This is a genomic window from Fibrisoma limi BUZ 3 (assembly GCF_000296815.2).
In the GTDB taxonomy this organism is placed as follows: Bacteria; Bacteroidota; Bacteroidia; order Cytophagales; family Spirosomataceae; genus Fibrisoma; species Fibrisoma limi.
On sequence record NZ_CAIT01000009.1, the window covers coordinates 1,211,102 to 1,441,787 of the forward strand.

Genomic DNA, 230,686 nt, shown 5'->3' on the forward strand with positions numbered 1-230,686 from the left:
TCAATGAACTAAAAACGGCCTTACAGCGCTATGCCCCGCGCGGCAAGGAGAACAAGTACTTCGCGCAGGTATTTCAGGCGCTTCGCATTGAGGTGAACGATGAGTTAAAAGCCCTCGAAGAGTTTCTGGAACAGGTACCGGACGTACTGAAACCGGGAGGCCGGCTGGTTGTCTTGTCGTATCACTCACTGGAGGATCGGCTGGTCAAAAATTTTATCAACAAAGGAAAGTTTCAGGGCGACGTCGAAAAAGACCTGTTCGGGAATGAGATCAAACCGTTGCAGTCGGTGACGCGCAAACCCATCGAAGCCTCCCCCGACGAGATCAGCCGCAACCCGCGGGCACGGAGCGCTAAACTCCGGATTGCCGAAAAGATTTAAATTCGTTTAAAAGCCGACCTGCGCCAGTACGTCGGCTTTTTTATTGATCACCCTTTCTGTAGTTTTGACCGTTACCACCGTATCCATTTATCTCGGATTAGTATGCTAGCCAAAACATTCGGCGCGGCCGTTTATGGCGTCAACGCGACGATTATTACCATCGAAGTAGCCGTTGGGCAGGGCCTTCGGTTCTTCATGGTGGGCCTCCCCGACAGTGCCGTTAAGGAAAGTGAGCAGCGGGTTGAAGCCTCCCTCAAGTTTTTTGGCTACCGAATGCCCCGGCAGAAAGTCGTGGTTAACCTGGCCCCGGCCGATATTCGCAAAGAAGGCACCGCCTACGACCTGCCCATTGCGCTCTGCGTACTGCAATCGTCGGAGCAGATGAATACCGAACGTAACCTCGAAGAGTACGTCATCATGGGCGAACTCTCGCTCGATGGGCGACTACGTCCCATCAAAGGCGTACTGCCTATCGCGATTGAAGCACGGAAACAGGGGTTTAAAGGGTTCGTGCTGCCGGTCGAGAACGCCCAGGAAGCGGCCATTGTCAATCAGTTGGATATCATCGGTGTCGAAACCATGCAGGATGCCGTCGAATTCTTCGAAGGCAAGAAACACATCGAGCCCCTGGTCAGCGATACGCGGGATATTTTCATGAGCCAGCTCAACAGCTACGAAGCCGATTTCTCGCACGTGCAGGGCCAGGAAAACATCAAGCGGGCGATGGAGATTGCGGCTGCGGGTGGGCACAACGTCATCATGATCGGCCCGCCGGGGGCCGGCAAAACCATGCTGGCCAAGCGCTTGCCGAGCATCCTGCCTCCGCTTACCCTGCACGAAGCCCTCGAAACGACCAAGATTCATTCCGTAGCAGGGAAACTCGGCAGCCGCGCTACGTTAATCTCAACACGGCCGTACCGGGCTCCGCACCATACGATCAGCGATACGGCCCTGGTGGGGGGCGGCAGTTTTCCGCAGCCGGGCGAAATCTCGCTGGCGCACAATGGCGTGCTCTTTCTGGACGAATTACCGGAGTTTAAACGAAGCGCTCTGGAGGTTATGCGACAGCCGCTGGAGGACCGCCGGGTCAGCATTTCCCGGGCCAAATGGGCGGTTGAGTTTCCGGCCAATTTTATGCTCATAGCTAGTATGAACCCCTGCCCTTGTGGCTACTACAACCATCCCGAAAAAGAATGCGTTTGCGGGCCGGGGGTTGTGCAGCGCTACCTGAACAAGATTAGTGGACCGCTGCTCGACCGCATTGATCTGCACGTTGAGGTAACGCCGGTGTCGTTCGACCAGATGACCGCCAACCGCCCCGCCGAAAGCAGCCAGGCCATCCGCGAACGCGTAATGCGGGCCCGCGACGTACAGACTACCCGGTTCGAGGGCCATACTGGCATTTACTCTAATGCCATGATGCCGTCGCAACTGGTGAAAGACGTTTGCATCATCACCGATGCCGGTCGGATGCTGCTTAAAACAGCCATGGAACGGCTTGGCTTATCGGCCCGGGCGTATGACCGTATCCTTAAAGTGTCGCGTACCATCGCCGATCTGGCCGGTACGGACGAAATTCGCATTGAGCACCTCGCCGAAGCGATTCAGTACCGGAGCCTGGACCGGGAAAACTGGGCAGGATAATCGCTACAGTTTCACTACCAGAGAGTAACCCGCTAAGCCGTTTAGGGCCAAAAACAGTTATGTCTGAATAGTATTTGTTTTAGCTATTCATGCAACTGACGATAACACCCGAAAACCCAATCGAGTGGTTTGCTCTAAAAGCCAATCTTATTCCTGTTCCGCTGCTTCACGCTCAGATTATGCCGGTTGTGGCCAAGGCCGTACTGGAAGCCGCCGACAAAGGTGTTTTCGAAGCAACAAAAGATAAACCTCAGTCGGTCGATGAACTGGCCGCTCACTTGCAATTACACCCCAAAGCCCTTGGTGAGTTGATGGGCCTGCTGACGGCTCTGGACTATTTTCACTACGAAAACGGTCGGTTTGCCCTGACGCGCATGGCCCGCCGGTTTGTGCTTAAAGACGACGCTATGTCGGTCTATGGCATGATGGTTTTCAACAACCGGGTTGTCTGGGAGTGGATGAATCATCTGGGCGATTACCTGAAAACCGGCCAGGGCATTCAATATCACGAAACGCTTTCCAAAGATCAATGGGCATATTACCAGCAGGCTATGGTAGCCGCTACCGGTACCGAAGCCCGTGAGTTTGGTCGGCGGGCACCCGTGCCTAAAACCGCTACCCAAATGCTCGACATTGGCGGCTCACACGGCCAGCATTCGGTTGTGCTATGTCGCAAGCTACCGGCCCTGCGCTCAACTATCATTGACTTACCACCGGCCATTGAACAATCGGCTCCGTTTCTGGCCCGGCAAGGCATGGGCGACCGCGTTGTTTACCAACCCGGCAACGCCCTGACCGACGATTTTGGAACCGGTCAATACGACATTGTCTTACTGTCCAGCCTGGCTCATCATTTCACGCCCGAACAAAATCAGCTCGTTACGGACAAAGTAGCGAAAGCCCTGCGACCCGGGGGGGTGTTCATTGTCAATGAGTTCATCCGGCCCGACGTTAGCACCAAACCGGATTTGGTCGGCAGCAGCACTGACCTCTTTTACGGACTGAGCAGTACGGCGGGGAATTACCAGATTGATGAGATCAAGCAATGGCAAACGTCTGCCGGTCTTAAGCCTCATAAGGTGGTTCATTACCGTAGTATTCCCAGCCGGGCTATGGTTGTTGCCAAGAAACCTTGACGACTATTGACCGATTACCTGCTTTTCGATCAACAGAATCAGCAGGTGAATGACCTTGATGTGAATCTCCTGAATACGGTCCGCGTACCCAAAATGTGGCACCCGAATTTCTACGTCGGCCTGTCCAGCCAGTTTTCCGCCGTTCTTTCCGGTCAGCAGGACTACGTTCATACCTTTCTGGCGAGCGGCTTCTACAGCCCGAACCACATTGGCGGAGTTGCCGCTGGTGCTGATGCCCAGCAGTACGTCGCCGGCGACTCCAAGCCCTTCAACGAATCGGGAGAAAACGTAGTCATAGCCGTAGTCGTTGCCGACGCACGACAGATGGCTTACGTCAGAGATGGCAATGGCCGCCAGCGACCGGCGGTTTTCGCGGTACCGACCCGATAGCTCTTCGGCAAAGTGCATGGCGTCGCAATGAGAACCGCCGTTTCCGCAGGAAATGATTTTATGGCCATTCTGTAACGCGTCGGCCATGAGCCGCGCAGCCGCTTCAATGGCGGTAAGGTTAGCAGAATCGTTGATGAATGTATCCAGAACCGACTGGGCTTCGGTCAGTTCCTGGCGAATAATGTCGAGCATTAGAATGCGTTTTCAGTTCACGGCTTTATGCTTGTAAAAACCGTAGTGCCCACAAAGTTGCCTACTTGGCTGCAATAACCGGTAGCCGAAAACCGAAAACTTTCTAAAAGACCAGGCTCCGGTAGCCGAAGTTCCAGCGCAGAGCCAGACTGGCGACCCGGTTGACGTAGTCGTTCTGGTTAAACTGGCTATCCTGGAAGCGGTAGAGATAGCGGCCCTCTACGAACACATTGTGCCGGAACATATACGACACCCGCGCATCGGCATAGGTTACCATGGTCGTTCGCCCCTGACCTATGAAGTTGCCTTCCTGCCGAAACGCCTGCCGATAGTCTTTCATGATGTTCCCGCCATAGTTGCGGTTGGGCGGATCAGTACCGAACTTCATGATCCCAAACGTACCGTTGAGCAACAGCTTTTTGTTCTGGTATCGGACAATACCAATGCCTTCAATAAAATTGGCTCCTAATGGGTGAGCCAGTGGCTGATTGTAGTGGGTATAGCTGGTCTGCCCGGTTTTGTGGGAATACGTATACGGGCGAGCTAAATTGAGTTCGGCCTGTAGGTCCAGATTGGGAATGGTTAAGGCATCGATGTACTTCAGACCAGCCTGCAACGCAAACTTGTTGGTTACAGAACCTTGCCCTTTGCGCAGACTATCGATCAGAAACTCATCGAGGATGAACTGGCTATAAAATTGAAAATGCGACAAAAAATTGGCCTTGAAATCAATACCAATCAGGGCATTATCGGCACTACCCCGGTACGACTCAACGTACCGATACAGGATGATCGGGTTCAGGTAGCTTAGATCAAGCCGGTCGCGGCTGAACACCTCGGCTTCAAACACCCCTACGTTAATGTTTGGGGTTATGTTGATGCTCAGGTGGTGCATGGCCGCAAACTTCTGCGGAATCAGCGAGTCGGCCGCTACAGGCCGCTCGGTGTTTTGTAGCTGCGTGAATAGATTCGTGTACTGAATATTACGCCCGATGCGGGTCGAAAACTTCAGGAACAGATACGGAGCACTGTTGTCGGACAACAGCATGGAGCGAAATCCATTTCCGATGAAGTTCCGGTCGTGCCCAAACTGCAGGTTGATGACTTTCAAGGCATTGAACGTAATGTAGCCCCTGGCCGTCAGGAAGTCGGCTCCGGTTGTGCGGTACAGTTTAGCCAGCCCTTCGCCCGGTGCAAAGCCAACGCCCTGGTCGGGGCGTCGATAGAGTCGGGCGTAGTCCTCGACGTAGCGCGGAAAGATTGCCTGATTATCCGCGAAAAACGTGTAGAAGCCCAGCCGTCGGCTGATCGAGCCCCGCACTTCGATACCCCGGGTGTTTACAAACGGCTGCCCGTCTCGCTTGGGTTCGGTATCACTCAGCCCCGTGACCTGTTCGTTCCCCACCCCGAAATAAAACACCGGGTTAACGTGCAGATCGACATCGGCATTCTGAAAATTATAGAAATCGGCTTTTTTGCGGTAAAAGTATTTCAGAAAAGGTCGACGGCTATCGCCGGGCGAAGCCGGAGGCAGTAAGTGCTTGGTAAACGGATCGAGCGCCAACGTATCGGCTGGCGAAGGTACCCACTCCCAACTGTCGTCGCGCAGGTAGTTGTAGTTAAAATAGTCCGTATCCGATAGCGGCCGGGTAGTACTCTGCGCCAGGCTGTCGGTTAGCTGGATAATGCTCTGCCGATTGTACGGTTTGATGGTGCTATGGAACCCCTCTGCCCACCGGTTCCGGCGAATCTCGATTCGGTCGATCAGATGATAATAATCAGCATTAAGGGGTACAAAGGGGCTTTGAGCCCAGGCCGGAAGTGCAAATACTATGAAACTAAAAACGTAAACTATTCTTCGCATATACGTTACCGGCTGATTCCTTTCACAACGTTCTTTTTCGCTATCGGCCCCATATGACCCACAAATTAGGTATTTGGTTTGGATATACGCCAGCCATGCGGCTAATTTACGTCGAAAGACCGGGCCACCATGTTTGTTTTTACGCAGCACCCTTCAATAGCCAACCAATTTATTGCCGAATTACGTGATGTTTCAGTTCAGCAGGACCGGCTCCGTTTCCGCCGAAACCTGGAACGGTTAGGGGAATTAATGGCGTACGAAATTTCCAAAACCCTACCCTACCACAACGTCAATGTAGCGACTCCGCTCGGGGTAGCTAAAACGCAATTACCGCGCCAACAGCCGGTTCTGGCAACAATTTTACGCGCAGGTTTGCCCTTCCATCAGGGCTTTACCAACTTTTTCGATCAGGCCGAAAACGCCTTTGCGGGTGCGTACCGGGGCTACGCGCTTGGGTCGAACGACGAATTTGAGATTGCAATGGATTACATCAGCAGCCCGGATTTAAGCGGCAAAACGCTAATTCTGAGCGATCCGATGCTGGCTACGGGCCGTTCGCTCGAAAAAGTGTACCATGCCCTGCTCCGGTATGGGATTCCGGCGCAGACCCATATCGCGGCCGTACTGGCTAGTCCCGAAGGAATTGCTTATGTACAGGAGCGGCTTCCGCAGTGCCATTTATGGCTGGGTGCCATCGATGATCACCTCAATGACCATTTTTACATCGTTCCCGGTCTGGGCGACGCCGGTGATCTGGCTTTTGGACAGAAAGTATAAGGCAAAGGGCCTAAAAAGTGAGGGGGACGTAGTTTGATACTACGTCCCCCTCACTTTTTAGGCCTTATTTCTATTACCGCAGGTCTACTACTTCGACACCGGGGTACTTCGCTTTATCGAAGGCGAAATAACTGTCTGTGATGTTTACGTTCGGCGTAAACTTCGTGATATTGTAGGTTGTGCGTTTCCCATCTTTATTGATGATCACCCAGTTGCGTACGGATTTGTCCGCCTTATCGACCGAAATCTGAATGCTGGCAATCTGACTCTTGTCGCGATTAGGCTTTAACTCGATCACCTCCAGCGTCCGGCCACCCTGCTTCTGCTCTTTCAGAAAACGATAGTCGAAACCACGCTTATAGATGGTATAAATCTGCGTCGGGTTCAACTCGTTGGTAGCGCTGCCGTCGTAATCCTGAACGTTCACTTCGTTGGACTCTTTGATGTATGTGTACATCGTCTTGCCGTCGTTGAATACCTCCTGTCCACCCAGATTCAGCCGGAATTTGGCGTCCTTAACCGTCAGATCACCTTTCAGGGTTTCATTGGCTCCGCCCCCGGTACTCGTGTACGTAAAAGCAGCCTGGTAGCTTTTCAGGGATTTATATTTTTTACTCATTGCATCCAGGATATCCTGCGCGCGTTTGTCTTTCTGGGCCGATGCGGGCAAAGCCATCATGACCACTAAACCAAGCAGCATAGCCGCTTTTTTCATTGTATTACCTATCATTTTAGAATTCGGATTAAGCCAAATTGCCGCCAAAATTGGCAATTCGTTTTTGTAGTTAGACCAGACCGGCGGGAAAAAGTTTAAAGATTCCGGTATGGGGCCACCCCCCGAAGCCATAACAAAACTCAGGGCGGAATTATTCGCCCTTGAGCCGACGTAATATTTCTTCCAACGTCTGTAGGTCCTGCACCAATACGTCGCGGGCTTTACTTCCTTCAAACGGCCCAACGATCTTGGCCGCTTCGAGCTGATCGACAAGTCGGCCGGCTCGGTTGTAGCCGAGCTTTAGCTTCCGCTGGATCAACGACGTACTCCCCTGCTGGTGAATAACGATCAACCGGGCGGCTTCGTCGAACATCGGGTCGCGCTGACCCAGGTCTACGTCTTTCTCGTCGCCAGCACCTCCGTCGTCGCCCACAAATTCGGGGAGGGCGTAGGCGTCGTCATAACCACGCTGGTTACCCACAAACTCGCAGATTTCTTCAATCTCGTTGGTATCGACAAACGGGCACTGCAACCGGATCAGATCGGAGTTGGACGACAGCAGCATATCCCCCATTCCGACCAGTTGCTCGGCTCCGCCCGTATCCAGAATGGTGCGTGAATCGATCTTGGACGTTACCTTAAACGACAACCGGGCGGGGAAGTTGGCCTTGATCAGACCCGTAATCACGTTTACCGACGGTCGCTGCGTAGCCACAACCAGGTGAATGCCAATGGCCCGCGCCAACTGCGCCAGTCGGGCAATCGGCTGCTCAACCTCCTTACCGGCGGTCATCATCAAGTCGGCCAACTCATCGATGATCAGTACGATATAAGGCAAATACCGGTGACCTTTTTCCGGATTTAACCGACGCTTGGTAAACTTCGCGTTGTATTCCTTAATGTTACGGCAACCCGCATCTTTCAGCAGGTTGTAGCGGTTGTCCATCTCGATACACAGCGAATTGAGCGTATTAACAACCTTCTTGGTATCCGTAATGATTGGCTCTTCGGAGTCCGGCAATTTGGCCAGAAAATGCCGCTCGATCTTGTTGAACAGCGTCAGCTCAACCTTTTTGGGGTCAACCAGCACCAGCTTCAACTGCGACGGGTGCTTCTTATAAATCAGCGATGTCAGCAGTACGTTCAGGCCTACGGACTTACCCTGACCCGTTGCCCCGGCCATGAGCAGGTGCGGCATCTTGGCCAGATCGGCTATGTAAATCTCATTCGAGATGGTTTTACCAAGCACCACCGGCAAATCGAACTTGCTGCTGGTGAATACATCGCTCATGATCATTGAACGCATCGACACCATCTCCCGGTTTTTGTTCGGCACCTCGATACCGATGGTTCCCATGCCCGGCATCGGCGCAATGATCCGGATACCCAAGGCCGACAGACTTAGGGCAATGTCGTCCTCCAGGCTTTTGATTTTGGAAATACGAACCCCTTTCGCCGGTACAATTTCGTAGAGCGTAACGGTCGGGCCAATTGATGCCTGAATGCTGTCGATCTCGATGCCAAAGTTTCGCAGGGTGGTTTCGATCCGGTCTTTATTAGCCGTCAGTTCATCGTCCGACACCTGGGCTTTTCGGTTGTTCTGGTATTCAGTCAGCAGATCGAGCGTGGGGTATTGATATTGAGCCAGTTCGAGAGTTGGGTCATACAGCCCATGCGTCGCTACCAGATCGTCGTCTTCGAACGGATCAGGCTCAAAAGCGGGAGTTGGGGTTACATTTAATTCGCCGGTTGGCGCATCCACTACGGCCGCCGGATTCTTAATGGTCAACGTAACGCCGGTGCTCTTCGCAATTACGTCGGGAACAGTGGGTTCGGGCTGTTCCGTTTCGACGGGCGGGGTACCATTGGTATGATCATTGGCCGTAAGGGGTGGTACATAGCCCGACTGAACGACCGGTTCTTCTTCCGTTTCATCCGGCAAGGGCTGGTCATCAGGCTCCGAATCGTCGTACGTCTGCAACGTATCGTCCGGCTGAGCGGCTCTTTGGGAACGGGACGTTTCCGGCCGCGAGGGCATGGACAGCGTAGGTAGCTTCAGGCTGCGGATGTCGAAGAAGTAGACAACAAAGCCGAACAGCAGGAACGCAATAATCGCCAGGTTTCCCCAGCCGAACAGGCTGTAAAGTGTTACGTTCAGTTCATAGCCAACCCCTCCGCACCAGACACTGCTCGTCTGCACGGAGTCGGTCGCCAGCACGAAATAGCCGGTTAACAGACTGATCCATACCGATGCAAACAATAGTCCGGCGGTCGTGCGGCCCAGCGGCAAAGGTTCGCGCCCGAATGTCAATTTAAACCCAGCCAGAAAAACGATAATGGGTAATCCCAGTGCTCCAACGCCGAACCAGCGGAACACGAACGCGTGCGCCACATACGCGCCGAGCAGCCCCACCCAGTTTTTGGTTTCAGTGCCTGTTTCTGCCAGCGATTCCCCCCCGGCAGAGCTCACTAAGCTCTGATCGGCGGGGCCATTAATCAGGTACGACACGAAGGCTACCGTCAGCCCAATGCCCAGCAGCATGAGCAGCACACCGAAGGTTAAGGTAGACCGCTGATCTGTCAGCCAACGGTCGAAAGCAGCCGCCCAGTCGAACGATGGTTCTTTTGGACGAGCTCGTTCGGGCCGACGGATGGTATTTTGGCGGGGCGAGGTGGTTGGTTGTGCCATGCGTTGGGTTAGGGTGGTAGCCGCAGAGGTAAATTTCCCTATTTTCAACGAAAATACGGTAGTTTCCTGTCAGCAAGGCATCGTCGGTTAATAAAAAACTTAGGCTAACGGCTGCACGGTCAGCCCAGGGGCTTTCAATAACTCCTGATTGATTCGTTTAGCCAGCGCAGGGCCTTCGTAGATGAAACTGGTGTACACCTGCACCAAACTAGCTCCGGCCTGCAACTTTTCCAGCGCATCCTCAGCCGAGAAGATACCCCCGACGCCGATAATTGGAAATGCTCCACCCGACCGGTCGTGCAGGTACCGGATCACCTCCGTCGAGCGTTTTCGAAGCGGATAGCCACTAACCCCACCGGCACCCATTTGCTCTACAACGGCCGCGTCGGTAGTCAGGTCTGCGCGGCTGATAGTCGTATTCGTAGCAATGACACCTGCGATGCGGGTTTCGGCTACAATGGCAATGATGTCGTCAAGTTGGCCGTCCGTCAGATCAGGTGCAATTTTCAGCAGAATTGGCTTTGGGGCTGCGTGCTGTTGGTTTTCCTGTTGTAAGGCACTCAGCAGGCGAGTCAGCGGCTCCTTTTCCTGTAAATCGCGCAGACCGGGCGTATTAGGCGAACTGACGTTGACGACGAAGTAATCCACTACGTCGAACAACTCCCGGAAGCAAATGAGGTAATCGCTCAGGGCGTTTTCGTTGGCCGTATCCTTATTCTTACCGATGTTTCCGCCAATCAGAACCGGCGTCTGAGCGTTCTGCCGGTTTCGTTTTTGCATGAACTGATGCAGCCGCCCCGACGCCGGGCCAACACCTTTATTGTTAAATCCCATGCGGTTGATCAGCCCCCGGTCGGCTTTCAGCCGAAACAATCGGGGCCGAGGATTGCCGGGCTGCGGCCGTGGCGTAACGGTACCGATCTCAACGAATCCAAAGCCAAGATCGCCCAGTTCGCTGACCAGTTCGGCGTTTTTATCGAAGCCGGCCGCCATCCCTACCGGATTCGGGAACGTCAGCCCAAACACAGTACGAGCCAGCCGGGGGGCATCCACTACGTAGAGTTTCCGGCTAAGCCACGATACGCCGGGAATACTGAATGCAAACTTCAGCAGCGACGTAACAACGTGGTGGATGGTTTCGGCATCGAAACGAAACAGCAACGGCAACAGAATGCGCTTGTACATGGCACAAAGATACGTAATCCGGCCCCGCACCCGAAAGAAGAATTCCGATTGACGATGGTTGTGGCCGATCGATTAGCCGAACAGCGAGGAGGACAAATACCGGTCGCCCCGATCGCAGATGATACAGACAATAATGCCGGACTCCAACTCTTCGGCCAGTTTTATAGATGCATAAACGGCTCCCCCGCTGCTCATGCCGGCAAAAACCCCTTCGACACTGGCCAGTTGGCGTGTCGTCATCACGGCATCGGTCTCCGATACTTCAATGACGCGATCGACCCGCTCAGGTTCGAATATTTTAGGCAGATACTCGACCGGCCACTTTCGGATACCGGGGATCGACGACCCATCGGTGGGCTGACAACCCACAATCTGAACGTCCGGATTCTGTTCTTTCAGATAGCGTGACGTTCCCATGATGGTGCCGGTTGTACCCATCGACGAGACAAAATGTGTGATCTGGCCCTGGGTATCGTTCCAGATTTCCGGGCCGGTTGTGCGGTAATGCGCGAGGTAATTATCCGGGTTAGCAAATTGATTGAGCATCAGATAGCCGCCTTTGGCCACCTGCGCATCGGCATAATCGCGGGCACTTTCGATGGATTCGGTCAGAATAACCTTAGCGCCGAATGCTTCCATGGTCAACACCCGCTCACGCGTCGAGTTTTCGGGCATGACCAGCTCGATGTCGATGTCGTACAGCCGGGCGATCATAGCCAGCGCAATGCCGGTGTTGCCGCTGGTGGCTTCAATCAGTTTCATACCCGGTTTCAGTTCACCACGCGATAAAGCCCCCTGAATCATGCTGGCGGCTGCGCGGTCTTTCACGCTGCCACCTGGATTGTGGCCTTCCAGCTTACCATAAATTTTAACCCGGGGATTGCGGTGAATGCGGTTCAGTTCAATCAGAGGAGTGTTGCCAACCAGATCGAGCAAGGTTGCCATAGTCGAAAACGTCAAATAGATTATTACCTCCCATAAGGTTAAATAACACGTATTAGTTCGTCCCTCAGCAAACGACTTTTTCATTGACTTTCTGACTGTCGCCGGCATTAAGTAAATATTACTATTGAAAAAATACTCGTCTTAATTGATGTGTTGATTCTGAATTTTGTGTAAAATTGCTAAAGCGCGTATGCGATACCACCGATTCATTCGGCCCTCGCTGCGTGATCCATATTCACACCCGTTCAATTATATGAAACAGCAAGTGTCGCCCAAACCGCTGACAACTGCGCATGTCGAGCAACTTGCTCAGCAATTTGACATGCCCGATCTGACGCTTCCCTTCTGGGGGTACCGCAAAAAAATGCCGATGCACCGGATCGTCCGGCTAGAAGGCGAAGGCAACTACACCTTATTTCACTTCGTTGATGGAAGCCAGCTAATGGTTTCACTGACGCTCAAGAAAATGGAGAGCCGCCTGTCGTCGAAGGTGTTTGTCCGGCCTCACAAGAAGAATATCATCAACCTGCTGTATTTGCAGGATATTCACCCTGATCGTCAGCAATTGACGGTCAGTCTGGTAAATGGGGACCGCGTGGAAGTATCGCGCCGGAAAGCCAGCCGGTTCATCAAACAGGTACGGGGTTTCCAACAGGAACTGCTGGCTCTGCACGAAGACGCTGAGCCTGTGCCGATGCTGGCATAATTGTCATTTACTGATAAAGGGCCAACAATTGAGATTACAGGAGTTGTGTAACCTCAATTGTTGGCCCTTAAACGTTGAATCAAAACCTATTTACTAAGCTTCGCCATTTCCTCATCCCGCAGTGGCCGACGCAGAATCTTACCTACGTTTGATTTCGGCAGTTCCGTCCGAAACTCGATCAACTTCGGTACCTTGTAGGCAGTCAGGTTTTCGCGGCAGTACGCTTTAATGGCATCTTCGGTTAGGGCCGGATCTTTCTTTACCACAAAGATCTTGACCACTTCGGTCGATTTCGCGTCCGGAACACCGATGCAGGCCACTTCCAATACGCCGGGACACTGAGCGACTACGTCTTCAATCTCGTTAGGATAGACGTTGAAGCCCGACACCAGAATCATGTCCTTCTTACGGTCCACGATCTTAAAATACCCATCGGCGTCCATTACACCGATGTCACCGGTTTTGAACCACTCACCCATCATGGCCTTTGCCGTTTCATCGGGGCGGTTGTAGTAGCCGACAAACACCTGAGGGCCACGGGCACAGATCTCGCCGGGTTCGCCAAGGGCCGCATCGGTACCGTCTTCGCGAACTATTTTGAGTTCTGTACTCGGCCAGGGCACACCAATGGTCCCAACGCGGTTGTCGCCCACAACGGGGTTTGAGCACAGTACCGGTGAGGTCTCGGTCAAACCATACCCTTCGGCGGGTTTATTGCCCGTCAGTTTTTGCCAGCGCTCCGCTACGGCCGTTTGCAGCGCCATCCCCCCCGCCGACGTAACTTTCAGGTGGCTGAAGTCCACCTCGTTGATCCGCGGGTGGTTCAACAATCCGTTATATAGTGTGTTCACGCCAGTGAAGCAGGTGATTTTGTGCCGCTTCAGGTCGTCGATGAATGCATTCATATCCCGGGGATTTGTAATGAGCAGGTTCATCGACCCAATTTTCAACGACGCCAGCGCGTTGGTCGTCAGGGCGTATACGTGATAGAGTGGTAGAGCCGCCACCACTACCGTCTCGCCGTCGGGTAAATTGGCGGGTTTCATCCAGACGTCCTGCCCTTCTACGTTGGCAATGATGTTCCGGTGCGACAGCATCGCTCCTTTTGACACGCCGGTCGTACCACCCGTGTATTGAATAAACGCCAGGTCGCTGCCCTTGATATCCACCGGTCGGAAGGATTGCCGACTGCCCCGGCTCAGCGCTTCGCCGAACGAGATAGCATTGGGCAGGTTGTAGGGAGGCACCAGCTTCTTGACGTACTTAACTACGGCATTGACGATGTGCTTCTTGGGAAAACCCAGCAAATCGCCCAACTGCGTCACGATGACGTGTTTAATGTCTGTTTTATCAATGATTTTTTCGAGGTTGGCGGCAAAGTTGGCAAGGATGACAATGGCCTTCGCCTGCGAGTCCTTGAACTGATGCTGCATCTCGCGGGGTGTGTACAAGGGGTTCGTATTCACCACCACGAGCCCGGCCCGCAGAGCGCCAAACATTGCTATTGGATACTGAAGCGTGTTTGGCATCTGGATGGCAATATGATCGCCTTTTTTCAGCTTCAGGTCGTTTTGCAGAAATGACGCAAACTGTTGTGAAAGCTGATCTATCTGACCAAAGGTAAGTTGCTTACCCATGTTTTCGTACGCGGGCAGATTTGTAAAGCGCCGAAAGCCGTCTTCCATGAGAGCAGCCAATGATGGGTACGCATCTGGATTTATTTCATGAGGAACGCCTTCCGGGTAATGGCGTCGCCAGGGATATGTTTGTGTGGTGATGGGCGTTTCCATATCTTGTTTGTATGTTTTCAAGCAAAAATAAAACGAATTCAGGATTGATTATCTTATTAGAAATCAAATAATCACGTGGAGGTAAATTAATAAAAAACCTTCTGACCCGATGTCGATTGGTTTTATGCATCCCGTTCGTTTGGTGGCTATACAAATCCTGCCCTCCCGTATCCACAATCTACGCTCCACGTTGGTATACCGTAGTGAATGGGGGTACAATATTGCTTCCACAAATCACCCTTTTCGCGCTCAGATTATAGTCTATACGTTGCTGTCTGCCCCAGTTTACAGCATTGCATGTTGAAGCCAGGTTGGTCAAATGAAGCCACATGCAGGATTGGCAACCTATAGCGTAGGAGCCAGAGTCTACCCGGCATCAAACAAAAAACCCGCCGACGTTACGTCGGCGGGTTGCTGTGCTCCCGAAGGGATTCGAACCCCTATCGATGGTACCGGAAACCATAATTCTATCCATTGAACTACGGGAGCATTAACCATTCAATTTGGGACTGCAAAGATAGTTGCTCAAAGCTTTTTTTGCAATCTTTTTTATGAAATACAATCAATAAAGCGGGGTTGCACCAACTACAACAACTTCATCGTTTCATAATCGCCGACGTGTTTCAGGTACAGGAAGTGGATAAGCAGGCCATTAACGTTATTGACCAGTTTATGCGCTTCCGGCAAAGTTGCTACAACGGTCGTGATACGTTCAAACTCCGACTGGTTACCCATGTCTTTGTGATGAAACGCCATGATCTCCTCGCGCGACAGCTCCCGTTCTACATAGAAAAAGTGCATGGCTTCATCGCTGGTACCCGTGCTGGGAAACCACAGCCGAGGATTCAGTTTGGTCAGTTCATCGGCTCTGACTTCCAGCCCAATTTCTTCGCCCAGTTCGCGGGCGGCCACCTCGTCAGGAGCATCGTCGGCGTCGACCATGCCGGCCGGGTGCTCATACGTCTGCGAACCGTCCGAAATGCGTCGCTGGCGGACCAGTACCACAAACTTCTCCTTCGTTTCCTTGTCGATAAGCGATACGAGCATCGAGGCTGCGTGGCCTTTCAGGAAGCAGACCGGCGGAATTTTGTCGCCCTCGGGGGTGTCGGCATCCACTTCCAACATGGCAAACAGTACTTCGCCGTTGTGCCGACGACGGATAAAATGATCTTTAATACCGTTAATTTTCAGGCCGTTACTTTCAAGCTGACCTTTCCAGAAACGAAACTTAGGAGCGTCTTCGAGTTTTTCCATAATGCTGTTTAAGCGCAGAGAACACGGAGTGATTCCCAGGGGACACTCAGTCAGTCAAGTAACCTGTCCCCTACTCAAACTCCAGCGCACTCAATGATAGTTATTTCTGCGTTAAGCCCTGCGCATCCGGGCCGATGTATCGTTCGAAAAATTCGTAGATGCGCAGCATCCGGTCGATCCGCTGCCGTACGTTACCAGACCGGCTCAGTTCGTGCGTAGCTCCCGGCATCCGGACGTATTCGACCGGTCGGCCAAGTATCTTCAGGCTTTTGTACATCATTTCGCTCTGGATCACACCCGTTCGCAAGTCATTTTCGCCGTGCTTGATCAGCAGTGGAGTTTTGATGTTTTCGACAAACGTATACGGAGAATTGGCATCGAGTACTTTCTGCACATCAGCCTGCCAGGGATAGCCACCGAAATAATTTGGCACCAGCCGCCAGGCATTACCCTCACCCATGAACGTAGTGAGGTCATATACGCCCCGTTGGGCAAAAGCAGCTTTGAACCGGTTATCGTGTGCCACAATCCAGGCCGTCAGGTAACCCGCATACGAACCGCCCGTGATAACCTGCCGACTCGTATCGACCCACGCTTCTTTAGCCGCATCGGTAGCGGCTGCCAGTACGTCTTCAGTCGGGCCGGTTCCCCAGTCTTTTACGTTTGCCCGCTGGAAGTTCAGACCATAACCGCCCGAACCGCGCGGATTGGCATAAACAACCCCATACCCCTGGGAGCAGAAGTACTGGAATTCGTGCCACATCGACGGCTCACCCGGTCCCCACATGGCGGTTGGGCCACCGTGCATATTCAACAGCAGCGGGTACTTCTTACCGGCTTCAACCACGGCTGGCTTCATGATCCAGTAGTCGACCATTTGACCGATGGAATTTTTATACGTCCGCTTTTCGGGCAAGCTGAGCGTGCGCTGAGCTACCCAGTCGTTATGGCTGGACAGTTTCACCTGGTTTTTACCAGCAGCATCGGCTACGTACAGTTCCGATGGGTTGACCACTTCGGTTTTGGCAAACACGACGGTTGAGCCGGCTACGTCGAAGTTGCTGACGCCCATGTTATAATCTGTGAGCTGCGTGACCTGCTTCGTGGTTGGGTCGAGCCGGTACAGCGGAAAACCTCCGTTTGAGGGGGCGGTAAAGTAAACGGCGTACGTAGCAGCGGTCTTTTTACCTTTGGGCGCTGGCGTTTCGGTCCAGGTCAGGTTGCCGGCGGCCCGGTCGAACGTAATGAGTTGCATACCCGACACCGCTGTGCCGGTGAACGTAGCCAGGCCAATCTGCCCAAAATTAACACCCTGCGACGGGCTCGTCAGGAAAGCCAGTTGACGACCATCCGGTGACACTTCGGGCGCGTAATAGCTTTTTCCGGCTTCGCCCAGGACCATTGTATAGCGCCCCGACCCATCAGCCGGGATGTAAACAATCGCATTATCCTGCTCGCGGTCAGGGTGTTTAAGCGAGTCCCGATCCGCTACAGCAACTAATCCCTGCCCATCAGGCAGCCAGTCGCTGGCCTGAAATGACCTGAAGCCACGGGTAAGGGGTTTAGGCTGGGTTCCTTCCCGCACATCCACGACGTACAGATGCTGAAAGCTCATGTCCGGCTCCGTGGTCGATTCGCCCTGAAGATTCAGTCGGTTGATGACCTTTGCTTTTTTGTCCTCAACATCTTTGTTCAGATACGCCCGGATCTCGGCCAGCGTACCGTCGGGGTTTGGTTTTGCTTTGCTTTCCCGGACAAAATCGTTGTTAACAAAGCCTGGTTTTTCGAGCGACCAGACCGGCCCGCGTTTGCCGGGATTCAACAGCGAATCTTTCAGCATTTCGGCCATTGATACGGTGGCCGTGAACGCCATCCGCTTACCATCGGGCGACCAGACCGGACCAGATACACCATATTTGCTGGTAGTGAGCTGGTAGGCTTCTCCCCCATCGAGCGGCATGACAAAAATCTGGCCTTTGCCTTTTACCGTTCGCACAAACGCAATCTGTTTGCCATCGGGCGACCAGATTGCCTGCCGGGCACTCTCCGTGCCCCGGGTCAGCGCTTTGGTATCGCCGGGTTTCAACCCCGTCAGGTAGATGTGGGTTTTGTAATCGTATTCCTCTTTCTGGTCGGGATTCGGCTCAATAGTCGTTAGTGTGTAGAGCGCCCGCTGACCATCGGGCGCGATCCTGATGCCACCTACCTGTTTGATGCGGGTCAGGTCGGTAACAGTAACTTTCTGCTTTGCAGACTGCGCAAACGTAGCGGCCATTGGCAGAGACACCACCAGCCAACAGAAGAGATGTTTTTTCATGAAGCGGATTATTGAACGCGACAAAGCCCGAAGATACTAAAAAACCCGCCAGGAAAAGCTGCTTTAGCAATCTCCTGGCGGGTTCTACAGAGGCTTTTATCCAAATACCTGGGTGGGTTATTTCTTCGCCGGTGTGGCTGGGGTGGTACCAACCAGCTCTTTTATCAGACGGTCGGCTTTATAGATGTAGCGCATAGCGGCTATCATCCCACCCGCATGTACGGAAATACTCCGGTTCAGATCCGGCACGAAAATGAACTCGCCGGGCAAGCTCTCCATGTTGCCATCAAACACCAGTCCGACCGCTTCCAGGTTTTTATTGATCATCGGACTACCTGAGTTACCCCCAATGATATCGTTGGTTGAGATAAAGCACATAGGCTGTCGAAGTAACTCAGCGGGTGGATTTTTCCAGCGGGCCGGCAGATTCCACGGCGCTTTATCGGCAAACGAGTAATTGCGGTCGTATAACCCAGCAAACGTAGTGAAAATCGGGGCTTTAGTACCGTTGTAGGCATATCCTCTGACAACCCCGTCGTTGATCCGGAGCGAGAACGTAGCATCAGGCGGAATGCTGGTGCCGTACACATCGTACAACAACCGGCCGAGTTGGCCACGCAACACCTCCTGCGTCTGGAACAACTGACGCGCCTGCCGGGCGGCCGTTACGTACCGGCTAAACCCGATTCGGGCCAGCGCCAGCAGCGGATCGTCGGACGACCGGATGGCCTGTGGCCGGACAGCCAGGTCTTTTATGAAAGCCGGATCGGCCAGCTTTGTGTTGCTGATCAGATACGCAGCGGCTTCTTTGGGCGACCTGCCGTTCAGTGCCGCCCGAACGTAGGGATCGTCGCTGCCGAGTCCTGTCTGTGCTTCGGCCAGGTGGGCGGCCAGATACGCTTCCTCCAGTGCCCGATTCCGTAGCTTGGGGGCTACCACCAGCGAACGGGCACTTTCGGCAGCCTCTGGTCGCGAGATTGATAACTCCCCATACTGCATCAGTACGTTGGCAAATGTCAGTAATTCGCCCATGATCCGTTCGCTGGGTGCAAGGTAGTTGCTGGCCGCAAATACGGACCGAAGCTGAGTCGTACTGGTCGTCAGATCATCCCAGAGGGTAAGCCGGTCGGCCGAAACGTTTTTTGCCCGCGCATCGGTCTGGAACTGCTTCTCGAACGCTGCCTTACGGGCCATCAGGTAGGGATCACGCAGGCCCGCCAACTGACCAGTATAGGCTTTGTAGCTGTTCTCCAGCGAAAAAATCTCGTTCAGAATACTGTCGTTCTTTGCGGTTGCGTTGTAGGCCTGGAGCGCAGTGGACCGGTTACGAAGCAGTTGCAGCGTAAACGGCACCTGTAGGTCCCGGTCATATTCCAGCTCCGCTACCGTTTTGAGCCGCTCCGTACGGCCGGGGTTACCAATCACGAAAATCGGTTCGCCGTCGCGGACGCCGTTGGTATTGAACTTAAAGTAATGCGTTGTCTGAAGCGGTTTTCCGTTGTCGTATACCCGGAAAAACGAACAATCGAGGGCGTAGCGCGGGTACGTAAAGTTGTCGGGGTCACCACCGAAAAAACCAAGCTGTAACTCGGGCATAAACACCAGCCGGACGTCGTTGTACCGTTTGAATCCGTACAGGGCGTACCGACCACCGTTGTAAAACGTAATGGTTTGCAATTCCAGGCCCTGCCAGCCTTCCTTCGTGGCGTATTCCTGCTTGATGGTGTTAAATGCCTGCTCACGGGCCTGAAGCTGGGCCTGCTCTGAACCGGCTCCGGTCCCACCCATGGCTTGCTGGACCCGGTTGGTAATGTCCTCGATCTTAACCAGTTGATCAACAAACAACCCCTCCACTTTGCGCTCCTCGGCGGGTGTTTTCGCAAAAAACCCCGTAGCGTTGAGGTCTTCGCCTTTGCGCTGTACGCCCGTTCCTGATTCGCGGGCGCAGTGGTGGTTGGTCATCACCAGGCCATTGGACGATACAAACGACGCCGAACAATAGTCGGCGAACCGCAGCGATGCCAGCCGGGCTTCGTCGAACCACTTTTCGTCGGCATTGAAGTTATAGGTTTTGCGGAAGTAGTCCTTCGGTGGATTATCGAAAGTCCACATCTTACCCATATCGAATGGCCCTGCCTTGACGGTATCGGGGTTGATGTAAGCGCTCGGAATAGCCGGCGTAGCCGCTGTGGCTACCTTTGTCTCGGCCGTCGTCACGCCGGCGGCTGGCGTAGTCGAAGCTGGCCGACTTGTGGTAGCTGGTACCTGGGCAAGCGAATATGAACATAACCCGATCAGGGTATTGAGCATCAAAAAACCAGACCAGACGGGCAGACGGCGATGTATTCGTACCATGTTGGAAAGCGCTTTTAGTATTCAGGTTGTTAAAAACAACGGTAAATCCTTATAATTGACTGTATTAAAGGCAGGTTTTATTATTACTGACCAGCTTTGAGGTCGGTTCATGGCCGGGGCCGAACGAAATTTCTGGCCGTACTGTAACCATAACAAGTCACTTCAACGTATAGTTATCGTTTATCACGCTGCATTAGCCTTGATTCATGCGTATTTTAATTGTTGAGGACGAACAGGACGTCGCTTCGTTTATCAAAAGCGGGCTTGAAGACTACGGTTTCGCTGCTGATATTGCCCCAGATGCCATCATTGGCCAGAAAATGATGGCCGAAACGCCGTATTCTACGGTTATCCTGGACATCAACCTGCCCGTTATCAACGGTTATGAATTCTGCCAGATCATCCGGGATCGTTACGAGGATGTGGTCGTTATTATGCTGACCGCCCTGGGTAGTACGGAACATAAGCTTACCGGCTTTGACGTCGGGGCCGACGATTACCTGGTCAAACCTTTTGAATTCCGCGAACTGATGGCCCGCCTACGTGCCCTGAACCGTCGGCGGAACGCAGCTAAAGTTGAGCCTTCCATGCTGAAAATGGCGGATCTGGAATTGAACGTAATGAGCAAGGAGGTACGTCGGGGCAACCAGAAAATCATGCTCACTGCCCGCGAACTGGCTCTGCTGGAGTATTTCCTGAAGAACCCGAATAAAGCCTTAAGCCGGGCCGAAATTGCAGAAAACGTTTGGGACGTAACGTTCGATACGGGTACGAATGTCGTGGATGTTTACGTGAATTACCTGCGCAAGAAGGTGGACAAAAATTTTTCGCCAAAGTTAATTCATACGATCAGCGGCATTGGCTACATCATGAAAGAGGACGAAAACTGACGCATGAATATACGGACCCGGCTTTCGGTTAACTTCCTGGCGGTCGTTGCAGCGAATGTTGTTCTGCTTTCCCTGACCATCTATGCTACATCGGCCTATTACCGCCGGGTCGATTTTTATAACCGACTGGCTGACAAGGCCAAGACAACCGCCCGGCTGCTGATTGAGGTTAGCGATATTAACGAACGGCTGCTCCGGCTCATTGATCGATATAACCTGACCGCCCTGCCCGAAGAACAGATCACTGTGTTCGATCAGGAGAACCGCATGGTTTACCAGAGCGACCTACGTCCCGATGAGATACTGGAAACACCCACGTTGCTCGACCGTATCCGCGCTGAGGAGCTTATCTGGATGCAGCACAACGAGCGACAAATTGTGGGGCTAACTTATCCCTACCAATCGAAAGAGTGGGTCATCGTTGCTTCCGCTTACGATGAATACGGCCTGACGGAACTGTACCGTCTGCAAACGATACTTGTTGTTGGTACGCTATTCAGCCTCACCCTGATGGGCATCATGGGTTGGATCAATGCCGGCCGAACCCTCCGGCCGATCAAGGACGTAGTGCAGCAGGTTGACGCCATTACCATTTCCAAACTGGATAAGCGCGTCCGGGCGGGCAACGACGGCGATGAAATTGCCCAGTTGGCCACCACTTTCAACCGGCTGCTCGACCGCGTTCAGTCGGCATTCGACATGCAGCGGAGTTTTGTCACCAACGCATCGCACGAACTCCGGACACCGTTAACGGTCATTACGGGCCAGATCGAAACGACTCTGATCAAACGCCGGACAGTCGAAGAACACGAAGCCAAGTGGCGGGCGGTACTCGAAACGATTCACCAGATCAACAAACTGGCTAACGGCCTGCTTCAACTCGCCCAGGTTAGCATTGATGAAGCCAGCAAGACATTTCGGGACGTATCGGTGGATGAGGTGGTGTATCAGGCCGCCCGATTGCTGACCACCCGCCAGCCCGACTTCCAGGTTGCGTTCCTGATCCAGAACGACGCCGAGTCTGAACCGCCCGACCTGACCATTCTGGGCGATGAGTCTCTTTTGACCACCGCGTTTCTGAACCTGATGGAAAACGCCTGTAAATTTTCTCCGAACAAAAAAGTAGAAGTGACCCTCAAGGCCGACAGCCGGTGGGTTAGTGTTCGATTCAAAGACCAGGGAATAGGTATCAGCGAGACTGACCTACCCCACATCTTTGAGCCGTTCTTTCGGGCCGAGAGCGTTCGACACATTAAGGGACACGGCATTGGCCTGCCTCTGACTCAGCGCATCGTGCAGCTTCATGCCGGACGAATTACGGTATTGTCGGAAGTGAATCACCAGACTATCTTTACAATCAGGCTCCCTAAATTATAACAGCTCTAATCGGTCTCTAATCGACATCTAATCGTCTTCTCATTGCCTTCTAACCGGCTTCTAATTAGGCTCGTTCTGCCCGGTAGTACCTTTGTCCTGGCCAATTTCATCAATAAAAACCGGAAGATCATGATCAATGAAGAAGCCTCGAAGCGCTCTGCGTTGAGTCGTATCGTCAACTGGGGAACTGTATGGGGGCTCATCTTCCTGACGATCGGTTATAATGTAGTGTCGGCCTACCAGAAAAAAGACGTTAACAAGCAAGTGCTTCAGGCACAGCTTCAGCAGCGGGCTCGTGAACTGGATTCACTGAAAACAGTGAAATACCAGCTTGATAATCAATTAAATCAAATACGTTCGGCGTTGGATCAGTGCGAAACGGCCCAGACGTCGGCTATTACTGACCGCCGGCAGACAGTGGCTACCCGCGGTTTATAACGGACGTACCAAACCGGATTCAGACAGTCGATCGGTGTTCAGCCGGCCAGTGCGAATCCGGTTTTTATGTTTTCGCATCAACGGATTAACCAACAGCTAATGGGCAATATACAACGAAGTAAGGTGTTCGATCTGAGCCACCTTCAGGGAGATATAAGGGGGGGCGTTATCTCATTTCTGGTGGCAGTCCCGCTGTGTTTGGGTATTGCTCTGGCTTCGGGCGCCCCACTGTTTTCCGGCATCATCGCGGGCATCGTCGGTGCCATTGTCATTGGTATATTCAGCCGGTCGGCTCTCAGCATCTCAGGTCCCGAAGCCGGTCTGATCGTTGTGGTTCTCGGAGCGATCGAAAGCCTGGGGTCATTCCCGGCCGTACTGCTGGCGATTTGCTTAGCCGGCGTGTTCCAGATTGGCTTCGGCTACGCGAAAGCCGGAATTATCAGTAACTTTTTCCCCTCGTCGGTCATCAAGGGCATGCTCGCGGGTATCGGTATTATCCTGATCATTAAGCAGATACCTCACCTGGTTGGCTACGATGCCGACGCAGCCGAAGAAATTGTGCTTTTACCGAACAAAGGAATCGACATTGTTGATCAGTTCCGCCTGGCGTTCGGTCAGTTTAACGTAGCGGCCATTTTTATTGCAATCGTTTCTTTAAGTATTCTGCTTTTGTGGGAACAGTCCTGGGTGAAAACCCACCGGCTCCTGAAAAATATACCGGCCGCCCTGGTAGTTGTTGTCCTGGGCGTCTTCATCAACGAACTCTTAAAAACGGCTTACCCGCAGTGGGCACTGGGTGGTAATCATCTGGTGCAACTGCCGGTTGCCGATAGTCCGGCTGCGTTTATGCAACTGCTGACCATGCCGGATTTTTCTCAGATCATGAATCCGAAGGTCTATGCGGCTGCCCTGTCAATCGCATTAGTAGCCAGCCTGGAAGCGTTATTATCAATTGAAGCCATTGATGATTTAGACCCGCTCAAACGCCGGACACCCACCAACCAGGAGTTGAAAGCCCAGGGTATTGGTAATATCCTGAGTGGACTCCTGGGCGGGCTACCGGTTACGTCGATCATCGTACGGAGTTCGGTAAGCATCAATGCTGGTGCCCACACCAAACTGGCGGCTCTGCTGCATGGTTCATTGCTGCTCATCTGTGTAGTCGCCATTCCGGGCGTATTGAATATGATTCCCTGGGCGTCGCTGGCTTCTATTCTGCTCATTACGGGTTATAAACTCGCCCCCATTAGCACATTCCGACAACTATACCGTCTTGGTAAGGTCAGATTTCTGCCGTTCGTCACGACAGTTGCAGCTATTTTATTAACTGATCTGCTGACCGGGATTGCCATTGGTATGGCTGTCGGACTCTTTTTCATCCTGCGCGAAAATTACCGCAAAGGACACCAGACCGATACGATCAAAACCGAGTCGGGTCAGCTCATCCGGATTCGCCTGGGCGAGCACGTATCGTTTCTGAACAAAGCGGGCATCGTTAGCCTGCTGCGCGATGCGCCGGACAATTCAACGATCGAGATTGATGGAACGCAGTCGACCTACATCGACCGGGATGTGCTGGATGCCATTCGCAATTTCCGATCAACGGCGCAGTCGAGGAATATTCGACTGATTTTTCGTCGGCCCATCGCATCCGAACTGGTTTCACCCGCTCAGCGAATGAATTCCGTTCGCTACCGAGACCAGATGCAGGAAGTTTAAAAATCCGTCCCACCGTTTTTTCAAACCCCTGTGTAGGCATGCCTATATAGGGGTTTATTTACTCTTCGTTATATGTTTTTGAAGTGGTTAGGTACCTTATTTCTGCTAAGTACGTATTCAATCCATGTCTGGGGTCAACAGCTTGCCAACGATTCGACCGTAACGAACCGTACTCTCGACAGCCTCGCCATCTGGGAAGTAGAAGACGCCCGGCACCCGGACAAGGTGCTACACGCCGAGCCACTCTATATTGATCTGATTCGTGACCTGGGTGCCCGAAAAGGAGAGCGCGAATGGAACATTGGTCTGGGCCTGACCGACAATCTGCGTTATGATACGTACCAGGCACTGATTGAGTACGAGTTTGCGCCTGTAGACCGGTTGGGGCTGGAGATAGAATTGCCGATGACATTTTACATGACCAACGGCATCGATACGCAGAACCAGAACAGCCAGCGGCCCGACAACCGACTCGAAAGCCTGAAGCTGGCCGCTCAGTGGTCATTTTTTGTGTCTGAGCGTCTACAGACATCCATGGCCGTAGGCTACATTAATGAGCTTGAACTGGCCGACCTGAAGCGATTGGGACAAGAGGGTATGGTTCAGGGAAACGTTTTCAACCCGTTCTTCATTGTCGCCCGTCGCTGGGGGCAGAATTTTCATACCCTGATTTATACCGGGCCAAAATTTGAACGTAGTTTCAGGCACCACCACTGGCACCGGTCGTTCGAAATCAACTCGAACCTGCACTACATGATCCCGGGTACCCGAAATTTTCTGGGTCTGGAGGTCAACAAGGCAATTGCGGATCGTACCATGCACACGGTCATGCGGCCTCAGCTACGCGTCGGGGTAAGCGATAATCTGTTGGTAGGTATTGTAGCAGGGATTCCGACGCAACGCAATACAGAACGGCTAAGCTCGTTCATTCGGTTGATATACGAACCGCGTCACAGCCCAGCCGTTCTGCACTGATTTAGATATATCTTAAACAGCCTCGTTTCGGAGAATAATCTCCTCGGCTACCTTATCGTCTTTCCTGATAAACGGCCGGATGATTAATCGCGTACCGCGCTGATACGTAAACAGGCGATACATCCAGTTACTGAACACAATCAGCTTGCTCCGGAATCCGACCAGGTACCAGATGTGCACAAACAGCCATGCCATCCAGGCAATAAATCCGCTCAGGTGCACATTCTTGGGCAAATCGGCTACCGCTCTGGAACGACCTACAATAGCCAGCGAACCTTTATCAAAGTACTCGAACGGAACGGTTTGTTCATTCCGTACGATTCGACGTATGTTTTTGGCCAGTTGATTAGCCTGCTGAATGGCTGGCTGAGCTACACCGGGGTGTCCCTTCGGCCATTTCTCGGTTTTCATGAACGCAATATCACCAATGGCAAATACATCGTTCAGCCCCAGAATACGGTTAATTGGATCAACCAGAATACGCCCGCGTTCGGTCGATTCGGCAGGAACCCCATCGATCATCACGCCCGTTACGCCAGCGGCCCATACTAACGTCTGTGTCTTGATTTGCTCACCGCCCTTGAACGTAACCGTTTCTCCGTCGTAGTTTTCAACCAGCGTATTCAGCTTGACAATGACGCCCAGATCTTCGAGATACTGCTGCGCTTTATGCCCAGCCTCATCCGACATCGGTGGCAGAACTTTGCCCAAACCTTCCACTACGTAGATTCTCATCTGGCTGAAATCCAACCCGGGGTAATCGGCCGGCAACACGTGCTTGCGCATCTCAGCGAGCGACCCTGCCATTTCGACCCCCGTTGGGCCAGCCCCGGCGATGACAAACGTCAGGAGCCCCTCACGCTCGGCCGGATCGCGGGTGATACTGGCCTGTTCAAAGCACTGAAGAAACTGGCTTCGGATGTTCAGCGCTTCGGGAACGGTCTTGAGCGGAAACGAGTATTTCTGAATCTGCTGATTGCCAAAAAAGTTTGATTTGGAGCCACTGGCAATCACCAGAAAATCATAGTGCAGATCGCCAATCAGGGTCGAAACCGTCTTTGCAGCCGGATCAATTTTATTGACCCGGACCATCCGGAAGTGAAAGTCGTCGAACCCGTCGAACATCTTACGGAACGGCTCAGCGATGGCGTCGGGCTCCAGACCCGCGGTCGCCACCTGATAAAGCAGGGGCCAGAAACCATTGTAGTTCTGCTTATCAAACAGTACTACCTGCATACCTGAGCCACGCAGGCTCTTGGCTAGATTCATCCCGCCGAAGCCTCCGCCGATGATGACGACACGAGGCTTGGTTGTATCGGGTATATTCAGGGAAAGTTTATCGTACTGTAACATGGTGAATAAGCGATTAAAACGCATTCTCCTTCTACTTACAGTACATTATTACACGGCTTTTTGTTTTTATGACCCCTGAAAAGTGAGGCTATCCTACTCAACTACTAGGATTAGTCATAGTCCCTCTCCGTTAAAGGATGTTAATTGTTCGTCAATTCTTACTGTTACGTTCCAACCCTTTTTGTATCCTTGTACTCCCAGTTTGTATATAGACTCTACGTTATGCGGCTATTTCTATACGGTATACTCTTTTCTTTAGTAGCTCAGGCAACCCAGGCGCAAACCCAGTCCACGCGCGTTACCATCAGCGGTTACGTGCGTGAAGCGGCCAGCCAGGAGGCCCTCATCGGCGTCAACGTTTATTTACCCGGAACCTCAACCGGAACGACGACCAACACATACGGCTTTTACTCACTGACCTTACCAGCATCTGACTCGCTCACGCTCGCCTTTTCCTTCGTCGGCTACGGCACCGTGACCCGAACGATTGCCTTCCGCCGAAATACGCAACTGAACGCTACGTTGACGCCCGGCCGTGAACTGAGCGAAGTACAGATCAGAGGGGCCCGAACCGACGAAAAGGTCAGCGAAAGCCCGCAAATGAGCCAGATTGATTTACCTGTGGCGCAGATCAAGAAAATTCCGACGCTGCTGGGCGAGAAGGACGTACTAAAGGTCTTGCAGCTTATGCCGGGCGTACAGAAAGGCTCCGAAGGGCAGACCGGTATTTACGTGCGCGGTGGCGGCCCCGATCAGAATCTCATCATCCTCGACGACGCCATTGTCTACAACGCTAACCATCTGTTCGGCTTCTTCTCCGTCTTCAACGGCGATGCGCTCAAGAGCGTAGAGCTAACAAAGGGCGGCTTTCCGGCACGGTATGGCGGCCGCTTGTCGTCGGTCATCGAGCTAAATATGAAAGACGGTAACCGCGAGAAGCTGCACGGCGAAGGCGGCATTGGTCTGATTGCCTCGCGCCTGACGCTGGAAGGGCCGCTGACGAAGAACAAGAAAGGCGGGTCGCGTTCGGCATCGTTTCTGGTATCGGGTCGGCGGACGTATCTGGATGTGGTAGCCGCACCGTTAATTCGGGCGCAATCTGACGGCCAAACCCAGGCCGGCTATTATTTCTACGACCTGAATGCCAAAGCCAATTATGACCTGGGCAACAAGGATAAACTTTATCTGAGTGGGTATTTCGGGCGCGACCGTTTCTACGTCCGCGATAAAGAAGGCGGTACCAACGTCGGCGTAAGTTGGGGAAACGCTACCGGTACCTTCCGCTGGAATCACCTGTTTACTCAGAAGCTCTTCTCAAACCTTTCCTTGATTTACAGCGATTATAAATTTCAGATCGCATCCGACGAAACCAGCGACGGAGGTCAGGATAACTTTTTGCTCCGCTACAACTCCGGCATCCGTGATGTCTCGCTGAAGTACGATGTCGACTTTTATCCCTCACCCGAGCACTCAGTACGTATCGGGTTGCAGAGCATCTACCACCGCTTCACACCCAGCGCGGTAGTCCTGAAAAACACTGATATCAACCAGTTTAAGCTGGAAGCTGAAAAAATTGACGTAATCGAGTCAGGGATTTACGTAGAAGATACCTGGCGTCCCTCCAATCGCTGGCGAATCAACGGTGGTATGCGGCTGAGTTATTTTCAGCAGAAGCAGGTAGGCTACCTACGACCAGAGCCCCGACTCTCAGCCGCTTATATCATCAAGCCTGATCTGTCGGTCAAAGGTTCGTATGCTATAATGAACCAGTACGTCCATCTGCTTTCCAATACAGGGATTGGTCTACCAACTGATCTGTGGGTACCGACAACCGACCGTATCAAGCCTCAGCAATCACAGCAGGTCGCCCTTGGCATTGCCAAAGACTTTACGAATAAGGGACTTACACTGACGGTTGAAGGTTATTACAAAACCATGCGTAACATCATCAACTATAAAGAAGGAGCCAGTTTCCTCCTTATCGATGACCCGAACTCGGCTGACAACGTCCGTTGGGAAGACAACGTAACAGCCGGCAAAGGCTGGTCCTACGGGGCGGAGTTTCTGCTCCAGAAAAAAGTGGGACGGTTTTCGGGTTGGGCGGGCTACACACTCTCCTGGACGCAGTGGCAGTTTGCTGAACTGAATGGTGGTCGGCCTTTCTACCCCCGGTATGACCGACGCCATGATATTTCGCTGGTTGGCATTTATGAGCTTAGCCCCCGCATTACGCTCTCCGCCACCTGGGTTTACGGTACGGGCAACGCCCTGACTGTGCCGGTAGGCCGATACAACGCTTATCAGCCGGCTATGTTGTTACCTTCCTATGCCAATATTCCAAATTATATTCAGCCACTCCTACAGACCCGGGCAACAGTTGAGGATTACGGCACCGAAAAAAACAGCTTCCGGGCAGAAGCGTATCATCGCATGGATTTTGGCATTCAATTCCACAAGAAGAAGAAGCGCCACGAACGTACCTGGGAGTTCAGCTTTTACAACCTCTACAACCGTCGGAACCCGTTCTTTTATCAGCTCGAATCCGTTAGTCAGGGCCAAAACAAACCACCTCGAACCGCTTTGTTCCGATACTCGGTATTTCCCATCGTTCCAGCCTTCTCCTATAACTTCAAATTCTAACTCGCGCAACGGCTATGAATCGCTTTATTCACTTATTCCTTATGTCGCTGTTGAGTTTACTGGTAGCCGGTTGTAACAGCTTACGCAATGAAGTTGACCCTGAGCGCCTGAATAAAGAAGCCGGCAAACTGGTTGTGACCGGTTTTCTATCCCCACAGGATACGTTGCTGGCTGTTAGTGTATCGCGCTCCAGAACCGTGCTGAATGATGGTTCTCCTACGTCAACCAACACGTTAAACGTTACCGATGCCCAAGTCTCATTAACGAGAGGTCATGTTGTGGCATTTCTACGTTATGACAGCAACCGAAATGTATATGTAACCGATGCTACCACATTTAGAATCGAGGCTGGCCAAACGTACAAATTACATGTTTTTACAAAAGAGGGTGAGAAAGCAACAGGCACCTGTACAATTCCCAGTCCCGTAAATCTGAACAGTATCACGTTCGACTCAGCCTATGGCAATCGCTACGGCCGAAGACAAATGCGGTATTTCATTAGGGCACGCTGGCAAGATCAGGCGGGCCAACCAAACTATTATCAGGTGAACGGTGCCTTTTCGTTTATGCTTACCGATGCTAATACTAACCCGTATAATAATGAAAACTCTACGTTAATTCAGTTTGACAGGAGCAACGGTGGCCTTATTACAGACCATGACGCAGATGGGCAGCCATTCGTTTCTGACCGTGCTTATCTAGAAAGTTACATTTATTATTCTTTCCCTTCCAAAAGCTTTTATTCACAATACAAGTCAGCACGTGTCAGGGTCGATCTGCTGAACGTCGAGCAAACGTATTATCAATATCAGGATGCCGTTAGTCGCCAACTCGAAGTGTCTGGCAACCCCTTTGCCGAACCCGTTCCCATTCCCTCCAACATAGAGGGCGGCCTGGGCTGCTTTGCTGGTTATAACCGCTCTACAGTGACGCTGAAATTGAAGTGAAAGAGAAAAGGGAAGAAAGGGAGCCGTAACTCCTTTTCTCCCCTTCCTCCTTTTCGCCTTATGTCTAAACCGCCGGCTGGTTGTTCATCACCTCCGTCTGCTTCCGGATCGATTCCATGTGGATGATTTTGTAAATCTCCTCCACCAGTTCAGGATACAGATTCAGGCGCTGTCCCAGTTCAATACGGGTTTTCAGAATTTCTTTCCAACGGTCGGGCTGAAACAGCGTTACGTTATTGTCACGCTTATATTCGGCCAGCCGTTCAACCAGCGCCATCCGGGCTGCCAGCATCTCAACGATCTGCCGGTCAACGTTGTCGATGTTACGCCGGGTTTGATCCATAACACCCTGAAACTCGAGGTTTTCCGATTCTACCTGACGAATCTGAAGGTGATCGAGCATGTCGCCGAAGGCGGCCGGCGTCAGTTGCTGAGCCGCATCACTCCAGGCTTTGTCCGGATCAATGTGCGATTCAACGATCAGACCGTCGTAGTTGAGGTCCATTGCCATTTGCGCCAGTTCGTTCAGGTAAGCCCGCTTACCGGCCATGTGGCTCGGGTCACCGATGATAGGCAACTGTGGGAAGATCGACTTAAGCTCGATAGCCATCTGCCACATCGGTACGTTGCGGTACTTGGTTGCTTCGCCCGTAGCAAATCCGCGGTGGATAGCCCCTAGTTTTTTAATGCCCGCACCGGCCAGACGTTCAAACGCACCGACCCACAACGCCAGGTCCGGGTTCACCGGGTTCTTGACCAGCACCGGTACGTCGACGCCCCGCAGGGCATCAGCGATCTCCTGTACATTGAAAGGGTTCACTGTCGTACGAGCGCCCACCCACAGAATATCGACACCGTATTTTAGCGCCAGTTCAATGTGCTCAGGCGTAGCGACTTCCACGGCAAACGGCAGCCCGGTTTCGGCTTTAGCCCGCTGAATCCAGGGCAGGGCCGCTTCGCCCATTCCCTCGAAACTTCCGGGACGCGTGCGGGGTTTCCATACCCCGGCGCGGATGGCATGTACGGCACCCAGCGCTTTCAATTGGCGGGCCGTTTCACAGAGTTGTTCTTCGGTCTCGGCACTGCACGGACCAGCGATAATCAAAGGTTTGCCGTCGGTCTGTATCCACGATCCAAGCGGCTCAACGGCTAAGTCAACTTTCATATGTATGCGTAATCTGGAAATAACACCTCAATTCTATAGGGAACTTTTAATTCAATTTTGTAGTATATTTGCAAGAGGAATCGACTGTTTTTCAGCCCGGTTCCTTAATTTGTCTTAACGGGTTTTAAACTTGTTTTCAGTAGCTGCGTCTGCCTGCTTAACCGAATGTGCCGAAAATTCGTTTTATATTTCGGCCAGAAAAGGCAGTTCGTGTTAACCAAGCAACGCACTAATGCTATGGAAGTAGCACCGTCAGAACGGAGCACTGATATGTCGAACCGAAGTAATCCTATGCCAAGTACTGTCCAGCGGGTGACCGCACTCCGAGAGATTGAGGTGAAACCAGTCTCCTTCGAGGACACTTCGATTGCTTTCTCTTCCCAGTCGAATTCAAAACTTCGAAAAACGTACTGGTTATTTGCGTTGATGAATCAGGGATGGCTGGTAAATTTAGGCACTTTTTTTATAAAAATTGCGCTAAAGCTCAAACTACCCATCAAACTGCTTGTAAAGAATACCATTTTTGAGCAATTCTGCGGAGGAGAAACCATCCGCGACTGTGAGAAGACAATTCAGCATCTGCATAACGCACACGTCGGAACCATCCTCGACTACTCCGTTGAGGGTGAGGAAAGTGAAGAATCGTTCGACGAAACTACGCTCGAAATCCTGCGCACCATCGAACGCGCCAGCGAATCCAGTGAGATCCCCTTCTCTGTTTTTAAAGTAACCGGTATTGCGTCTACGGAACTGCTTGAAGCCGTTCAGATTGGCGACTCGCTTAACAAGGAGCAGAAAGTTCAGTTTGAGCGGGTTCTCCAACGCGTGGATACCCTATGCCGCCGTGCCTACGAACGGAACGTCCGGATTTTTATCGATGCCGAGGAAAGCTGGATTCAGGATACGATCGATACGTTGGCTTATGAGATGATGGACCGGTATAACCATGAGCGGCCCGTTGTTTACAACACCTATCAGATGTACCGCTGGGAAAGTCTCGACCACCTGCGCCGTGACGTGCAGGAAGCAAGGGCAAAAGGCTATTTTCTGGGTGCTAAACTGGTGCGTGGGGCTTATCTGGAGAAGGAACGACTTCGGGCTCACGAAGAAGAGTATCAGGACCCTATTCAGGCTACAAAGCAAGACACTGACCGGGATTTTAACCTGGCGATTGATTTCTGCCTGGAGAACCGCGACGTAGTGTCCATCTGTCTCGGTACGCACAACGAATATAGTTGCCAGTACTGCATTCAGTGCATGAAACAACTAGGTATTGCCCCAAGCGATCCGCACATTTATTTTGCGCAGTTGCTGGGCATGAGTGATAATATCTCATTCAACCTGGCCAACTCGGGCTATAACGTAGCTAAATACGTGCCTTATGGCCCTGTAGAAGCCGTTATGCCGTATTTATTCCGTCGGGCCGATGAAAACAAGTCCATCGCCGGTCAGAGCAGTCGGGAGTTTACGCTCATCAGTAACGAACTGGCTCGCCGAAAAGGCTGTCGTCGATAGCAGTGAGGGCGGGTTAACTTTTAATAAGTTTATACATTGGGACGGATAAACGGATTATTCCGTACAAATCCGTCCCAATTTGTTTCAATCCACGTTAATGTGATAAGCCCAATGCGTAGGGCAGCTATCTTTGTGATATGATTCAGAAAAGTCCCCTTAAGTTTTTTTATTGACCTTAGCCTTAATTGTCCTGGATCAGGGGGTAAAGCTGGCGGTGCATTTTTATATGGCTCCTGGTTTTGCGGGTCAGATTAAGTTAATCGGCGACTGGCTCAAGCTGCACTACGTATTGAATCCGGGAATGGCTTTTGGTATGCAACTGGGCTATGAATACGGAAAACTGGTTTTAAGCGTATTCCGGTTGCTGGCTATGATCGGCATTGGTTACTATCTGGTTAACCTGGCGCATCGGGGTGCTCCAGATGGGCTGCTCTGGGCAATGGCTATGATCTTAGCCGGAGCAGTTGGTAACGTAATTGACAGTACGTTTTACGGTGTTTTTCTGGGTAATGCTCCCTACGGATCGCCTACGCCCTGGTTTCATGGCCAGGTTATCGATATGATTTTTGTTGATGTGTGGGAAGGCTTCATTCCGGAGTGGGTACCGGTTTGGGGTGGTCAATATTATTCAACGCCGATTTTTAACATTGCCGACTCGTGCATTTTTGTTGGCGTTTGCCTGATTCTGCTGTTTCAGCGTCGTTTTTTTGGCGAGCCTCCTGTCGAAGATAACATCCTGCCTCTTGACGGCCCCGATGCAACAGAAGCAGCCGTTTTACCTGCTGCTGAGTTTAACGACGAACCAGCTACTGCTACGTCTGGGCGCGATACGTCTTCCGACGACACGCAGTCAACAGATACAGACGCCCAGCCATCACCTGTTCTTCCCGACGACCCTAAAGAATCAAATCAGTAATATATTCTGAAGCACAAAAAAGGCCAATTTCCATGAAATTGGCCTTTTTTGTGCTTCAAAAATAAGTTTGGCTTATTGGGCTTCTTCTAAAGGGGCAAAATCCTTAAATGTCTGCTTTATCGCTTTATCGCTGGCTTCTTTCTTATTTTGCCAGTTCGCATCTAACTCCAGCGCAACCAGACCGCTCAGACTCATAGAGCCACGAAATTCGTCCAGTTTTTTGATAAACTCGCCGTTACGACGAGATGACTTGAGGGCAAACTCACGGGCAAATACGTTCCCTCGATTTTGTATCTCGCTTTTTTTATTCAATACATAATTGTACCGATCCAGCAGATCTTTCATCGACTTACCAACTACTTCCGTCGCTTCAAGTGTCCCCATCGTCATTACGGCCGTTCCACCAATAGCCGAAATGATTCGGCCATTTTTTTGAGATGTCTGGCTAGCACTCGCCCCCGTCACAGCCGGTGTTACTCCCGTTACCGCCCCTAGAGAAGCATTAGCCACGGATCGACTTCGTTTTCCCTTTTTAGCCCGCTTGTAATCCTTCTTGAGTTCCTCCTCTTTGTCGGCTAGCTGCTCAACCAGGTTCCAGGCACTTACCAGCACCTGACGGTATTGCGAGTAGTAATACCGGTCTTTTTCGCCTTCGTTAACGGTATTATATACGGTGAATGAGATTTTACGTTCCTCCCGATTCTGGGCTTTATCAAGCACGTAAAACGTAAGTTCAGTTCGTAGTGAATCGTAAGGATCTTTAACGAAGTTATATCCCGGTTGCCAGATAAATTCATACTGGTTATCGGTGTTTTTGACTAAAACCTGTTTAGGAATCTGCTGATTATCGGCCAAAAAGTTAAAAGTCGTTATGTCGTCATCGCCATTCGGATCTGACAAATAAAATTTCAGGTTAACGGTCTGATTCTCGCGCAGTCGGTAGTGCGTTTCCTTAGGAATTATGGCAATATCAGGCGGCAGGTCCATTTCGGTCACTTCCAGCTTCAGCCGCCCTTTGGTTCTTGACTTTGCCGGTTGATCTTCCACCCAGAACTCGATGTATTGGGGTGTTTTTTTGAGCTTAGTAAACTGGCTCAGCGATAGTGTCCACGTTAATTCACCCTGGCTTGTCAGCTTACTACCCTCGGGCATCTGATCCAGGATGGGAATAAACACAATGGGATCGCCATCTTCATCGCGAATCATTGCCGAATCCATCTTATACGTATTCTGGGCGCGATAGCGAACGTAGAAAGGCCGTAGATCGCCAATGGTAGGTGGTCTGTTAACGTGCAGTACCTTAAAATCGACTGATTGTGTAACGCTTTGCCCGCGCTGGTTGCGGGCCTCAAAAATGACTGAAATTACTTTTGTTGTTTGGATTCGATCAGCCAGGTCAAAGCTGGGTGTCCAGCTAAATGCCCCCAGCGAATCAAACTCCATACCGGGTTGTCGCCCTTGGGCAATTGAAAAAGTTATGGTATCGTCAGCCGCTCCAACGGCTTTAATCGTAAAGCGTACATTGTTTCCTTCAGGTATAACATTCCAATCGGTTTGTGTAGGCAGGACAATTTGTAATGACTTCGTATCTTGAGCATAACCACTACTGACTGCCCATAGGCATATCAGTAGCCACGTCATACTACCAACGTTTCGAATCATGAGCGAGAGGTTAGATAGTAGTTTACGTTAAGAAACGTAAAAGTAAAGCTAAGATTTTGTCTATAGGCTTGAAATCGGCCTTATTTGATACTTTTCTTAGCTAATCAAGAAATATGCTGCGATTATATTAAATTTTTCCAAGAAAAACCTTAATAAAAAAGCCGCCTTAAGAAAGGCGGCTTTTCCATAGAAGCAAGGACTGCTTAGTTCTTTTTCGGAGTGGTTGTAGTACCAGCCGCCGGCGTAGAACCACCTGCATTAGCCGGCTTGTTGGCCGTAGCAGCTTTTGACGGATCGACGCCCAGTTTCTTCAGTACCAGATCCGTGATGTTATCCTGCGGAGGTGCTACCAGCAAAATAGGAATAGTATTGGCACCGGCGTCCAGATTAAACACGTACGTATAGTTGTTTTCTGCCGCAACCGCGTCGATAGCCTTCTGAATCTTCTGAACCACTGGGTTCACCAGTTGCTGGTATTTGGTCTGCAACGACTGTTCAGCCGTCCGGCCGAACTCCTGAATCCGCGCCTGGAGGCTTTGCAGCTCCGTTTCGCGATCTTTCCGGATCACGTCGGTCATCGAAGCAGCTCCTTTCTCGTAGGCGTTGTATTTATCTTCCAGTTCTTTCTGCATCCGCTTTAATTCGTTTTCTGACTGCGTCCGCTGAATGGTCAACTGGTTGGTAATATCTTTTGACTCGGGCGTTTGACCCAGGATGTAATCAATGTTCGTATAACCCAGCTTCACCGGAGCTGCCGCGGTTGTGGCGCCCGCTGCCGGCGTAGAAGCCTGGGCCTGTGCCCGTGCGTTCAAACCACCTGCAAGCAGAGCCGTTGCGAACGCCATGACGAGAGTTTTTTTCATTTCGAATTAGTTGTTAGTATTTACTTTGGTCTTGTGGTTGATTTGTTTGCAGGGTCGCCGGGGGCTGGTGTGCCAGCGCCTGGCGTTGTCGTCGTGGGACTATTGTTAACGGCGGTTGACTTTTTGGCTTTGCTATCAGCATCCAGTCCCAATTCTTCCATCACGTAGTCTGTGTAATCATGACGAGGGTTCGTGTACAACATCACAAAGTCACTGGCCTTATCAAACATGAAATCCAGTTTTCGCTGCAATGACACTTTTTCGATCGCCCGATTTACCAACTCCATTGGTGCTTTCATGAGTTCCTTTTTTTTCTCAAAAAGAAGCCCCTGGTAACCGAACACCTTGTTGTTGTATTCACGAGCCTCGCGTTCCCGATCACTAATAACACGCTGCCGTTCGCGCTTCATTTCCTCAGTCAGCAGGATTTCTTCGGCCTGATACGCTTTCTGTAACTTATCGATCTCCAGATACTTATCCTGAATATCTTTCGACCACTTGTCGGTGAACTTGTCTATTTCGCCCAGTGCCTTCTGGTATTCCGGCATTTTGCTGAATATAAACTCCGTATCAACGTATCCGAACTTCTGCGCCCGCGCCGGAGCTGCCAGCCAAACGGAGCACAAAAGTACGAAAAATATAGCTTTTTTCATAACCAAAGGGTTGGACATCAGACGTTAGAGCTTGTGGATTAATAGTCGACTTTTTTTATCTACTATACAAACCCTAACGTCTGACAATCCAAAATCTTATCTGAATTGCTGACCAATTGTGAAGTGGAATTGACCTGATGGCCGGTCTTTTATACCCGGAATCCGGTCGAAGCCGTATCCGTAGTCAATACCAATCAGACCGAAGGCCGGCATGAAGATCCGCGCACCAAAACCAGCCGACCGCTTCAGGTCAAACGGATTAAACTGCTTGTAGCTTCCCCAGTTGTTACCAGCTTCCAGGAAGCCCAGCACGAAGATGGTGGCCGATGGATTAAGCGATACAGGATAACGAAGTTCGGCAACGAACTTGTTGTACGCGACTCCGCCCTGTGCCCGCGACGTAGCGTCGGTAGCCCGGTCATAGTCAGCGGTGTATACCGACCGGTCGTCGTAGCCGCGCAGCCCGATGATGTCCTGCGCCAACGCAAACTGCCCCTGACCAGCCAGACCCGAGCCACCCAACACGAACCGTTCGAACGGACCGATCTGTGTGCGCTTGTTGTAGCTACCCAGGAAGCCCATGTGAGCCCGGGCGTTCAGAACCAGCTTGCCGAACACCGTCTGGAACCAGCTTGCATCAAACATCCACTTGTGGTACTCCACCAGCTTATACTTGTCTTCGGGCGTTGAGGTTTCAACCGAACGGAACGCCGACCACGGTGGCGTGAATGAACCACTCAACGAGAACGATGAGCCCGACCGTGGGAATTGTGGATTATCGATGCTGTTCCGCGACAGGGTAGTGTTGAACGTAATGTTGTTCGAGATACCGTTCCGGTAGCCGATGTAAAAAATATCCAGGTTGTTCAGATCGTAGCGCTGATACGACAGTGAATGGCTCAACGAGAAGTAATCGTCGGGCACTTTCAACTGGCGAGCCAGACCGATACTGAACGACGTATTGCTGTATGAACCAATTGGTACGGCCCCCCGTGTTGACCGGCTATAAAGATCTGTAAAGCTATACGACCGGTACACCGTGTGGTTCACACCCACTGACAGGGCGTTGGGCTTACGACCACCCAGCCATGGCTCCGTGAACGACAGCGAGTACACCTGATACTGCTTACCACTGGCCTGAAAACGTAGCGATACGCGCTGACCATCACCGGCCGGCAGCGGGCGCCATGCACTGAAGTTCGGGATATTACGGGCCGAAAAGTTATTGAACGTCAGGCCGAGCGTACCGACAAAGCCAACGTAGCCGCCCCAACCACCCGACAGTTCAATCTGATCGCTTGGCTTTTCTTCAACACTGTACTCAATATCAACCGTACCATCGTTTTGCGGCACTGGGTTAATACCAATCTTCTCCGGGTCAAAGTAACCGAGCGTAGCCAGTTCGCGCTGCGTCCGGATCAGGTTCGTTTTCGAGAACTTCTGACCGGGCAGTGTCCGGATGGAACGCATTACTACGTGGTCGCTGGTTTTGGTGTTGCCGTTCAGCACAATCCGGTTGATGGTTGCCTGCTTGCCTTCAAAAATCCGGATTTCAAGGTCGATCGAATCACCTTCAATGGCTTTCTCAACCGGCTGGGCATTGTAATACAGATAACCATCGTCCATGTACAGCGAACTCAGATCCTGACCTGGGTTGCCGTTCATCTTCTTCTCCAGATCTTCCGGGTCGTAGACATCGCCTTTATTAACCCCGAGCACCTCGCGCAAGCGGGCATCGGTATACAGGTAGTTACCTGAGAAGTCGATGTTACGGTAGTAGTACTTACGGCCCTCATTGATGCGCAGCACGATGTCGATCGTTTTGCCACCGTTGTTGATGACGGTATCCTCCTCAATGGTCGCATCGCGGTAGCCGAGCTTATTGTAGAACTCAATCAGCTTCTGCTTATCTTCCTCGTACTTTTTAGGTACAAACTTCGACGGCGTAAACAGACGGCCAAAGCGCATCTCTTTCGTACCCTTCATTTTCATCCGCACCTTGGCTTCCTCTACTTCTGAGCGGCCGTCGAAGGTGATCTTCCGGATTTTGACTTTCTGGCCTTTATCAACCAGCACACGCATGGTAGCGTTGTTACGAGTGCTGTCGGGAACGGTCGTAATCTTTACTTTCGTATTCAGGAAACCCTTGTCCACGAAGAATTTACGAACGGCCATCTGCGTGTTTTTGGTGACCGTATTAGTTATAATCTTACCCAGGTTCAGCTTAACCTTGTCTTTCAATTGGTCCTGTTCGCCTTTCTTAACCCCGAGGAAATTAACGCGGTAAAGCCGGGGCCGCTCCTGCACCCGGAAACTCAGCGCAATTTTATCGCCGTTTACATTAGTCGCGAAAAGTTCAACGTTATCAAGCAGACCGGAATCCATCAGCTTGCGGATAGACGAGCCGACGGCCTCGCCGGGAATCCGGATTTTATCGCCTACTTTCAGACCTGACAGCGACACCAGCGAGTTGGGGTCGAGGTAGCGGGTACCCGTTACGGTAAGGCCGGTAATTTCATATTCTTTTGGGTTTGCATAATCGCTCAGTTCCGTTGAACTGGTCGATGTCGTCGCATCGTCCCGACCGACGCCTACGCCCACGCGTACCTGTGCCAGGCTCACGCTCGCCCCCAGACAAAGGAGCAGCAACGCCCCAAACATGCATTTTACAGATCGTTCCAAGTGTGGTACGTGTCTAAATAGTTTTCAGTTTACGGGACTGGTTTACTGTTTTCCATTTACAGGTTTGGCGGGGTAGCTGCAGCAACCGTCCCTGCCGAAAACTGTAAACTGAATACCAATAAATCGTTCCCTTATTTCACTAACTGCTCGCTTGTTTTGCCGAATCGGCGTTCGCGCTGCTGATAGCTTAAAATGGCTTCGTACAAGTGCTTTCTACGGAAATCGGGCCAGAGCACGTCCGGCATGTACAGCTCCGAGTAGGCCAGTTGCCAGAGTAAAAAGTTACTGATACGCATTTCACCGCTGGTACGGATCATCAATTCGGGATCAGGAATACCTTTTGTGCTTAGAAAATGCCCAAACACCTGCTCATCAATTTCGCCGGGGGTAAGCCGTCCATCACGTACTTCGACTGAGATCTGCCGCACAGCCTCCAGAATCTCCCAGCGCCCACTGTAGCTCAAGGCCAGCACCAGGGTCAGTCCGGTGTTCTGTTCGGTTTCCCGCATGGCCTCAGCCAGTTCGTGCTGGCAGTCGACGGGCAGGCTTTCCGTGTTGCCGATGGTCGCCAACCGAACGTTGTTGTCCATCAACGTTTTGATCTCGCCCCGGATGGTGTGCACCAGCAGTTGCATGAGCGCATCCACTTCAAATTTGGGACGATTCCAGTTCTCGGTCGAAAAGGCGTAAAGGGTTAAAAATTTTACGCCCAGCTCCGCACAACCTTCTGTTACTTCCCGTACGGCCTTGATGGCGTTTCGGTGACCGAATACCCGGGCAGCTCCCTGCCGTTTCGCCCAACGTCCGTTTCCGTCCATGATAACGGCAATATGCTGGGGCAGATTGCTCGGGTCAATGTGTTCCTTCATCCCAGGGGGATAGTTTTAACAATAATTAAGATAATCTCTGTTACAGAGCAACAAGGCTGCGAAGTTACAAAATTCAGGACTGGGATTCAAGGTAGATTGCCGTTGGTTGTTATATCATCCCAACCAGATCACCAACCGCCAATCGCCCGCGCGGCTGCTTACCCGGTGTTGCGTACTATATTTGCCCAGAAGAAACATAAGTCAGGTCTTTACGTTTTAAAACCAACTCACATACACTGTTCTTCTCCAGTCATGCATAAGGCTTTTTCTCACTTTTTTTGCCGGATAAGTGCCCTGTTTTTCGTGCTGGTAACGGCAGTTAGCTGCCAGACCGACGAAGACGCCAGCCCGAAGACCATACCCGACGTTGTGCAGGAAGACCCTCAGTTCAGCATATTGCGTGCGGCCATAACGTACGCGGGCGTTAGCGATAACCTTAAAGGAGGGAATCTGACACTCTTTGCGCCCGACAATACCGCTTTTCAGGCGTCCGGTTTCCTTGACGAAGCGGCCGTTACGAGCGTTCCGAAGGAGCAATTACGGAGCATCTTGCTGTATCATGTGCTGTCGGCCGGGGTTAATTCGACGGAGATTCCGGCGGGGCAGAGCCAGGTAGAAACGGCCAGTCGTGGCGTGCTGTACGTTAACAACAGCAGTAACGGAACCATCTTCGTCAACGGCGCCCGGGTAACCCGAGCTGATGTTCAGACGGCTAACGGTATCATTCACGTCATCGACAAAGTACTTACCCCCTCGGCTGGCACTACGTTGCAGGCTATTGAGACCAACCCGAATCTGACCTTTCTGACAGCCGCCATCCGGCGAATTGAGAGCGTCAATCCGACGATAACGGCTACGCTGAGCAGCACAAGTGCCAGTAGTCAGCCGGTGACGGTGCTGGCTCCCGACGACAATGCGTTTCGGGCATCGCGAACGTACAACACATTAGCGAGCATACAGGCTGCCAACCCGCAGGCACTCGCCAGTGTGCTGCTCTATCACGTACTGCCGGGCGCTACGATGTCGTATCAGTTTCAACCCGGCAGTGTGAACACATTGCTGACCAACAGCCGGGTAGTTGTCAACGTATCGGGCAGCTTAATTACCGTCAAAGGCAACGGGAACACCATTCCGGCAACCATCCGGCGGGCCGACCAAGTGACTAACAATGGAATTCTTCACGTCATCGACCAGGTATTGATACCCTAAGCCATGACATCTAAAATTCTGTTGATTGTTGGCGTAATTGTGGTGCTGCTGGTTGCAACAGCCCTGTTGATCGGCTACATCGTTTCGGCCCCGCGCTACGTTGGTCCCGTCAGCGATCACTTTGACGGACAGGTGTTTCGAAATCTCGGCAACAGGCAGCCTAAAGGGTTTCGGGAAATGGCGGGATGGATTCTCAACCGTAATCAGGGGCCATGGCCACCCTATCACAATGAGCCACCGGGCCCGCCCCCGCCCGCCCGGATTCATGACCAGTCGATTCGCGTTACGTTTATCAACCATTCGACCGTACTGATTCAGACCGAAGACCTGAACATCCTGACCGATCCTGTTTACTACGAACGGGTCAGTCCATTCCAGTTTGCGGGCCCTAAACGTAACCAGCCACCCGGCATCCGCTTCGACGATCTCCCCCGCATCGACATTCTGCTGCTGAGTCACAACCATTGGGATCACCTCGACATCGGCACCGTACAGAAAATCTGCGCCCGCGATCAGCCACGGGTCTTTTGCCCACTTGGTGTAAAGGCGTTTCTGGATCAGCAGGACTGCCGGAACGTAACGCAGCTCGACTGGCGCGAATCAGCCGTGTACAACGACAGCCTTACGATTTACTGCGTACCGGCGCAGCACTTTTCCGGACGGGGAATATTCGACCGAAATGCTACGTTATGGGCTGGGTATGTGCTGGATACCAAAGCAGCCGGGCGCATTTATTTTGCCGGCGACTCAGGTTATGGGGCTTTTTTTAAAGATATAGGTCGGCAATTTGGCCCACTCCGCCTGGCACTGATTCCGATCGGTGCCTACAAACCACCCTCGTTTATGTCGCCGGTACATTGTTCGCCGGCCGAAGCGGTACAGATTCACCAGGACGTAAGATCGCAACAAACCGTAGCAATTCACTTTGGTACGTTCCCTTTGGCCGACGACGGCGAAAATGAGCCCATTGTCGATTTATCAAAGGCATTGGTCGCAAAGGGAATACCTGCCGAGCGTTTCCGGGCGTTGAAAAACGGCGAAAGCCTGGAGATTAATTAAATTTATTTAAAAAGCATACCAACGCTTTTGCACCTTGTAGGGTCAATATTTGTTGAGAAACCTATTTGTTTGATAACTTCACTTCATGAGTACATCAAAAATATCAGTAATCAGCGCGCTGTTGCTGGCAAGTCTGGCCGGCTGTATGAATTCGCTCGACTCGACACCGAATATCGAGGATAACGACGCGAAAATTCAGACCTACGCAGCTCAAAAGAACTTAACACTACAGCGTACTGATAAGGGGCTATACTACGTCATTACTACGCCGAATCCGAACGGCAAGAAAGCCCAGATCGGCGATGAGGTTGAGTTTACGTACAAGCTCTATAACCTGAACGACGAGTTTCTGGACAGCACCCGCAAAGACACGGCCGTTTATTACCAGTTTACGAACCAGTATCTGTTCCTGCCGGGTCTTCAGGATGGCATCGGGCTAATGCGCGAAGGCGAAAAAGCTACGTTGCTCATGCCTTATAACCTCGCGTACGGCAATCAGGCCATTGGCGACAAACTGCCAGCGTATTCCCCCGTTCGGTTTGATGTTTCCTTCCTGCGGTCGCGCTCTGAAGACCAACAGATTGACGAGTACATCCAGCGGGCCAAGCTGACCAATGTTGAAAAAACGGCCAGTGGACTGCGCTTTGTTAAAACCAAAACGGTGGCATCGGCTGCCGCTCCAAGCACCGGACAGAATCTACAGATTAGCTATTCGGGCAAACTACTTCGAAATAATACCCCATTTGACAGTGGTTTGACGGATAAAGTAGTTGGGCAAACCAAGTTTGTACCTGGGTTCGAGGAAGGCCTGGCCCGGCTGAATATTGGCGAAAAGGCTATCATTATTCTGCCTTCGTCGCTAGCCTACGGAACTGCTGGTGTTCAGAATCCAGCAAACTCGGGACGATACGTTATCCCCCCATATTCACCTCTTGTTTTCGAGATCGAATTGGTATCGGCGCGATAAATCGTCCGGTTGTGATAACAACAGAAAAAGCCACCGCTCAGGCGGTGGCTTTTTCTGTTATGGTTCTGGCTGGTGATTAATTTGTTGGTTGATAACCAACGCCCTTGGGGGCTGCGCCAGTTCCGTCGTAGTTGCCGGATTCAACGAGAGGAACCGTTTTAGGCGACCGGTCAAAGAGAAACCGTTTATAATTCCGCGTAACGCTTTTACTCACCTCATTTTTTTGCGTTTCGTTATAGAAGCGGAACGCATCTTCGCCGGCACCGTCGACGGTCACGTTCGTGAACTTGATGTCGACGCCGGGTACTGAATTCGTACGTTCGTCGACAAAGACACCGCAGCCGCCCGAATTGGTAATGAGGTTATTATGAACTTTCAGTGGCCCCCGGTGCCCGACAATGATCAGCCCAATATTGTGCGCTTTGTCAATTTCGTTGTTATAAAACTCCCCCGAAACGCCCCCACCAATCTGGACCCCGTTGTCCTGATAAGCTGCAAACGGCGATAATCCCGACGTTTGCACCTTATTGTCGTGCACCGAACTATTGGCCGCGCAGGCATACTGAATGCCTTCGCAACCCGCCCGCTCGATCAGGTTATGGTGGATTTGAAGCCCTTGAATTTCGTGTGGGAAACGCGTTTTATTTACGCCTTCATTCCAGAAGGAGTTGCCGATATACAGGCCTTCGCCCCGTGTATCGTGGACGTAGTTATGGTGAATGTTGACGTTGTACATCGTGAAGTTATCGCGCCAGGTGGAGGGATCGTTGGCCGCGGGGTCGGTTTTGGCCATGATTCCGGCAAAACCAGCCGTGTCTATCTCTACCCGGCTGATCTCTACGTCGGAGCTTTTACCGGCAATGACCAGGGCGCTCACATCCTTGTAGGGCGCCCCAATTTTAAAGCCGTATGGTACGTTATTAGCTCCCTGGCCTGTCAGCACAAAGTAGCGCGACGAGGAGAACGATACGTTACTCTGATTAACCTCGGTTGAATATACCCGCACAAGCCCTTCGTAGTTGATAAACACAATGGGCTTATCCTGGCTACCCGTAAAGTTGCGAAACCGGAAGTAGGTGTATTCACCGGCCTTAATACCAATGGTATCGCCGGGTTTTACTCCCATCGCTACGCCATCGTGCAGACCCGATTTATCAATAATGAATTTAGGCTTAAACACACTCGAACCAGGTTGGGGAACCGGAGCAGGTGCTGAAGGTTTGTCTTCAGTCGGCTTGCATTTCGACAACAGCAAGGTCAGCAGGAGGGCTGCAAATGCGTTCATTGGTAGAGTTTTTCTAAATCGGTTCATCATCAGCGTCTCGAAAGTTAAACGGGACCAGATCGCACCAATCGGCAATCGAGCAGGCATCTGTTACAATAGATTGATTAACAGCTTTCTGATTACGTAACGACAAATTAGACGATACCCCCAATTATTCGCCCGGCATTTATTAGACGGTTGCTTTCACTGGCGAAAATGATAGTTTTTCTACGCCGTGTGATAGCTCTCCAGTTCTTTTCGGTCGAACGAAAACAAAAACCAGCCGCCCAGTCGCATCGCTACGTGGAAAAACAGGATAGGCAGGCCAACCCCCAGTATGAACCCAGTCAACACGATAACCGGAATGCTGTGGATTCCCAGCGCCGTGAAGGCAATTCGGGTGCCCGAGATGATAAATACGTGAATGAGGTAGATATACAGCGAGTGATAACCGATGAATCGTAGTACGGGCAGTGAATCGCGTTTGCTGAGGGCATAGCACAGAAAAACGATCATCACCATTCCCACGAACGCAATGCCCATGTGCAGAAACGTATTAATGTCGTCTTTGTGCGTAAACCAGTACCACTGCCCGGCAACAAATATCGGCATCAACGCCAGCGCCCATCGACCCAGGGAGGCTTTTGCCAGCCAGTTCTTCTCCAGAATCAACCGCGACATGTTGTAGCCAATTGCACTGAATATGTAGAAGTACATGAAATTGTGCAGCAAGCTAAAGCCTTCGAGGTAATCGCTCATAAATCGGAATGCCAGCCCAAGGGCGATCTGCCAGAGACCGCGTATTTTAAACACCTGATACGTCAACGCAAACACAACTGCTACGTTGAACAACGCAGCCAGATACCAGAACTGATCGGTTTTCTGCGGGTCGTAGAACAGATACAGCAGGTGCGATATATCCTTTTTCGAATTGGTCCGGCTCGACAGCAAAATCTGCGTGCCTATCTGGAGCGCTCCCCAGAGCAGATACGGCCAGAGAATGGTTGAAAACCGATTGCGCAGAAACCCGCTTACCTGCCTTTTTTGCAGACTTCGTTCCAGAAACAACCCGGACACGAAGAAGAACAAAGGCATCCGGAAGTTATAAAGAGTGGCCGGGATGAGCAGCAGGGTGGCGTCCATATCGGCCCCAGTCCGACTGACACCACCTACCAGATGACCGTAAACGACCATCAGAATAGCAATACCCCGCGCATAATCAATCCACCGAAGGCGCTTGGTGTTGGAAAAATAGCCGGTGTAAATACTAATGAGCCAACCGAAAAGCGTTGGTTTAGAACTAGGAATTGATAGCGATTGCGCCATTGACTTACCGATGATTACTCAGCAAATTAGGGTACAATCGCTACTTAACCCACTTCTGTATCAGCTCAATTCAATACGATCTACTATTCGGTCTACTTCAGGGGCCTAAATTTATTTTGGGGCCATCCGGATGGCCCCATCCAATCGAATGACTTCACCATTCAGCATCGGATTCTCGATGATGGCTTTGGCCAGCAGCGCGTATTCGGGCGGTCGGCCGAGCCGTGATGGGAACGGCACCTGTTGACCCAGCGACAACCGCGCTTCTTCGGGCAAACCGGCCAGCAACGGTGTTTCGAACAAACCGGGGGCAATGGTCATTACCCGAATACCCGACCGGGACAAATCGCGGGCAATGGGTAACGTCATCCCGACGATTCCGCCTTTGGACGCTGAGTAAGCCGCCTGCCCGATCTGCCCGTCGTAGGCCGCTACCGACGCCGTATTGATGATGACGCCCCGTTCGCCCTCGTTGTTGGGTTCATTTTTCTCCATGGCGAAGGCCGCCAGCCGGATAACGTTGAACGTCCCAATCAGGTTGATTTTTACGCTTTTCTCAAAAGCTGCCAGCGAATGGGGCCCATAAACCCCTTCAACCTTCCCAATGGTTTTACGGGCTTCGGCAATACCCGCGCAGTTGACGTTGATATGCAGCCCGCCGAACGTCTGAACGGCCAGATCGACAGCAGCCTGTACGTCGGCCTCGCTGGTTACGTCTGTCCTGATAAATCGTGTAGTTGACCCAAGCTCCTCAGCCAGCGCCTGGCCGCGTTGTTCGTTCAGGTCCAGAATAACGACGTTTGCTCCTTGCTGGGCTAGAAGTCGCACAGTGGCCTCGCCTAAGCCGGAGGCTCCTCCAGTGACGATGGCCGTAGTTTGTTGAAGTTGCATGAAAACAATTAATTGACAGGAATAAATAAGATCGCATCGGCCACTACGACGCCGTTGGCCCCGTCGTTACTAAGCTCCAGAAACGGCGTTGAGCCCTTTTGTAACTGGTGTTCACCAAGACTAATCCAGTCGTTGGCCTGTGGCTGCTGATTCAACTTAAGTTGCTTCACCGACTTTCCATCGTGCAGACGGACCATCACCCGGCTGGCCTTTTCCGTTTGTAGCCCATATTCACCGGGGTTTCCTCCTCCGCCTGACAAAATTGGATTATACACGTAAACAGCGTACCGGCCGGGTCGGTTGTCGGGTAGTATGAACCGGACGGAGCTACTGTTATCCTTACCGCTTTGCACCAGCATCGACGTACCGTATTTGCCGCCCTGGGTCTCGCGTTTCCACTGGCCCGTTAACATGACACGTTCAGTTTCGTCGTTGTCGATTAAGATTTCAGGAAGCCTGCCGGTTAAAAGCGGATCGTTGGCCAGCCGAGCCTGTAGTTTCTTAACGTCAATATCCTGCACAGCTTTCTGTTCGTCAATGGCCTGGCAGGCAGCCAGAGCCGCTGACTGACCCAGCACCATAAAAACCGGCTCCATTCGGATCGACCCGTAGGCAATATGGCTGGCTGATAAACAGACCGGAACCAGCAGGTTCTGGACAGTGCCTCGCTTTGGAACGAGCGCCCGATAGCTGACCGGATACGGTGGAAAACCGCCCACCTGCACGTCGCCTTCATTCTTGACCATTTTTACGCCGTCCTTTTCGACGATCAGGCGCTGGCAATTGTGCGAATCCATGGTGTAGGCCGCCATCCCGACGCCGTCTTCCACCTTCACCTTCCCTTCGCAGTTAGCCTGGGTCATTACGTATTCGCCCACCATCCGCCGGGCCTCGCGAATGTATAGCTGGTGTGAGAAATGGGCGTTATCCACGTATTCATCTTTGGGGTATCCCCACTGACGCATCTCGTCGCGGAGGTGTTTCGGCATCCTGGGATCGTGACCAATGAAGTAAAGCAACCCCTTGGTATAGTCTTCGTGTTCTTTGATGATCTGCGCCCGACGCTCGTAACTGGCGTTCGGGTAGTCGTGGTTAGCTCCGATCATATCGGTTGAAAAACCACCACAGTTATTGATATCCGTCTTGCGATTCGGCATGGATACGAAGTGCATCAGGTTCCAGGTCAGCTCCTTCGGTATCTTTTTCTCAATCTGCCGAAGCAGCAGTTCATAGCGGGTCGAATCGTAGTTGGCTGGGCGGGAAATCTCAATTTTATTTTTGGGATCGTCGGTCAGGCACAAGCGGTAGTTATACGCCTGTACGGCAGCATCTCCCGAGCCGTCGGGAGCCAGACGGGTTGTACTGATGCCCCATAGAAGGCCACTTTCAGGATTGCCTGGCACCCGATACGGGTCCACGCCATCGGGAAACTGATGCTTGTCGAGATACTGTACCCCGTTGTGCGATTCACCGTATTGACTGGCCGCTTCGCGCCCTATGGTAAAGCTGACACCGGCAAAAGCCATCAGGTCGCCTTCGTAGGTGCAGTCGATGAACTGCCGGGCCTGCACAGTCCGGTTTGTTTGCTTACGGGGCGCATCCGACTGCTCAAGCTCAATGGCCAGCAACTTGCTCCTGTCTTTACGGCCACCCGCCAGCCGGTAGTTCATCAGCACCGGTACGTCGGCTTCTTTCAGGTATTGTTTGAATAGATTCTCAGCTACGTGCGGCTCAAACGTCCATTGTTCCAGCCGACCGTAGTGTTTACCGATTCGGCGATAAAAATCGCGGGCCAGTCCCGTTATGGCGAATTTATTGCCGATGTCTGTGGCGCCCAGCCCCCCCGACGACAGGCCACCCAGGTGACGGCTCGGCTCAATCAGAATGACGGACTTCCCGGCTTTTTTGGCTGCGTAGGCGGCAATAACACCCGCCGACGTGCCTCCATATACACAGACATCGACCGTTTGCCCCCGGGAGACAAACGACAACAGAATAAGGCAATACAATAAGATTGGGTTACGTAGCTTCATGCCATCAAAAGTCGTATGGGTACCGCTCTTACTGACTTATAGAATGGCCATTAATTCCTTCCAGTGTTGGATAGTGTACGTTGGTGGCTCGGGCACGATTTGACCACGGGTGTTATAAAATACGGTATCCATGCCCACCGCCTTGGCCCCAAGAATGTCCGCTTCGTAGTTATCACCGATCATCAGGCTCTCTTCCAGGGCCGCTCCGCTGACCGACAGGGCGTACTGGAAAATAAGCGGGTCGGGTTTCTTGGCGTTCGCTTCCTGATTGGTCACTACGTAGGTAAAGTAGTGCGCAATTTCGGCGCTATCCAGCTTAATAGCCTGGATTTCAGCAAACCCGTTGGTAATTATGTGCAGGGTGTAGCGACCAGTCAGGTAGTCGAGTACTTCCCGCGCCGATTCGAGCAGGTGTGGTTTACGGGGCAGCCGCCGAAGGTATTCATCGTTCAGATCAGCGCAGCAGGCCGTATCGCTGATACCCAGTGCCTGAAACACGAGCGGAAAGCGGTTTTCGCGGATGTACGAATGGGTAATGATGTTCTTATCATAATCGGCCCAAAGCCTGCGGTTGATCTCGATAAAATGGCGGCTAAATTCCTCAGCCGAACTCACCCCCAGATCAACTAAGCGAAACGAATCATAAATCTCAGCAATTGATTCGGCCGAGTTACGGTCGAAATCCCACAGGGTATGATCGAGGTCGAAAAAAAGATGCTTGTACATAACGTTACGGCTCAGGTCGTCCAACGTTTCAAGTTCCAGGTTTAAAGTCCGGAGCGGCTGGGCTTCGGCAAAACCTTGAACCTGGAACTTTTAAACTTAAAACGGCAACTTCAACCGCTCCACCGGCTGATCATTCACCAGATGACTTTCAACAATCTCCTCAACGTCTGATAACTGCACATTCCCGTAATAGGTCCCCTCAGGATATACCACCATCGACGGCCCAAACGCACAGGCATCAAGACACCCAGCCCGTTGTGCACGGATCTCGATTTGCAATCCCCGGTCTTTCAGGGCTTGTTTGAAGGCTTCAACCAATTGCAGACCATGCTCCTCCCCGCAGGACTTTTTAGGAGCCGGCTTCTGGTTTGTACAGATAAAAACGTGCTTTTTAAACTTCATGACAACGGATTGAATTCGAGGCCAAAGGTAATACCGCCCCGTTAAACCGTCGCCATGTCCGAAGAAGTGGGCAGGATAAAAATAAAGGTCGTTCCTTCGCCAACGCCCGAATGCACCTCGTACCGGCCATTCATGGCTTCAGTTCGGGCCTGAATATTACGCAGCCCCATGCCGGAAGCGTCAGTGCGCTCCAGTCCCCGGCCATTATCCTTAACGATCATATTCAGTTCGCCATTGAAGCGTCGGAACAGGATGTCGGCTTCTGTAGCTTCGGAATGGCGCAGAATGTTGCTACATAGCTCGATACAGATCGAGTAGAGATTAAATTCCGTCAATTTATCCAGGCGCGTTAGCTCGGTCGTATCCAGCCGGAAGGTAATCTGCTGCATTAAATTCAGCTTGTCGGTCAGCCGAACGAGCGCTTCCGACAAGCCCTGTTTCTCCAGCTCGTCGGGTTGCAGGTTATGCGACAGGTAGCGGATCTCGGCAAACGCTTCTTTGGTCATCAGTTGCAGATTCTGATAAATCCGCTGCTCCGACTCCGACAGCCGGGCCGGGTTCAGTGCCGACAGACTCCCCCGAATGGCACTCAACAAACCACCCAGGCTATCGTGCAGGTCGGCCGCCATGCGCTTCCGCTCCAGTGTCTGGCCACGTAGCAGCGCTTCCTGAATCTCCCGGTTTTTAGCCCGGAGCTGGTCGTTGGCCAGTTGCAGTTCGGCCGTCCGGATGGCTACTTTATCCTCCAGGCCACGGTTGAGTTCTTCAATCTGCTGTTTCTGACGGGTAATCAGCCGGCTCTTGCGGAAATAAACAATGGCAAAAATCAGGAACATAATCAGCCCCACGGTCAGAAAGGTCCGCATCAGCGATTCACGTTCAATGTCCCGGCTCAGCGCATCGATGCGCGCCCGGTGCTCAATCCGGCTTTTATCCGCTTCCGACCGTAGCCGTTCGGTTTCGATACGCTGTTGTAACTGACTCATCCGGGCCTCGCCAGCCAACTGTTCCCGTTCGGCTTCCGCCCGCAGCCGGGCAATTTCGGCCTGTCGCCGGATATTGATCAATTGTTTCTGCTGAACGAGCTCCCGTTTTTCGGCTTCATCCCGAACCTTACTGATGGCGTACTGATTCTGCATCGCCACTATTTCCTCAATCCGTTTTTGCCGGGTCAGGCTGTCCTTGACCATGTTAAACTCTTCAAATTGCGCCAGTGCTTTTTCGGTTTGCCCATCGGCGCGATACGCCCTGTACAAAGCCAGGCTTGCCATCTGACGAATACGAAGGTTCTCATGCGTCCGGGCAACAGCCATTGCTTTCTCACCGTAGCTGATGGCCAGTGTAGGCTGTCCTAACTGGGCGTAACATTCAGCCAACCGTGCCCAGACCGAAGCCTGGCCCACCGAATTCGTCAGTCGTTGCCAGACGATCAGGGCATTCTCATAGTAAGGAATGGCTTTGTTAAATTGCTCACGGGCCAAGTAAAAATCCCCCAATCGCTCCTCTGCATACGCGATGTTGGTTTGCGAGGTGGTTTCGCGGGTAATACGTCGGCTTTCTTCAAATTGAGCCTGAGCGGATTCAAACCGCTGTTGCCGCTCAAACACCTCCCCGATCTGACTGGTAGCCTGTGCCAGCAGTAGTTTTCGATTTTGCCGCGATACGAGCGTATTCTGGGGCAACAGCGTCAGCACATCCTGATAGCTGTGCAGCGCATTCGGGTAGTCTTTCAGAAGGGCGTAAATATCGCCCATGTTCATTTTTACCTGCCATAGGGGCGACGTAGCACGGGGAAGCATGGCAGCCAGAGCAGACGCCTGCTGATTGATTTGCAACGCTTTGGGATAATCATTTTTACGGACGCGGAAATAAAACTCCTCCAGCATCAACCCACGTACCTGATACAACACATGCCCCGCCTGACGAGCCTGCTGGACCAGTCGGTGGGCATAATAATAGCTACTGTCGTTTTGATTAGTTCCCCATTGTTTGAAAACAACGGCCAGATATCGTAGCCCCTCCAGTTGCAGGGTATCCCGGCGTGGCCGGGGAGTTGCCGATTCCGTAGAGCGTAGGTACTGATGGCCCAGCACCCGCAGACTATCCATGTACTGATGATCACCTCGGCGATCGAAGTTCACTTCGGGCAATACCGACCGCTGTGCAAAGCTAGTTGTGCACCAGGTAAGTAAACCAATCCAGAGCGCCAGAGATCTCATCAGGTTACATACTGAACGGGTAATCGCCAATACGAGACTTAAAAGTAAATACGAGAATCAGATTATCAATTACTTAACGGTTAAAATCTTTGGATATCCGCATGAATTGTTAGTTTTGCCGCATGAACTGCGCATCCAAACGGATGAATGGTTCATAAAAAAATTTTAGACGGATTTAAACGAATTGCAATTAAATAGAATCTATACTTACGAATAAGGGTAAATAGAACAATTCAACGAAAAAAATAGGCTATTCCAAAATTGCTTATTTTCACTCTGATTTGGGCTATTAATAATTTATTTTTCGGTTATATGACGTTTTTTGGCAAATATTTTGCCTATACGTTTGCAAATGAGCCGATAAACCTCTTATTTTTATACCCTGGATTACCACGTACAGGAAAAAACTTAACCCCATTACACACTATCGAAGCAAAGCTCTACGTTACCTAATTGTCTTACTGAAAATGGAAAAAGCCCAGGTAAATGACAGTGAGCTGATTTCCCTGTACATCCGTGGTAACGAAAAGGCCTTTGCTAAGTTGCTGCAACGGCATAAGTCGAAGATTTACACAACTATCTACTTGATTGTTAAAGATCAGTACGTAGCTGAAGATTTGATGCAGGACACGTTTATTAAAGCGGTCGAAACAATCAAATCTGGTAAATACAACGAAGAAGGCAAGTTTCTACCTTGGATTATTCGGATCGCCCACAACTTGGCCATTGACTATTTCCGAAAAGATAAACGCTACCCCAATGTGGTGTTTGAAGACGGAAGCAGTGTGTTCAACACGCTTGAATTTGCAGAAGATTCAGTAGAATCACTTCAGATCAGGCAGGAAACACACGAGCATTTGCGCGAGTTGATCCAGCGGCTGCCGGAACAACAGCGGCAGGTGCTTATCATGCGGCACTATGAGGAAATGAGTTTCCAGGAAATTGCCGATGCGACCGGTGTAAGTATCAACACGGCTTTGGGACGTATGCGTTATGCGCTGATTAATCTGCGCAAGCAACTTAGCAAACGTTCGCCGAGTTATGATAAAAACTTTTACCCAAGATGATGTGATCCGGTATGTCTATGAGGAAACCTCTGCCGAGGAAAACGTACTCATTGAAGACGCTCTGATGTCAGAACCGGAGTTAATGACCTTCTTCCTGGACGCCCTTGAACTTCGGGCGTTGATGAACAAGATTGAACGCCAGCCGCGCACCAGTACGGTTGAGTCCATTCTTGCGTACTCCCGGAATTATCCGCCAAACCCAGCAGCTAAGCTACAGCCGTAGCACACTGTTGGGTTTTGTATTCACAGACGTCAGATGCTGTTCAGCATCTGACGTCCACTTTGTTATGCAGAAAAAAGAACGATTCCGCCGTTTTCTTGATTACTTCACCCAACACTATCCCGAACCGAAAACGGAACTACACTTCAGCAGCCCCTACGAGTTGCTGGTCGCGGTTATTTTGTCGGCACAGTGTACCGACAAACGTATCAATCAGGTAACCCCCGCCCTGTTTGCGCGCTTTCCCGAGCCCGAATCACTGGCAGCGGCTTCGGTCGAAGAGGTACTCAGCTACATTAAAAGTGTCTCGTATCCCAACAACAAAGCCAAACATCTGGTCGGCATGGCCCGCCTGTTGATGGAGCGATTTGAGGGGGAGATTCCGTCGACAGTTGACGAATTACAGACACTGCCGGGCGTTGGCCGAAAAACGGCTCATGTAATTCTCTCGATCGTGTATAACCAGCCGACAATGGCGGTCGATACGCACGTATTCAGGGTGTCGCACCGGTTGGGGCTTGCCCCCTTGACAGCAACGACTCCACTGGCGGTCGAGAAAGCCCTCGTTGCCCACATTCCCAAAGAGTACGTCTACAAGTCGCATCACTGGCTGATTCTGCATGGCCGATACGTCTGCCTGGCCCGGTCGCCGAAATGTGAGGTATGCGACCTGCGGGATTTCTGTAAATACTATGAAAAGAGTGTAAAGGTGGGGGTTCAAAGTCTGGAATAGCCGCCGTGATCCGGAAAACGTCGAACCTTGAACCCCAACTTTATTAGTACTGCTCTACGCCCGAAAAAAAGAAATTGCCTTCAATTTCGGCGTTCTCATCCGAGTCGGAGCCGTGGATCGCGTTGGCTTCGATCGATTTTGCATACAGCTTGCGAATCGTGCCCTCTTCCGCGTTGGCGGGGTTCGTTGCACCGATCAATTTACGGAAGTCAGCCACCGCATTCTCTTTTTCAAGAATCATTGGTACGATGGCTCCGGATGACATATATGTACGCAGATCGTTGTAGAAAGGACGCTCGCGGTGAACCGCATAAAACTGGCCGGCCCGCTCGCTTGTCAATTGAGTTTTCTTCATCGCTACAATCCGAAACCCCGCTTCTTCAATCATTTTTATAATCGCACCGGTATGCCCTGCCTCTACGGCATCGGGCTTGATCATGGTAAACGTACGGTTAGTCGCCATTATGGGTATAATCCAAATTTTATTTGGGCGCAAAGCTACTAACTTTCAGTCACAAAGCCACGTCCGCTGCTGAGAGTGCCCCCCTTACCAGTCTACACCTGCCCGACTGCTCAGCTTTACCCGCTTGATATCCAAATTATTCGTATTTTTGAATTTTGATTACAGCCGGGTGGCTGTTTATGTATGCAGGATATTGAAGCGATTGGCGCGTTGATTGATCAGCCGCAAACGGTGCTGATCACAACGCATCAAAACCCCGACGCCGATGCAATGGGATCGTCGCTGGGCCTGGCCGGTTACCTCCGGAAGCGGGGCCACCGGGTAACCGTTGTTACACCGACCGATTATTCTCTGAGTTTGCAATGGATGTCCGGTAACGATGAAGTTATTGCCTTTGATGAGAAGGTGCGCGTTACCGTTACCCGCCTGATCGAAGAAGCCGACATTATTTTTTGTCTGGACTTTTCGAGCCTCGACCGCATTCGTGACCTTGGCCCCATGGTTCGGCAAAGCCGCGCCCGTAAGGTATTGATTGATCATCATCTCGAACCTGAATCCTTTGCTGATCTGGCACTGTGGGACCCAACGGCAGCCGCAACGACCGAGCTGGTTTTCCGGCTGATTGTTCAATTGGGCGATAAAGACGAGATTGACGTACCAATTGCCGAATGTCTGTACGCGGGTCTGATGACGGACACCGGCTCGTTTCGCCACCCGACAACAACAGGTGACGTACACCGGATGGCTGCCGAACTGGTCGATCTACGTATTGACGTCAGTAGTATTCACCGGCGCATTTTTGATAACGTCTCACTTGACAAACTACGGTTGCTAGGCTACGTACTGAACGAGAAGCTGAAAGTATTGCCTCAGTACAAATTTGCGTACATCACGCTGACAGATAGCGAACTGAAGCGGTACAGATCTAAAACCGGTGATACGGAGGGCATGGTCAATTATGCTCTTTCGGTCGAGGGCGTAGTGATGGCGGCTATTCTAATTGATCGGGGCGATGAGGTTCGGTTGTCGTTCCGATCAGTGGGCGATTTTTCGGTTCGCGAGCTGGCCAGTGCTCATTTCGAGGGCGGTGGCCACAAAAACGCGGCTGGCGGGCGTTCCAGACAGTCGCTGGCTGAAACCGAGCGTCGACTGCTGGCCGTATTGCCGCAGTATCAGCAACAGCTACTGGAAACGGTGTAGGCGGTTGTTTTAAAGTTAAATCCTTGTCGGTCTGTACCTTTGCCGTATGTTCTGACGTTTTTTAGATTAGTGTTATAACCCAGTAACTCTCTCATGTTTTTCAAAAATTTCGGGAAAGCCGCCCTTTTAGTCGCTGTAGTAGCCGCTTGCGGGAAAAACCGCGTCGAGGTGACGCAGAATGGCTTAAAATACCAGATTCACGAGCAAAACGAAGGTGGCCGCAAAGGTAAAGTCGGCGACATTATGACCATGCACCTGACCCTGCTGAACAGCAAGGATTCGGTGTTGCGGGATACGCACAAAGAAGGCGCTCCTTTCCAGATGCTGCTCCAGGTTCCGCCGTTTAAGGGCAGCTACGAAGAAGGCCTGACCATGCTCAGCAAAGGTGACAGTGCTACGTTCTACGTCAGCGCCGATTCGCTCTTTACGCGGGCCATGCAGCCATTGCCGCCGGGCGTTCAGAAAGGTACGGACATAGGTATTGCCGTAAAAGTGGTTGATATTCAATCGCAGGAGGAATACCAGAAAGCGCAGGCCTCTGCTTTTGAAAAGCAAAAAGGCATTGATGCAAAAACCATTGCCGACTACATTGCCAAGCAGAATCTGGGCGATAAAGCCAAGAAAACAGATTCCGGTGTGTATTACGTCGTAACGCAACCGGGTTCAGGCCCAACGCCGTCGCGGGGTGATATCGTGCAGGTTCACTACACGGGTAAGCTTCTGAACGGTAAGGTTTTCGATAGCTCACGTACGAATCCGCAGGCGCAGGGCAAACCGGCCCAGTTTCCAATTGGCGTAGGCCAGGTGATTCCGGGTTGGGAAGAAGGTGTTATGAAAATGCACAAAGGCGAGAAGGCAACCCTGATCATTCCGTCGACACTGGCGTATGGACCGCAGGGTAACCAGAGCATTCCGCCTAACTCGGTGCTGCTGTTCGACATTGAACTGATCGATATTCAGAAAAACCCAACGGCTAACTAGTCCGTTAGCCCCTTTCGGGCACCTGAATTCCCATTTTTTCGTTATCTCAAAGCGGGCGATACGTATCGCCCGCTTTGGTAAACAAGCATTTAGCAGCGTAAGACAATGCGATTAAATTCACTGCAGGCGATATCGGCTTTATTTCTGGGCTCGTCTATTCTGGTAAGTTCCTGCCAGCAGCCCGGCGAAGCCCTGATTGACCGCAAACAGCGCGAAAACGAAGCGGAGATTCAACAGTATCTCACGCAGAATAACCTGAACGCAGAAAAGACTGTAGAGGGCATTTACATCATCAAAACCAAGACCGCTCCAAACGGTCAGGAGCCCAAAGTAGGCGATCAGGTGAAGTATCACTACATTGCCCGGCGGTTGGATAATGTAATTGTTGATAGCACCGACATTGCTGCGAATAATCCCAGAACGGTAACGTTAGCCGGTAATAATACCGTTGGTATTACACTTGGCCTGTACGCCGGTGTTCTAAAACTACGTGCTGGTGAAGAAGCAACGTTGCTGGTACCATCAGCGCAGGACGGCAACCGTGAAGGAACGCTTTTATTGCCTCAATACGCACCAGTACGGTACGATTTGCGTATTGTCAGCGTACGGACTGAAGAACAACGAATTGAAGAATACATCAGTGCCAACAAGATTAATGTTACTCAGAAGACGGACGACGGCCTTCGGGTAGCCGTCACGCAATCTCGGCCCGACTCGGCACAGGTGACGACCGGCAAGACTGTTTTTGTGAATTACACAGGAAAACGCCCTGATGGAACCGTATTTGATTCCAGATCCGATGGTTCGTTTTCGTTTCAGGTAGGTGCTAAGACGGTCGTTCCAGGCTTTGAAAATGGCGTAACTAGACTTCGTGTAGGAGAAAAAGGAACCTTAATTTTCCCATCGGCACTTGGCTATGGTGCCACTGGTAGTTATAATCAATCTACTCGTACTTACACCGTTTTACCTTACACGCCGTTAATATTTGAAATAGAAATCGTCAAAATTCAATAAGAATTAGATGCCCTTTCGAGCCGTTCGTAGTTTTACCACGAACGGCTTTTTTATTTGCTCTATGGAACTCTGCTTTGCCACCAACAACACGAACAAGCTAAAGGAAGTAACGGCTCGCCTGGGCGATGCGTTTAGGTTGAAAACGCTGGCTGACATTGGCTGTACAGATGAACTCCCGGAAACCAGTGGAACCATCGCCGGTAACTCACGCCAGAAGGCCGAATACGTATGGGTTAATTTCGGGATTTCCTGCTTCGCCGATGATTCGGGCCTGGAGGTTGATGTACTCGACGGCGAACCAGGCGTTGACTCGGCTTTTTATTCGGGTACGCGCGATGCCGCCAAGAACATCGAAAAGCTGCTCGTCAACCTGGATGGCCAGCTTTTTCAGAACCGCAGAGCACGCTTCAAAACGATTTTCACCCTAATCTTACACGGTGTTGAACACCAATTTGAAGGTACTATTGAAGGGCACATTTTAACGGAGCCACGCGGTACGGGTGGTTTTGGTTACGACCCCGTGTTTCAGCCGGAAGGTTACGACCGAAGCTTTGCCGAGATGAGCCTGGACGAAAAGAATGAGATCAGCCACCGGTCGCGGGCGCTGGCGAAGATGGTAGCTTACCTGAAGGAACAGGTAAAATAGCAGAATCCCCACTGGTATTGCTAAATGGCAAATCCAGCGGGGATTCTTACGTTACGTTGTACGATTAATAGAACTTGGCCCGACGATCTTCGATCTTAGCGGCTTCTTTAATCGCTTCGTTGATATAGAAGCTCGTCCGTGCCGACGTGTTCTGCTGAATCTGGTTTTTGTAGAGTGCGTAGTCAGCAACTGCAGGAGCCGGTGTTAGCTTGGTCGTTTCCACGATCAACACGCCACCGTCGCCAGCAAATGGCTTCGAACGCTTACCCGGTTTCAGACCGAAGGCCTTACCCAACGCCACCGGATCAACACCAGCGCTGCGCAGGAAACCTGTAGCCAGGTTAACATCCGTTACGGTTTCGACCAGAGCGCCCGCACCATACTTCTGAGCAATATTTTCCAGTGAACCACTGGCATTACCCAGTTTGTTCAGAATCTGCTCAGCCTTTAGTTCGTTTCGAACTTTGGTCGTCAGCTCGCTGCGGTAATCGTCTACTTTCACGTCTTCTTCATCCGTCTTGTTAGTCAGGACCGCAATTACGTACTGGTCACCCAGTTCAAACGGCTCTGATACGCTGTTCAGATCGGTTTTGTCGTCGAACGCCCAACGTACTACCTGGCGCACCTCTGAGCCGGTCAGGGCGTTAATCTGGTTAGCGCCTTCCGGGATACGTTCAGCGGTAGCAACGACCAGCGATTTATCCTCCTTCACTTTGGCATCAAACTCTTCCTTAGTTTGTACGCTGGCCGCGAACTCATCCGCTTTCCGCAGGGCTTCGTCACGCGTTGTCTGACTCGGAGCGATAGTTTTACCAATGGCCGCAATACGATACAGTACGTTCGTTTTTGGCTCAGTTACTTTGATGATGTGGTAACCGAAATCCGTTTCAACAATCCGCGGAATAAGACCGGCGCTGGTAGCACCGAACACGGCCGACTCAAATGGTTTCACCATCTGACCGTTGTCTTTGAAATAACCGAGGTCGCCACCGTTCTGGGCTGAACCATCAGCGCTGTTGGTTTGTGCCAGGGCTTCGAAACTGGCACCACCCTGAATCTGTTGCAACAAGGCTTCGGCCCGCCGACGAGCATCGGCTTTGGCTGAATCGGTCTGAGCCGTCGGACGGATCAGGATATGGCTGGCCCGGGCGGTGAAGTTTGTGTCACGCTTGGTACCGCCGTACTTGTAGATGAAATACGTGTTGCCTTCGCGGAACGGACCGTAGATACCTCCCGGCGAGAACGTCGGGATTGATGCGCGGAGCTGTTCCGGCATTTCGCCAGCCGTCAGATAGAGCGGTACGCGAACATCACTGTTCTGTAAGGCAAAAGTCGAGTCGTTCTTGGCGGCTCCCAGGCCACGAGCGAGAGTTTTGATTTCGCTGTACAGAGTTGCACTGTCTTCTTTTGACGGCGCAACCGAGAACGTTACGTACTGGATAGTGCGGGTGTTGGCACCCTCATATTCATCCTTGTGCTTATTCAGATAGTCCTGAAGCTGCGAATCCGTCACCTTCACGGTCGTATCGTTGATGGTGTAATACGGCACGAACAGGAACTTAATATCAGCTTTTGAATTCTGAGCCTGGTATTCTTTCTGCGCTTCGGCGGTCGTTGCGAACACCGACAGGCGCATCAGGTTCTCGTATTTTTCCCGCAGGCGATCCTGCTTAAGATTAGCCTCGAAGTTAGCCCAGGCTGCCTGTTGCTGAGGAGGCAGGTTCCGTAGCCCCTTGAGGTAATTGATGATGGCGCTCTTGTCGAAAACACCTGTCTGCGGATTCGTGAAGGCTTGCCGAACGGCCGGGCTGATGTTGTTACCCTGCACCATGTCCACCAGCTCCTGCTCCGATACCTCCAGGCCCAGCTTATCAAACTGCTCCTGATAGGCTATTTCGAATACGAACTGATTCCAGGCCTGTTCACGAAGCTGAGCCAGGTCCTGTTCTGACGGAGCACGGCCGGTTTGCTGCTCAAACTGCGCCCGAAGTTCATCTACTTTGGCGTTGAAATCCTGGTAGTTGATCGACTGGCCGGCAATTTCGCCAACCTCCTGACTATTACCACCAAATAGGCTACGGCTACCCAGCAGATCGCCCCCCACAATGAACAGAATCAAGCTGATGGCAATGATACCTACGGCCCAGCCTGAACGTTCTCTGATTTTGTTAATGACAGACATTTCGCTTTTTGCGCAATATTTAGCCCGCAAAATAACAATTTTTCCTGCTGGATTACAAGAGCAAATCCCCAGAACACGACTGATACAGAGCTCGTACGCTGAAATACCTTTGCTACACAGACGTAGTCTGATAGATACGTATCGTTTCTGTTACCTGTAAGCAATTGATAGCCAAAAGCTTGACACAGACGAATAACTTCAACCAACTCCTCGAAAAACTGTCCACTTAATCTTGTATTTAAGATGATTTAATACAGACAGAATGCGGCCGGAAGCCTGAGTTATGCGGGCAATTGGCCGTCGATACGGAGAACGCTGAAGCGGGCAAACAGCTCTTCACTGTACCAGTGTCGTTGTCGGGTAAGTCGTACTACTTCTTTGTGGCCACTCTGTCGATACGCATACTGATCCACAGCGGCCGCATTGCGCCAGACGCTGATGGTACATTGCTGCACAATGGGTACTTCACCAACGCCGATTCCGAACACCAGATCGTTGCGGTGGTCGTTCAGGCGCTGCCGGGCCTGGGGTACGTGTTGCCAGAAATCAGGCAGAGCCCGTGGCCGGATGGTGGCCCGGGTTAGCACCGCAACGGGAGCAGACGGATCTGACATGGCCTCTGCCTTCGCAGTTAGAAATGGATTCTGTCCATCCCACAGGCCGTGTGAACGCTGAGGTTGTAGATATAGCGTACTGACCTGTGTGGTACCGCGCTGTAAGTCGGAATACGGTTTCGACTGTAAAAAACTGTCAACGGCTGCACTATCTTCCCAAACCCCCAGAAAAACGTAGGTTGAAAAATCCGGAATGAGCCCGAAATTATGTCCACTGCCCAATAGCTTCTGAAACCGCAGTCCATCGGCCTGGACTGGCTTCATCAGGAAGCGACCCATGTTGGCAAACGCCCGGAATCGGGCAAGCGGAGCGTATCGCAGAATAGTGACAGTTACAAGGGGCATGATGCATATAAACAGGTCGGTGAGCGCCTTGTTCTGGCAGAAAACGAATTAATTCGTTTAGCAGTGGATCAGGAGCTTTTACCAGGACTGTAAACTCTTTTATAAAATTTATCTCGCAATCTCTTTTGCAGATATTACCTGAACGTAGTGTGCATTTCTTAGTATGTCGTCGTAGAAAATTTGCCACAGCTTTCCACAAAAAAACGCCGACCACAAATTGGGTCGGCGTTTTAACACCACTAAAGGGTAATCGGTATTAATTGTTATCGTTATCCAGTTTCTCGCCGGCCCGATCAAAGGCATTGCCTAGTTCTTTACCAGCCCGCTTAAAACCAGCTTTCACATCTTTCCAGGCAGCCGCTGTAGCATTCTGAGCTTCGCGCAGATCTTCACCCAGTTCTTTCCGTTCGGCTTCCAGCTCAGCCAGCTCTTCCTTCGTTTCGGCCTTAGCCTGAGCACCTTCGCGCTTAATGTCAGCGCGTAGCTCATCGATACGGGAATCCAGTTTACGCTGTTGTTCTTTGATGTTCGCTACTGCCTTGTCGCGTTCTTCACGAAAATCAGCCGCAGCTTCATCCGTTTTTGCCTCGACTTTATCGCCAGCTTCGTCGAGATCTTCGCGTGCTTCCGCAGAAGCATCCTTCGCATCAGCCTCGATAGCATCACCGGTGTTTTCCAGTGCATCTTCGGTCCGGGATTCATTCTTATTGTCGGAACCACAAGCCTGTAGCAAAGCCAGTGAGGCTACGAGCATCGTTGTACCAGCGACTTTTTGAAGTAATAACGTGATCTTTTTCATAACGTCTGTGTGTAGTTTGTTTTCCCCAAAGCGCTTGGCAAAGGTCGTGCCAACCTACACGTACTTCTACAGTGGTTGCTGGTTTCCTACATGCCCTTCCACTTTATTACGCATCCGATGGGCCTCGTAATTGGTGTCTGAACAGGGCGACCGGCCAGCAGGTTACCTACGGCCTCTTCTACGTACCGGCGCTGCACACTACCCGCATCCTGCGGATTGTCGTCAATTGTCCCCATGTATTGTAGCGTAAACTGCCCGTTCGTTTGTTTCAGCACGAAAATCTGCGGAGTTCGGGTTGCCCCAAAAGCCTGGGCAACAGCCTGGGTTTCATCGATGGCGTAAGAAAATGTATAACCCTTATCGCGAGCGCGCGCTTTCATACGGTCGAAGGAGTCGTCTTCGTAAGCAGCCGGATCATTTGGCATAATAGCCAGAACTGGATAGCCCTGCGAAGCAAACCGCCGGTCCAGCGCCAGAATCCGATCCTCATATGCCTTGGAGAAAGGACAATGGTTGCTCGTGAACACGACGATAAGCCCCTTCTGCCCCCGATAATCGTTCAGCCCAATGCTACGGTCATCCGTAGTTTTAAGCCGAAAATCAACTACTGGATCGCCAATAGCGTAACCCTTTGGTGCCTGGGCATAGAGCAGCGGGGCAACGAGCCAGACCATAAAGGCCAGCAGCGTCGTACCGGTTGCAAGTGGTTTTATACGTAGTAGCTTTTGCATGTATTACTTAGATAACGAATATATCGTAAAGATTAATCGATAGCCTTGCGAGTTGATTTATATAGATAGAGCAAGGATAAAGCCAGCCAACTCGTTTGTTTCCAATTATTATCGGTTGTTTGCTCTGTATATATCGTATCTCTAGCTACTATTTCATCTCAGTGGTCATTATGACCGTTTAATCAATTTTAAACCCAAATTATAAACATCGCTTGTTTACTAAACAGTGTTCAGTAAGTTTGTGGTGTTAATTGACAGTCATGGGAATTGTAGAACGGAAAGAACGGGAACGCGAGGAAATGCGGAGGCTGATCTTAGGAGCTGCCCAGAAGCTATTCATTGCCAATGGGTATGAGAAAGTTAGCATTCGTAACATTGCTGATGAGATAGAGTATAGCCCAGCTACGATCTACCTGTATTACAAGGATAAGAATGAATTGTTATACGCTCTTCACCAGCGGGGCTTTCAGAAAATGGTTGAGGAGTTTCAGCCAATTCTGACCCTTACTAATCCGTTTGAGAAGCTGGTCGCAATGGGCCGGTCCTACATCCAGTTCGCGGTTGCGAATCCGGAATTGTTCGACCTCATGTTTATTATGACAGCCCCGATGGAAACGCTGGAAAAAGAAGACTGGGAAGAAGGCGATCGGGCCTTCAACCTGCTAATGCAGGTGGTTCAGGAATGTATTGATGCCAACGTTTTTCGTAAGCAAGACCCGCAGGTGGCAGCTATGATGATCTGGAGCGGCATTCATGGTTATACAGCTTTATTCCTGCGTAAGCGGATGCACATGTTTCCCGAGTGTGACCGTCAGCAGATCATGGATGATGCCTTTCAGCTTTTTTGCGATACGATACGTCGTGGTCTCTAGGGAGGGGCCACATTTTTTTTGCCACATCACTAAACACTGTTCATAAACTAATAAACGATCATGAAAACAGTCCTAACCGTTGTTCACTGGCTGGGTTTCATTCTGCTACTGGTTCTAATCGCTCAGGCCAGTTTTGCCCAGCCCAAATCTGCCATCATTGAGCGATACATTAGCGAGGGACTCGCTAACAACCTGGCCCTCCGGCAGGAAAAGCTGGAAATCGGCCGCGTAACCGAGTCGTTGAATCAGGCGCGATCGCTGTTCTATCCCCGCGTGGCTTTTAATCCCACGTACTCAGTAGCGGCCGGGGGACGTCGGCTCGAATTTCCGGTCGGTGATCTGCTCAACCCGGCCTATCGTACCCTGAATCAGCTAACCGGCGTAGATCGGTTCCCGACCAATATCCCGAACGTAAATGAGCTGCTGGCTCCCCACAATTTCCACGACACTAAAGTTTCGGTTTCCTACTCTATTTTTAACACCGATATTCAGTACAACTACCTGATCAACAAACAACTGCTTTCAGCCCAGGAAGCCCGTAAGCGTGTGGTCGAAAACGAACTGCGTTATAACATTGCTACGGCTTACTACCAGTATCTGCAAACACTGGACGCCATTCGGATCTACGAAAACTCACGGAAAGTGCTCGGCGAACTGACCCGGCTCAATGAGAAACTGGTCAACAACAACGTAGCTACGAAAGAGGTCGTTACATCGGCCCGGTATGAGGTCAGCAAGCTGGATCAGCAACTGGCCGTAGCGGAGAAAAATCGCGAAACGGCTCGCGCTTACTTCAATTTCCTGCTCAACCGCGAGCTGACCACCAGCATCGATGTGGACTCATCGCTGACGCGCATTCTACCCGAATCGCAGGAAAATCTCTCGGATTTGCAGCAAACAGCCCTCCGTGGTCGGCAGGAACTGGCCCAACTGGGCGGTTCGTTGCGGGCGGCTCAAACGGCGGTCAAACTGAATGAAGCAAACGCTAAAATCCCCAATCTGTACATCGGCGGCTCCACGGGCTTTCAGGGTTTCGGGTATTCATTCGCGAATCAGGCATACGTAGTGGCGCAGATTGGTTTGCAGTGGGACCTGTTTCGGGGTTACGAAAAGCGCTCGAAGATTCAGCAGGCTAAAATCCAGACGGATGCCCTGCAAACCCGGCTGGCGGAGGTTCAGCGCCAGATTCAGCTCCAGGTGCTACAGGCCTACTACGATCTTGACGCGGCTACCGAAAGCCTGACTGCCACCCAAAGTGGCCTGGCCAATGCCGATCAGACATTCCGGACGATTGACAGCAAATACCGCAACGGTCAGGCGCTGCTGATTGAATTTCTGCGCTATCAGAACGACCGGCTGACCGCCGAACTGCAACTGTCGCTGGCCCGCATGGACGTATTGGTTAAACGGGCTGCCCTCGACCGGGCCGTTGCCGTGCAATAAGCCGCGTCGCTCATCACATAACATTCCTCATTAATCAATTATCAACCATGAAACCAGTTCACATTCTTACCTCCCTCCTGCTGGCCGTTGTTGTGTGGGCTTGCAGCAGTAAAGCCGAGTCCGAACAGGGCTCAGTGAATCAATCCGCTACGGTCGATGAAACAGTCATCCCCGTGAAACTCACGAAAGTAACTACTGTTGTGCGGGCAGAGCCCGTAACGGCCTCGGGCCTTGTTTCGTCGGCCGAAGAAGCCCGGCTGTCGTTCAAGATTGGCGGAATTATCAACAAACTGTACGTCGATGAAGGGCAGTTTGTCCGGAAAGGGCAACTGCTGGCCACGCTCGATCTCACCGAAATCAACGCGCAGGTAAGCCAGGCCCAACTGGCTAGTGAAAAAGCAGAGCGCGACCTGGGCCGGGTAAAAGCACTCTACGCCGATACAGCCGCTACGCTCGAACAACTTCAGAATGCCACCACCGGCCAGAACGTAGCGACGCAGAACCTGACTATTGCGCAGTTCAACCGTTCCTACGCCCAGATTCGCTCGACAGTCGACGGTACCGTAACCCGTAAGCTTATGAACGAAGGCGAGTTTGCTTCGGCGGGCGCTGGTGTTTTCCAGATTTCATCGAACCGCCCCGGCGACTGGGTCGTTCGCGTTGGCGTATCGGACAAAGATTGGGCGCGGCTACGGCTGGGCAACCGGGCTAGTATTACCCTTGACGCTTACCCGGACCGAACGTTTACGGGGGCCATCAGCGAACTGGCGCAGGCCGCCGACCCAATGAACAAGCTCTATGAAGTGGAGGTACGAATCAATCCGGCCGGCGTAAAGCTTGCCCCAGGTTTATTTGCCAAAGTAACGCTGCAACCCGCTCAGAGCCGGTCGTATGCTGTAATTCCGGTCGAAGCGATTGTGGAAGGCAACGGTAAAGATGGCTTCGTGTACACGCTGGCCGATGACCGGAAGCACGTTCGGAAGGTACCGGTTCAGATCGGCTTCCTCGATGGCGACAAAGTACTGCTGGCCAATGGCCTGAGTAACGTAACGGATATCATCACAGCCGGATCGGCCTTCCTGACTGAGCAATCGACCGTCATTCTGAAATAACTGCCGCCAGGCATCTCACACAGCCATGAACCTCTCCGAATTTTCCGTCAAAAACTGGCAGTTTATGCTGGTGCTGTTTATCGGCGTCGCTGCGCTGGGCATCAACTCACTGCTAAATATGCCGCGGGGCGAAGACCCTGAATTTACAGCGCCCCAGTTTGCGGTTGTCTTTGTTTACCCCGGTACCGATGCGCTGGACATGGAGGAGCTGATTGTCGATCCGGCCGAGAAACGCTTCAACGAACTCGACAACGTGAAGCACCTGATCACAGACATCAACGATGGCGTAGCGGTGCTCCAGGTTGAATACGAATACAGCCAGGACCCGGACGAAAAGTATCAGGAAGTGGTGCGGGAAGTCAACGCGCTTCGTAATGAATTGCCGCAGGACATCTTCAACATCGAAATCCGGAAGTTTTCGCCCTCCGACGTTAACATCGTCCAGGTTGCGCTGCAATCGGAAGTGGCGTCGGACAAGGAGCTGGGTAACTACGCCGAATCGCTGAAAGAACGGCTGGAAAAAGTAACCAGCCTGAAAAACGTTAAGGACTGGGGTTATCCGGCGGGCGTAGTACGGGTATCGTTGAATATCGAAAAAATGGCGCAGGAAGGCATACCGACCAACCGCATCATTGGCGCACTGCAAGCCGAAAACCTGAACATTCCGGGTGGCAGCATTCAGGCGGGTAGCCGCAAGTTCAATGTCAAAACCTCGGGCGACTACCAATCGCTCGACGAAATCCGCAACACCATTGTTTCGACCAACGGCCAGAAGATCGTATATCTCCGCGACATTGCCGATGTGGATTTTAACCTGGAAGACGAAACGCATATTACGCGACTCGATGGCCACCGGGCAGTGCTGGTTACAGCCGGGCAGAAAATGGGCGAGAACATCGACAAGGTTGGCCAGCAGATCAACCCAATTGTTGACGATTTCGCCAAAAAGCTGCCGCCCCATATCAAGCTGGTCAAAAACTTCGATCAGGCCGCCAGTGTCGGCAAGCGCCTGTCGCGGTTTGCCAAGGACTTCGGCATCGCCATCCTGCTCGTATCGCTGACTCTGCTGCCGTTGGGCTTCCGGGCGGCCGTAGTAGTGATGATCTCGATTCCGCTGTCGCTGGCGATTGGACTTACACTCCTTAACTTCGCCGGGTATAGTATCAACCAGTTGAGCATCGTCGGGTTGATTGTAGCCCTGGGAATTCTGGTCGACGACTCGATTGTGGTCGTGGAAAACATTGAACGCTACCTGCGCGAAGGATACTCAAAACGCGAAGCGGCTATCAAAGCCACCCGGCAGATTACGCTGGCCGTTATTGGTTGTACTACTACACTCATTCTGGCGTTCCTGCCGTTGTTGTTCCTGCCCGAAGGCTCCGGCGACTTCATTCGTTCGCTGCCCATGGGTGTCGTACTCACTGTACTGGCTTCGCTTGCCGTATCGCTGACGATTGTGCCATTCCTGTCGTCGCGGCTGTTGAAAGAAGAGCACAATCCGGAAGGCAACATTTTCATGCGCGCCCTGAAGCGGCTCATTAGTGGGTCGTACAGCCGTCTGCTCAATGCCGCCCTGCAACGGCCGGTCGTTGCGCTCTTGGTAGCTGGCGCGATCTTCGCCGGCGCGTTGTCGCTGGTGCCGAAGGTGGGCTTTGGCCTTTTTCCGGCTTCCGAAAAACCGCAGTTTCTGATCAACATCGAAACGCCCGAGGGTAGCAGCCTCCAGGAAACCAACCGCGTTGCCCGCTACGTCGAAGGCGAACTGAAACGCGAACCGGCCATCAGGCACTTCACGACCAACGTAGGCAAGGGAAACCCACGTATTTATTACAACATCATCCAACGTAGCGAATCGGCCAATTTTTCGCAGTTCTTTGTGCAATTGGCAGACATGTCCCCGGCTGAAAAACGCGTCCTGATCGACAAATATCGGGAGCGGTTCAAGCACTATCCCAACGCCAAGATCGAAGTGAAAGATTTTGAACAGGGACCGGCTCAGGAAGCTCCGATTGCTATTCGGGTCTTCGGCGAGAACCTCGATACGCTCCGAACAGTGGCCGCCCAGGTTGAAACGATCCTGAAACAGACTCCGGGCCTGATCTACGTCAACAACCCGCTGGCGAACCGGAAAACCGACCTGCGCATTAAGATTAATAAAGAAAAAGCCGGGTTGCTGGGTCTATCAATTGCCGATATTAACCGTACCATCCGACTGGCCGTAGCCGGGCTGAACGTGGGTACGTTTAAGAGCGACGCCGAAGATGACGATTATGCCATCAACGTAACGCTGCCCAAGGGTCGCGTGGCCGACCAGTCGGTATTGAACAATCTGTACGTCAATACGGTAACGGGCGGAGCCGTACCACTACGGCAGGTTGCCGACATCCAGTTTGAAACCGGCACGAGCCTGATTCGGCACTACGACAAAGACCGCTACGTCAGCGTGACGGGCTTCGTCAAAACCGGCTACCTGGTCGATAATGTGTACAATGACGTACTGCAAAAACTCGACGCCATGAAGTTTCCGGCTGGGTTCCGCTACAAAGCGGCCGGTGAACTGGAAAGCCGGGAGCAGTCGTTCGGAGGGCTGGGCACCATCATTATGATTACGGTATTCGGCTTCCTGGCAGTGTTGATTCTGGAGTTCGGCACCATCAAAAGTACGCTGATTGTACTGTCGGTTATCCCGCTGGGTATCATCGGAGCCATCGCTGCCCTGCTCCTGACGGGCAACCCGTTCTCATTCGTAGCCGTGATCGGCCTGATTGCACTCATCGGGATTGAGGTGAAGAACTCCATTCTACTGGTCGATTTCACCAACCAGCTTCGCGAGCAGGGTATGCCGCTGATTGACGCCATTCGGGAAGCCGGCGAAATCCGGTTTGTGCCCATTGTACTGACTTCGCTGACGGCAATCGGTGGTCTCATTCCACTGGCCATAGAAGCCAACCCCTTGTATTCGCCCCTGGCGTGGGTGTTGATTGGGGGCTTAATTTCGAGTACACTGCTCTCCCGAATTGTGACGCCGGTACTCTACAAACTGCTGCCCCCCCGGGTAGAGGTGAAAGCACCAGCCGAGGAAGAAATTGAGCCTGCACTGGCTTAGTACTAAACGCGGACAGCCCCGATTGGTAATACAACTTGCCAATCGGGGCTGTCAATTTTGTGATCGCGTTATTGCACAACAATCTTTCGGACCAGCCGGGTAGCGCCCTGCTGGGCACGCAGCAGATAAACACCCGGTGCTAAGCCTTGTGCCGGTATCAACAGCAACGATTGATCGGCCTGCGTTTCGGCCCGAACAGCCAGTTCCTGCCCCGTAAGCGTCGTCAGATGATAGGTGGCATTGATTAGGTTGCGTGATACCAGTTGAATCGTATTCCGTTCGGCCGGATTACCCCTCAACTCAAAAGAAGGCGTTTCATCATCCATCACGGCCGCTACAATCTTGCTGTAGTGAATCGAGCCATCGGTATCGACCTGTTTAAGCCGATAATAATTGTTGCCAATCATGGGCGACTCATCGGTTAGGCCGTAGTACTGCCGCTGGTCGGTGGTTCCTTTGGCGACTACCTCCCCGACCCTTGTGTATTCCTTCAGATCACCGCTACGCTCCACAACAAAGCGATCGGCTTCGCGTTCCGAGGTGGTTGACCAGGCCAGTTGTACGTGTTTTCCGGCCGGTTTAGCCGTGAACGAGACCAGTTCGACGGGAAGCGTTCCGGAGATATTCCGAAACAGAAAATCGTCAAACTGTACTTTGGAGATACCGTCTTCGAACGTAATTCTGAAGTCAGTCATGGGCTGGGTTGACATCAACACAGGTTGATTATCAAAGACCTTTGTCGTTCCCACCCATAAGTCATAGGTATCGATCGGCTGCTGTTCCAACGCTCCAGCCGGTGTGAGGTATTTAAGCGCGTTACCCTCTTTGTTGAGGATAAAGGTAATCGTTTGCCAGTCCGAAAAGTTGGCGCTGTTGGCCCCTCCACCGCCATTTGGCAGTGGATTCATTGCAAACGATCCGTTATCCTGGACATCGATAGCAAACCGGGCATAAATGCTGCCATTAGAGGGGTTGGGGGTTGAATTATTAAACCCGGAACCGACATAAAACTTTACCGCATTTGCACCGCCCGTAGTCGCAGAAACCACGCGAAAGCGAAATTGTATGTTTAGTGACGTTGGTGCAGGTGAAAAATCCGTTGTGCGGACCGCATATCCTCTGGAGCTATTGTCAACCTGGCGATCAAACTCAAGGGCCTGGCCAGTTATACTGGCCGTCAGAGATGTCCCCCCGCTTATTCCATTAAACTTTGTATTATCCGGCGTTGCGCTGACGTAATCGCTGGTGTTTCCCCCAGCGGAAAAGTTTTGCTGAAAATACGTTGTTTGAGCGAACAGTGATGTGGAAATCGTAATGAACGAGAAGAATAAGTATAGTTTTTTCATCGGCGGGTATAAATAGATATTCGCCCGCAAACTACACGTTTATGACTAGGCATTCATTAAATCAAAATGAAAATGTGCCCATTTCACCTTCTATAGTTACTCGCTTTCCTTCATAGGCTTCGACATGGCCAATCACCTGAGCGTCAATAGCAAATGAATTCGAAATGTCAATCACGCGCTGAGCATAGACTTCGGGCAGGTAAATCTCCAGTCGGTGGCCCATGTTGAACACCTTATACATCTCCTCCCAGTCCGTACCGCTTTCCTGCTGAATGAGCCGGAACAGGGGCGGTACCGGGAACAGGTTATTTTTTATCACGTGCAAATTATCAATGAAATGCAAAACTTTCGTTTGTGCCCCACCCGAGCAATGAACCATCCCGTGAATGTGGGGACGTAACTCATCCAGCAGCATCTTTGCCACAGGCGCATACGTCCGCGTAGGCGACAGCACCAGTTGACCCACATTCAGTTCCGTACCCGCTACGGGGTCGGTCAGTTGTTTAGAGCCGCTGTAAATCAGGCTTCGATCAACGGCCGGATCGAAACTTTCAGGATATTTTTCGGCCAGGTAGTGCGCCAGTACATCGTGGCGGGCCGATGTCAGACCGTTGCTGCCCATACCACCGTTATACCTGGTTTCATAGGTCGCCTGACCAAACGACGCCAGCCCTACTACCACATCGCCAGCCTGAATCCGGTCGTTGCTGATGACCTCATCGCGACGCATGCGGGCAATAACGGTGCTGTCAACAATGACCGTCCGGACCAGATCCCCGACGTCGGCGGTTTCGCCACCCGTACTGTAAATCTCAATCCCATGCTCACGCAGCATGGCCAGTACGTCTTCCGTTCCAGCAATAATTTCGCCGATCACTTCCCCCGGAACAAGCCCCTTGTTGCGCCCGATTGTCGATGAGAGCAGCATCGGTCCGGTAGCTCCTACACAGATGAGGTCGTCGGTATTCATCACAACCGCATCCTGCGCAATGCCCCGCCAGACCGACAGATCACCCGTTTCGCGCCAATAGAGGTACGCCAGTGACGATTTGGTACCGGCACCATCAGCGTGCATGATGGTGCAGAAGTCAGGGTCGCCCGCCAGCGTATCGGGAACGATTTTGCAGAAGGCTTTGGGGAAAAGACCCTTATCGAGTTGGGCAATGGCACGGTGAACGTCTTCTTTCTGCGACGAAACTCCGCGCTGTGCATAGCGGTCAGTCATCATCCGGGGCGGGCAGAGCCCGTACGTTTAAAGCCACAAAAGTAGGGATTGTCCCCGCCAAACGATAACCTTGTCCGCTATTTCTCTAGTTACTCGTAGGTGATCCCGGCCTCAGCGCGGGCCGCATCGAGTAATTCCATCAGGTTCAGGCTATCGTCGAGCGACCAGATCGGGCTTTCTGTTAAACCGTCGCGCAGGCAGTCAACGACGTGCTGTGCTTCGTAGGCATACCCGAACGTATCGCGGTCGAAGGTCAGCGTTCGGGGTTCTTCGTCTCCGCTTTTGATAGTAATGCCCCGGGTATCCTGAAAACGGCTGTGTAGCTTGATGTAGCCGTTATCGCCATAGATCACGGCCGCCGTTTCGGTTTGGGCGATCAGCGTGCTGTCCAGCAGGGCAATTTGTCCATCCGGATACGTCAACACCATGCCGCACTGCTCATCAACACCCGTTGTCCCGAACGTCGCTGACGCTTTCAACGTAGCAGGTTTGCCCAGAACAAGATAAGCCAGAAACAGCGGATAGATGCCAATATCAAGTAGCGCTCCACCGCCCAGCGCCTTGTTAAACAGCCGCCGTTCGGGCAGGAACGGTGCCTTAAACCCAAAATCAGCTTTCACCATCGTAACCTTGCCGATAGCACCTGATTCAATCAGTTCGAGGGCCGCTACGATGCCCGGGATGAAGCGGCTCCATAGAGCTTCCATCAGGAACACTTTCCGCGAACGCGCGATGTCAACCATTTCACGTACCTGCGCCACGTTCATGGCAAACGGCTTTTCGCCCAGCACGGCGATGCCATTATTAAGGCACATCAAGGCGTTTTCGTGATGCTGAACGTGCGGTGTCGCTACGTATACGACATCCAGATCGGGCAGGGTCAACAGGCCATCGTAGGTACCAAACTGATGTGGAATTCCATACTGTGCGGCAAATTCGGCAGCGCGTTCTGCCGAGGACGACGCAACGGCATACAGCTCCACTTCGCCCGTAGCGATTCCCGGCAATGTCAATAAATCCTGTATAAACTTGTGGGCGATCCGACCGGCCCCTAAAATACCCCAGCGAATAGGCATGATCCTGAGTAGTTACTATGTCCGCTTACTATCCGGGTGGTAACTTACGGCATTTTTCCCCTATTTGCCAGCCAGTATCCGTTCCTAGTACGTTATGAAGTGTTTCTCGTCTTTGCTTTTTCTCGGTTGTATTGCCCACGTAGCGTCGGCTCAGATTGTTGAACAGCCCGACCCACTACGTCCCTCCACCCCTACTCCGGACAGCACGGCCACTGATTCTGTCAAAAGCCAGCCGGCCGCGCCGGTGACCCCCATTTTCCGCTATCGCCTGACCGCCGACGGCACCGTTACGGCCGGAAACGTAACGCGTACCCTGCTGCAACTGAGCAGCGCCATCGATTACGAATTAAGCCGCCAGATCAAGCTGTCGACTACGCCCTCGTTTGTGTTCGGCAAGCAGAATGGTATCCTGGCCGAACGCGAATGGCTCGGCGACCTGCGGTCTACGTTCCGGTACGAAGACCGACTCTATTACCTGGCGTTCGGATCCTTCGAACGAAGTAACCTCCGCCGGATTTCAAAGCGCTGGACAGCTGCGGCCGGGATAGGCTACAAGCTGATTAACCGCAAACGGGCCTATCTGTCTCTTACCAACGTCATTCTGCAGGAACGCACCGACTTTGCGGAGTTAAACGATATCAACATTTTTCGGAATTCAGCCCGGTTGTTTGGCGAGTACACCTTTGGTGGAGACCGCTGGACCGTTACGCATACGGCTTTCTATCAACCAGCCCTCGGCCAGCGTAATATCCGCTGGAACGCAACGCTGAGCGTTCAGGTGAAGTTGTCTGCTTTGCTGAGCCTGCGTTCTACCGTGGCCAATGCCTACGAGAGCGTGGTAGTACCCGGCCGAAAAAACAATGATTTCCGGCTTACCGGTGGGTTTGTATTCGAGAAGAAATAATCCGGGCGACTATTGCTTGTCGGGGTACGGAATGATCAGTTTTTCGCCCCGGGCTGCGTAGTCTTTGGTTTTGCCGTTGGCTCGCATCAGGGCTTCCTTGCTGACGCCGTACTTCTGCGCCACCACCCGCAGTACGTCGCCGGGCCCAACGGTGTGAACAGCCATGGCTTTGACTTTGAGCTTGGTCACCCCCGCTTTTACGTCCGTTTCTGATACGTTGGGATTCAGTTCTTTCAACGTGCTGACCTTCATGTTGTACCGACTGGCTACGCCATAGAAGGTTTCGCCGGCCCCAACCGTATGCGACGTAGCGACGCCACCGGGTTTGATCTTCGGCTTCTCAACAACCGGTTCCTCTTTCTTTTCGGCGGGTTTTTCGGCCTTGGGCTTTTCTTCCTTCGGGCGCTCCTCGGTTTTTTCAGCTTTGGGCTTTTCGACGGGCTTCTCCGATGCGGCCGCTTTCCCGGCCGTAGTTTCGCGGTTAGCTTCAGCAATTTCCTCGGCTGTGGCTACCGGTGCCTCGGCGGGTGGCTCCGCCTGCGACAGATCGACCGGGGCTGGCTGCGACGATGTATCAACTTCTTCGGGGGCCATCAGCATTTCCTGTTCGTTTTGCATGGCCAGGGGCTGCTGGGTCGTGTCGAGGGCTACGTTGGTTAGCTCTTCGGAGCCGTTGGTGTCGTCGGCAATGTACTCATAGCCAATGTACAGCAAAGCCGCAATCAGGCCAACCAGCACAACCAGCGTAATAGCGGGCAGCGTTGAATTTCCGGCTGAACGTGAGTCTGAAGTTCGTTTTTCGGCTTCCATGTAGTTTATGGGTTAGGGGTAGCGGATAGCTGACGACTCATATCCGCTACTTTATCTTTAAGCTCTTCCTTGTATTGCAAAAGTTTCCGGGCCACGGCTTCGTCGGACGTTCCAACGATCTGAGCGGCCAGAATACCGGCGTTACGCGCCCCGTTCAATGCAACAGTAGCAACGGGCACACCGGATGGCATCTGTAGAATGGACAGCACCGAATCCCAGCCATCAATGGAATTGCTTGACTTGACAGGTACGCCGATCACGGGCAGGATTGTCAGGGAAGCCACCATGCCCGGCAGGTGAGCCGCCCCACCCGCTCCAGCGATGATGACTTTAAGCCCCCGATCGCGGGCTGACTTAGCGTAATCGACCATTTTTTCGGGCGTGCGATGCGCAGAAACTATATCCATTTCCCAGGCTACGCCCAGCTCGGTCAGGATGTCGGCGGCCTCCTGCATGACGCTGCGGTCGGAGAGGCTACCCATGATAATGCCTACCATTCGATCTGGTAACAATGACTATATGCGAAATAACGCAGTTTACCGCATAGTTTGGTGGAGATACCGTAAAAATTATTCAAAAAAACCGGTTTCAATCGCTGTTCGGACGCCAGAAGTAAATTTGACAAAGCAACCGTCGTATGCCTGACGGATACCGTCTATAAAACCCTGACTTTTATCGCTAAGTCAGCTATTTATCTGGTCCATTTCGTACATTCGTTGTCGGGTCAGAATCCAACCTGTCCTCTGTATTATGCAACGGTGTCTACCCTTATTCATTGGTCTGCTTCTCTGGCTTCCGGCTATCCTGCATGCCCAGCCCCTGCCGCAGTATAGCGCTCGTGAACAAGCCCAGATAAACTCGCTTCAACAAACAATTCAACGGTACCGGGGCACAAATTACGAACGGGCTGTCAAACTAGCCCGGCAGCGAAATCGCCCACTCGAGGAACGTCGCCCCGACGGTACTACGCTGAAACTGCGGGGCGTCAGCCCACACGGTGAACTTCTCTACGACGCTACGCACAGCGCGACACGGGCCGGCCAAAGTACCCGAACATCGGCCTTGTATGAAGGAGGCAGTTTAGGTGTGGCGCTGTCCGGCAAAACGCTCACCGGCAAACTGGGCATCTGGGATGGTGGTAAGGTGCTGGACACACACATCGAGTTTAACGACGATACGTCGGGTAGCCGCGTGACCCAGGCAGACAATGCCACCACCAGCGACGTTCACGCCACCCACGTAGCTGGTATTCTGGTAGCCGCCGGTAAAAATACGCAGGTGAAAGGGATGGCCTTCGGCACCAACCTCCGGGCGTATGACTTTAACAACGACGATGCTGAAATGGCAGCAGCCGCTTCTAACCTGCTGGTTTCAAATCATTCGTACGGCGCTCAGGCGGGTTGGATTCTCAACTCAAGCCGTCTTGGAGCCGCGCAGTGGGAATGGTGGGGCGATACAGCGATCAGTGCTACGGACGATTATAAATTCGGTTTTTACAATGAGGATGCCCGGAGTTGGGATCAGATCGCCCAGAATGCCCCCTACTACCTGATTGTTAAGTCGGCCGGTAATAGCCACGGCAGCAACGGCCCCGCTTCGGGTCAACCGCATTACCTCGTCAGTCGCCGGACGATCAGCTATAACCCGCGAAAAGACCAGGACGGCTACGACCAGATCAGTACGTATGGCTGCGCCAAAAACATTCTGACCGTTGGGGCTATCAGCACGCTCTCGTTCGGATATAATCAGCCATCCGATGTCGCTATCTCCTCCTTCAGTAGCTGGGGCCCAACCGACGACGGCCGGATCAAGCCGGATATTGTCGGCGTTGGGGTTAGCGTACTGTCAACGAGCGCCAACGGTAATTCGGCCTATACGACCCTGAGCGGTACGTCCATGTCGTCGCCGAACGTAGCGGGGTCGTTGCTGCTACTCCAGGAGCTGTTTTCGCAGCGGAACAGCGGCCGGTTCATGCGTTCATCTACGCTGAAAGCACTGGCCATCCACACGGCCGACGAAGCCGGTGATGCCCCCGGCCCGGATTACCGAAACGGCTGGGGCCTACTCAACGACGAAAAAGCGGGCCGGGTCATTCTGAACACGGATGCCAGCCACCTGCTCGACGAACGGACGCTGAATCAGGGCGAAACGTACACGTTGCCGGTGGTGGCTTCGGGCCGGGGACCGCTGGTCGTGACGATCTGCTGGACTGACCCGGCCGCGACGGTCGCTACCGCCACCCTGAACGACCGGACAATTAAGCTGGTCAATGACCTCGACATCCGCATCAGCGATGGTAGACAGCCCATTCTACCCTGGATACTGAACCCTGAACAGCCAACTCAGGCCGCTACGCGTGGCGACAATATCCGCGACAACGTAGAACAGATTGTAATTGACAATCCAATTCCAGGGAAAAGTTATACGCTCACCATTGGCCACAAAGGTACGCTGCAGGGCGGCAAGCAGGACCTTGCGCTACTCGTTAGCGGTATTGGCGGCAAAGCCTATTGCGCAGCGACTCCCCCTACTGCAGGTAGCCGAATCGACCGGTTTCAATTCAGCAACGTAGATCAGCGCGGACCGGAAAACTGCGCTACGTATGGCGATTTTCTACAAACCATAGCCACCGTACAGGCCAGCCAGCAGGTTCCCCTCTCCCTGACGCTTGGGAACTGCGGCCAGGCCCGCAACGCCGTCGTTAAAGCCTTTGCCGACTGGAATCAGGATGGTGATTTTGACGACGCCGACGAAACGCTTGCTACGTCGGGTGTCCTGAATGGTTCGGCTACGTTCACGAGTGCAGTGGCCGTTCCGTCGTCGGTACAGAATGGGCAATTTATCCGGCTTCGTTTGGTGTCTGCCGATACCGACAATCCAGGTGCCGTAAGTGCCTGCGGTCCGGTGGCCAGCGGTCAGATTCAGGATTATCTGTTACGGGTAGTGCAAACCGCCAACGACGTAGGCGCTGTGGCGCTGGTTTCGCCCGAAGCTAATTTTTGCGGCCAGACAAACTCTGACGTGTCGATTGCCGTGCGAATCCGGAATTTTGGTACAGCCGAACAACGTAATATTCCCGTTACGGTTCGCATTACCAACGCCCAGAATGCCGAGGTTACAAGCCTGACCGGTACGGTTGCGTCGGTGGCTGCGTTTCGCGAGAGCGTGCTGACCCTGAAAGCGCCGGCTAGTTCTCCGCTGGTTGCCGGGCAGACGTATCGGTTTACGGTAACGACGAGTCTTGGCCCTGATCAGAACAACGCGAACAACACGTTTACCGATGTCCGGACAACCGCTGCGGCTCCCAGCAATGGGCAGTTTACGGTAACGCGCTGCGGCAACGACACGGCCTTCGTGCTCAGCAACACCGGCGGAGGTACAGCTTTCTGGTACGATGCGGCTTCGGGCAATAATCTGCTGGGAGCGGGCAACCGGGTCGGAATTCGGCAACTACCGACCAGCGGGCAGTTCTACGCCGTCCTGAACGATTTTGGCGGAACACTTGGCCCGGTCGACAAAAAAGCGTTCGGGGGTGGTTCATACGCCGGCAACTTTGGTCCGGCTCCGCTCATCTCAACGCAGGTGCCGCTATTGCTTGAGAGTGCCCGGCTGTACATCGGGTCGGCCGGCCGCCTTACGTTCACGGTCCGCCGATACGATGAAACCGCCGTGTCGAGCGTCACGCTGGACGTGGTACCAACGCGCAACCAAAGCCTGACCGCCACCACTAACGGGCAACTGGTCGACGACCCCAACGACGCTGGTGCAGAATATCCGCTCAACCTACGGATTCCGTCGGCTGGTGATTATAAGATCACGATCGATTACGAAGATGGAGCCTCCATTTTCCGCAGCAACGTTGGCGTTAACGGCTTCCCCTATCAGCTTACCACCAGCAACGGTACCCCAATTGTGACGATAAAAGGCTCTTTATTCAATACCGGCACTGGCATCGATACGCTTAAAAGCGCCTGGTATTACTTCTACAACCTGAAGGTTCGTTCGCTTGACTGCCCCGCTCCCCAGCGGGTAGCCGTAGCCGTCAGCCCGGGAACCCCGGCAACCGCATCCATCACTGTGAATGGTTCGACAACCATCTGCCAGGGTGCCAATGTGACCTTGCTGGCCAATGCAGGCGAAGGCTTATCGTATCAGTGGCTACGCGACGGACGCGCTATCTCGGGAGCTACCAGCAATACACTACGGGCCACCACGTCGGGCAGCTATGCCGTGCAGGTAACCAGCACGTGCCTGCCCGTTACGTCCACGGCCGTGGCGGTATCGGTGCGTACACCGCAGACGCCAACCATTACGGTAGACGGCTTTACGCTGGTATCCAATGCACCGGCGGGTAATCAATGGTTTCTCGATGGGGTTCCCATTCCCGGAGCTACGTCTCAAACGTACGTAGTGGTGCAGACGGGGCGCTATTCCGTACGGGGTAATGTGAACGGTTGTGGCGAAAGCCTTTCCAATGAAGTGTATCTGGCAATTCTGGCTACGGAGCCTGATCCTGACAGTGGTTCGCTGACGGTGTATCCAAACCCGGCCATCAACCAGGTGACCGTTACGTTCTTAACCCAGGCGGCTCTGAAGCAACCCCCAACGGTCCAACTGATCGACAGCCGGGGTAGCCTGATCCGAACCGCGCCATTACAACGGGATGGCAAAGCTTACTCGGCTCAGTTACCAGTAGCTGACTTACCGGGGGGCACGTTCTTCGTGACAGTACGGACGGCGCCGGACCAACCCCTTCAGGTAAAACGTCTTCGCAAACAGTAATCACGCCCATCAACTCTGGCACAGATTGTCATGTAGTGGTACATAAGACAGGCCCGGCACTCGCATCTGGTAGCAGCGCCGGGCCTGATCGTTTGCCCAAAAACAAAACAACCCACCATCACTGATGGGGGCTGTCTGATTTACTCAACGTTATGAAAAATCTAATATCGTGTATCGGTTGTCAGGAGACGGTGGTATCGGAAAGCCTACAAATCAATTACTTGTTATTTGCTAAACCTTATTACAAAGATAAACTCACTTTACTAACTACAGATTGAAATTGCGTTAAAAAGTGACGATAAAAATTAAAAGTAGTTAAAAAATCGTTTTATCAAAACGCACAGGCTGGCACCACCAGTCAGTTCCTTATTGTCTGGCTTGCTGGACCTTTATAAATTCAGCTACGTCAACCATCGGTGCTATCCAAATATCCTTCTCGTGCTGCTTCAGATACCTCAGCAGTTGACGATGCGCCGGCAATGAAACGTTGAGGCCGTGCCCGCCCCCTACGCCGTGAAACAGAAACACCAGCAATCCCTGCTTTCCTTCGGCTTGTTTAACCTGGGCAATCAGTTCCTCGCCCGACTGGCCGTTTACCATGTAGCTATTGATGTTGTATAAATCAACTTTGTCAGCACTGGTTATGGCCGGGGATACTCCCCTTGCGCCAACAAATGCATTTTTCATGCCGTCGATGTAGGGCACCCCACCAATTTTTGTATCTCCGCAGGGATAGGCAAATGTTCGTTTGGTTTTGCCATCAATAGCGGTCAACAGCGTACTCATCGTCCGGATATCATCCGTAATTCGGCGTAGGGTGTACTTTGTCAGGTCATAGTCCGGTTTTACGAACTCCCGGCCGGGCCGACCACCTTCGCAGGGGTGCGTCAACGTATGGTTGCCCAGTTCGTGACCGTGTGCAGCCGCAGACCGCCAGGCCGGAATCTGCGCCTGTAGCCCACCAAAATCGGCGATGTAGAACGTTGCTTTCAGACCAAGCGAATCCAGAGCTGGAATTGCTTTCGTGATGTGTTCAGTCAATGCGTCGTCGTAGGTTAATACGACCGCACATTTTTTACCCTTCCAGGAAGCCTTGTTTTGCGCACTCGCGGCCAAGATCAGGGTGTTCGACAACACCAGCCATACGATCCATTTTTTCATGGTGCTCAGGATATTTCCAGATAAAGCATCATTATGCCATAATCTCATGCTTTTGCCTTTTACAGATTGATCTTCTGCTAACTTATCGCAGTACGTACTAAGCAACGCTTTATGCATTTTGGGTATCTTTATCATCATACGGATAAAGCCTTTCCATATCATGAAAACGTTAGGTATGTTACTCATACTGATGACCGTTGGCTGCTGGTTGGTACAAGCGCAGTCGGTGCAGCCCACGCCTAAGCAACCAGCCCTGTCCGACTCGACGAAACTCTCCCGGCCTCCGGTATTTTCCATGGGTACGGCGTTCTATCGAAAGGCTGGCGATCCTGCCAACGTAGTACGTGCCGAATTGGACAACATGCCCATCAAAATTCCGGATTCGTCACAGCAGTACAGGATGCAGAACTCATACAACCGATACGGTAATCCGCCCCAGAATCGAGTAGAAGAGCTACTGCCTAAGAACTTACAAATACCCTCTCCCAAACGAAAATAAACTTACTTATCAACGCTATTCAAGCGCAACGCCCGGCTTTTGTAGTAAAGCCGGGCGTTGTTTATCACGTACAAATACGTTGATTAAGCCGTCGCGCCTTCTTTCAGGCGTTCGGCATTTTCGGCGATGCGAAGCTGCTCGATAAATTCGTCGATGTCGCCGTCCATAACAGCCGGCAGGTTGTAAACCGTCAGGCCAATCCGGTGATCGGTTACGCGGCTCTGGGGATAGTTGTATGTCCGAATTTTATCGGAACGGTCGCCACTGCCCACCATCGTTTTCCGTTGTGAAGCAATGGCGTCGTTGTGTTTCTGTAATTCGATTTCATACAGCCGGGAACGTAGTACCGTCAGGGCCTTTTCGAGGTTTTTCAACTGCGAGCGTTCATCCTGGCACTGCACAACGAGCCCCGTTGGAAGGTGCGTAAGCCGCACGGCCGAGTACGTCGTGTTAACCGACTGACCACCGGCTCCGGACGAACAGAACGTATCTTTCCGGATGTCGTTCATATTCAGGTCAACGTCCACCTCTTCGGCTTCGGGCAGTACAGCCACGCTGGCCGCCGACGTATGAATCCGCCCCTGGGTTTCGGTAGCGGGGACCCGCTGCACCCGGTGAACGCCCGACTCAAACTTCAGTTTGCCGTACACGTCCTCGCCTTCTACCTCGGCAATGATTTCCTTGTAGCCGCCCGACGTACCTTCGGTATAATCGACGAGCGACATCCGCCAGCCCATCCGGTCGCAGAAACGCTGATACATCCGGAACAGATCGCCCGCGAAAATGGCCGCTTCGTCGCCACCCGTACCACCCCGAATTTCGAGGATCACGTTCTTGCTGTCGTTCGGGTCTTTCGGGATCAGCATCTCCTTCAGGGTTTCTTCCAGCGTTTCCCGGCGGGGAACCAACTCGTCCAGCTCCGCCTTGGCTAGTTCGCGAAAATCTTCGTCTTTCTCCGTCGCGATGATTTTCTTGGCATTGTCGATCTCTTCCAGCAGTTGGGTATAGGCCCGGTACTGGACAACGATCTTTTCTAAATCTTTATATTCTTTGCTCAACTTCATGAACCGCTTCTGGTCAGATACGACCTCAGGCTGCACAATCTGCTGCGCAACCTCATCGAAGCGTTCACGAATGGCTTCTAACTGATCAAGCATAATTGTAGGGACGTTAGATACTGGACGTTAGAACCGCTCAACGCAAAACAAGTCTACCGCCACTTGAAGGACAAAAGTACGAAATTTCGACCAGTTGGCAGTTTCCTTGCCGTATGTGCAACCAAGCGGCAAACCGAACTGTTTTTTACAAAATAACCCATCTTCGGCCGTCAGGCTTTTGCGTATGAATCGTTTTGGTTTGCTTTCATTGTGTCTTGTGTTTGTCGGTTTGTCGTGCAACCCTGAGCGGGTGCAATACACGAAGGAGTTAAAGCAGGAAATGGCCGACATGAAAATAAAGCGGGTCACGAACGCTGATCTGGTGTCGACGGTCGATAACCTGGGGGCCAAGATCAGCGCCGTAGCCCAACGCGAACTGGCCGCACAACTGGAAAAAACAACCGATCCGGCTGAGCAGGCAACGTTGTGCAAGCTGCAAAATCTTCCGAAAACACAGGCATTGGCCCGGAGCTACGGCCTATCGATTCAACTATTGGGCGAGGCTGATGTGCAGAATAAAGCCCTGAGCCAGAAGGAACGCGAGGTGCTGGACGCGTATCTATATAATGCCGAGAAAAACCTCCCGCAAATCTCCAATATTCAGAAGATCAGTGATACGTTGTTCATCTACAACAACCCTGTGCCGGAGAACAGCCTGATCTGTAAGACCTGCTTCGGTGATCAGAAAGAACAACTGGCGGTCTGGCGGCTGGCATTCAGCAAACGGGAGGTAATTCGCCGGATGAATACTAAAAACAAGAAATAGCTACTGCGCGGGTACGTTGTGCAACTCGTTAGCCCACACGATGAGCCGCTGGGCCGTATCGGCCGGGCAGTCGGTCGTGACTACCTGCGGATGAACCAGCGTCTGGTCGCGTTGCGAAAGCCCATGCAGGTACGCCTTATCATAGTACGCCAGTGTCAGGTCGGCTACGTGCGCATAGTCGTGCCGGGCCAGCGCGTCGAGTGCCTGCTGCGTGATCTGATTACCCAGCCGCTTGCGGATACGTTCAGTGGCTTCGACCAGCAGGTTATGGTCAATACCAGCATATTCCTGCACAAGCCGCTGGATACGTACCTCTTTCGGTACATCGACAAAAGCAACCGGCGCACTCCGCATCTGGAGCCATAGCGGCAGCGGAATAAAGCACGTACCCACGTTCCGGCTTTCATCTTCAAGCCAGATCCGTCGGGCGGGATCGAGGGTACGCCACTCTCGATAAATCAGGTTTTCGAACTGCTCGCTGCTCGGCTGAGGAGGCTGGCCAATGGCTCCGTACGACGATCCTTTGTGATGAGCCAGCCCTTCAAGGTCAATTACCTGTTCGCCCTGGCGGGCCAGTTCTTTCAGGATGTCGGTTTTGCCACTGCCGGTTTTGCCACCAAGAATAATCAGTTGCCGGGGTTCGGCCAGGGCCGCCAGCACCGTGTTGCGATACGTTTTGTAGCCCCCCACCAGCGTTGAAGCCGTCAGACCGGCGGTGTCCAGCAACCAGGCGAAGCTTCCGCTCCGCATACCTCCCCGCCAGCAATGGACGAGTACTTCGCCCGTTTTCGGATTTAGTTTTTTCGACTCCTTAACGAAACGTGCCAGTTTAGATCCTACCAGGTCGAGACCCAGCAGCACAGCCGCATCTTTACCGGCCTGCTTGTATCGGGTGCCGACCTGTGCGCGCTCGTCATTGTCGAACAGGGGGATGTTGACCGCCCCCGGAATGTGAGCATGAGCAAACTCTCCCGGCGACCGTACGTCAATAACCGGCAGTGATTGAGCCATCCCTAAAAATTCATCTATTATTAACTGGCGTACCATGCCTCAGATGTCGCGAAATAGGTACTCAATTTACGCAATAAATCAGCGAATCCGTCAGGCAATCATTAATTCCCGCAGATACATCTGGATGGTGTTCTCCAGACCAAAATAAAGGGCATCGCTGATCAGGGCATGACCGATCGAGACCTCCAGCAGACCAGGAATGCGCTCGGCAAAGTACCGTAGGTTTTCCAGGCTCAGGTCATGGCCGGCGTTCAATCCCAACCCCACAGCCTGTGCCCGTTCGGCAGCCCGAACAAACGGCGCAATAGCATCTTCCTGGTTCTCAGCAAAATGGGTCGCATAAGGTTCGGTGTATAACTCAATTCGGTCGGTCCCTACGGCTTTGGCTCCCTCAACCATCCGTTCGTCGGCATCAACGAATATTGATACGCGAATACCATCAGCTTTGAACGTATCGACCAGCCGGCGGAGGTGATCAGCGTGCCGGATCGTATCCCAGCCCGCGTTGGACGTAATGGCATCGGGGGCATCAGGAACGAGCGTTACCTGTTCCGGCCGGACGCGTTTGACCAGTTCAATAAAGCGTTCGTCGGGGTTCCCCTCAATGTTAAATTCCGTCGTAACGATCTCCTTTAGCTCCAACACATCCTGATACCGAATATGGCGCTCGTCGGGCCGGGGGTGGACCGTGATGCCCTGCGCCCCGAAGCGTTCGCAGTCCTGCGCGACTTTGATCAGGTTTGGATTATTACCACCCCGGGCGTTGCGGATGGTGGCCACTTTATTGATATTAACACTGAGTCGGGTCATTTTGGTAAAGAAAGAAACAGCGAAAGAGTGAATGAGCAAAAGGCTCCGTTGGTTTCGTAACTTTGCCAAAACAATGAAGGTTCAGGGATGAGAGCCGAATATTTTCGCTCTTTCGCTCATTTACTCTTTCTCTTTCAACTTATATGGCATTAAAGCAACAAATCGACGCCGATATTAAACAGGCCATGCTGGCCAAAGATCAGGATCGCCTACGGGCACTGCGGGCACTGAAATCGATGATTCTGCTGGAAGAAACCAAAGAAGGCGGCTCCGGCGAACTGAAGCCCGAAGACGAAATCAAGATCCTGACCAAAGCCGTCAAACAGCGCAAAGACTCGGCCGACATCTACCGGCAGCAGGGGCGCGCAGATCTCCTGAACACCGAAGAAGCCGAGATTGCCGTTATTGAAAAGTACCTGCCCCAACAACTGTCGGAAGCCGAACTAAAGGCAAAAGTCCAGGACATCATCACCCGCGTTGGGGCTTCGTCGCCGTCGGATATGGGTAAGGTCATGGGTGTGGCCACTAAAGAACTCGCCGGCCAGACTGATGGAAAGGCCATTTCGGCAATGGTTAAATCGTTACTAGCATAGGGATTTGGGGCGTAGGGCATGGGGTTAAGCTTTTTCCCCTAAACCCGTTGCCCCACGCCCTTTGCCCTAATTCCATGAAAACCCTCGATCTGCTTATTCTCGTACCACTCGCCTGGGGCGCATTCAACGGCTACCGCAAAGGTCTCCTCATCGAGGTCATTGCGGTAATCGCATTCGTGGTAGCAATGATCGTCGGTCTGAAATTTCTCGGATTTGGCATTGATCTGCTCAGTCCGTATATCAGCCGCGAACTGGCCCGGAAGATTCTGCCCTGGCTTGGCTTCTCGGTCATCTTCTTTCCGGTAGTGTTTATGATCAACCAGATCGGCTACTCGCTACGTCGATCGTTAAAATACACGCTGCTGGGCACCTTCGACAGCCTGGCTGGGGCTGCTGTGGGTTTATTTACGTGGGTCTTTGGAATTAGTGTGCTGTTCTGGTTGTTCAGCTATATGGGTGTAAAAGTCCCGTCTCGCCAAACGGACGGTACGGTTTTGTATCCCTTTATCCTGCCGGTAGCGCCGAAGGTGATGGACAAAGCAGCCGTTTGGGTACCAAAAGGATTGGAAACCGGTAAAAAGTGGCGGGCAGAAATAATAAAGAGTGAAAGAGCGAATGAATGAGTGGTTTGTCCTATTCTTTCTTTCATTCTTTCGCTCTTTCACTCTTTAGATTTTATGAAACAGGATATTCGTAAGCTGACCCCAGCGCAGTTGAAGGACTGGCTCGTCCAGCACGGTGAGCAGGGCTTTCGGGCGAAGCAGATACACGAGTGGCTTTGGAAGAAATCGGCGTTATCGTTCGATCAGATGACGAATCTGTCGCTGCCGATGCGCGAGCTACTCAATAATCATTTTGAGATCCGGCCTCTGAACGTAGCGACGCAGCAACGCAGCAGCGACGGTACGATCAAATCGTCGTTCCGGCTGTTCGACGGCAATCTGGTCGAGGGCGTGTTGATTCCGGCGTTACGCAATGATGATCCGGACCGGATGACGGCCTGCGTATCCTCGCAGGTAGGCTGCTCCCTGACCTGTAAATTCTGCGCTACGGGGTATATGGACCGCAAGCGCAATCTGGATGCGGCCGAGATTTACGATCAGGTTGTGGCGATTGACCGGCAGGCGAAGGAAAACTACGGTACCTCGCTCTCCAATATCGTTTACATGGGCATGGGCGAGCCGCTCCTGAACTACAAAAACGTAATGGAGTCGGTAAAACTCATCACGTCGCCCGAGGGGCTGGGTATGTCGCCGAAACGTATCACGGTATCAACGGCCGGCATCGCCAAGATGATCAAACAACTGGGCGACGATCAGGTCAAGTTTAATCTGGCGCTTTCACTCCACGCAGCCAACGACCAGAAGCGCGATCAGATCATGCCGATCAACGAGAGCAATACGCTGGAAGCGCTCGGGGATGCACTCAACTACTTCTATAAGAAGACGGGGACCCGCGTTACGTTCGAATACATCCTGTTCTATAACTTTAATGATACGTTGCAGGACGCCAAAGAACTCTGGGCGTTCACGAAGCGCGTTCCGGCGAAGGTAAACATCATCGAATACAACCCCATTGCTGAGGCTAACTTCAAAAATACCGATCCACAAACGCTCGACAAATTTGCCGGCTTCCTCGAGAGCAAGGGCGTAACGGTAAACGTACGTCGAAGCCGGGGTAAGGACATTGACGCAGCCTGCGGCCAGTTGGCTGGTAAGCAGTGATATATCTTATTGAAACGTCCTCGTTGTCAGTAAATGTCCGTTTCCTCTTAACAATTCCGTAACAATCCGCTACGAAAGTTTGCCGTACTTTTGTGGCCAAAGGTGACGTACGACCTTACGTACGAGCTATATCACAGAAGATCACCCACCTATGTTTGGTTTAGAAACGGATGTTTTTCTCCTGCTTTTTCTGAGTTTATTTGCCGCCTGTGCTTTTGAATTTGTCAATGGTTTCCACGATACTGCCAACGCCGTAGCAACCGTTATTTATACCAACTCCCTGAAACCCACCGTTGCCGTTGTCTGGTCGGGTATCTGCAACTTTGCGGGTGTCCTGCTCGGTGGTATTGGTGTCGCAATGGGTATCGTCAACCTGCTGCCGGTTGAACTGCTGGTTGATCAGAACGTATACCACAGCATAGCGATGGTCCTGGCACTACTTATTAGTGCCATCATCTGGAACCTGGGAACCTGGTATTTTGGACTACCCAGTTCCAGCTCACATACCCTGATTGGCTCCATCCTGGGTGTCGGGCTGGCGTTCTCGACCCTGCCAGAAAACACGGAGGGAGCAGCCGTAAACTGGGAAAAAGCCATTGAAACGGGGCAGGCTCTGCTGCTGTCACCCCTGCTGGGTTTCAGCCTGGCCATTGTCCTGATGTTTTTGCTGCGTCGGAGCGTACCGGAATCAGCCAAAGATCAGTTGTTTAAAGAACCTAAAAAGCACATGCTACCGCCGTCGTGGATTCGCGGTATCCTGATTACAACCTGTTCGCTGGTCAGCTTCTTTCATGGCAGCAACGACGGTCAGAAAGGGGTAGGTCTGGTAATGTTGATCCTGATCGGGATTGTGCCGTTCCAGTTCGCGGTTAAATCAGACATTGATCCCCGGTCCATGCAGGCAAACATTGCCGGGATTGAGCAAACGATTGCTGCCCTGAACCCAAGTCAACTGTCGCCCGCCAACCAGACGCGTCTGGCGCATACCCGTACGGAACTGGCCGAATTAAAGGCCATGGTGAGCGGTAATTTGCCCGATAATCAGATTCCGCAGGAACAGCGGATGCAGGTTCGTCGCGATCTGCTACTGATCAACAGCAATATGAACAAGATTGCCGAAGACGAGGGCGCAAACCTGAGTGCGAATCAGCTATCAGTGATGAAGGCTAGCCTGAGCGAGGAGAAAGGGTTACGCCGGTTTACCGACTACGCTCCGTTCTGGGTCATTCTGATGATTGCCCTGTCGCTGGGGCTTGGTACAATGATTGGCTGGCGTCGGATCGTAGTAACGGTTGGGGAGAAAATTGGAAAGCAGCACCTCACCTACGCGCAGGGTGCTTCGGCCGAGCTGGTTGCCGCCAGCATGATCGGTCTGGCCTCATGGGCAAAGCTGCCGGTTAGTACGACCCACGTCCTGTCGTCTGGTATTGCCGGAAGCATGGTGGCTAACCGGGGCATCAAAAACCTGCAGGCCGGTACGGTACGGAACATTGCACTGGCCTGGGTACTGACCTTGCCCGTGTCCATCCTGTTGTCGTTTACGCTCTATATTTTCTTCCGCTGGATTTTATAGCCCGGACCGGACAAGCGCTGTCTGGTTCAGCCAAGTTTACAGTAGCCCGGCTTTCCTGTCGGGCTTTTTTATTTTACCCAGGCTGGTACGTCCTGCTCGATGGCGTGCCGGACTTTGGCAACCAGATCATCGACCGTATCGTCGGGGCTTACCTGAAGCGGTTCCTTAAACCGGATGGTTAGCAGGGTATTTCGCTTTTTGAAACGGAGTCCCTTTTTGTCAAAAGCCCGACGAAAACCATTAATCACGACAGGAATCACAATTGGGTCGTTGTTTTTGATGAGGTGCCCCGTTCCTTTGCGAATGGGCGCGTAGGGGCTGGTGGTTCCCTGCGGAAAGCTTACGACCCAGCCATGAGCCAGGGCTTTGGCAATTTTATCATTGGCCGACGTATCGACATCCCGCTTTACCTCCCGGCCATCGGCCCGCCACGACCGCTCGATAGTTAGGGCTCCGGCCTGCGCCAGCACCCGCGGCACAAAGCCTTTCTTCATGGTTTCAGACGCGGCTACGTAGTACTGGCGAGCCCGGGGCCCAAACAGGTACATAGGAGGCAGCAACGTATTCTTAAAACCCCACTTTACGGCGCAGAAGACGTGAAAAAACGCAATAACGTCGGCAAAATAGGTCTGGTGATTCGATAAGAACAGGACGTTATTGATCGGTAGATTTTCCAGGTGTTCGGTGCCCTCAATCTGGATGCGGTTGACGACTGTATAGCGGGCGTAGGTCAGCCAGCCGACAATACCGATCAGAATACGTCGGATCAGGAGCGAATTGCCAAAGGGATCGCATTCAAACAGGCCGAGTATATCCAGGGGCGCCAGGAATTTTGGCAGATAACTGTATTTAGTTGGTTGAATGTATTTCATCACGGTTAAGGTCGCGCAACAGTAAAGCTACAAAACCGCTTCAATGTTTTCGGGAAAAAATCCAACGGACAAAAGCGCAAATAAAATACCCGAGCCTGCGGTTTGCAAACTCGGGTATTAAAAGACGTTTTCCGGCTCATCAGGCCATTTCCGACGTCGGTTCAGTGATTTGCTGATAGACGCTATCCCACAGCGCAAGGCGGGTTCGCAGGGCGGCTTCTACCGCCTGAGTCGCTTCTTCCCAGCGTTGGGCATCCTGACCACATAGTTCGGCCGTCATAGCTTTGGCTAAGTGCGAATGATGATCTCCGTCTACCTCGATGTGCCGTTCGAGGTAATACGTAAACAGCGCCAGTTGCTCGGGCGACTGATCGCGAAGCTGCCTGACCAGCGCGATGAACATATCCGGAATCAGATCTTCCCGGCCGAACGTAAACACGGCCGCAATCTCGTGCAGCTTTCCCTGACCAAGCAGATCGAACGTAAAGCCAACAAAAGCCCGGCTACCATCAGGCAGGTCGGCGTTGTCCAGCGCATTCTGAACCGACCGTCCGTTGGTAAGCTCATTGATAAAGCCCTGAATGACGTCTGTACCGGCTCCGGCCTGCTGCATAGCCTTTAGATACAATTCAAAATGGCTTAACCGATTCCCCTCGGGGTCTACATCGCTTTCCTCGCCGACAACAATCTCATTAATCAGATAACGGGTCTCCGGATTACCGACCGGCAGCCAGGGCACATCCACGCAGGTTAAGTCGCGCTGGAGCCTTTTTAACAACGACATGAAGTCCCAGACAGCCCAGACGTGCGACTCCATAAACGTACGCAGGTCGCCCAGATCCCGGACAGATTCATAGAGTGGGTGGGTCGTTAACCGCTGCCGAAGTGGTTCAATCCGTTCAGAGAGACTGATTAACTGATCGTTATGAGTGGGTTGCATATTTTTTTGATGTTGATTAATCTTTTCGTGTAACGCCATGTCTAACCAACAAGTTTGCACAAAAAGACCTGTTGACTGCCTATTGCCGACGTTCTACGCTCCCATTATCGGGTTACTAACAACTAAATGAATGCAACCAACACCATGAAACGAATTTTGCTTGCTGGAGCCGTCGCGTTCGGTTTATTGACTGCTCAAACGTCTTTTGCCCAGGTGCAGGTCGGCATCCGGGGCGGTGCAAACTGGGGCTTTGCCTCGAAACCTGAATTCCTCGGGAACCTGACGCCCACGCTGCATCCATCCCCCGGCCCAATGGGAGCCCTGTTCCTGGATGTGCCGGTAAGTGAGCGGGTATCGTTCCGGCCGGAGATCGGTTACGTGCAAAAAGGCTTTGTTGTAAAAGAAGGCCTTGACCTCAACCTGGGCGGATTTGAGCTACCCATTGGTGCCCGAATTGCCTACCAGTCGCAGAACCTCGAAGTACCGCTGCTATTAAAAGTAAACTTGAGCGACGGTGCGGTTCAGCCTTACCTGATTGCCGGGCCATCGGTTGGTTACGCGTTGAACGGACGTATACGGACGCGGGCAACGGCCCTGTTTACCACTAAGCCGTTCGACGTGGATATGAACTACGGTGGAGGCATGAGCCGCTGGGACATTAGTGGCGTCGGTGGCCTTGGTCTGGCTTTTGACGCCGGGGCGGGTAAGTTCTTCGTCGAAGGACGCTACACCCACGGTTTCACCCGGCAGGTACAGACGCCGGTCGTGAACGTAAACGTCCGGAACCGGGGAATCGGCGTATCACTAGGCTACTCATTTCCGATCGGATATTAAACGAATCGTCAACGAAAATGGGGTGTTAAATTGAAAGTTGACTGATAATACCCACCGTTTCTTTACTACCCCATCATTCACTATTGCTATTGTTGAATCAACCTGAATAAAGCAAAAGCGGAGCCGACTGGTTCCGCTTTTCTTTTTGTTGTCCAACCACTAAAATTGTGCTGGTACGTTTTGCGCGAGTCTTACAAACCAAAATTATTGGTTACTTTTACTGTTCTTAGCCTACGTAAATTTTAGCGCGTACGACATCTTTATGACCAGGTTGACCGACTTTGTACATTCCCCGGCATCCGAACCCCACCGCATCCGGACCCGCCAAATTCTGAAAGCTCACCCCGACATTAAAAAACTGATTGGCCAGAAAAACCCTACTACGTTCTGGGTCATTCTGGGTTGTGTTTCATTAATGGTGGCCATTGCCTACCTCGTGCGCGATCAATCGTGGTGGGTGGTGGTGGCAGCGGCCTGGTTCATTGGTGCTTTTCCGGCACACACACTGTTTGTCTGCATCCACGAAGCGGCCCACAACCTGATTTTCCGGAAACCGTCGCATAATACCTGGGCCGCCATTTTTGCAAACCTGCCAACCGTATTTCCTACAGCTATCTCGTTCAGGAACTTTCACCTCAAGCACCATTCATTTCAGGGTATTCATGAGCTGGACGCCGATCTGCCCGACTGGTACGAGGCCCGGCTGATCAACAATTACGCCATCGGCAAAGCCATCTGGCTGCTGCTGTTCCCTATTTTTCAGGGCATTCGTACGATCCGGTGTCGCGAACTGGCCGTTATCGACAAATGGGTCATTGCTAATCTGGTAGTTCAACTGGTCTTCGATGTGCTGGTGGTGGCCTTGCTGGGCTGGAAAGCGCTGGCCTTCCTGACCCTCTGCCTGTTTTTTTCGGTGGGTTTGCACCCGCTGGGTGCCCGCTGGATTCAGGAGCATTACCTGACGCTCGATCCGAAGCAGGAAACGTACAGTTACTACGGTCAGTTGAATGGAGTTAACCTAAACGTTGGCTATCACAACGAACACCACGATTTTCCGTCTATTCCCTGGAATAAGCTGCCAGAAATCAAAGCTAAAGCCCCTGAGTTTTATGATACGTTGAAGTACCATACGTCGTACGTCCGCCTGTTCTTCCGGTTTTTGTTCGATCAGGAAATTTCGCTGTTTTCGCGGATTGTTCGGAAAGATCGGGGCCGTGTTTCACTGATCGACGAGTCGAAGCCGGATCTGGAACTCGTTCAGTCGCAACCGATTCACTCGGATACCGCAGCGGTGTAACAGCATTCATCAAAAGAAAAAGACCCCGGCGTTGCGGGGTCTTTTTCTTTTGATTGATAATGGTTTAGCCGTTAAATTTCGTTTTGCCTGCATCAAGAAACTGTACAAAGCTGTCGATGCTGCGGTCGTAGTTTTTGGGTGCTACCAGCAGCTTACCGTCGTGGTCGACGAGGCAATAGTGCGGCTGAGCGTTGTTGTTATACTTAACAATCTGTAAATCGGCGTTCTGCGCACCAATGGTCTTCTTTACTTTATTGTCGTAAGTCGAGGTGTACCAGTCGCTTTGCGGCAGTTCGGTCTTATCGTCGACATAGAGCGCTACCACAACGTAGTCATCCTGAAGCCTCTTCAATACGGCCGGGTCGGACCAGACGCGGGCTTCCATCTCACGGCAATTCACGCAGCCGTGGCCGGTGAAGTCGATAAACACCGGCTTATTAACCTGTTTGGCATAGTTGAGCGCCTGCTGATACTCGAAGAAGCCCTGCAAGCCGTGTGGCAAGCGGAACAGATCACCGTATTTAGGCGTCACTGACAAGGGATCAGATGCCGCAGCCGCGGCTGTCCGGCGGCTCGTAAGGTTGAAGTCCTGCGAGGTTTCGGGCGGCAGGTACCCCGACAGCGCTTTCAACGGTGCGCCCCACAATCCCGGAATCATGTACACCACAAAAGCGAACGTCAGAATGGCCATCAGCAGGCGCGGTACGCTCACCGTTTTGGTTTCGCTGTCGTGCGGCAGCCGCACCTTACCCAGGAAGTAGAAACCGATCAGGGCGAAGATTACAATCCAGAACGACAGGAAGATTTCGCGGTCGAGCAGGCCCCAGTGATAGACCTGATCGGCAATGCTCAGGAATTTAAGCGCCAGCGCCAACTCAAGGAAACCGAGCACAACTTTCACTGAGTTCAGCCAGCCACCTGATTTGGGCAGACTCTTCAGCCACTGCGGGAACGCAGCAAACAACGTAAACGGTACGGCGAAGGCCGACGAAAAGGCCATCATACCCACAATCGGCTTCACCACTTCGCCCCCCGCCGAGGCTACGAGCAAACTACCTACAATTGGACCCGTGCAGGAGAACGACACCAGCACGAGCGTGAAGGCCATGAAGAAGATGCCGAGCAGACCACCGCGCTCTGACCGCGCATCAGCCTGATTGACCAGCGAAGTGGGCAATACGATTTCGAACAGCCCCAGGAATGACAGCCCAAAAACAAAGAAAATGGCGAAGAACAGGACATTCGGTAGCCAGTGGGTACTGACGAAATTAGCAAAGGCTGGACCGTTAATCCGCGACACCAGCGTACCGATCAGGACGTAGATGGCGATAATCGACACACCGTACAGGATGGCTTTCCACCGCCCGCCCGGCTGGTTCGTGAAGAAACTGACCGTCATCGGAATAATCGGGAAGACGCAGGGGGTCAGCAAGGCCAGCAACCCCGACAGAAAAGCCGCGACGATGAATCCGGCCATAGAGCCATCACTTGTATTGGCTGGTGTATTGGTTGAATTAGCCAGGATTTCTTCCGGTGCTTTGACCGCTTCCTTAACTGTCGGCGCTTCCTGCGCAACGGCCTCGGTAGCTGTCAGGGCAGGTGGCGGAGTCGTAGCAACAGCCGTTTCAGGAGTTGGTTTTGTTGCAGTGGATGTAGCAGGAGGTGCTGAAGCTGTAGCTGCTGTTTTGTCCGGTGTAGCAGTCGCTATAATGTTAAAAGTAAAATCTTCACTACCAGGTATACACTGACCGTCTTTGTCAGTACAGATCTGATAATCAACTGTACCGGAAATAACGGGGTTCTCTTTTAGAAGTTTCACCTTCTGCACGAACTGGGCTCGTCCGCGCATTTCGTAAACGTCACCTTCAAAAATTTCCTCATACTTGGTTTCAACCTTACTAACAGGCTTTACTTTTCCGGCCAATTCGTAAGTGGCATTCGGTGTAATTTTAATTTCTGTTGGTAGTGGCCCAGCATCGATTTTGGGATTAACATCAGACGAATAGATGTGATACCCATCCTGAATATTGGCTGTAAATCGCAACTCAACGACGTCTCCTACCTTAACCGACGACTGGGCAGGTTTAAATGACCAGGAAACTGGTTTCAAGATCTGGGCGAACGTTGCGAACGGCAGCAACAACAACGCAACGAGCGCGAAAAATGATTTCATACCGCGTGGGGTAGTTTGGTAGTCACTGATACAACAGTTTTCCTACAAAAATATTTCCAATCAGCGCGGTAAACAAAAAGAAGCGCACAAGAACCGAAGGTCTGACGGTACGTCTGACCTGCTCGAAAACTGGAAAACTCCAGAAGGTCTGACGGCACGTATGACCGAACGCAACTCTGTACCCTCCTGTATAATAGGCGTACTCGGTTTGTGTTGAACCGGCCAGACGTACCGTCAGACCTGATGCGTTTCAGTCTGGTAGTACGTCTGACCGGCGCGGCAACCTTAATAACTGAATAATACCGGATTCAACTCGCTTTCCGGCTTGCCACCGATGGGAAAGCTATCAAGCCACTTGGCGTGATCGGCTCGCTGGTAGCTGTTGCGCGGAGTCATGATGGTCTGGTCCTTGTCCATGTAAATCATGGTCATGACCTTTCGGGGCTTGTCGGATACGTTCGGACCGGCGCGGTGGAACGTCCAGCCAGCGTGGTAGCTGACCTCACCCAGTTCAAAGGGCGTATCGTTGACGGCGAAGTTTTTCGACTGCAACTCATCCGACAAAATCTGCTCGCTTTCGTCGCTGATTTCGATGTCGCGGCCAATCTCAACGGTCTGGCTTTTTTCGGCGAAGGCCAGCGGCCCCATGTTCATTGGCGTTTCCTGCAACGGAATCCAGACCGTTACGGTATTCGGCGATGCCAGCGGCCAGTAGAACTGATCGGCATGCCAGGGCGTGATACCGCCCGATGGTTCTTTGTACAGCGCCTGATCGTGATACAGCCGAACGCCCTCAACGCCCATCAGGTCAGTGGCGATCCTGGCCAGCCGCTTCGAGAACACAAACTCACGGGCCTGCTCATCTTCCCGCCAGAGGTTCATGATTTGCAGAAACGCCCGCTCGTAGGTCGTGCGCTCTTCCATCGGCTTGATCAGCGTGTTCAGTTTAAAAACCAGATCGGTGATGATGTCGCCGTAGTAGGACAGCACAGCCGGACTCAACACCTGCTTTAGTTTTACGTACCCATTTTCCCGGTAGAACGCAATCGCTTCCGGGCTGACGGTATAAGGCGTTTCTAACTCATCGAGTAACTGATCTTTGTCAATAAGCGCTTCCATTGGCTGAGGTCGATACTGGTTTAACGGAGTTTAGTACGAATCGTTAAGACAAAAGTAGTGTGCTACACGTAGCAGAAATTCAGATTATTTTACCGATTCATATGCAATCTTGACCAATGCACTAATTTTGTCGGCGCTGACTAGTCAAGAAATCACACACATGAAAGCCCTATTTGAAAAAGTAGCCATTACCGAACAAAGCTCATTACTAGTCCGGCGTTTCAAACTACCGTATTTCGATGCTGCCTGGCATTTTCATCCGGAATACGAACTCACCTACATCGCAGCGGGCTACGGTCGACGGTTCGTAGGCGACAGCGTTGAATCCTTTCAGGAGGGCGATCTGGTTTTAATTGGGCCCAATATGCCCCACTTCTGGCGTAGCGACGATGATTTTTATGGAGACGCCCGTCCGCATCCGGTAGAGTCCATTGTTATTCAGTTTCCGACTGGGTTTGAGCAGCGCGGTCTGGTGGCCCTGCCCGAAGCCGAGCCGATTCGTCAACTGCTGGACCGCGCCCGCTACGGTTTGCGCTTCAGTCCGGCCGCCAGTCGGCAGGTAGCTGGTGACATGAACCGGCTGGTTAGCCGTTCGGGGTTTGACCAATTGCTGGCTTTCCTGACCATCCTGAATCAGTTGACCCGCGATACAGCCGCCGAACTGCTCGCCAGCGAAGGCTACCAACTCGCACCCAGCGAAGCCGAAACCGAGCGTATGAAACGTGTGCTGGAATACGTACTGGCCAATTTTAAAGAAGACATTCGGATTGAGCAGATTGCGTCCGTAGCGGGAATGGCACCGGCCGCTTTCTGTCGGTATTTCCGGAAACGTACCAGCAAATCCTTCGTGGAATATTTGAATGAACTACGGGTTAGCCACGCCCGGAAACTCCTGACCAAAGGCGACGCCAGTGTCGGGCAGGTGGGGCTGGAGTGCGGTTTCAACAACATTTCTCATTTCCACCGGCTCTTCAAGCTGCACACCGGCCTAACTCCCTTAAACTATCAGACGGTTCAGCGCCGGAAGTGATTAAAACCGGCGGTTTGCGCGAATAAGTGAATTGATGAACATACTGGCTATTTACTCGGCACCCTTCCAGGCACGGTCCTTTAACCGGTTTAGTCCACTTTTGTATCTGCTGCTCGTAGTAATACTGGTTACCTGCCGCCCGAAGAAACAGGAGATTGCGCCCTCTGACGAACCGCGTATCCTGGAAGTTACTGTTCCGGGTTTTCCGCCCGGGAACGTAGCCATCGACAATGCAAAAGAGGAAATTATTCTGACTGTACCGGAAACCTTAACAAAAGTTGATTACGAAGCTACGTCGTTTAAACTGGCTCCGGGTTGTTCGATCTGGCGGCAGCAAGAGTCGTATCGCATAAACGTATGCAACAACAACTCATCCATAGGGGGTGTGTACGTACTTGGCAGTACGGGTAAATTAAGAATTTTCAAGTTTGTGGTAAAGCAGCCAGGAGTGCTGAAGATCGGATTTATCGACAACCAGACAAGAGCCACCATTGGTCGTCCGCTCTACGTTCGTATCGACAACTTCGTCGACGGCGTCCCGGAAGGAAATGTTATTCTGACCCGAACCGATACTGGGGAGCGCGATACACTTAAAGCCCATTGTCCGTACAGTAACGAATTACCACTGAATCAATTCGACTTAGCGGTACCGCAACGCGTTCGGCCGGGGGAGTACACAGTCGAAATCCAAAAAAGCAATGGCAGGCGGGCCGTAGCGCAGCAGAAACTACTGTTTCAAAAAGGCAAGCCCTCGTTGACAAGAATTACCTTTTTTGACCAGCTAACGGTGGCAGGCAGTAAGAACACTATGCTTAAGGGCGAAAACCTGTTTGCCGACGACAACCCTGAACTAGTTTTTACTAAAGCTACTGGCGAGACGGTTCGAGTAAAACCCAAAGCCATCTCTCCCTACGGCTGGACGGTAACCTTCGACCCGCCTGCTACGCTGACCGCCGGCTATTATGACGTCCAGCTTTTCGTTCAGGGTCGGCCTATAGACGATCGGTTCCGCTACCCGATCGTCAAGCAAGACAACCAGCCCGCCCTGGTTGCCCTCGATACGTGGCCGGGAGGAACATGGGCGAATTTGCTGGAACCCATAGCTGCAACCCCACTGATTTTACAACGGGACAAAAGTTACAGAGCTATCGTTCGGCCGGACTATGGCGACGGAGCGCTCATTAAATGCAGACTTACGTCGGCCAACAACGCAAGCGAATCTATCATAATCGCCCAGTTCTCGGGCATTTATAATGGTGATTATCCATCAACGCTACGTATTCCGGAGTCGGTGCAATCAGGGCGATACGTTCTGTCGGTGGTTGTCGAGTACCCCGATGGCCGCATCATCGAAGGCGAACCGCTGGAACGGTTGATCGAGGTGCAGTAAGCATCCGGACGTCGTCAAAAATCTACGCGTCTTATGCAATTTAGCCGTACTTTTGTACAGCGAAAATTGCTTTTAGCCAATTGACTATGACGACTGCAACAACCACCACCCGCGACACCAAGGTGTTTGACTTAATTGCCAAAGAACAACACCGCCAGGAGTCGGGTATTGAACTCATTGCTTCCGAAAATTTCGTGTCACCGCAAGTGATGGAAGCCGCCGGAAGCGTACTGACCAATAAATACGCCGAGGGCCTGCCCGGCAAGCGTTACTACGGCGGTTGCGAGGTAGTGGACCAGATCGAGCAGTTGGCGATCGATCGCATTAAGGAACTGTTTGGTGCGTCGTGGGCGAACGTCCAGCCGCACTCGGGGGCGCAGGCCAACACGGCCGTTTTCCTGGCCTGCCTGCAACCGGGCGATACGATTCTGGGCTTTGACCTGTCGCACGGCGGTCACCTGACGCACGGTTCGCCCGTTAACATCTCCGGCAAATACTTCCGCCCAACCTTCTACGGCGTTGAGAAGGAAACTGGCGTTATCAATTACGACGTAGTAGAAGAAACGGCCAAGCGCGAGCGACCTAAATTGCTGATCTGTGGCGCATCGGCCTACAGCCGCGACTGGGATTACGTTCGGCTGCGCGCCATTGCCGATGAAGTCGGCGCGTTGCTCCTGGCTGACATCTCCCACCCAGCCGGCCTGATCGCCAAAGGGCTGCTGAACGATCCGCTCGAACATTGCCACATCGTAACGACAACGACGCACAAAACGCTACGTGGTCCGCGTGGTGGGCTGATTATGATGCGGAACGATTTCGAAAATCCGTTCGGTATTAAAACGCCGAAGGGCGATGTACGGCTGATGTCGTCGCTGCTCGATTCGGGCGTCTTCCCCGGTACGCAGGGCGGGCCGCTGGAACACGTTATCGCAGCCAAGGCCGTCGCCTTTGGTGAAGCACTGAGTGACGATTTTTACGACTACGCCGTGCAGGTGAAAGCCAACGCGCAGGCTATGGCGAAGGCGTTCGTTGACCGGGGCTACCAGATCATTTCGGGCGGTACGGACAACCACCTCATGCTGATCGACCTGCGCTCGAAGGGCCTGACGGGTAAACTGGCCGAGAATACGCTGATCAAAGCCGACATTACGATCAACAAAAACATGGTGCCGTTCGATGACAAGTCGCCGATGGTTACGTCGGGGATGCGCGTCGGTACGGCGGCCATGACGACCCGTGGCATGAAGGAATCGGACATGGAGCAGATCGTCGTATATATTGACCGCGTGCTGATGAACCACGACAACGAAAGCGAACTGGCGACCGTTAAAGAAGAAATTAACGAGTGGATGAAGGCGTTTCCGCTGTACGCTTAGGTTTTTTGTTTTACAATAAAATAATGGAACGCAGATGACACTGATTAAGCAGATTAACACTGATCTACCAGTAACCATTCTTTAATCAGCGTCATCTGCGTTCCATTTATTCCGATAGAGTTATGCCATTAGATCAGGATTTCTACGAAGAGCAGGACGAGGAGCAAGACATTGACAGTGACGACGGGAAAGAGATGACCTTTCTGGAGCACCTTGAGGAGCTCCGGTGGCATATCATTCGTGCGGTTGGGTCAATTTTTGTCTTTGCGATAATTGCCTTCATCTTTATTCAGGATATATTCGATAAAGTTATACTTGCTCCAAAACGTCCCGATTTCTGGACGTATCGGATGATGTGTAAGCTGGCCGATGCAACGGGTTATGACGACTTGTGCGTAAAGGAATTGAATTTTCAGTTGCAGGCACTTGGCATGGCTGATCCATTTACCATGGCTTTGACTTCGTCACTGATTATCGGTCTAAGCTTTGCATTTCCTTACGCATTTTGGGAGTTATGGCGGTTTATCAAGCCTGGTTTGCGTTCTGTAGAAAAGCGAGCGGCCCGAGGAGCGGTATTCTACGTCTCGTTGCTATTCCTGATGGGGCTGCTTTTTGGTTACTTCATTGTTTCCCCACTGGCGATCAACTTCCTGGCCAATTATCAGATCTCGCCCGAGATCAAAAACCAGTTCGATATAACTTCGTACGTAGGTACGTTAGCAACGCTATCACTTGGTTGCGCACTGGTGTTCCAGATGCCCATGGTAGCCTTTGTGTTGTCAAAAGTAGGTATTCTGACCCCGGCCTTTATGCGGACGTACCGTAAACACGCCTGGATTGTGATTCTGGTGGTGGCTGGCATCATCACGCCATCGCCTGATATTTACAGCCAGGTCCTGGTGGCGCTGCCGCTGGCCGCTCTCTACGAAGTCAGTATTCTGGTATCGCGCTCTATCGAGCGGGCCCGGCTGAAGGAAGAACGAGCCCTGACAACCCGCGATTAATCCTCTGCCTGGCTTAAAACGGCCTGACGCATTACCCGAAGCGGTGAAGTTTAAGTAACTTCACCGCTTCGGTGTATTTATTGGTTGTATGAAGAACAAGTTAGTGGGCTTTTTAGCCTTTCTGCTACTGTCCGGCTCCGCATCGGCGCAGCAGTATGTTTTCACGCATGATGATACCCTCCGGGGATCAATTACCCCCGAACGAGCCTGGTGGGACCTCGCCTTTTACCACCTTCAGGTGAAGGTCAACCCAACGGACAGTACGCTGAGTGGCAGCACGACCATTCGGTATCGGGTACTGAAGCCGGGCCAAACCTTACAAGTTGATCTACAACGGCCCTTGCGGATTTTATCGGTTGAGCAGGACGGCCAGAAACTCGATGTGCGGCAGGATGGCAACGCCTATTTCGTTACGTTGCCTAAACTGCAGCAGCCGGGCCAAACCGAAACCATAACGGTGCAGTACGCCGGTAAACCGCGCGTCGCCAAGCTTCCGCCGTGGCAGGGTGGCTTCGTCTGGTCACGCGACCGGGCCGGGCAGTGGTTCATTGCCACGGCCTGCCAGGGGCTCGGTGCCAGTTCGTGGTGGCCCTGTAAAGACCATATGTACGACGAACCAGACAGTATGCTCATCAGCGTAACGGTACCCAAACCACTGACCGACGTATCGAACGGGCGGCTCCGCCGGGTTGTCGATAACAACGATGGTACGCGCACGTTCGACTGGTTTGTAGCCAATCCGATCAATAACTATGGGGTCAACCTCAACATTGCCAATTACCAGGAGTGGTCTGAAACGTATCAGGGCGCTAAGGGTCCGCTTTCGCTGACGTACTACGCCCTTCCCGAACATCTGGACTCAGCCCGGCAACAGTTTCAGCAGGTCAAACCAATGCTGAAAGCCTTCGAACACTGGTTTGGCCCGTATCCCTTTTACGAAGACGGTTATAAGCTGGTGGAAACACCCTATTTAGGTATGGAGCACCAAAGTTCGGTCACCTATGGCAACGGCTTTCGGAATGGCTATCGGGGACGCGACCTGTCCAGTACGGGCTGGGGGCTGCTCTGGGACTTCATTATCATTCATGAATCTGGTCACGAATGGTTTGCCAACAACATCACCTACAAGGACGTAGCGGATATGTGGGTCCACGAAAGCTTCACCAACTATTCCGAAAACCTGTTCACCGAATACTACTACGGTAAAGACGCCGGTGCTACATACGTAGTCGGTTGTCGGCAGGCGATCCGTAACGACAAGCCCATCATCGGCACGTACAACGTAAACCATAGTGGATCGGGCGATATGTATTACAAAGGCGGAAACATGCTGCACACAATCCGGCAGTTGGTTAACGACGACACGCGGTGGCGAAACATTCTGCGCGGCCTGAACGAAACGTTCTACCACCAGACCGTTGAAGGGTGGCAAATCGAAAAATACATTATTCAGCACGCGGGCGTAAAAGCTAATCTGCAAAAAGTGTTTGATCAATACCTGCGCGACACCCGCATCCCGGTTCTGGAATACCGGCTTGTGAAAGATCAATTACAGTATCGCTGGACAAACTGCGTACCGGGATTCGACATGCCGGTTCAGCTATGCGCCAACGAGACAGGCCCATCGCCGGTCATACAACCAACCACCCGCTGGCAAACGATGCCAGCCAAAGGAATCAAGACGTTGACCATAGATCCTGATTATTACGTATACATTCGGCAGGTAATGCCGCAATGATGTGTTTCAATAGCCACTATTTTGTTTCTTTAGACCACAAACCGGCCGCTCAAACCTCTTTCAACATGACCTTCACGTTCCAGGGTGTATTTCCGGCACTGACGACTAAGTTCACCGCCGACGATCAGTTAGACATTCCGATGTTTCGGACCAATTTGCAGGCTCAGCTCGACGCGGGTGTAGATGGCATCATTCTCGGTGGATCGCTCGGTGAAGCCAGCACGCTGACGACCGAGGAAAAGGAAACATTGGTACGGACGGCCGTCGAGCACATTGATGGGCAAGTACCTGTAGTATTAAACATCGCCGAAGGTGCTACCCGCGAGGCTATCCGGATTGCCGAAAGAGCGGCCGAACTGGGAGCCAGTGGCCTGATGGCGCTGCCTCCCATGCGCTACAAAGCCGACGACCGCGAAACAACGGAATACTTCAAAGCCATCGCGCAGTCAACTGACCTGCCGATTATGATCTACAACAATCCGGTTGATTATAAGATTGAGGTGACGCTGGATATGTTTGCTGAGTTGTTGGAGCTTCCGAACATACAGGCCGTAAAGGAGTCGACCCGCGACGTGTCCAACGTAACCCGGCTGCGCAACCGCTTCGGCGACCGGATCAAGATTTTGTGCGGGGTTGATACGCTGGCGATGGAGGAACTGGTGATGGGAGCTGATGGCTGGGTGGCCGGTCTGGTGTGTGCGTTCCCGCGTGAAACGGTGGCGGTGTATCGTCTGGTCAAAGCCGGTCGCTTCGACGAAGCCCGGGCTATTTACCGCTGGTTCCTGCCGCTGCTCGAACTGGACATTCACCCCAAACTGGTTCAATACATCAAACTGGCCGAAACAGCCACCGGCATCGGTACCGAGTACGTTCGGGCGCCAAGGCTACCGCTGATCGGTACCGAACGGCAACGTATCCTCGGCATTATTGAAGCGGGCCTGGCTAACCGCCCTGCCTTACCCGAAGAGATGGTCCTCGCGAATTAATTGGTTTTCTGATGTCATTTAGTTCTTTTTTCTGCATCGACGCGCATACCTGCGGCAATCCCGTTCGCGTCGTGACCGGCGGCAGCATTCCGCACCTTCAGGGGGCAACGATGAGCGAAAAGCGGCAGCATTTCCTGCGCGAATACGACTGGATTCGCCGGGGGCTGATGTTTGAGCCGCGGGGCCACGACATGATGTCGGGCAGTATTCTGTATCCACCGCACGATCCGGCCAACGACGCGGCTGTTCTGTTCATTGAAACGTCGGGATGCCTGCCCATGTGCGGCCACGGCACCATCGGTACGGTGACGGTTGCAGTTGAGCAGGGATTAGTAACGCCCCGGACGCCGGGCGTATTAAATTTCGAAGTACCAGCGGGTGTGGTACGGGCCGAATACCGACAGGAAGGGAAAAAGGTAAAGTCCGTCAAGATTACCAATATCAAGTCATACCTGGCGGCCGAAGGGTTATCCGTCGAATGCCCTGACCTGGGCGAGCTGACCGTCGATGTGGCCTACGGTGGAAACTTCTACGCCATCGTTGACCCGCAACCGAATTTTCCGGGACTAGAGCATTACAAAGCCGAGCAGTTGATCGCCTGGGCGCGGGCCATGCGGCAGCGGATGAACGAGCAGTATAGTTTTACGCATCCCGAAAACCCAACGATCAATGGTTTGAGCCATATTCTCTGGACTGGTCAACCGCTGGACCCAACCTCAACGGCCCGCAACGCTGTCTTTTACGGCGACAAAGCCATTGACCGTTCGCCCTGCGGAACCGGCACCTCGGCCCGTCTGGCCCAGTGGTACGCCAAAGGCCGATTGAAGCCGGGTGAAGACTTCATTCATGAGAGCATCATCGGTTCTAAGTTCATCGGCCGGATTGAAGCCGAAACCGAACTGGGGGGCAAACCGGCTATCGTGCCGAGTATCGAAGGGTGGGCGATCATTCACGGCTACAACCAGATTCTGCTGGACGAGGATGATCCGTACGTACACGGTTTTCAGGTGATTTAAGCAATGAAGATTGGGATCATTGGCGGAGGAGTTAGCGGCTTGTTTTCGGCGTATTACCTACGAAAAGAAGGCCACGAGGTTACACTGCTAGACAAAGGCAGTCTGGACGATGGTTGTTCGCACGGCAACGCAGGCATGATCGTGCCCAGCCACATCATCCCGCTGGCGGCCCCGGGCATGATTGCCAAAGGTGTTCGCTGGATGCTTAGTCCGACCAGTCCGTTCTACGTCAAACCCCGCCTTAACCGCGATCTGATCCGATGGGGTTGGTTATTCCATCGAAATGCAACGGCCAGCCATGTAGAGCGCTCGATTCCCGTTCTGCGGGACCTTAGTTTATTGAGCAAGAAACTCTATCAGGACTTTGCGAATAACTCAGGCATCGCTTTTGGCTGGGAAGAGCGGGGCTTGCTGATGCTGTACAAAACGCCCGAAGCGGAGCATGAGATGGCTGAAGAAGCCGCTGTCGCCAACAAAGCTGGAATCGACGCGCACGTATTATCCCCTCAGCAGGTGCAGGACCTGGAGCCGGAAACACACGTAACGGTTCGGGGGGCTGTGTACTACCCAGGCGACGCGCACATTTACCCCAATCAGTTGATTCGGCAACTCATTAACGAGTTGCGTCGGATGGGCGTATCGATACGGGAGCATGAAGCCGTTACCGATTTTCGGCTGGAACAAGGCCGGATTAAGGCGGTGGTCACCCAGGCTGGCCATTATGAGTTTGACGAAGTAGTGCTGGCAGCCGGGGCCTGGTCGCCGGAACTCACAAAAAAGCTCGGGTTGTCGTTGCCGCTTCAGGGTGGAAAAGGATACAGTTTTATGCTTACCGAGCCGCCTGCCACTGTTCGGGTACCGGCTATTATGCTGGAAGCCCGGGCTACGGCCACCCCTATGAACGGTCATCTGCGCATTGCCGGTACGCTCGAAATTGCGGGTACGGATCTGTCGGTGAATCCAAACCGTGTACGGGGTATTGTGCAGTCCGTGAATCAGTACTATCCAGAATTACCGGTTGCCATGCCCGCAACCGAAACCGTCTGGCGGGGTCTGCGGCCTTGTTCACCGGATGGCCTGCCGTACATCGGCCGGGTTAATCACCTGCGTAATGTGACTCTCGCAACGGGGCATGGAATGATGGGAGTCAGCTTAGGCCCCGCTACGGGGAAGCTGGTGGCTGAGGTCATCAATAGCCAGGCGGTAAGTCTGCCGATGGAGCCGTTCAGCCCGATACGATTCAGCCGAACGTAAACTTCCAGGGTGCTACGTGGACAAATCAATTGGCCCGCCTGGTTCAACTGGTTATCTTTACAATACAGAACTAACCGGGCGACTGTCCGGCATCACTCAATGCAATTCGATTTCAGAAAATACCACATTCGCTCCATCAATGCTGTCGACGATGCCGAACGGGCAGCTATCAATCAGGAGCTGAAGGATTTGTACGCATCGCTTTCCGATTCCGATAAAGCTGATTTTAACGAGCAGTTGCAAACGTTTCTGGCGCGGGAAATGGGCCGGATCAAGTCCGACTATGAGAGCGTGAAAGGTGGCCTGTCCAATACCGACAACTAATCAGATCATTCCGCGGGCTTTTAGCTCCAGGTATTTATTGACCGTATCGGCCGTCAGATTTCGGGGTGCCGTCAGGATCGTCTGGATGCCGTATTGTTGTAGCTCCTTCACGATTTGCTTCTTCTCGAACGCAAACTTTTCGCCAATCGTCTTGAGATAAATCTGCTCCGTGTCGGTTGCCGGTTGGTCCAGCAGACTACGCAGTTCCGTGTTCTCAAAGAAAATAACCAGCAACAAGTGGTCTTTCGCTAACCGGCGGAGATAAGGCAACTGCCGGTGCATGGCGCTCACCGTTTCGAAGTTAGTGAACAACAACAATAAACTCCGCTGGCGTATGTTCGTACGAACAGCCGTATACAAGGCTTCGTAATCTGATTCCAGAAAGCGTGTCTTCTGCCGGTAAAGCAGTTCCAGAATCTTCAGCATGTGGCCCGTACGGCGGTCGGCGGGGAGCAACTGGCCCACCCGATCCGAAAACGTCAGGATACCAGCCCGATCCTGCTTGATGAGGGCAATATTGCTCAGCACCAGCGAGGCATTGATGGCATAATCAAGCAGGGTAAGCCCTTCGAACGGCGACCGCATCACGCGGCCTTTGTCAATCAGGCAATACACCGGCTGCGAGCGCTCATCCTGGTAGGCGTTCGTCATCAGTGTGGCCCCACCGGCATCCGTCCGGCGTGCCGTAGCTTTCCAGTTCACCGTCCGGACATCGTCGCCGGTTGAATAAGGGCGCACCTGCTCAAACTCCATGCTGTGACCGATCCGTCGGATGCGCTTAATGCCTACCTCGTTCAGGCGATTGGTAGCGGCCAGCAGTTCATACTGGCGCATTTGCAGAAATGATGGGTACACAGCCACCATCCTTTCCTTCTCGAACTGAAACCGCCGTTTCAGCAGTCCAAGCGGAGTCAGCACAAAAACGTTGACCGCGCCGAAACTGTATTCACCCCGACGCGTTGGCCGGAGTTCATACCGGATAGCCTGGGTTTCGCGGGGTTTCAGCCGTACCTTGAACAGAACGTCCCGGCGCTGAAACTGAAAGGGGATTTCGTCAATCACGTCTGCATCGGCCCGAAATGGGTAGCGGTTTTCGACGTAGATCGTCAACGGATTTTCGTCTCCGTTCGAGAGCCGGTCGGGCACCTCGCGACGGGCAAAAAACGGAGTATTGGCCGAACGAAACAACGCCAGTCCATCCAGTAATAACAGGATCACAAACACCACAAAAGCTACCTGAGCCACCGGAAACAAGACTGGCAAACCGTAGGCAGCTACAAACAGCAGCACAAACCCGATAAGAATTGACCAGGTGCGGGAGGAAATGAACAGGGCACGTAGCGTTTTCAAGAAATGCGGTGATTTTGTTCTAACAACAGTTTATCCCGTTCGATTTCGGCCTTCAACTCGTCTTCGGTTGGAAGTACGAGTTTGTACTTTGACGCAAACAAGTGTTGACTGCCGTTCAAAACGGAATATTTGACGACGGTTTCGTTTTTTTCCGTGCACAGAATCAAGCCAATTGTTGGGTTATCGCCGGGCTGTTTATGCTGGTCTTCGTACATCCTGACGTACATATCCATCTGGCCAACATCCTGATGCGTCAGTTTGCCCATCTTTAAATCTAATAGTACGAAGCATTTCAGAATGAAGTTATAGAAGACCAGATCAACCCGAAACTCCTCATCATCGGCACTCAGCCGCTGCTGCCGGGCAACGAACGCAAAACCTTTTCCTAACTCCAGCATAAATTGTTGCAGATTATCCAGCAGTGCCTGCTCCAGGTCCTTCTCATAGATTTTCCAATTCGGCTTCAGGTCCAGAAACTCCAGTACGTATGGGTCTTTGAGAATATCTTTCGGATCAATTTGCAAAGGGCGAGTTTTTTCGGCGGCTTCCTGTTTAATAACCGGTCGGTCAGCTTCGCGGGTGGCTAGCAGGCGTTCGTAGTAGAACGCATTGATTTGCCGTTCCAATGCACGACTGCTCCAATTTTGCTCGGCCGCTTCATGCATGTACCATTCGCGGGCCTGGATGTTTGTTACCTTTGATAACTGGCGATAATGCGTCCAGCTTAATTCGTGACGCAATGCGTCACGAATCGGAAAAGCATTGTAAAAGAGCCTTATGTAACGTAGGTTGCTCTCATCAAATCCCTTCCCAAAATCTTCGGTCAGTCGGGTAGCTAAGTGCTTCAATAAACTGGCTCCATACTCAGCCCGGTGTTTGCCTTCCTGTTCTTCATGAACAATGATGCAGCCGATGTGCCAATAGGCCTCAACCATAGTGAAGTTAACAGCGCGAACGGTGTTCTTACGCGCTGTGTCAAGTACAGCCCTGATACTTTGATAAATAGTCTCCATATTTCGTTACGGTAAGTGAGTACGGATTACGGCGATGATGAGCGTCATGCCGACTGGAAACGGCGGGTAAACGCTCACGCCGTCAGTAGATAACCAGGGCTACCCGAACACTTTTCAGCGCGGCACTTCCACTTTCTGTAACAACTGTGCAATCACGTCATCGGCGGTCCCCCCTTCCATCTCACGCTCGGGGGTCAGCAGCACCCGGTGACGCAGCACCGGCGCGGCAAGTTCCTGCACATCTTCGGGCGTAATGAAGTCACGGCCCCGGAGCGTAGCCAGGGCTTTGGCACTATTCAGCAACGCTACGGACGCCCGGGGGGATGCGCCCAGATACAGCGATTTGTTCGCCCGCGTCGACTGCACAATCTGGGCTATGTAGTCGAATAGCTTGTCTTCCACATGAACCTGATGTACCTGGCTGCGTAGACTTGCTAACTGTTCAGCCGACAAAACGGACGTTACGGCGTCAACCGCATCCGTCAGGTTCCGGTGGCCGGCACTCCGGCGTTCGTGATGACCGCGGAGGATGTTCACTTCTTCGGCCTGGGCTGGGTAGCCAACCACAATCTTGAACAGGAACCGGTCCAGTTGCGCTTCGGGCAGGCGGTACGTCCCCTCCTGCTCAATCGGGTTTTGCGTCGCCAGCACCATAAACGGCTCGTCGAGTCGGTACGTGGTACCATCGTTGGTCACCTGGCGTTCTTCCATGACCTCAAACAGAGCGGCCTGGGTTTTGGCCGGAGCCCGGTTGATCTCGTCGATCAGCACGATGTTGGAAAAAATAGGCCCCTGCTTGAAGGTAAAATCGCCGGTTTTAAGTGTAAAAACCGACGTACCTAATACGTCGGATGGCATCAGGTCGGGCGTAAACTGAATCCGGCTGAACTGCACGGAAATAGTTTTAGCCAGCAGTTTGGCCGTAAGGGTTTTGGCAACGCCCGGTACCCCTTCAATCAGGACGTGGCCATCGGCGAGCAGAGCCGTCAGTAATAGGTCAATGGTCTGCTGCTGACCGACAATAACTTTACCAACCTCGGTGCGGATTGCATCAACGGCGACTGTTAAACTGGTTAAATCCAGACGAGTTTCAAGCGGAGTCATAGATGGTTGCCCGACCGGGATTGAACTGATTTGATCAGATCAATTCCGGTTTAGGTAGTTTGGTTGAATTTTTCAATTGCACGGTTCAGGGTAAGCAAATCATATTCCGACAGCGAAATACTCGCCTGAGCGTTCCGTATCATGCGTACCAGTTCGGCCGTTTCCTCCATCGAGACGCCACTTTTGCGAGCCAGCGTTTCAGTAAATTCCCGGTCCAGTACGGTGGTGTTCAAGCCGTAGCGTTCGCGGAGTTCGGTCAGAAAATACTGCATTCTTTTGCGGGCCATGTTGTCATGATCACCCTGCTGAAAATACAACCGACCGACCGTCTTTACAAAATCCAGGGAGGTATTCTGGGGCGGCTCCACCACCGGAATTACCCGCTGCGTCCGTTTCCCGGCGAAAATAGCGTACATAATCAGACCGACAACGACCAGATAATACGCCCAGTTCAGGGCCGGCTGCGTTCGGACGTACCGAAGAATCGACTGTTGCTCTTCATCAAAGCGGCCCTGTTTCTGGTATTCGTCCCAGTAGGTCGGCAAAGCGGGCAGGTACGATATCGCCTTGAACGCATAATCCGACGTTTTAGAACTCAGTACGTAGTAGTTTGTGAAGGCCAGCGGTAGATTATGAATCAGGAATTGCCCTTTTCCGTACGGCACCCGAATGAATACCGGCTCCCCCCGGGCATTGCGCCCCAGAACGGTTATGTTCTGCGGTTTGGTTAACCTCAGAAAATTCCGGCCGTCGTCGTGGAAGAAGTTGTAGCCCCCCGACTTACGCAGATTTGGATTCACGAAATTGTTGACCAGCGTCGTATCGCTCAGGATAGGCGCTTTCACTTCGGCTTTAAAACCCAGCACCCGGCCCAGGCTATCGGGTACGTAATAGGCTGAAACAAGCACGTTGTTCCCCTTCCGGACATAGGCGAACAGTTGCCGGAGGTCGTTACCGTCTACGTTGAAGTCGCGGCAAATGAACACGTAGTTACTCCGGGCGGGCAGTTGCGATTCGGTCAGGTGGTTATAGACCGGCAGCCGCACCGTACGGACACTAGGTTGTTGCATAGCCTCAGGCAGCAGGTCATACAGCACCTTGGTTCCAAACGGGATCTTGTCGTCGTTTTCATACGTCGGCTGCCAGTTGATGGGCTTGGGTCGGTAGTATTCAAACAACGCGTAGACCAGTATGGTCGCCAGCAGAATAAGGAGGTATTTGTTCGGTCTCAACGGTCTGGTTGGTTAATCACGTACCGGCTGTTTCGCCCAAAAAAATTGCCGGAATTCACTGCTTATCTGAGCATATCTGGCTTCATCTACGGGAAAGTCGCCGTACCAGACGTACTCAAACTGTTGCGTCAGGGCTTCGAAATCGGCCTGGAGCGGTGAGCCAGCCAGTTCGTACACGTACTGGCGGTTGGTCTTGTCGGGTTTATAGGTAATCCACTCCTGATCCGTCAGTTGTTTCAGCGTTTTTAAATACAGCAGCCGCACCGCCAGCCGGAAATTGCGTTGGGCCACGGCTGCGTCGATGGCCTCGTCGAAATTGATGGCGTGGATGTTCTCACTCAGCGTTTCATAGTCCAGATCAGTGGCCTGCGCTTTGCCGGGAAACAGGAAGCCCAAGACCTCGGCTTTACGGAGCAGGTAAACAACCAGGGCCGCGATGACCGCCAGCATCACGTATTGCCAAACGTTCTGGTACGAGTCGCTGCGGAGAAAATCACTGATTTTACCCCATATCCATTGCCAGAGCCGGGCAAGCGGATTGTCGGGCGGAGCCGGGTCGCTGTCATACTGGTAGTCCCGGTCGTCGCGGTAGTCGCTCAGTCGGTCCTCAGACGGATACCGCACACGCGGTCTCTGGCTCCTATCATCCTGACCCTCAACAACGCGTTGTGGCTGAGGCTTGGTCGTCTGAGCAGTGGCCGGTACTGATGCTACGAACCAGCCCAGCAGCAGCATGTACAGCACAAATCGCCTGCCCGTTACGCCAGCTAGTTTCTTAAAAATCACCTTCATCATTAGCACGCGGTTGAGCCGGTGAGGTACCGATGGAGTCGATGGCCGACAGCAGTCCCCGCCCCTCCTGCCGTTCAACCAGATTTGTGTATTGAAACCCTATGGCGATAAAAATCAAACTGTTCAGCAACGCCTGACCAACCGTACTGATCACGTTGGCTACTACAACCCAGACACGCGACAGGTCGGGCAGCAGGTCAGCCGCCACCAATCCGCTGATGATGGTACTCGGCATGGAGAACAACAGCCCCATAATGCCCACGATAATACCCATGACAATCAGCAGCCCAAATGTTGACCACCACTTTTCGCGGATTAGCTTAAAGCAACGGTCCCAGGTCTGGCCGAAATCAGTCCCCTCGAAGGACGTAACGACCAGCGCCAGCGAAAAGACAACCGCTACGTAGATGCCGGGAATAAAGAAAAATAAAAACCCGATGAACGTAATGATCGACCCGAGCACCGAAATAATTAATCCGCGGCCCATTACCGGCTGCACTTCGGTCCAGACATCCGCTACGATTACCGGGCCACCTTTTGTCCGCTCATACAGCTTCATGTGCGCGTAGGTAATGAGCGCGACCATCAGATTAGCCAGCACACTGGCCAGTACCGTCAGCCAGAACACCGGCGAGAAGAACATACCAGCAAGGCCGATGACCTTAAAGCTCGCACCTTCGTCCGTCGGTCGCGAAAATTCCAGGATATTGGACTGTATGATGCCCGACATAATCCCCGATGCCAGCGCTACCGGACCGGCAATGTACAGCAACGCCAGGCTTAGGCTACGAAACTGCTGCGTCAGGTATGTGAAGGTGGCGTTTGTCTTGTCGCCGAAGTCACGTTGTTGAAAAAGCTGAATCATGAGGAGATAAAGTTGATGGGTGATTTATTCGTCGGCCGGATGGGGCTGCTGATCTGGCATAATGCCGATGGCCTCTACCTGATTAAGCAGTCCGATGCTTTCTTTCTGCTCCAGCAGGCTATAATACTGGAACGCGAGGGCCAGGTAGAGCGGAGCACTGAGCAAGGCACCAAAAACACCCATCACTGTATTGATTACCACCTGAATTAAGGGATTCGCGAAATAATAACGCCCCAACGCAGCCACAACAATTGCGTTCGTGCCCGTATGCACAACGAAGTTGATACCCCACATAATCAGGATAAGGCCCAGGGTCAGCCACCAGTTGCCGGCAATCAGGGCAAAACAACGGCGTATGGCACTAACCAGCCCCAGGTCTTCGCGCATGACGACGAAGGTGATCAAACTCAGAACAACAGCGCAGTAGATGCCAGGTATCAGAAAACACACCAGCCCAACCATCACCAGTAACCCACTCGCCAGCGCAACAGGCACCACCCTGAACCATTTTGCTTCGAACCAGTTCATGACACTGCTGAACGTAATGGACTCACCCGAATTCTCTTCATAGCTGAGTACGTGGCTGTACACAATCATGCTCAACAGTACCCCACTCAGCAAGGACAAAACCAGGATAACCCAATAGGAAGGGGTTACAAGAGGTCCCATCAACCCCCAGTACGTGGATCGCCCCGTCGGCATGGATATTGTCGTTCGGGCGCGTAGGATCAACCCCATCTGAAACACCCGCGTAGCAATGCTCACCAACAGGCTCATGATGCCGGCTACCACCAGCATGGGGGGCAACAGAGTTCGGTAATGCCGGACGAGGTACTCGAACGATACGTTGAGTAACTCCGTAAAATTTCGTCGGCGATGGAGTATGATCGGCTGATTCATGAACGGAAACGACGGTTGAGCTGGATGGGATAGATGATAAAATACCAGACGATGAAAGCCGCCGACACCAGAATGATGCCGGCACTGACGACCGGTGGTAAGGTTAGTCGGGTAACGAAGCTTTCGAGGAAACCGGCCGTAATGAAGATTGGCACCAGGCCAACCGCAATTTTAAGCCCTTGTTTGATACCCCGCCTGAATGACACCAGCCGCGGATACGTCCCCGGAAACAGCAGGCTATTCCCCACCGTCAGCCCGGCACAGCCCGCGATGATAATTGCCGAAATTTCGAGGGTTCCGTGAATCCAGATTTTTAGTACCGACTCGAGCAGTAAACCACGTTCGTGGAAAAAGTACTGAAATGACCCGAGCATGACACCATTGAAAAACAGCATCGCCATGGTGCCAACCGACGCAAACAGCCCGAACACGAACGTACGGAAGGACACGAAAATATTGTTGAGCGTGATCTGCAAAAACATCGTTGCCTGATCGTCGCTGTTGTAAACGCCCAAGGGGTCACCTTTCTTAATGTTCTCCAGGGTCATGTTCACGTACTGATCGCCCAGAATCAGCCGTACGAATGTGTTATCATGAGCAGCCGAAACCCAGCCCAGCAGGCCGGCCACAAAAAATATAAGGAACGAGATGAACAGCAATCGGTGCGACTGTCGGAACAGGAAAGGCAGCTCATACGTCCAGAACGTCAGGAAGCGGTTGCGATCGTCGCGCCGATTCTGCATCAGGCCCCGGTGCATCTGCGCGGCTAAACCGTTGAGGTAACGCGTTACGGTCGAGTCTGGATAAAACGTTCGGGCGTACGACAGATCGTCGGTCAGTTCTACGTAACGGGCCGTCAGTTCGTCCGGATCGTTGGTCGGGTTCTGCTCAATGTCGCGCCATTTGTCCGTATTGCGTTTAACGAAAGCAGCTTCGCGCATAGGTGATTTGGTTGAGAGTTGGCCCGTCCACTGTGTATCAACGGCTAGTTACTATACTGCGATTGAAAAATTGGCGATTTTTATGCGAACGGCAAAGTATAAGCGTGCTAATTTTGTAAAGCAGGTGAACCAATGCCAATAAACCGTTGACGATTGCTCTCTGCCCACTCATACCGCGTTCTCATGTCCGTTACTATCCAGACCTCCCAAAACGTTCAGTTAGAGTACGAACCGGCCAGCGTCGGCGATCGAATTTTAGCTACGCTACTGGATTATCTGATCTTTCTGGGGTGGATCGTTCTAACGCTTGGGGTTCCGGCAGCGCTGGATATCCGGCCAGGTAATTTCTACGTCGGACTTATTGCGATCCTGCCCATTTTCCTCTACGATCTGGTTTGCGAATGGCTGCTCAACGGACGTAGTGTCGGCAAAATTGCCATGGGCATCCGGGTCGTCATGCTGGATGGTTCACAGCCGGGTCTGGGCGCTTACCTGCTGCGGTGGCTGCTGCGCATTGTCGACACAAGGCTCTTCGGTGGGCTGGTTGCGGTGATTGCCATTGCAGCCAACGGCAAAGGACAGCGCGTTGGGGATATTGCCGCCGGCACAACCGTCGTTAAACTTAAACCGGCGGTATCGCTCAATGATGTCGTGTATCAGCCCCTGCGAACGGACTACTACGTGCAGTTTCCGGATGTGCGGCTGCTGTCGGACCGCGACATTGCCATCGTGCGTGAAGCCCTGCGCCGGGGCGACGCCACTGTGCAGGACCGCACCGCCGAAAAGATTAAAGAAGTGACCGGCATCCGGAGCGACTTACACAGCCGTGCGTTTCTGGAAACGATCGTCAGTGATTATCAGTTTTTAACAACACAGTAAACCGTCCAGGTCAGGCCGCGACGGCGGACCGTTCCAGCCTGGCCCAGCCAATTATGCAAGACGCCATAAAATCGCTCGCCCGTCAATACGCTGCCGACATTGTTGCTACCCGTCGGCATCTGCATGCGCACCCCGAATTGTCGTTTCACGAACACAATACAGCGGCCTACGTAGCGGACCAGCTCAAAGCCATCGGTCTGACGCCCCAGGAAGGCATTGCCGGTACGGGTCTGGTGGCCATTGTCGAAGGGAAAAACCCCAGCCGAAAGGTTGTTGGCCTGCGGGCCGACATGGACGCGCTCCCCATCCATGAAGCCAACGACGTACCCTACAAGTCGACCGTTGAGGGAGTCATGCATGCCTGCGGACACGATGCGCATACGGCGTCGCTGCTGGGTGTAGCCCGCATCCTGAATGTCCTGCGCGACCAGTTCGAAGGCACCGTAAAGCTGGTATTTCAGCCCGCCGAGGAGAAAGCCCCGGGCGGGGCCTCCCTGATGATTAAAGACGGCGTTTTGGAAAATCCGGCTCCGGCCAGCATGATCGGTCAGCACGTAGCGCCAAACATCCCGGTGGGTAAAATAGGCTTCCGTGAAGGCATGTACATGGCCAGCACCGACGAACTGTACCTGACCGTGAAAGGAAAAGGCGGCCACGGTGCTATGCCAGACTCGTTGATTGACCCGGTGCTGATTGCATCGCACATCATCGTAGCCTTGCAGCAGATCATTAGCCGCAACCGCCCTCCCGCCAGCCCATCGGTCCTATCGTTCGGGCGGTTCATTGCCGATGGCGTCACAAATGTCATTCCAAACGAAGTGACCATCCAGGGAACGTTCCGGTGCATGAACGAAGAATGGCGCGAGAAGGGCCTGCAACGGATGCAGAAACTGGCCGAAGGTATGGCCGAAGCGATGGGCGGAAGCTGCGAGTTCACCATCGTTCGCGGCTATCCGTTCCTCAAAAATCACCCTGAGTTGACTCGGCGCTTACGGGCACAGGCTACTGAGTACATGGGTGCCGAAAACGTAGTTGATCTTGACCTCTGGATGGCGGGCGAAGATTTTGCGTTTTACTCGCAGGTGGTCGATTCGTGTTTCTACCGGCTGGGTACCCGTAACGAAGCGCGGGGGATCGTTTCGGGCGTGCACACGCCGACGTTCGATATCGACGAAGCGGCCCTGGAAACCGGTGCCGGCCTGATGAGCTGGCTGGCCGTACGGGAGCTGGAACTTCTTTAACCCAGTCTGTTGCGTGAAGAGAAGTGTCTTGTATCTGTTTTTATGGCTTGGTGTATCGACCAGTACGTTGGCACAACGCGACTGGCCACCGGTCTATACCATAAAAACCGATACGGCCACGTTTTCGCTGGATACGGCCTATTTTCAGGTACTGGAAGATCTAGGAGGAACGTTGACCTTCGAACAGGCGCAACGTAGTACCGGGTTTCAGTACGCGAAGCTATACGACAAGTACCGGGTCGCACATGTCTACTGGCAGCGGATGAGGTTGAAGAACGATCGCCCCCACTCGGTTCGTCTGTATTTGTCGGGCGTCGCAGATTACTTCGATATTTACTGGCGCGACTCCCTCAACCGCTGGCAGCATCAACGTACGGGGTACCTTGTGTCCGATAGCCAGCTACCGGTTTATGAAGGTTTGCAGGAACAGAGCCGTTTGCCGTTATCCCTTGCATCGGGACAGGAGACAATCATCTATAAACGTACTGAAACTGCTCTATGGAACGAACCCATAACATATCTATCAGCTTATTTTCAAACCGAAAAAGGCTACAAGGATAACATTGTCAGCTATTTCCGAGGACAAGATGGGTGGAAAGATTTCTGGTTTGCAGGCATAGCGATCGGGATACTGCTCTTAGCCGCAATCTATAACCTGACTATCTTCTACTCCACAAAGGAGAAGGTATACCTGTATTTTGCTATCTGTTTGCTCTTCTTTGTTCTGGACCGAAACTCGAGCTATATCCAGGCCACTTTTTTCGGCGAGTATCCATATGTGTTCAGGTTCGTATCCACCTTCTTTTTCATTACGTTCTTTGTATTTTTCGTTCAATCGATCCGGCAGTTTGTACAGCCTGACGCCCAGCTCGCTTCACTAAGCAAAGCCATAACCGTTACGTTGGCAATAACGGTGCTGATGAATATTTTCCAGATCATTTCTTACCGCTACGCCTTGGTTCCGCAGATAGAAATGTACCTGGTGCTGGAGGTGATTATTCGGGTGGTCTATTTTCTCTGTTTAATCTTGACGTATCGAATGATGAAGCGAGACGTAGCGGATGCGCGCTACGTATTCATCGCCATTTTACAACTGTTCTTTTGGTGGAGCTATACACTGGTGGGGACTTTCGCCCGTATCTACTATCAGATCAACATAAACCGGTATTTACCGCCGATCTTTGAATACGCCGAAACGATCTGCTTTGCCTGGATGATTATCTTCTTTTCAGGAGCGCTTATCAACCGCTACAATATGACGCGTCGGCAAGTAGTGCAGCAGGCCATCGAAAAAGAGCAGCTTGAAAAAGAGCGCGAGATCGAGCGGAGTCGAATGATTGCCAGCCAGAACGAACGCCTGGAGCAGCAGGTACGCGAACGCACGGCCGAGCTACAGCAGTCGCTCGAAACGCTGCGGGCTACTCAGGATCAACTCGTTCAGAAAGAGAAGCTGGCCTCGCTGGGTGAACTCACGGCCGGTATTGCCCATGAGATTCAGAATCCGCTCAACTTCGTCAACAACTTTGCCGAAGTCAGTGAGGAATTGCTGGACGAACTGGCCGAAGAACGCCACAAAGCCCAACGGGACGAAGCCTTGGAAGAGGAGATCTTGTCAGATCTGCACCAAAACTTGGGGAAGATCCGCCATCATGGTCGCCGGGCTGACGCCATTGTGAAAGGAATGCTTGAGCATAGCCGCGCCAGCACCGGCGAAAAGCAAATCACCGATATGAATGCCCTCGCCGATGAATACCTGCGGCTAGCCTACCACGGCCTGCGGGCCAAAGACAAAACGTTCAACTGCCAACTCATTACCCATTTTGATCCCACCCTGTCCACGGTGACCGTAGTTACCCAGGATATTGGCCGGGTGTTGCTCAACCTGTACAACAATGCCTTTTATGCCGTACAGGAAAAGGCCTGTAGAGACGGTGAACAACAGCAGGCTCCGTATCAACCAACGGTGACAGTACAGACCCAGAACTACGGCGACAACGTGGTTATCTGCGTTCGGGATAATGGCACAGGTATCCCAGAAGCGGTAAAACGTAAGATTTTCCAGCCGTTCTTCACCACTAAACCTACTGGACAGGGTACGGGACTCGGGCTATCCCTTTCCTACGACATCATCACCAAAGGGCACCACGGCGAGCTGACCGTTGAGAGTCAGGAAGGCAAAGGAACGGAATTCACCATTCGCTTGCCTACGCAAACACCTCCTTCGGCACGTGCGTAATGCGGCAGGCCAGGTCTGCTTCGCCGGAAGCGACAACGTAGTAATCACCCGCGTCGACGAGGCCGGTCGTGAACACCACATCCGTGACGTACATCTGGTCTTTCAGGTGTTCCAGCAAATCAGGCCGGGCAGAGAGGATGGGCGATTGATCCTCCAACCGTATGATGCGGGCGGGATTGTTCGCGTCCAGCAGCGCCCAGAACGTACTGTAGATACCGACGACGCCGTGCCGCTCTACGCCGTGGTACAGCAGTAACCACCCTTTGTCTGTTAAAATGGGTTGCGTACCTCCGCCGATTTTCGAGGTGGACGACGAAGCCTTGCGCGCCCGGAGAAACGGTTCATCGACGGGTTTCCAGTGTAGCGCGTCAGGGGATTCCGACAGGTGAATGGCTGGTCCCGGTAGGTATGGACTGTCGGGGGCGTAGGCAAAATATAGGTCGCCAAGCGGCCGGGTCAGCGCATAAAATTTGTCGTTGATTTTACCTTCAAACAGCACCATATCCTTGTTCTGATGATCCAGAACAATGCCCTGCAAATCATACTTCAGGCCGTCGGTTGAGGTGTATAATGTTGTGCAATGCCGCTCGGCACTGACCGAACAAGTGGTCATGTAGTACGTATCACCAACTTTTGTGATGCGGGCATCTTCTACCCCGTACTCCTGATACGACCGCTGGGGCGCAATGATTTTGTCGTAGTGAATATCCCGAACTTCGGTACCGTCCTCATTCAGTTCAACCGGCAGCAGCCACGACAACGACGTGAGCGCCATCACCCTGAAGGGATAATCGAGAATCTGGAACTTCCGGGGGTCGGCAGCATTTACTTCGTTCAGTTCATACGCATCCAGGACGTAGCCGCGCTCAGGGTCCCAGCGAATGTTATGAATCTGGGTACTGACAATCGGCTGGCGCAGGGCTTCGGCTACCCGGATCATGATGAGCAGGTTCCCGTTCGGCAACCGCGCCAGACCCGGGTTGAAAGCCCCCAGCACATACGTATCGGCCTGGATTGATTGGCGTAATGGCGATCGTTGAAGATCAATATCATTGGGACCAAATATGATGAAGTCGGTTGGGAAACTCATAGGGTAGAAGCAACAGAATAGGGGACTATGGGTTGATGAGCAGCGGTGGTGTCAGGAGCTGCTCCTGACACCACCGCTGCTCATCAACCCATACATGAAATTGAGAACGGTAGCTTAAATCGCCTGCTTATGCGGCCGAATCTGTAGCCCAACAACGTCGCAGCGGTGCGGCTGAGTGAGGATATAATGGACAGCAACGGCAATGTCTTCAGCCAACAACATTTCTTCTTTGGCGATTTCTTCTTCCTGCTCGTCGGCGCTCGTACCGTGAATGTCCGCTTTTACCTTGCCGGGCTCGATCAGGCTGACCTTGATGCCCATTTCGTTTACTTCTTTGCGCAACGATTCGCTAAACCCCTGAATACCAGACTTTGTAGCTACATACACCGAACTCCCGGCTTCGCGACCAACGGCGCTCATTGAGCCAATGAATACGATGTGGCCTTTTTGCTGTTGCTGCATCCGCGTAACGGCCTCTTTTGTGCAGCCAATGTACCCCAGCATGTTTGTTTCGAGCACGTACCGCCAGTCCTCGGTTTCCATATCGCTGATGCCTTCAGCGGCCAGGGCTGCGTTGTTGATGAGAATATCCAGCCCGCCCAGTGTCTGGTCAGCCTGCTGAAAAACGCGATCGATGTCCTCCTGCTTCGACAGGTCGGCGATTATCCCTTCGGCTTTTCCACCCGCCTGCCGGATCTGCGTCAGCGCTTCGTCGAGCTGCTCCTGATGCCGCCCCAGCGTAAAGATTCTGGCACCGTACGAACCCAGCAGAATCGCCGTGGCGCGGCCTATACCTGTCGTACCGCCTGTAATCAGAATTCGTTTGCCCTCCAGGGACTCAGTCTTTGTGTGTACGTTCTTACTCTCCATAACGTTGTGTTTTCGGTTAATTAGGATTTTGTAGTTGAGCGTTTATTCCGACCCGACTGCCACTCGATGCGATAACGCATTCCGCCCGAAATCTCATAATCAATGTAGGTTTGAGTTTGATCTTTTGACGGAATTTCGTGCGGAGTTTCGGTGTCGGTAAACACCCGAACATTGGGCAGGGAGCCGTAGTTTGGAAGAATTCGTAACCGGCAGGACAACTCAGGCACCCCGGCGAGATGAACAAAATACTCTCCCTGTCCGGGCTGGTTATCCCGAAAGCCGGATTCGATGACGGGGTACTCGATAAAGACCGTCAGCGGCATTTTTTCGTGACGCTGGTACGCGTAGGCCGCAGCCACAAAAGCGCTGGCACTCCCATAGATCTCTTGCCCAACCTGCCCCGCCTGCTCCCAGCCGGTACGCAGATCTTCGAGGGGAATCGTTAGCTGACGACGGATGTGGCCTTCTTTGGGCTGATCGGCCACTGCATCGTCGGGAAGTTCGTACGGGTAGTAGTGGCGTCCCCGGTTAAGCAGGTACTTCATGTATTCAGCCAGCATCAGGCTAAGCGCAGGCGACGCGTCGGGACCAACAATGCGCAGGTAGTCGAGTGCGGTTGCGAACGATTCACCCTCTTCATAAGCCGCGATATAGCTGGCATCTTTCAGACACGAAACCCCCATGAACGTATTGTAGTTTTTACCGAAGCCGAACGAACAGTCCCAGGCCCACATCTTGGCGATAGTGTTGGCAATACAAAGCCGGCTCAGGTCGAAGTACAGACGGTTTCCGGTCGTTTTCCACAACTTGGCCAGTGCCTGGGCGCTCATGATTGTGATATTCGTCTGATAAAGGAGATTGAAGCCGCTCCCGATCAGTTTTCCAGCCGATTGTTCCGCTTCGCGTAAATAGCGCGCATCGTTTGTTAGCTCGAAGGCCTGCATCATTACGTACGTGTACACACCCGGTACATCCTGCTCGCCTTTTTCGCCCGGTTTCGTTTCGCTTTTCAACACTTCCAGCGTTTTTACGTGGTAAAACACCGGCCACTCGTATCGAAACCGATGAGCCGCTTCAATGGCAAAATCGAGCGACTTAAGAAAAATATCCCTGGCCGTTTCGTCGCCCTGGAGTGCCAGACGCCCCAGGTTCATCAGAATATGAAACAGGTACCAGGAGTCCATTTTGTCATGGTCTTCTTCCTCGCTCAGTTCCGATTTCTGAAATGGCTGACCAGGTAACCACCGCACTACGGTTTTCAGGTCGTCGCGGTAGAAAGACGGTACGCTCTGGAGCAGTTGTTCAGCCAGTTTTGACGGGCGTCCTTTCCAGGCCTGATAGGCTAGCATCGGCACCAGTACGCACAACTGCACCATGCTCTCGGGCGGTTTTTCTGAGGAGCCGACGTAGGCATTGAGGTAGAACCGGTTTTTGATTCGCTGGTGACAGGCCGACGAACGGCTCAGTGACCGGATGGTTTTGGCAGCCGCCTGAGGCCAGTCGTAATACGTCGTTGCTGGTTTATCAAGCAGCCGGTACACGCGCGCAAATTCATCGATGAACCAGTCGGCCGTCTGGTAGTCGTCCTTCGGCACGTCGGTACGTAACGTCACAAAGGCGTCGGAGATCACTACGTCCTGGTGTTTGGCGAGGGGTTTGTCCGACGACGGAAGCGACAATCCCAACTCCGGCCATTTCGCGCCGACCACGCTGCTAGGTTCGGTCTGGGTCTGTTCAAAAAAGTCGTTCAGAGCCGATAAATTCTGGAAGTAAAAAACCGTTGGCCCTTTCGGTTTCAGACACGACACATATGCCAGCCCCGATGTCGGGCCATTCTGCGTAATATGAACAACGCCCTCGGTTTTCAGTGGATCGTAGGTTCTGTCAAGCAGGTAAATGTCCCGTGGGAACGACTGTACCGTAAACGCATTCGCTGGTCGCAACGACGTCGTATAACGTAGAAAGGGCGCGTTGGTATCCAGCAGTTCGAGCCTTACGTGGAATTGGCCAAGTGCCCCGCTGAGCCGGAAGTCGAGTACGTGCTCTCCGTCGTTTTCACTTGTACACTCATATAGCCCCTGCGGGTCATAACAGGCTCGAATTGCCACCTTAGCTCCTTTGGGAGGAGTGTAGATAAGCCAGAACGAGGTAGTATCGAGGCAGGTTTCCAGGTGGCCAGTCGTAAACTGAAGATCAGCAGCCGTTCGATTCTGCTCCTGACCGAGAGATTTCTTTAACCCTAATGCCCATTGTGAAATCACCTCTGGCTGAGCAGGTTCGTGCGAAGAAAAAACACCTACGGACATATAATTACCAATTACAAAGTCATGATACGGATTAAGCAATTCGAAATGAACTGGTTCATAGTATTCATGTAACCAACGTAGGAAACAAGTACAAGCTCGCAGTGGCTGCAGAAATAAGAATACGGTACCGAGGTTACGGCGTAGGCATTGGCCAGTACGGGCGTAGCAGCGAAAGCTTAACAATCGCTTCATACTGGCGAGAAACTTCTTCACAATCAGGTAATACCGCACGCCGAATTTTACACCTTCATCTCAATTTCTCCCCTGTATGTCCAAATCCTTTACTTCGCTGACCGCACTCGTCAGTATAACAACGGCTGTTTCCCTGCTGGCTGTAGGCTGCAATGACCACCGGTTTCCTACCCCGCCGGGCTATCCAGCCCTTACGGACGCTGTTAATCCAGGTACATTCCTACCCACAGTTCTGGCTACTGTCAATGGCGTGAACGTGTACAACGGCGGTTTTGGCTCAGCCATCGTGGCTGAGCCGAATGATCCGGCCGTGTTCTACATGCTCACCGACCGGGGACCGAACATTGACGGGCCTGCTGGTACGTCGAATATCAAGATTTTCGCCCGGCCGGATTTCGCTCCGCAGATCGGGAAGTTCCGGGTCGGTACAGACGGCAAGATGGTACTGGAGCAGATTATTGAACTGAAAAACAGCGTGGGCGGTAAACTGAATGGCCTGCCTAACCCAGCCAATCAGGGCAGTACGGGCGAAACAGCCCTTGACCTGTCGAATAACACCATCCCGCCGAGTGTGGATGGCATCGACTGCGAAGGCATGGCCCTGGCTCCGGATGGTACCTTCTGGCTCAGCGACGAATACGGTCCGCATCTGGTTCATCTGGATGCAACCGGCCGGACCATCGAGCGGATTAGCCCGTTCAATAATGGCACCGGTGGACGCCAGATTCCGTCCGTTTTCGCAACGCGCCGGGCTAACCGGGGCATGGAAGGCCTGACCATTACGCCCGACGGCAAGACACTCGTCGGCATCATGCAATTTCCGCTCTATAACCCGTCGGCGGCTGCTATTTCCGGCTCGCTGGTTACCCGCATCCTGACGTTCGACATCGCAACGGGTGCTACGAAGCAGTACGTCTACCTCATCGAGCGGGCTAACCTACAGGCTAACAGCGAAATCACGGCGATCACAAACACGACGTTCATAGTGCTGGAACGCGACGGTGAGTTTGGCAGCGACGCCAACAAGAGTACGCTGTTCAAGCGGGTGTATAAGATTGACCTGACCGGAGCCACCGACATCTCTGACCCAGCCAATGGCGCGAACGGCAAACTGTACGGCGGCAAAACAGTCGAAGAACTGAAGACGTTAGCCAACCTGCAAACCAACGGCATCACGCCGGTCAGCAAGCAACTGGTGCTTGACCTGGCAACTGACGTAACCCCGGTTTATCCGCACGACAAGGCCGAAGGAATTGCGCTGATTGGTGCCCAGACGCTGGCCATTTCCAATGACGACGACTTTGGGATCCTCGGTACCGGCACATACATCCAAAAGCTGCTGGCTAACGGTACGGTCGATAGAAACCGGGTCTATTTCATTACGTTGAAGCAGCCGCTGAAATAACCGTTAATCCGCTTCAACAATCGTGTCAAAAGCCCCCGTAAGAACCTGGCCATTCCGTTTAACCTGCACCCAGATACGGTAGCGGCCGGGCTGCGGAAACTGATACGGAAACTCGACCATATTTGAATGAAGCCCATTACTGGCCGGATGGTCCATGCCCTGCATAGCCCCGGCCAGTTCTTTATTTCGTTCATCGTCTGAAAGCTCCTGCAAGCCAGCTATGTACCGGTCGATACTATCCCGAAATTGCCGGGGGTCGGGATAACGGAACACTCGGGCTGTATCTTCGATTCGCTCTACCAGCGAAGCTTCAGCGGCCATCGAATACGTACCGACGGGGTGGAGGTGCGTATACACGGAACCGTCGGTCTGCACGATCACGGCATGACCAGTCATACCCAGATAGGGTTCCAGCGGAGCCGGTCGTCCTGCCTTATCCGCAACGGCAAAGCGCAATCGATACATCTGGTTCGTCTCCAGCGTCTGAGCGGGTTTATCCGTCCAGACTAATGAACTGCCGTCGGCGAGCGGGACCCGAACTGCCGGTACACCACAGGGCGCCATGGTAGCATCTAATTTGGGCAACTGCCGAATCGCATCGACTGGCTGACCAATCAACCAGCTATCATCACTGGAAAAGCGAGTCGATGAAGTCGCCGACAGGACGGGAATGGTCAGCGTATCCGTCAGTGTTTCCGCGAATCCGTTGCGGTACACGATGTCGGCATACAATCGATATTGACCACTGGGCAACACCGGTAAAGCGGCCCGATAATTCAACGTATCAAGCCGGGTTGGATGCAGATGCGCAAACGCGCCGGCATCCGACATCTTAACCAGAAATACGTGCATCAGCTTACCGTGGTCCGGAACCAGAAAACTCAACGGTCGCGACTGCTGCCTGATACTATTCGAATCAATGGTAATTGTTAGTTGATTGCCCAGCTCCGACGACTCAACCGACGGCCGGATTTTAGGGGCTTTGTACAGGACAATATCAGAATAGAAGCGAGCCCGGCTATTCCACCAGAATCGCCCCCCCGTCAAAACAAGCAGCAACAATGTCGAGGTTAGCCCCATAGCCACCAATCGGGAACGCTGCCACGAAGCGGGTAGCTGCTGACCAACCCGCAACCGAGTTTGGGTTACGCAGATACCAACAATAGTGACCATCAGAACGAACAGGAATGTCCCGAGCAGCACCAGCGGTAAGGCGGTTATAGCTGGCATATCACGTTGAGCCGTAGCAATGGACATAACGGGAATCTCAATTGTAGCGGGACCATCAGGGCCGTTTAGCTGCAATTCAACGCTGGTAGCTCCCAGCCCCATCAGCCAGACGATTCCGTCAAAGCGTGTCGACTGTTGGTCGGTCGGGCTCAACTCATCGTGCGTGGGCGACGCTTCGTCACCACTGTCGAAGTAAATCGGTCGAACCGTGCAGGTTCGCACGCGCCCTTGTTCTACCCATACGGAAACCTGGGCAGTACCGGGCACGACATCAGGTGGTGTAATGTGAACCAGAACCCGGTAAGGCCCCGCCGACCGTTGCATAACCACCCCCGGACTACCTACGTGTGCCAGGGCCGGGATAGTAATCAAAGAGCTTGAAAATAGGGAAAGCAGTAGTAAGTAAACTAGTTTCTTCAACATTCCAGGAGCACGTTTACCGGTATATGTTTTTCATCCAGGCACCGATCCACAGGCCGGTCCGGGCTGATAAGAAGGCAGCTACAAGGGCGATTGCCCACCCACGTACCAATTGGATCGCATTTTCGTGCAGCCCGGGATTGAACTGATACCGATACGGATAATCGGCCGGCGCGTTGAATGGCCAGGTGTAACTCATGAAAAAGTAGTTCCTTGACCAGGCCGAGGTAAGCATAAATTCACTGAACGGCCACTGAATGACCGTGAACGTAACCAGGAAGAGAATCGCCACTAAACCGGCCAACTGCCAGTCGTTCCAGTGTTTTGGATACCGCTGCATGACCTTATCGAGCACCCAGGCCGGAATAACCAGCAGGAAAGGAAACTGGAACGGCTGATAATGAGTCACATCGTTCAATACCGGGCCCAGCCTGGGCGTAGCCGGCAGAAACTGGAGTATCCAGCTAGGCACCAGTATGGTCAGCATGTATATAGTCGCCAGCTTTGTAATCGGATATGCACTTGCCGAAGTACGGCCAATTGACATCATGTAAACAGGCAGAAACAGGCTGGCGAGTATGTAGTACTGAGATCTGTGCCCCTGCGAATCCATAAATTTTTCATAGAACAGAATGTAAATCATCGTCATCAAAAACCCCGCCGACACGATGAACAGGAGTTCCAGGCGTTTCTGTATTGCTTCGGTAACTTCCTTCCCTTTAAGCTGATTACGTAGTGTCAGTACACTTACCAAAGCCCCAAATTGAAGTAAGGTCATCCCCAACAGACCTAGTGCATGGGGTGGGCTAAGTATTTGCACATCCAGTCCATAGGCGCTATGCCACCAATTGTCGAACGGAGCTGACGTCAATATGGCAACGGCCCCCCACACGCAGAACAAAGCCCCCGTGGAACCGTAGAATACACCCCAGAACCGGACCGATTGAATCCGGTCGGGATGGTTCGCTTTAAACGTTCGGGCAAGAATGGTGTAACCTGCAAAGGAACCAGCAATGATGGCTCCAACGTACATCAAAACATGGGGTGGCGAAAACAACCCGTCCCGACCTATGCTCATGTGCCACATAATATCCCAGACAATACTCCATACAATGAGGAGCGAGGACAGCACAACCGCATAGATCGTAGATGGAATAGTAATTGCCGATGGTTTAGTTATCGACTCTTGAACTAATGTGGTGGAATTGGCAGGAAAGGCCGCGTTCATCTCACTTCAGCTGTTTAATTCTAATGATGCGTAAGGGTTTAAGCGGACTGCGTTTGCAGCTTAGGCCGTTTCAGGGCGATGGGTGGGTAAGTTCGGCCGTTCAGGAAACGGCCAATAAACGTACCGCGTACCAACAGAAGGTATGAGCCGAAGGTGAGCAGCAGAATACCGGTGAGGGTTATACCAAACTTTATAAAAACGGAGACCTGCCAGTCAAGCAGCGCGTAGGGAATCCAGATGGCCAGTGGTAAATGTACCAGGTATATCCAGTACGATGCCTGAGCCAGCACCGTATTAAACGGAGTCGGGTTATTATAACGCACACCAAGGCCAATCAACCCGGCAATGAACGTCCACATACAACTAGCCGACATGGCCATAGCTGTGATAAAATACACAACCGGGCTAGGAAAAGCTTGCGGATTGAACAGAACCAGCAGATAAGCGATTCCAAACGTTGCTCCCAGACAAGAATTCAGCCAGGGATTGATTGTAAAGCGTTGCAGCAAGCGGCTACTATGCTTTAGCAACCAACCATACCCAAAAAAGATACCGAACAACAGCAGCATCCGGGGCGATGGTTTGAAGGACGCGGGCGTTTCAGTCCACGGTCCGTACATCTGCAACAGGGCCACATAGGAAATCAAACCCGGTATCAGCAAGTAAACCCGGCTGGTGGCTATCCGCTCGAATAGCGCCATACCTGCCTGTCTCCATTGCGCAGGCATTTTGTTTACGACAAACAGTACCCCTGCGGCTACTATACACAGTAACCATAGGTAGTACATGAACCAAAGATGAATCAGTCCCCAGTACACTTGTCCATTAAGCAGAGCACGGATGGCTACCTCCCCTTGTTGGAGTGAGCCACTGGCTGCAACCTGAAAACCCACGTACGAAACCGGGAAGATCAGGATTAAAAAAACCACAAACGGCAGGAAGATCCGCTTGAACCGATTGATAATCATGTACCGTATTCCTTGCTGCTGCGTCACCAGGGCCGTAAAGAAGCCTGACAACACAAAAAAGACCGGCATACAGAACACATTGATTACAAGGAAGAGGTATTCGAAGAAGGGGTGATTGTACCTGGTGTCATGAAAATTCCCCCAGTTTTGGCTAGGTCTATCAACGTAACTTGCCCCTGCGTGGGCAATCAAAACCAGCATCATCATACTGACCCTCACGGAGTCCAGGCCGTAATAACGTACTTTTCCAGAAGTAGACACAGTTAAATGAACAGTTACAAAGTGGGCACTCTTTTTTTTGGGTACTAAACAAACTTAATGATAGCCAGACGGTGATAGCCAGCTAATTAACTAAGCGGTTGCCTCGAAACGCAGGAAGAAATAAGTAAAAATAGAGAGCGCAATAGCATGTAAAATCTAAGTAATTATGCTTTAAACGAACAATTTTTGATGAAAATATCTATCTATAAACAATTGAATTGCATTGATTTAACTTAATATTCACACTACTCTATAAATTCTTAACATCGAGTATTTTTAACTAGTCTTTATTTTAACAGTAGGACCAAAATCTGCCGAAAACTAATTATAAATTTTTTTAAAAATATCTCAGCCACGACAATTATGAATACATTTTAATACTAAAATGCAATAACGCGAATCAACCAGGCGAATCACCCCCGGGCAAGCAGTAAGGTATGGATGCCTTGCTGCTTGCCCGGGGGTGATTCGCTAACCAATTACTAACGGCTTACCAAGTTTTCCAGCGTCACTTCATACTGCTTCTCAGCAGCATTGTAGACATACCGGTATGTGGTTGGGTAATACCCTGGCTGAGCAACTTTCTCGGGCTGCTTGACCGGGATTTGCTCGTCCTGTACTTTCTTCAGAAAATCAAGGGTGAACATCGGCTCCAGGAAGGTTACCTGGCCATCAAGGGCACCGTAGATAAACGTCGTCGTGAACAGCTTACCCTGAAACTCGCCACTGGTCGGATCAACCCAGTGAACACCCATCTGCGGAACTCCCGCATCACGCACCAACCCTTTGGGCAAATAAGCAGGGTCCGGATTTTTCACGAAACGGGGATCATTCGGCTTGATGCCATCCCGCTCTTCGTTGCTGGTAAAATAGAAGTGGCAGTCAAAATGAGGTACGTTATAGACCCCGTCTGGTTCATGGCCGTGTGGCATCCAGCCAAAGGCGATGTGCTTAATCAGGGTTTTGTCGGCCTCCCTGGGCGGATATAAAATCCAGTGCGACATTTCCGTTGACAAACTGCTGAGCGTGGCTTCCGAAATGGCAACTCCCACCTGCGTTGGGTTACCTTTTTCGTCGAGTCGTACGAACGAGCGGATCATGCCGTTACCGGCTTTCTGAGCTTCCCCGTACTTAATGGTCGTGGCTGGTTTCTTGTCGCCCGTGGGCGTGTCGGTTGACCCGATCAGAGTCGATGCGGCTACAAGCGCAATTGCGAAGAGATTCATGGTATTTGATTGTTTATGGTTGAAAAAAAAGGAATTCGTTTTAGGGTAACGCTGGTGTTTTGCTCCTGCCATACCTGGTAAGCAACCAGCAGGCCATCGGCAGTCGGCAGCACCACTGGAAGAGACGTTCGTTCGCCCGGTGGGGTGAGTATCATCGTTTTAGGTCGACTTTTGACCGGATACAGCCGCAGAACAACCTGCCGGTACGCATCGGGAGCCTCGCCGATTAGTTCTTCGTAAACCATCGCCATCCGCCCATCGGCCCAGCCGGTTAATTGTGGATGCTGCAACTGTGGCCCCGCAATCTGCTCAGGTTGGGTCAGTCCATCCAGACGAGCCAGTCGGATACCTTCCTGACCCGCAGCACCGGAATACCAGGTTGCATAAACGACACCGCCTTGATTGTAGAGTTGCGGGCCTGAATGCGGGCAGCCGTCAATCTGCCAGCGGTCGTTGCCCAGCGTTTTCGGTTGGCTGAAGGAACGGCCGTCATCCGTCGAAACGACGTAGCTGATGTCACGGATAGCCTGGGCCGTTTCACCTTTTGACCCGGATAGCCAGTCACGGTAGGTTAGGTAGATACGCCCACCAGCATCGGCCAGAATACCCGTTCGGCAACACTGGCAGGCGTTCGAGTCAATAATCACTTCGGGACCGAAGCCACCGCCCGGCAGCGTCTGCGTGAACCGAACCGAGCGCCCTTCGTTGCCCGGTAGTTTCTCATCCAGCCAGACCAGCCCAATTTCACCGTCGGGTAACCGCGTCAGGTCAGCGTACGAGTGGCTTTTCCCCGGTGTCGTATCGCGGTGAACTGGCTGGGCAGTTGTCCAGGATTTACCCCTGTCCGAAGAAGTTATGTAGAGCAGGTCACCAGCGCGCAGGGCATCCGGCGTAGGTTTGGGCAAGCTGTACACAACCATAAGGGCACCATCGCCTTTGAAAATCAACTTCGGTACGTCTTCGCCGTGAGCCGATGTTGTGGGGGGTAAGGCGATGCGTACGGAAGAGCCAAACGTCCGGCCACCGTCTGACGATACGCGGTAAACCAGGGACAGTTCGGTCGTGGTACGTTCCACCCAGGTCACCACCGGTTTTCCCTGGTGATCGCTCAGCAGTCTTGGAAACATCGCGTTTGGCACACTCAGCAGCGAGTCGGCTGGCATTGTCAAGCCGATTGGCCGGGCAGTGGACGCAACCAGTTGGGCGAACAGAGCGATCAGGAGTAGTGTAGTTTTCATTGGTGATACCCGATTAGTTCCCTGTGAATTGATACTGTAAGCCGACAACAACCGTGCGCGGAGCCGCCGGTGTAAACGTTGTCCGATCTGTGGGTGCGTTGCCACGGCTGGCATTGTTGGCGTATAGCTCATCGGTCAGGTTCAATACGTTCATATAGACTTCAAGGCCCTTCCAGACATAGCCCGTGCGGAAGTTGATCACACTGACACCCGGCGCACCAAATGCTCCGCGGTCGTTGTAGCGAACGGTATTGATCTGATTCTGATACCACGGGCTGATACGTTGCCATTCCAGGGCCGTGCGGAGCCCTTTTGCCCAGCAGGGTTTGTAGGTCAGTTCCGTATTAGCGATCCAGCGCGGGGCCTGTGGCATGTCGTAATCGGCCAGGTTTCGTACCGCATCCGACTGCCTGTTGCTCAAAGCAAAATCGACGAACCGGTGAACGGCGTTTGTACCACCGAACCGGAAAAACAATTGATCCGATGGTTTGTAGGTCAGGCTGTATTCAACGCCCCGATGCAGGGTCCGGCCCGCGCTTTGATAGTCGGTTGAGTTGTCGGGTTGCCGAATGCTGAGCAGTTCGTTGCGGCCGGCCATCTGGTAAATGCTCCAGTCGAAATCCACTTTCCGATCCAGCAGCGATGCCCACCCGCCAACTTCTACGTTCGTAAATTGTGCGGGCTGTAGGTTATAATAGAACGGAGGTTGCCCTGGCCCGACGTTCGGGTTCTTCCGGAAAACGGCCGTCAATCCGGGCGGTGAAAAACCCCGGCTCACGTTGGCGTACAAACCCCGGCTACGTCCCAGATCGTAGGTCAGCCCTAGTCTGGGCGATGCCTGCTCGTACGTTTTTATCCCCCTCGTTTTGTCAAGAAAGTTGTCGTAGTTAAAGCTCATGCGGTCGTAGCGAACACCCAGCGTCAGTCGCACATGGGGAATCGGACTAAAATCGTATTGAGCATAAGCGGCTACGTTGCGGATGCGGGCTTCGTAGCGGCTCAGGAACTGGTCAGGTAGTTCGCGTACCTGCACGTACCGCTCCACCGACCGCTTATCGGGACGAAGTACGGCCTGTAGTTCGGTCTGGTACGCGTAGTACGTGTTCGGCGAATTGTCGAAAAGCGCCCCGGCAATCAGTCGGCTGTCCAACCAGGCAAATCGCTGGCTGTGCTGCGCCATCAGGCCCAGGCTGCTAAAACTGTTGTCGTTAATCTCGCCCGTTGCGGTCGTAGCCCCTGACTTCCAGCGAATGCTGTAGTTTGGATTTTGCTTCAGGCTATTGTCGCGTCGGAACGCCGTCATAAAGCTCTCGCCCTGGGCCGACCAGCGATGTTCCAGCGTTAGTCGTGACCGGAGCGAGTACACATCCCGGTACGTGAAATCCGTAGTGCTGGTATAGTTTCGGCTGTAGTACGCTACGCTGTCGACGCTGCCGCTGGTTTGTGAGTGGTATTTGTTGAACACTGTGGTTGCGATTAGCCGGGTACGGTCGGATAGTACATACTCAGCACGAGTATTGAGCGACACTTTATCAAAATCACTCTGCGACTGCCAACTATTCCGCTGCCGCGCCATTGACCCACCCACGAATACGCCAAACCGTTTGGTTAACATGCCACCGGCTCCGGCCTGTACGCGCCGATACCCCCAGCCATCGCCCAACACCCCCACACGTACCACAGGAACGGCCGTCGGCCGGTGTGTCAGGAAGTTAATTGCTCCCCCGACTCCTTCCGGACCATACAGCGACGATACAGGCCCCTTCACTACCTCGACCGAACTGATAGCAAAGGCATTCAACTCAATCAAGGCGTTATGGTTGAAAACGCCCATCGGCCGAACAGGCAGTCCATCCTCCAGATACAGATAGTATGCGTTGGTACCAAACGGCTGGCGGATACCCATCGAGTGCTGCTCGTTACCCAGATTCGGCATCACCACGCCCGGCGTTTTGTTGATAACTTCGTAGAGGTTAACGGCTTTGGTTTCCTGAAGCAGTGTCGGCGACAGGCGGCTTATAGCCATAGGCGCTTCCGAACGGACCTGAGCTTCGCGGCTGGCGGTTACGATGATGGGCTGCAAATCCTCAACCTTCGGGGTTAGCGAAACGACCATTTTGCCGGTTGAGACTGCAATAAGCGTTTCCTGGTAGCCTACGCTCGATACCTTCAGATGATCACATGGCTGGGCGGTTGGCAGCGAGAAGCGTCCCAGCTCATCGGTAACCGTCCCGATCTGCGTACCCGGCAGCCGGAGTGTTGCGCCTGGAACGGGTTCCTTTGTTTGCCCGTCAATAACGACCCCCTGGTAGGTGATCTGTTGCGCTTGCAACAATAAGCTGCTCATTACCAGGGCAACGGTACAGATGATAGACACAAGTTTCATGGTTAAAGGCCGTACCCGGCTCTCTTTGTTGTTTACTGAGCCAAAGTTGGATTCAACCTTCTTCAGTGTTGACACACGAATCTGATGAAGCGGAAAAAGCCCCCGGTGAAACGACTTTTTAAGGCCGTGGACATTTGCGACACAGCCCTTTACAAGCTATCCACAATGAACTGATGGACAGATATTTATAACGTATAAATAACACATTACTCTCTTGTCTTACAAAAGCGCAATTGTGTCCTTGTATCAGAAAAGTCTTTACATTTGCCTCGTTGACAATCCTTTCCAATACACACTCCGGCCTGCATCTAAAAACGCCCACTTCGGGCAGGTAGACTGATTTTGCCCTACACTCTGCGTTTCAGGCGGAGTTACTACATCTCTTTTTCAGCTTTCGGAAATCGTATTCAATGGGGATTACAGGGCGCGTGTATGCCTGTTAGATTCACCTTGGCCGTCGGCTTCCTGATGCTCTTTACTCACTGTTTTAGACGAAATAGCCATGCAACAAGCGTTCAATAAATCGATTATCCGTGATTTCTACGTCCGATCAATTGGTCAGGGCGATATAGCCTTCGCCGAGCAGGTATTAGCCGATGATTATATACAACACAGTCCGGGTATGAAGCCTGGCAAAGCTGGTGTTATTGAGGCCCTTCAGTACATGAAGCAGTTACCCCGACCGGCCACTACGTCTGAGCCATTTACGCGCCTGATCGCCGATGGCGACTACGTCGTGACGAACCTTTGCTTCGATTGGGACGGTCAGCGAAAAGCCGTAGTAGATGTATTCCGATTTGAGAATAATAAAATGGCAGAGCATTGGGATGCCGTTGAGGATGCACCCGCAGTAACCGCCACTGGCAACCCGATCATGGATGGACCGATGCCCATGGAGGATGGCACCCCGACGGTGGCGAACAAGAGGATTGTCAGTACGTTCTACGAGCTTGTTTTTGTTAAGCGACACCTTGGCGATCTTTCCCGCTTTGTGTCGCCCGATTTGATTCAGCACAATCCGGCAATTGCCAATGGACTCGCCGGATTAGCAAGTTATCTGGACCAGAAGGCCAACAGCCTTACCATTGACCAGGTGCATCGGGTTATCGGTGAAAGCGATTTTGTTGCCGTGCAGGCTGGTGGGTGGTTCGAGCGGAAGGCGACCATGTTCTATGACATTTTTCGCCTGAGCAACGGTAAAATCGTCGAACAGTGGAGCCTTAAGCGCATGACAGCGTAGCGGTTCTAATTAAAGCCGAACCCGTGATGCAACGGGTTCGGCTTCCTCAATTATTGAGCGAGTTGCGTATCGGCGAAATAAACCATCGCTTTGTGTAAGAACGTGGCAAAAGCAGGATCTTCATGCCCGGTATAACTTGCCGTATAGCGAAGATCATCCACGTACAGTTGCGCTAAACCTTTGTAGGCTTCGGCCATGTTGCCATTGCCGACAGAGTTACCCCAGAACTGCCGAATGTTGGCATAGTGACGAGCAATTTGCGCCTGCACCGCCTGGCTGGCGGGGTCAGCGTCTCGCAAACGAGCCAATGACTGAGCAATGTCCAACGATTCGGCCTTCAGGGCTTCAACATTGGGCTTACCCATCTGCCGCAGTTTGTTCTCAGACTCCTCAACTACCTGAGCGCCGTACTTCTCGACGGCTTCGCGTCGGTAGGTTTCCGCTTGTTCTTTGGGAAACCCCGCGTATAATTCTTCATCTGTAAGCATACCTTCTTCTCCTTTAAGTTTTAACATCGTTTTGTCGATCGTATCCAACAATACCGACAGCCTGTCCCGGCGGACCTCCAACGCTTGCCGATGGCTTTGCAACGCCGTCAGCAGGTTGAAATCAGGGGCATCCAGCATGGACTTGATCTCCGTAAGGGGAAGGTCCAGCTCTTTGTAGAAGAGGATCTGCTGCAGTCGGATCAACTCGTCTTCGCCATAGAGTCGGTACCTGGCCTCAGTACGGACAGACGGCGTCAAAAGCCCCAACCGGTCGTAATGGTGAAGCGTGCGCACGCTCACCCCCGCCAGTTTCGCCAGTTTCCGGACAGAATAGTGTCTCATAGTCGGGCGTTGTTAGAATCAACGCGGTAAAAGTAGGCTATGACGTAAGGGGAGAGTCAAGTAGAATTTTCACTTTTTTTCAGGAAGTAATCATCAGGCAGCTAAGGGCTTACGTTTTTAGCCACCTGCTCTTTATAACCATTCTGAATTAATCTCTAAATCCTCCTATCCAATCCTTGATTTTTATACATTTGTACTTCCTTACATCGTTCTAATTGAAACGACTAACTCGCTCATTCCATGAACAGAAGAGACGCCCTCATGCGGGTTGCTGCGCTGGTCGGCACTACGGTGTCGTTGCCTGCGCTGGCTGATACGCTCGAAGCGTCGGCCATCCGTCGGGCTACCACCGGTAAGCCGGTATTTTTCACGGCCGATCAGGATGCAACCGTTGCCGAGCTGGCAGATACAATCATTCCGACTACGAAAACGCCGGGTGCAAAAGCAGCTAAAGTCAATGAAATCATTGATGTTCTGGTAAAAGACTGCTATAAAGAAGAAGATCAGAAACGTTTCCTGGAAGGGTTGGCACAAACGAATAAACTAAGCCAGGAAGCTTATGGGAAAGCGTTTGTTCAGCTTGAGCCGGCGCAGCGGATCGAAATTGTGAAGAAACTCGAAGCCGACGCCAAGCAGCAGCGCGCTGACATGGCTAAGGCCCGGGCGCAGAATGCCAGCGGTCAGCAGGACGTGCAGATGCCGAACGAGAAGCGTAAGAATGTAACGCCGTTCTTTACCATGCTGAAAGACCTGACGCTGACTGGTTATTTCACCTCCGAAATTGGATGTACACAGGCACTGGAATACGTAGCCGTTCCGGGTCGGTACGACGGTTGTGTTCCGCTGAAACCTGGCCAGAAGGCGTGGGCAATTTAAGATAGTTTACTGTTTACAGGTATCGGCTAACCGCTCCGCACTAAATCAGAACGGAACATTGGCGCACCGGCGGCTGTAAACCGAAAACAGAAAACCTGCTAACAATGAATCTCAATATTGACGCTAAAAAAGATATGACCTACGACGCTATCGTCGTCGGGTCGGGTATTTCTGGGGGCTGGGCCGCAAAGGAACTGACCCAAAAAGGGCTGAAAGTGCTGATGCTGGAACGTGGGCGCGACATCAAGCATATTGAAGGCTACGAAACAGCGACAAAGAATCCGTGGGACTTCCCCCACCGGGGCCGCGTTACAACGCAGGCCGCCGAAGAATACTGGGCCAATATGCGTACTGGCTACACGGCCAACGAAGAATGGCGCCACCATTTTGAGAATGACAAAGAGAACCCTTATCTCGAAAAACCAGGTCGTCAGGTAGACTGGATTCGGGGCTACCACGTGGGCGGCCGGTCGCTGATGTGGGGACGGCAAAGCTACCGCTGGAACAAAGAAGACTTTCTGGCCAATGCAAAAGAAGGAATCGGCGTTGACTGGCCGATCCGCTACGAAGACCTCGCGCCGTGGTATACCTACGTAGAAGGCTTTGCTGGTATCTCGGGTTCTAAAGACGGGCTGGATGTGCTGCCGGATGGTAACTTCCTGCCGGCTATGCAGATGAACTGCGTCGAGAAAGAAGTCAAGAAACGAATTGAAAAGTCATTCGCCGGGCGGCACTTTCTGATTGGCCGGGTGGCTCACCTGACCGATCCTAAGCAGTTCCACTACGATCTGGGCCGGGCGGCCTGTCAGTATCGGAACCAGTGTATGCGGGGTTGCCCCTACGGCGCTTATTTCAGCACGCAGGCGGCTACATTGCCCGCAGCAATGAAAACCGGCAAGCTGACGCTACGTCCTGATTCGATCGTATCAGAAGTGCTCTACGACGAGCAAAAAGGGAAGGCAACCGGCGTTCGGGTCATTGACCAGAATACCAAGGAAGTACGCGAATACTTCGCCCGCATCATCTTCCTGAACGCATCGGCATTTGCCAGTACGTCGATTCTGATGAACTCGAAGTCAAAGCGTTTCCCGAACGGTATGGGTAATGATTCGGACCAACTGGGCCGCAACATCATGGACCACCACCTCGCGGTTGGCGCTTCCGGTACGTTTGAAGGCATGGAGGATCAGTATTACTACGGTCGCCGGGCCAATGGCATCTACATTCCACGCTACCGCAACTGGGGCAACGACAAACGTGACTACGTTCGTGGCTTCGGCTACCAGGGTGGCGCTGGTCGGGCCGGCTGGAACCGGGGCAACGGTATGGAAGGTTTTGGTGCCGACTTCAAGGAAAGTCTGACTACACCGGGTCCATGGACGATGAGCATCGGTGGTTTCGGCGAAATGATCGCTGATCCGAACAACCGAATGACGCTGTCGCCGGACCAAAAAGACAAGTGGGGTCTTCCGTTGATCGTATTCGACGCAGCCTACGGCGACAACGAGAAGAAGATGCGGAAGGACATGATGAACGACGCAGCCGAAATGCTCGAAGCAGCCGGTTGTAAGAACGTAACGCCGTACAACGACGAATCGAAGCACCCCGGTATCGGTATCCACGAGATGGGAACCGCCCGCATGGGTCGCGATCCGAAAACATCGGTACTGAATGCGCATAACCAGATCCATACGGTGAAAAACGTATTCAATACGGATGGAGCCTGCATGACGTCTGCTTCGTGTGTGAACCCGTCGCTGACGTACATGGCCCTGACGGCCCGTGCTGCCGACTTTGCCGTGAAAGAAATGAAGAAAGGCAATTTGTAAATCGAAGCATAGCGTTAAAACAAAAGCAGCCGGCATTACGTCGGCTGCTTTTGTTTTAACGCTTATTCTTGGCAGACGCCTGTCTGGATGACCGGTTATTCAGATGGCATATTCTGAAGCGTCGATCGTAGCACCGATTCAATACCGGGTAGTTCAGCTTCTAGGGCCAGGATATAATTATACACGAGCGGTACAATTACCGTTGGAGCCGCTCGTGCGACGATGAGTGATTCTATTTCTTCCAACTGGAGACAAACCTTGTCCAGGCCCAGCATTTTTATGGGGGCTTTCTGACTGTGAAGCAATTGCCCAACAATTTCCAGGTCATCCGCGGCCAATGCCTGGCGTATCTGTTGCATTTGCTCGACAGTCTGGCTCAGGAACAGCTCCAGTAGTTGAGTTGCCAGAAACAAATCGCCTTCCACTACTTCCAGCAAAGGTTCCATTGTAAAGCTGGTAGCATCGGCTGCTGGAGCCGTCTCCGGCTCAACTGCAATCTCCTCAGCCGGTCCGTTGGGTACGTACTTGCGAATGAGTTGTTGCAGGTCGTTGGGCATAAAGGGCTTTGACAAAAAGTCGTTCATGCCGGCCTGAAGGCACTGTTCGCGCTCACTCGCCAGAGCATGGGCAGTCATCGCGATGATAGGCGTTTTGTTGTGCAACGTGTTTCGGATGTGACGCGTTGTCGTATAGCCATCCATAATCGGCATCTGAATATCCATCAGAATCAGGTCAAACGTACTTCGCTGGAGCCATTCGAGCGCCAGTTCGCCGTTTTCAGCAACCTGAGCCGAATGCCCCAGTCGGCTTAGCACACTCAACGCCAGCTTCTGATTCATTGGGTTGTCTTCAACAACCAGAATACGCAATGTCTGGCCGGTCTGTTTCCAGTTCGAAATGGATTTATTTATCAGTTGATCACTCTCGCCTTTCGCAATTTTGTACGGAATCTCCAGCGTAAACCAGGACCCTTCCCCGGGTGTACTGGTTACTCGTATCCAGCCGCCCTGTAATTCCACCAGCGACTTAACAATGCTCAGGCCGAGCCCCGTCCCCCCGTAGAATCGGGTGGTTGAATCACTGGCCTGCCGGAAACGTTCAAAAATATAAGGCAGCGCCCCGGAGTCAATACCAATTCCGGTATCCTGGACCACAAATCGAACCCGTACAAATCCACCAGTTATTTCCCGTTGCTCAACGCGCAAGCTCACTCGTCCCTGTTTGGTAAATTTAATCGCATTACTCAACAGATTGAGCAGGATCTGAGTAAGCCGGGTAGGATCGCCCATCAGCACAGGAGGCAGGTTAGGATCCACATCGACAACCAGTTGTAAATCTTTGTCGACGGCCGTGGGCAGCAGCATGGTGCGGATCGAATCGCTGAGGGATTGGATGCTGAAAGGAATCGTTTCCAGGCGTAGTTTACCAGCCTCAATTTTGGCGATGTCCAGAATGTCATTAACGATGGTCAGCAGATTTTTACCGGCGGTATGGATGTAACGGACAAATTCCTGCTGCTGTCCAGTTAACGCGTTCGTATCCAACAGATTCGAAAAACCAATGATCGCGTTGAGCGGTGTACGGATCTCGTGACTCATGTTGGCCAGGAACTGCTTTTCAGTATGACGGGCCTCACTAAGCGCAAACGAAAAGCGGTAGGCCAACACCAGCGACTGAAGAAAGAAAAAGCCCAGATACCCTGTGAACAACAATGCTTTGGCCGGCATTGCGATACCGAAATACTCGAGAATGATAAAGCCAAAAACGACCATTAACAGGGCCGTACTCATTAATGAAAAACGAGCCCCAGGTCGACGCCGTTTAGCCGCCAGCCAGTACACATAAAACGCATACCCGATGTAGCAGACCATGAGCGCCAGAAACGGATTCATGAGTTTGGTAAACAGAACCGTTGGCAGTAGTAACACGGTTCCGGCAAACCCAACACACAACCAGGTCATTATCGCGCTGACCCGGCGGTCGGTATCCTGGGAATACAGCGAATGCGTATACAATACAAAGATCGCCACGCCCACGTATAGCGACAGGTATTCGAGCCGGATCGTCAGTTGCCACGACAGATCGGGCAGTATGGTATGCAATACGTACGGGTGGGTACCCACGATACGATAGCAATAGACCAGGCAGAATAAACCGTAGAAAAGAATAGCCCGATCGGTACGGCTGAAACTAAATAAGCCAAGGAAAAACAGGCCACTCATGAACAGACAGCCCGTCAGAAACAAATCCAGGGCGCGATCCATTGTCAGGATAGCATCCAGCCGCGTTCGCTCGCCCAGCCGAATCGCCTGAGACGTTCCTCCCTTGGCATGGTGAAAATTAGCCAACTGCATAAGTAGCCGGAGCGTATCGCCCGAAGCGGGGAGTTCGACCAGTTGAGTTGACCAGTAAGGTTGGGTTTCTGCCAATGTAGTGGCCGGCGTACCATCCTGCGCAAATTCCTTACCATTTACAAAGAGCCGGTAGGCCGAGTATTGATCCGGCAGCTCCAGGGCCAACCCACTCGAATGAGCAGGTAGCAGAACGGTTAACGAGTACGTAGCATATCCCTGGGCCGACACAGGTTTGCGCTGCCAGGTAGTTCCCTCCCACAATGCAGGAAATTGAATAAACTCAAACCCGGCATCAGGCTGGTTAGGGTCGCGTAGCTGGTGCCAATACCATTTCCACTCGCCATTTAACTCAACGACCTCCTTCGATAAATCCGTTTTGCGTAGATCGAGTACGCCCCGCACGGTTGCCGGTTGATCAGCATGTGCCCGGAAGAAGCTACAACAGAGTAAAACAACCAGCAGTGCTTGCCATCGGCCTGTTTTACCAATAGCATAGAATACACCAGCGCCGAATGGACCAAACGCATTACCCGCTCCATCATCTGGTGAATATGTCCCTATCTGCCGGCTCAAATCTGTAGTTACGGTTAGTAAAATACTTAAGTAAAACCTGCATCATTTATAAATTGCCGCAAGTTACGGTATATCTAAAAATGAAACAATTTGTATCTTAATAACGATAATTTATAAATATAGTCAATTCAAAGTTACCGCAATAAAGTTAATTGGTAATTTAAATAGATTGCACGGTTCGAGCAATTGTGTATACAGCTCTAAATTTAAATCATCTGCGAAAGTTTAGCACTTTTTCTTACCGATAAATCAATCACCAGCACGCTTACTCAACATACATTTAACCACAGGCTACAATTTATTATAAAGCGTATAAATTGACTCCAATTCGTACGCTCATGAAACCGCAAGCTGTTCATCACTCGGCTAATATCATGGACCCGTCGCTACAGCCGGTGTACCGGCGTTTGCGGGGGTATGCATTTGATCCCAGCTTTGCGGTTCAACTCAACTCGGTTGGTATCAATACACTGGTTTATCCGGTACGTTGGGAAGGCGATCTGAAACCCGGCCCGATCGGTGAATACGTTGAGGTGGTCGATGTAGACCCGGCCAGTGGCGTTTTCTACCCTCCCCTCGATCTGAACGATCCAATTCTGTTGGCGCAGGACGGGCTGCCACCTTCGGAAGGTAATCCGCAGTTTCATCAGCAGATGGTATACGCTGTGGCCATGACGACGATCCAGAACTTCGAAAAGGCGCTGGGCCGACCAGTACTCTGGTCGTCGCGGGAGGGACCGATCGATGCCGACGGCTGGCCGACCGAAACGTATGTGCAGCGGCTGCGGTTGTATCCACATGCCCTCCGCGACGCCAACGCCTACTACAGCCCTTCGCGCAAAGCGATTCTGTTCGGGTATTTTCCGGCCCGCCCCAGCGACGTAACGGCTCTGATGCCCGGCAGTCTGGTGTTTACGTGCCTGTCGCACGACATCATTACGCACGAAGTTACCCACGCCCTGATCGACGGCATCCACAAAGGCTACATCGTACCACTGCACCGCGATACGCTGGCCATTCACGAAGCGTTCTCGGACCTGGTTGCCCTGTTTCAGCACTTTACGTTCACGGACCTGATTGAAAACCAGATCGCCCGGACAAGGGGTGACCTCCGGAGCGATAACTGGCTTGCCCAACTGGCGCAGCAGATGGGCCTCGCTGTGGGAAATCATGGGTCTCTGCGCAATGCCATCGGCAACGCCGACAATGACGAAAAAGAATGGCGGTCGGTTACGCCTAATCCCAAACTATACGAAGAAGAGACAGAACCCCACGCCCGCGGCAGTATTCTGGTTGCGGCCGTATTTGACGCCTTTCTGAATATTTACCGCAAACGGACCGCCGATTTGTACCGTATTGCCACTAACGGTACGGGTGTCATGCCGGCTGGCGATTTGCACCCCGATCTGGTACGTCGGCTGGCCAGCGAAGCCTCCCGAACGGCTAAGCAGTTTCTGACCGTCTGCATCCGGGCACTGGATTATTGCCCACCTGTAGGCAGTACGTTCGGGGACTTTCTGCGGGCCGTCATCACGGCCGATGTCGACCTGGTTCCGAACGATCCGATGGGTTACCGTGTGGCGTTTGTGGAGTCGTTTAAGCGGTGGGGAATTTACCCAACAGGCATCCGTACGCTCTCGGTCGAGAACCTGACGTACTCTTGCTTCCAGGAAAGCGATCTACTGCCCATGAATAGCCTGGCTCCTACTGCCCTCGACAGTAAAAGCATAGAAGCATCGGAGCCGGAGCGATTCAAACGTCGGGTCGACGATCTTCTCAATGAAATTTATTACCTGCCTGCCGAATGGCTGCGGTTGCAGGGCAAAGCGGAAATGACGCCGGAACAGGCGCTGCCCCACACCTGGCACGTCTGGCTCGACACCATCCGGCCGTTGTACGCCCAGCTTATTCAGCCGATCACGACAGCAGAGCAGCAACCGGCGATGCTCAACCCCAAGCGGAAGCGTACATCGGGGCATGATTCGCTGGCTACTATCAAATACCTGGTCAGAAAGTATTTCGACGATACGTCGCTCATGCTCCAGAACCGCGAGGCCCTGTTCAACCTGACAGTCGACTATAAACGCCGGATCGAGCAGGCCATCCGGGAGTTCGACGGCGACTCGCTGAGACGTTTTCAGGGGTTGATGGGCCTGCTCTTAAATCCGGATGACCTCGTCATTTGCAACGACCATAGCGTAACGTTGCTTAACAAAGCCCTGCGGGATGAACTGAACCGACGTGGGATGCCCGAACGGATGAAGGAGATAACCGTCGAGTGGGTAAAAATTGATGAACAGGAGGGTTGCCCGAACTACGGGGTTTATACCCTCAGCCGGGCCCAGCGCATAGGACCGGAAACGAACGTCATCAATCAGGTTGTCATGACCATCATGCAGACCTGCCAGATCAAGCTGGCGGGTTACGATGCACCGTACGGATTCAAAGGCGGCTGCACCATCGTGCTGAACATCGACCAGCGCACAACCCGCTTCATCCGAAAAGACATGATCCGGCTACAGAATAGCCGATACGTCATCAGCGAAGAGCGGGCTGCGGCTGAAATAGTGCGCCTGTACTGCTACGTGCCGTCAGAAACCGAATCGCCGTTTGCGCCCCGGCTCGTTGGGCCGCATCAGGCGACGGAAGCGTTTGCGATTCTCCACCAGGGCCATTAATCCTCGAACTCATGCTCAACGACGTTACCATCCGCATGTATTGCACCGGTTTCGGCGACTGCTTTCTGCTGACGTTCCGGCACCCCGACAAAACAACCCGGATGCTCATCGATTTTGGGGTCCGGGGCGGGCAGGCTGAACACATGCAGGCCATTGCCCGCCATTTGCACGAAGATGGGCTCGACAAACAGCCTCTCGATTACCTGGTCATTACCCATGAGCACGAAGATCATATATCAGGCTTTCGCCAGGCCAGGGATACGATCGATCAGCTTAACATCAGGGAACTCTGGCTGGGCTGGACCGAGCGACCTGATTATGACCCGGCCAAAGACTGGCGCCTGTACAAAGAACAGACCCGCGCTACGCTGCAAGCCGCCTTTCAACTGCTCCCAGCCGAACAGCGGACGGAACTTGGCATGAATACAAGCCTGCTGGGCGAGTTGTTTCGCTTTGAGCGGGATGTAGACGCATCGGATGAGCCCATCCAAACGGTGCATCATACCAATCCGATTTATGATCGACTTATCCGCCAGGCCGACAAAACCCGGTACTTTATGCCTGGGGAGTATTCTACCGACATTCCTGGCGTCCGAATCTACGTATTAGGCCCCCCGCCCATCGAGTACATTCGACGCGGTGAAAGCCATGTGCATGGCGAACTGTACATCGGGGCCGATTACATAGCCGACACGTATTCGTTCGGGCGGGCGTTTGAACCCGCAGCAACCTTTGCGGAGTACGTGTCCAAAGCGCCGTTCGACCAGGAATACATTGTACCCGTTCGGCTGGAGCCGGGCTCGGAATACCAGCGTTTGCCATCTAAGTTGTTTAATGGCGATAGCTATGAGAAAAGCCTGCTCGAACGGCGGTTTCAGCAAATGAAAGGTGGCGGGCGTGACAACAGCGTCCTGCATCAATACTTCGACAAAGAAAACGACTGGCGACGTATCGATACCGACTGGCGGAACTCGGCCGAAGGGCTGGCGCTGAAACTGAACCAGTATACCAACAACACCAGTCTGGTGCTCGCCATTGAACTGATTGACACCGGCGAGGTTCTGTTCTTCCCCGGAGACGCCCAGTACGGTGTCTGGTCGGCCTGGGACGATGATTCGGTCAGAGCCAGCAACGACGACAAATACAAACGTCGCTTCATGTGGCGGATAACGGATCAGGATGGAACGAGCCGGACGGTAACGGCCGAAGACCTGCTGGCTAATACGGTTTTCTACAAGGTAGGGCACCACGGCAGCCACAACGCCACGCCCAAACGAACGGGGCTGCAAAAAATGACCAGCCCCAAGCTATGCGCTCTGATACCGGTTGACGCCCAAACCGCCCGGCGGTATCGCTGGAATGATATTCCTTACCAGAATCTGCTCGATGCGTTTGCCAACGTACCTACGGATTCGCGCCGGATGGCACCCGTTCGGTTTTTGCGGGCCGACGACCTTACCATGCCGGCCAACTGGCCTGAGGAAGACGACCTGATCAAGTCGAAACTCAAAGTCGCCCTCCAGGTCGACGTACCTGTCGACGATCGGACCATCAACTACGTCGACCTTACCATCACACCACCCCGAGACGCATCTGCCTAAACCACCAGTACCCATGATCACACCAGCAACGCCAGCCAATCAGGAGCCCACGCCGAAACCGGTGGCCTCAGACGGTATCCAGTCAGACACTGACCTCGACCGTATTGCGCTCGCCCTATCGGGTGGTGGCTTTCGGGCTGCCGCCTATCACCTCGGCACGCTTAAGGCACTACACACGCTTGGCCTGCTCGATAACGTGCGGATGATTTCGACCGTATCAGGTGGTACGATTGTCGGGGCCTACTACGCGCTGAAGCGTAAGCAGGGCGTTCCGTTCGAAACCATTTACGAGAAGTTCTATGCAATCCTGCACGACGATACGCTTTTGCGGAAAGCCCTGCACCAGTGGGAAAAGACGGTGAGCACCAACGATTTGCCCAACTATAAACTGATTCGGGCGTTCGCCGATGTATACGACAGCGATTTGTTCGAAGGTGCTACGTTTGGGGAGTTCTGGAACGAATCGGATCTGGACACCTTCCCGTTGCAAACAGTGGTATTCAACGCCACAGAACTGTATTCAGGACTCGCGTTCCGGTTTCAGCACGCATCCGGCATTGACGATGGCTACCTGGTCGGCAATCGAAACGTTTTCATTCAGCCCAACGATGCCCGGCAACTCCGGTTGGCCGACATCGTGGCAGCTTCGTCCTGCTTTCCGGGTGGCTTTGAGCCCCTGGTGATGCCTGATGATTTCCCGCTCCAGCCCGGCGAAATGCTATTTTATGATTACGACAACGGTCGCCTACCTATTAGCCGGCTTGCCTTGCTCGACGGTGGTGTATACGACAATCAGGGTACCGAAAGTTTGCTGATCGCCAGCGACCGGAACGCCAGTTACTGCGAGAAGAACGACATTAAACCCGGTGATCCGATCTACGATAAAGTCGGCCCCATGTCGCTGCTGCTGATTTCTGACGTATCGAGCGCCGGGGTCAATCTGTACGACGCCCCAAAGCCTGGGCCAACCGCAGGCGAAGGCGACCGATTGGCGTCGCTGCCCGGCAAGGTCGATAACTGGTTCCGGTGGGCCGTGGGCGTAGCGGGTGTAGCCCTGGGGTATTACCTCCTACACCTTTTTGTACTACGTTACCCACCCTACGAAGGTTTTTTGCTGGGTATGCTGGCCGGCGGTGCTCTTACGGTTGGGTTTGGGCTGCAATGGGCCGTGCGATGGGCGACCGGCAAGCTGAACGAAGCCGGCAAGCCGTACAATCCCATCTACAGCCAGGCTACGTTGCCCATTCGTAAACTGTCGATCAGGCAGATTGGGTATTTGCTGACCATCCGGCTGACGAGCGTCATGACCCTACTCGACACCATCTTTCTGCGCCGGATTCGGAGCCAGGGGTATGCGGCAGCCGCAGCCGGCCGCGAATACAAACGTCTGTCGAGCGTACTGGATCGGCTGATCCGGGCGGAGAAAGACCGGGGTACGCCCGATCAATGGAGAAAGGAACTCCGAACGATCCAGCCAGTGATCGAACAGGCCCGATCGATGGGAACAACGTTGTGGTGGCTGGATGATAAGTTTCGGCTCGACGCTATCATCGCCAGCGCCGAACTAACACTGTGCTACCGGTTACTACGGCAGTTTGAAGCGTATCCGCCCGAACCCGGTTCACGCTCGGCCGATATACAGCTACAGGCCCGACAGCTTTGGGATGCCTATCAGCGCGATCCGAACTATTTTAGAAACGCTGTAACAAGTCGTCCAAGTATTCCGCAACCGTCCAGGGATACGCCTGCTACAATGCCACCCAGTCGTCAGGGCAGCAAAGCGTGACTATTCCTGAGTTTCTGTGTTGCTTTCCTTGAACACCGGCATGCAACCCTTTTAGATTGGCGCGTGTCTATCCGGCCAGTAGCGGTCTAAAACACGCGCCGACTTATGCTATACCTTTATAAAAACACGCGCTTACTGACAAGTATATTCCTGACAGCCAGCATACTGGCCTGCGACCAAGTTGGGCAGGATGTTGCGCCGGACGAGGAACCGAATACCGATGCCGAATTCTATACGATGCCCACGCAACAGGTGGCTATTGACCTGAAATCGTTTGTTGATCTGACATCGGCCACGACGTTTAAAATTAGTAAAGCACCCCAGCAGGGAGACGCTTCGTTCAGCAAGGATGGGCTACTGATCTACACACCCAATGTTGATTTTGTAGACGGCACCGATCAATTTGCCATCTCGTCGGACAAAGCCGGTGCCTCCATTCGCCCCTTTACCGTCAATGTTACGACCGACACCAGCCGAATTCCCTGCTACGCCGGTACGATCCCCGATGTTGTCCGGGCAACCGCCAACACAGCCGTAAGCATCGACGTACTCAAAAACGATCGGTTCTGTAATGCCACCGCGAACATCAGTTCGCTGGGTATCGAACGGGCTCCCAAAAACGGAACGGCCACGATAGAAGACGGCAAGGTGACGTACAGACCTAATGACAACTTCAACGGCTACGACGATTTCATTTATAAAATCACGGTTACACCCAAAGGAGGCCAGGCCCGTACGCTTCTGGCTCCGGTCAAGGTTGTGGTTGGTGACCCGTTCAGGGATTGCAAACTCAAGCTAAACGACGATCAGGTAAGCTTCCGCCAGCGGTTGCTGAGCGATTCGCTTATTCTGTTTCCGCTGCTAAACGATCAGTTGTGTAAAGCCAGCCGACAGGTTCCCCTCACGATTACGAAACAACCGGCCAACGGGTCAGCTTACCTGATGACGTCAACACGAGCGAGTGAATTTGGCCAACTGATCGTCTATAAACCCAACGCTGGCTACAATGGTACTGACGAGTTGACGTACCAGCGCTGCGAAAACGGGGAATGCCTGCAGGCCATCGTACAGATCAAGGTTAAATCGGCAGACCCGAACTGCAAGCTTACGGCCGTGAACGACGAACGGACCATTTCGCTGAGCCGCCCGGCACTGGACGTAAAACGAGGGGTAGTGCTGCTGTCGGTTCTGCTGAACGACCGCATCTGCGCCAGCATTAAAGAAGTACGAATCGGTACGAATCCTGGCAATTTGAAGCTCGATGTACTGCGCGACGGCAGCATTCTGTACACCCTGGATCAGAACCAGAAACCAGGCGAAGTTAAGTTTTCGTACGAAGTAACTGATGTGCAGACGAATAAATCTTCCGCTGAGGTGAAGGTCATCATAAAAGAGTAAATAGTTTGCAGTAAATTACGCAGGGTTGATTACAGGCAGGAGCGAATAGGCAAACGGCCGCAGTTGACAACCCACTGCAAACGGCCGATGGCCTACTCAACTATGACAGATCTCGATCTCCTGCGGGCGTGCCAACGCAATGACCCTCGAGCCCAGACAGCCCTCTACCATCGGTTCAGGGGCCGTTTGATGGGGTTATGCAGGCGATATGCCCGCAGCCGCCCGGAGGCCGAAGACATGTTTCAGGAAGGCTTTATCCGAATCTTTCAACAACTCCACACCATCGAACAGCCAGATCGGCTATTGCCCTGGATGAAGCGGGTAATGGTAAACACAGCCATTAACATTTATCATAAAAACCACCGGCTGCAAGCCGAGACAGATTACGAAGCTGCTCAGGATATAGGCACTGACGATCACCTCGAAACGCTGGCTCGGTTGTCGGCCGATGAACTGGTTGTACTGGTGCAGGACCTTCCGGATGGATACCGCATGGTTTTTAACCTGCACGTAGTCGATGGATTCAACCACCCGGAGATTGCTCAGATGCTGGGGATCTCCGAAGGAACGTCGAAATCGCAACTGGCACGTGCCAGAGCCGCATTAAAAGAAAAATTGAAAAAACTGGGTATCGTTCGCTATGAACACTCCTGAGGATGAGCAGGCCTGGGACGATCTGTTCCGACAGCGACTGGAAAACTACGAAGCCGAACCGGCTGCCGATGCGCTTAGTCGTATTCTGGCGGGCACTCCGAAGCCGACACGTATGAATCGTGGTCGGGTAGCTGGCCGTGTGGCAGTAGCGCTGCTTTTGCTAGTGGGGGCGAGTTGGTGGATACTCGACCGCTGGACAACACTGCCGGAAAAACCCACTGCCGCCGGAATATCGCCGGTTGGTGCGACCCGGAAACCGGCTGCCCCCTCTACGATGGCTACGTCGCCAAAAACACTCAGCCCAATACCTTCTCCAGCAGGTCCAGAGCAGTCAGTAGCCGTCGGAACCATAGCTCCTCGGCAGAAGACAGTTACAGAGCCAGCCCAGAAAACGTTTTCATACCGGCCATCTGAAACGTCCTGGCAAACTCAGGCGGCTACGTATCAGCGCCCTACTCCTACTACGTATTATGAGAATGTTCAGGCGGCCCGATCAGCCTATCCCGGCTGGGATGATACGTCGTCGACCGACATGGTTAGTGTGTTGACCGAAGTCGCGTCAATAGCCGAGCCGATGCAGGTAAACCGACTTCAACACCTGGGGCTACGATGGCCGCAATTTGCTTCTCCTACCTTACCGATCAACCTTCAGCAATCCGACATAGACGCTTTACCCAGCGTTTCGCGACGACGGCAGTCGAGTCTATATGCGTCAGTAATGGCTCTTTACAGCTACCGCCGTATCAGCCCAAATACAAACGATGAGGTATACATCCGGCAGATTCAATCCGGGCGTACCTTTTCATCCGATCGCATCGGCTCCCGCATCCAGATTGGGAAAGAATGGCGGCTGACGCAACGGCTTGGTTTGCGGACCGGCCTTACCTACGGTCAGTTGAGAACCTCAATGCGTTATCGATTACAGACACTCTTTACCGATTCGACACAGGTAAACTGGGTCAACGACCAGACCGTTCGCATTACGCCCATGACCGACCGTCCACTGTCTGTTGCCAGCCGGTACCATTTCGTAGGATTAAACACCGATCTGATTGTCTCGCTGGGTAACGGCAGACTCTGGAGCCATTATGTGACCGCTGGAGTGACGGTAGGTGGGTACGTAGCCCCGGTTCGGAGACAAAGCGCTTTCCTTCAGGCCTCCTATGGTATTGAGCGCCCCCTTACCTCCGACCTCTGGCTTCGCATCGAACCCTCCGTTCAATATAGTCTAAATGCGATAAGCGATCGGAGAAATCTTTGTAAGATAAGACCTTATACCTACGGCTTATCCATCAGTTTCAGAAAATAAATTCATTTTTTTTCAATTTTTTTGATCGTTTCACTCTCTTCGCATAAGTAAAATGTGCGCTAACTAACGTATATGCTATCTATACAAAGTATATAACTGATTATCAATCATTTAACAAATATGAAAAAATAAGCATAAAGCGCTTTAAAATACAAATTTGAAGATTTTCAGGTAGTTAAGTACTTGGGATGTGCTGGTCATCAGGCGAACAACCCGAGCTTCTCTGGCGTTATAGGTTCGGTTATCAAGTTAGACGATAGACAATATTAACTTCAACTCAACGATGAAAAAAGTAATGATTATGGGGTGCATGCTGGTAGCCGGCCTGACCCTGAGTGCTAACGCACAGACAACAAACTCAACAGGTAGCAATACGGGCACGACCACAACGAGCCCAACGACAGGTACGTACCAGTCACAGCCGACGACACAGCCACAGCCGTCGACACCAGCAGGACAGCCATCAACAACGACCGGTACGTATTCGAATCCATCGAACACGAATTCGCCGACGGGTACGTATCAGACTCAGCCGCAAACGACTACTGGCTCAGGTACTTACTCAACCGGTACGACTGGCACGACAACGTATCCGAATTCGCAAACGACATCCGGCTACGGTACATCAGGGTCAACGACCGGTTCCAGCTCAACCACGAACAATAGTTCGTATTCAACAGGAACAGGTACCATGCAGCAAGGTTCGACATCAGGTAGCCAGAACACCATGGGCACTTCTGAACAAACCATGGGTACTACCGACCAGACGACAAACCGCCAGATGGGTACTGACCGGAAGAACCGCAAGAATCGCCGGAACTCATCATCAACGATGCGTCGGGATTCGCTTAAGTAAGAACGACACAACTATCCCCGTTAGAGGATAGCTGGAGGAGTGATAATAGAGCCGGATGGCTAACTTTGATCTAAAGTTAGCCATCCGGCTTTTTTGTATGGAAGTAGATTCACTGATTACATTACAACAAGCTACTATCAACCGAAGCGGGACGCCTGTTCTGACAAACCTCGACTGGACACTTAAAGCCGGTGAATGCTGGGCTATTGTGGGTGACACAGGCGCGGGAAAAACCAGTTTTTTGCAGGCTCTGGCCGGACTACTACCTGTTCGTGTAGGGCGGGCTGTTTATCCGGCCCATCAATCTAGCGACCTGTCATTGTACCAGTGGCTCCGGCAGAATGTACTGTTCGTCTCCTTCAAAGAAGATTCCCGGCAGTTCTCGTATGCAGGCCACTTCTATCAGCAGCGCTACCACGCCACCATGGGCGACGAAGCGCCAACGGTACGTGATTTTTTACAGTATCCGGATACGCCCGAAGCCAGGCCCCTCGTCCATCGACTCGGTCTCGAACCGCTGCTGGAGTTGTCGCTGCTCAAACTGTCAAACGGCCAGACCCGCAAAGCCCGGATTGGTAAAGCATTCCTAAAGCAACCCGCTGTCTTGCTGATCGATAACCCCTTTGTAGGCCTTGATGCGGCTTTTCAGCAGGAGCTTTCTGACTGGCTGGGTGAACTGGTTAACCATGGGTTGAGTCTGGTACTGGCTGCGGAACCAAATAAACTACCATCATTCGTCACGCATGTGGCCTGGCTGAATCAGGGACAACTTCGCTGGGCTGGTCCCCGCCGGGAGTTTAATCCTATCGCACTCGTTCCAGCTATAGACAAGCTCCAAATACCGTCAATAAATGGTTCTCACGCCGACTTTACGGAAGCATTCCGCCTGCAGCACGTTACGGTCCGCTATGGTGAAAAATACATTCTTCAGAATTTAAACTGGGTGGTTCGGGCCGGCGAGAAATGGGCGCTGGTTGGCGCGAACGGCGCTGGTAAATCCGTACTGTTGAGTTTGCTATACGGCGACCATCCACAGGCTTACGCTAATGACGTCCGGGTGTTTGGGCACCGGCGGGGTAGTCATTCTGGCGGTCGCAGCGAAAGCGTCTGGGACGTAAAACGCCGAATTGGATTTGTATCACCTGAATTACACCTATATTTTCCCAACCATCTGACCGCCCGCCAGGTGGTCCTTACTGGCCTCACCGATACGTTGGTGGTGCCACGGTCTGTACCTGCCCAGGCTGAAACTACGCTAGATACCCTGTTCGCTTATTTTAGCATAGATCATCTTCAGCAGCGAGCGTTCGGCAGCCTATCAGCCGGTGAGCAGCGCCTGACCTTACTGATCAGGGCATTTATCAAACACCCTCCCCTGCTGTTATTAGATGAGCCATTTCAGGCCCTGGATGAGCGAAGTATTCAATTAGCCAGACAACTGCTAAATTTATTACCAGCATCCACTACGCTGCTGTTTGTCACGCATGACCGGCGGGAACTTCCTGATTGTATCAGTCAGGTTTTTCAGCTCGATCGTGCCGGGGCGGCTTCTGTCGAATCCACCTATCCTGCTGATTAAACTCAAGAAAATGCGATTACCGGATAGCATTTCAGGTCGTAAACGCAACTCATTTCATTGAGACAAGTCAAGCCAAAAAGGTAACAACTACGCTACACTATACGCATATAAAGAAAACTAACAAACGAAGCAAAGGTCTATTGTATTGGCATACTTTGTGCAGAGCCGACCCGCGCTACATTCATATTTCGTAAATGGTTGCTTATGCGTTCCGCCCCATATTAAAGCCAATAGAACATCGTCAAAAAGTCGTTGTTTCTTTTGAAATGGGTTATTGGCATGAAATTCGTCTAATTTTACTCAATGATCTGCACTGTATGATAAGACGGCTACTGGATAGGTTTGTACACTTAAGGATACGGAGAAATGGACTATTTATAGCTGTATGTGCAGCTATTGGTATGTCTACCACCGGCGCTATTGCGTATCCTACTGTTGTACCAGGCCCGGTAGGCCGTGCTGATTCCTGCCAGGTGCCTGATCCACCCGTCATCACCGGAACAGCCAGGGCCATCTGCCGAAATGAATCCGTTACGTTGACCGCCACCGGTTGCACCGGTACGGTTGTCTGGTCGAACGGAGAAACCGGCGACCGAATCACCCTCCAGCCGCAACAGACCAGTCGTTACACAGCCATTTGCCGCACTCGGGCAGGCTGCATCAGTTGCTTTGCCGATGTATGGCGGGTGGAGGTCAATACGCCGATGGCTCCTGTAGTCGTAGCTTCCTCTTCGCTGATTTGCACCGGCGATAGTCTTACGCTCACGGCTAAAAACTGCGCTGGAATCGTTCGCTGGACCGATCAGGCTATAGGTGCCACCCGTACCGTTCGTCCTGCTCAGGCAACTACTTACCAGGCCCTCTGCGAACAGCAGCACTGTATCAGCACTCCGTCGGCTCCGGTTTCGGTGCAAATCAGTCAGCCAACCACCCCGATCATCTCCGCCGACCGTTCGATTTTATGTGCCGGTCAAAGCGTTCGGCTTATGGCGTCCAATTGCGCCGGCACAGTCCGCTGGACCGACGGCGGAACAGGTATTGAACGGACCGTCACGCCCTATCAAAGCGTACATTACCGGGCCGTTTGCCAGGTCGGTACGTGCCTAAGCGATAGTTCGCAAGCCTTAGCAATTACTGTTCGTTCATCGGGGCAGATGCTTCAGGTAGCCAATGCTATCACGAACGGCTGTCCGTTTCAGACGGCGGATCTAACCCGGGCCATCCAAGCCAGCGCTGGCAACTCTCTCAGGTATGAATTCCGTTCTGGCGCTGCGTTTGACGCTCCATCTGTACAATCGCCGGGGGCGGTGCTGGCCGGTACGTATTATATTGTGGGGCGCGATGCAAACGGTTGTTACACCAACCCGGCCGCTGTAACCGTCTCTATCACACCCTGTGAAAATGGCATACCACCCTGCCTCAGTAATCCTGCAACGGTAGTGGCTCGTGTCGACTCCATTGACTGGAGTAAAGGGGTTGTGCGGCTAACCGGCCGGTTAGGTGGTTCGGCTACGCAGGCCCGTTGGCAAAGCGGCAGCGATGGTCTGTTCGCCACCAATGGCATAACGGCCCGCTATCTGCTTTCTGAAGCGGACTTCCGGCGCGGAACGGTTGCCTTTGCGCTGAATACGCCCGACCCCGACAGCACCGGTCCCTGCGTGGGAGCGTCATCAACCATTACGGTAGTAGCTCCTGCCGCAACCCGAGAAATGATTGGCCTGAGCAAGCAGGTAGCCGACCCGGTCTGGCTGGCCGACGAAAGCGGCTCGTTCGTTGAACTGACCTATCAGTTAACCGTAGCTAACCTCGGCAATCATCCCCTCCAACAGGTACAGGTATCTGATGATCTGGACGCGGCTTTTACGGCCGCAGGGGCTCAGGTACGCTCAGCAAAGCTACGGGCTGATGATGGTCTGGTCGCTAATGCATCTTACACCGGTCGGGGGGCCGATACGACGCTATTAGCGTCTGGCAGTTCCTTACCGGCCGGAGAGCAAAAACGTATCTGGTTGACGGTACGGCTCGATCCGGCCCAAGCCAGCACACTAACCTTCAGCAATACGGCCATGGTGCGGGCGGTCGATGTAAACGGCAGACTATGCCAGGACCGGTCAACCAACGGAACAGCCGTTGACCCCGATCAGAACGGCGATCCGGCCGACAATAACGAAGTCACATTGGTAACCTTATCGGCAATCCGGCCGCAACAGGACACGACGATGTTCATTCCCGAAGGCTTTTCACCCAACGGCGATGGCATCAACGACCGGTTCGTGATTCAGCGGATCCCCCCCGGGTTGACCATTCGCCTGGAGGTGTTTAACCGTTGGGGGCACCTGGTGTACCGTAGTGATGATTACAAAAACGACTGGGATGGAACGCCCAACCAGGGCATCCGAACGAATGAACCCCGACAGGGCCTACCTGACGGAACGTATTTTTACCGGGTACTACGTAGCGACGGACGGGAGTTTACTCGTTTTCTGACGCTGATGCGGTAAGCGTCGGGCATTTTTTGCAATGATTCGAAAGCTAATTCGTTTGCCGGATGGGTATCTGTGCGAACGGTACGTGTTGACGATATATACCGATGAACCAATATTGGTTAAAGGGACTTTTGGGCGGGTTGCTATGGATAAGCAGTCTGATGGCCTGGGCACAGCAGGATTCGCTGCTGTATCAGGCCGAACGACTGCTCAGTTGGAAAGCATACGGACGGGCTATTGATGCCTACTCGCAAATTCTTGAAGAACAACGCGATCAACTGACACCAGCGCAGAAGATAACGGCGTTGAGTAAGCTGGCCTATGCCTATCAGCAGGTAGGTGACAACCCTAAAGCCGAACGATTCTATCGTGAAGCCCTCAGCGGAGAAGGCGCAGCCGATCCGCAACTCATTCTCCGCTACGCTCAGACGCTGGCCGCAAACGGTAAATTTCAGGAGGCCCAGCATCAATACGAACGCTATCTTGGACTAAAGGATAAACAGCCCGACCGGCGGGTACCTGCCCCACCCGGCAACTCATCGGGCGTGACCCGTCTGGGTAGTGGCAATGTACCTAACCGCTACCGGCTGGAATACCTCGGCCTGAATACAGCCAATGAAGAGTTTAGTCCGGCCTTCTACCGCGATGGTCTTGTGTACGTAGCTGGTAAAAAAGGCGGCTCTGCCATCGAAACATCGGGGGGCGGAGGGGGTACCGACTACCTTGACCTGATTTATGTACCCGATCGAAGCTCTTTAAAGGTAACTGGTATTGTTAATCCCGACGGCAGCCTGAGTAAACCAGCCACTAACCGAAACAGTTCTGGACAAACAAAAGAAGGCCGCAGCCTGGGAGCCGACGCTTATACCCGCGCTACACCCAACGACTCGCGTACGGTGCCCGGTTTTGAAATAGGCATTAATATTGCCGAAGGGCTTGGCTATGATGCCCGCCCCACGAGCGCAGCCCAACGCTTCAGCCGCTCGATCAATACACGCTACCATGAAGGGCCAGTTACGTTTTCCCGAGACGGATCACGTATCATTTTTACCCGCAACAATTACAACGACGGGAAGGCAGGAAAAAGCTCGGAGGGCGTTAATAAGCTCAAGCTGTATACGGCCGAGCAGGTAAACGGGTCCTGGATAAACGTTGAAGAGCTACCCTTCAACAGCAATGAATATTCAGTAGGCCACCCAAGCCTGGGCCGCGACCGCACTGGCGAACCTGACCAGCTTTTATACTTTTCGTCGGATATGCCAGGGGGCTTTGGCGGTACGGATATCTACGTGAGCCGCTACGTCAACGGCCGCTGGTCGCAGCCCGTTAATCTGGGAAAAGACATCAATACCAAGGGTAACGAACTGTTCCCGTTCGCTGATGATGCTGGCAACCTTTACTTTTCGACCGATGGGATGAAAGGGCTCGGTAAGCTCGACATCTTTTATGCGGTTCTTTCCAACGGCCAGACAGTCCAGCGTATCGAACACCTGGATGCACCCATCAACTCCGCCGAAGATGATTTTGGCATAATAACCGATCCTGGCCGACGCGCCGGTTATTTCAGCAGCAACCGTCGCGCCGGGAATGACGATATCTACCGCTTTGTCCGGGAAGCCTCTCAATACGCTTGCCGGGATTTGACCCTGCGGCTCTATGACGTGGAAACAGACCAACCGCTCGACAGCGTTACGGTGCAGGTAAAAGGGCGCCTGGAGGGACGCGACCAACAATTACTAACCACCGACCGAAACGGCCTGATCCGGATGTGTCTGGAAGGTGATAACGATTTCCTTTTCCAGGCCAGCCGCGATGGATACGTCAACAGTACCATAGGCTTCACAACCCGCTCCCTGTCGGATGATCAGCCAACGCGGCTGGAGATGGGTATGTTTAAGCCTACTGTTGTAATGGATACTGTAGCCGAGGAAGACGTTGACGCCAGTTCGCTCACGCGCTCACGCATTCGTGGCGTCGTTGTCAGCGAAATTACCCGACGACCGATTGAAGGCGTGACGGTTCGTCTGCGTAATGAATGTGACCGCACCCAGCGTGAGTACGTAACGGGGGCCGATGGCCGGTACTTTTTCGACCTGATTGAAGGATGCGACTATACGCTGATCGCTTCCAAACCGGCTTTTGGCACGAATACCAACCGGATCAAACGCTTGCCTAAGAAAGCAAAACCGAAGCTACTGTCGGCCGATTTAAGAATGTTAAGCGTGGGCGATGTCGTTACGATCGACAACATCTATTACGACCTCGACCGATTCAGCATCCGTACCGACGCGTCGCGCGAACTGGAGCGGTTGGTGGCTACCATGCGAAAATACCCTTCGCTGGTGATCGAGATCCGGTCGCACACGGACAGCCGGGGCGACGCTGCCTATAATAAAGCCTTATCTACCCAGCGGGCCAAAGCCGTTGTTGACTACCTTGCCTCAAAAGGGATCAGCCGTCGACGCCTGACGGCCACTGGCATGGGCGAAACGATGTTGGTCAATAATTGTACGGATGGCGTCATCTGTACGGAAGAAGAGCACCAGCGCAACCGTCGGACAGAATTTAGGGTATTAGCCATAAAATGAGTAGTCTTGCATATCCCTAATTGATTTAAAAAAAAGGGGCTGTATACGTACAGCCCCTTTTTTTAATAAATTCTGGTCAGTTGGTTAAGACCAAAAATTGCCTTTAATCGTCGGCCTTGTCCATCAATCCACTCGCAGATAGGCTGCGAAGGATCATCGGGTAGATCTTCAATGGCCTGGTCCTTCGTTCTTAGGGCAGTTAGCTTATCAAAACCAACAACGGTCATAACTCGGCTGTCTGAAGTAAGCATTACAGGATCTCCAATCTTTAACTTCTCCATAGTGTGTATATAAATTGAGTGTACGCTGGAAAAAGCTTACTGAGTCAGCAAAAATATGATTTCAAGGACTGCCTACATTATCTAAGGATTAAAATGAGCATATTACCTAACGTATGATGCCTTCACCAGCACAACAAGCTTTTTAGTCCCACGTAGCAAAAAATGAAAAAGCCACTGAATTTCAGTGGCTTTTATAAAATTAAGTACCGGGAACGGGAATCGAACCCGTACGGGCTTTACGGCCCACAGGATTTTAAGTCCTGCGCGTCTACCTATTCCGCCATCCCGGCGCGGAGGTCCGCTACCTACAAAAAAAGCACCGACGGGCGGTGCCTTTTCTGTCGAGCGAAAGACGGGGTTCGAACCCGCGACCTCGACCTTGGCAAGGTCGCGCTCTACCAGCTGAGCTACTTTCGCGTTTGGTTTCGCCTTCAGTGGCGAATTGTGGATGCAAAATTAATGCTTTACGGGCGTTTGTCAAGAGGTTTCTGTAAAAAAATTCAGTCTCTAGCCGAACGTCTTGTTTATGAACGGCTTAAAAACAGTAGGGTCAGAAAGAATCCGTTTAATCCTAGTCCAGCCAGTGTTACCATCCGCATCGTTGACCGAAAATCGGCCCGGCTACTATCCTGGTGAACATGCGTGTACCAGATTAAAAAGAAAACCATAGCCGGAAGCAAGAATCCGATCAGCCAGTAGAACGGCGGCTGCCCCCAGAAGTACACATAAAAACCGGCTATCGAGCAGGTGAACACCGCCAACGCACAAATGAACGTTCCCCGTACGCCAAGGAGCCGGCTTAGGGTCAGATCGCCCCGGCGCGCATCTTCGGCGTGCTGATAAACCTGGGTAATCGGGTAGATGGCCAGTACATTCAGGGTACAAAGTAAGGCAGCCAGCAAAATCCTGGGTTGTTCAAGCACAGCTAATGACAGATCATTAATGGCTTGAAACGTCATCAGGTATGTGAACGCTCCCTGAAACAACCCTACCACCAACCAACTGACGACCGGATAGCGTTTCAAGCGGATCTTATCGTGACTATACGCTTTTGAGATCAGGCCGTAAATCAACAGATACAGTACAAACGGGAGCCCGACAAATGCCCCCAGCAGTAATGCCAACAGATCTAGCCCCCAGGCTACGTATAACAAGGTTCGGTCGACGGGCGGGGGCGTTTCCAGCACACCGATACTGCCCTCGTCTTTGTCGTAATAGCTGTTGTAGGCGTTACTGGCCGGATACAGCAACAGATGAATAATCAATACTACCAGCACAGCACGACCCGTATCTGGTTGTGGTGATTGGCTAAGGGCAAACCAGAATACAGGTAACAGAAAGAATGAAAAGGGCACCCGTAGGTGCAACCACACGGCTCGGGCGTTCATACATAGGGATAGGAGAGCACGCAGACAATTTACACAACTTTCGTATTAAACAGTTGTTATACCTTTCATACAGCAGTACTAATGATCAATTAACCCAGCGATGAGACATATAAATAGTTATATCAACGGCTTTGGTACCGCCGTACCGGACCATATTGTCTTGCAGCAACAAGCTGTCGACTTTATGACCGAAGCCCTCCAGTTCGACGAGCGCGACCGACGACGATTGTCGGCTCTGTACCGACAGACGCGCATTGATCAACGACATTCTGTACTCCCCGACTTTAACCGGCAATTTGGCGAGTTTACGTTCTTCCCGAATACCCCCGGCATGGAACCGTTTCCGACCGTGAGCCAGCGAATGAGTGTGTATCGGCAGGAAGCAGTGCCGCTGGCGATGCGGGCGATCGAAAACTGTCTTGATGATCGGAAACAGGAGGAAGAAAGTGATACGTTCGACCGGCAGCAAATCACTCATCTCATTACGGTTAGCTGCACAGGTCTGTACGCCCCCGGCCCCGATATTGAATTGATCGAAGCGCTCGGTTTACCCACTACGACCCAACGGCTGGCTATCAATTTTATGGGCTGCTACGGGGCGTTTAATGGCCTGAAAGCGGCCGATGCCATTGTGCGGGCCGATCCGGAAGCCAAGGTACTAGTTGTTTGTGTGGAATTGTGCACGATTCACTTTCAAAAGAAAACCGAAGTCGATCACCTGCTGTCTAATGCGCTGTTTGCCGACGGAGCCGCGGCCGTGCTGGTCGAAGGGCAGCCTCGCTCCGATAAATCGTTGATGCTTCGGTCCTTTTATTGCGACCTGCTTCCCGAGGGCAAGGCCGAAATGGCCTGGCACATCAGCGATTTTGGCTTCGAAATGACGTTGACATCAGAGGTTCCGGCTTACATCGAGAAAGGCATTAGCCAGCTTATGGATCAGTTGCTGGAACGCAGCGACCTGAGTATCGAGGATATCGGCGGGTTTGCGCTTCACCCGGGCGGTCGCAAGATTCTGGAGGTCATCGAACAACAGTTAGGCATGACCGCACACGACAATCGCCATGCGTACAACGTGCTACGCCAGTTTGGCAACATGTCGTCGGCTACCGTGCTGTTCGTGCTGAACGAAATCTGGCAACAGCTACGGACTGACGCCGATTTTACAGCGTTCGAAGAAGCAGTCATTCCAGACCATAAGCCTCATGTCCTGAGTTGCGCATTTGGACCCGGCTTAACACTGGAATCCATGATTCTGGACGTGATACTGCCCGAGCCGGAGCTGGTCAGCGTAAAATCTTCCAGCGCATCAGCCCGAGCTTAGTCAACATATAAAACAGCGAGGTTTTCAGAACGCCCAGCCCATATATTGAACTACGCCGGAAATTGATGGACGATGCTTCTTCAAAGTATTTGGTAGGGCATGTCACTTCGGCGATTTCATACCCTTTGTAGAAAATCTGGGCGATCATTTCGTTATCAAAAATGAAATCGTCGGAGTTGTGCGTAAAGTCCAGACTGCGGAGTACCTCACCAGAAAACGCCCGGTAGCCAGTGTGGTATTCCGACAGTTTCTGATTCATCAACAGATTCTGTGTGAAGGTCAGGAACCGGTTGGCAACGTACTTGTATAACGGCATGCCTCCTTTCAGCGCTCCTTTTCCCAGAATCCGCGACGCAAACACGACCGGATACAGGTCATTACCGATAATGGAGATCATAGCCGTCAGCAGGAGCGGTGTGTACTGATAGTCGGGATGCAGCATGATCACGATGTCGGCCCCAAGCTCAAGCGCCTTGGCATAGCAGGTTTTCTGGTTGCCGCCGTACCCTTTGTTACGGTCATGGCGAATAACGTGTCGGATACCCAGTTGACGGGCTACCTCTACAGTATTGTCAGGACTGGCATCGTCAACCAGGATAACATCATCAACAATATCAAACGGAATTTCTCGATAGGTACGTTCCAATGTCAAGGCTGCCCGGTAAGCAGGCATCACCACAACCACTTTTTTACCATTAAACATAGGCCAAAACTACAGGGTCTATCGCATTATGACAATATTTTTGAGTGTGTAGCCCGCCCATTTCCCAATTTGGAACGTAGTTTTACAACCGGTGTTAACTTTTAATGGGCGGATGGGTTATTTTTTTGTCCGTCTTACGTAGATCATGCTATCAAGCGAAACTATATTTTTTCTGGCTTTTGCCGCCTTTGTGCTGGTGGTAATGGCCCTGGATCTGGGCGTTTTTTCCAAACAGAAAAGCCATGTCGTCCACTTCAAAGAAGCCGCTACCTGGAGCGCAGTCTGGGTAGGGTTGTCCATTGCGTTCTACTTTTTCCTGAAAAACTATGGGTATCTGGTACACGGTGTTACTGACTTTGCTCATCTTCAGGAAATACAGAATCGGTACGCCGATCATGTCCGATTGATTCCGGGCGATTTTCAGGCCAGTTTACAGCTATTTCAGAATAACATGGCCCTTGAGTACATCACGGGTTACCTGGTCGAATACTCGCTGTCGGCGGATAATATCTTCGTGTTTATTCTGATTTTCACCTCGTTTGGGGTTCGCGAGCGGTATTACAAAAAGATCCTGGTGTGGGGGATTCTGGGAGCTATTGTGCTTCGTTTTGTCTTCATTTTTGTAGGGTCAGCCTTGTTGCAGCGGTTCGAATGGATCATGTACCTTTTTGGTGCATTCTTGGTTTACACGGGTCTGCGGTTGTTCTTTCAAAAAGAAGAAGACGAGAAAATCGAACCCAGCAACCACCCGGTTGTTCGGTTTGCCAGCCGCTACCTGAATGTTTACAAACGAAACGTATCCGAAAATTTCTTCATTCGTAGAAAGTCCGACCGGAAACTGTTTGTTACGCCCCTGTTCATTATTGTGATTGTGGTTGCGTTTACGGATCTGATCTTTGCCGTAGATTCGATTCCGGCCATTTTCTCGATCACGAAAGATCCGTATATCGTTTTCTTTTCGAACGTGTTTGCCATCATGGGCCTACGGTCAATGTTCTTCTTCCTGTCGAGCATCATGAGCCAGTTCCGGTTCCTGAAGGTCGGTCTGGCCGTTCTGCTCACGTTTATTGGCGTGAAGATGCTGACCGATCACTACCTCGAAGAACTGGGCTTTCAGCCGGTATATTCGCTGTACATCATCATTGCTATTCTGGCGACGAGTATTCTGGCCTCCTGGGCTATTCCGGAGAAAAAGAAAGAGGAAGAAAGTGTTGAAGTGTGACCGGTGCGCAGGCCGTTACAATAATGATTCCCCGGATTGTTTACATAACGGTCCGGGGAATTACATTTATAGGCTAAACTCCGGTTCCGGATGCTCACAACCCGTGTTCTGAAAACCTTCCGCCGACGCCTTACTAACCTCAGCCGACGCAATCGCTCGCTGGTTCTGACCAGTTTGCCTGGCGATCAGTTTCTGGACCTCCACGAAACGGACTTTCTGCTTAACAAACCTTCATTTTCAATCATTGCAGACCTTGTCGGCCGGAAAGCTGCCATATCGCTGTGCGACGTACTGGACGCTCGTCAGCAACGTAGCAACGAGGTGAGTCGGCGGCTCCGGCGAATCGAACGGACGGTACGTTTCATCAACGAAGAATGGGGCACGGAGGATTTATTTGTCGGTTGGCCTTTTGTACGCGGCAAATTCCTGGATGGCTCTGTCGTACACTGCCCTTTGCTGTTTTTTCCGGTTCAACTGGAGCAGTCTGGTAAACACTGGCGGCTGCTACGTCGGGGGGATGAACTAGGGTTTCTGAATCCAACGCTGGCGGTGGCCTACGGTCATTTCAATCAGGTTAAGCTGCCGGATGAGGTAATTGACAAGGACCTGGCTGATTTTGACAAAGACTCGCTTGTATTCCGCACGCAGTTGTATGAATGGTTGAAAACAACGCCCCTCGAAGTGAATTTCAATCAGGAGCTGTTTTCAGAACGGTTACACTTCTTTGATAAGGAAACGGTTAAGGGACTGGACCAGCTTGAACGTACGGGCGAACTGAAACTCTACCCGGAAGCGGTTTTAGGTATTTTCCCGCAGGCCGGTTCGTTTCTAGTTCCTGATTATGATGAGCTGATTAGACGAACGGAACGTAGCGCCGAAAATGAGGAGTCAGAAGAGCCGATCTATGTTGGCCTTCCCTTATCGATTACCGGCTCCTCCCTACCCTTAAAAGAGAATAAACTGTTTACTCCGCTTCCGATGGACGCGTCGCAGGAGGCTGCTATCCGCGCAATTCGGGCCGGCCAGTCGCTGGTTGTGCAGGGACCGCCTGGTACGGGAAAGTCGCAGCTAATCGCTAACCTGATGGCCGACGCAGCCGCTAGGGGTAAACGCGTTCTGCTGGTTTGTCAGAAACGGGCCGCGCTCGATGTCGTCTACGAACGACTGAGCCAGGTTGGTATGGCTCCGTTTATGGCCCTGGTCCACGACTTCCAGGACGACCGTAAAGCTCTGTACGCGCAGGTAGCCGACCAGATTGTACAGATTGATACGTATCGTCAGGTAAACAATAGCCTCAATGCGGTGTTGCTGGAGCGGGATTTTGACGCAGAAAGCCGCCGGATTGATGAATCCGTTAGCGAATTACAGATTTTTAAGCAAGCCTTGTTTGATACTACGGTCTGCGGTTTGTCTCCTAAAGAATTATATCTGACAAGTCACCCAACTAGTCCGTCCATACGTCTGGGTGACCTCTATACTCATTTCCCGTTCACCGAAACCGATACGTTCAGCAGACGGCTCAGCGACTACGCAGCGTATGCCAGGCGGCTTGGGACTGATCATCCGTGGTCAGAGCGGATTAGCTTTGCTTCCTACACGACCAGCGACCTCTCCAGGATTAGCCAGATAGTGGCAGAAGTGCCCGAGTTCGTAGAAGGGCAACTAAGCCAGTGGCAACAAGCGTTTGACCAACAACCCGATTGGCTAACCCTCACCGATGCCACCCGACATCTGGACAAATTACATAGCATCCGGCAGCCGCTTGGCCAACAAGGTGTCTGGTCGATTGTACACCAATTGGCTACCAATAAATTACCCATCAACGCAGCTGTGTTGTTCGAAGCAGAACGGCCAGCGCTGGACACACTCGCTGAACAAGGGCTGCTGAATAGCCGTATTTCAGCGGAACAGTCGGCAGCCTTCGGCCAGCGGTTACGGGAGGGTATTCAAGCCAGAGCCTCGGTGTTTCGCTGGCTGGTGTATAGCGACAAAGATTTTCTACAAACCATTACCCAACAACATAATCTCACTACGTCCCTCGCCGACCTGCGCCAGCTTGAACAGCGCTTTGTGAACCGACTGGCCTGGGAACAGAGAATCAGGCTGGTTGCCCGCCAGTTTGACCATGCATTCCAGATTCGTGATTCTCCCGCCGAAACACAGCAGGCATTTAGCCAACTTCACCAGATTACCCAACTCGCCACCGATACCTGGACGACACTGACTACCCACTTTCCGTTTCTGCTTCCCTGGCTTTCATCCATAACTGATAAAAACACGGTTTTAAAGGGTCTCCAGCAAGCCGAAGATTGGTTGCAGGCAGCAGCCGCTCGTTACAACCATTGGCTGACGTATCTTACACGAACGCAGATTGAACGCCTGACCCGTTCTTCCGGCCCAATGGTCCAGGAGATACTTCATTCGCTACAGACTGATTTTGAACTCCTGGTGGAGTCGGATCGCCTTAAGAGTACCTTTTCAGCACCTGAGGGCCTGGTTGTTGATCGTCTTGAGCCCATACGGCCGCAAGACTGGCTGGCAGTCTTTCAAAACAGCCTACGGCTCGCGTGGCTGGAACATCTGGAACAACAACACCCTGAACTACGTAGTGTATCGTCGTTGCGCATGGAGCAAACCGAGCAAGCGCTACAGGAAAGTATCCGGCAGAAACAAGCGTTAAGCCGCGATATTTTACTGATTCGATTACGGGAGCAGACGTACCGTAATCTGACGTTCAACCGGCTTAATAACGTCGTTAGTTATCGTGATCTGTTGCACCAGACAACCAAGAAACGTAGCATCTGGCCGGTCAGAAAGCTCCTGGAGCAGTTTGCCGACGAGATCGTAAAACTGGTACCTTGCTGGATGGCTTCACCGGAATCGGTGTCGGCCATATTTCCATTACGTGACGACTTGTTCGATCTCGTTATTTTCGACGAAGCCTCTCAGTGCTTCGCGGAGAGCGGTGTTCCGGCCATGTTCCGGGGTAGGCAACTCGTTGTTACGGGCGACAATCAGCAACTACGTCCGAGTGATCTGTACCGAACCCGTATCGAAGAAGAACCGAGCGATGATTGGCCGGTATCGCTCGAAGTAGAATCGCTGCTTGAACTAGCGGTTCAGCAATTGCCCCAGGTTTCATTGACCGAACATTACCGCAGTCGCTCGCTGGATCTGATCACATTTTCCAATCAGCATTTTTACAAAAACCGGCTGACGTTAATTCCTCATTTCGAGGATATGAACCGCCCGGAACCCGCCATTCGCTATCTGAATGTCAACGGTATCTGGCAACAGAATACTAACCAGATTGAAGCCGAAGCTGTCGTTGGGCTTATAGATCAGTTGCGGACTGAATTGCCTGAGCATTCGATTGGCGTCGTTACGTTCAATTATCCGCAACAGCAATTGATTCAAGAGCTACTGGAAACGAGCCGTAACACGGACTCGTCGGTGTTGGTGAAGAACATCGAAAACGTTCAGGGCGATGAGCGTGACATAATCATTTTCTCAATAGCCTATGCCCCCAACGAACGCGGTCGGGTAACCATGCAGTTTGGAAGCCTGAACATTCGCGGAGGAGCCAACCGGTTGAATGTAGCTGTTACGCGGGCGCGTGAACGTATTTACGTAGTAACCAGCCTTTGGCCCGAACAGCTTCAGGTAGAAAATTCAGCAAGTGAAGGTCCTTTACTTCTCAAAGCGTATCTGACCTACGCCCGCAATGTAGCAGAAGGTCGGTTTCACCCGCAACCTCGCCGGTATGAAGAGGTCCCTAAGGGTTACTTTTTAAAGGACCGGCTTGCTCAAATTACTCCAGACTTGCAGCCGGAATTACCCTTCGCTGACCTAACGGCCCATTCCGGAGAACGCTATGCATCGGTAATTCTCACTGACGACGATGCCTACTACAATCAAACGGTGAAAGCATCCCATGCTTATCAACTTTTCAATCTGCAAACCAAAGGCTGGCCTTTTCGACGGATCTGGAGTCGGCAGTACTGGCAGCAACTAACCAATTAACAGCCCTCTTTACCGTTCAATCAAATTTGACAGAATCGTAAATATGTAGTTTACGAGCAGATCAATATTTGATTAGTTTACAACAAATTATATACTAGTTCACTTTACTTAATCAACTAACTATGTTCAACTTATCCTTTAAACCGCCCTTTTTTTGCCGCGCTCTGCCTGCCATAGCGGTGCTTGCTATCGGGCTTGTCAAACCAGTTTCTGCTCAGGTAGATCGCCAGGTTCAGATGCCCATCAATGTTCCATCATTACAGGGTTTACGGCTTGCTCAAGCCAGTTCATTACCTGGAAGTAAAGACGGCAAGCTGGACAGAATCCTGCAAAAGATTGCCAATGGATTATCGCCCGACCAGTTGAAGAAAAATGGCAAGAGTCTATTGAGAATGCGTGGCGATAAAGTACTGGTTTCGGCACAGGCCGAAGGAGATGCAAACACGGTAGCTAACGCACTACGTGCACTTGGGGCTGATGTAACCGGTACGTTCCAGGCATCTGTTTCAGCCTTTATTCCAACCAGCCAACTCAAAGCAGCCGGTGCTTTATCGGGTATTCGGCTCATCACAGCCTCCCAGCCCTCGTTGAGATCCATCAGCCCTGTGATTGGCCAATGCGACACGGCAATGCGTTCGAATCTTGTCCGACAGTTGCGTGGCTACACGGGTAAGAACATCAAAATTGGGGTTCTTTCTGACAGCTACGACTATCTGGGTGGTGCGGCTGCGGGCATTGCCAACGACGAGTTGCCGGGTATTGGTAACCCGAATGGCTATACCACTCCCGTTGAGGTAGTTGAAGAAATCTTCCCTTCTTCGGGTCCAGGTAGCGACGAAGGCCGGGCCATGATTGAACTAATCCACGATGCGGCTCCCTCCGCAACGTTTGCCTTTGCCAGCGCTTTCAATGGTGAAGCACGATTTGCTGAGAATATTTTGCGGTTAAAAGACGCCGGCTGCGACATTATTGTTGATGACGTATTCTACTTTAGTGAGCCTTATTTTCAAAATGGAATCGTAGCTCAGGCAGTCAACGAAGTACGTAACGCTGGTGTCTATTATTTTTCGGCCGCCGGAAACAACAGCAATTATTCGTATGAGCGTTCGTTCTTCTCCGGCGGTAAAGTTAATGTTGCAGGCTTAGGCGAGTATGAAGTACATAAGTTCAATGTGCAGCAGCCGTTCCAACCGCTGCTTGTTCCGCCCGGGGGCTACATAGATGATTGGTTTCAGTGGGATGATCCGTTCTTCGGCGACGTACAGTCTGACATAGACGTACTTCTGGTCGATCAGAATGGCACCATATTGGACGCTTCTTTGATCAATAACATAGGAGCTAAACTTCCTATTGAGGAACTATTCTATTTTAATAACACCGACCAGCCCCAACTCGTTTTTCTGCTCATGGGTCTGTATGCCGGCCCTAAGCCCAAACGCATAAAATACATCTCGTACGGGGTCGAGCTTTTTGTTAACGCATCCGATTACCCTGGTCTGGGCGCACCAACGGTAGTAGGGCATTCCAATGCTGAAGGCGCCATATCCGTAGCAGCCGCTCCTTTCATCTATACGCCTGCCTACGGTGTTAATCCCCCGATCGTTGAGGGGTTCTCCTCACTGGGTGGTACACCACTGTTGTTCGATGACGCCGGCAACCGCTATCAATCACCCAGAAAGACCCGAAAACCGGACTTTACGGCTCCCGATGGCGGTAATACGTCTTTCTTCTTTGTAGATAGCTCCATCGATGCGGATGCCATTCCCAATTTCTTCGGTACTTCAGCAGCTGCGCCTAATGCAGCAGCCGTAGCAGCTTTGGTACTTGAAGCCTGGAACGGCCCACGCCCTTCACCTACTGTTTTGCGTGATGTATTAGCGAAAACAGCTATTGATATGAACAACCCCTATAACGGAAACGGCAACGATAAAGGGTATGACGACGCTACTGGAACGGGTCTTATCGATGCACTTATCGCCGTTGAAGCTACCCGGCAGTTGACCGGAGCAGCTCGTGTTGCCGCAAGAGAGATCGGCCAGGGTCTTTCTGTTGACGTTACGCCTAATCCTGTTGTAGGCGACTTTATTGATGCTACCATTCGCGGGGTAGAAGGCCAGCCAATCAGCGTTTCGCTGCTTAGCCCAGATGGACGAACTATTTCCGATCAGTCCGTTAGGAAATCTGCCGCTACTCAGCAAGTACGTATTCCGCTCAGTCGCCAGGCGTCCGGACTTTTTATGCTACGTGTTAACTCCCTGACGGAAAGCCGTACCGTTAAGGTTTTGAAATAGAACAAAACGGGGTCGGACAGCATTGTCCGACCCCGTTTTGTCATTCATTAATAAGCTTTACAAACTCATCGAATAAGTAGCGCGAATCGTGCGGCCCCGGCGATGCTTCCGGGTGATACTGCACGGAGAAAGCAGGTTTGTCTTTCCGCCGTATGCCTTCTATAGTTTTATCATTTAAGTTTAAGTGCGTCACGACTACGTTTGCATGGTCCTGAAGTTCATCCGCCTTAACAGCAAAACCATGGTTTTGAGAAGTAATTTCGCACAGACCCGTAATTAGATTCTTAACCGGGTGGTTCAAGCCCCGGTGACCGTTATGCATCTTATAGGTAGAAATGCCGCTGGCAAGCGACAAAATCTGATGACCCAGGCAAATACCAAATAGCGGCTTTTCCGTGTCTAGCGCCTGCTTAACGGTCTCTACAGCATAGGGCATTGCCGCCGGATCGCCGGGGCCGTTGGAGATAAAAAACCCATCCGGATTCCAGGCTGCCATTTCTGCAAATGGCGTTTGAGCCGGAAACACTTTGCAATACGCTCCCCGATCCGTAAGGTTGCTCAAAATGCTTTTTTTGACACCCAAATCCAGAACGGCCACTTTGACTTTAGCATCCTCACTGCCAACCTCATAGGTCTCTTTAGTACAAACCTCTGACGAGAGTTCAAGCCCTTCCATATCCGGTACCTTGTTTAACTCAGCCAGCAGTATTTCAGGGTCGAGTATCTCCGACGATATGATACAATTCATAACGCCTTTGTCGCGGATGTAGCGAACCAGTTGGCGGGTATCAACGCCGTGAATACCTACAATATTTGCTTTCTCAAAGTAGTCCTGCAACGAACCGTCTGCCAAATGCCGCGAGTGTATCTGTGAAAAGAAGTTACAGACCATAGCCCTGATCTTAACTCCGCCAGATTCCTCTTCAGCGCGTTGAAGCACGCCGTAGTTGCCAATGTGCGACGTTGTGTTAATGATAACCTGGCCGTAATAAGAAGGGTCCGTATAAATCTCCTGATACCCTGTCATGCCTGTGTTGAAGCAAATCTCTCCGCCGGCAGTACCTATTTTACCCAGGGCTAATCCCCGAAAAACCGAACCATCCTGTAAAACTAACAGGGCTTCACGTTGCTGCGTGTGTTTCATCGATACGTTTCAGTGAGTTAGTTAATGCTTAAAAAAAAGGGCTAACCCTGAACGGTTAACCCTTTTGATGTATTATAAACGACTTGATCATTAGCTTTGCTTGGGCTCTTCGTCAGTCGACGTTGCATCGGTTTGATTGTCCTCAGCAGATGCATCAGCAGCCGGTGTTTCTGGCGCTTCAGCAACAGGAGCTGTTTCAGTTACCTCTTCAGCAACCGGTGCCTCTTCAACAACTGTTGCTTCGGCAGTTGTAGCCTCAGGCGCAGCAGCGGCTGTCGTTTCGCCACCAGCCCGGCGCGTACCACCCCGGCGGCTCCGACGAGTTTTGGTAGTTGCTTTTTCAGCAGCAGCGGCCAGCAGCGTTTCATTAAAGTCAACCAGTTCAATCAGGCAGGTCTCAGCATTGTCGCCTAACCGGTTACCCAGTTTGATAATGCGTGTGTACCCCCCCGGACGGCTTGCAATCTTGTCGGCAACCGTACCGAACAACTCCTTCATCGTTTCCTTGTTGTTCAGGTACTGGTAAACAACCCGACGATTCTGGTACGTGTCGTCTTTTGCCCGTGTCAGGATCGGCTCAACGTATTTGCGAAGTTCTTTTGCCTTCGCCACCGTCGTTTCGATCCGCTTATGCATGATCAACGACGTAGCCATATTCTGCAACATCGCTTCACGGTGCGCGTGCGTCCGGCTTAAGTGATTATCTTTTTTACCGTGTCTCATTTTCTTGTGTGTTTCAAGTTCAAAGTTTCATGTTCAACGCTATCAAACATGGAACATGAAACTTGAAACAACTTTTTACTCTTCGTCTAATCTGTATTTGGCTACGTCCATACCGAAGGTCAAACCTTTTTCGGCAACCAATTGCTCAAGCTCTGTTAGTGACTTCTTACCGAAGTTACGGAATTTCATCATGTCTGAAATTTCCAGACGAACCAGATCACCCAGGGTCCGTACATCAGCCGACTTTAAGCAGTTGTAGGCACGTACAGACAGGTCGAGATCCGACAACGGTGTTTTAAGGAGTTTCCGCATGTGCAGTACTTCCTCGTCAACAACATTCTCTTCCTCTGGCTTAGTCGTTTCAAACGTCATCGTCTGATCCGAGAACAGCATGAAGTGCTGAATTAGGATGTATGCTGCTCCTTTCAGAGCATCTTCCGGATGAATAGACCCATCCGTTTCGATATCCAGCAACAACCGCTCATAGTCCGTTTTCTGCTCAACCCGGGTATTCTCAACGCTATATTTTACGTTTTTGATAGGCGTGTAGATAGCATCAATGGGAATGTGGCCGAACGGTAATTCGTTGGCACGTGGTTCGTCAGCAGGGACATAACCACGACCTTTTTCCACAATGATTTCCATCTCCAGATCACGAGTATCGTCGATATGGCAGATCTCTTGCTCCGGATTCAGTACCTCAAACGAAGGCGAAAACTTCGATATATCACCGGCCTTTAAAACCGATTGCTTCTTAACAGTAACCGTAATTTTGTTGTCAACCATGTCTGAAATCTTCTTAAACCGAACCATTTTCAGGTTCAGGATGATCTCAGTCACATCTTCGACAACCCCCTCAATAGAGGAAAACTCATGTAACACGCCAGGGAATTTTACGCTCGTAATAGCATATCCCTCTAACGATGATAGCAAAATACGCCGTAGGGCATTGCCGATTGTTACACCGTATCCTTTTTCAAGGGGCTTAAACTCAAACACCCCGTGAAAGTCGTCGGCTTTCTCCACTACGACCTTGTCGGGCATTTGGAACGCTAAAATTGACATACGTTTCGTATTTTTTACAGCAGTTCGTCTGCCTATGGAGTGAAGACTAATTTTGTCTTCAGTTGTAGTTAACAGTTCGTAGGCTACTTACCCCAAGCCGAAACCGGCAACTGAAAACTATATATGGTATGAATTGGCAGAACCTTATTGATTCTGCCAACCCGCTTACTTCGAATACAATTCGACAATCAACTGCTCGTTGATATTCTCCGGGATTTGATCACGCTCAGGATAGCTAATGAATTTACCGGTCATTTGCTGTCCGTCCCATTCAACCCAGTTATACCGTTTTACATTCCGAGCCGACAGACTTGTGGCAATAGCCTCCAGTGACTTCGACTTCTCCCGAACACCAATCAGTTGACCTGGCTTGAGCGAGTAAGATGGGATGTTTACCACTTCACCATCGACGATGATGTGTTTGTGAGACACGAGCTGTCGTGCAGCCCGGCGAGTTGGGGCAATACCCAAACGGTACACAGTATTGTCCAGACGGGCTTCACAAAGCTTGAGTAGGTTTTCACCCGTAATACCCTGTTTTACCTGTGCCCGGTGGAAGAGTGCCCGAAACTGACGCTCCAGAATACCGTAGGTATATTTTACTTTCTGTTTTTCAGTTAACTGAACCGCATATTCGGACTGTTTCCGTTTGCGCCCACGACCGTGCATCCCCGGTCCGTAGTTTTTCTTTTGAAGCGCTTTGTTCGGTCCCAGGATTGGTTCACCGAACTTCCGCGAAATTTTGGCTTTAGGCCCTATATAACGTGCCATTCTTTAATGAATGAATAATTGTTAAACATTGGACAGACACAACCGAATGTCGCCTGCCCCTATTCATGTCATCCGTATTATACGCGACGACGTTTTGGCGGCCGGCACCCATTGTGCGGCAGCGGGGTGATATCACGGATAGTAGTCACTTCGATTCCAGAATTCTGGATGGTCCGAATCGCTGATTCCCGACCTGAACCTGGACCCTTTACAAACACCTCTGCTTTCCGCATACCCAGTTCATGAGCAACGGCTGCGCAGTTTTGTGCAGCCGTCTGAGCCGCATACGGTGTGTTCTTCTTAGAGCCGCGGAATCCCATCTTACCAGCCGATGCCCAGGAAATTACCTGGCCATTCATGTTAGTAATCGAAATGATGATGTTATTGAATGTAGCCCGGATATGTACCTGACCAACCGGTTCAACAACAACTACCCGCTTTTTCGCTTTGTCTTTGCGTTTTGCTTGAGCCATTTTTTTAGTTGTCAGCTCTTGGGTTTACTGATTACCGCCGAAACTAAGTGGCTAACAGTAAACCGGAAACTGTAAACGTTTTACTGTTACTTAGTTGCTTTCTTCTTGTTAGCAACCGTCTTCCGTTTTCCTTTACGTGTACGAGAGTTATTTTTCGTGTGCTGACCACGTACCGGCAAACCTTTGCGGTGACGTAATCCGCGATAACAACCGATATCCATCAAACGCTTGATGCTCAGCTGAACTTCTGAACGCAAAGCCCCTTCGACTTTGTACTCGTTCGAGATAGCATTACGAACAGCGCTTGATTCTTCATCAGTCCACTCGCTTGCCTTCTTATCAACGCTGATACCAGCATCTGTCAAGATTTTCTTTGCCCGGCTCCGACCAATACCGTAGATGTAGGTCAACGCGATCTCACCACGTTTCTTGTCCGGAATATCAACACCTGCAATCCGTGCCATACTTGCTTAACCTTGTCTTTGTTTGTATCTGGGGTTTTTCTTATTGATCACGTACAGTTTCCCTTTCCGACGGATCACGATGCAGTCTTCGCTGCGCTTTTTGATTGACGCTTTAACCTTCATGATTCAAAAAGTTTTCGGTTCCCGGTTTTCGGTTATCAGCATTCGGCAACAACCCAGCCGAAACTGTAAACCAAAAACTGTAAACTCATTTATACCGGTACACAATACGTGCCTTACTCAAATCGTAAGGCGACATCTCTAACTTTACGCGGTCTCCTGGCAAAATCTTGATATAATTCATCCGCATTTTGCCAGAAATGTGAGCGATTACCTCATGCTTATTCGCCAGTTCAACCCTGAACATTGCATTCGATAATGCCTCCAATATTACACCATCCTGCTCTATAGAATTCTGTTTAGCCATAATCGCCTTATGCAGCCATCAGTTCACTCGTTTCAACCATCAGGCTTGTATTTGCTGTTACTGCCTCGATGTATTCAAAGGTTGTCAAAACTTCAGGCTTTCCTTTACGTACCGCTACCGTGTGCTCAAAATGTGCAGAAGGTTTTCGATCAGCCGTACGAATTGTCCATCCATCACGGTCTTGAACAATCCCTTTCTTCCCAAAGTTGATCATCGGTTCAATAGCGAGAATCATACCTTCTTTCAACTTTGGCCCTTGTCCTCGCTTTCCGTAGTTGGGGACTTCGGGTGCCTCATGAAGGTGATGACCGACGCCATGACCCACCAACTCACGTACTACTGAGTAGCCGAAGCGTTCCGTATAGGTTTGAATTGCATATCCAATGTCACCGACCCGGCCTCCATCGACTGCTTTTTCAAGACCAACGTAGAGTGACTCTTTGGTTCGTGACAACAGCCGACGTACTGCCTGGCTTACTTCACCCACCGGGTAGGTATAAGCACTGTCGCTGTGAAAGCCGTTTAACAGTACCCCACAATCAATTGACACTATATCGCCATCGCGTAACTCATAGCGTCCAGGTATGCCGTGTACTACTACATCGTTGACTGAAATACAAAGCGAAGCAGGAAACTTGTTATAACCTTTGAAAGATGGTACTCCACCATTATCTCTGATAAACGTTTCGGCTACCTCGTCGAGTTCCTTAGTCGTAATTCCGGGACGGACAAGCTTGGCAACCTCGGCATGAGCTTTTCCCAATACCTGTGCGCTAAGCTTAATCAAGTTGATTTCTTCATCACTTCTGAAGAAAATCATTTTATCTTTCCCAGACCCAGACATGGAATTAAGCAGCTACAGTCTCACCAGCGCGGCCTTGTACTCGCCCTGATTTCATCAACCCTTCGTACCGGCGCATCAGCAGATAACTTTCTACCTGTTGCAGCGTATCCAGTACTACCCCCACCATAATAAGCAATGACGTACCGCCGAAGAATTGAGCGAAACCACTCGTCATTCCTAACAGATTAGCGATAGCCGGCAAAATGGCAACTATGGCTAGCATAACTGCTCCTGGTAATGTGATTCGATCAAGGACTGTCCCAATGTATTCCGATGTCTGAATACCTGGCTTCACTCCTGGAATAAAACCTCCACTACGTTTCATATCATCCGCAATCTGCGTCGGGTTGACAGAAATTGCCGTGTAAAAAAACGTAAAGACAATGATTAGGAGTGCAAAGAGCAAATTATACTGCCAAGTCGTATAGCTTTGAAAAGCATTTTGAACCCCAGCTGCAAAGTCACTCTTTTCAGCGAAAAGCCCTGCCAGATAAGTAGGAATAAACATCAAAGCCTGCGCAAAAATGATCGGCATCACACCAGCAGCATTAAGCTTCAATGGTAGGTATTGGCGTTGCCCTCCCACTACTTTATTGCCGATTACTTGCTTAGCATATTGGATAGGGATGCGACGTACAGCTTGAGTCAGTACAACAGCCCCCATAATTACGAAGAACAGGGCAACCAGTTCAAAGACAAAAATCAATGCACCTGCTGATCCTCGCGACAACGCTTCACCATAGATAGCACCCGGCAGCCGTGATACAATACCGATCATAATGATCATCGAAATACCGTTGCCAATCCCTTTGTCCGTTATCCGTTCACCCAACCACATACAGAAAATGGTACCCGATGTCAGAATAAATACGGACGAAATAGTGAACAAACCACGGTCAATCAACAGTGCCTCAGTCGGAACAGTCGTCTGAACATAAGTAACGGCCTGGACAGCTGTTACGAAAATAGTCAGAACGCGAGTGATCTGATTTAGTCGCTTTCTGCCAGACTCTCCCTCTTTCTGCATCTTCTGGAAATAAGGCAGAGCCAGGGTCAGCAGTTGTATGGCAATGGACGCCGATATATACGGCATTATACCCAACGCAAAAATGGACGCTTTACTGAACGCACCACCCAAAAAGGTATCCAGCAAACCAAGCAACCCTTGCGGGCGAAGGTTCAGACGATCAGGGTCAACACCTGGCAGTACAATTTGAGTACCCAGGCGAAAGGCCGTAATAAACAATAGTGTGTTGAGGATACGAGTCCGCAACTCTTCTATTGCAAATATATTCTTAAGAGTGGTGATGAATCGGTTCATAAAAGGTTGCGGCTGTTGCCGTGCTCACTTATTGATTCGCTCCCTCGTTAGCTTCTTTAACTGGAACAACAGCTTTGCCGCCTGCTTTTTCAATAGCTTCTTTGGCGCTTACTGAAAATGCGTGAGCATGAATCTCGACAGCAGTTGTTAGTTCACCGCGGCTAAGAACCTTAACAAGATCCTTGCTGCTTACAATACCGTGTTGCTGCAGAAACGCTAGATCAACAACAGTAGCGTTTGTTTCCTTAACTAATTTCTCAATCTGATCCAGATTGATTGGCTTGTATTCTACGCGGGTTGGGTTTTTAAAGCCAAACTTTGGCACCCGGCGTTGCAGTGGCATCTGACCACCTTCAAAATTCAACTTTTGGCTATAGCCTGAACGCGATTGCGCTCCTTTGTGACCACGGGTTGACGTACCGCCCATCCCTGATCCTTGCCCGCGTCCGACTCGCTTGCGCTCTCTGACGGAACCCTTAGCCGGTCTAAGGTTGCTTAAGTTCATTGTTTTACTTTGTTAAAAAATAGCTGATTCTTTTGACTCATTTTGCACCGAAGAGAGATACCTCAGCGCCTAATGAATCAAAAGAATCGCAAAGATACTTAAATTTCTTCAATCTTTACCAAGTGTTGTACCTTGCGGATTACACCTGCCAGCGAGTCATTATACTCTAACTCAATGCTTCGGTTAATCTTACCTAAGCCTAGTGATTTGATTGCGTTCTTTTGCGTCTGCGGACGGTCAATAGTGCTTCTGACCTGCGTGATTCGAACTCGTGCCATGTCTGTTACTATCTTTTAACCGTTGAACACTTTTGCCAAGCTCACCTGGCGCTGGAAAGCAACCTGGTGAGGTAAACGCATATGAGTCAATGCATCCAGAGTCGCTTTTACCACATTGTGTGGATTAGACGAACCTTTTGACTTTGCAAGTACATCACGCACGCCGGCTGATTCCAGTACAGCGCGCATTGCACCACCAGCGATAACACCTGTACCAGGAGCTGCCGGCTTCAGCAGGACGAAACCACCGCTGAATTTGCCTTCCATTTCATGAGGTACTGTATGCTTCAGGAGCGGAATCTGAACCAGATTCTTCTTAGCATCTTCCACACCTTTGGCAATGGCGTCGGTTACTTCGTTTGCTTTACCTAGGCCATATCCTACGACTCCGTTACCGTCACCGACGACGACAATCGCCGAGAAACTAAACCGGCGACCACCTTTCACTACCTTTGCAACGCGGTTGATAGCTACCACCCGCTCTTTCAGGTCGGCTTCGTTTACCTTTGTCGGTCTTGCTGCGTTCGTTACCATTGCTTGCTTAGAACTTGAGGCCTCCCTCGCGGGCTGCATCGGCCAATGCTTTTACTTTACCGTGATACAAATAGCCGTTTCGATCGAATACAGCCGCGTTGATGTTTTGAGCGCTTGCCTTCTCAGCCAGCCGCGAACCAACTTTCTTCGCTGTTTCGACGGTAAAGCCGTCTATTTCATTTTTCAGTTCAAGAGATGAAGCTGCTGCCACTGTACGACCTGCTTCATCATCAATCAACTGAGCATAAATCGCTTTATTAGAGCGAAAAACAGATAGACGCGGACGCTCAGCCGTTCCGGAAATTTTAGCCCGGATGCTATATTTGATCCGTTGTCTTCTTGCTTGCTTATTCGTTGCCATGTTATTTGATTCCGACCAAATAGGCGTTTAATTATTTCTTTGACGAAGATTTACCAGCCTTCCGACGCACTTGCTCACCCACAAAACGAATACCTTTACCTTTGTAAGGTTCAACTTTACGAAGTGAACGAATCTTTGCGGCTACGTCGCCAATCAATTGTTTATCTAATCCCTCCAGTGAAACTTTTGGGTTCTGACCTTTTTCAGTAACCGCCGTTACTTTGATTTCGGGCGGGATAGCTACAAACACATTGTGTGAATAGCCAAGGTTTAACTCAAGTACATTGTTTGCAACTGACGCTTTATAACCAACCCCAATCACTTCGAGATCAACTTTAAAACCTGTGCTTACACCGGTAACCATGTTATTTACCAGTGCACGATACAAACCATGTAAAGCTTTGTGGCGCTTTTGTTCCGTTGGGCGAGATACCTGCACCTGACCATCCTGAACCTCGACCGAGATGTCCGGATCAATCGTTTGGGTCAGGGTACCTTTAGGGCCTTTCACGGTAACGATGTTGTTGTCGTAAGACAGCGTTACGTTACTGGGTAGGGCGATTGGTTTTTTACCTATACGTGACATCGTTCAATCCAGATTAATAAACGTAACACAATACCTCACCACCCACGTTAAGGGTTTTGGCTTCTTTATCTGTCATCACTCCTTTTGAGGTAGAGATGATAGCTACACCCAATCCATTCAGGATACGTGGCAAGTGGTCAGCACCCCGATATTGACGCAGACCCGGGCGGCTAATGCGCTGAAGATCTACGATAGCAGGCTGCTTCGTAACAGGGTTGTACTTAAGAGCAATTTTGATAGTGCCCTGAGGTGTATTGTCATCGAACTTATAGTTCTGGATGTACCCCTTGTCGTACAGTACCTTCGTAATTTCTTTCTTTATGTTAGAAGCAGGAATTTCCACAACCCGGTGCTTCGCCCGGATAGCGTTTCTGATTCGGGTCAGATAATCTGCTATGGGATCTGTATTCATTATGTTGTTGCGTTACTTGCAAACCCCTGTTTCCAAAAGAGTTCGCAAAATTACGGAAACAGAATTACAAATGAAAATGATGTTTGGGCTTACCAGCTTGCCTTGGTTACGCCTGGAATTTTACCTGCCGAAGCCATCTCCCGGAATGTTACCCGCGAGATACCGAACTTACGCATGTAACCACGTGGACGCCCCGTCAGTTTGCAGCGGTTATGAAGCCGCACTGGCGATGCGTTTTTAGGCAACTTGTCAAGGCCAACGTAGTCTCCAGCCGCTTTCAGGGCAGCACGCTTCGCAGCGTACTTAGCTACAAGCGCTTCGCGCTTCCGTTCCCGTGCTTTGATTGATTCTTTTGCCATGTTTTAAACCTTTATCGGTTATTTCTTAGCAGCGTTTGCAAATGGCATACCCAGCGCTTTCAACAACTCATAACTTTCGTTATCAGATCCTGCCGTTGTTACGAAGGTGATGTCCATCCCTGAAATACGTGCTACTTTATCAATGCTGATTTCAGGAAAAATGATTTGCTCCTGAACACCGAACGTATAGTTGCCGCGGCCATCGAAGCCTTTATCGCTGACACCCTTAAAGTCACGTACCCGTGGCAGTGAAACCGTAGTCAGACGATCCAGGAATTCGAACATACGATCTCCACGAAGAGTTACCTTCGCGCCAATCGGCATGTTTTCACGCAGCTTGAAGTTTGAAACCGCTTTTTTCGACAACGTTGCAACGGCTTTCTGACCCGTGATGGTCGTCAGCTCATCGACACCTACATCAACCAGTTTCTTATCAGCGACTGCTGCTCCAATACCTTTGTTGATAACGATTTTGCTCAGCCGCGGTACTTGCATAACCGACTTATACTGAAACTTGTCCTTCAACTGAGGTACGACTTCGTTCAAATATTTTTCTTTAAGTCTTGGCGTTGCCATCTCTTTAGACCTTTTCTGGTTTACTTACGACCTCCGTCAGGAATAAAATTGCCCGTCTTCTTTGAGAAGCGCTGCAGTTTACCCTTTTCGTTCAACTTACGGCCCGTACGAGTAGGTTCCCCTGTAGCTGGATCAACCAACATCAAATTGCTGATATGTATCGATCCTTCTGTTTTTTCAAGGCTCCCTTGTGGGTTTTGAGCGGTTGGCTTCAGGTGTTTCGTAATCATGGCGACTCCTTCTACACGAGCCCGATCTTTTTCCACAATAACTTCTTTCACTACCCCGCGCTGACCTTTTGAGTTACCTCCAATGACCAATACGGTATCGCCGGTCTTAATGTGAAACTTGTGTTTCGGCAGCTTTACTTTCTTTTCCATCTTTTACAGTACCTCAGGGGCTAACGATACAATTTTCATAAACTGCTTCTCACGCAGTTCACGGGCAACAGGTCCGAAGATCCGAGTCCCCCGCGGCTCGTCGTTATTATTCAGCAGTACGGCTGCGTTATCCTCGAACCGAATGTACGAGCCGTCTTTCCGACGTACCTCTTTTTTAGTCCGAACAACTACTGCTTTTGATACCGTACCCTTTTTCATGTTGCTTGACGACAAAGCTTGCTTTACCGTCACGACAATCTTATCACCGACTGTTGCGTAGCGCTTACCGGTACCGCCCAGAACGCGGATAACCAGCACTTCTTTAGCGCCACTGTTATCGGCTACACTTAGTCTTGATTCTTGCTGTACCATGGCTTACTTCGCCTTTTCAATGATTTCGACTAATCTCCAACGCTTATTCTTGCTCAGCGGGCGGGTTTCCATGATGCGAACCGTATCGCCGATACCGCACTCTTGGTTTTCGTCATGAGCCATAAATTTCTTTGTACGGTGCATGAATTTTCCGTACATCGGGTGCTTCACTTTACGGTCAACAGCTACAGTTATTGTTTTCTGCATCTTGTTGCTGACCACCTTGCCAATCCGCTCTTTACGAGCGTTACGCTCTACATTCGGCTCTTGCCCTTGTACGGGCTGCTGCTCCTGCTGCTGTTCCATCGTACTATATAATTAGGCTTGCCGTGTTTTTACTGTCAACTCTGTTTTCAGGCGAGCAATCCGCTTACGGCTCTCACGAATACGCATCGGGTTCTCAATGGGAGAAACGGCGTGCGCAAATCTCAACTTTAACAGCCGGTCCTGTTCAGCAGTAATCTCGTTACGCAACTCGTCGGCTGACATGGGCTTAAAATCTTCTTTCTTCATTTGCTTGGTCGCTTATGAATTACGCTTGCTGTCCTTCCTGATAATCCCGACGTACGACAAATTTGGTGCGCACCGGTAATTTCTGAGCTGCCAGACGCAGAGCCTCCATACCTGTTTCAAGCGGAACGCCAGTTGCTTCAAACATGATTGTTCCCGGCTTAACAACGGCAACCCAATATTCGGGAGCTCCTTTACCTTTACCCATCCGGACTTCGGCAGGCTTCTTTGTAATAGGCTTATCTGGAAAAATACGAATCCAGACCTGCCCTTCACGCTTCATGGCCCGCGTTACAGAAATACGGGCTGCTTCAATCTGACGAGCCGTGATCCGACCCGGTTCCAGTGACTTGATCGCAAACGTACCGAAGGCAATCTCGTGGCCACGTGAAGCGACACCCGGAATCCGTCCTTTATGCTGTTTGCGGAATTTAGTTCTTCTTGGCTGTAACATGACTTATAGTAGTTAGTCAGTCGGACAGTGATTGGTCAGTCAGTTTCTGTCATTCTAACCCGGCCAATCAACTGATTGACCATTTATCGTCTGTTTCCACCGCCACGGTTTCCACCGCCACGGTTATTACCACCCCGTCCACCGCGATCACCACCACGATCATTCCGGTTACGACCACCACGGTCATTTCCATCACGATCTCCACGTGGACGACGATCACCGCGATCACCACCCCGGTCTGCGTTACGATCGTTAGCCTGAGCCTGGCTCATCATAGCAGCTGGCGACAGATCGCGCTTGCCATATACTTCGCCTTTAAAGACCCAAACTTTGATCCCGATCTTGCCGTAAACAGTTTGTGCTTCTGAAATGGCATAATCAATATCAGCTCGCAGTGTGTGAAGAGGCACTCGTCCTTCTTTATATTGTTCTGAACGGGCAATTTCGGCACCACCCAGACGACCTGATACTTTTACCTTAATACCCTGAGCTCCTACACGCATGGCAGAACTGATTGCCTGCTTCATCGCACGCCGGAATGAGATACGTGCTTGGAGTTGCTGAGCAATTGCTTCACCAATCAGTTTTGCATCAATTTCAGGGCGTTTAATTTCGAAGATGTTGATCTGAACATCCTTGCCGGTGATCTTCTTCAACTCTTCTTTAATCTTATCGACTTCTCCACCGCCTTTACCGATAACGATACCCGGACGTGCCGTGTGAATCGTCAGCGTAATGCGTTTGAGGGTACGCTCAATCACAACTCGTGCGATGGCCCCTTTCGGGATACGGGCTGCGATGTATTTTCTGATTTTTTCGTCTTCAACGAGCTTATCAGAAAACTCTTTCCCGCCGTACCAGCTTGATTCCCAGCCGCGGACGATACCAAGCCGCAAGCTAACCGGATTTATTTTCTGTCCCATTCGGTATTACTCGTTTTCGGATGTTTGCGTGGTTGCTTCAATATCTGACAAAGCCGGGGCTGCAGCGCTGTCAATCACAATGGTGATGTGGTTTGAGCGCTTCCGAATCCGGTGTCCACGGCCCTGCGGTGCGGGGCGCAGACGCTTCAGCATTGGTCCCCCATCAACAAAGATCGTTTTTACGTAGAGGTCAGCGTCTTCAATACGCTCATCCTCATTCTTTTGCTGCCAGTTAGCAACGGCCGACAAAAGCACTTTTTGCAATACGGCGGCACCGGCTTGCGGCTGATATTTCAGGAGACCCAACGCCCGGCTAACACGCTGTCCACGAATCAGATCAGCGATCAACCGCATCTTACGGGGCGAGGTGGGCACATTTTTGAGCTTTGCTACTGCTTCCATTTTTTTGAAGTTTTCCGTTTTCAGTTACCGGTCTTTAGTTAAAATCACTGGGACAAACTGAGAACCGTAAACTGTAAACTTGCTTATCGCTTGCCCTTATCCTTTTTAGCGGTATGTCCCCGGAAGTTACGGGTCGGCGCAAATTCACCTAGTTTGTGACCTACCATGTTTTCAGTGACATACACCGGAATGAACTTGTTGCCATTATGTACAGCAAACGTATGTCCGACGAAATCAGGAGAAATCATGGAACGGCGCGACCAGGTTTTGATAACCGACTTTTTGCCCGAGTCATTCATCGTCTGCACTTTATTGTCCAGACGAAAATCTATATAGGGGCCTTTCTTAAGTGAACGTGCCATTTATCAATTATTTTTTGCGTCGGCTAATGATTAAGTTATCAGATGCCTTGTTCGGCTTACGCGTTTTCAGACCTTTGGCAATCTGACCATTCCGTGAACGCGGGTGACCACCAGATGCCCGGCCTTCACCACCACCCATGGGGTGATCAATCGGGTTCATAGCCACACCACGTACGCGGGGCCGACGACCTAACCAGCGGTTTCGACCAGCTTTACCGATCACTACGTTCATGTGGTCAGGGTTAGAAACTGATCCAACCGTAGCCATACAAACTCCTAGCACCCGACGAGTCTCACCAGACGGCATGCGCAGAATGGCATACTTATCTTCACGACCTACTAACTGAGCATACGTACCGGCTGAACGGGCCATTGCGCCCCCTTTACCAGGATGCAGCTCAATATTGTGAACAATAGTACCGATTGGCATTACGTTCAGCGGCAGTGCATTACCCACATCCGGAGTAGCGCCTTCGCCCGATTGAACTGTTTGTCCAACCGTGATACCCTGTGGAGCAATGATATAGCGCTTTTCGCCGTCAGTGTACTGCACTAATGAAATCCGAGCTGAACGGTTCGGATCGTACTCGACAGTCAGGACTTCGGCAGGAACGCCGACTTTATCGCGCTTGAAGTCAATGATGCGGTAATGCCGCTTATGACCACCACCGATGTAGCGCATAGTGCGACGACCCTGGTTGTTACGGCCGCCGGTCTTCTTTAGGGGCTCCAGCAGACTCTTTTCTGGCCTGGAGGCTGTCAGTTCCGCAAAATCAGGAGCCACGCGTTGACGGGTTCCTGGCGTTACTGGTCTTAATTTCTTAACTCCCATGACTGATAATTACGTGTGGTAACAGGTGGTTTACAGATCTGCGTAAATGTCGATAACTTCGCCTTCTGCTACCGTCACAATTGCTTTCTTGGTAGTTGAGGTTCTACCCGTTACAATCCGGCCATTGATATTTTTGCTCCGCTTTTTGCCCAGCGTCCGCATCGTATGAACCGTTTCAACGTTCACCCCGTACATTTTCTCGACGGCCTTACGAATCTCCAGCTTGTTAGCTTTCAATTCGACTTCGAAGGCATATTTACCCTGCTTGTTCAGGTCCGTCATCTTTTCCGTGATAATCGGTCTTTTCAGAACGCTCATGATTACTTGTCAAAAAGAGTTTGGAGGGTCGACAGGGCTTCTTCGCTAATGAGCAGTTGATCAGCGTTCATCAGATCGTATGTATTGATCTGCGCTGCCGTCATTACTTTCGTCTTTTGGATGTTCCGGCTTGAAAGCACTACATTCGTGTTAACATCCGGCAGAATCAACAATGTCTTACGACCGGTCAAATTCAAATCGCTCAGGAACTGCACATAATCTTTTGTACGCGGAGCTTCCAGCGTAATGTTGTCGATTACCGAAATGCTGTTAGCCTGTGCTTTTGCAGCCAAAGCCGACTTGCGGGCCAGGGCTTTCACTTTCTTATTTAGCTTGAAGCTATAGTCGCGCGGACGAGGACCAAAAATGGTACCACCGCCGACAAACACTGGTGATTTAATGCTACCCGCACGAGCGCCACCTGTACCCTTCTGCTTCTTGATCTTCCGGGTTGAGTGCGCATTTTCACCGCGTTCTTTTGCTTTATGCGTACCCTGACGCTGATTAGCCAGGTATTGTTTCACGTCGAGATAAATCGCGTGCTTGTTTGGCTCAATACCAAAAATCTCTTCTGGCAGTGTAACCTTTTTGCCGGTGTCCTCGCCCTTAGTGTTATATACGATTACTTCCATGGCCTACTTCTCAATAATAACGTACGAATTCTTAGCACCCGGAATCGAACCGCTTACTACCAGCAGGTTCTGATCGGACAACACCCGCAGGACGCGCAGGTTCTGCACCTTTACGCGATTACCTCCCATGCGGCCGGCCATACGAAGACCTTTAAATACGCGTGAGGGGAATGAACATGCACCAATTGAACCTGGGTGGCGCTGCCGGTTATGCTGACCGTGCGTCTGACCACCTACCCCGCCGAAACCATGACGTTTTACAACACCCTGGAATCCGCGACCTTTAGCAGTACCCACTACATCAACAAAGTCTCCTTCAACAAAAACGTCAGCGGCTGTCAGCGTTTGACCAAGATTCAAGTCTTGCTCGAACTCTTTAAATTCAACCAGCTTGCGCTTTGGTGTAGTGCCTGCCTTTTTGAAGTGGCCAAGCTCAGGCTTGTTTGTGTGCTTTTCTTTTTTCTCGCCGAAACCCAGTTGCACGGCTTCGTATCCGTCTTTCTCGGCGGTACGAACCTGGGTAACGACACAGGGACCCGTTTCAATCACTGTACATGCCAGAGCCTGCCCGTCCGCATTGTACACGCTGGTCATCCCGATTTTTTTGCCAATTAAACCAGACATTTGTGTTTGTTTAAAGTAAGCAGGTAAATGAAAAAATTACTCCCGTAAAAACGGAGCCGCAAAATTAGATAAAACAACAGCGTTAAACAACCCTATTTGCTTATTAATCAAGCGAATTGATTCTACGAAAAAAGGCCAGGCGTACTACACCTGACCTTAAATTGACAGCATGCATCTGCGTTTAAGCAGCCATGCTTGTCGGAAAGTCAGATGTGGTTTCTGTCAAGTCGCATAGACTATCGCAGACCTTCACCTTCGTATGTCGTTGAATCAACTTCCGAGTTTGGGAGTGCAAAAGTAAGAAAAGTTTGAGATCATCCCAAACTTTTCTTACAATTTACATCAAAGTGTCAGTCTGTTATACTTTAATCTCTACGTCTACCCCGCTCGGTAGTTCAAGCTTCATCAGCGCATCGACTGTCTTGGCACTGCTGCTGTAAATATCCACCAGACGCTTATACGTGCAAAGTTGGAATTGCTCCCTCGACTTTTTGTTGACGTGTGGTGAGCGCAGTACCGTGTAAACTTCTTTGTCTGTTGGAAGAGGAATTGGACCACTTACAATAGCACCCGTTGACTTAACGGCTTTGACAATTTTCTCTGCTGATTTGTCAACCAACGTGTGGTCGAATGACTTCAGCTTAATACGAATTTTTTGACTCATGATAACTGGTTCGTTTTGTGTTTAAAAATGGGTACCGTCGAAAGAACCATTTACTCCGAACGGCACAAAAAATGGGCAGTAAGTCAGATTGACTTACTGCCCAAGGCGTATGAATTATTTTCCAGTGCCTTTTTCTTTGGCAATTACGTTGTCAGCAATGTTCTGCGGAACAATCTCGTAGTGTGAGAACGTCAGGTTGGCTGTAGCACGACCTGATGACATTGTCCGTAGGTCAGTTACATAACCGAACAGCTCCGACAGCGGAACATCGGCTTTAATAACTTGCGAACCAGCCTTCGTATCCATACCTTTCATCACACCCCGACGGCGGTTCAGGTCACCCGTGATAGGACCAGTGTATTCTTCAGGCGTGATTACTTCAACGGCCATGATCGGCTCGAGCAGCTTCGGTCCAGCCTGACGAGCGGCTTCTTTAAAGCCAATTCGAGCGGCCAGTTCAAACGACAGTGAATCGGAGTCAACGTCGTGGTATGAACCGTGGAACAACCGCACTTTCATACTTTCGAGCGGGAAGCCAGCCAGCGGGCCGTTCTTCAGTGACTCTTCAAAACCTTTCTGTACTGGCTGAATGAATTCTTTAGGAATCACACCACCCACAATGGAATTCTCGAATTGCAAACCAGGCTTAACCGTCCCGTCTTCTTCCGGATCGCGGGGGCCAAGATCAAACACGATGTCGGCAAACTTACCCCGACCACCCGTTTGTTTCTTGTACACTTCGCGGTGGCCTTCTACCTTCTTAGTCAGAACTTCTTTGTAGGCTACCTGAGGAGCACCCTGGTTTACTTCTACCTTGAATTCGCGACGCATCCGGTCAATGATAATTTCCAGGTGAAGCTCACCCATACCCCGAATGATCGTCTGACCAGTTTCTTCGTTCGATTCAACCTGGAGGGTTGGATCTTCTTCAATCAGCTTGGTGATAGCCTTACTGAAGTTATCCTGATCGGCCGTTTTCTTCGGCTCGATAGCATAACCGATAACAGGGTCAGGGAATACCATAGACTCCAGTTCAATCGGGTTCTTCTCGTCCGACAGCGTATCGCCCGTTTTAATATCTTTAAAACCAACTACGGCTCCAATGTCACCAGCTTCCAGACGCTCGATCTGGTTCTGCTTGTTGGCGTGCATCTGGAAGATACGGGAGATACGTTCTTTGTTGCCTGAACGGTTATTCAGAATATAAGAACCTGACTCCAATACACCTGAGTACGAACGCACGAAGCACAAACGACCTACGTACGGGTCAGTAGCAATTTTGAACGCCAAGGCCGCAAACGGCTCATCGGCGCTTGGTTTGCGCGTAATTTCCTCACCCGTGTTGGGATTGGTACCTTTGATACTTTCCTTGTCCAACGGTGAAGGCAGCAGGGCCATCACATAGTCGAGCATGGTTTGAACCCCTTTGTTCTTGAATGAAGAACCGCAAAGCATCGGAACAATCTTCATACTGATCGTAGCCTGACGCAGTGCTGCAAGGATTTCGTCTTCGGTGATCGAGTTAGGATCTTCGAAGTATTTCTCCATCAACGTATCATCGAACTCGGCTACGGCTTCGAGCAGCTTTTCGCGCCATTCGGTAGCTTCTTCGATCATATCGTCCGGAATGGGCACTTCAACGAAAGTCATGCCTTTGTCGTGCTCATTCCACTGAATACCCCGGAAGTTAACCAGGTCAACCACGCCTTTAAAATTATCTTCGGCGCCAATCGGCAACTGCAGGGGTACTGCATAGCTACCAAGCATTTCTTTTACCTGACGGCAAACGTTCAGGAAGTCGGCACCGGCACGGTCCATCTTGTTGACGAATCCGATACGAGCGACATTATAGTTGTTAGCCAGACGCCAGTTGGTTTCTGACTGAGGTTCTACGCCATCAACGGCGCTAAACAGAAACACCAGACCGTCGAGAACGCGAAGTGAGCGGTTTACCTCTACGGTAAAGTCAACGTGACCCGGTGTGTCAATGATGTTGATGTGATACTTCTGCCCCCGGTAGTTCCAGTTAACAGTCGTAGCGGCAGAGGTAATGGTGATACCCCGCTCCTGCTCCTGCTCCATCCAGTCCATCGTAGCGGCACCTTCGTGTACCTCACCGATCTTGTGGCTTACACCCGAGTAATAGAGAATACGCTCGGTAGTAGTCGTCTTACCCGCGTCAATGTGGGCAGCAATACCGATGTTCCTCGTAAATCTTAAATCGCGAGCCATTATGTTGTTGATACTAAGTTTCTACTAATTCTAAAACAGGAAGTACGTAGTGGTAAGTTCGTTTTACGGCGCACTTTACGAATTAGGACGCAAAATTACTGAAAGCCAATCGAAAAACAAAAGAGGAAGCTTTAAATAACGATTACTGATTCAGCCTGTGGTCGCTTTAAATCCCCTTCTACCACTCTGTCATGAAAAATATATTAAATCTATTCCATTAGTTGACATATGAAGACGGCGGATAGAAATAAAATTCTCTTTTTATGTCAATTTTGTAAGCAGGTTTTACGTTGAAACCTGAACCGTAACTTAAAAACATGCAAAATCCATATCTGTCTTTACTCCGTACGGCCTGGCAGTACGCAAGGCAAGAAAAACGGCAGTATGTGTTGGTATATATATTGTTCATTTTTGCCAACATTGTCGTTGCGCTCCACCCTATTCTGTTTGGCTGGTTTATAGATTCCATTCAACGAAAAGACACGGCCGTTTTAGACGTAGTCTGGATGTATGCAGGGGGATTTATGAGCTTAAAAGTGCTCGAATGGGCATTCCACGGTCCGGCCCGTGTGTTGGAACGGCGACTTGCTTTTAACCTTAGCCGTAACTTCCTCGACGAGTTATATCATCAGACGCTGCATCTGCCAGTACGCTGGCATAAAGATCATCATAGCGGTGCGACCATTAATCGGATTCGCAAGGCGTATGACGCATTGAAGTCGTTTTTTCAGAATGGCTTTATGTATTTGCACGCTCTGTCGAAGTTTGTGTTCTCCTTTGGGGCTATGCTTTATTTCTCACCGATTTTTGGTCTGATCGGCGTAGCGCTGGGTGCTTTGACGGTTTGGGTTATCCTCCGGTTTGATCGTCCGTTTATCAAAGCACTCGACGAAACCAATGAACGCGAGCATGTAGCATCTTCAACCTTGTTCGACAGCCTTTCCAATATTATTACTGTTATTACACTTCGGCTCGAAAAACGTATTGAAGAAGGGTTTGCTGGCCGGATCGCGGATATATTTCCACCCTTCATGCGCCAGGTACGTATCAATGAATGGAAGTGGTTTGTAGCCAGTATGTTGATTGGCTTAATCTACGCCGTTGTAGCTACCGGCTACGTTTATCAAAACTGGACGCCAGGCACAGTATTCTACGTAGGTGGTCTGGTAACGCTGCTGGGCTATGTAAACCAGTTTACAAGTGTCTTCAATGATGTGGCGTATCAGTATACCCAGATTGTTCAATTTAATACGGATGTTCAAACGGCCCGTAGTATCGGTGAGGCCTATGCTGCGCATAAACAACAGGAAATAGAGATTGGCCTGCCCGAAAAGTGGCAACGAATTCAACTGACCGGCTTGAACTTCTCGCATAACGTCAACACGGTTTTGGTTGATGGTACCTCGACTAAAGCAAAAGCCGCGAACCTGACTAACGTTCACATTAACCTGGAACGTGGCAAACGAGTCGCACTGATTGGTGAGAGCGGCTCCGGTAAGAGTACGTTGCTGACGTTGCTACGTGGACTCTATCCCGCCGAATCAGGGTTGCGCATTGAGGTTGACGGCGAGGTGTACCCGGATCTGAGTGTGATTTCTGATACCGTAACACTTCTACCTCAAGAGCCGGAGATATTTGAGAACACAATTGGGTACAACATTACGCTTGGCCTTCCGTTCGAAAACGACGATGTGATGCAGGTTTGTCATACGGCACACTTTGCCGACATTGTTCGGCATTTGCCACAGGGGTTAGAAACCAGTATTCAGGAAAAAGGATTGAACCTTTCGGGTGGTCAACGGCAGCGGCTAGCCCTGGCACGGGGCGTGTTAGCTGCCCGGACGAGTAACATCGTTCTGATGGATGAACCTACGAGCAGCGTTGACCCCAAAACTGAATTTGAGATCTATCATAAAATGCTGAATGAGTTCTCGGATAAAGCAGTGGTATCGACCCTACACCGGTTGCACTTACTGCCAATGTTCGATTATATCTATATTCTGCGTAATGGACATGTCGTTGCAGAAGGAACATTCGTCGAACTTCGACGCGACAACCCCATCTTCCAGGAAATGTGGAATCACCAAAAGACCACGCTGCATCAGGAGGAGGTTACTGTTTAACCGGATACGGCATAAAAAGCAGAAGTCCGAGTCGTTATGGCAACGCTCGGACTTCTGCTTTTTATGCAAACAATTTTTTACTCTACCGGAGCCTCTACGATTCCCACCACTTTCCATAAACCGCGGATATCCTGCAGGGCAACCGTAACACTTCCTCCATTAGGATTGTCGGAATGAAGCGTCAGGTATTTACGGGTGATCAGTTCGTTATCCTTTATCCGCTTGACGACAAAATAATCCCGGTACATTACTGCGTAAACCCCACCAGATTGATATTCCCAATCGCCCTGGTCAACCTGCACGGCCAGTATCTTGGCCCCATGCACCAGTTGAGGGCTCATACTATTGCCCGCTATTTCAATGACAACAGCTGATTTATGTCCTTTTGCAACGGAAGATCTGACCCGATAGGATTCCAGTTCTTTCAGACCAAAACCATCAGTGTACGTTTCGACGAAACTGGCATAAAACTTTATGGGCACAAAAGGCACATCGATAAGTTCTTCGTCTGTAGGCAGCAATACGGCGTTGGTTTCCGGATCATTGAGAACAGGTGAAAGTCCCCGTAGCAAAAAATCAGCGTTAATCTGAGGATAGCATGCCAGCAGGCTCATGATCGTGTCGTACGACGGTTTAGCCCGGCCATTCAGGATATTATAGAACTTAGACGGATTTTCGCCTAATTCCTTAGCAATTTGGTAAATGGTCAGTCCGAGTGCATCAAACACCTGCTTGAGTCGTTCCTGTATGCTTACCGCATCTTCAATTTTCACGGCGCTCTTTTCCATTAATATGGTATGATATTTTACTATTTATAATACCAATACAATACACTTCTGTTTGATTAGGTCAAAACTACAATAAAAACCCGAAGATATAATAACAGAAATTCAGCTTTTATGCGCTAACTATCGTACGCCGTTCTTATCAATGTAATTTTGCCTCATTTGAATTGATATAGACATACTATACAAACAGGCTGGCTTTGGAAGTGCCAGCCTGTTTACGTAAGCATTCAGTAGCATACTGGCAGCCTTATACCAATACTCCCATCCGACCCGCTTGAAAATCATTGAACGCAGTGATTATCTCCTCCCGGGTGTTCATGACAAAGGGGCCATATGCTGCCAGCGGTTCCAGAATAGGTTCTCCGCCCAGAACCATTAGTTTGCTGTCAGTAGCCGCCGATATAGTTAGTGAATCGCCGTCCTGATTAGTCAATGCAATCTGTCCACGGTTTACTATTGAGCCAGCCAGGTCAATCTGCCCATCAAGCACGTACACTGCTAAGTTGTAAGTTTCAGGAAACGTTATTGTTTCAGTTTGACTGGCCAATACGGTCATGTCGGCCAGCAATACCGGACTGTACGTTTGAGCAGGTCCCCTTAAATCTGCCAGCTCTCCGGCAATAACACGTAGTTGCCCTCCTCCAGCTAATGTTGTGCTGGGTATATTCGCTGACGCAATATCCTGATAGCGTGGCTGGCTCATTTTGTCTTTTGCCGGCAGATTTACCCATAACTGCACAAAATTCAGTTGACCGCCCTGGCGCGAGAATTCCCGCTCGTGTTTTTCTTCATGAACAATCCCGGAAGCAGCCGTCATCCATTGTACATCGCCAGCAAAGAGCTTACCGTGGTTTCCAGCCGAATCGCGGTGCTCTAATGCACCCTGGTAAAGGACCGTCACGGTTTCAAAACCTCTATGCGGATGCTGGTCCACTCCTCTTGGATACTCAGACGGTTGCACGTGCATTGGTCCGTGGTGATCCAGTAGTAGAAACGGGTTATATGGGCGGGAATTCTGCGGGTGAAACGCATTTAAACCAATAAACCCATCACCTACCGAATTAGGTGTTGCAGTATTTATAGATCGAAGTGTCCGATTAGTTGCCATATAGTATGTGTATATACATTTACTACAATAACACATAATAACGGTCTACGTTCCCTCTGGTATAACTTGTTCATTGGGACAATAGAAAGTGGTACGTCCTCCTACATCTTTTCGCTCGATCCGGGTGCGGCAACGCGGACAAAACTTGTGCGCTTCTACATCGTCGTAAGGTGAATCGTCCCATTCACGCACATGAATAAGAAAATCCACGGGAAAATCACGATACGTAGCTTCATACCGGATGGCCGTCTGGAGCACAAGCTGTATGGAACTATGGAGTTGATGTATCTGCGCATCGGTCAGTGTGTTTGCTCGTTGCTCGGGGTGCACATAAGCCTGAAACAAAACTTCGTCAACAATCCAGTTCCCCAACCCTGCCACTGTGCTTTGGTCCAGTAAAACGGGTTTTATCAGTGATTTTTTGCGCCGGACAGCCTCCGCAAACTGCTCCACAGAAATAGCAAGGCCATCGTCTCCAATCTTTTTACGCTCGAGGTAAGCGTTTATGTCATCGACCAGACCGATCCGCTCAAATTTCCGGGGGCATAGAAACCCAAGGTTAAAACCGTTGCTGAAAGCAAATACAATGCGGGCAAACCGAGGTCGATCAACTGATGCGTGATAATACTCCAAATCGCCCGTCATCCCGAAATGCATATGAACAATTACGTTTGGTACGTCGGTTACCACGAACAGGTTTTTACCAACGCGACGTGTACCCACAAACTGCCGTCCGATTAGCTTCTCGATGAGTGTCTGGTAGTCGGTAGTCAACAACTTTTTATCTTCAACCTCAACATGTTCTATGGTTTGATGTAGAGAAGATGTTTCGAGGTATTGACGACGTATCTCTACTTCGGGGAGCTCAGGCATACAAATTTTTACCTATAAAACACTTTCCAAAGTGCTGTTGTTACAAGCCGTAAAATCGCTTCATATGGCTTGCTAAAGCGTGTTTATCACTTGTTACATGTATTTATTAACTGGCCGAACCATTTGTTAATCAACTTATTTAATGGAACAATTACTTATTATTTTTTGTCTTACCTTCACAACATACTACCCGGTTTGTACGTTACAGAACAAGTTTTAACCTTTGACAACATCCATAGCCGAACTCTACATTCTTACCCCAACTAACCTTGCATGAAGCAACCTCTACACAAGTAAATTGTGCATGTTTAACTGTTAATTTGATCAAATCGCTATGGAGAACAATCCGCAAAAATCCAGAACGAGTGGTGCCCTGCTGGCAGCCCTGATTATCATGACTGGTCTGGCTGGGGTTTCAAGTTACTTATATTTCGATCAGAAGAAGGTGTCTGAAAATCAAGAGGTCACCATCGCTGAGCGTGTTGAGGAACTGTCTACTACTCGGGTTAAACTGGATTCAATATCAACGGCACTTGATGCTAAAATTGCAGAAGTTCAGAAGTTAGGTGGTGACGTGACTGAGCTGGAGAAAGTAAAAGCTCAACTGGAAGCAGATAAAGCAGCTCTGCGCCGGGGCAATCGTGTTTCCCTTGCTAAGTATGAGGCCCGTATCAAGCAGTATGAGGCTTTCCTGGTAGAAAAAGACACACTGATCGCCGAGCTTCAGCGCGAAAATGTTACGCTGGCAACTAACAACCAGGTTCTGAATGATGAGAACACAGGTTTGAAAACTGAACGCCAGCGTCTGACTGATTCCGTGACTACCGTTGTGAGTCAGAACCAGGAGTTGTCTACCAAGGTGAATCGGGCGGCTGCACTGAAAGCACAGAACGTAAAAGTATTTGCTGTTAACAGAAAAGGTAAGGTAAGCGACGACGATGCTTACAAAGCCAAGCGCCTTGACAAAATTAAGCTGGTATATACCTTGCTGGACAACCCGCTGACGAAAGAAGAACCGAAAGAAGTCTATGTTCGGGTTCTTGATCCTAGTGGTGCTGTTGTTTCTGACATGGCTAACGGGTCGGGTACGTTCACAGTCGATGGTAACGAGACGATCTATACCACAAAACAAACGGTGAACTACAACAGCAATGGCCAGAACGTTGAATTGCTGTATACCCGTGGTATTCCGTACAAGCCGGGCAAGTACACAGTTGAACTTTTCTCGGAGGGTTATAAAATTGGTGCTGGCGAATTTGCTGTTCGCTAATCAGTCACCACAAGCATCAGAAGCGCAACGCCCAACGGTGTTGCGCTTTTTTTATCGCACAAATCCTGTAAAATTCAGTTCATCATCGGATAGTGACGTACCGGTAAGACGAATTCGGAGTACCCGACCCTGCGTTTCCATCCCGTTATCAGTAAAGACGCGATCTTGCTGAAGCGACCCGACCTGTATCCCCTGAGCCGTAATGGCAATAGACTGGTCCTGCTGGCGACTGAGCACCGCATGAGTGAGTGTCCAGGTTTCGGGCGCAGGAAATCGTCTGGTTACAATCATTGTCACTTCATTCGCCGATTCGGCCTTCAGTTCAACCGTTGTCGTTTTATCTGACGGTATAGGCAATGTCAATACGTCAATAAAACGATTGGTCTGGTACGTGCCGGCTACTTCGCTGGCCAGCGAAGTAGGTTGAACGTCACCATCTTTCTGGCAGGCTACCAAACCGCCCAGTAGAACAAAGAGAAGAAGTTGTGTTTTCACGGCTGACTATCCGTTTGATTGTTAGACCCAACTGAAGCAGAAAAGGTTGCCACCTCATCCGTGTTTTTTTCGTCGCCGACATCAGTCCCGGCTGCGTTTACCCACACATGCATATGATTTAAGGCCATTGGCCCAAACTGCGTCGTGAAGGCTACATCAGCAGCATCCCGGCCATAGGCAACGGTGATCCGGTTCCCACGCGGCTTTTCCTGCGTTGCATCAAAAGTATACCATCGGCCATCTACAAATGCTTCGAACCAGGCATGGAGATCCATTGGGTCAAGCTGATACAGGTAACCCACTACCATCCGGGCCGGGATGTTCAGACTACGGCACAGTGAAATACCCAGGTGCGTAAAGTCACGACAGACTCCTACCCGACTGGCTGCGGTATCCACAGCCGACGTACTGGCATCACTGGTACCGTACTGGTACGTTATATTCTCATGAATCCATCGCCGTATGGCTTCCGCCTGATCGTAGCCCGGTTCCACTCCTGCTGTAATGTCACTGGCAAGCTGTCCCAATTGATCAGCCTGACAATATCGACTTGGTAGTGTAAAATGCAGTACATCGTCGGGCAACTGCTCTACAGGGGTATACGGCGCTCCAGGTGCTACGTCAATCACATCAGCTGTCTGCACGGTTGCCATAAACCGAATGCTAAAAGGCCCCTGGGGTGCAACCAGTCGTTGGCATAGATTACCGTATAGATCCGTAAACTCCGTAACAATCACACTTGGGCTGATCTGATATTCTTCCCGTACTACCCACTGGCCAGCACCCGACCGGGGACGTAACATTAATAATAAGGGCGTTGGCCCCTGAGCGTCGAAGGATAGCTCACACCCGGCATCAAGTTGCATCGTGAATAAATTGTGGGATTTGAGAACACAAATATCTATATCTCTTTTCGTAACGCAACTCATTCGCAATTAGTTATCACACTCTCAATCATTTTCATTATCTCCTGCTTCGCAAGGATTTGTATACTAAATATTTCGTTATATGTTAGATTTACAAAACAAACCGTAAACCGTACTTAAAACCTGATGAATACTCAACCTGAACTTATTCCGGGAATTCACAATTTCTGCGACTCGTGGTGTCAACGGTGTCTGTTCACCAGCCGTTGCCGTAGCTTCCAGCTTCAAGCCGAAAAACCTCACCAAAACTCTATTTCGACGGAAGAATCGCTTATTCAGCAGTTAACAGAGGCATTGAATCTGACAAAGCAATATGTAGAAAAGATACGACAGTCCGGCACCCCGACAGGCTGCCCTTCGTCACCGGATGCTTTGGAGCAGGAAGCCCTTCAAAAACGGTCCGACACATCGGGCGAACTTGCCAGTAAACACCCAGTAGCCGAATTGGCTAATCAGTATATGCGTCTGAGTGGTGACTGGTTAAAAGATGAACTCAATCTACTTGAACAGGCAGGTCGCCAACAGATTGAACAGGTAAACCTGGGCTTTCATACACAGGAAGAAGCTTTGGTTTTACTTAACAGTTTAAAAGATGCCTGGGAAATGATCCGCTGGTACCGTACTTTGATTCCCGTTAAAACGGTGTCAGCACTTCGGGCGGCTACGGATAACACGACGGACCAGCCCATGTATACGTACCATCTGGGCAAAGCCAAGCTTGTGCTGGTAAGTATTGATCGTTCCTTACTGGCCTGGCAGACGATTCTGGTCCACTACCCGGAAAAAACTGACAACCTGCTTGATCTGCTCGCCCTGCTTGTTCGGTTGCGCCGGGAAATGGAAGCGACTTTACCCGAAGCACGAGCTTTTCAACGGCCGGGCCTGGATTAATTCAAATTCTGGCAGGCTTTACGTAAAGCCTGCCAGAAGATTGCTTACTTTTTAACAATTGTGAATTCTACCCGCCGATTCTGCTGCCGTCCAGCATCGGTATCGTTTGTCGACACCGGTTTCGAATCAGCGAACCCTTTGCTGGCTACCCGATCGGGCTCAATACCTTTGCTGATAAAGTATTCACGCACGGCGTCGGCACGGTCCTGCGATAACTTGGTGTTAATTTCACGGGAACCGGTATTATCCGTATGACCACCAACCTCAATGACTATCTTGGGGTTTTCATTCAAGGTTGTTACTACCCGATCAAGCTCCGGCCCTGATTCAGGACGCAGTTCTGATTTGCCGGTATCGAAGAAGATGTTGTTGAGCCGGACAGACCGTCCTACTTCGATCGGGACCATTTTTAGATCCTTTCCTTTAATTTCCTGAAACTCCTTAGTCTGGGAAAGGTCAACGTTATCCCCTTCGGCTATGAAATCTTTGGCAACGGCTCGCATGCTGTATTTCTGACCGTAGGGCAACACAATCTTATACTCTCCAGTGATTGGATCAGACGTAGCTTCGCCTGCTTCAGCACCATCGGGTAGGGTCTGGTAAATGATACGTGCCTCTACCGGCTTTCCGGTTCGCTGGTCCACAACTTTACCGCTGATCAAGGCTACCGGGTCAGGACGGGTTTCAGCCGGCGTTTGTGGTGATGCGTCTTTCGTCTTGTCAAATAACTTGATGCGAACGATATCGCCTTTCCCCAATGTATTTTTAAAGGTAGTCATGTAGGCATAATCGCCCGACGCCGAAAGGCTGTAGTACGCATCATACCCGTCGGTGTTTATGTTGGGGCCCAGATTAACTGGCTTTGACCAGTGTTTCCAGGTCCGGTCGACGCGTTTACAAACGTAGATGTCGTTGCTCCCTAGGCCGCCTTCCCGGTTACTGGAGAAGTAGAGCGTAGCACCATCCGGAGCCAGAAACGGCGTCGTTTCCGTAGCTTTTGTATTGACTTCAGGTCCCAAGTCCATGGGCTTGCTCCAGGAGCCGTCTTTTTGCCGGAAACTAATATACAGGTCGTCCTCCTTGCTGTTCTTCTTTTCGCTGAATGCCATCAGCAATACTTTTCCATCGGCCGACATAAACCCGCAGTCGAACTGCCCCTGGCTCATTTTCTCATAACCCGGAATGTTCAGTTTCTGAGGAGGAGACCAGCCATTGGCAGTACGCTTGCTAACCGAAAAGCCACGAGTTTCGTACGTACCGTTGTTGTAAGCGCCTTTCAGGAGCATCGTATTACCGTCGGGTGTGATGCTATACGCGCAGTTATACTCATCTTTATTCAGGGGAAAACCCATCCGGCGGGCGGGCCCCCACTGCCCACTGGCCGGATCTGCTTCCGAATACCAGATATCCTGACTCCCCTTTGTGCCGTGCGTGTTGTTTGGGTGGCTAATCCGAGCGAAGTAAAGCGTCCGCCCATCAGGGGCAATCAGCGGATTTATCTCGTTGTACTCAGAATTCACTTGATTTCCCAGGTTCTCAGCCTTGAGGGAATCTTTGGGAGGCTGCGCTTGCACACGGCAGAAAAGCAGGAAACAAAACCCGGCGAGTACCGCCTTATCTGCATTCATAATCATTCGGAGCGTGGGAATTCATCTGTATGTAACGACAAAACAAGCCAGTCTATTTTGTACTTTAGCCGGTTACTTTGGCGCTAAAAATAAATCATTTGAAAGCCTGTATATGATTTTTCGTTAATTATCTTCGCGCCCGATGTACCCGAGTGTGAAAACCGTACCTTTTATGAGACCTTTGAAAGTTTTGTTTCAGCTCCTTAAGTCCTCTTCAACGCCCGATCCCATCCATCGACAACGCCGAACTGCCAAGCGAAACTTATTGCTGTGCGTAATTGGCATGGCCATAAGCTTTGTCTACCTATTTCAGCAAAATCCAGCGGGTTGGTTGTTCATGGCAGGGTTTGCTTTCTTTTTAATCAAGCAGGTAGAGCCAGACGACGATTTCACTGATAACCAGTAGCTTAATAAGAAAGCCACCTTCGATACCGAACGGTGGCTTTCTTATTGAAAAGATAGATAAGATTACAGCGTTGAAAAATCGAAATCTTCCAGAAAGCGCGTTGTAAACTGTCCGGATCGAAAACGAGGGTCATCCATCAATTTGATGTGGAATGGTATCGTCGTTTTGATACCCTCAATGACAAACTCCTGAAGAGCACGTTTCATCCGGGTAATAACCTCCTCCCTCGACTGCCCCGATACGATCAGCTTAGCAATCATAGAGTCGTAATTCGGCGGAATAGTGTACCCAGCGTAAACGTGGCTATCAACCCGAACCCCGTGGCCTCCCGGCATATGTAGCACCGAAATCTTACCCGGCGATGGACGGAAGCCATTGGCAGGATCTTCGGCATTAATCCGGCACTCCATAGCGTAGAGTTTCGGTGTATAATTACGGCCGGAAATAGGAACGCCGGCTGCCACCTTAATTTGCTCCTTAATTAAGTCGAAGTCTGTTACTTCCTCCGTGATGGGGTGTTCAACCTGAATACGGGTGTTCATTTCCATGAAATAGAACTTCCCGTGTTTGTCCACCAGAAACTCGATCGTTCCAGCTCCTTCGTAGCCAATTGCCTGCGCCCCTTTAATAGCCGCTTCGCCCATTTGCTCACGCAGTTCCGGCGAAATAATGGGAGATGGCGTTTCTTCTACCAGCTTCTGGTGCCGACGCTGAATTGAACAGTCGCGTTCCGACAGGTGGCATACTTTACCGTATTGGTCACCGACGATTTGAATCTCGATATGGCGGGGCTCTTCTACGAATTTCTCAAGATATAACCCGTCGTTTCCAAAGGCGGCACCAGCTTCTGTGCGAGCATCGTTCCAGGCTTTTTCAAACTCGGACTCCTCTTTGATGATACGCATACCACGCCCACCTCCGCCGGCCGTCGCCTTAATAATCACCGGATAGCCCATATCGGCCGCCAATGACTTTCCTTCCTCAATTGATTCGAGTAAGCCATCCGAACCAGGAATCACAGGCACACCAGCCGTTTTCATGGTTGCCTTGGCCGTGGCTTTGTCGCCCATGCTGTTGATCTGTTCAGCCGTAGCGCCAATAAACTTGATACCGTAGTCAGCGCAGATCTGAGAAAATTCAGCGTTTTCGGACAGAAATCCGTAGCCCGGATGAATAGCATCAGCTCCGGTCACTTCGGCGGCCGAGATGATGTTTGGAATGCTTAGGTACGACTGCTTGCTGACCGGTGGTCCAATGCAAACAGCTTCATCAGCAAAGCGAACGTGCAGGCTATCCCGATCGGCCGTTGAGTAAATGGCAACAGTCTTGATCCCCATTTCTCGACACGTCCGGATAATCCGCAAAGCGATTTCGCCCCGGTTGGCAATTAATATCTTTTTGAACATGAATGGGTTTACGGTTTGGGTTTTCAATTTACGGCATATTACTCCCTGAGCACTTGGTTACTCCGGTATCGTAAATCGAAAAACGTAAACGATTACACTGGCTCGACTAAAAATAGTGGCTGATCGTATTCTACAGGTGTTGCGTTTTCAACCAGCACTTTTACGATACGACCTGAAACTTCCGACTCAATTTCGTTGAACAGCTTCATGGCTTCGATGATGCAGACTACTTTGCCTTCGCGTACTTCGTCACCAATCTCCACGAATGAAGGCGACTCTGGATTGGAAGACCGGTAGAATGTTCCGATCATGGGTGACTTGATCGTCACATAATTTGTCGTATCGACTTTCGAAGCTGACGGAGCCGCAGCGGGTGTAGCAACTGAAGCAGGTTGAGGAGCCGGGGCCGGTGTTGTTGGAACAACCGCTTGAGCGGGTAGAGCAGGCACAGGTGTAGAAGCTACAGGGGCTCCTGTCCCGTACCGCTTCACGCTGATTTTAAGATCAGTCGTTTCAATATTCACTTCGTCCAGACCCGACTGTGAAATAAAGTCAAGAAGTTTCTGAATGTCTTTCGTATCCATAAAGTAAGAGTCAGTAAGTTGGTAAGAGAGTATTGAGCTGTGCGAGAGCGATGCGGTGCGTCAGTTATGGACTTACTCACCAACTCATCAACTGATTTATTTTACCCGTTCAACATAATCGTAGGTACGCGTATCAACCCGGATTCGCTCCCCCTGCTCGATGAACAGCGGCACCATGATGCGGGCACCGGTTTCAACTTCAACCGGTTTTTTAGGGCTGTTGGCCGTATCGCCCCGAATACCAGGCTCGGCATACGTGACCTCCAGTTCAACAAAAGGAGGCAGTTCGCATGTCAGCGGAGTTTCGTTTTCGGCATTAATCAGGATTTCAACTTCCTGGCCTTCTTTCATCAGGTCAGCGCCCCCAACGAGTTTTTCGTCCAGATTGATCTGATCAAAGCTTTCCTGGTCCATGAAGTTATACCCGGCCTCATCTTTGTAGAGGAATTGAAACTTCCGGCGCTCTACCCGAACCGGATAGATAGTAACACCTGAGTTGAATGTATTGTCCAGCACCTTACCCGTGGTCAGGCTTTTGAGCTTAGTCCGCACAAAGGCTGCGCCTTTGCCAGGTTTTACATGCTGAAACTCGGTAATTTGAAAGAGATCGTTGTTGAAGTTGATGACCAACCCATTCCGGATATCTGCGGTCGTTGCCATTATTGTTTACGATTAATAGTTAAAGTATATAGCTCAGACGGTTCCCGCGCAAAGCTACATACTCGCTCAGTCAATTTAATACGCCCACTTCAGGTAAACAGCTCCCCAGGTAAACCCTCCGCCAAATGCAGCCATAATCAGGTTATCTCCTTTTTTTAGCTGCGATTCGTAGTCGAACAGGCAAAGCGGGATGGTTGCCGCCGTGGTGTTACCGTACTTATGAATGTTCATCATAACGCGCTCCGGCCCAATGCCCATGCGTTGCGCTGTCGCGTCGATAATCCGCTTATTAGCCTGATGAGGCACCAGCCAGGCAACATCTTCACCTGCCAGGTGATTACGTTGCATAATCTCGGCGGACACGTCGGCCATGTTTTTCACCGCAAACTTAAACACCGAAGGTCCATCCTGATACGCGTAATGCCAGCGTTTTTCGACAGTTTCGTGTGTTGGCGGATACCGGCTTCCCCCTGCTTTCTGAAACAGATGATACTGTCCGGCTCCATCTGACCGAATGATTGAATCCTGTACCCCGTAGCCTTCTTCGCTTGGCTCAAGCAGCACAGCCCCGGCTCCATCTCCAAAGATGACACAGGTTGTTCGATCGGTATAATCAATGATAGCCGACATCTTATCGGCTCCTACCACAATTACTTTGCGATACTTGCCGGTTTCGATGAACTGGGCGCCAGTCGTCAGCGCATAGATGAAACCAGAGCAGGCGGCCTGAATATCGAAGCTTCCGATGTTGCGAATACCAACCATGTCGCAGATCAGGTTGGCTGTAGCCGGAAACACGTAGTCCGGTGTTGTAGTCGCACAAATCAGCAAATCAATCTCCTCGGGCTTAGTCTGCGTTTTTTCTAATAGCCCTGTTACAGCCCGAACCGCCATATGTGACGTACCCAGGCCCTCCCCTTTCAGTAACCGGCGTTCTTTAATCCCCGTACGGGTTGTAATCCATTCATCATTGGTATCCACCATGCGCTCCAACTCGGCGTTTGTCAGCACGTAGTCAGGCACATAGCCGTGGACGCCCGTTATGGCAGCTTTACTCATGCGTTGGTGGTATACAAGAGCGTTATGACACAACTCCCGACTTTACGCGAGAACTTGTGCGATTTTAGTATAAGCATCGGCTTTCACTTGTTGAATAGCCAGATTAATCATGTTTTTGATAGCCAGTGGCGATGAGATACCGTGTGCGATAATTACATTGCCATTCACACCCAAAATTGGGCTTCCACCTACCGACTCGTAATTGGTCTTTGCGATAAACTCGTCCTCAATCCCCCGCTGTTTGGCGAGCGGATAGAACGATTCGCCCAGCTTGAACATCGTATTACCGGTGAAACCATCCGTAACGATTACATCAGCCTTGCTCGCAAAGAAGTCGCCCCCTTCAATATTTCCGATGAAATTAATTCGACGACTATCTTTCAATAGCTGATGAGCAGCCTGCGCCACCAGCGAACCTTTCTGCTCCTCAGAACCGATATTCATTAGCGCCACTCGGGGCGAGGCTACGCCAAACATGTATTGAGCGTAAATGGAACCGATTTCGCCAAACTGCGCGAGCATTTCCGGTTTACAATCTGCATTGGCACCAATGTCGAGCATGATGGCATGCCCACCGTTGATTTGCGGCACAAAACCGGCAATGCAGGGCCGCAGAACGCCTTCAATGGCTTTAATACTAAACAAAGCGCCAACGTGCATTGCCCCCGTATTCCCGGCACTACAGAACGCGTCGACCTGCTTATCTTTCAAAAGCTTAAACCCAACTCCGATGCTGGAATTGGGTTTCTGCGAGAGCGCCTTCGTGGGATGCTCACCCATGTCGATCACGTCTTCGGCGTGAACAACTTCAATTGTTGCAGCTGATTCGGAATTGTGCTTTTTTAGTAATTCCCCAATAACAGACTGTCGACCGATCAGTACGACTGTCACATCTTCAGGTAATTCGGCAGTGGCCATTACAACTCCTTCAACGATAGCTTCCGGAGCAAAATCGCCACCCATAGCGTCCACTGCAATTCTCATTGACTCGTTTTGTTCAATATCCAACCGAAGCTGGATTTAGAAAAATTCGTGTAAAAATAGTAGGCGGAGGGCAATAAAAAAGTATTTCGCGTTCATCTTCGATCAGACGTCAGCGAAATACTTTCTGTTAGTGTATGTACCCTAAGCCGTTTTGGCGTAGTTCTCGATGAGCACCTGGCCTTTGTAATAAAGGTTGCCCTCGAAAACGTGGGCGTGGTGCCGCTCATGAACTTCGCCGGTTGAAGCATCGGTTGAGAGCGTTACGGCCGTCGCTTTATAATGCGTTCTGCGTTTATCGCGACGTGTGCTGGAGTGTCTGCGTTTGGGATGTGCCATTTCGTATGTACAGTTGTCAGAGTTCGACTTTTAGTTGTTATTCAATTTCCGCAATGCGTCCCAACGGGGGTCTGTTCCGGGCTGATCATCGTCGTCGCTGGAGTCAGGGTCAGACCGGTATATTACCTTCCCGTTATCGGCATCTATATCCTCATCCTGCTCCTCGTCCCGAAAGCGCGGATGCAACTTCTTCATCGGGAGCGACAGGCTGATGAATTCAAATATGTACCGAGCTACGTTAATTGTAACCGTGTTTCGTTCAATCAACTCAATTTCGTCGGTCAGTTCTTCATTGTGATCGGAGAATTTAAGCAGGAGCATGTGGCGAGTATCCACAGGCTCATCGTAACAATCCAGACTACGATCACACACTTGCTCAACGGCACCCTGAATATGGAAATCCAGCCGAATCATCGTTTCGGACTTATCCAGAACCAGATGAGTCCTGATAGTACCCTTTTCAATCAGTTCCTGATCGAGGGCGGCAAAGAACGTATCGTCCGACACAAAGTCGTATTCGTAGCGCTTGTTGTCCAGCCCCACGATATTGATGTCGTATGCCTGTAATGTGTTCACCTCTATCTCTCCTCAAAAATAAGAGCGCAAAATTACGAATTGTTTGTGAATCAAGAAAGTGATTACTGTAAATTAAGTTGCATACGGGTTGATCCGTACCTTTCTGCTAAACTTGGTAACTCTACTCGCAGAATTATATGCTTTTAGTAGCCCTTACCCTCACCTCGCTTGCCGTTCTGTTACGTATTATAGCCAATCCACTTTCTAATGTTTTTCAAAAACAACTGACCCAACGTTCGGCTGATCCACTGTTTGTCATTGCTGCTACGTACGGCTTTCTGACACTGACCTGTCTGGCGTTCTGGTCGCAACTGCAGTCGGCGAATCTTCCGGTTGCGTTCTGGCAGAGTATGCTATTGGTAGGTTTGTTCGCTTTGATTGGCAATGTGTTCCTGGTAAAGGCGCTACAAATCGGCGATCTTTCGGTATTGGGTCCGATTAATGCCTATAAATCCGTAGTAGGTATGCTGGTTGGTATTTTTCTGCTTAATGAAATACCGAGCGCGGTTGGTGTAGTGGGGGTCGTATTAATCGTTGTCGGCAGTTACATCGTACTGGGTAACACTCAACAACGAAAAGGTTTCTCGTGGGGCGTGTTTCAGCGGCCTGAGGTACGATTACGTTTAGCAGCTTTACTCTTTTCGGCTATTGATGGCGTTCTTTTAAAGAAAGCTATTGTTCTCTCTACGCCTACTACTGCTTTTTTTTATTGGTGCCTCTTTGGTTTTTTATTTTCGCTCGTTTGGATTGGCCTGACGCTTCGCCAGCAATGGCAACACCAGGTACGGTTACTCTTCTCACAACGAACAACGTATCTGGCTTTGTTTCTGACGGTCGGTCTTACGCAAATTGCCAGTAATGTGGCATTGGCCGGTATGCAGGTCGGCTACGCCCTGGCGCTTTTTCAGACATCGGCGCTAATCAGTGTTGTATTCGGTTATCAGTTCTTTCGGGAAACAAATATCATCCGCAAGCTTATTGGCGCAACCATTATGGTGGTCGGCGCAGTTTTGATAACCGTTTTCCAATAACTTTTCGTTTAAATTAGTTCTACGTCTAACAAACGAACCTACTCCATATGGCCAATTATCAGCTTGTCGAGAAACACGCTATTGAGCACCACAACGAATACTTTGAGGTACGAATCAATAATAATGATTCTCATCCTTTCAGCTACTTTTTCACTACAAACGAAGAAAACCTGGAGGTTGTAGCGGAGGAGATTGTCAAAGAGCACGCTTCAAACGCCAAAGACTGGACAGTTATTCCACACCGGAAAGACAGTTAACAATGCTGGCATGTAGTGCACCTCATACGTAGAGACCCATCCGCTCAGGAGGTCCCGTAACCCCATTTGTTCTTACTGTCATGGAACCCTTATTCGCTACTTCCCGAACGGAAGACCTCGTACCACGCATTCGTGAGTTTGTCCAGAATGAGTTGGTCCCCCTTGAAACAGCCGAGCACCTGACGGGTAACTTCTCGGTCGTTGCCAAACGCCTGGACGAAAAACGTGAACTCGTTAAGCAGGCGGGACTTTGGGGCTTACAACATAGCGTCGACGAAGGCGGCCTGGGTTTGACACTCTGTGAGTTCGGGCAGGTAAGTGAGGTGTTGGCCTGGTCGCCGTTTGGGCATTATACCTTCAACTGCCAGGCTCCTGACATCGGCAACATGGAATTGATGCACAAATACGCGTCGGACGCCATCAAACGCCAATACCTGGAGCCACTGAAGGAGGGTCATATTCGCTCCTGTTTTTCGATGACCGAGCCGGAGTTTGCCGGCTCTAACCCAACCCGACTGGGCACAACAGCCGTTCGGGAGGGGAACGACTACGTAATTAACGGCCATAAATGGTTTACCTCCTCGGCCGACGGCGCTTCGTTTGCTATCGTGATGGCGGTTACCAATCCAGATGCAGCCCCGCACCGACGGGCCAGTATGATCCTCGTACCGACAGACACTCCTGGTTTTCAGTTGGTACGCAATATCTCCATCATGGGTGATGCCAGCGACCACTGGGGTAGCCACGCCGAGGTCAGGTACGACGACGTTCGGGTCCCGGTCGGTAATTTGATCGGGGGCGAAGGCATGGGCTTTGTGCTGGCTCAGGAACGGCTCGGTCCGGGCCGAATTCACCACTGCATGCGCTGGATTGGCATCAGCGAACGCTGTTTTGACCTGATGTGCCGCCGGGCCGCGACCCGGGAGCTGGAAGACGGGGTTATGCTGGGCGAAAAACAGTTTGTGCAGGGGTTCATTGCCGAGAGCCGCGCCGAGATTGATGCGGCCCGTCTGATGGTGTTGCGCACGGCCCGCAATATTGACCAGTTTGGAGCGTCTGCTGTCAGGAATGAGATTTCGGCCATCAAGTTTTTTGTGGCCAACGTCATGCTGCAGGTAGTTGACCGGGCCATTCAGGTGTACGGCGCTATGGGTATTACTGACGACGTACTGCTGCCGTGGTATTACCGGCACGAACGGGGTGCCCGAATTTATGATGGGGCCGATGAGGTGCACAAAACCGCCCTGGCCCGCAGCATTCTAAAAGAATACGGATTAGACACGAAAAAGAAAGCGGCTGATCTGGCAGCAACCCGAGCCTGATATGATGGATAATCCAACGGCCATACGTCCCGGCGAAGAACTAAACCAAGCTTCGTTGCAGACCTATTTGGCCGACAACGTTCCCGGTTTTGGCGTGATTGAGAGCATTGGCCAGTTTCCCGGCGGCTATTCCAACCTTACGTATTTCATCAGGACGAGCGAGCGCGAGTTTGTTCTTCGCCGGCCGCCCTTTGGTGCCAAAGACATAAAAGGCGGTCACGATATGGGCCGCGAATTTCGGGTGCTGACCCTGTTGCAGCAAGCTGGTTACCATCGAATACCGGAGCCGGTTCTTTACTGCGACGATGAATCGGTCATTGGTAGTTCCTTCTACGTTATGGTTCGCGTACCGGGTGTCATCCTGCGGGCACCATCGGCTTCAAAGATGAGTATTGCACCTAACGTGATGCGTCGATTATCAGAATCATTGATCGATACGTTGGTTGACCTGCATGCACTAGATATTCACCAGACCGGCCTGATTGGGTTAGGCAAACCGGAGGGCTACATTCAACGGCAGGTCGAAGGCTGGCACAAACGATACGTAGCTGCCCAGACCGACGACGTACCGGCAATGACCAGCCTGGCCCGCTACCTGACCGATCATCTGCCTGCCGAAAGCCAGCCGACGCTGTTGCACAACGATTTCAAATACGACAACGTGGTTCTTAATCCGGATGAGCTGTCGGACATTCGGGCGGTGCTGGATTGGGAGATGTGTACTGTCGGCGATCCGCTGATGGACGTTGGTACGTCGCTGTCATACTGGTCCGAGATGGATGATGACGGTTTCCGCAAATCACTAAATCTTTCGTGGCTGCCCGGCAACCTGACGCGCCAGGAATTTGCCCGGCGATACGCTGAACGAAGTGGCCACGACGTATCAAATCTGCTGTATTTCTACGTTTTTGGTTTGTTTAAAAACGCGGTGGTCGTACAGCAGATTTACAGCCGGTATAAAAAGGGCCTGACCAGTGACCCACGTTTTGCCAACCTCCTGACCGGCGTTCAGGCACTGGCACAGGCTGGCGTAAAGACGCTGGATAGTCATTCGTTTTAACGAACCGTGGCTTGTTAATCTGTTTACTCCTCTTTTGTTTATGATCTAAAATGAAGACTGCTTTTCTGATTATTGATACCCAGTTTGACTTTTGCCACCCCGATGGTGCGCTGTTCGTTCCGGGAGCCGAGCAGGATGTGGAGCGAATGGCTCAGCTCATTCGTCGACACGCCGACCGGATTGATCATATTGTTGTCACGCTGGATACGCATCATCTGCTTGACATTGCTCACCCGTTATTCTGGCAGAACGCCGACGGGCAGCATCCAGCCGCATTCACCCGCATAACGGCCAGCGATGTTGATGAAGGCCGCTGGATACCCCGATTTGCGGTCGAAAAAGCCCGCCAGTACGTACACGACCTTGAAAATGATGGACAGTTTGAGCACTTTATCTGGCCAGAACACTGCCTGATTGGATCACGGGGTGCTGCCCTGCACGATACCTTGCTCGACGCGTTGAAGGACTGGTCGAGGCAGCGCGAACTGGATTATACCGCCGTTCCGAAAGGGCTGCATCCACTGTCTGAACATTTTGGCATTTTTCGGGCCCAGGTCCCGGACCCGACTGTTCCGGAAACTCAGCTCAATACGCCCCTGATTGCTGACCTGGATCGTTTTGATACGATCTATCTTATGGGAGAAGCCAAGTCACACTGCGTGGCCAACAGCCTGAAACAGATTCTGGATTTTGCGCCGGCGCTGGTTCCTAAAATTACGCTGGTCAGCGACTGCACATCGGACGTAACGGGGCTGGGGCATCTGGCTGATCCTATCTATGCCGAAGCAAAAGTCCGGGGCGTTCGTTTTACTACCGCTCAGGAGGTATTTGTTGACTGAAAACTCGTACTTTTCGGCACTATGGAGAAGACGTTACCCTTATTCCCACTCAACCTCATTGTGTATCCAGGTGAGGACCTGAACCTGCACATTTTTGAGCCACGCTACCGCCAGCTTATTAATGAATGTATTGACGAAGAAAAAACCTTTGGTATCCCGGCCTTTATCAACAACAAGCTCCCTGGCTACGGTACAGAAATGCACGTAACTACGCTGCACAAGCGCTACGACGACGGTCGGATGGACATCAAAACAAAAGGGTTGACCGTGTTTCGGCTAATAAACTTCGAAAACCCGGTTGCTGGTAAGTTGTACGCCGGCGGTGAAGTACAGTTGGTTGAACCCGGCGATACGTACAGTGCCTACGTCGATTTACTGGTCGAGCGGCTCGAACGGCTCTATGATCTGCTACAGCTTGAGACCGACTATAACCCGGACGATGAGAATTTCTCGTATCGTGTCGCGCACAAAGTTGGCCTCTCAATAGAGCAAGAATATGAACTGTTGACGCTCGATACGGAGTCGGAACGGCAGCAGTTTCTGATTCAGCACCTCAACAACGTAATTCCGGTCGTGTCGGACATGGAGCGCACCAAGCAACGCATTCGCATGAACGGGCATTTCAAAAACCTGGACCCGCTAAATTTTTAGCTTACTCTTTTTCCTCAATGCCGCCGATTTTTTTGGCTCGTTTCGGCAATTGATTGGTAAGCTCATTCAGATTCTTGATAGGCGGGCGGGGCTTTTCGGCTTCACCCAGCAGAAAGCCGTAGGGTCTAAGCGCATCGACGGCATCGAACAGAACCTTAATGATTGCCGTCATCGGCAAGGCCAGAATCAGGCCCGGAAAACCCCATATCTGCTCCCATAAAATAAGCACAACGATGGCTGCCAGCGGATTGATGCTCACCTTCGACCCCACAATATATGGCGTGATAAAATTACCCTCAATCGTCTGTACAAAGAGAAAGATACCAATGGCACCCAGCGCTTTCAGCGGATTATCGTCTGTTACGAGTGTATAAGCCGCAGGCAACAGCGATCCGAGTGAGATGCCGAAGTACGGAATCAGCACCAGACAGGCCCCGAAAAACCCGAAGAAAACGGCGTAGTCAACGCCCAAGATCAGCAAACCCACGGTCATCAACGTACCGATGATCAGAATAACCAGCACCAGCCCCGCCAGGTAATCTTTCACGACGGCATAGATACGGTACAGCACGGCGTCAATCTTTGTGCGCCCGACATCCTTGAACACTTTGTAAAAAAAGGATCGGAAAAAATCGCGATACAGCAGAAAGAAGAAGATAAACAGCAGCACCAGCACAATGTCCGTGAGCGTACTGGTTGTAGCCAGCAACGTAGTGGTCAGAATCGTTCCGGCCTCCGACAGCAACTGGTTCAGGTACTTGGTTGCCTCGGTTACCTGACGCTGGCGATTGATGTTCAGGTTTTCGTCAGCGTATGTCTGGAGACTTCGGATATAATTACTGCCGCGCTCGATCAACTGCGGAACAATCTCGGCAAAGTTGCTAATCTGTAGAGAGAAGGCATATAAAATGCCCACAATTGCAGCCAGCGTAATGATCAGACACAGAATAACGGCCAGCAGCCGGGGCACACGCCATTTCTCAAGCCGCTGCGCCAGTGGGAACAGCAATACCGAAAATAGAATAGCAAATACCAGCGGAATCAGCAGATTTCTTAACTCATACAGGCCGTATACGATGATAAGAATTGAAATCAGGACGCAGGCAATTTTAGCGTATGATGGCAGTTGTACTTCTGGAGCTCGATTATCCATGATGAATGTCAAACGCTAAGCAATGCTACATTCTTTGATTGCCTTTTTACTTACCATCAAAACAGCGTTTTGTTCGTGCCGGTCCGACGTGCAACGTAATGGCTTTCAACGAGCTCGCTCAGCGTACAAAGTTATACAGTTGGGACGTTTGCCAAAGGTAGTTAACGAAAGTTCGGGACTGACGTATCGGGCAGCGCGTGGCACCTTCCTGACGCATAACGACGGTGGGGGCCAACCAACCCTGTACGAAGTTGATCGGTACGGAAAGCTGCTGGACTCGATTGTGGTGACTGGAGCAACCAATATTGATTGGGAGGATTTAACCCAGCAGGACTCCACGGTTCTGTTTGTAGGGGATTTCGGCAACAATCAGAACAAACGCCGGGATCTGACGATCTATCGCATAGCTCTGAAACCTACACTACGCGTCAGGCCCATGCCTTTCCGGTTTGCCGATCAGAAAGCCTTCCCACCCCCTCGCAGCCAGCGAAATTTTGACATGGAAGCTATGGTTTGGTTTCAGGACAGCCTGCATCTGTTTTCTAAAAACTGGTCGCTACGAAAGCGCTACGTTCATCAATACAAACTGCCTGATCGGCCGGGGTCAGCAGGTGCCGGGAGTAACGCCCTGGAACCTCAGGATTCGATCTACAGCCGAGCAATGGTTACGGGAGCAGCCTTAAGTCCGGATGCTCGGACGCTGGCCTTGCTTACCTATGGCAAAATTCTGTTGTTCTCCGTCCAGGGAAATCAACTCAATCTTCGCCACCCAAAACACTGCATACGACTACCAAAAGGCCAAACGGAAGCCATTACGTTTGTTTCCGAAACCGACATAGTTGTGACCAATGAGCGGGGTAAACTGTATCTGATCAGCAAAAAGTGAATCGTTATACTGTTAAATTTTTGTTAAGTATATCCCATCACATCATAACATAGTGGCTAAGAAGTGTAATTTCGAGCGACCACCGTATTTTTGGTCGCTCACCAATACTGCTTCACATGAGTGCTGCTAAAGCTGCTCAACCTCTACACCGGGTTCTGGTAGTAGACGACGATCCTGATATCGTCGAGATGTTGGAATACAATCTTTCTAAAGAAGGTTACGAAGTCCGTACAGCCACCGATGGCCGTAAAGCCCTCGAAGTAGCCCGGACGTACTTGCCCGAACTTGTTCTGCTTGACATCATGATGCCTCAGTTGGATGGCATCGAAACCGGCCGCCAACTCCGCGATATTCCGGAGCTACGTCAGACCTACATCCTGTATCTGACAGCCCGTTCGGAGGAGTATTCAGAAGTAGCCGCCTTTGAAGTTGGTGCCGACGACTACATCACGAAGCCCATCAAACCTCGGGCGCTGATGAGCCGGATCAATGCGCTGTTCCGGCGGGAAGCTCAGAAAGCCGACCCCGGCGATCAGATCAACATTGGCACGCTCACCATCAATCGCAAGAACTATTCGGTTAACCAGGCTGACAAGACCGTTATCCTCCCCAAGAAAGAGTTCGAATTGCTGTTCTTCCTCGCCCAGCACCCCAACAAGGTGTTTAGCCGGGAAGAGTTGCTGCAAAAAATATGGGGGGCCGACATCTATGTTCTGGAACGGACGGTAGACGTACACATTCGTAAGCTTCGGGAGAAGATCGGCGACATGCATATTCGTACGCTGAAAGGCGTCGGGTATATGTTCACCGACCAGCCGGAATAGGTTAAAGGGCTTCGGTTTACAACTTGCCGTTAATACGTCGCTTTGAACGGCAAACCGTAAGCTGAAAACTGTTTAACTTTGAGTTATGTCTCTGAGTCCCCGTATTATCGCGCTGCTGCTGGCCTGCCTGATTTCAGCCCTAACAGTAGCGTTCCTTACGTTTGTTGAGGGCGTCACGCTCAACATGATTTTTGTGGTGGCGGTCTCATCGTTCGCCATCTCGTTTTTTTTGGTTTTATACGCGATCGAACTGCTTGTTTACCGGGAGGTGAACAAGATGTATAAAACCATTCACAAGCTGAAGATTCGCGACTTCGCTATATCCCGGAAAAGCATTATCAAAAACACGAACCCGTTTAAGAAACTGAACGACGAGATTTTCGTGTATGTAGCGCGGAAGCAAAAAGAAATTGATGAGTTAAAGCGGCTGGAGCAATTCCGGCGCGAGTTTCTGGCCGATGTCTCCCACGAGTTAAAAACACCCATTTTTGCTGCTCAGGGCTTTATTCACACCTTGATTGATGGCGCCATTGACGACGATAAGGTCCGGGACAAATTTCTAAATAAAGCAGCCAAAAGTCTCGACGGGCTGGATGCGCTGGTAAAGGACCTCGTAGCCCTTTCGCAACTCGAAACCGGTGAGGTAAAAATGAACTTCGAGCGGGTCGATATTCGCGGCATTACGGAGGACATTTATGAGCAATTGGAAAAAATTGCGCACAGTAAGCATGCCACACTGCGAATTAAGGCCGACCGCCCCGGGCCAATCTGGGTGAAAGCGGATGCCCAGCGCATTGCTCAGGTCATGACAAACCTGATTGAGAACGCCATCAAGTACGGTAATGAAAACGGCCGGGTCCTGGTTACGTTTGAAGAAGATCGTAAACACTGGTCGATATCCGTACGTGACGACGGGCCAGGCATCCCACCTGAGCACCTGAGCCGTATTTTTGAGCGCTTTTACCGGGTCGAAAAGAGCCGCTCCAAAGACCGGGGCGGCACTGGACTTGGCTTAGCTATTGTGAAGCACATTTTGAACGCCCACAAATCGAAAGTAACGGTAATGAGCAAACTGGAAAAAGGCACTACGTTCCGGTTCAAACTCGACCGAATTGATTAGCTAGCCGAACCGCTTAGTTGATTCACTCATTCAGTTGCAATAGTGTAAAAAGACTGTACAACGATAACGTATCGCTAGCCTGGAGCTTTTGCAAGATTCGTCGTCGATGCGTATCAATCGTATGTTTGCTCACAAACAGTTGCTCTCCAATTTCAGCGCTATTCAATCCTTGTATTAGATAATTAACTATCTCTTTTTCTCGCTCCGACAAAGCCTGAAGTTTCGTGATACGTTGTTGACTTATTTGAACCAGCCTTTCTTTACCTTTTGTGCCATACGTACGGGCATAATGTGTATGTGCCGGCAGTTGATTGGTGATATCGGTTAACAGAACTAATTTGGTTAGCAGGTTCCCTTCAGAATCAAATTCGATTGGTTGTGTATGTTCTTTGTAAAGCCGATAATAGCCTGCTTTGTGCATAACACGGTACGTGCAAAGGCTTTTTACGTTGAATTTGTCATCTACCGTATTACATTCTTCCAAGTGGGCCTTTAATTGACTATCAGTATAATTAAAAATCAGCTTGTCTTCTGGATGTATTTTTTTTGCAAATGAACTGTATCCTTCGTCAAAAACATCATTCAACATCCAGCCACACCAGTTTACAGGATTAGCACCTAAATATCGAATACGACTACGCGGTATATCTGCGACTATAGGTATTACATTGGCAGCCTGGAATATGTGCTCAAGAAGTGGATTAGATTCAATGTGAGGATTTAAGTAAAGCTTATTTATAGATAAATGAGCTTTGTCCCATTGCCGATGAGTGTAATCATCAGCTATGTTATTATTCAACATAAAAGATCTTGTTAGTGTGGAACGTATTAAATATACAGAAAGATTTTATCGTCAGATACTTTACATTCTAAAAGTTTTTTCAACAATGTTGCTTTAAACTGACATTAGACAACTAAAAATTTACCTTACCTCTATTATTATAATGCCAAAAAATTTTGCCATAATCCAATACCTTTAAATAATATACGCATTTTTAGCTAAGTATTTTTGCTCTACAAATCTCGCCCTTTTAACATATAGCACTCTGTATATCAATCACTTACTTAATATATTACCATAAAAAGTATTACATTAAAAAAGCATTAAAATACCAATCTGAGAGTATTTCCAGGAGCAGTCCCTTCCGGTAGTTTTGCCGTGATTTATGCTCAAGCCCCACATCAATGCGTAGATAAATCTTCCACAAGTCATGGCTACATTTTTTTTGACCCTAGCTTCTTCTAACCTGAGGTATACGTAGAATTCGATTCTACGGCAATTACCCATTCATGAGTTGTTACCGCAAATCGACGAGTACGCTTTTCAATTTAATAAATCTATTAAACAAAATTTCCCATGAAAAAAAGTTTAACATTGCTTACGGCTGCTACTATGCTTGCCTTTGTCTCATCATGCACTAAAGAAGGAGCTATTCAGCCTCAACAAGACGTATCCAGTGATGCTGGGGCCAGAACCTCTGCTACTGGTGTAGTAGTAAAAGAAGATGTTCCAATCACCCTGCCTACAGGGTTTTACCAAAACATCACTGATGCATTTACAGATGTTGTATTCGAAAATGGCAGAATTTATTTCTACCTGCAGAAACAAGACGGTACAGAACTAAGCTACAACTTAGGCAGAAGCAATGGGGCTGGCGACAATCCATCTACTGTAACAGATGCCTTCTCTTATAAAGGCGTAGCTTATGCGTATGGAAAGCATTACAGCAAAGGAAATGTAGTATACACCCCACGATTTAATGATGGTTCTGTAAAGCTGGTAAACATGCTTCAGACCCAATCTGGCGCTGAGATAGTAGATGGTATTGCCACCATTGGAGACTTAAGAGCCAGACAAAATACGTCAGCCCCCCTTAGAAGAGTATACATTGAACAATTCAACGGTACATCCTGGGTTAATATTGGCAGAACCAATGGTAATACCGATGATGGTGTATTGAAAGAATTTTTCGTAGTGAATGGTGTGCCTTTTGCTGTATTACAGCGTAGAGAAACCCAGTTCATTGTTATCACTCCACGTGGTAATGGTGGTAGTGTAAAACTGGTTGATATTGTAGACAATGATTTTCAAATCATTGAGTAATTGACAATACACAAATGGAAACGGGGCGCTTTTGCAAAAGCGCCCCGTTTCCATTTGTAGCGATAATCAGATCAGCCGTTTTAACGCGAAATGCGTAATGAAAATCTTGCCGTCCCGCCGGACCAGCATGGCGACTTCTTTGCCCTCGCCTTTTTGCAGTAATTTGTAGATGTCACTTATGGTCAGTTCGCTGGTGGAGGTGTTATTGACAAACAGCAGTTCGTCTCCTTCTTTCAGCCCGGCCAGGTCGGCGGGGGAATTGTCGATGATCTTCTCAATGTAATAGTTCCGGAAGCGATCGCCACGAGCACGAAGTTCCAGCCCACTCATATCGTGCTCAAAGCTCTCGCGCAGGAGCCGCTTTACCGGTTTTAGTACTACGTACTGATCGTTGTAATTAAACGTTACACGGAACCGACGTAATAACTCACAACCTACATTACCCTGCCGCTCGGGGGCGTTTACCAGCTTCATCCCGAACGAGGTACTATCCGGAAACGAAGCCAGAATATTATCCAGCTCATACCGCCCGAAGCGGACTTTCTGGATACGTCCCAGGCTACCATTGATCACTCCGTTCAGGCCACGGCCCAACTGCGCACGAACCACTTTCTCGGGCAAGGGTAATGACGCCGGATTACGCGACCGGTCGAGCAGCAGTGCATGACCGGCTCCCGTATCGAGCACAACCCGTAATGGCAGTGATTTCTCGCCGTCGAAAATGGAAATAGCGTCGGTATAGGCCTTCGTGTCCTGAATAGTGATGGGATACCGGTCGCCTTTACGTTTGCGATACTTGTACTTTTTCGGCTGCATCAACGTCAGTTCACGGTGCTGGAAATCGATTGTCACGACGAAATTGGAGAAAATCTCGTACCCGAAGATACCGTGTACCGGTACGCCCACATACTCCGAAAGCTTCAGAATATCTTCGTCCAGAATGACGATGTTGTGGTGGGAAGCCCGTAGTCCGCCGACGCTCAGCCGATTATCAATCGCCACGGACGCAGTCAGGTTGCCGCCTTCGCCGGCTCCGGTCAGTTTAACTTTCCGCGCAGTTTTCAGCGACTGCTTCTTAAAGGCAGCCGGATCGGTAATGATCGTACTGCTGACACCGGTATCCAGAATAAACTGCAGCGTGTCGGAGTCATTGACTCTAACCGGAACAATGATCAGATTGGAGTGAAGCTGAAACGGAATACGGGTCCAGGTGCGGTTGTTGGCGATAAAGAAGCCGTACCGATCCTTGTCTGGCGTAGCCTGGTCGTCTGCACGAACTGCCACGCAAGCACACATTAGCCCGATCAGCACAAGAAGCGTTTTCATGTAGAGCTCTTTATAGCATTGAAATTACTAATTTTTTACCTGAAAAACACAAAATTATTAGTAATGGTTTTTGTAATCCACTGCTGGTTTAATTCTGTTCAGAAGTTGCCGGGCGAAATAAAAGTAAGCAGTCTCGGCTAGTTCTCTGAAAAGCCCTATTTTCGCCCGCGATTGATAAACAAACCAGCCAGCCGATTGATTCGGTTAACTGGTTATGAACATGTTAATTCATAATTATGCGTAAAAAAATCGTTGCCGGAAACTGGAAAATGAATAAGAACCTCGACGAAGCCAAGGCGCTGGTTTCTGAGGTTGTCAACATGGTAAGAGATGAAATTACCGGGGAGGTTGACGTAGTGCTTTGCCCTCCTGCTGTGTATCTTACTACGTTGCGGCAATACATCCCAACCGAGGTTCGCATGGCGCTTGGCGCTCAGAACTGCCACGAAAAAGAATCCGGTGCCTACACCGGTGAGGTTTCGGCATTAATGCTCAAGTCTATTGGCGTTCAATACGTTATCCTGGGGCATAGCGAACGACGGCAGCATTTTGGCGAAACGAACGCCCAACTGGCCGAAAAGGTGAATCGTGTTCTGGAGTATTTCATGTACCCTATTTTCTGCTGTGGCGAATCCCTCGATCAGCGGGAAAACGGCGATTACGTCGGGTTTGTGAAATCGCAGCTCACCGAGAGCTTGTTTCACCTTTCGCCCGAGCAGTTTTCGAAAGTGGTAATCGCCTACGAACCAATCTGGGCGATCGGTACGGGGTTAACGGCTTCGGCCGGCCAGGCGCAGGACATGCACTTCGAACTACGGCAGCACATTGCGTCGAAATATGGCGATGAAATTGCCCAGGACACCACTATTCTCTACGGTGGTAGCGCCAATGAGAAAAACGCAGCCGACCTGTTTGCTCAACCCGACGTAGATGGTGGCCTTATTGGTGGGGCGTCGCTGAAGTCGCGGGAATTTACCAACATCGTTAAGGCACGGCAGTAATCTCGCTACGTTAAATAACCGAATTGTTGAATGATTGAATTAGTAGCTTAATTCAATCATTCAACAAGCGCACCGGTCCCTCACTTAAAACTAAACCGTTATGAACGCTGCGTACTGGGTTAATGCGTTTGGGATGCAGCCGCATCCGGAGGGTGGTTATTATGCCGAAACCTATCGATCATCTGAGATGATCCCGCAGGCCGGGCTTCCTGATCGATTCTCGGGCAGCCGTAGCTTTAGTACAGCCATTTATTTTCTCCTGGAAAACCATCACATATCGGCTTTACACCGCATCCAGTCCGATGAAGTCTGGCACTTTTACGCCGGTGGACCGTTAGACGTATTCGTCATTGAGCCCTCAACGCACGAGCTAACCGTTATTCGACTGGGTAATAATCCTGATAAAGGAGAAGTATTTCAGGCTGTTGTACCGGCCGGGTGCTGGTTCGGTTCGAAACCGGCACTGGAAACCGAATACTCACTGGTTGGCTGCACGGTTGCCCCGGGTTTCGACTTTGCTGATTTTGACATGGCTATGCAGGAAGACATGCTACAGCAATTTCCGCAGCATCAGGCGGTGATTAAGATGCTGTCTGACCCGTTCATTTAAAGCTTACATTCCCGTAACTGGCCACCACCCGAACCTTAGCGCCGTTTCCACTGCCAACTTTACCAGAATACTGCTTGGTAAAACGGGGCCCCGGCCGATTGCCGTTCTCGCTCGGCTGGTTATCGAGCGTAATCTGATTGTTGCTCGGATAATTAAACCCACCGTGGGTGACAATTATGTCGAAATTGCAGTTAGTTCCTTCCGCCAGGGGCAACACTACGCTCGAATAGGAAGCCTGAATATCAAGGTCATCGACCGTTTTAGGCAATTGCTCAATCCGGAACCCTTTGGAAAAACTCATCTTTATCCGGCCCGACTGCTTTAGCGTACCTATAGCTGTTTCAGAGTAGCTGACGTTGGCGTTTAACTTATTTGCCTCACCGATCTTTAGCTTTCCGAACTTGTTATTCAATTTGATCGCATTGGCCGACGTAACGTCCAGGCTGCCGAACGACATATCCAGGTCGCCATTCTGCATTTCTTTGATAGAAGCCGTTCCGAATTCAACTTTAATATCCGTGTCCGGATTGCTCAGTTCAGAGGCATAGAAATTCCCAAATTTTGACTCAACCTTCAAAGGAGCACGGAACATCGGTATATTCGTGTTGCCGAACTTGTTCTTTACAGTCAGTGGGTTCTGACGCGGCATTGAGATTACGTAATCAATACGAACATTACTTTTCTTCTCCGCATCCTTTTCTTCCCTGGTCCAGTTGTCGTTGCGCTTCTGAATATTGGTCCGAAGCACAATCTGATCACCGGCCCGCTTTTCGTCGATCGTTACGGTACTTAAATACTCAGCGACTTTATCTTCTGTATTGGCGTTGGCCGTAATGGTAATCTGCACCTTGATCTCGTTACGGTTCCAAAGCTCAACGCTCACCTGGCCAAACTGATTATCAACCACCAGATGGTCTTTATCCGACACATCGTATAGCTTAATAATCGTCTTTCGTCGTTCAATCGCGCCCGTTTCCTCCCCAGTACCAGCTAACAGCGTCAGTGGCAGGAGGCAAAGAATAAGGCTATACCACGTTTTCATTCGCTTTCTGATTTTGTTGTTTAATGCGCTGTATTACACGCAGTTGTTCGTTGAGAAGATTAATTTGAAGTTGTAAGTTCTGAATCATCGCCTGAATTAAGACTTCCTGATTCGGATTCTGAGGCAACTCAGCTTTTAAACCTTGGTAGCTATGCTCTAACCGATCGAGATCGGCCGAAAACTGTTCATATAACGCTGGGTTGCTCTCGGTCATTTGTTTTAACTCAGCGCGCTTGTTATCGATCAACTGGGTATACTGCGCCACCTGCTGCGAGTAGGCCGAGCCAGCGGTTACCAGCTCAGGCTGCGTAGCCGGCCCCGGCTGGTAGTTCTTGTAAAGAAACATACCAGCCAGGAGCAGTACTGCCACGGAAGCCGCAACCCGCCAGTTCAGGTTGAACCATCCCCCCGCCCCACGGACTGCATTTCCATTTAACGGAAGCACTTTTCCGCCTACTGTATGGTCGCCATTTTCATTGGTATCAGGATCTGCAAGACCTGGCCCACCAAGACCAGACTCGATTTTTGACCAAAGACCCATTGGCGGTTCAGCGTCGTCGAAGGCTTCGCGGTTATCGCGTACGAAGCGCTCAAGGTTATCTTTTTTCATCATCTTGTCAGTTATGTCAGCATTTCCAACAATCGCTTTTTGGCTCGCAGATACTGCGTTCGCGAGGTCGTTTCGCTGATCTTTAAAATGTTGCCAATCTCCTCGTGGTCATACCCCTCGAATAGATACAGCGACAGCACTATACGGTACCCTTCGGGCAGTTGTTGCATGGCCCGTCGGACCCGTTCTACCTCTAGCTGAATACCCTCCTCATCGTAGGGCTCAGTGTCGGCGTAATCAGGACCATCGTCTTCCCCAAACCGTCCCGAATCAAGATCGACCAGCTCAAGCCGTCGGCTTCGCAGGTGATTGATCGCCCGGTTAACAACGATCTGCTTCAACCATGCCCCGAACGTCGACTGCCCCCTGAACGACTGAATGTGGTTGAAAGCATCCAGAAACGCTTCCTGTAACACGTCTTCCGCTTCGGCCTCATGGTTTAGAATACGCAGGCAAACGTTGTACATCGCCTTGGCATACTGGCGATACAAGTCATACTGCGCCCGACGCTCGCCCGCTTGGCAGCGCTTGACCAAGTCAGCGTGTCGGTCTGGATACGTCGGTCCGACGGTTCGGTTCGGTTCCAAAAGGTTCAGCGTATCGGGTGGTTTAGGTTGAACGTCAAAACAAAGACAAGCGGAAGATAAAAACGTTGCACGTGTCTTCAAAAATAAAATACTAAGACATGAAATTCAGCGTTTAGTGCCGAAGCGCCTGATTGCCTACAATATAGCAACCTTTCGAGCCTAAACAGAGTTAATGAAAGCCAGCGTCTCCGGTCGGCTAAATCGAATGTACTGACCTTTCCTGTCGTACCAGCCTACGAGACATGATACCTCCGTAAGCCGGCGAATCTAATATCATTCTAAGGTCGCGTTCGTATGTTCGCAGGACGAATACGCCGACTTAGGCTTGCAGTAAGAATTACCTCACCGGATTCCGTTTTTTGTTGCCAGTTAACAACCCTATACTATGAGATTAGCGTATTGGCTTACGGCCGTGCTGATACTTGCTCTTTCAGGCTGCCGATTACGAGAGCGGGAAAAAGAACTCGACCAGCGCACTCAGGAGCTTGACCAGAAAGAGCAGCAGTTGGTACTACGGGAGCAACAGCTTAACCTGAAGGAAGCTGATCTGGCCAGACGGGAAAAAGCGCTCACTGCCCCATCCGATTCCACAAACGATTCAACCGTAGTGTATAATCCATACCTGGTGGGTCGGTGGTCGGTTCAGATGCGCTGTACAGAAACGTCGTGTGAGGGATCGGCCGTAGGAGACACTAAAACGGAGCAATGGGCCATCAATTACCGGGATAACCGGGTGTTTGCCCAGGCCGTAGCCAACAATGAGTTATTCCGGGTATACACTGGTTCTTACAAACAGGATGCACTGATCCTGACGGCCCAGCAGGATTCTTTGGCGGCTAACACCAAAATAACCGTCAGTTTACGCTTCAAAACCTCCACTACCATGGAAGGCCAGCGCGAAATCGTTCGGGAAGGTATTTGCCGAATCGTGTATGCACTGGAACTGACGAAGTTATAAATTTCACCCTTGTCCAATCAGCATGATACTTATTGCAGATCTGGATTTTTCGCTGCCGCTGAAAAACCCGGTAATTATATTTTCGCTGGTATTATTTATCATCCTGTTTGCGCCCATCCTTTTCAATCGCATTCGGATTCCGCACATCATCGGGCTGATTATTTCGGGTATTATCATTGGCCCGTATGGTCTGAACCTGCTCCGGCGAGATAGCAGCATCGTGCTGTTCGGTACGGTCGGGCTGTTGTACATTATGTTTATGGCCGGGTTAGAGATTGACCTGGAAGAATTTCGGAAGAGCCGCAACCGGATCATTACCTTCGGTTTGTACACGTTTCTGATTCCGATGGTTCTGGGTACGCTGGCCGCATTCTATTGGCTGGATTATACCTTACTCACGTCATTGCTATTGGCCAGTATGTTCGCGTCACATACGCTGCTGGCCTACTCAATTGTCAGTCGTTACGGCATCACACGTAACCCGGCAGTAACCCTAACCATCGGGGGAACCATGATCACCGACGTACTGGCACTGCTGGTGCTGGCCACCATCGTTGGAATGACGAAAGGCGACATTAGTTCTGCCTTCTGGATACGGCTTATTGTGTCGTTCGTGATTTTTGCCGCTATCGTGCTGTTCGGGTTTCCGCTCATTGCCCGCTGGTTTTTTAAAAAATACAACGACAACATCTCGCAGTACATCTTTGTGCTGGCCCTGGTGTTTCTGGGCGCATTTTTAGCCGAAGCCGCCGGGTTAGAGGCCGTTATCGGTGCGTTTTTGTCAGGTTTGGCCCTCAATCGGTTTATTCCGCACTCGTCTCCGTTGATGAACCGCATCGATTTTGTTGGTAATGCTCTGTTCATACCATTCTTCCTGATTGGCGTCGGCATGCTGGTCGATATTCGGGTGCTGTTTAACGGTCTTGGTGCCCTCAAGGTAGCGGCCATCATGATTGGTGTTGCTGTTTTAGCCAAATACCTAGCTGCCTGGCTTACCCAGAAAACCTTCCGGCTAAGTGGTGAAGAGCGCCAACTGATTTTCGGCCTGAGTAACGCCCGGGCAGCCGCTACGCTGGCCATCGTACTGGTAGGCTATAACATCATCACGGGCGAAACCGCCACCGGCGAACCGATTCGGCTGCTGAACGAGGACGTACTGAACGGTACGATCCTGTTGATTCTCATAACATGTACCATCAGTTCGCTCACGGTCGAGAAAGCCTCTGGCCGAATTGCGCTGTTGAGTGAAGAAGAAGGACGTATTACCCCCGACACTGCCGAAAAAATAATGATCTCGCTGGCTTACCCCGAAACGGTAACCGACCTGGTCAACCTGGGACTGATGCTGAAACCAGCCAGAAGCACCGCACTGCTCTACGCCTTGCACGTTGTGGATGAAGAGGACAACCAGAACGGCCGTATCGCCGGAAAAAAGATGCTGGACCTGGCGCTAAGGCACGCAGCCGCTACCGACAACGAGCTTATTCCGATTACCCGTTTTGACGCTAACATCAGCAATGGGATTATCTACACCATTAAGGAACAGAACATTACCGACGTTGTTATCGGTCTGCATCACGAAGCAGGCGCGAATGAATTTTTCGGCCCCATTGCTGAGCAGATCCTGAAGCGGGTGCCGGAAACCATTTACATTTATAAAACGACCCAGCCGTTAAATACGCTCCAACGGATGGTAGTGGCGGTTCCACCTAAAGCCGAACTAGAACCGGGTTTTGGGCACTGGTACGATAAAATCACAAACCTAGCCAGGGAAGCGGGCCTGGATATGCTGTTTTACGCCCATCCGGATACCATACGCCATCTGGAGAAGATCAGCCACCGTAGCACCAGTTCACTTCGGATCGCTTTCAAAAAGTTTCAGAACTGGAGCGACTTTCTGATCCTCGGCCGCGAAATCAAGCCCAACGATCTGTTCATGATTATTTCGTCGCGCAAAGGGCATCCTTCCTACAGTGGGCATCTCGACAAGCTACCCTACTACCTGACTTCTTATTTTGAAAGCAATAGTTTCATTATTCTGTATCCTAAGCAATTGGAAACAGCCAGCCTGAATGTAGAACTCTTTACAATCCTCCCTCCCCGGTAGTCAGCGATTGTTGCATTTGTCTGGTTTATCGAAATCAGATTAATAAAAAGAGTCCGGCAAAGGACTGTGCCTTCAACCGGACTCTCACTGTAAAAAATGCTTACGTCAGCGAACTAACGACGCGGAGGGTTACCGCTGGTGCTGCTTTTCGGCTGTTGTGTAGCGGTTGTTGACGAGCTACCAGTCGTTGTACCTGATGTTGCCGTCATTGACCCGCTGGTGCTACCAGTAGTCGTTGGGCTTGTCGACATAGTGCCTGACGATGTTGAGCTGCCCTGGCTACCATACGAACTTCCGCTCGTAGCCGTTGAGCTTTGCGTACCAGTTGAGGTACCAGAAGTAGAGTTGTTCGATGAGTTAGTCGATTGAGCATTGGCTGCGAAGGCGGTAAGCGCAACGAGTAACGCGCTGGCTGCTACTACTTTTTTCATAACTTGATTGATTTATGGTTTAAATTAAAATTGACTTGCGTGTCCAATCCGCTCAACTACTTGACGTCAAAGCGGGTATCACCAATCAGGAAGCCCTCTGCGTAGATCTCTACGGTGTAGTTACCTGGTTTAAAGGCGCTTTCCTTACGGAAAAGTATGTTTACTTCCTGATCGTTATTCTCAAAAGGTACGGTCTGTCGGATGCTGTAGCCAATTTCCCGCCCTTCAAAAGGTATCACACCGCCTACTCCGCTTTCGCTGACAACAGCCCCGTTAGCATCGAGTATGCGTATGTAAATGTCTTTGTCGTTCTTCACCGCCACCGCGTTAGATGGCATGATGAATGATATTTTCAGCCGGTCGATCCGCGACGCTTTGTAGCTACCTCCCCGGCGTTCTTTCCCATTCGCTGCGAGCGCGATTACCTCCGCGTTAACCGCTTTCATGGCCGACGCTAACGTTACCTGGTTCTTCAACTCGGCGTTTTGAAGCGAGTAGTCGGCCAGTGTCTGTGTCAATGCCTCTTTTTCGGTCTTCAGCCCCTCGTTCTCGCTGAGTACGTTTTGCTTTTCCTCTTCGAGTGCCCGGGTTCTGCTCCGCAGCAAGCCATTTTCGTCCCGGAGCTTTTGCAGGTCAAACTCGCTCTGGGCCAGAAAATTCTTGTAATCTTTTATCTTCAGGTTGTATTGTTGAATCGAAAAAGAGAGATCAGACTTTAGCTTTTTCTTGTCGTTCTCTAACTGCCACTTTATCTGTTCCAGCGCAGCAACGCTACCGCCAAGCCGACGAACCTCTACTAACTTCTGGTCGAGTACGGTTGAAATGGAATCAAGCCGTTGTTGCGTAGAAGCAAACTGTTCCACTTTGACCGCCAGCAGCTTCTGTACTTCCAGCGCTTCATTCCGGGAATCCATGAACAGGTAAGCCAGCAGGGCCGTGATACCCACCAGGGCCGCAATAGCCATGGTTACCAATCCCTGTTTAGCTGATGTCGCTTCTACTTCCATTGTCTTCCCGAAAGTGACTGCACAAAACAAGAACACGCAACTTAATGCGGACTTAATCTCACTTTAAATTTACCTTAAAATTGCCCGAGGCTGGCCAGCGTAAGTGTAAACGCCGTGCCCCCGGTCGTGGAGCTTACTGAAATGCTGCCTTGGTGCATTTGGGTTATCTGAGCAACAACAGCCAGGCCGACGCCATGTCCTTTGCTCGACTGCGCCGTTGCGTCGCTGCGGAAGAAGGGCTCAAAGATGTAAGGCAAATCAGCTTCAGGAATCGGGAGCCCTTCGTTCGACACAACGACTGTTAGCTTGCCATCCTGAGCCCTGAAGTCAACCTGAGCCGTTTTTGCCGGCGAAAATTTACACGCATTATCGACCAGGTTCATCAGAAGAACACGCAGAGAAGGCCGGTTACCCTGTGTAAGCAGCGATTCTTCATCATCCGGGAAGTCAATGAAGTTAAGCTGAACCACGCTATTGGGGTGCCACTCCTGATAGTGAGTTTTTACTTCCCAAAGCAGTTCATCCACCCGAACCGGCTCAAGCGGTACGTTGCTGACCTGAATCGATACGTTCGCCAGCTCCAATAACGTAGTGGTTAGTTGCGTTAAGGTGCGCGTATCCTCCTGTAGCGACCTGAGGGTGCGCTCATACGCACCGGCGTCTCGCTTCTGGATGAGAGCTACGTCGATCTGCGAATTGATCTTAGTCAATGGGTTTTTCAGCTCATGCGATACGTTCGCAATGAACATCTTCTGCGTATCGATGGCCTGTTCAATACGGTCAAGTAGTCGATTAAACGTAGTCACCAGCGCTCCAATCTCATCAAAGCGATTCGGGTGCTCAACGCGCTTCTCAACATTGGCAGGATAGATGGCATTCACCTGTTCAATAATTCCCGACATGGGGGCCAGTGCCCGATCCGCAAAGAACCATCCCACAACCCCCAGCAGAAAGATGGCGGCCAGCACCATAACCAGCAGAATCTTCTTTAAGTCGTCCAGCGCATCATTGCCTGGCTGGTCAATCCCACTGACGATAATCCAGTTGCCGCCTTTTGTGTTATTCAGGTAGATAGCAACAAGCTGATACTCGTTTTGTCGAAGATACTGGGTTTCGACCCCTGGTTGCAGCCTTGGGATTATCTGTTCGTGCAGTTGACTATTGGCCGGGTTTGTCGTGAACAGAAAGGTTTTCGACTTCTCATTGTAAACCGAGATGGTTTCGTTGAGCAGCGGATTTTTAACGGCTGCATCGACGAGTCGAATAACGGTCGTATCGGCTCGCTGTACATCAAAAAGCAACGTAGTGGTGGTGATAGCCCGGTCCTCAAGTCGTTTGTAAAAACGCTTTTCCAGGTAAAGCTCACTGAAGAAATACACCCCAATCGAAAAAAACAGAAGAATGAGCGTTACCAGGAAGGCAAACTGGCCGGTAAGTCGAGTCCGTATGTTCATCGTTACGACTGAATCTTGACGACGTAACCCATGCCAATCTGCGTGTGCAGGATCTTGGGTTCAAAATTCTTGTCAATCTTTTTTCGCAGGAAATTAATGTACACCTCAATGACATTAGTACCGGTGTCGAAAGTCACATCCCACAGCTTTTCGGCTAATTCAACCTTCGATATCACCCGCCCCTGATTACGCAGGAAGTATTCGAGTAACTGAAATTCCTTGGCAGTCAGGGCGATTTCCTTACCTGCCCGCATCACCTGCTTCGTATCCGGGTTCAGTTCAAGGTCCGCAATTTTAAGCAGTGTCGCGCCCTGAACAATGGCCCCCTGCCGACGAGTAAGTGCTCTGACCCGGGCCATAAGTTCGCGAAACTCGAAGGGCTTGACCAGGTAATCGTCGGCCCCGGCATCCAGCCCGATAATTTTGTCATCGAGTGTACTCAGCGCCGTCAGCATCAGGATCGGTGTCGCTACCTGAGCCGCCCGGAGCTTGCGGCATAGCTCAAGCCCATTTATTCCAGGGAGAATAATGTCGGATATGATCAGCGAATAGGCCGTTCGGGTCGCCAGTTCATAACCAAAGGTACCGTCGTAGGCTACGTCGACTTCCCATTGGTGCTCCTCCAGTCCCTGTTTAATGCTCTGGATTGTTTTAACTTCATCTTCAATAATGAGGATCTTCATACTATCAGCTCTCTAACTAAAACGTGTACAAGGAGTATTCCTGATCAGCCAAATTGTACTTTCCGCCATCATCGGTACGTTCAGGCTGAAAGTTAGGACCACTTATCAACACCTACCTGAAACCTGCTGCCAGTTCCTATTCAATGGAGCATCCGGCCGGAATCGTTACTGACCTTCAGCAAATTTTTTCGTAGTTTTGATTGTTATCTGTATAGGTGCTGGATATTGGATTTCTGAACGGTAGCGTATCGATCCAATGTCCAGCATCTATTGTCTAACGTCTTCTTATGGTTGATTATATATCAGGGTTGAACGAACCGCAGCGGCAGGCCGTCATGCACGGCAACGGGCCGTTGATGATTATAGCGGGTGCCGGTTCGGGCAAAACCCGCGTGCTGACGTACCGCATTGCATACCTTATCGAAAACGGCGTTGATCCCTTCCGAATTTTGGCCCTGACGTTTACCAACAAGGCCGCAGGTGAAATGCGTCACCGGATTGAAAAGGTGGTTGGCAACGAAGCCCGTAATATCTGGATGGGTACGTTCCACTCCGTATTCGCCAAAATTTTGCGTATTGAAGCCAGGGCGATTGGCTATACCAGCAACTTCTCTATCTACGATACCGACGATTCCAAGTCGTTGCTCCGGAGCATCATCAAGGAGATGGGCCTGGACGATAAAGTGTACCGGGCGAACAACGTATTCGGGCGGATTTCTGGAGCCAAGAACAGACTCATCGGGCCGGACGACTACCTGAACAACCCGGTCATTCAGGCTGATGATGCATCAGCACGAATGCCGGAGATCGGCCGGATCTATAAGCAGTATAGCCTGCGATGCTTCCAGGCCAATGCCATGGACTTCGACGATCTCCTGTTCAATACCAACGTTCTGTTCCGCGACCACCTGGACATTCTGCACAAATATCAGCATAAGTTTCAGCATGTAATGGTCGATGAGTTCCAGGATACCAACGTATCGCAATACCTCATCACTCGTAAGCTGGCGGCCGTACACCAGAACATCTGCGTGGTGGGCGACGATGCGCAAAGTATCTACGCGTTCCGGGGAGCCAACATCGAAAACATCCTGAACTTCCAGCGTGACTACGGTAAAGAGAACGTTAAGATCGTTAAGCTGGAGCAAAACTACCGCTCCACGAAGACAATTGTTCAGGCGGCTAACTCGATCATTGCCCGGAACAAAAACCAACTGGAAAAACACGTCTTCACCGACAATGAAGACGGTCCGCTGATCGAAATTATCAAAGCCTCGTCGGACAATGAAGAAGGGCGGCTCATCGC

General features: G+C 51.3%; 206 protein-coding genes and 3 tRNA genes (2 of these 209 cut by a window edge). 87 read left to right on the forward strand and 122 right to left on the reverse strand.

Annotated features, from left to right (window positions below):
• The 3 genes from rsmH to BN8_RS24640 form a co-directional block, all read left to right on the forward strand.
• Positions 1-380 carry the final stretch of a 16S rRNA (cytosine(1402)-N(4))-methyltransferase RsmH gene (gene rsmH, locus BN8_RS24630; RefSeq protein ID WP_009284663.1) on the forward strand. Its footprint begins 526 nt before the window's first position, so 380 of the gene's 906 nt are visible here — the last part of the coding sequence; its start codon lies off the left edge, out of view; its stop codon occupies positions 378-380.
• Between the two features lie 102 nt (positions 381-482).
• Entirely contained in the window at positions 483-2,024 is a 1,542-nt protein-coding gene (locus BN8_RS24635; protein WP_009284664.1) for a YifB family Mg chelatase-like AAA ATPase, read from the forward strand.
• Between the two features lie 89 nt (positions 2,025-2,113).
• Positions 2,114-3,160 carry a class I SAM-dependent methyltransferase gene (locus BN8_RS24640; RefSeq protein WP_009284665.1) on the forward strand — a complete coding sequence of 349 codons (1,047 nt, stop codon included), beginning with the start codon at positions 2,114-2,116 and terminating at the stop codon, positions 3,158-3,160.
• A 3-nt stretch (positions 3,161-3,163) separates the two neighbouring features.
• Here the strand turns inward: BN8_RS24640 and lpcA are convergent, their stop codons facing one another.
• Both lpcA and BN8_RS24650 read right to left on the reverse strand, forming a co-directional pair.
• Positions 3,164-3,742: a D-sedoheptulose 7-phosphate isomerase gene (gene lpcA / locus BN8_RS24645; RefSeq protein WP_009284666.1), complete on the reverse strand. Its 579-nt coding sequence runs from the start codon at positions 3,740-3,742 to the stop codon at positions 3,164-3,166.
• Positions 3,743-3,845: 103 nt separating this feature from the next.
• A complete protein-coding gene (locus BN8_RS24650; protein WP_009284667.1) occupies positions 3,846-5,606 on the reverse strand; it encodes a hypothetical protein in 1,761 nt (586 codons plus the stop codon).
• A 129-nt stretch (positions 5,607-5,735) separates the two neighbouring features.
• On the opposite strand from BN8_RS24650, the gene upp reads away from it, so the two are divergent.
• Positions 5,736-6,383 carry a uracil phosphoribosyltransferase gene (gene upp, locus BN8_RS24655; RefSeq protein ID WP_009284668.1) on the forward strand — a complete coding sequence of 216 codons (648 nt, stop codon included), beginning with the start codon at positions 5,736-5,738 and terminating at the stop codon, positions 6,381-6,383.
• A gap of 73 nt (positions 6,384-6,456) precedes the next feature.
• Here the strand turns inward: upp and lolA1 are convergent, their stop codons facing one another.
• The 4 genes from lolA1 to cysM all read right to left on the reverse strand — a co-directional run bounded on the left by lolA1 (position 6,457) and on the right by cysM (position 11,917).
• Positions 6,457-7,098, reverse strand: a complete 642-nt coding sequence (lolA1, locus tag BN8_RS24660; RefSeq protein ID WP_009284669.1) for an outer membrane lipoprotein periplasmic chaperone LolA1 — start codon at positions 7,096-7,098, stop codon at positions 6,457-6,459.
• 151 nt (positions 7,099-7,249) lie between these two features.
• Entirely contained in the window at positions 7,250-9,787 is a 2,538-nt protein-coding gene (locus BN8_RS24665; RefSeq protein ID WP_009284670.1) for an FtsK/SpoIIIE family DNA translocase, read from the reverse strand.
• Between the two features lie 99 nt (positions 9,788-9,886).
• Positions 9,887-10,972, reverse strand: a complete 1,086-nt coding sequence (locus BN8_RS24670) for a quinone-dependent dihydroorotate dehydrogenase (RefSeq protein WP_009284671.1) — start codon at positions 10,970-10,972, stop codon at positions 9,887-9,889.
• Positions 10,973-11,044: 72 nt separating this feature from the next.
• Positions 11,045-11,917, reverse strand: coding sequence for a cysteine synthase CysM (cysM, locus tag BN8_RS24675; RefSeq protein ID WP_040006502.1), 873 nt, complete (start codon positions 11,915-11,917; stop codon positions 11,045-11,047).
• 253 nt (positions 11,918-12,170) lie between these two features.
• On the opposite strand from cysM, the gene BN8_RS24680 reads away from it, so the two are divergent.
• Positions 12,171-12,623 (forward strand): LytR/AlgR family response regulator transcription factor, encoded by a 453-nt coding sequence (locus BN8_RS24680; protein WP_051041150.1) that lies wholly within the window; start codon positions 12,171-12,173, stop codon positions 12,621-12,623.
• Positions 12,624-12,709: 86 nt separating this feature from the next.
• Here the strand turns inward: BN8_RS24680 and BN8_RS24685 are convergent, their stop codons facing one another.
• From BN8_RS24685 to BN8_RS24705, 5 genes are all read right to left on the reverse strand, one after another.
• Entirely contained in the window at positions 12,710-14,413 is a 1,704-nt protein-coding gene (locus BN8_RS24685) for an AMP-binding protein (protein WP_009284674.1), read from the reverse strand.
• 417 nt (positions 14,414-14,830) lie between these two features.
• A tRNA-Arg gene (locus tag BN8_RS24690) sits at positions 14,831-14,902 on the reverse strand.
• A gap of 96 nt (positions 14,903-14,998) precedes the next feature.
• Positions 14,999-15,667, reverse strand: coding sequence for an NUDIX hydrolase (locus tag BN8_RS24695; protein WP_009284675.1), 669 nt, complete (start codon positions 15,665-15,667; stop codon positions 14,999-15,001).
• A gap of 100 nt (positions 15,668-15,767) precedes the next feature.
• Positions 15,768-17,942 carry a S9 family peptidase gene (locus tag BN8_RS24700; protein WP_009284676.1) on the reverse strand — a complete coding sequence of 725 codons (2,175 nt, stop codon included), beginning with the start codon at positions 17,940-17,942 and terminating at the stop codon, positions 15,768-15,770.
• A gap of 159 nt (positions 17,943-18,101) precedes the next feature.
• Entirely contained in the window at positions 18,102-20,339 is a 2,238-nt protein-coding gene (locus BN8_RS24705; RefSeq protein WP_009284677.1) for a S46 family peptidase, read from the reverse strand.
• Between the two features lie 206 nt (positions 20,340-20,545).
• Between BN8_RS24705 and BN8_RS24710 the strand changes: the two genes are divergently transcribed.
• The 5 genes from BN8_RS24710 (at position 20,546) to BN8_RS24730 (ending at position 25,738) form a co-directional block, all read left to right on the forward strand.
• Positions 20,546-21,229, forward strand: a complete 684-nt coding sequence (locus BN8_RS24710; protein ID WP_009284678.1) for a response regulator transcription factor — start codon at positions 20,546-20,548, stop codon at positions 21,227-21,229.
• A 3-nt stretch (positions 21,230-21,232) separates the two neighbouring features.
• Positions 21,233-22,606 (forward strand): HAMP domain-containing sensor histidine kinase, encoded by a 1,374-nt coding sequence (locus BN8_RS24715; RefSeq protein WP_009284679.1) that lies wholly within the window; start codon positions 21,233-21,235, stop codon positions 22,604-22,606.
• A 129-nt stretch (positions 22,607-22,735) separates the two neighbouring features.
• Complete coding sequence (locus tag BN8_RS24720; RefSeq protein ID WP_009284680.1) at positions 22,736-23,044, forward strand: hypothetical protein; 309 nt, start codon at positions 22,736-22,738, stop codon at positions 23,042-23,044.
• Between the two features lie 99 nt (positions 23,045-23,143).
• On the forward strand, positions 23,144-24,763 hold the full coding sequence (locus BN8_RS24725; RefSeq protein WP_040006505.1) for a SulP family inorganic anion transporter: 1,620 nt from the start codon (positions 23,144-23,146) through the stop codon (positions 24,761-24,763).
• A gap of 72 nt (positions 24,764-24,835) precedes the next feature.
• Complete coding sequence (locus tag BN8_RS24730) at positions 24,836-25,738, forward strand: HAEPLYID family protein (protein WP_009284682.1); 903 nt, start codon at positions 24,836-24,838, stop codon at positions 25,736-25,738.
• Between the two features lie 12 nt (positions 25,739-25,750).
• On the opposite strand, the gene BN8_RS24735 is transcribed toward BN8_RS24730, so the two are convergent.
• A complete protein-coding gene (locus BN8_RS24735) occupies positions 25,751-27,091 on the reverse strand; it encodes an NAD(P)/FAD-dependent oxidoreductase (protein ID WP_040006843.1) in 1,341 nt (446 codons plus the stop codon).
• Between the two features lie 222 nt (positions 27,092-27,313).
• On the opposite strand from BN8_RS24735, the gene BN8_RS24740 reads away from it, so the two are divergent.
• Together BN8_RS24740 and BN8_RS24745 are read left to right on the forward strand one after the other, a co-directional pair.
• Positions 27,314-29,731 (forward strand): TonB-dependent receptor, encoded by a 2,418-nt coding sequence (locus BN8_RS24740; RefSeq protein WP_009284684.1) that lies wholly within the window; start codon positions 27,314-27,316, stop codon positions 29,729-29,731.
• 14 nt (positions 29,732-29,745) lie between these two features.
• The gene (locus tag BN8_RS24745; protein WP_009284685.1) at positions 29,746-30,678 is read left to right on the forward strand and encodes a DUF4249 domain-containing protein; all 933 of its coding nucleotides are present in this window, start codon (positions 29,746-29,748) and stop codon (positions 30,676-30,678) included.
• A gap of 64 nt (positions 30,679-30,742) precedes the next feature.
• On the opposite strand, the gene BN8_RS24750 is transcribed toward BN8_RS24745, so the two are convergent.
• Positions 30,743-31,843 carry a chorismate mutase gene (locus BN8_RS24750; protein WP_009284686.1) on the reverse strand — a complete coding sequence of 367 codons (1,101 nt, stop codon included), beginning with the start codon at positions 31,841-31,843 and terminating at the stop codon, positions 30,743-30,745.
• 291 nt (positions 31,844-32,134) lie between these two features.
• Here BN8_RS24750 and BN8_RS24755 point away from each other — a divergent pair, with 291 nt between their 5' ends.
• A complete protein-coding gene (locus tag BN8_RS24755) occupies positions 32,135-33,358 on the forward strand; it encodes a proline dehydrogenase family protein (protein ID WP_040006844.1) in 1,224 nt (407 codons plus the stop codon).
• Positions 33,359-33,527: 169 nt separating this feature from the next.
• Positions 33,528-34,274, forward strand: coding sequence for a lipoprotein signal peptidase (locus tag BN8_RS24760; protein WP_009284688.1), 747 nt, complete (start codon positions 33,528-33,530; stop codon positions 34,272-34,274).
• A gap of 72 nt (positions 34,275-34,346) precedes the next feature.
• Here the strand turns inward: BN8_RS24760 and BN8_RS24765 are convergent, their stop codons facing one another.
• From BN8_RS24765 to uppS, 5 genes are all read right to left on the reverse strand, one after another.
• Positions 34,347-35,936: a hypothetical protein gene (locus BN8_RS24765; protein ID WP_040006506.1), complete on the reverse strand. Its 1,590-nt coding sequence runs from the start codon at positions 35,934-35,936 to the stop codon at positions 34,347-34,349.
• Between the two features lie 203 nt (positions 35,937-36,139).
• Complete coding sequence (locus BN8_RS24770; protein ID WP_009284690.1) at positions 36,140-36,799, reverse strand: OmpH/Skp family outer membrane protein; 660 nt, start codon at positions 36,797-36,799, stop codon at positions 36,140-36,142.
• A 20-nt stretch (positions 36,800-36,819) separates the two neighbouring features.
• Positions 36,820-37,452 carry an OmpH/Skp family outer membrane protein gene (locus BN8_RS24775; protein WP_040006507.1) on the reverse strand — a complete coding sequence of 211 codons (633 nt, stop codon included), beginning with the start codon at positions 37,450-37,452 and terminating at the stop codon, positions 36,820-36,822.
• Between the two features lie 96 nt (positions 37,453-37,548).
• Positions 37,549-40,113, reverse strand: coding sequence for an outer membrane protein assembly factor BamA (bamA, locus tag BN8_RS24780; protein ID WP_009284692.1), 2,565 nt, complete (start codon positions 40,111-40,113; stop codon positions 37,549-37,551).
• Between the two features lie 152 nt (positions 40,114-40,265).
• Positions 40,266-41,003, reverse strand: a complete 738-nt coding sequence (gene uppS / locus BN8_RS24785; protein ID WP_009284693.1) for an undecaprenyl pyrophosphate synthase — start codon at positions 41,001-41,003, stop codon at positions 40,266-40,268.
• A gap of 252 nt (positions 41,004-41,255) precedes the next feature.
• Here uppS and BN8_RS24790 point away from each other — a divergent pair, with 252 nt between their 5' ends.
• The 3 genes from BN8_RS24790 to BN8_RS24800 all read left to right on the forward strand — a co-directional run bounded on the left by BN8_RS24790 (position 41,256) and on the right by BN8_RS24800 (position 44,238).
• Entirely contained in the window at positions 41,256-42,212 is a 957-nt protein-coding gene (locus BN8_RS24790; protein WP_040006509.1) for a fasciclin domain-containing protein, read from the forward strand.
• A 3-nt stretch (positions 42,213-42,215) separates the two neighbouring features.
• Positions 42,216-43,271 (forward strand): MBL fold metallo-hydrolase, encoded by a 1,056-nt coding sequence (locus BN8_RS24795; protein WP_009284695.1) that lies wholly within the window; start codon positions 42,216-42,218, stop codon positions 43,269-43,271.
• A gap of 85 nt (positions 43,272-43,356) precedes the next feature.
• Entirely contained in the window at positions 43,357-44,238 is an 882-nt protein-coding gene (locus tag BN8_RS24800; protein WP_009284696.1) for an FKBP-type peptidyl-prolyl cis-trans isomerase, read from the forward strand.
• Between the two features lie 76 nt (positions 44,239-44,314).
• Here BN8_RS24800 and BN8_RS24805 read toward each other — a convergent pair whose 3' ends face one another.
• The 7 genes from BN8_RS24805 to BN8_RS24835 all read right to left on the reverse strand — a co-directional run bounded on the left by BN8_RS24805 (position 44,315) and on the right by BN8_RS24835 (position 53,099).
• Positions 44,315-45,523: a right-handed parallel beta-helix repeat-containing protein gene (locus BN8_RS24805; protein ID WP_040006510.1), complete on the reverse strand. Its 1,209-nt coding sequence runs from the start codon at positions 45,521-45,523 to the stop codon at positions 44,315-44,317.
• 207 nt (positions 45,524-45,730) lie between these two features.
• Positions 45,731-46,828, reverse strand: a complete 1,098-nt coding sequence (locus BN8_RS24810) for an acyltransferase family protein (protein ID WP_009284698.1) — start codon at positions 46,826-46,828, stop codon at positions 45,731-45,733.
• A gap of 111 nt (positions 46,829-46,939) precedes the next feature.
• Positions 46,940-47,719: a 3-hydroxyacyl-CoA dehydrogenase gene (locus BN8_RS24815; protein ID WP_009284699.1), complete on the reverse strand. Its 780-nt coding sequence runs from the start codon at positions 47,717-47,719 to the stop codon at positions 46,940-46,942.
• An 8-nt stretch (positions 47,720-47,727) separates the two neighbouring features.
• On the reverse strand, positions 47,728-49,752 hold the full coding sequence (locus tag BN8_RS24820; RefSeq protein WP_009284700.1) for an FAD-dependent oxidoreductase: 2,025 nt from the start codon (positions 49,750-49,752) through the stop codon (positions 47,728-47,730).
• Positions 49,753-49,788: 36 nt separating this feature from the next.
• The gene (locus BN8_RS24825) at positions 49,789-50,478 is read right to left on the reverse strand and encodes a YjjG family noncanonical pyrimidine nucleotidase (protein WP_009284701.1); all 690 of its coding nucleotides are present in this window, start codon (positions 50,476-50,478) and stop codon (positions 49,789-49,791) included.
• Between the two features lie 96 nt (positions 50,479-50,574).
• A complete protein-coding gene (locus BN8_RS24830) occupies positions 50,575-50,880 on the reverse strand; it encodes a (2Fe-2S) ferredoxin domain-containing protein (RefSeq protein ID WP_009284702.1) in 306 nt (101 codons plus the stop codon).
• A gap of 41 nt (positions 50,881-50,921) precedes the next feature.
• Positions 50,922-53,099 (reverse strand): tetratricopeptide repeat-containing sensor histidine kinase, encoded by a 2,178-nt coding sequence (locus BN8_RS24835; RefSeq protein WP_009284703.1) that lies wholly within the window; start codon positions 53,097-53,099, stop codon positions 50,922-50,924.
• Positions 53,100-53,566: 467 nt separating this feature from the next.
• Here BN8_RS24835 and BN8_RS24840 point away from each other — a divergent pair, with 467 nt between their 5' ends.
• The 3 genes from BN8_RS24840 (at position 53,567) to nth (ending at position 55,119) form a co-directional block, all read left to right on the forward strand.
• Positions 53,567-54,166, forward strand: a complete 600-nt coding sequence (locus BN8_RS24840; RefSeq protein ID WP_009284704.1) for an RNA polymerase sigma factor — start codon at positions 53,567-53,569, stop codon at positions 54,164-54,166.
• Positions 54,141-54,389: a hypothetical protein gene (locus BN8_RS24845; RefSeq protein ID WP_009284705.1), complete on the forward strand. Its 249-nt coding sequence runs from the start codon at positions 54,141-54,143 to the stop codon at positions 54,387-54,389. The genes BN8_RS24840 and BN8_RS24845 overlap by 26 nt, the downstream gene beginning before the upstream one ends.
• 64 nt (positions 54,390-54,453) lie before the next feature.
• Positions 54,454-55,119 (forward strand): endonuclease III, encoded by a 666-nt coding sequence (nth, locus tag BN8_RS24850; RefSeq protein ID WP_009284706.1) that lies wholly within the window; start codon positions 54,454-54,456, stop codon positions 55,117-55,119.
• Positions 55,120-55,162: 43 nt separating this feature from the next.
• On the opposite strand, the gene BN8_RS24855 is transcribed toward nth, so the two are convergent.
• Positions 55,163-55,582, reverse strand: a complete 420-nt coding sequence (locus tag BN8_RS24855; protein ID WP_009284707.1) for a nucleoside-diphosphate kinase — start codon at positions 55,580-55,582, stop codon at positions 55,163-55,165.
• Positions 55,583-55,765: 183 nt separating this feature from the next.
• On the opposite strand from BN8_RS24855, the gene BN8_RS24860 reads away from it, so the two are divergent.
• The 4 genes from BN8_RS24860 to rdgB all read left to right on the forward strand — a co-directional run bounded on the left by BN8_RS24860 (position 55,766) and on the right by rdgB (position 59,423).
• Positions 55,766-56,782: a DHH family phosphoesterase gene (locus BN8_RS24860; RefSeq protein ID WP_009284708.1), complete on the forward strand. Its 1,017-nt coding sequence runs from the start codon at positions 55,766-55,768 to the stop codon at positions 56,780-56,782.
• A 93-nt stretch (positions 56,783-56,875) separates the two neighbouring features.
• Positions 56,876-57,763 (forward strand): BamJ family beta-barrel-assembly machinery protein, encoded by an 888-nt coding sequence (gene bamJ / locus BN8_RS24865; RefSeq protein ID WP_009284709.1) that lies wholly within the window; start codon positions 56,876-56,878, stop codon positions 57,761-57,763.
• Positions 57,764-57,868: 105 nt separating this feature from the next.
• Positions 57,869-58,777 (forward strand): FKBP-type peptidyl-prolyl cis-trans isomerase, encoded by a 909-nt coding sequence (locus BN8_RS24870; protein WP_009284710.1) that lies wholly within the window; start codon positions 57,869-57,871, stop codon positions 58,775-58,777.
• Between the two features lie 61 nt (positions 58,778-58,838).
• Positions 58,839-59,423, forward strand: a complete 585-nt coding sequence (gene rdgB / locus BN8_RS24875) for an RdgB/HAM1 family non-canonical purine NTP pyrophosphatase (protein WP_040006511.1) — start codon at positions 58,839-58,841, stop codon at positions 59,421-59,423.
• A gap of 64 nt (positions 59,424-59,487) precedes the next feature.
• On the opposite strand, the gene BN8_RS24880 is transcribed toward rdgB, so the two are convergent.
• The 4 genes from BN8_RS24880 to BN8_RS24895 form a co-directional block, all read right to left on the reverse strand.
• Positions 59,488-61,605 carry a peptidylprolyl isomerase gene (locus BN8_RS24880; RefSeq protein ID WP_009284712.1) on the reverse strand — a complete coding sequence of 706 codons (2,118 nt, stop codon included), beginning with the start codon at positions 61,603-61,605 and terminating at the stop codon, positions 59,488-59,490.
• 281 nt (positions 61,606-61,886) lie between these two features.
• Complete coding sequence (locus BN8_RS24885) at positions 61,887-62,564, reverse strand: hypothetical protein (RefSeq protein ID WP_009284713.1); 678 nt, start codon at positions 62,562-62,564, stop codon at positions 61,887-61,889.
• Between the two features lie 256 nt (positions 62,565-62,820).
• Complete coding sequence (locus BN8_RS24890) at positions 62,821-63,363, reverse strand: sll1863 family stress response protein (protein ID WP_009284714.1); 543 nt, start codon at positions 63,361-63,363, stop codon at positions 62,821-62,823.
• Positions 63,364-63,449: 86 nt separating this feature from the next.
• Entirely contained in the window at positions 63,450-64,094 is a 645-nt protein-coding gene (locus BN8_RS24895; RefSeq protein ID WP_009284715.1) for a thioredoxin family protein, read from the reverse strand.
• A gap of 260 nt (positions 64,095-64,354) precedes the next feature.
• Here BN8_RS24895 and BN8_RS24900 point away from each other — a divergent pair, with 260 nt between their 5' ends.
• The 4 genes from BN8_RS24900 to BN8_RS24915 are packed head-to-tail and all read left to right on the forward strand — an operon-like array spanning position 64,355 to position 70,627.
• Positions 64,355-64,966, forward strand: coding sequence for a TetR/AcrR family transcriptional regulator (locus tag BN8_RS24900; RefSeq protein ID WP_009284716.1), 612 nt, complete (start codon positions 64,355-64,357; stop codon positions 64,964-64,966).
• Positions 64,967-65,026: 60 nt separating this feature from the next.
• The gene (locus BN8_RS24905; RefSeq protein ID WP_009284717.1) at positions 65,027-66,409 is read left to right on the forward strand and encodes a TolC family protein; all 1,383 of its coding nucleotides are present in this window, start codon (positions 65,027-65,029) and stop codon (positions 66,407-66,409) included.
• 47 nt (positions 66,410-66,456) lie between these two features.
• Complete coding sequence (locus BN8_RS24910) at positions 66,457-67,521, forward strand: efflux RND transporter periplasmic adaptor subunit (RefSeq protein WP_009284718.1); 1,065 nt, start codon at positions 66,457-66,459, stop codon at positions 67,519-67,521.
• Between the two features lie 25 nt (positions 67,522-67,546).
• Positions 67,547-70,627 carry an efflux RND transporter permease subunit gene (locus BN8_RS24915; RefSeq protein WP_009284719.1) on the forward strand — a complete coding sequence of 1,027 codons (3,081 nt, stop codon included), beginning with the start codon at positions 67,547-67,549 and terminating at the stop codon, positions 70,625-70,627.
• A gap of 68 nt (positions 70,628-70,695) precedes the next feature.
• Here BN8_RS24915 and BN8_RS32065 read toward each other — a convergent pair whose 3' ends face one another.
• From BN8_RS32065 to BN8_RS24930, 3 genes are all read right to left on the reverse strand, one after another.
• Entirely contained in the window at positions 70,696-71,535 is an 840-nt protein-coding gene (locus BN8_RS32065) for a T9SS type A sorting domain-containing protein (RefSeq protein WP_144051802.1), read from the reverse strand.
• Between the two features lie 499 nt (positions 71,536-72,034).
• Complete coding sequence (locus BN8_RS24925; protein WP_040006848.1) at positions 72,035-73,198, reverse strand: AIR synthase related protein; 1,164 nt, start codon at positions 73,196-73,198, stop codon at positions 72,035-72,037.
• A gap of 89 nt (positions 73,199-73,287) precedes the next feature.
• A complete protein-coding gene (locus BN8_RS24930) occupies positions 73,288-74,274 on the reverse strand; it encodes a Gfo/Idh/MocA family protein (protein WP_009284722.1) in 987 nt (328 codons plus the stop codon).
• A 94-nt stretch (positions 74,275-74,368) separates the two neighbouring features.
• Here BN8_RS24930 and BN8_RS24935 point away from each other — a divergent pair, with 94 nt between their 5' ends.
• Positions 74,369-75,178 carry a DUF481 domain-containing protein gene (locus BN8_RS24935; RefSeq protein ID WP_009284723.1) on the forward strand — a complete coding sequence of 270 codons (810 nt, stop codon included), beginning with the start codon at positions 74,369-74,371 and terminating at the stop codon, positions 75,176-75,178.
• 9 nt (positions 75,179-75,187) lie between these two features.
• On the opposite strand, the gene BN8_RS24940 is transcribed toward BN8_RS24935, so the two are convergent.
• Together BN8_RS24940 and purE are read right to left on the reverse strand one after the other, a co-directional pair.
• A complete protein-coding gene (locus BN8_RS24940) occupies positions 75,188-75,988 on the reverse strand; it encodes a LysM peptidoglycan-binding domain-containing protein (protein WP_009284724.1) in 801 nt (266 codons plus the stop codon).
• A gap of 5 nt (positions 75,989-75,993) precedes the next feature.
• Positions 75,994-76,485: a 5-(carboxyamino)imidazole ribonucleotide mutase gene (gene purE, locus BN8_RS24945; protein ID WP_009284725.1), complete on the reverse strand. Its 492-nt coding sequence runs from the start codon at positions 76,483-76,485 to the stop codon at positions 75,994-75,996.
• Between the two features lie 253 nt (positions 76,486-76,738).
• On the opposite strand from purE, the gene BN8_RS24950 reads away from it, so the two are divergent.
• Positions 76,739-80,770 carry a S8 family serine peptidase gene (locus tag BN8_RS24950; protein ID WP_009284726.1) on the forward strand — a complete coding sequence of 1,344 codons (4,032 nt, stop codon included), beginning with the start codon at positions 76,739-76,741 and terminating at the stop codon, positions 80,768-80,770.
• Positions 80,771-81,136: 366 nt separating this feature from the next.
• Here BN8_RS24950 and BN8_RS24955 read toward each other — a convergent pair whose 3' ends face one another.
• Entirely contained in the window at positions 81,137-81,931 is a 795-nt protein-coding gene (locus tag BN8_RS24955; protein WP_040006849.1) for a polysaccharide deacetylase family protein, read from the reverse strand.
• A gap of 160 nt (positions 81,932-82,091) precedes the next feature.
• Here BN8_RS24955 and BN8_RS33010 point away from each other — a divergent pair, with 160 nt between their 5' ends.
• Complete coding sequence (locus BN8_RS33010; protein ID WP_040006512.1) at positions 82,092-82,430, forward strand: hypothetical protein; 339 nt, start codon at positions 82,092-82,094, stop codon at positions 82,428-82,430.
• Between the two features lie 83 nt (positions 82,431-82,513).
• Here the strand turns inward: BN8_RS33010 and prfA are convergent, their stop codons facing one another.
• Positions 82,514-83,587, reverse strand: a complete 1,074-nt coding sequence (prfA, locus tag BN8_RS24965) for a peptide chain release factor 1 (RefSeq protein WP_009284728.1) — start codon at positions 83,585-83,587, stop codon at positions 82,514-82,516.
• A gap of 184 nt (positions 83,588-83,771) precedes the next feature.
• Between prfA and BN8_RS24970 the strand changes: the two genes are divergently transcribed.
• Entirely contained in the window at positions 83,772-84,353 is a 582-nt protein-coding gene (locus tag BN8_RS24970; RefSeq protein ID WP_009284729.1) for a hypothetical protein, read from the forward strand.
• Here the strand turns inward: BN8_RS24970 and mnmH are convergent, their stop codons facing one another.
• Entirely contained in the window at positions 84,354-85,400 is a 1,047-nt protein-coding gene (gene mnmH, locus BN8_RS24975; RefSeq protein ID WP_009284730.1) for a tRNA 2-selenouridine(34) synthase MnmH, read from the reverse strand. It abuts the gene before it with no gap.
• 54 nt (positions 85,401-85,454) lie between these two features.
• Positions 85,455-86,174, reverse strand: coding sequence for a pyridoxine 5'-phosphate synthase (locus tag BN8_RS24980; RefSeq protein ID WP_009284731.1), 720 nt, complete (start codon positions 86,172-86,174; stop codon positions 85,455-85,457).
• Between the two features lie 143 nt (positions 86,175-86,317).
• Between BN8_RS24980 and BN8_RS24985 the strand changes: the two genes are divergently transcribed.
• The 4 genes from BN8_RS24985 to BN8_RS25000 all read left to right on the forward strand — a co-directional run bounded on the left by BN8_RS24985 (position 86,318) and on the right by BN8_RS25000 (position 90,064).
• Complete coding sequence (locus BN8_RS24985) at positions 86,318-86,767, forward strand: GatB/YqeY domain-containing protein (RefSeq protein ID WP_009284732.1); 450 nt, start codon at positions 86,318-86,320, stop codon at positions 86,765-86,767.
• Positions 86,768-86,841: 74 nt separating this feature from the next.
• Positions 86,842-87,390 (forward strand): CvpA family protein, encoded by a 549-nt coding sequence (locus BN8_RS24990; protein ID WP_009284733.1) that lies wholly within the window; start codon positions 86,842-86,844, stop codon positions 87,388-87,390.
• Positions 87,391-87,444: 54 nt separating this feature from the next.
• Complete coding sequence (rlmN, locus tag BN8_RS24995; protein ID WP_009284734.1) at positions 87,445-88,491, forward strand: dual-specificity RNA methyltransferase RlmN; 1,047 nt, start codon at positions 87,445-87,447, stop codon at positions 88,489-88,491.
• 151 nt (positions 88,492-88,642) lie between these two features.
• Positions 88,643-90,064, forward strand: coding sequence for an inorganic phosphate transporter (locus BN8_RS25000; protein WP_009284735.1), 1,422 nt, complete (start codon positions 88,643-88,645; stop codon positions 90,062-90,064).
• Between the two features lie 68 nt (positions 90,065-90,132).
• On the opposite strand, the gene BN8_RS25005 is transcribed toward BN8_RS25000, so the two are convergent.
• Positions 90,133-90,936 carry a lysophospholipid acyltransferase family protein gene (locus tag BN8_RS25005; protein ID WP_009284736.1) on the reverse strand — a complete coding sequence of 268 codons (804 nt, stop codon included), beginning with the start codon at positions 90,934-90,936 and terminating at the stop codon, positions 90,133-90,135.
• Positions 90,937-91,075: 139 nt separating this feature from the next.
• Positions 91,076-91,876, reverse strand: coding sequence for a DUF3050 domain-containing protein (locus tag BN8_RS25010; protein ID WP_040006850.1), 801 nt, complete (start codon positions 91,874-91,876; stop codon positions 91,076-91,078).
• Positions 91,877-92,020: 144 nt separating this feature from the next.
• Here BN8_RS25010 and BN8_RS25015 point away from each other — a divergent pair, with 144 nt between their 5' ends.
• Complete coding sequence (locus BN8_RS25015; protein WP_040006851.1) at positions 92,021-92,710, forward strand: porin family protein; 690 nt, start codon at positions 92,021-92,023, stop codon at positions 92,708-92,710.
• Between the two features lie 262 nt (positions 92,711-92,972).
• A complete protein-coding gene (locus tag BN8_RS25020) occupies positions 92,973-94,007 on the forward strand; it encodes a fatty acid desaturase (protein WP_009284739.1) in 1,035 nt (344 codons plus the stop codon).
• A gap of 64 nt (positions 94,008-94,071) precedes the next feature.
• On the opposite strand, the gene BN8_RS25025 is transcribed toward BN8_RS25020, so the two are convergent.
• Complete coding sequence (locus tag BN8_RS25025; RefSeq protein ID WP_009284740.1) at positions 94,072-96,180, reverse strand: protein-disulfide reductase DsbD family protein; 2,109 nt, start codon at positions 96,178-96,180, stop codon at positions 94,072-94,074.
• Positions 96,181-96,465: 285 nt separating this feature from the next.
• The gene (locus BN8_RS25030) at positions 96,466-97,299 is read right to left on the reverse strand and encodes a phytanoyl-CoA dioxygenase family protein (RefSeq protein WP_009284741.1); all 834 of its coding nucleotides are present in this window, start codon (positions 97,297-97,299) and stop codon (positions 96,466-96,468) included.
• 160 nt (positions 97,300-97,459) lie between these two features.
• Here BN8_RS25030 and BN8_RS25035 point away from each other — a divergent pair, with 160 nt between their 5' ends.
• The 9 genes from BN8_RS25035 (at position 97,460) to BN8_RS25075 (ending at position 107,417) form a co-directional block, all read left to right on the forward strand.
• Entirely contained in the window at positions 97,460-98,329 is an 870-nt protein-coding gene (locus tag BN8_RS25035) for a helix-turn-helix domain-containing protein (protein ID WP_009284742.1), read from the forward strand.
• A 34-nt stretch (positions 98,330-98,363) separates the two neighbouring features.
• Positions 98,364-99,719 carry a hypothetical protein gene (locus BN8_RS25040; RefSeq protein ID WP_009284743.1) on the forward strand — a complete coding sequence of 452 codons (1,356 nt, stop codon included), beginning with the start codon at positions 98,364-98,366 and terminating at the stop codon, positions 99,717-99,719.
• 86 nt (positions 99,720-99,805) lie between these two features.
• Positions 99,806-101,095 carry a serine hydroxymethyltransferase gene (gene glyA, locus BN8_RS25045; RefSeq protein WP_009284744.1) on the forward strand — a complete coding sequence of 430 codons (1,290 nt, stop codon included), beginning with the start codon at positions 99,806-99,808 and terminating at the stop codon, positions 101,093-101,095.
• Positions 101,096-101,217: 122 nt separating this feature from the next.
• Complete coding sequence (gene tatC / locus BN8_RS25050) at positions 101,218-102,099, forward strand: twin-arginine translocase subunit TatC (RefSeq protein ID WP_009284745.1); 882 nt, start codon at positions 101,218-101,220, stop codon at positions 102,097-102,099.
• 88 nt (positions 102,100-102,187) lie between these two features.
• On the forward strand, positions 102,188-103,837 hold the full coding sequence (locus BN8_RS25055) for a M1 family metallopeptidase (protein ID WP_009284746.1): 1,650 nt from the start codon (positions 102,188-102,190) through the stop codon (positions 103,835-103,837).
• A 65-nt stretch (positions 103,838-103,902) separates the two neighbouring features.
• Positions 103,903-104,823, forward strand: coding sequence for a dihydrodipicolinate synthase family protein (locus BN8_RS25060; RefSeq protein ID WP_040006513.1), 921 nt, complete (start codon positions 103,903-103,905; stop codon positions 104,821-104,823).
• Positions 104,824-104,834: 11 nt separating this feature from the next.
• On the forward strand, positions 104,835-105,839 hold the full coding sequence (locus BN8_RS25065; protein ID WP_009284748.1) for a 4-hydroxyproline epimerase: 1,005 nt from the start codon (positions 104,835-104,837) through the stop codon (positions 105,837-105,839).
• 3 nt (positions 105,840-105,842) lie between these two features.
• A complete protein-coding gene (locus BN8_RS25070) occupies positions 105,843-107,093 on the forward strand; it encodes an NAD(P)/FAD-dependent oxidoreductase (protein WP_009284749.1) in 1,251 nt (416 codons plus the stop codon).
• Between the two features lie 99 nt (positions 107,094-107,192).
• The gene (locus BN8_RS25075) at positions 107,193-107,417 is read left to right on the forward strand and encodes a hypothetical protein (RefSeq protein ID WP_009284750.1); all 225 of its coding nucleotides are present in this window, start codon (positions 107,193-107,195) and stop codon (positions 107,415-107,417) included.
• Here the strand turns inward: BN8_RS25075 and BN8_RS25080 are convergent, their stop codons facing one another.
• From BN8_RS25080 to BN8_RS25115, 8 genes are all read right to left on the reverse strand, one after another.
• On the reverse strand, positions 107,418-108,767 hold the full coding sequence (locus tag BN8_RS25080; protein WP_009284751.1) for a DUF58 domain-containing protein: 1,350 nt from the start codon (positions 108,765-108,767) through the stop codon (positions 107,418-107,420).
• Positions 108,764-109,780 carry a PDDEXK nuclease domain-containing protein gene (locus BN8_RS25085; protein WP_009284752.1) on the reverse strand — a complete coding sequence of 339 codons (1,017 nt, stop codon included), beginning with the start codon at positions 109,778-109,780 and terminating at the stop codon, positions 108,764-108,766. The genes BN8_RS25080 and BN8_RS25085 overlap by 4 nt, the downstream gene beginning before the upstream one ends.
• Positions 109,781-109,894: 114 nt before the next feature.
• Positions 109,895-110,884 carry an AAA family ATPase gene (locus BN8_RS25090; protein WP_009284753.1) on the reverse strand — a complete coding sequence of 330 codons (990 nt, stop codon included), beginning with the start codon at positions 110,882-110,884 and terminating at the stop codon, positions 109,895-109,897.
• 50 nt (positions 110,885-110,934) lie between these two features.
• A complete protein-coding gene (locus BN8_RS25095) occupies positions 110,935-112,116 on the reverse strand; it encodes a DUF4350 domain-containing protein (RefSeq protein ID WP_009284754.1) in 1,182 nt (393 codons plus the stop codon).
• Positions 112,117-112,128: 12 nt separating this feature from the next.
• Positions 112,129-112,911 carry a DUF4129 domain-containing protein gene (locus BN8_RS25100; RefSeq protein ID WP_009284755.1) on the reverse strand — a complete coding sequence of 261 codons (783 nt, stop codon included), beginning with the start codon at positions 112,909-112,911 and terminating at the stop codon, positions 112,129-112,131.
• On the reverse strand, positions 112,892-113,773 hold the full coding sequence (locus tag BN8_RS25105; protein WP_009284756.1) for a DUF7847 domain-containing protein: 882 nt from the start codon (positions 113,771-113,773) through the stop codon (positions 112,892-112,894). Before BN8_RS25105 ends, BN8_RS25100 begins: the two co-directional genes overlap by 20 nt.
• 24 nt (positions 113,774-113,797) lie before the next feature.
• Entirely contained in the window at positions 113,798-114,673 is an 876-nt protein-coding gene (locus BN8_RS25110; protein ID WP_009284757.1) for a hypothetical protein, read from the reverse strand.
• Entirely contained in the window at positions 114,670-115,614 is a 945-nt protein-coding gene (locus tag BN8_RS25115) for a stage II sporulation protein M (RefSeq protein WP_009284758.1), read from the reverse strand. Before BN8_RS25115 ends, BN8_RS25110 begins: the two co-directional genes overlap by 4 nt.
• 183 nt (positions 115,615-115,797) lie before the next feature.
• On the opposite strand from BN8_RS25115, the gene BN8_RS25120 reads away from it, so the two are divergent.
• From BN8_RS25120 to BN8_RS25130, 3 genes are read left to right on the forward strand one after another with little or no spacing between them, the layout of a single operon-like run.
• A complete protein-coding gene (locus tag BN8_RS25120; RefSeq protein WP_009284759.1) occupies positions 115,798-116,493 on the forward strand; it encodes an RDD family protein in 696 nt (231 codons plus the stop codon).
• A 53-nt stretch (positions 116,494-116,546) separates the two neighbouring features.
• Positions 116,547-117,734 (forward strand): M20 metallopeptidase family protein, encoded by a 1,188-nt coding sequence (locus BN8_RS25125; RefSeq protein WP_009284760.1) that lies wholly within the window; start codon positions 116,547-116,549, stop codon positions 117,732-117,734.
• Positions 117,735-117,747: 13 nt separating this feature from the next.
• A complete protein-coding gene (locus tag BN8_RS25130; RefSeq protein ID WP_040006514.1) occupies positions 117,748-119,970 on the forward strand; it encodes a sensor histidine kinase in 2,223 nt (740 codons plus the stop codon).
• Here the strand turns inward: BN8_RS25130 and BN8_RS25135 are convergent.
• The 3 genes from BN8_RS25135 to BN8_RS25145 form a co-directional block, all read right to left on the reverse strand.
• The gene (locus BN8_RS25135) at positions 119,939-121,060 is read right to left on the reverse strand and encodes a glycoside hydrolase family 130 protein (RefSeq protein ID WP_009284762.1); all 1,122 of its coding nucleotides are present in this window, start codon (positions 121,058-121,060) and stop codon (positions 119,939-119,941) included. The genes BN8_RS25130 and BN8_RS25135 overlap by 32 nt on opposite strands.
• A gap of 114 nt (positions 121,061-121,174) precedes the next feature.
• The gene (locus BN8_RS25140; protein WP_009284763.1) at positions 121,175-121,930 is read right to left on the reverse strand and encodes an SDR family oxidoreductase; all 756 of its coding nucleotides are present in this window, start codon (positions 121,928-121,930) and stop codon (positions 121,175-121,177) included.
• Positions 121,931-121,950: 20 nt separating this feature from the next.
• A complete protein-coding gene (locus BN8_RS25145; protein ID WP_144051803.1) occupies positions 121,951-124,236 on the reverse strand; it encodes a hypothetical protein in 2,286 nt (761 codons plus the stop codon).
• Between the two features lie 268 nt (positions 124,237-124,504).
• Between BN8_RS25145 and BN8_RS25150 the strand changes: the two genes are divergently transcribed.
• Positions 124,505-125,833, forward strand: a complete 1,329-nt coding sequence (locus tag BN8_RS25150; RefSeq protein ID WP_009284765.1) for an esterase-like activity of phytase family protein — start codon at positions 124,505-124,507, stop codon at positions 125,831-125,833.
• Between the two features lie 3 nt (positions 125,834-125,836).
• Here the strand turns inward: BN8_RS25150 and BN8_RS25155 are convergent, their stop codons facing one another.
• The 6 genes from BN8_RS25155 to BN8_RS25180 form a co-directional block, all read right to left on the reverse strand.
• Entirely contained in the window at positions 125,837-127,435 is a 1,599-nt protein-coding gene (locus BN8_RS25155) for a DUF8832 domain-containing protein (RefSeq protein ID WP_310589793.1), read from the reverse strand.
• 64 nt (positions 127,436-127,499) lie between these two features.
• On the reverse strand, positions 127,500-128,711 hold the full coding sequence (locus BN8_RS25160; protein WP_009284767.1) for a hypothetical protein: 1,212 nt from the start codon (positions 128,709-128,711) through the stop codon (positions 127,500-127,502).
• A 38-nt stretch (positions 128,712-128,749) separates the two neighbouring features.
• Positions 128,750-129,940, reverse strand: a complete 1,191-nt coding sequence (locus BN8_RS25165) for an acyltransferase family protein (RefSeq protein WP_144051804.1) — start codon at positions 129,938-129,940, stop codon at positions 128,750-128,752.
• A 482-nt stretch (positions 129,941-130,422) separates the two neighbouring features.
• Positions 130,423-131,166: a DUF5602 domain-containing protein gene (locus BN8_RS25170; protein ID WP_051041128.1), complete on the reverse strand. Its 744-nt coding sequence runs from the start codon at positions 131,164-131,166 to the stop codon at positions 130,423-130,425.
• Positions 131,163-132,404, reverse strand: coding sequence for a sialidase family protein (locus BN8_RS25175; protein WP_009284770.1), 1,242 nt, complete (start codon positions 132,402-132,404; stop codon positions 131,163-131,165). The genes BN8_RS25170 and BN8_RS25175 overlap by 4 nt, the downstream gene beginning before the upstream one ends.
• Positions 132,405-132,417: 13 nt before the next feature.
• Entirely contained in the window at positions 132,418-134,790 is a 2,373-nt protein-coding gene (locus BN8_RS25180; protein ID WP_040006517.1) for a TonB-dependent receptor, read from the reverse strand.
• A 502-nt stretch (positions 134,791-135,292) separates the two neighbouring features.
• On the opposite strand from BN8_RS25180, the gene BN8_RS25185 reads away from it, so the two are divergent.
• On the forward strand, positions 135,293-136,030 hold the full coding sequence (locus BN8_RS25185; protein ID WP_009284772.1) for a nuclear transport factor 2 family protein: 738 nt from the start codon (positions 135,293-135,295) through the stop codon (positions 136,028-136,030).
• A gap of 50 nt (positions 136,031-136,080) precedes the next feature.
• Here BN8_RS25185 and BN8_RS25190 read toward each other — a convergent pair whose 3' ends face one another.
• Complete coding sequence (locus BN8_RS25190; protein ID WP_009284773.1) at positions 136,081-136,860, reverse strand: MerR family transcriptional regulator; 780 nt, start codon at positions 136,858-136,860, stop codon at positions 136,081-136,083.
• A gap of 240 nt (positions 136,861-137,100) precedes the next feature.
• Here BN8_RS25190 and BN8_RS25195 point away from each other — a divergent pair, with 240 nt between their 5' ends.
• The gene (locus BN8_RS25195; RefSeq protein ID WP_009284774.1) at positions 137,101-137,736 is read left to right on the forward strand and encodes a gluconate 2-dehydrogenase subunit 3 family protein; all 636 of its coding nucleotides are present in this window, start codon (positions 137,101-137,103) and stop codon (positions 137,734-137,736) included.
• 104 nt (positions 137,737-137,840) lie between these two features.
• Positions 137,841-139,565: a GMC oxidoreductase gene (locus BN8_RS25200; protein ID WP_009284775.1), complete on the forward strand. Its 1,725-nt coding sequence runs from the start codon at positions 137,841-137,843 to the stop codon at positions 139,563-139,565.
• 95 nt (positions 139,566-139,660) lie between these two features.
• On the opposite strand, the gene BN8_RS32070 is transcribed toward BN8_RS25200, so the two are convergent.
• On the reverse strand, positions 139,661-142,492 hold the full coding sequence (locus BN8_RS32070) for a response regulator (protein WP_009284776.1): 2,832 nt from the start codon (positions 142,490-142,492) through the stop codon (positions 139,661-139,663).
• Between the two features lie 338 nt (positions 142,493-142,830).
• On the opposite strand from BN8_RS32070, the gene BN8_RS32075 reads away from it, so the two are divergent.
• The 10 genes from BN8_RS32075 (at position 142,831) to BN8_RS25255 (ending at position 159,427) form a co-directional block, all read left to right on the forward strand.
• Positions 142,831-145,170, forward strand: a complete 2,340-nt coding sequence (locus BN8_RS32075) for a gluzincin family metallopeptidase (protein WP_009284777.1) — start codon at positions 142,831-142,833, stop codon at positions 145,168-145,170.
• A gap of 11 nt (positions 145,171-145,181) precedes the next feature.
• The gene (locus BN8_RS25215) at positions 145,182-146,771 is read left to right on the forward strand and encodes an MBL fold metallo-hydrolase (RefSeq protein WP_009284778.1); all 1,590 of its coding nucleotides are present in this window, start codon (positions 145,182-145,184) and stop codon (positions 146,769-146,771) included.
• A gap of 13 nt (positions 146,772-146,784) precedes the next feature.
• Positions 146,785-148,557, forward strand: a complete 1,773-nt coding sequence (locus tag BN8_RS25220; RefSeq protein WP_009284779.1) for a patatin-like phospholipase family protein — start codon at positions 146,785-146,787, stop codon at positions 148,555-148,557.
• A 105-nt stretch (positions 148,558-148,662) separates the two neighbouring features.
• Positions 148,663-149,955, forward strand: a complete 1,293-nt coding sequence (locus BN8_RS25225; RefSeq protein ID WP_009284780.1) for an Ig-like domain-containing protein — start codon at positions 148,663-148,665, stop codon at positions 149,953-149,955.
• A gap of 102 nt (positions 149,956-150,057) precedes the next feature.
• Positions 150,058-150,609: an RNA polymerase sigma factor gene (locus BN8_RS25230; protein WP_040006860.1), complete on the forward strand. Its 552-nt coding sequence runs from the start codon at positions 150,058-150,060 to the stop codon at positions 150,607-150,609.
• Complete coding sequence (locus BN8_RS25235) at positions 150,596-151,918, forward strand: hypothetical protein (RefSeq protein ID WP_009284782.1); 1,323 nt, start codon at positions 150,596-150,598, stop codon at positions 151,916-151,918. Before BN8_RS25230 ends, BN8_RS25235 begins: the two co-directional genes overlap by 14 nt.
• A 283-nt stretch (positions 151,919-152,201) precedes the next feature.
• Positions 152,202-152,774, forward strand: coding sequence for a hypothetical protein (locus tag BN8_RS25240; protein WP_009284783.1), 573 nt, complete (start codon positions 152,202-152,204; stop codon positions 152,772-152,774).
• 97 nt (positions 152,775-152,871) lie between these two features.
• Entirely contained in the window at positions 152,872-154,353 is a 1,482-nt protein-coding gene (locus BN8_RS25245) for an ATP-binding cassette domain-containing protein (protein ID WP_051041129.1), read from the forward strand.
• 401 nt (positions 154,354-154,754) lie between these two features.
• A complete protein-coding gene (locus tag BN8_RS25250; protein WP_229368319.1) occupies positions 154,755-156,854 on the forward strand; it encodes a T9SS type B sorting domain-containing protein in 2,100 nt (699 codons plus the stop codon).
• Between the two features lie 89 nt (positions 156,855-156,943).
• Complete coding sequence (locus BN8_RS25255; protein ID WP_009284787.1) at positions 156,944-159,427, forward strand: OmpA family protein; 2,484 nt, start codon at positions 156,944-156,946, stop codon at positions 159,425-159,427.
• Between the two features lie 62 nt (positions 159,428-159,489).
• Here BN8_RS25255 and BN8_RS25260 read toward each other — a convergent pair whose 3' ends face one another.
• The 4 genes from BN8_RS25260 to BN8_RS25275 all read right to left on the reverse strand — a co-directional run bounded on the left by BN8_RS25260 (position 159,490) and on the right by BN8_RS25275 (position 161,096).
• On the reverse strand, positions 159,490-159,708 hold the full coding sequence (locus BN8_RS25260) for a YodC family protein (protein WP_040006519.1): 219 nt from the start codon (positions 159,706-159,708) through the stop codon (positions 159,490-159,492).
• A 204-nt stretch (positions 159,709-159,912) separates the two neighbouring features.
• Positions 159,913-159,998, reverse strand: a tRNA-Leu gene (locus BN8_RS25265).
• A gap of 54 nt (positions 159,999-160,052) precedes the next feature.
• Positions 160,053-160,125, reverse strand: a tRNA-Gly gene (locus BN8_RS25270).
• A 107-nt stretch (positions 160,126-160,232) separates the two neighbouring features.
• Positions 160,233-161,096 carry a UbiA family prenyltransferase gene (locus BN8_RS25275; protein ID WP_009284788.1) on the reverse strand — a complete coding sequence of 288 codons (864 nt, stop codon included), beginning with the start codon at positions 161,094-161,096 and terminating at the stop codon, positions 160,233-160,235.
• Positions 161,097-161,196: 100 nt separating this feature from the next.
• Here BN8_RS25275 and BN8_RS25280 point away from each other — a divergent pair, with 100 nt between their 5' ends.
• Complete coding sequence (locus BN8_RS25280) at positions 161,197-162,417, forward strand: type III polyketide synthase (RefSeq protein WP_009284789.1); 1,221 nt, start codon at positions 161,197-161,199, stop codon at positions 162,415-162,417.
• Here the strand turns inward: BN8_RS25280 and BN8_RS25285 are convergent.
• Positions 162,380-163,120: a glycosyltransferase family 2 protein gene (locus BN8_RS25285; protein ID WP_009284790.1), complete on the reverse strand. Its 741-nt coding sequence runs from the start codon at positions 163,118-163,120 to the stop codon at positions 162,380-162,382. The genes BN8_RS25280 and BN8_RS25285 overlap by 38 nt on opposite strands.
• A gap of 145 nt (positions 163,121-163,265) precedes the next feature.
• On the opposite strand from BN8_RS25285, the gene BN8_RS25290 reads away from it, so the two are divergent.
• From BN8_RS25290 to BN8_RS25300, 3 genes are all read left to right on the forward strand, one after another.
• Complete coding sequence (locus BN8_RS25290) at positions 163,266-164,342, forward strand: TerC/Alx family metal homeostasis membrane protein (RefSeq protein WP_009284791.1); 1,077 nt, start codon at positions 163,266-163,268, stop codon at positions 164,340-164,342.
• A 90-nt stretch (positions 164,343-164,432) separates the two neighbouring features.
• Positions 164,433-168,365, forward strand: coding sequence for an AAA domain-containing protein (locus tag BN8_RS25295; RefSeq protein WP_009284792.1), 3,933 nt, complete (start codon positions 164,433-164,435; stop codon positions 168,363-168,365).
• Between the two features lie 122 nt (positions 168,366-168,487).
• A complete protein-coding gene (locus tag BN8_RS25300; protein ID WP_051041130.1) occupies positions 168,488-170,656 on the forward strand; it encodes a S8 family serine peptidase in 2,169 nt (722 codons plus the stop codon).
• 40 nt (positions 170,657-170,696) lie between these two features.
• On the opposite strand, the gene carA is transcribed toward BN8_RS25300, so the two are convergent.
• From carA to fusA, 32 genes are all read right to left on the reverse strand, one after another.
• Complete coding sequence (carA, locus tag BN8_RS25305; RefSeq protein WP_009284794.1) at positions 170,697-171,800, reverse strand: glutamine-hydrolyzing carbamoyl-phosphate synthase small subunit; 1,104 nt, start codon at positions 171,798-171,800, stop codon at positions 170,697-170,699.
• Positions 171,801-171,890: 90 nt separating this feature from the next.
• Complete coding sequence (gene rplQ / locus BN8_RS25310; RefSeq protein WP_009284795.1) at positions 171,891-172,523, reverse strand: 50S ribosomal protein L17; 633 nt, start codon at positions 172,521-172,523, stop codon at positions 171,891-171,893.
• 75 nt (positions 172,524-172,598) lie between these two features.
• A complete protein-coding gene (locus BN8_RS25315) occupies positions 172,599-173,588 on the reverse strand; it encodes a DNA-directed RNA polymerase subunit alpha (protein WP_009284796.1) in 990 nt (329 codons plus the stop codon).
• A gap of 165 nt (positions 173,589-173,753) precedes the next feature.
• A complete protein-coding gene (gene rpsD, locus BN8_RS25320; protein WP_009284797.1) occupies positions 173,754-174,359 on the reverse strand; it encodes a 30S ribosomal protein S4 in 606 nt (201 codons plus the stop codon).
• Positions 174,360-174,436: 77 nt separating this feature from the next.
• Positions 174,437-174,832, reverse strand: a complete 396-nt coding sequence (rpsK, locus tag BN8_RS25325; protein WP_009284798.1) for a 30S ribosomal protein S11 — start codon at positions 174,830-174,832, stop codon at positions 174,437-174,439.
• A gap of 86 nt (positions 174,833-174,918) precedes the next feature.
• On the reverse strand, positions 174,919-175,296 hold the full coding sequence (rpsM, locus tag BN8_RS25330; RefSeq protein WP_009284799.1) for a 30S ribosomal protein S13: 378 nt from the start codon (positions 175,294-175,296) through the stop codon (positions 174,919-174,921).
• Positions 175,297-175,302: 6 nt separating this feature from the next.
• Positions 175,303-175,419 carry a type B 50S ribosomal protein L36 gene (ykgO, locus tag BN8_RS25335; protein WP_009284800.1) on the reverse strand — a complete coding sequence of 39 codons (117 nt, stop codon included), beginning with the start codon at positions 175,417-175,419 and terminating at the stop codon, positions 175,303-175,305.
• Positions 175,420-175,504: 85 nt separating this feature from the next.
• Positions 175,505-175,723 (reverse strand): translation initiation factor IF-1, encoded by a 219-nt coding sequence (gene infA, locus BN8_RS25340; RefSeq protein ID WP_009284801.1) that lies wholly within the window; start codon positions 175,721-175,723, stop codon positions 175,505-175,507.
• 7 nt (positions 175,724-175,730) lie between these two features.
• Positions 175,731-176,567, reverse strand: a complete 837-nt coding sequence (gene map, locus BN8_RS25345; RefSeq protein ID WP_374755536.1) for a type I methionyl aminopeptidase — start codon at positions 176,565-176,567, stop codon at positions 175,731-175,733.
• 4 nt (positions 176,568-176,571) lie between these two features.
• Entirely contained in the window at positions 176,572-177,888 is a 1,317-nt protein-coding gene (secY, locus tag BN8_RS25350; RefSeq protein WP_009284803.1) for a preprotein translocase subunit SecY, read from the reverse strand.
• A 28-nt stretch (positions 177,889-177,916) separates the two neighbouring features.
• Entirely contained in the window at positions 177,917-178,393 is a 477-nt protein-coding gene (gene rplO / locus BN8_RS25355) for a 50S ribosomal protein L15 (RefSeq protein ID WP_009284804.1), read from the reverse strand.
• Positions 178,394-178,491: 98 nt separating this feature from the next.
• Positions 178,492-178,671 (reverse strand): 50S ribosomal protein L30, encoded by a 180-nt coding sequence (gene rpmD, locus BN8_RS25360; RefSeq protein WP_040006520.1) that lies wholly within the window; start codon positions 178,669-178,671, stop codon positions 178,492-178,494.
• 15 nt (positions 178,672-178,686) lie between these two features.
• Positions 178,687-179,205 carry a 30S ribosomal protein S5 gene (rpsE, locus tag BN8_RS25365; protein ID WP_040006521.1) on the reverse strand — a complete coding sequence of 173 codons (519 nt, stop codon included), beginning with the start codon at positions 179,203-179,205 and terminating at the stop codon, positions 178,687-178,689.
• A gap of 7 nt (positions 179,206-179,212) precedes the next feature.
• Complete coding sequence (rplR, locus tag BN8_RS25370; protein WP_009284806.1) at positions 179,213-179,566, reverse strand: 50S ribosomal protein L18; 354 nt, start codon at positions 179,564-179,566, stop codon at positions 179,213-179,215.
• A 31-nt stretch (positions 179,567-179,597) separates the two neighbouring features.
• The gene (gene rplF, locus BN8_RS25375; RefSeq protein ID WP_009284807.1) at positions 179,598-180,152 is read right to left on the reverse strand and encodes a 50S ribosomal protein L6; all 555 of its coding nucleotides are present in this window, start codon (positions 180,150-180,152) and stop codon (positions 179,598-179,600) included.
• 13 nt (positions 180,153-180,165) lie between these two features.
• A complete protein-coding gene (gene rpsH, locus BN8_RS25380) occupies positions 180,166-180,564 on the reverse strand; it encodes a 30S ribosomal protein S8 (protein ID WP_009284808.1) in 399 nt (132 codons plus the stop codon).
• An 89-nt stretch (positions 180,565-180,653) separates the two neighbouring features.
• A complete protein-coding gene (gene rpsN, locus BN8_RS25385) occupies positions 180,654-180,923 on the reverse strand; it encodes a 30S ribosomal protein S14 (RefSeq protein WP_009284809.1) in 270 nt (89 codons plus the stop codon).
• Between the two features lie 18 nt (positions 180,924-180,941).
• Positions 180,942-181,499 carry a 50S ribosomal protein L5 gene (rplE, locus tag BN8_RS25390; protein WP_009284810.1) on the reverse strand — a complete coding sequence of 186 codons (558 nt, stop codon included), beginning with the start codon at positions 181,497-181,499 and terminating at the stop codon, positions 180,942-180,944.
• 20 nt (positions 181,500-181,519) lie between these two features.
• Positions 181,520-181,879, reverse strand: coding sequence for a 50S ribosomal protein L24 (gene rplX / locus BN8_RS25395; protein ID WP_009284811.1), 360 nt, complete (start codon positions 181,877-181,879; stop codon positions 181,520-181,522).
• 3 nt (positions 181,880-181,882) lie between these two features.
• Entirely contained in the window at positions 181,883-182,251 is a 369-nt protein-coding gene (gene rplN / locus BN8_RS25400) for a 50S ribosomal protein L14 (RefSeq protein WP_009284812.1), read from the reverse strand.
• Between the two features lie 3 nt (positions 182,252-182,254).
• A complete protein-coding gene (gene rpsQ, locus BN8_RS32745; RefSeq protein ID WP_009284813.1) occupies positions 182,255-182,557 on the reverse strand; it encodes a 30S ribosomal protein S17 in 303 nt (100 codons plus the stop codon).
• Between the two features lie 12 nt (positions 182,558-182,569).
• The gene (gene rpmC / locus BN8_RS32750; protein ID WP_009284814.1) at positions 182,570-182,764 is read right to left on the reverse strand and encodes a 50S ribosomal protein L29; all 195 of its coding nucleotides are present in this window, start codon (positions 182,762-182,764) and stop codon (positions 182,570-182,572) included.
• A 19-nt stretch (positions 182,765-182,783) separates the two neighbouring features.
• Complete coding sequence (gene rplP / locus BN8_RS25415) at positions 182,784-183,215, reverse strand: 50S ribosomal protein L16 (protein WP_009284815.1); 432 nt, start codon at positions 183,213-183,215, stop codon at positions 182,784-182,786.
• 83 nt (positions 183,216-183,298) lie between these two features.
• Positions 183,299-184,138 carry a 30S ribosomal protein S3 gene (gene rpsC, locus BN8_RS25420; protein ID WP_009284816.1) on the reverse strand — a complete coding sequence of 280 codons (840 nt, stop codon included), beginning with the start codon at positions 184,136-184,138 and terminating at the stop codon, positions 183,299-183,301.
• Between the two features lie 6 nt (positions 184,139-184,144).
• Positions 184,145-184,540 (reverse strand): 50S ribosomal protein L22, encoded by a 396-nt coding sequence (gene rplV / locus BN8_RS25425; protein ID WP_009284817.1) that lies wholly within the window; start codon positions 184,538-184,540, stop codon positions 184,145-184,147.
• A gap of 83 nt (positions 184,541-184,623) precedes the next feature.
• Positions 184,624-184,902 carry a 30S ribosomal protein S19 gene (gene rpsS, locus BN8_RS25430; protein ID WP_009284818.1) on the reverse strand — a complete coding sequence of 93 codons (279 nt, stop codon included), beginning with the start codon at positions 184,900-184,902 and terminating at the stop codon, positions 184,624-184,626.
• Positions 184,903-184,909: 7 nt separating this feature from the next.
• Positions 184,910-185,734 (reverse strand): 50S ribosomal protein L2, encoded by an 825-nt coding sequence (rplB, locus tag BN8_RS25435; protein WP_009284819.1) that lies wholly within the window; start codon positions 185,732-185,734, stop codon positions 184,910-184,912.
• A 30-nt stretch (positions 185,735-185,764) separates the two neighbouring features.
• Positions 185,765-186,052 carry a 50S ribosomal protein L23 gene (gene rplW / locus BN8_RS25440; RefSeq protein WP_009284820.1) on the reverse strand — a complete coding sequence of 96 codons (288 nt, stop codon included), beginning with the start codon at positions 186,050-186,052 and terminating at the stop codon, positions 185,765-185,767.
• Between the two features lie 2 nt (positions 186,053-186,054).
• Positions 186,055-186,684, reverse strand: a complete 630-nt coding sequence (gene rplD, locus BN8_RS25445; protein ID WP_009284821.1) for a 50S ribosomal protein L4 — start codon at positions 186,682-186,684, stop codon at positions 186,055-186,057.
• 3 nt (positions 186,685-186,687) lie between these two features.
• Complete coding sequence (gene rplC / locus BN8_RS25450; RefSeq protein ID WP_009284822.1) at positions 186,688-187,308, reverse strand: 50S ribosomal protein L3; 621 nt, start codon at positions 187,306-187,308, stop codon at positions 186,688-186,690.
• Positions 187,309-187,666: 358 nt separating this feature from the next.
• Complete coding sequence (gene rpsJ / locus BN8_RS25455) at positions 187,667-187,972, reverse strand: 30S ribosomal protein S10 (RefSeq protein WP_009284823.1); 306 nt, start codon at positions 187,970-187,972, stop codon at positions 187,667-187,669.
• A 114-nt stretch (positions 187,973-188,086) separates the two neighbouring features.
• The gene (gene fusA / locus BN8_RS25460) at positions 188,087-190,204 is read right to left on the reverse strand and encodes an elongation factor G (RefSeq protein ID WP_009284824.1); all 2,118 of its coding nucleotides are present in this window, start codon (positions 190,202-190,204) and stop codon (positions 188,087-188,089) included.
• Positions 190,205-190,521: 317 nt separating this feature from the next.
• Between fusA and BN8_RS25465 the strand changes: the two genes are divergently transcribed.
• Complete coding sequence (locus tag BN8_RS25465) at positions 190,522-192,327, forward strand: ABC transporter ATP-binding protein (RefSeq protein ID WP_009284825.1); 1,806 nt, start codon at positions 190,522-190,524, stop codon at positions 192,325-192,327.
• Positions 192,328-192,404: 77 nt separating this feature from the next.
• Here the strand turns inward: BN8_RS25465 and BN8_RS25470 are convergent, their stop codons facing one another.
• From BN8_RS25470 to BN8_RS25480, 3 genes are all read right to left on the reverse strand, one after another.
• Positions 192,405-193,115, reverse strand: a complete 711-nt coding sequence (locus BN8_RS25470; protein ID WP_009284826.1) for a LexA family transcriptional regulator — start codon at positions 193,113-193,115, stop codon at positions 192,405-192,407.
• A gap of 247 nt (positions 193,116-193,362) precedes the next feature.
• Complete coding sequence (locus BN8_RS25475) at positions 193,363-194,223, reverse strand: pirin family protein (protein WP_040006522.1); 861 nt, start codon at positions 194,221-194,223, stop codon at positions 193,363-193,365.
• A 45-nt stretch (positions 194,224-194,268) separates the two neighbouring features.
• Positions 194,269-195,096: an Fpg/Nei family DNA glycosylase gene (locus BN8_RS25480; protein WP_009284828.1), complete on the reverse strand. Its 828-nt coding sequence runs from the start codon at positions 195,094-195,096 to the stop codon at positions 194,269-194,271.
• 334 nt (positions 195,097-195,430) lie between these two features.
• On the opposite strand from BN8_RS25480, the gene BN8_RS25485 reads away from it, so the two are divergent.
• Positions 195,431-196,366: a DUF8428 domain-containing protein gene (locus BN8_RS25485; RefSeq protein WP_009284829.1), complete on the forward strand. Its 936-nt coding sequence runs from the start codon at positions 195,431-195,433 to the stop codon at positions 196,364-196,366.
• A 51-nt stretch (positions 196,367-196,417) separates the two neighbouring features.
• On the opposite strand, the gene BN8_RS25490 is transcribed toward BN8_RS25485, so the two are convergent.
• Together BN8_RS25490 and BN8_RS25495 are read right to left on the reverse strand one after the other, a co-directional pair.
• Positions 196,418-196,861, reverse strand: a complete 444-nt coding sequence (locus BN8_RS25490) for a hypothetical protein (RefSeq protein WP_009284830.1) — start codon at positions 196,859-196,861, stop codon at positions 196,418-196,420.
• A complete protein-coding gene (locus BN8_RS25495) occupies positions 196,858-197,727 on the reverse strand; it encodes a transglutaminase domain-containing protein (protein WP_040006523.1) in 870 nt (289 codons plus the stop codon). The genes BN8_RS25490 and BN8_RS25495 overlap by 4 nt, the downstream gene beginning before the upstream one ends.
• A 186-nt stretch (positions 197,728-197,913) precedes the next feature.
• Between BN8_RS25495 and BN8_RS25500 the strand changes: the two genes are divergently transcribed.
• Positions 197,914-198,678 (forward strand): hypothetical protein, encoded by a 765-nt coding sequence (locus BN8_RS25500; protein WP_009284832.1) that lies wholly within the window; start codon positions 197,914-197,916, stop codon positions 198,676-198,678.
• 44 nt (positions 198,679-198,722) lie between these two features.
• Here BN8_RS25500 and BN8_RS25505 read toward each other — a convergent pair whose 3' ends face one another.
• Positions 198,723-200,306, reverse strand: a complete 1,584-nt coding sequence (locus BN8_RS25505) for an OmpA family protein (RefSeq protein WP_040006869.1) — start codon at positions 200,304-200,306, stop codon at positions 198,723-198,725.
• 172 nt (positions 200,307-200,478) lie between these two features.
• Here BN8_RS25505 and BN8_RS25510 point away from each other — a divergent pair, with 172 nt between their 5' ends.
• On the forward strand, positions 200,479-200,712 hold the full coding sequence (locus BN8_RS25510) for a hypothetical protein (RefSeq protein WP_040006524.1): 234 nt from the start codon (positions 200,479-200,481) through the stop codon (positions 200,710-200,712).
• A 62-nt stretch (positions 200,713-200,774) separates the two neighbouring features.
• Here the strand turns inward: BN8_RS25510 and accC are convergent, their stop codons facing one another.
• From accC to BN8_RS25545, 7 genes are all read right to left on the reverse strand, one after another.
• Positions 200,775-202,118: an acetyl-CoA carboxylase biotin carboxylase subunit gene (gene accC / locus BN8_RS25515; protein WP_009284834.1), complete on the reverse strand. Its 1,344-nt coding sequence runs from the start codon at positions 202,116-202,118 to the stop codon at positions 200,775-200,777.
• Positions 202,119-202,210: 92 nt separating this feature from the next.
• Positions 202,211-202,702 carry an acetyl-CoA carboxylase biotin carboxyl carrier protein gene (gene accB, locus BN8_RS25520; RefSeq protein WP_009284835.1) on the reverse strand — a complete coding sequence of 164 codons (492 nt, stop codon included), beginning with the start codon at positions 202,700-202,702 and terminating at the stop codon, positions 202,211-202,213.
• A gap of 96 nt (positions 202,703-202,798) precedes the next feature.
• Entirely contained in the window at positions 202,799-203,362 is a 564-nt protein-coding gene (efp, locus tag BN8_RS25525) for an elongation factor P (protein WP_009284836.1), read from the reverse strand.
• Positions 203,363-203,437: 75 nt separating this feature from the next.
• Positions 203,438-204,421 carry a beta-ketoacyl-ACP synthase III gene (locus tag BN8_RS25530; RefSeq protein ID WP_009284837.1) on the reverse strand — a complete coding sequence of 328 codons (984 nt, stop codon included), beginning with the start codon at positions 204,419-204,421 and terminating at the stop codon, positions 203,438-203,440.
• Positions 204,422-204,463: 42 nt separating this feature from the next.
• The gene (gene plsX, locus BN8_RS25535) at positions 204,464-205,405 is read right to left on the reverse strand and encodes a phosphate acyltransferase PlsX (protein ID WP_009284838.1); all 942 of its coding nucleotides are present in this window, start codon (positions 205,403-205,405) and stop codon (positions 204,464-204,466) included.
• A gap of 141 nt (positions 205,406-205,546) precedes the next feature.
• Entirely contained in the window at positions 205,547-205,741 is a 195-nt protein-coding gene (gene rpmF, locus BN8_RS25540; RefSeq protein ID WP_009284839.1) for a 50S ribosomal protein L32, read from the reverse strand.
• Between the two features lie 30 nt (positions 205,742-205,771).
• Positions 205,772-206,317, reverse strand: a complete 546-nt coding sequence (locus tag BN8_RS25545; protein ID WP_009284840.1) for a YceD family protein — start codon at positions 206,315-206,317, stop codon at positions 205,772-205,774.
• Positions 206,318-206,454: 137 nt separating this feature from the next.
• Here BN8_RS25545 and BN8_RS25550 point away from each other — a divergent pair, with 137 nt between their 5' ends.
• The 6 genes from BN8_RS25550 to BN8_RS25575 all read left to right on the forward strand — a co-directional run bounded on the left by BN8_RS25550 (position 206,455) and on the right by BN8_RS25575 (position 211,477).
• On the forward strand, positions 206,455-207,348 hold the full coding sequence (locus BN8_RS25550) for an EamA family transporter (protein ID WP_009284841.1): 894 nt from the start codon (positions 206,455-206,457) through the stop codon (positions 207,346-207,348).
• A gap of 47 nt (positions 207,349-207,395) precedes the next feature.
• Positions 207,396-207,605, forward strand: coding sequence for a hypothetical protein (locus BN8_RS25555; protein WP_009284842.1), 210 nt, complete (start codon positions 207,396-207,398; stop codon positions 207,603-207,605).
• An 80-nt stretch (positions 207,606-207,685) separates the two neighbouring features.
• On the forward strand, positions 207,686-208,927 hold the full coding sequence (locus BN8_RS25560) for an acyl-CoA dehydrogenase family protein (protein WP_009284843.1): 1,242 nt from the start codon (positions 207,686-207,688) through the stop codon (positions 208,925-208,927).
• Position 208,928: 1 nt separating this feature from the next.
• Positions 208,929-209,987, forward strand: coding sequence for a phosphotransferase family protein (locus BN8_RS25565; protein ID WP_009284844.1), 1,059 nt, complete (start codon positions 208,929-208,931; stop codon positions 209,985-209,987).
• Between the two features lie 50 nt (positions 209,988-210,037).
• A complete protein-coding gene (locus BN8_RS25570; protein ID WP_009284845.1) occupies positions 210,038-210,826 on the forward strand; it encodes a cysteine hydrolase family protein in 789 nt (262 codons plus the stop codon).
• A 21-nt stretch (positions 210,827-210,847) separates the two neighbouring features.
• Positions 210,848-211,477, forward strand: a complete 630-nt coding sequence (locus BN8_RS25575; protein WP_009284846.1) for an LON peptidase substrate-binding domain-containing protein — start codon at positions 210,848-210,850, stop codon at positions 211,475-211,477.
• Position 211,478: 1 nt separating this feature from the next.
• Here the strand turns inward: BN8_RS25575 and BN8_RS25580 are convergent, their stop codons facing one another.
• Positions 211,479-212,630 (reverse strand): AI-2E family transporter, encoded by a 1,152-nt coding sequence (locus tag BN8_RS25580; RefSeq protein WP_009284847.1) that lies wholly within the window; start codon positions 212,628-212,630, stop codon positions 211,479-211,481.
• A 148-nt stretch (positions 212,631-212,778) separates the two neighbouring features.
• Between BN8_RS25580 and BN8_RS25585 the strand changes: the two genes are divergently transcribed.
• The 3 genes from BN8_RS25585 to BN8_RS25595 all read left to right on the forward strand — a co-directional run bounded on the left by BN8_RS25585 (position 212,779) and on the right by BN8_RS25595 (position 215,460).
• Positions 212,779-213,516 (forward strand): SdiA-regulated/phytase-like domain-containing protein, encoded by a 738-nt coding sequence (locus BN8_RS25585; protein WP_144051806.1) that lies wholly within the window; start codon positions 212,779-212,781, stop codon positions 213,514-213,516.
• A 116-nt stretch (positions 213,517-213,632) separates the two neighbouring features.
• Positions 213,633-214,340 (forward strand): response regulator transcription factor, encoded by a 708-nt coding sequence (locus BN8_RS25590; protein WP_009284849.1) that lies wholly within the window; start codon positions 213,633-213,635, stop codon positions 214,338-214,340.
• An 85-nt stretch (positions 214,341-214,425) separates the two neighbouring features.
• The gene (locus BN8_RS25595) at positions 214,426-215,460 is read left to right on the forward strand and encodes a sensor histidine kinase (protein WP_009284850.1); all 1,035 of its coding nucleotides are present in this window, start codon (positions 214,426-214,428) and stop codon (positions 215,458-215,460) included.
• 22 nt (positions 215,461-215,482) lie between these two features.
• On the opposite strand, the gene BN8_RS25600 is transcribed toward BN8_RS25595, so the two are convergent.
• Complete coding sequence (locus BN8_RS25600; protein ID WP_009284851.1) at positions 215,483-216,262, reverse strand: LuxR C-terminal-related transcriptional regulator; 780 nt, start codon at positions 216,260-216,262, stop codon at positions 215,483-215,485.
• 555 nt (positions 216,263-216,817) lie between these two features.
• Between BN8_RS25600 and BN8_RS25605 the strand changes: the two genes are divergently transcribed.
• Positions 216,818-217,564, forward strand: coding sequence for a hypothetical protein (locus BN8_RS25605; protein ID WP_040006525.1), 747 nt, complete (start codon positions 216,818-216,820; stop codon positions 217,562-217,564).
• 66 nt (positions 217,565-217,630) lie between these two features.
• Here BN8_RS25605 and BN8_RS25610 read toward each other — a convergent pair whose 3' ends face one another.
• Positions 217,631-218,890, reverse strand: coding sequence for an aspartyl protease family protein (locus BN8_RS25610; protein WP_009284853.1), 1,260 nt, complete (start codon positions 218,888-218,890; stop codon positions 217,631-217,633).
• Between the two features lie 236 nt (positions 218,891-219,126).
• On the opposite strand from BN8_RS25610, the gene tpiA reads away from it, so the two are divergent.
• Positions 219,127-219,891, forward strand: a complete 765-nt coding sequence (gene tpiA, locus BN8_RS25615) for a triose-phosphate isomerase (RefSeq protein ID WP_009284855.1) — start codon at positions 219,127-219,129, stop codon at positions 219,889-219,891.
• A 100-nt stretch (positions 219,892-219,991) separates the two neighbouring features.
• A complete protein-coding gene (locus BN8_RS25620) occupies positions 219,992-220,501 on the forward strand; it encodes a cupin domain-containing protein (RefSeq protein ID WP_009284856.1) in 510 nt (169 codons plus the stop codon).
• On the opposite strand, the gene BN8_RS25625 is transcribed toward BN8_RS25620, so the two are convergent.
• From BN8_RS25625 to BN8_RS25635, 3 genes are read right to left on the reverse strand one after another with little or no spacing between them, the layout of a single operon-like run.
• Entirely contained in the window at positions 220,494-221,543 is a 1,050-nt protein-coding gene (locus BN8_RS25625; protein WP_009284857.1) for a hypothetical protein, read from the reverse strand. The two genes, BN8_RS25620 and BN8_RS25625, sit on opposite strands and share 8 nt — an antisense overlap.
• Complete coding sequence (locus BN8_RS25630) at positions 221,527-222,153, reverse strand: hypothetical protein (protein WP_040006526.1); 627 nt, start codon at positions 222,151-222,153, stop codon at positions 221,527-221,529. Before BN8_RS25630 ends, BN8_RS25625 begins: the two co-directional genes overlap by 17 nt.
• 11 nt (positions 222,154-222,164) lie before the next feature.
• Positions 222,165-222,740 (reverse strand): RNA polymerase sigma factor, encoded by a 576-nt coding sequence (locus tag BN8_RS25635; RefSeq protein ID WP_040006527.1) that lies wholly within the window; start codon positions 222,738-222,740, stop codon positions 222,165-222,167.
• A 385-nt stretch (positions 222,741-223,125) separates the two neighbouring features.
• Between BN8_RS25635 and BN8_RS25640 the strand changes: the two genes are divergently transcribed.
• Both BN8_RS25640 and BN8_RS25645 read left to right on the forward strand, forming a co-directional pair.
• Entirely contained in the window at positions 223,126-223,698 is a 573-nt protein-coding gene (locus tag BN8_RS25640) for a hypothetical protein (RefSeq protein ID WP_009284860.1), read from the forward strand.
• A 22-nt stretch (positions 223,699-223,720) separates the two neighbouring features.
• On the forward strand, positions 223,721-225,805 hold the full coding sequence (locus BN8_RS25645) for a cation:proton antiporter (protein ID WP_009284861.1): 2,085 nt from the start codon (positions 223,721-223,723) through the stop codon (positions 225,803-225,805).
• Between the two features lie 113 nt (positions 225,806-225,918).
• On the opposite strand, the gene BN8_RS33015 is transcribed toward BN8_RS25645, so the two are convergent.
• The 4 genes from BN8_RS33015 to BN8_RS25665 all read right to left on the reverse strand — a co-directional run bounded on the left by BN8_RS33015 (position 225,919) and on the right by BN8_RS25665 (position 229,380).
• Positions 225,919-226,236: a hypothetical protein gene (locus BN8_RS33015; protein WP_144051807.1), complete on the reverse strand. Its 318-nt coding sequence runs from the start codon at positions 226,234-226,236 to the stop codon at positions 225,919-225,921.
• A 56-nt stretch (positions 226,237-226,292) separates the two neighbouring features.
• Positions 226,293-227,243: a DUF8428 domain-containing protein gene (locus BN8_RS25655; RefSeq protein ID WP_009284863.1), complete on the reverse strand. Its 951-nt coding sequence runs from the start codon at positions 227,241-227,243 to the stop codon at positions 226,293-226,295.
• Between the two features lie 74 nt (positions 227,244-227,317).
• Positions 227,318-228,697, reverse strand: coding sequence for a HAMP domain-containing sensor histidine kinase (locus BN8_RS25660; protein ID WP_009284864.1), 1,380 nt, complete (start codon positions 228,695-228,697; stop codon positions 227,318-227,320).
• Positions 228,698-228,699: 2 nt separating this feature from the next.
• Positions 228,700-229,380: a response regulator transcription factor gene (locus tag BN8_RS25665; RefSeq protein ID WP_009284865.1), complete on the reverse strand. Its 681-nt coding sequence runs from the start codon at positions 229,378-229,380 to the stop codon at positions 228,700-228,702.
• Between the two features lie 287 nt (positions 229,381-229,667).
• On the opposite strand from BN8_RS25665, the gene BN8_RS25670 reads away from it, so the two are divergent.
• Positions 229,668-230,686: the start of an ATP-dependent helicase gene (locus tag BN8_RS25670; protein ID WP_009284866.1), read on the forward strand. It continues 1,285 nt past the right edge of the window; 1,019 of the gene's 2,304 nt are visible here — the first part of the coding sequence; the start codon lies at positions 229,668-229,670; its stop codon lies off the right edge, out of view.

Coding starts and splice junctions, on each gene's coding strand:
- BN8_RS24635 (WP_009284664.1), top strand. CDS start 483: ATGCTAGCCAAAACATTCGGCGCGGCCGTTTATGGCGTCAACGCGACG.
- BN8_RS24640 (WP_009284665.1), top strand. CDS start 2,114: ATGCAACTGACGATAACACCCGAAAACCCAATCGAGTGGTTTGCTCTA.
- lpcA (WP_009284666.1), bottom strand. CDS start 3,742: ATGCTCGACATTATTCGCCAGGAACTGACCGAAGCCCAGTCGGTTCTG.
- BN8_RS24650 (WP_009284667.1), bottom strand. CDS start 5,606: ATGCGAAGAATAGTTTACGTTTTTAGTTTCATAGTATTTGCACTTCCG.
- upp (WP_009284668.1), top strand. CDS start 5,736: ATGTTTGTTTTTACGCAGCACCCTTCAATAGCCAACCAATTTATTGCC.
- lolA1 (WP_009284669.1), bottom strand. CDS start 7,098: ATGAAAAAAGCGGCTATGCTGCTTGGTTTAGTGGTCATGATGGCTTTG.
- BN8_RS24665 (WP_009284670.1), bottom strand. CDS start 9,787: ATGGCACAACCAACCACCTCGCCCCGCCAAAATACCATCCGTCGGCCC.
- BN8_RS24670 (WP_009284671.1), bottom strand. CDS start 10,972: ATGTACAAGCGCATTCTGTTGCCGTTGCTGTTTCGTTTCGATGCCGAA.
- cysM (WP_040006502.1), bottom strand. CDS start 11,917: ATGGCAACCTTGCTCGATCTGGTTGGCAACACTCCTCTGATTGAACTG.
- BN8_RS24680 (WP_051041150.1), top strand. CDS start 12,171: ATGAAACAGCAAGTGTCGCCCAAACCGCTGACAACTGCGCATGTCGAG.
- BN8_RS24685 (WP_009284674.1), bottom strand. CDS start 14,413: ATGGAAACGCCCATCACCACACAAACATATCCCTGGCGACGCCATTAC.
- BN8_RS24695 (WP_009284675.1), bottom strand. CDS start 15,667: ATGGAAAAACTCGAAGACGCTCCTAAGTTTCGTTTCTGGAAAGGTCAG.
- BN8_RS24700 (WP_009284676.1), bottom strand. CDS start 17,942: ATGGCCGCTACGTTTGCGCAGTCTGCAAAGCAGAAAGTTACTGTTACC.
- BN8_RS24705 (WP_009284677.1), bottom strand. CDS start 20,339: ATGGTACGAATACATCGCCGTCTGCCCGTCTGGTCTGGTTTTTTGATG.
- BN8_RS24710 (WP_009284678.1), top strand. CDS start 20,546: ATGCGTATTTTAATTGTTGAGGACGAACAGGACGTCGCTTCGTTTATC.
- BN8_RS24715 (WP_009284679.1), top strand. CDS start 21,233: ATGAATATACGGACCCGGCTTTCGGTTAACTTCCTGGCGGTCGTTGCA.
- BN8_RS24720 (WP_009284680.1), top strand. CDS start 22,736: ATGATCAATGAAGAAGCCTCGAAGCGCTCTGCGTTGAGTCGTATCGTC.
- BN8_RS24725 (WP_040006505.1), top strand. CDS start 23,144: ATGGGCAATATACAACGAAGTAAGGTGTTCGATCTGAGCCACCTTCAG.
- BN8_RS24730 (WP_009284682.1), top strand. CDS start 24,836: ATGTTTTTGAAGTGGTTAGGTACCTTATTTCTGCTAAGTACGTATTCA.
- BN8_RS24735 (WP_040006843.1), bottom strand. CDS start 27,091: ATGTTACAGTACGATAAACTTTCCCTGAATATACCCGATACAACCAAG.
- BN8_RS24740 (WP_009284684.1), top strand. CDS start 27,314: ATGCGGCTATTTCTATACGGTATACTCTTTTCTTTAGTAGCTCAGGCA.
- BN8_RS24745 (WP_009284685.1), top strand. CDS start 29,746: ATGAATCGCTTTATTCACTTATTCCTTATGTCGCTGTTGAGTTTACTG.
- BN8_RS24750 (WP_009284686.1), bottom strand. CDS start 31,843: ATGAAAGTTGACTTAGCCGTTGAGCCGCTTGGATCGTGGATACAGACC.
- BN8_RS24755 (WP_040006844.1), top strand. CDS start 32,135: ATGCCAAGTACTGTCCAGCGGGTGACCGCACTCCGAGAGATTGAGGTG.
- BN8_RS24765 (WP_040006506.1), bottom strand. CDS start 35,936: ATGATTCGAAACGTTGGTAGTATGACGTGGCTACTGATATGCCTATGG.
- BN8_RS24770 (WP_009284690.1), bottom strand. CDS start 36,799: ATGAAAAAAACTCTCGTCATGGCGTTCGCAACGGCTCTGCTTGCAGGT.
- BN8_RS24775 (WP_040006507.1), bottom strand. CDS start 37,452: ATGAAAAAAGCTATATTTTTCGTACTTTTGTGCTCCGTTTGGCTGGCA.
- bamA (WP_009284692.1), bottom strand. CDS start 40,113: ATGTTTGGGGCGTTGCTGCTCCTTTGTCTGGGGGCGAGCGTGAGCCTG.
- uppS (WP_009284693.1), bottom strand. CDS start 41,003: ATGAAGGAACACATTGACCCGAGCAATCTGCCCCAGCATATTGCCGTT.
- BN8_RS24790 (WP_040006509.1), top strand. CDS start 41,256: ATGCATAAGGCTTTTTCTCACTTTTTTTGCCGGATAAGTGCCCTGTTT.
- BN8_RS24795 (WP_009284695.1), top strand. CDS start 42,216: ATGACATCTAAAATTCTGTTGATTGTTGGCGTAATTGTGGTGCTGCTG.
- BN8_RS24800 (WP_009284696.1), top strand. CDS start 43,357: ATGAGTACATCAAAAATATCAGTAATCAGCGCGCTGTTGCTGGCAAGT.
- BN8_RS24805 (WP_040006510.1), bottom strand. CDS start 45,523: ATGAACGCATTTGCAGCCCTCCTGCTGACCTTGCTGTTGTCGAAATGC.
- BN8_RS24810 (WP_009284698.1), bottom strand. CDS start 46,828: ATGGCGCAATCGCTATCAATTCCTAGTTCTAAACCAACGCTTTTCGGT.
- BN8_RS24815 (WP_009284699.1), bottom strand. CDS start 47,719: ATGCAACTTCAACAAACTACGGCCATCGTCACTGGAGGAGCCTCCGGC.
- BN8_RS24820 (WP_009284700.1), bottom strand. CDS start 49,752: ATGAAGCTACGTAACCCAATCTTATTGTATTGCCTTATTCTGTTGTCG.
- BN8_RS24825 (WP_009284701.1), bottom strand. CDS start 50,478: ATGTACAAGCATCTTTTTTTCGACCTCGATCATACCCTGTGGGATTTC.
- BN8_RS24830 (WP_009284702.1), bottom strand. CDS start 50,880: ATGAAGTTTAAAAAGCACGTTTTTATCTGTACAAACCAGAAGCCGGCT.
- BN8_RS24835 (WP_009284703.1), bottom strand. CDS start 53,099: ATGAGATCTCTGGCGCTCTGGATTGGTTTACTTACCTGGTGCACAACT.
- BN8_RS24840 (WP_009284704.1), top strand. CDS start 53,567: ATGGAAAAAGCCCAGGTAAATGACAGTGAGCTGATTTCCCTGTACATC.
- BN8_RS24845 (WP_009284705.1), top strand. CDS start 54,141: ATGATAAAAACTTTTACCCAAGATGATGTGATCCGGTATGTCTATGAG.
- nth (WP_009284706.1), top strand. CDS start 54,454: ATGCAGAAAAAAGAACGATTCCGCCGTTTTCTTGATTACTTCACCCAA.
- BN8_RS24855 (WP_009284707.1), bottom strand. CDS start 55,582: ATGGCGACTAACCGTACGTTTACCATGATCAAGCCCGATGCCGTAGAG.
- BN8_RS24860 (WP_009284708.1), top strand. CDS start 55,766: ATGCAGGATATTGAAGCGATTGGCGCGTTGATTGATCAGCCGCAAACG.
- bamJ (WP_009284709.1), top strand. CDS start 56,876: ATGTTTTTCAAAAATTTCGGGAAAGCCGCCCTTTTAGTCGCTGTAGTA.
- BN8_RS24870 (WP_009284710.1), top strand. CDS start 57,869: ATGCGATTAAATTCACTGCAGGCGATATCGGCTTTATTTCTGGGCTCG.
- rdgB (WP_040006511.1), top strand. CDS start 58,839: ATGGAACTCTGCTTTGCCACCAACAACACGAACAAGCTAAAGGAAGTA.
- BN8_RS24880 (WP_009284712.1), bottom strand. CDS start 61,605: ATGTCTGTCATTAACAAAATCAGAGAACGTTCAGGCTGGGCCGTAGGT.
- BN8_RS24885 (WP_009284713.1), bottom strand. CDS start 62,564: ATGCCCCTTGTAACTGTCACTATTCTGCGATACGCTCCGCTTGCCCGA.
- BN8_RS24890 (WP_009284714.1), bottom strand. CDS start 63,363: ATGAAAAAGATCACGTTATTACTTCAAAAAGTCGCTGGTACAACGATG.
- BN8_RS24895 (WP_009284715.1), bottom strand. CDS start 64,094: ATGCAAAAGCTACTACGTATAAAACCACTTGCAACCGGTACGACGCTG.
- BN8_RS24900 (WP_009284716.1), top strand. CDS start 64,355: ATGGGAATTGTAGAACGGAAAGAACGGGAACGCGAGGAAATGCGGAGG.
- BN8_RS24905 (WP_009284717.1), top strand. CDS start 65,027: ATGAAAACAGTCCTAACCGTTGTTCACTGGCTGGGTTTCATTCTGCTA.
- BN8_RS24910 (WP_009284718.1), top strand. CDS start 66,457: ATGAAACCAGTTCACATTCTTACCTCCCTCCTGCTGGCCGTTGTTGTG.
- BN8_RS24915 (WP_009284719.1), top strand. CDS start 67,547: ATGAACCTCTCCGAATTTTCCGTCAAAAACTGGCAGTTTATGCTGGTG.
- BN8_RS32065 (WP_144051802.1), bottom strand. CDS start 71,535: ATGAATCCACTGCCAAATGGCGGTGGAGGGGCCAACAGCGCCAACTTT.
- BN8_RS24925 (WP_040006848.1), bottom strand. CDS start 73,198: ATGACTGACCGCTATGCACAGCGCGGAGTTTCGTCGCAGAAAGAAGAC.
- BN8_RS24930 (WP_009284722.1), bottom strand. CDS start 74,274: ATGCCTATTCGCTGGGGTATTTTAGGGGCCGGTCGGATCGCCCACAAG.
- BN8_RS24935 (WP_009284723.1), top strand. CDS start 74,369: ATGAAGTGTTTCTCGTCTTTGCTTTTTCTCGGTTGTATTGCCCACGTA.
- BN8_RS24940 (WP_009284724.1), bottom strand. CDS start 75,988: ATGGAAGCCGAAAAACGAACTTCAGACTCACGTTCAGCCGGAAATTCA.
- purE (WP_009284725.1), bottom strand. CDS start 76,485: ATGGTAGGCATTATCATGGGTAGCCTCTCCGACCGCAGCGTCATGCAG.
- BN8_RS24950 (WP_009284726.1), top strand. CDS start 76,739: ATGCAACGGTGTCTACCCTTATTCATTGGTCTGCTTCTCTGGCTTCCG.
- BN8_RS24955 (WP_040006849.1), bottom strand. CDS start 81,931: ATGAAAAAATGGATCGTATGGCTGGTGTTGTCGAACACCCTGATCTTG.
- BN8_RS33010 (WP_040006512.1), top strand. CDS start 82,092: ATGAAAACGTTAGGTATGTTACTCATACTGATGACCGTTGGCTGCTGG.
- prfA (WP_009284728.1), bottom strand. CDS start 83,587: ATGCTTGATCAGTTAGAAGCCATTCGTGAACGCTTCGATGAGGTTGCG.
- BN8_RS24970 (WP_009284729.1), top strand. CDS start 83,772: ATGAATCGTTTTGGTTTGCTTTCATTGTGTCTTGTGTTTGTCGGTTTG.
- mnmH (WP_009284730.1), bottom strand. CDS start 85,400: ATGGTACGCCAGTTAATAATAGATGAATTTTTAGGGATGGCTCAATCA.
- BN8_RS24980 (WP_009284731.1), bottom strand. CDS start 86,174: ATGACCCGACTCAGTGTTAATATCAATAAAGTGGCCACCATCCGCAAC.
- BN8_RS24985 (WP_009284732.1), top strand. CDS start 86,318: ATGGCATTAAAGCAACAAATCGACGCCGATATTAAACAGGCCATGCTG.
- BN8_RS24990 (WP_009284733.1), top strand. CDS start 86,842: ATGAAAACCCTCGATCTGCTTATTCTCGTACCACTCGCCTGGGGCGCA.
- rlmN (WP_009284734.1), top strand. CDS start 87,445: ATGAAACAGGATATTCGTAAGCTGACCCCAGCGCAGTTGAAGGACTGG.
- BN8_RS25000 (WP_009284735.1), top strand. CDS start 88,643: ATGTTTGGTTTAGAAACGGATGTTTTTCTCCTGCTTTTTCTGAGTTTA.
- BN8_RS25005 (WP_009284736.1), bottom strand. CDS start 90,936: ATGAAATACATTCAACCAACTAAATACAGTTATCTGCCAAAATTCCTG.
- BN8_RS25010 (WP_040006850.1), bottom strand. CDS start 91,876: ATGCAACCCACTCATAACGATCAGTTAATCAGTCTCTCTGAACGGATT.
- BN8_RS25015 (WP_040006851.1), top strand. CDS start 92,021: ATGAAACGAATTTTGCTTGCTGGAGCCGTCGCGTTCGGTTTATTGACT.
- BN8_RS25020 (WP_009284739.1), top strand. CDS start 92,973: ATGACCAGGTTGACCGACTTTGTACATTCCCCGGCATCCGAACCCCAC.
- BN8_RS25025 (WP_009284740.1), bottom strand. CDS start 96,180: ATGAAATCATTTTTCGCGCTCGTTGCGTTGTTGTTGCTGCCGTTCGCA.
- BN8_RS25030 (WP_009284741.1), bottom strand. CDS start 97,299: ATGGAAGCGCTTATTGACAAAGATCAGTTACTCGATGAGTTAGAAACG.
- BN8_RS25035 (WP_009284742.1), top strand. CDS start 97,460: ATGAAAGCCCTATTTGAAAAAGTAGCCATTACCGAACAAAGCTCATTA.
- BN8_RS25040 (WP_009284743.1), top strand. CDS start 98,364: ATGAACATACTGGCTATTTACTCGGCACCCTTCCAGGCACGGTCCTTT.
- glyA (WP_009284744.1), top strand. CDS start 99,806: ATGACGACTGCAACAACCACCACCCGCGACACCAAGGTGTTTGACTTA.
- tatC (WP_009284745.1), top strand. CDS start 101,218: ATGCCATTAGATCAGGATTTCTACGAAGAGCAGGACGAGGAGCAAGAC.
- BN8_RS25055 (WP_009284746.1), top strand. CDS start 102,188: ATGAAGAACAAGTTAGTGGGCTTTTTAGCCTTTCTGCTACTGTCCGGC.
- BN8_RS25060 (WP_040006513.1), top strand. CDS start 103,903: ATGACCTTCACGTTCCAGGGTGTATTTCCGGCACTGACGACTAAGTTC.
- BN8_RS25065 (WP_009284748.1), top strand. CDS start 104,835: ATGTCATTTAGTTCTTTTTTCTGCATCGACGCGCATACCTGCGGCAAT.
- BN8_RS25070 (WP_009284749.1), top strand. CDS start 105,843: ATGAAGATTGGGATCATTGGCGGAGGAGTTAGCGGCTTGTTTTCGGCG.
- BN8_RS25075 (WP_009284750.1), top strand. CDS start 107,193: ATGCAATTCGATTTCAGAAAATACCACATTCGCTCCATCAATGCTGTC.
- BN8_RS25085 (WP_009284752.1), bottom strand. CDS start 109,780: ATGGAGACTATTTATCAAAGTATCAGGGCTGTACTTGACACAGCGCGT.
- BN8_RS25090 (WP_009284753.1), bottom strand. CDS start 110,884: ATGACTCCGCTTGAAACTCGTCTGGATTTAACCAGTTTAACAGTCGCC.
- BN8_RS25100 (WP_009284755.1), bottom strand. CDS start 112,911: ATGATGAAGGTGATTTTTAAGAAACTAGCTGGCGTAACGGGCAGGCGA.
- BN8_RS25105 (WP_009284756.1), bottom strand. CDS start 113,773: ATGATTCAGCTTTTTCAACAACGTGACTTCGGCGACAAGACAAACGCC.
- BN8_RS25110 (WP_009284757.1), bottom strand. CDS start 114,673: ATGAATCAGCCGATCATACTCCATCGCCGACGAAATTTTACGGAGTTA.
- BN8_RS25115 (WP_009284758.1), bottom strand. CDS start 115,614: ATGCGCGAAGCTGCTTTCGTTAAACGCAATACGGACAAATGGCGCGAC.
- BN8_RS25120 (WP_009284759.1), top strand. CDS start 115,798: ATGTCCGTTACTATCCAGACCTCCCAAAACGTTCAGTTAGAGTACGAA.
- BN8_RS25125 (WP_009284760.1), top strand. CDS start 116,547: ATGCAAGACGCCATAAAATCGCTCGCCCGTCAATACGCTGCCGACATT.
- BN8_RS25135 (WP_009284762.1), bottom strand. CDS start 121,060: ATGAGTTTCCCAACCGACTTCATCATATTTGGTCCCAATGATATTGAT.
- BN8_RS25140 (WP_009284763.1), bottom strand. CDS start 121,930: ATGGAGAGTAAGAACGTACACACAAAGACTGAGTCCCTGGAGGGCAAA.
- BN8_RS25145 (WP_144051803.1), bottom strand. CDS start 124,236: ATGTCCGTAGGTGTTTTTTCTTCGCACGAACCTGCTCAGCCAGAGGTG.
- BN8_RS25150 (WP_009284765.1), top strand. CDS start 124,505: ATGTCCAAATCCTTTACTTCGCTGACCGCACTCGTCAGTATAACAACG.
- BN8_RS25160 (WP_009284767.1), bottom strand. CDS start 128,711: ATGAACGCGGCCTTTCCTGCCAATTCCACCACATTAGTTCAAGAGTCG.
- BN8_RS25170 (WP_051041128.1), bottom strand. CDS start 131,166: ATGAATCTCTTCGCAATTGCGCTTGTAGCCGCATCGACTCTGATCGGG.
- BN8_RS25175 (WP_009284770.1), bottom strand. CDS start 132,404: ATGAAAACTACACTACTCCTGATCGCTCTGTTCGCCCAACTGGTTGCG.
- BN8_RS25180 (WP_040006517.1), bottom strand. CDS start 134,790: ATGAAACTTGTGTCTATCATCTGTACCGTTGCCCTGGTAATGAGCAGC.
- BN8_RS25185 (WP_009284772.1), top strand. CDS start 135,293: ATGCAACAAGCGTTCAATAAATCGATTATCCGTGATTTCTACGTCCGA.
- BN8_RS25190 (WP_009284773.1), bottom strand. CDS start 136,860: ATGAGACACTATTCTGTCCGGAAACTGGCGAAACTGGCGGGGGTGAGC.
- BN8_RS25195 (WP_009284774.1), top strand. CDS start 137,101: ATGAACAGAAGAGACGCCCTCATGCGGGTTGCTGCGCTGGTCGGCACT.
- BN8_RS25200 (WP_009284775.1), top strand. CDS start 137,841: ATGAATCTCAATATTGACGCTAAAAAAGATATGACCTACGACGCTATC.
- BN8_RS32075 (WP_009284777.1), top strand. CDS start 142,831: ATGAAACCGCAAGCTGTTCATCACTCGGCTAATATCATGGACCCGTCG.
- BN8_RS25215 (WP_009284778.1), top strand. CDS start 145,182: ATGCTCAACGACGTTACCATCCGCATGTATTGCACCGGTTTCGGCGAC.
- BN8_RS25220 (WP_009284779.1), top strand. CDS start 146,785: ATGATCACACCAGCAACGCCAGCCAATCAGGAGCCCACGCCGAAACCG.
- BN8_RS25225 (WP_009284780.1), top strand. CDS start 148,663: ATGCTATACCTTTATAAAAACACGCGCTTACTGACAAGTATATTCCTG.
- BN8_RS25230 (WP_040006860.1), top strand. CDS start 150,058: ATGACAGATCTCGATCTCCTGCGGGCGTGCCAACGCAATGACCCTCGA.
- BN8_RS25235 (WP_009284782.1), top strand. CDS start 150,596: ATGAACACTCCTGAGGATGAGCAGGCCTGGGACGATCTGTTCCGACAG.
- BN8_RS25240 (WP_009284783.1), top strand. CDS start 152,202: ATGAAAAAAGTAATGATTATGGGGTGCATGCTGGTAGCCGGCCTGACC.
- BN8_RS25245 (WP_051041129.1), top strand. CDS start 152,872: ATGGAAGTAGATTCACTGATTACATTACAACAAGCTACTATCAACCGA.
- BN8_RS25250 (WP_229368319.1), top strand. CDS start 154,755: ATGTCTACCACCGGCGCTATTGCGTATCCTACTGTTGTACCAGGCCCG.
- BN8_RS25255 (WP_009284787.1), top strand. CDS start 156,944: ATGAACCAATATTGGTTAAAGGGACTTTTGGGCGGGTTGCTATGGATA.
- BN8_RS25260 (WP_040006519.1), bottom strand. CDS start 159,708: ATGGAGAAGTTAAAGATTGGAGATCCTGTAATGCTTACTTCAGACAGC.
- BN8_RS25275 (WP_009284788.1), bottom strand. CDS start 161,096: ATGAACGCCCGAGCCGTGTGGTTGCACCTACGGGTGCCCTTTTCATTC.
- BN8_RS25280 (WP_009284789.1), top strand. CDS start 161,197: ATGAGACATATAAATAGTTATATCAACGGCTTTGGTACCGCCGTACCG.
- BN8_RS25285 (WP_009284790.1), bottom strand. CDS start 163,120: ATGTTTAATGGTAAAAAAGTGGTTGTGGTGATGCCTGCTTACCGGGCA.
- BN8_RS25290 (WP_009284791.1), top strand. CDS start 163,266: ATGCTATCAAGCGAAACTATATTTTTTCTGGCTTTTGCCGCCTTTGTG.
- BN8_RS25295 (WP_009284792.1), top strand. CDS start 164,433: ATGCTCACAACCCGTGTTCTGAAAACCTTCCGCCGACGCCTTACTAAC.
- BN8_RS25300 (WP_051041130.1), top strand. CDS start 168,488: ATGTTCAACTTATCCTTTAAACCGCCCTTTTTTTGCCGCGCTCTGCCT.
- carA (WP_009284794.1), bottom strand. CDS start 171,800: ATGAAACACACGCAGCAACGTGAAGCCCTGTTAGTTTTACAGGATGGT.
- rplQ (WP_009284795.1), bottom strand. CDS start 172,523: ATGAGACACGGTAAAAAAGATAATCACTTAAGCCGGACGCACGCGCAC.
- BN8_RS25315 (WP_009284796.1), bottom strand. CDS start 173,588: ATGTCAATTTTAGCGTTCCAAATGCCCGACAAGGTCGTAGTGGAGAAA.
- rpsD (WP_009284797.1), bottom strand. CDS start 174,359: ATGGCACGTTATATAGGGCCTAAAGCCAAAATTTCGCGGAAGTTCGGT.
- rpsK (WP_009284798.1), bottom strand. CDS start 174,832: ATGGCTCAAGCAAAACGCAAAGACAAAGCGAAAAAGCGGGTAGTTGTT.
- rpsM (WP_009284799.1), bottom strand. CDS start 175,296: ATGGCACGGATTGCAGGTGTTGATATTCCGGACAAGAAACGTGGTGAG.
- ykgO (WP_009284800.1), bottom strand. CDS start 175,419: ATGAAGGTTAAAGCGTCAATCAAAAAGCGCAGCGAAGACTGCATCGTG.
- infA (WP_009284801.1), bottom strand. CDS start 175,723: ATGGCTAAACAGAATTCTATAGAGCAGGATGGTGTAATATTGGAGGCA.
- map (WP_374755536.1), bottom strand. CDS start 176,567: ATGTCTGGGTCTGGGAAAGATAAAATGATTTTCTTCAGAAGTGATGAA.
- secY (WP_009284803.1), bottom strand. CDS start 177,888: ATGAACCGATTCATCACCACTCTTAAGAATATATTTGCAATAGAAGAG.
- rplO (WP_009284804.1), bottom strand. CDS start 178,393: ATGAACTTAAGCAACCTTAGACCGGCTAAGGGTTCCGTCAGAGAGCGC.
- rpmD (WP_040006520.1), bottom strand. CDS start 178,671: ATGGCACGAGTTCGAATCACGCAGGTCAGAAGCACTATTGACCGTCCG.
- rpsE (WP_040006521.1), bottom strand. CDS start 179,205: ATGGTAACGAACGCAGCAAGACCGACAAAGGTAAACGAAGCCGACCTG.
- rplR (WP_009284806.1), bottom strand. CDS start 179,566: ATGGCAACGAATAAGCAAGCAAGAAGACAACGGATCAAATATAGCATC.
- rplF (WP_009284807.1), bottom strand. CDS start 180,152: ATGTCACGTATAGGTAAAAAACCAATCGCCCTACCCAGTAACGTAACG.
- rpsH (WP_009284808.1), bottom strand. CDS start 180,564: ATGAATACAGATCCCATAGCAGATTATCTGACCCGAATCAGAAACGCT.
- rpsN (WP_009284809.1), bottom strand. CDS start 180,923: ATGGCAAAAGAATCAATCAAAGCACGGGAACGGAAGCGCGAAGCGCTT.
- rplE (WP_009284810.1), bottom strand. CDS start 181,499: ATGGCAACGCCAAGACTTAAAGAAAAATATTTGAACGAAGTCGTACCT.
- rplX (WP_009284811.1), bottom strand. CDS start 181,879: ATGGAAAAGAAAGTAAAGCTGCCGAAACACAAGTTTCACATTAAGACC.
- rplN (WP_009284812.1), bottom strand. CDS start 182,251: ATGGTACAGCAAGAATCAAGACTAAGTGTAGCCGATAACAGTGGCGCT.
- rpsQ (WP_009284813.1), bottom strand. CDS start 182,557: ATGGAACAGCAGCAGGAGCAGCAGCCCGTACAAGGGCAAGAGCCGAAT.
- rpmC (WP_009284814.1), bottom strand. CDS start 182,764: ATGAAGAAAGAAGATTTTAAGCCCATGTCAGCCGACGAGTTGCGTAAC.
- rplP (WP_009284815.1), bottom strand. CDS start 183,215: ATGTTACAGCCAAGAAGAACTAAATTCCGCAAACAGCATAAAGGACGG.
- rpsC (WP_009284816.1), bottom strand. CDS start 184,138: ATGGGACAGAAAATAAATCCGGTTAGCTTGCGGCTTGGTATCGTCCGC.
- rplV (WP_009284817.1), bottom strand. CDS start 184,540: ATGGAAGCAGTAGCAAAGCTCAAAAATGTGCCCACCTCGCCCCGTAAG.
- rpsS (WP_009284818.1), bottom strand. CDS start 184,902: ATGGCACGTTCACTTAAGAAAGGCCCCTATATAGATTTTCGTCTGGAC.
- rplB (WP_009284819.1), bottom strand. CDS start 185,734: ATGGGAGTTAAGAAATTAAGACCAGTAACGCCAGGAACCCGTCAACGC.
- rplW (WP_009284820.1), bottom strand. CDS start 186,052: ATGAGCGTTCTGAAAAGACCGATTATCACGGAAAAGATGACGGACCTG.
- rplD (WP_009284821.1), bottom strand. CDS start 186,684: ATGGAAGTAATCGTATATAACACTAAGGGCGAGGACACCGGCAAAAAG.
- rplC (WP_009284822.1), bottom strand. CDS start 187,308: ATGTCTGGTTTAATTGGCAAAAAAATCGGGATGACCAGCGTGTACAAT.
- rpsJ (WP_009284823.1), bottom strand. CDS start 187,972: ATGAGTCAAAAAATTCGTATTAAGCTGAAGTCATTCGACCACACGTTG.
- fusA (WP_009284824.1), bottom strand. CDS start 190,204: ATGGCTCGCGATTTAAGATTTACGAGGAACATCGGTATTGCTGCCCAC.
- BN8_RS25465 (WP_009284825.1), top strand. CDS start 190,522: ATGCAAAATCCATATCTGTCTTTACTCCGTACGGCCTGGCAGTACGCA.
- BN8_RS25470 (WP_009284826.1), bottom strand. CDS start 193,115: ATGGAAAAGAGCGCCGTGAAAATTGAAGATGCGGTAAGCATACAGGAA.
- BN8_RS25475 (WP_040006522.1), bottom strand. CDS start 194,223: ATGGCAACTAATCGGACACTTCGATCTATAAATACTGCAACACCTAAT.
- BN8_RS25480 (WP_009284828.1), bottom strand. CDS start 195,096: ATGCCTGAGCTCCCCGAAGTAGAGATACGTCGTCAATACCTCGAAACA.
- BN8_RS25485 (WP_009284829.1), top strand. CDS start 195,431: ATGGAGAACAATCCGCAAAAATCCAGAACGAGTGGTGCCCTGCTGGCA.
- BN8_RS25495 (WP_040006523.1), bottom strand. CDS start 197,727: ATGCAACTTGATGCCGGGTGTGAGCTATCCTTCGACGCTCAGGGGCCA.
- BN8_RS25500 (WP_009284832.1), top strand. CDS start 197,914: ATGAATACTCAACCTGAACTTATTCCGGGAATTCACAATTTCTGCGAC.
- BN8_RS25505 (WP_040006869.1), bottom strand. CDS start 200,306: ATGAATGCAGATAAGGCGGTACTCGCCGGGTTTTGTTTCCTGCTTTTC.
- BN8_RS25510 (WP_040006524.1), top strand. CDS start 200,479: ATGAGACCTTTGAAAGTTTTGTTTCAGCTCCTTAAGTCCTCTTCAACG.
- accC (WP_009284834.1), bottom strand. CDS start 202,118: ATGTTCAAAAAGATATTAATTGCCAACCGGGGCGAAATCGCTTTGCGG.
- accB (WP_009284835.1), bottom strand. CDS start 202,702: ATGGATACGAAAGACATTCAGAAACTTCTTGACTTTATTTCACAGTCG.
- efp (WP_009284836.1), bottom strand. CDS start 203,362: ATGGCAACGACCGCAGATATCCGGAATGGGTTGGTCATCAACTTCAAC.
- BN8_RS25530 (WP_009284837.1), bottom strand. CDS start 204,421: ATGAGTAAAGCTGCCATAACGGGCGTCCACGGCTATGTGCCTGACTAC.
- plsX (WP_009284838.1), bottom strand. CDS start 205,405: ATGAGAATTGCAGTGGACGCTATGGGTGGCGATTTTGCTCCGGAAGCT.
- rpmF (WP_009284839.1), bottom strand. CDS start 205,741: ATGGCACATCCCAAACGCAGACACTCCAGCACACGTCGCGATAAACGC.
- BN8_RS25550 (WP_009284841.1), top strand. CDS start 206,455: ATGCTTTTAGTAGCCCTTACCCTCACCTCGCTTGCCGTTCTGTTACGT.
- BN8_RS25555 (WP_009284842.1), top strand. CDS start 207,396: ATGGCCAATTATCAGCTTGTCGAGAAACACGCTATTGAGCACCACAAC.
- BN8_RS25560 (WP_009284843.1), top strand. CDS start 207,686: ATGGAACCCTTATTCGCTACTTCCCGAACGGAAGACCTCGTACCACGC.
- BN8_RS25565 (WP_009284844.1), top strand. CDS start 208,929: ATGATGGATAATCCAACGGCCATACGTCCCGGCGAAGAACTAAACCAA.
- BN8_RS25570 (WP_009284845.1), top strand. CDS start 210,038: ATGAAGACTGCTTTTCTGATTATTGATACCCAGTTTGACTTTTGCCAC.
- BN8_RS25575 (WP_009284846.1), top strand. CDS start 210,848: ATGGAGAAGACGTTACCCTTATTCCCACTCAACCTCATTGTGTATCCA.
- BN8_RS25580 (WP_009284847.1), bottom strand. CDS start 212,630: ATGGATAATCGAGCTCCAGAAGTACAACTGCCATCATACGCTAAAATT.
- BN8_RS25590 (WP_009284849.1), top strand. CDS start 213,633: ATGAGTGCTGCTAAAGCTGCTCAACCTCTACACCGGGTTCTGGTAGTA.
- BN8_RS25595 (WP_009284850.1), top strand. CDS start 214,426: ATGTCTCTGAGTCCCCGTATTATCGCGCTGCTGCTGGCCTGCCTGATT.
- BN8_RS25600 (WP_009284851.1), bottom strand. CDS start 216,262: ATGTTGAATAATAACATAGCTGATGATTACACTCATCGGCAATGGGAC.
- BN8_RS25605 (WP_040006525.1), top strand. CDS start 216,818: ATGAAAAAAAGTTTAACATTGCTTACGGCTGCTACTATGCTTGCCTTT.
- BN8_RS25610 (WP_009284853.1), bottom strand. CDS start 218,890: ATGAAAACGCTTCTTGTGCTGATCGGGCTAATGTGTGCTTGCGTGGCA.
- tpiA (WP_009284855.1), top strand. CDS start 219,127: ATGCGTAAAAAAATCGTTGCCGGAAACTGGAAAATGAATAAGAACCTC.
- BN8_RS25620 (WP_009284856.1), top strand. CDS start 219,992: ATGAACGCTGCGTACTGGGTTAATGCGTTTGGGATGCAGCCGCATCCG.
- BN8_RS25625 (WP_009284857.1), bottom strand. CDS start 221,543: ATGAAAACGTGGTATAGCCTTATTCTTTGCCTCCTGCCACTGACGCTG.
- BN8_RS25630 (WP_040006526.1), bottom strand. CDS start 222,153: ATGAAAAAAGATAACCTTGAGCGCTTCGTACGCGATAACCGCGAAGCC.
- BN8_RS25640 (WP_009284860.1), top strand. CDS start 223,126: ATGAGATTAGCGTATTGGCTTACGGCCGTGCTGATACTTGCTCTTTCA.
- BN8_RS25645 (WP_009284861.1), top strand. CDS start 223,721: ATGATACTTATTGCAGATCTGGATTTTTCGCTGCCGCTGAAAAACCCG.
- BN8_RS33015 (WP_144051807.1), bottom strand. CDS start 226,236: ATGAAAAAAGTAGTAGCAGCCAGCGCGTTACTCGTTGCGCTTACCGCC.
- BN8_RS25655 (WP_009284863.1), bottom strand. CDS start 227,243: ATGGAAGTAGAAGCGACATCAGCTAAACAGGGATTGGTAACCATGGCT.
- BN8_RS25660 (WP_009284864.1), bottom strand. CDS start 228,697: ATGAACATACGGACTCGACTTACCGGCCAGTTTGCCTTCCTGGTAACG.
- BN8_RS25665 (WP_009284865.1), bottom strand. CDS start 229,380: ATGAAGATCCTCATTATTGAAGATGAAGTTAAAACAATCCAGAGCATT.